We start from the raw sequence: 221316 nt of genomic DNA on the forward strand, positions 1-221316 counted from the left end.
ATTTGTAAGTTATTAGAACCTCGTTTCAACAAATTTTTCACTGTAATAGGACGTTTATCAACTATTATTTCACTTATATAAATAAACGGGACAAGCAGAGAAATCGTCTCTAAATCGAATGCTTCCACATTTTTAAGCTCATAAAGGGTTAACATTTTTCCATAACGGGAACGATATTCCAACAATTCCCTTATTTGTAGATCAGATAGGAAAGGGAGACGTTTCAATTGTCCCTCCGTCACCGTATTGAGTTCGAAAGGATGTTCGGTAAGATAGGAAAGATCAGTGTAAAGTGCTTCAATACGCTCTTCATCTTCTGTTTCCGAAGCCATTTCTTCTATATATTCCATCCACTTATCAACAGAATATAATGTCTGACTTTTAAGCTGATAACTACTTATTAACAGATATACCAACAGATTTATAAACATTCGTTTCATAGTCAAGCCTGATTAAAAAGAATAGCTCAAACCCAGTCCGGTACTGACTCCCAAAACCGGATGATAAATAGTCGCGACATCTACTGTAAATCCAGTCAGACGGTATCCGATCCCCAAAGTGGGCAGGAGGGGAGTAGTCTGTACCCCCGCCCGTATATGAAAGTTTTTGAACGGAGCATATTCAATGCCCGCATTTCCCATCCACATATGTTCTTTATTACTTTCGATAGTTCCTACTATCAACAACCTGTTAATTATCTCCCATTGAAAACCTATTTGTACTGAATAACTAGTAAAATATTTTGTTTCAGTAGTATATTTATGAATGGTAATAGAAGGAAAATTCATTATCAACATTCCAATCAACAATTTGTCAATGGGAACAAACAAGATTCCGACATCTGTGGAAAGCTGCTTCGGTACTTCTTCCCACAACTCGGTCTGCAACATTTTATATTGGAAACCAATGCCGATCCTCCACCGGCCATTCAGCTGTTTCCCTACCGATAACCGAAAAAGAGTTTCCCTATACTGATCATATCCGAAAGAAGAGATATCAACACCTGCCGACAACAACGGATTCGGATATACAAAACCTATTCCAACCGTTCCCAGTTCTTTTACTCCATAACGATTAAAGTATTCTAAATGAAGAACTTTATCCGTATACAAAGCCACCAATGCCGGATTAAACAAAACAGATTGTGTAACCCCGTTTCCTCCCATTCCCAAACTACGGATATCAGATATACGAAGGTTATCAACAGCATGAATGTTGATAGATGCCCAAAACAAAACGAATAAACTTATTGATTTCATAGCAAGGTTTTGTTTAAGTTGTCAACTTTCCGGATTATCTCTTTTCACAGCCTGAAGTTCTCTATTATCTCCATTTTGGACAATCAGATAGCATGGCTGCAACTTATTCAGAATTAATGAATATGGAAAGATGGCAAAATATTTCATAGTCTGTTGATTTTAGTTGTTTGTATTATCACAAAGATATGAATTTTCTGTAAAATCTGTAGTTGCTATTCGTAAATCAATTACTTTTGTGAACGATGTTGAGAAAAGACAAGTATAAAATATTGATAATATTCATGTTGTGCGCAATAGGAGTCCATGCACAGAAATTGAAGATCAATACCGTTCCCGAAGGATTACAAAAGGCATATCTGGATGGAAAGGATACGGTACCTATTGTTAACCTGCGGGAAATCTACATTTACCCACAGGTCAAATTTAAAAACAAACGTGAACAGGCACGTTACACCAAACTGGTCCGTGACGTAAAGCGCACACTACCTTATGCCAAAATGGTTTATGAAACACTGATCGAAACATACGAATATATAGAGACACTCCCCGACGAAAAATCCCGTCAAGCTCATTTGAAACGGATGGAAAAAGAACTTTTTCAGGAATATAAACCGCAGTTGAAAAAACTGACCTTTTCACAAGGAAAACTGCTTATTAAACTGATTGACAGAGAATGTAACCAATCGAGTTACAACTTGTTGAAAGCCTATTTAGGTAGTTTCCGGGCAGGTTTCTGGAACATATTTGCCGGCATGTTCGGCGCCAGCCTGAAAACCGAATACGATCCTAAAGGAAAAGATGCCATGACGGAGCGAGTTGTCGTACTTGTTGAAAACGGATTAATCTGACAATTGCTTAAAGAAATCCCAGATGATAATACCGGTAGTCACCGAAACATTCAAAGAATGCTTGGTCCCATACTGCGGTATTTCAATACACATATCACAGTTATCAACGACACATTGTTGAACACCTTTCACCTCGTTTCCCATGATAACTGCATACTTTTTATTCTTGTCCAACAACAAATTATCCAACATCGTACTCCCTTCGGCCTGCTCAACCGCACAGACAGTATATCCCTGTTGCTTCAGTTTATCAACAGCCTCCATCGTATCTTCAAAATACTCCCAATCGACAGTTTCTTCCGCTCCCAAAGCCGTCTTATGAATCTCGGCATGAGGCGGACAAGCCGTGATACCGCACAGGTAAATACTCTCCACCCTAAAAGCATCAGACGTACGAAACACGGATCCTACATTGTTTAAGCTTCTTACATGATCGAGCACAACAACCAACGGAATCTTTTTACTATCTTTGAATGCTTCCGGAGTCAAGCGATTCAACTCTGTTATCTTTAACTTGCGCATAGCTATCGTTTCTTTACTTGCAAAAGTAGTGAATTAATGTGGATATACCGTTGAAAAGCTATTGATAAGTGGTGGACACAAAATGAAAAATAGTTCTTGCATTATTCAATTTGTTCACTATACATCCTCTAGTTTCTATTATGCAATAAAAATAACGGATTATTTATTACGCCCTATCAACAGTGGTTATACACGTATCAACAGCGCTCAACTGCCATTAACTTTTACACACAGGTTGTTTTCAACTGAATACTAATAAAGTCTATAAAGTAAAGGATATCAGTATGTAAAACGATAAATAGGATGTTGGTATCTATTTAATAAGTCATTTATATCGTTTAATAACGAACTGGACAAGTATTATAGCACAATTGTATTAACTGTTTCAACAGGATATTATATTCATCATATTTAAATTTAAAATAAAGAATAAATAAGATAATAATAATATGATTGTGGATAACTTGGGAAAAGAACGCAGGTGTTTGAGGGGAATATCCGCCGGAAGTCTTTGAGACTTGTTTAGCAAATTTTTTACATTACCTCCTGCTTGTTTATTCGTTTTATATGTGTTTCCTATGGGAAAATCAATAAAGTTTTTACCTTTGCACATTATCAACTTATAGTTGATAATAGGAGTAAAATAAAGATTATCAGTTATAAAGAATGATGATAACTTTGTTGATAGACTGTAAATAGCGGTTTATACTCATTAGTGATTATCGAATTTTACAATCATTTAATACAGGTAACTATGTTGACAAACCAATCGATCGGATATATGGACGCACCCATCCCAAAGGGGTTGGACCTGAAAGAAGAGATAAACAGGATGCGTAGAGAAAAAAACGCCGTTATCCTTGCTCATTATTATCAGACAGGTGATATTCAAGATATAGCAGATTTTGTGGGAGACAGTTTGGCATTGGCTCAACAGGCAGCTAAGACGACGGCCGATATCATCGTTTTCTGCGGTGTTCATTTTATGGGTGAAACGGCGAAGGTGTTGTGCCCGGACAAGAAAGTGCTGGTCCCGGACTTGAATGCCGGTTGCTCATTGGCAGATAGCTGTCCGGCTGTCGATTTTGCGGAATTTGTCAAACAGCATCCCGGTCATGTGGTTATTTCGTATGTAAATACGACTGCTGCTGTAAAAGCCGTGACGGATGTTGTGGTAACGTCTACCAATGCACGTCAGATAGTCGAAAGTTTTCCGGAAGACACGAAGATCATCTTCGGTCCAGACCGGAACTTAGGCAATTACATAAATGGCATTACCGGGCGCAAGATGTTGCTTTGGGATGGTGCCTGCCATGTGCATGAACAGTTTTCACTGGAAAAGATATTGGAATTGAAAAAACAGTATCCCGATGCGGAAGTCATTACTCACCCGGAGTGCAAACAGCCCGTTGTGCAGGTCTCGGACTTCGTAGGATCGACTGCAGCTCTTTTGAAACATACTGTCAAGTCGGATAAGAAACAATTCATTGTAGCGACAGAAAGTGGCGTTATTCACGAAATGCGTAAGCAGAGTCCCGATAAAGAATTTATCCCGGCTCCTCCCAATGACAGTACATGTGCTTGCAACGAATGTAATTTTATGCGCTTGAACACGATGGAGAAACTTTACAACTGTTTGAAATACGAACTTCCTGAAATATTTGTCGATGAACAAGTACAGGAAAAAGCGATCCGCCCGATCAAGAAGATGCTGGAGATATCGGAGAGGTTGGGGTTGTAAGAATTGTTAGATAGACGAAACAAGATAAAATGATCCACTGTGAATAAGACAAATACCACAGTGGATTTTTATTTTTTATTTTATAACTGCGATTTTAGTAACTACACTTTCTTTTGAATCTTCGGTGGCAGAGAGCACCAGATATACGCCTGAAGCAACACGGACACCTTTTGTATTCCGGCAGTTCCAGATAACTTGACCACCTAAAGATTTAGTCTGATAGACCAGATTTCCATTCAGATCGGTGATTTTGACGATCGAGTTATCCATCAATCCCGTGATGGTTACTTTGTCCCTGTATTCAGGTCGTACGGGGTTCGGATATGCATACACGTCTGAATAGTCATCTTTACCTTTTGTCGCTTCTCCTTTGTAAGAAACCAAACCTTTGTCGGAACCGATGAACACTTCGCCAGTATTTTCATTAATTTCTATGGAATATATTTTATCTGATAGTAGCGGACTGTTGGATGTATTGAACTGATGGACGATTTCCTGATTGTCTTCGCTCAATACATAAATACCGCTACCGTCCGTTCCAATCCATTTTCGGTTTCCGTTATCTACCTTGATGGTCGTTATTATCGTATTGTCGAGAAAATAATAAGGGATTCCTTCTTCATTGATTAGTTTTACACGTGTGCAACGCATAGATTGATTGTTTTCTGTCGTTGCCAACTTTGGATTTGTTAAGTATATAGCTCCTTTATTGGTTCCTATCCATATATATCCGCTTTTATCCTCTGCCATACAAGTATAATTGTTAGGGGAAAAGTCGTTATTATCTGTGTCAATGAAGTTTTTAAATTCATATGATGTCGCTTCATCTAAAGAGTTGCTGTTGGTTACGACTGTTAGACAGGCTTGACTGGTAGGGCGAGATATATTGATCCATTTGTCATTGTTTGAGGTGACGAGTATGTCGTTTATCGTGTATTTTCCATTTAACGACTCGACAGACAGGCTATGCCATTTTCCTTCTTTATCCAATATCTTGATAGCTTTGCTCACTTCAGAGTTAGTCATCCATAGGTTTCCTTCCTTATCGAAAGCAAGTCCGTCTACACGACAATAAAAGCCCTCATTGCCATGTGCGTTTTCAAGCGGACTGTTTGTTTTGTTATAAACGGCGGAAGGTTCTCTGTCTATGAATTGAAAAAGGCCATAACCGAAGGAAGATACGTAAATAATCTCTTTTTCAGTATCATTTTTTGTGACGACAATGCTGGTATAGTCTTTAGGCCATGTATTTAGTTTATTCTGAACGACGGAAGGTTCTAGTACACTCCATTTTTCATAGTCATATATCATGACCGATCCAGCTTTATTAAAAGAATTATCCCCTGTCAGGCTTTTTCCACCAGGTATAATATATATTTTATCGTTTTTTGATACGATATCATAAGAACTGTTGGAGTAGGGGCCATCCAAAATTATGGCTTCGTTTATGGCTTCGAACTGGTTGGCTCCTTTTCTTTGGATAGAACGTAGACCTTTGCTTCCTTCGGCTATCCAATATTTGTCAGTCTGATAAGTGCTGATATCTTTGATGGATAGATTGTTGATTTGGTCAAAAGTTTTCGTATCTGTGAAAATATAAACTTGGGATGTGGCCATGCAAGCCAGTTTTTCTCCTACAATTTTCATATTGTTCATTTGTGTGTTGCTGACCAAAGGGACTGTAGTTTCATTCGATTCATAGTAGATACCTTTATTTTGAGACAAATAGAATAGCTTATTTTTAAATGAGGATATTTTGTCTATGGAATTTTCAGATGGGAATCCCGGAATCGAATAAGTTTTCCAGTTTGATCCGTCTAACAGATTATCATTCAAAGAAGCGTATATGACCGTAGACTTTTGACCTTCCTTTGTGGAAGCATATATATTATTGTTGAAAATAGCACAGGATGTTATATTCTTAGATAAGTTATAGGTATCGGTTATTTCTTTTTTGTCCATGTTAACAACTACTATGCCCGACTGTATGGATAAATAGGCATATTCGTTATAAATCATAACGGAATTAAGTGATTTATCTCTTAAAGATGTAGTCGTGTACAGATAAGGTATGTTTTTTACTGAACCTTCTTCTAAAATGTCTATATTGCAGTTTTTGTAAACAATCAATAGTGATTTTGTTTGTTTGTTGTAGGAAATAGATTGGATATCCGTGTCACTCAATCCATTTCCTTTATAATATTGTTTGATGCTGTTATCTTCTTTCCCATATGTGTATAAAGCACCTTCTGCTACGACAAATACTTGGTCTGCGGATTCTTCCACACAATCGGTATTATTGTAGGAGAGATATGTTTTCCATCCCAGCGTGTTGTCATTGTCATTAACTGATAAGGCAGGAAATGATAATAAGAAAAGCAAGATGACAGTTAATATATTTCTCATATTAATTACAATATTAAAATGTGTAATTCGATAAAAAAGCAGTCAATTTTTTGACAGCTTCGGCACGGTGGCTGATCTGGTTTTTTATATCATTGCCCATTTCGGCAAATGTTTGTGAGTAAGTGTCGGGGACAAATATGGGATCGTACCCGAAACCGCTTTCGCCTCTTTTTTCGTTTATGATCGTACCGTTGACAATACCTTCAAACAAATATTCTTTTCCATTCAAGATAAGAGCGATTACCGTACGGAAACGAGCTTTCCGGTTTTTCTTGTTTTCCATTTCATGGAGAAGTTTGTCCATATTGGCTTCCGAATCATGTCCGGGACCGGCATAACGTGCCGAATATACTCCGGGAGCGTTGTGTAGGGCTTCTACTTCAAGGCCAGTGTCGTCTGCAAAACAGTCATATCCGAAATGTTCTTTTATGTAACGGGCTTTTTGCAAGGCGTTGCCTTCTAATGTTTCTGCTGTTTCGGGTATATCCTCATGGCAGTTGATCTCTGAGAGGCTGACTATTTCGGTATATCCGGATGTGATTTTCCGGACTTCATCTAGCTTATGTCGGTTGTTTGTTGCGAATACAAGTTTCATGTTTGTTGAGTATGAATAAAAAAGCACTTCTATACGATGTGTATATAACGTATGGAAGTGCTTTAAATTGTTTGGATGATTGTTTTATGTTTTTATCTGGTCAAACCCTTCCCCGTATACCCCTCTGACGATACTTTGAGAGATGAAGGCCTGATGGTCGATTTGTTTTACCAGACGGAAAATGGAAACGGATTCTGATTTTTTTGCCAGCAATACAACGACCTTGACCGGTTTGCGGGAATATCCGCCTACACCGTCGAGAATGGTACAGCCGCGATCCAGGTCATGGATGATCCGCTCAGCTATTTCATCGTATTTCTGAGAAAAGATCAGGAATTGGACGGATTGACGGTTCCCATTCAGTACGGCATCTATGATATAGTTGCTTACGAACATTTCGACAAAACCGAACACGATCTTTTCAACATCATGGAAAAGAAAAAATGAGGAACCGATGATAATGAAGTCACAAAACAACAATGCACGCCCGATGGAGATATTTTTGTATTTGTTTACAATAGCTCCCACGATATCCGTTCCTCCGGTACTACCGTTTGCCGAAAAGACAAGTCCGAGACCTGCCCCGCAAAGGAATGCACCAATAATAATGGACATGAACGGTTGGTCATGTAGAAGTGGCTGTCCTTTCAGAAGCCATTCGAAGAATGACAAGGAGGCTGACAGGGAAAAAACTCCGAAAATTGTTTTTATCAGAAATTTAAGTCCTAGAATTTTTAAAGCAGCCAATAATAGAACAACGTTGATAACGAAGTAAGACACAGAAACGGGAATAATCTCGTTACTGGCAAAAAAGATTAAGGCACAAATACCACTGACTCCACCGGTGATGATTTCATTCGACAGAATGAAAGCGTTGAAGCCGAAGCCGTACAAGAGAGTACCCAACAGGATCATCAGGTAATCTTGTACAGCAAAATAGACTTTGTTGTTTATAAGCTTCATATAAATAAATTTAGATTACGATGTTTACAATCTTTCCTGGAACAACGATAATCTTTTTCGGAGTCTTGCCTTCCATCCACTTAGCCGAATTTTCATGGGCAAGAGCGGCTTTCTCAATCTCTTCGCGAGGCATATCGGCTGGAAGTTCCATGCTGAAACGAGCTTTGCCGTTGAAGGAGATAGCGTAAGTAAGCGAGTTTTCTTTCAAGTATTCTTCGTTGTAGACAGGCCATTCGGCATCGCATACGGTAGTATTGTGACCGCAGGTATGCCATAATTCTTCAGCGGTATGAGGAGCGAACGGAGCAAGCAGAACGATTAACTGTTCCAGGATCGCCCGTTTGTTGCATTTCAGGCTGCTCAATTCGTTTACACAGATCATAAAGGCACTGATGGAAGTGTTGTACGAGAAATGTTCGATGTCGTATGTCACTTTCTTGATCAGTTTATGCAGTGATTTCAGTTCGTCGGCTGTCGGTTCCACATCCGTGATCTGCAAGGTGTCCGTATTGCCGAAGAACAATCCCCAGAGCTTTTTCAGGAAGCGGTGTACGCCGTCGATACCGTTCGTATCCCACGGTTTGGATTGTTCCAACGGGCCTAAGAACATTTCATACAGACGAAGTGTGTCAGCACCATATTTCTCGACAATCATATCCGGATTGACCACGTTGAACATGGATTTCGACATCTTTTCAACAGCCCATCCGCAGATGTATTTTCCATCTTCCAATACGAATTCCGCGTCGTTATATTCCGGACGCCAGTTTTTGAAGGCTTCGATATCCAGTATATCGTTTGATACGATATTTACGTCTGCATGGATAGGAGTGACTTCGTACTGGTCTTTCAGGTTCAGGGATACGAATTTGTTCGTGCCGTTGATACGGTATACGAAGTTGGAACGTCCTTGAATCATACCTTGGTTGATCAGTTTCTTGAACGGTTCCTCTTCACAAACGATACCTAAGTCAAACAGGAATTTATTCCAAAAACGGCTGTAGATCAGGTGTCCGGTAGCATGTTCGGTACCACCGATATACAGGTCTACGTTGCGCCAGTATTCATCTACGTCTTTAGCTACTAAAGCTTGGTCGTTGCGCGGGTCCATGTAACGCAGGTAATAGGCGGATGAACCGGCGAATCCCGGCATCGTGCAAAGTTCCAGCGGGAAGATAGTCTTGTTGTCTATTTTGGAAACTTCCGTGACTTCCTGTTTTACGGTGTCCCATGCCCATTTTACGGCGTGTCCCAGAGGCGGTTCACCTGTTTCGGTCGGCAGGAATTTATCTACTTCCGGCAATTCCAACGGTAATTTGTCTACCGGTAACATCTGAGGCATACCGTCTGCATCGTAATAGACAGGGAACGGTTCGCCCCAGTAACGCTGGCGGCTGAAGATAGCGTCGCGCAGACGGTAGTTCACCTTTACACGTCCTAACTTATGTTCTGCCACGTATTTCTTGGTGGCGGCGATTGCTTCTTTTACGGTCAGACCGTTCAACGACAGGTCGCAATGAGGCGTTACGTCCGGTTTCGGTGAGTTGCAGACGATTCCTTCTTTCGCATCGAAACTTTCTTCGCTTACGTCGCAACCTTCGATCAGCGGGACAATCGGCAAGTTGAAATGTTTGGCGAATGCATAGTCGCGACTGTCGTGTGCCGGAACGGCCATGATGGCACCGGTTCCGTAACCGGCCAGTACATAGTCGCTGATCCAGACAGGCACGGCGTCACCCGTGAACGGATTGATTGCGTATGAACCGCTGAATACACCGGTAACGGAACGATCAGCGATACGTTCACGCTCCGTACGTTTTTTAGTACGGTCCAGATAAGCGTCGACTTCTTGTTTCTGCTCCGGAGTCGTCAATTGTGCGACCAGTTCGCTTTCGGGAGCCAAGACCATGAAAGTGACACCGAACATGGTGTCGGCACGGGTTGTAAAGATGGTAAATTCGAGATCGCTGTCTTTTACTTTGAATTGGATTTCGGCACCTTCGCTGCGGCCGATCCAGTTACGCTGTGTTTCTTTCAGCGAGTCTGTCCAGTCGATCGTCTCCAGTCCATCCAGAAGCCGTTGTGCATAGGCGGATACGCGCAGGCACCACTGACGCATGATCTTTTGTTCCACCGGATAGCCACCACGTTCGGAAACGCCGTTCACCACTTCGTCGTTGGCCAGTACCGTACCCAATGCGGCACACCAGTTTACCATCGTTTCGCCTCGATAAGCGATCCGGTAGTTCAACAGGATTTCCTGTTTTTCTTTATCGTTTTTGGCTTTCCATTCACCGGCAGTGAAATGCAATTCTTCGCTGCAAGCTACATTCAAACCTTCCGTTCCGGACTGTTCGAAAGCGGCAACCAGTTCGCTGATGGGACGTGCCTGCTTTTTATCGTTGCAGTAATAGCTGTTGAACATCTGGATGAATGCCCATTGCGTCCATTTATAATATTCGGGATCGCAAGTACGGATCTCGCGGTTCCAGTCGTAACTGAAACCTATTTTGTCCATCTGTTCCCGATAACGGGCGATGTTTTTCTTTGTCGTCACTTCAGGATGCTGTCCGGTTTGGATAGCATATTGTTCTGCCGGCAGTCCGTAGGCATCGTAGCCCATCGGATGCAAAACGTTGAAGCCTTGCAGGCGTTTGTAACGGGAATAAATATCAGAAGCGATATAACCGAGTGGGTGGCCTACATGTAGTCCTGCTCCTGATGGATAAGGGAACATGTCCAAAACGTAATACTTTGGTTTGTCGGCATTTTTTTCGACTTTATAAACCTTATTGGCAATCCAGTATTCGTGCCACTTTTTCTCAATTTCTCTGAAATTGTACTCCATGATCGTCTATCGTTTATTTTATCGTTTTCTATTTAAAGCCACAAAGTTAGTGAATTTTGTAATACATAAAGAGTTGAAGCGGCAAATTGCAAGGACGGGCAAAATAAAATTTCATTCTGGAGGTTGTGGATGTCAATCTGGAAATTACAATATCCTCCTTTAGACCTCAAAATATATAATAAATTCTTGGTTTATAGCAGAGTCAATCCCTTGACTGTGGATGAAATGCAAAATTTTGAAAAAGGGAAGAGTATTACAACCAATGCCGATAGAACCCTTAAAAGAAGTATGCGCCGTAATTTGCAACGATACAAATTACGGCGTGACGTGTTAATCGAGCTTTTGAAAAAAGTCGGGTTTATGTCGGAAAAACAATGAACTATATCAAAGAAAAAACAGAACCTTATCATATAAGTTTTTCCCATTTCCTCTGTCACTGTATCACTGATTCCTTTTTACCAATTGATATTCAACTTGTTTGATTAGTGATATATGCCCGTTTTCTCTATCACTACGGTATCACAACCCTATCACTGGCAACTTGGATGGGAAACAGGTATTCCGCTTATTCATGTCTGTATATTAGTATATTACAAATAAAACAAACAATAAACACTTGATTCCCATCCCTGCAAATCACTCGATTATTTTGTGTAAAAACGGCTATAAAATAGGTGAAACCGGGTAGTTTTTATTGTCCGGCACGGTACTTTAGTTGCCGGACACCCCCATGTTACCCCCTTTTACACCCGGATGTACCGGCTCCCTACACCCGGATGTAAAGGATGGCAACATGGGGGTGTTTACGGAATTATCTGCTTGTTTCTGCTAAAAAAAGAGAAGGCTTTTGTGGAATGAAGAACCGTATTTTGTCAATTTAATATCTATTATATTCGTTTTTACATTTATTTATTCGATTATTTTATATGCTTTTTCAAAAGTAACAGAAGGTAATATGTTGGTTTCCAATCATATGATAAAAATGTCCTGTTTCAGGAGTGATAGAGGCAGTGATACAGGAAAACATCCTGTATCACTGCTATAACGCTTGAATATCAATATCTGAAACTTTTGTAGTGATAGAGTGATAGAAGATTTGCAGAAAAACTGATTCTTCGTCACTTTCAGGGTAGTTCAAGCACATGATTGCTAGACTGACCGCAGACCGGACAGCGGACTCCGTGATGCGTATCGGACAATGTTACATAATGGAACCAAGTCTGACCCTGTTACTCCTCCTTCTGGTGGTGATGGAGACGAAAACGTTACGATCTCTTTGGATGCAACGACAAAAGCTCTTCCACGTCTCGAAGAATTCGTTTTGGAAGCAACTGTTTCTCCTTCCGGTAAAACAGTGACATGGAGCAGTAGCGATCCGACGATCGCCAGCGTGACAGCCGATGGCAACAAGGTAACCGTAAAGGGGCTTAAAGTCGGAACAGCTACGATCACAGCTAAGATCGGTGACGTGACCGCTACTTGTGAAGTGACGGTAGACTTTGCAACCGGCCTTGAAGAAGCCCTTGCCAATACGGAAGTGTTTGGAAGAAAGGGAAATATTTATGTGAATCCGATTCAGTCGCTACAAGTGACCGTTGTGAACATGATCGGTAAGATCGTCTACAATGCACGTATCAGTAGCTATGCGCGAATACCGGTAACAATTTACATTGTGAAATTAACCAATGTCGGAAATACGAAAGTTATTAAGGTAAATGTATACTAATCCATATTTAGTATTGAATGAGAAAGGGCGTCCACGAGGATGCCCTTTTTTGTTTCTTTTCGTTTCCTGACAGTCCGGTATCCCCTCCCTGCTTATGCCAAAAAAGAAACTCTCTTCTTTTCACTCTCTTTTTAATTTATATTTTGATCAATATGAGGTTATGCCTCATTCTATTATTTTGAGAAAACAGCCTATATAGGACGCAGTCCCATGCTATGTTAATTTATCTCATCCGGCCACGGGCAAGCCTTTCCTGTCGCCTTGAAAGATGGCCGTTGGGCATCTACTTTACGGAGGTGGTCGCCGAGTTCTTTGGAGAGGCGTTTGACGATTTCCGGGTGACGGGTGCTAAGGTCGTTCTTTTCGCCGATATCGTCGGAGATGTTGAACAGTTCTTTCTTGCCGGTACCGTAATAGTAAATCAGTTTCCAGTCGCCATTGCGGACCGCACAGTTGAAGTTGATGCCCGGACCGTCGTTGCCCCAGTTGTTCGGCATATTCCAGAAGAGGGAACGCCCTTTGGAAGGATCGCCCGTCCCGGTGAGCAGAGGAACGAAGCTGATGCCGTCGATAGGTTGCACCGTCTCGTAGTCCTTCACTCCGGCCATTTCCAGGATAGTCGGGTAGAAGTCTTCTATCAGCAGGTATTTGTCGCAACGGGTATTCGGTTGGGCTACTCCCGGCCAACTGACGATCATCGGTTCGCGGATACCCCCTTCGCAAAGGGAACCTTTGCCGCTCAGCAACGGATAGTTCTGCGTGTACAACGGGCCGTCACGCCATTCGGACGTAGAGGCAAGGCCGCCGTTATCGCTCATGAAGAGGATGATCGTATTGTCTGCCTCCCCGTTCTTTTCCAACCAGTCCATCAGATCGCCCAGGCTCTTGTCCATCCCTTCGATTAGGGTGGCGTAGGCTGCCTCATGGTCTGTCATTCCCTTCTTTTTGTATTTCTCGTAGAAGCGCATGTCCTTATTCAGTGGAATATGGATGGCATAGTGGGACATGTAGAGGTAGAACGGCTGGTTGTATTTCTTCGCCTTGTCGAGCGCCTTGATCGCCTCCAATGTCAAGGCTTCGGTAGCGAATGTTTCCGTGCCCCAATACTTTTCGAGGCCGGGGATGGACATCAGCGAAGTCGGTTTGCCATCCTTCGTATGGCCGTAATTCTCTTCGCCTAAATAGCTTGCCAGACCGCCGGCGGCATGACCGGCAATGTTGACTTCGAATCCCCAGTGGTGCGGGTCCTCTCCCGGAGTGTCGATCGCGCCGAAATGGGCTTTCCCGCAGTGGATCGTATGATAACCGCTATTTTTCAAGAGCTGGACGAAAGAAGTCCCGACGAAGGTATTGTTTGTTCCCGTAACCTGACTGACGCCGTTATAGTTCCAGTCAGGTATGTCGAGCAGACTGTCTTTGCGGTCGGTCGTCTTATCCTTTTGCAGCGTCCAGTTGGTGACACGGTGGCGGGCGGCATTCGTCCCGGTGATCAGGCTGCAACGAGACGGGGAACTGATACTGCTGGCATAGGCCTGGGTGAACATGACTCCCTGGCGGGCGAGGCGTTCCATGTTGGGCGTCTCGTAGACTTCGTTATAATGCGTCTTTTCTGTCCAGAAAGGCAGGGAAGTGTCTTCCCATCCCATATCGTCAACCATAAAGAGGATGATGTTCGGCCGCTTGGCAGGCTGGTCGGCTGCCTGCATATTTCCTGTCTGGAAAGCGGGCAGGATTACTAAAGGCAATAAGATTCGTTTGTCCATCTTTTTTGTGTTTTTCGGTTTATATTCCTGTGAAAGTTACTGATATGACAAAGATACGCTTTACAAAAGAAAAGGAAGAGGCTTTGAAATCCTTTAGTGAATATTCACGTTTAAGGGGAATTTATCAAATTATTGCTAAATATAGTAGTTTAACTATTAATCATAGTTCTATTATTGTACTTTATAGTTATCTTTGGTCATTCATCTGATAAATAAACATGGAATATGAAGAAACTGACTCCTAAAGAAGAAGATATCCTGAGTTATTTCTGGACGAACGGTCCGTTGTTTATCCGTGAGTTATTGGAATTGCAGGAAGAGCCCAAGCCGCACTACAACACGCTTTCCACGATCGTACGCGTGCTGGAGGAGAAAGGCTATATCGGGTATCGCCCGTATGGAAACACCTATCAGTATTATGCATTGGTCTCGGAGGACGAATACCGGAACAAGACGCTGAAAAACGTGGTAAGCCGCTATTTCGGAGATTCCTATACGCGTGTCGTTTCTTCGCTGATAGACCGTGACGAACTGTCGGTCGAAGAATTGGAAGAATTGCTACAGCAGATTAAGAACCGTAAAAATAAATGAGATGGTTACCTTCCTCCTTTATATCGTCAAGTCTACTTGTTGCCTGACTCTGTTTTACTTGGGTTATAAAGCCTTGTTGAGCAACGAGACGTTTTTTCGCTTCAACCGGATGGTGCTGCTGGCGGGGATGCTGGTGTGCATGCTGCTGCCGTTTGTCGAGCTACGGACGGAATCGCCCGGTGTGCTGCAAATGCCGTTGTTGCAGTTGGAAGAGATGATACAGGAAGGAGTGGGGGAGACGGTTTCGCAGCACTCCGTTGTCCAGGTTGGAACGGAGGTTGTACCGGCTGTACGGGAGGCTTCCGGCTCATGGGGAGAGTGGGCGGTTTACCTGTATCTTGTGGGGATGGCGGTTGTCCTCTGCCGGTTGGTTCGCTCGTTTGTGAGTTTGCTTTGGCTGATCCGGAGCGGCGAGAAGATACGGAAAGGGCGTTATACGCTGGTGCTGGTCGGCAGGCCGGTCGCTCCTTTTAACTGGGGATCGTATATTGTCCTGTCGTTGAAAGATTATTGTGACTATCCGAATGAGATATTGACGCATGAGCAAGTTCACTGGCGCAAGCATCATTCGTTGGACTTGATCTATACGGAGGCAGTCGTGCTCCTGCACTGGTTCAATCCCGCAGCCTGGCTGTTGAAACGGGAACTCCAGGAGGTTCATGAGTACCAGGCGGATACGGGCGTACTTAAAAATGGCATCGATGCAACAAAATATCAATTGTTATTAGTGAAAAAAGCTGTTAGCGCGAGCTCCTACACCTTTGCTAACAGCTTCAATCACAGTAAAATTAAAAAACGAATTACTATGATGTTAAAAGAGAAATCGAACAGTTGGGCCCGGTTGAAGCTCGTGCTTTTAGTTCCGGTGGCAGCATGTAGCATGCTTGCTTTCGCCCGCCCGGATGTAAACCGGGAGTTGACAAACTTAATGCAGAGCGAAGATACGACAATTTCTCCGGTCGGACAACCGTACACCCGTGAATTCTTCGACAAGGAGATCGACCGGTATATCGGACAGGCGGGAGGCGGACAGCTTTCAGGCTCGGAAAGACTTGTGTTTATGGAGAAACATACGCGAAGAGTGAATTTCTTCATCAATGCCAAAGATCAGATACTTTACAACAGCAGGTTTGCCGGAATATCCGAAATGCCGGTCAAACTGAAAGCGACCTTGTCTGCATCGGCAGGTGAAAAGCCTGTGATGATCTATTTCCTGTGCGATGTGAAGACAAGCGATGCAGCAGTTAAAGAAGCATTGGAAACGGTCGGCAAGGCTTTTGCCGAATATCAGGCGACTGCAGCCGGAAAGAACGCTCCGACCCTGCTCTTTTTCGGTAATCCACGAAAAGACTATCCGTTAAAAGGGAAATAATATAATTCATTACAGAAAAGGTTATGTATAAAATAGGATTCGGGAAAATGGCATTTCTGTCATTTCTGATAGTTGTGGCTCTTGTCGTCTGTCATAATCCCAAACAGTTACCGGAAGAGAAGTCGGAGGAACTTCCGGTTTTTAATCTGGAAGCGGTGGCGGAGGAAACCGTACCAAGTGCGTTTATGTGGAATGATATAACTGAGAAGGCAACGTTTATTCCGCTCTCGTCTGATGAGAAGACTTTACTTTCGGGTTCTTTGGGGATAACGTTTATGGACAATGAATATATTGTTATTGTCGATTATAAGACTGGCTCTTTCTATCGCTATGGAGTGGATGGAAAAGTACAACGCAGCTTCAAATATGAGGGAAACGGGCCGGGTGAATATGTTTATATCTCGTACCTTTATGTTGATCCCGGATATGCTTTTATGGATATCTACGATAGCGGGAACAGGAAACGGATTCGTTATGACTGGGAAGGAAATCTGCTGGAAGAAAGAGAACTGGTCGATATTGTCGTCCCCGTCTTTGCGACGGAGCATTATATGGTTTCCTGTGGAATGCCCGAGACGGAGTATCAATACTTTATAGCTGATTTGGCGATGAATGTCTACAGAAAAGACATCCGAATGGGAGAAGGGTATGATGAGATAAAAAGAAGTGCTGTGCAGATCTTGACGAGTACCTGCCAGAACAAAGATATGTTTATCTTTTCCCGTCCGATGTCGGACACAGTCTATCGCATTACGGACAAGGCATTGGAACCTCTTTTCATCCTGAAGAAAGGAAAGTATGATATTAAGTATGAAGAATTAGGACGTTTCATGACACGGGAAATGAAGACCATGAAGTGCCTGATGTGGACCCGGATCTCTTCCCTGCCGGAGTATTACCTGATAGATTATAAGCAGGGAGAGCACCAGCATAGCGAAATCTGGAGCAAGAAGGAACAGACGATTGTCGCACGTGTCCGGGAGAAAAACGGCCTGCCCTTTCGGTTGTCTTCGGGAAAGGAAATAACACTCCCCACAGAGAGACTGTGCATAAAAGGGAAAACGGTAATTGTCCCCGTTCCGGCAGAGGAATTGGAAAGAGATATAAACGGAGTAACGGCAGACGACAATCCGGTTCTGCTTGTTCTGGAGCTTCGGTGATACTACTATTATTCTTCTACCAATTCAAACTTCCGGAAACTAAGGATATCGTCATTGAACCGGGGATTCAGGTAATGGCTGTCGGAAATGTATAGCCCTTCGGGACGAACCAGCATGATGGTTGGATTATAGGTATTGTCGGGAAAGAGGGGTTCGCCGAGAATACGGAAATCTTTATCGAGAATAATAATGCTGAAGTTCTTACGCCCGAATTGTACGAGTTCCATAGGACGGACGCCTTTATCCAAAGTCGAGGGCGGATAAGCAATCCGGTAATAAACCTCCCGGTAGGGATCGTACAGCAAGTTATTATACCAGGCATTCACACAGAAGTCTTCGGGGCTTGCTGTCAACTCGTCCGGCAATTGTACTTTGTCGAAGTACTTACTTTTAACCGAGACTTTCCGTATCGAGTCGTGTTCAGGAGTAGCCACATAGATATTCTCGTCATAATGGAACGAGTAAATGAAGCGTTGGCCGTCATAGCAACGGCTGTAACTGGCTTCCATGCCGTATCGTTTCAGCTTGACTTCCGAACCGGGATAATCGGGATAATCGAAGGGCAGTTTCTTCTCCTCTTTCGTATTCATATTGATTGCGACGGAAACAGGGTCATGCTCAATCAGGCGATTTGGTTCTATGCAGGTATATAGAGTGTGTTCGATACGTACAGGTAATTGTGAGGCTGTAGCCATAAAACAAGAAGGTTTTAATTCAGGAAAAGGCTGCTTATCAAGAAGGTCGCAGTTCTTATTAATCAAGTATAGCCCACTTTCGTAAAAATTGAAGACGTAAATACTGTCGAGATTCTGAATATAATAACCGAATATCCTTCCAACACCGTTACTTCCTTCCTGTGAAGGGGTTATCCTGAACGCCGGTTTCTGCTGTTTCAGGTCATAGAAGTGGATCGTATTGTTTTCAATATTCTGGAAAGTGAAATACTCTTTTCCGTCTTTGTCTTTATAGACTGAATAAATGTTGAAGTTGTTTTTCGTGTCCGAATCGATCGGGAAAGACAGCGTTTCGTCTGTCTCTTTCAATTAGCATGCTCCGTACTTTTTGTGCGTTGAACAGGAGATAAACAGGAATAAAAAGAATAGTAATAGATGGTGCTTTTTCATGTTCATAATAAATTATAAGGAAAGGAAGAAAATTAAAAACTCCTTGTTCCCGTGCCTCGTGTGGGAGAGTGCGGGAACAAGGTGATTTTGACATGCTTTTTCCGGGCTTTTAATCTTTCTTTAACGGCGGATAGTCGATCGTATAGTGCAACCCGCGACTTTCCTTACGTTCCATTGCCTGACGGGTGATCAGGTAACCGACGTTGATCATGTTACGCAGTTCACACAGTTCTTTTGAGGCCTTACTGCGTTTGAAGAGGCTTTCTGTCTCTTCGTACAGAATATCCAGGCGGTTCCAGGCACGAGTCAGACGGGTGTTGCTGCGAACAATGCCGACATACGATTCCATGATCTGGTTCACTTCTTTCATGCTCTGGGTGATCAATACACGTTCTTCGGTAGAGATCGTACCTTCGTCGTTCCATTCGGGAATATCGGTGTTGAAATCGTAACGTTCGAGGACGCTTAGGATATGTTTAGCGGCTGCATCCGCATATACGACTGCTTCGATCAACGAGTTGGAAGCCAGGCGATTTCCACCGTGCAACCCTGTGCAGGAACATTCGCCGATGGCATAGAGACGACGGATGCTGGATTGCCCATTCAGATCGACACTAATACCGCCGCACAGATAATGGGCTGCTGGAGCTACCGGGATATAATCCTTCGTGATGTCGATGCCGATGCTGAGGCATTTTTTATAGATATTGGGGAAATGCTTCTTCGTCTCCTCCGGGTCTTTATGGGTCACATCCAAGTAAACGTGATCTTCACCTCGGAGTTTCATCTCGTTATCGATCGCACGTGCTACGATGTCACGCGGGGCGAGAGACAGACGTTTGTCGTATTTTTGCATGAACTCCTTTCCGTCCAGCGTACGTAAGACGCCGCCATATCCGCGCATGGCTTCGGTGATCAGAAAACAGGGACGGTCTCCCGGGTGGAAAAGAGCGGTCGGGTGGAACTGGATGAACTCCATGTTTTTGACAGCTCCTTTCGCGCGATACACCATTGCGATACCGTCGCCCGTAGCGATCAGCGGGTTGGTTGTGTTGCGGTAAACGGCTTCGCAACCGCCTGTTGCCATAACTGTTACCTTGGACAGGAATGTGTCTACCTTACCGGTGTCTTCGTTCAGCACATAAGCGCCGTAACATTTGATGCCCGGCGTATGACGGGTGACGATGATACCCAAGTGATGCTGCGTGATGATCTCTACTGCAAAGTGATGGTTGAATATCGTGATGTTGGGATGTCTCTTGATCGCTTCGATAAGGCTTAGTTGGATCTCGGCGCCGGTGTTGTCCTTGTGATGTAGGATGCGGAATTCGGAATGCCCTCCTTCGCGGTGAAGATCGAACTCGCCGTTCTCCTTCTTGTCGAAGTTCACACCCCAACTTATGAGTTCCTTGATCTGATCCGGTGCGCCTCGTACGACCATTTCCACGGCTTCCCGGTCGTTGATCCAGTCGCCGGCAATCATTGTGTCTTCAATATGCTTGTCGAAATTGTCTACCAGCAGGTTTGTTACCGAAGCAATGCCTCCCTGCGCGAAATAGGTGTTCGCTTCTTCCAGCTCTGTCTTGCAGATGATGGCTACTTTCCCTTTATCGGCTACCTTCAAGGCGAGGCTCATGCCAGCGATACCGGAACCGATCACTAAGAAATCGAATTGTTGTACCATAGTTTATATCCTTTGTGGCTGACAAAGTTAGGAATTAACTTATTTAGTTGTACCTTATACAGCCCGCTTTCGTGCAAAATAGTCCGCATTACTGATTCTTTGGATATTTTAAACTTCTCGTCGTAAACATCTCAGAATGGAACCCTGTTCTATTGGGGCATTGGATATCCTGCTAATTATTAACACTTAAACGTTTTAAAATATGAAATCTAAAGTTGTATTGAACGCTCTGGCCTTGTTGTTTGCGGCTGGTGCGATGGCTCAGGATTGTACGTTCTTTTTCCCGCAGACCAAAGGTACGCAGCTCGTAAAAAAAGGCTATGATGCAAAAGGAAACCTGCAGAGTGTGATGACCTACACGGTCGATGAAGTGAAGAACATCCCGTCCGGCCTGGAAGTGGAAGCCGATTATGTGTTCAAAAATAGCGCAGGTACGGTTTATGACAAGGGTGACCTGGAAGCATTCTGCCGAGATGGTGAGTTCTTTATCGAGATGAAGGAGACTTTGTCAAATCCGTCTTTCGTGTCGACTACCCAGTCTGATTTGGCTGCTACCGAAGCGGTCATTAACTATCCGAGTGTATCGAACGCTCCGTCCAATAATGGCGACGATATGTATTTCGATGATGCAACCATTCAGATCTACTCGAAGAAGAATCGGAAGGATCGCAAAAACGTGTCTATCTACGACCGCGAATATGTGACGACCGAACAGGTAGCGACTCCCGCCGGCACGTTCGACTGCACGAAAGTAAAATATAAAATCAAATCCCGCTCCCCGAAGGAAACGATCGAGGGCTATGGATATGAATGGTACGCTCCGAATGTGGGTGTCGTAAAGAACGAACAGTATAATAACAACAATCAGTTGCAATATTATACTGTCCTCGAAGTTGTAAAGTAATGTAAGATATATTCCTTTTTGGGAATTGTTTGACCGGTTTAAGTGGATGCGTTGTTACTGAGAAGTTGCAGCGCATTTTCTTTTCCCTGAATCGCCAAAAGAAATAAAATGATTATCTTTCGGCAAAATTCAGGATATGGACAGAGTCTTTAAATCGAAAGTAGGTTGGTGGTATCATCTGATACTGTTGGTGATGGCGGCAAGCACTGTTGCTGCATTTGTGGGCGGCAAGTCTCCCGTAACGATGATCGTGCTGCTGTTGTTTACATTGGAGTGTATTCACATGCTGTTGTCGACCTGGTATAAAATAACGGCGGATGGTTATCTGATTGCCCATTGCAGTTTTTTCCCGGAAAAGCGGATTCCTATTTCGGAGATTAGTGCCGTCGAGGTGACAGTGATGCCTGTCTCGAGCTACGCCCTGTCACTGGACCGTCTGATCATCTACAAAGGCGACACGCAGTGGCTATTGATTTCGCCGGTCAACAAGCAGGACTTCGTCAAGCTGTTGAAGAAGCATAATTCCGATATCCGGATAAAGGAACCGGTTATCTAAAACTTAAAAACAGATTACCATGAAAGCACGGATTCGGAAAAACCAGAAAGATTGGCATGTATACATCTTCTGGATTTTATTAGGAGTATTTGCATTGTTGGTTATTATGGATGCTTTCAGCGAGGACAAATTTGATCGACTACCCTTGATCCTTTGTTTCCTGCCGTTAACTATACTTCAGTTACGTCCGTATCAGATAACGGATAGGGACATGTTGCACGGAAACGGGCAAATCGACGTGAAACTGATCTCCCGGCTCGAATGCAGCGGTAACAAAGTCGTCGTCTATTACTCCCGTATGGAAGGAGGCATAGAGAGGCGCTCCTCTTTTTATCCGGCCGACAAGGAAGAATTTATTTCGATCTTACAACAAATTAATCCCAATATAAAATTTAATTAAATCTGAGAACATGAAATACGATGTTGCCATAATCGGAGGCGGTCCCGCCGGTTATACGGCTGCCGAGAAGGCGGCTGCGGGTGGCTTGTCCACCGTGCTTTTTGAGAAGAACGCGTTAGGCGGTGTGTGCCTGAATGAAGGATGCGTGCCGACAAAGACTTTGCTTTATTCTGCGAAAGTGTTTGATACGATCAAACACGCCCCCAAATATGCGGTAAGTGCGGAGAATCCTGCTTTCGATTTCCCGAAGATCATCGCTCGTAAAAATAAAGTCGTAAAGAAACTGACAGCCGGCATCCGCATGAAGATGAAGGAGAACGGCGTGGAAGTGGTGAGCGGCGAAGCCGAAATCAAAGGGCGGGCAGCCGACGGAACGATCACTATCGCCTCGGGCGAAGCTGTTTATGAAGCCGCCAACCTGCTTATCTGCACCGGTTCGGAAACTGTCATACCTCCCATTCCCGGATTGGCGGAAACGGAGTACTGGACAAGCCGTGAGGCGTTGCTGTCTAAAGAACTGCCGACTTCGCTGGTGATCATCGGTGGCGGTGTGATCGGCATGGAGTTCGCCTCCTTCTTCAACAGCATGGGAACGGAAGTGCATGTGGTCGAGATGCTGGATAAGATTCTCGGTCCGATGGATAGGGAGCTGTCCGAGATGTTGCAGGTCGAATATGCCAAACGGGGCGTCAAGTTCTATTTAGGACATAAGGTGACTGCCGTAAACGGCGGCGATGTGACGGTCGAGAAAGACGGCGAGACATCAGTCATCCAAGGCGAAAAAGTCCTGTTGAGCGTAGGCCGTCATCCCGTGACCAAAGGTTTCGGCTTGGAAACACTGGCCCCCGAACCTTTCCGCAACGGGATCAAAGTGAACGGATTTATGCAGACTTCCGTCCCGAATGTGTATGCCTGCGGCGATATCACCGCTTTCTCCCTGTTGGCCCATACGGCTGTCAGCGAAGCGGAAGTGGCTGTCGATCATATTTTAGGTAAGAACCGCAGCATGAGTTATAAAGCCATTCCGGGCGTTGTTTATACCAACCCCGAAATCGCGGGTGTCGGCAAGACCGAAGAGGAGTTGCAAGCTGAAGGAACTCCTTACACCGTCAAGAAGATACCGATGGCGTTCTCCGGCCGCTTTGTCGCTGAAAACGAGCAGGGCAACGGCGTCTGCAAGCTGATTTTGGCTGAAGACGAAACGATCATCGGCGCCCACCTTTTGGGAAATCCGGCCTCCGAGCTGATCGTCATAGCCGGGATCGCTGTCGAAAAAGGCATGAAGGCCTCCGAGCTGAAGTCCATCGTCTTCCCACATCCGACCGTAGGCGAGATCCTTAAGGAAGCGCTCTGATATTTTATTCCCCATACATGCCCGATCCCGATCCATCCCGGCGACTGTTCGATGGATCGGGATCTTTTTGTTGAAAGTCCTGCTTTAATCAACCTGAAGTGTGGAATGTTTTATCTGTTTCCATGAGGAGAAAATAACTTTTCTCGCCAGTGAAAATTTGTTTTCTATGGGAAGAAACAAAAGATTCATGCCAATGGAACAAAATTTCCCCCTCTATGAAACTGCTCCGAAACGGGTAGCCGTTCGTCCTTACCAGGATAGGAGTTGGTTTCATTTAGCTGATGTTTCTTCGAAAATATCCTTATAAGATGCTGAAAATGCTACAGGTTACCAAAAAAATCATTTACTTTGCAAACTTAATAATGTGCCAATGCACAAAAATGGCACATTGGCACATTAATTAATTGGCAAATTATTATTATGGCACAAGAAGATGTATTTAAGAAATTAGTTTCGCACTGTAAAGAATACGGGTTTGTATTCCCCTCTTCAGAGATTTATGACGGTTTAGGAGCAGTGTACGATTATGGGCAGTATGGCGTAGAGTTGAAAAATAACATAAAGAAATACTGGTGGGACAGCATGACGTTGTTGCACGAAAATGTAGTCGGCATCGATTCGGCTATCTTTATGCACCCTACTATCTGGAAGGCATCCGGCCATGTCGACGCGTTCAATGACCCTCTGATCGATAACAAGGATTCCAAGAAACGCTATCGTGCCGATGTACTGATCGAAGATCACCTGGCGAAGATCGAGGAGAAGATAAATAAGGAAGTGGCCAAGGCTGCGAAGAAGTTTGGTGATGCTTTCGATGAAGCCCAGTTCCGCGCGACGAACGGACGCGTGCTTGAATATCAGGCTAAGTGGAACGAGATCCACGAACGCTACTCGAAAGACATGAATGATTCCAATTTCGAAGACCTGCGCCAGCTGATCCTGGATTGCGAAATCGTTTGCCCGATCTCCGGAACCCGTAACTGGACCGATGTCCGCCAGTTCAATTTGATGTTCTCTACGGAGATGGGTTCTACTTCAGACGGTGCCATGAAAGTATATCTGCGGCCGGAAACAGCACAGGGTATTTTCGTCAACTTCCTGAACGTACAGAAGACCGGCCGCATGAAAATACCTTTCGGTATCGCTCAGATCGGTAAGGCTTTCCGTAACGAGATCGTTGCCCGTCAGTTCATCTTCCGTATGCGCGAGTTCGAACAGATGGAAATGCAGTTCTTCGTTCGTCCTGGCGAAGAGATGGAATGGTTCAAGCAGTGGAAGGCTACTCGTCTGAAATGGCACCAGGCAATGGGATTGGGTAATGAAAAATATCGTTATCACGATCACGAAAAGCTGGCCCACTATGCAAATGCGGCTACTGATATCGAATTCGAAATGCCGTTCGGTTTCAAGGAAGTGGAAGGTATCCATAGCCGTACGAATTTCGACTTGAGTCAGCACGAAAAGTTTTCCGGCAAGAAAATCCAGTATTTCGACCCTGAACTGAACCAGAGCTATACTCCGTATGTAATCGAGACCTCTATCGGTGTAGACCGCGTGTTCTTGAGTGTGATGGCCGGTTCTTATTGCGAAGAGACATTGGAAAACGGCGAAACACGTGTTGTATTGAAGTTGCCCGCAGCGTTGGCGCCTATCAAGCTCGCCGTATTGCCGTTGGTGAAGAAAGACGGTCTGCCTGAAAAAGCTGAGGAGATCATGAAGATGTTGCGTTTCGATTTCCGTTGCCAGTATGACGAAAAAGATTCTATCGGCAAGCGCTATCGTCGCCAGGATGCTATCGGAACCCCGTACTGTATTACAGTTGACCACGATACTTTGAAGGATAATTGTGTCACGATCCGTTTCCGCGATACGATGGAACAGGAACGTGTGAGCATCGACAAGTTGCATGACATTATCTCCGAGAAGGTAAGCATGAAGAATTTATTAAAAAAGATAATGGAATAAACGCATGAAGAAATACCTGCATATCGCGTTGATGTTGTTGTGTGTCTTTGTTGTCTCTTCTTGCAAGGATGATGACGATGATACTGAAGCTGTTGAAAGAGAGGCTTATAAGTTGGAACAGGACATTGCCTTCCAGGCAAAAGTAAATGAAACCGGTTTTGTAAGATGGTATTCGGAAGCCGGTGATGGTTATGTTTGTGCCAAACTGATTGAAAAGGGGAATGGCAAGCAAGCCTATTTCAATAGCCGTGTCTCGGTCTACTATAAAGGTTCTTTGACAGATGGAACGGAGTTTGATGCCCGGTTGTTTGAAGACGGTACGCCCTTCAAGTGTGCGGTCAGTTCATACTATGCGAATTATTCGAACTCCAATCCGAATGGATATGGTTCCGTCATATCTGGTTGGACAGTTGCTTTGCAACATATGGTTGAAGGAGATAAATATGAGGTTTGGATTCCGCAGCAGCTAGCCTATGGCGCAAGCGACAACGGTGATATCCCGGCTTATTCGACTTTGATATTCGAAATCGAGCTGGTATCGGTGGATGAGCAGGCAGCTTCGGCAAGTTAAAAGTTGATTTATAAAAGAATAAAAAGGGGGTGGCTATACAATGTGTAGGCAACCCCTTTCTACTTTTTATTTCTTCTGTTTCAATATCCTCTGTGCACAGTCCGAGAACACTACGATCGCCCCGGCAATGATTGCCGTATCTTTTATTACTAGTCTGCCTGCCCCGGTCAGCAGTGGGAATCCATGTTCTCCGCTTCCCAAGTCCGGTACCCATACTTCAGGCGTCGTCACCAGGAAAGAGAGCGTTCCGATCGTCATGATAATAGCAAGTCCTGCACCTACCAGGCCGATTTTAGGGGAGAAAATACCTAAGAACGTCAGGATACCGATCGCCATGATCAGAATGCCTAACCCGTGCGAGAAGCCGTACGTGTTGTTTTCCACATGCCACTGATGTTTGGCCTCGTTGAATTCCCCCTCTTTTAGTTTATATTCTTTATATTCGGGAGCGCTTTTCGTATAGAAGAAGCTCATAAAAGGACTGTTCGCCACAAACGGCACGATACCTTCTGCTTCATAGTTATAGAATTTCAATCCTCCGATCCATACGAAGATGATCAGGATTGCCACGCGGATCAAGTTAATGCCCAACTTTTGAGTCGAAGCTGCAATGTTCAGGAAAGTGTAAAATAGATTACTTAATTTAGTCGTCATGTCTTTGCTGTTTTATATGTTTGTTTTATAATGCAAATATCGACCCATTGTGGCTTGCGGTAAATGGCAATTCTGCCGGATAACTTATCAATTTTCCCCGATCTGGTTATTTATAGGCAAAAGAAACCCCTATAAACAATTAAAGGCTGTCTCACGACAACCCCTAACCAAACTTTGTTAACCTTAAATCTAATACTATTATGAAAAAACCACAATACAAAGATACGGGTTTGTCCGAACTTGTCAAGAGCCAAGATGCTAAATAGTGTTGTAAGAGGTATAAGAAAAATTAATTGCAGATGAATAAGCCTTTTATTGAAAATAAAATTATCTTTGTCTGGAAATATAAAGAAAAACGTAGAAGCGTTTCGTATTATTCTTTGTTAGGAATCTGGTAAATTCATTGTACAAAAAGAATAATAGGCAAAAACGCTCGCGCTCCCATAGGGCGTGGGCTATTGCTTATTTGTTGTACAAGCTTACCAGAGCTCCTAACCGGATGAGACAATAGCTCCACGCTTTTTTACCACAAATAGAAAGAATACGATATGATGGAAGCGAAAATTGACATTGAAAAAGTCAGGAAAGGAGATCATGCTGCTTTTAAAACTTTCTTTGAATGTTTCTATCCTAAATTGATGGCGCTCGCTTGTCGTTTTGTAGATGAGCAGGTTGCCAAAGATTTGGTGCAAGAAGTCTTCACTTCCTATTGGGAACAGAAAAAGGTTATACAACCCGACAATATCCAATCTTTCCTTTTTAAATGGTTGCAAAATAGTTGCTTGAACCACATTAAACACCAGATGATTGTTGACGAGTACGAATCATGTGTTCGTATCGCTGAGGCGCGTATCGCTTTTTGGGGCGAATCCACCGACTCCAACGATGTCCTTAAGTCTGTTATAAATCAGGATTTGCGGGAAATCATAGAACTCTCCGTTAATAAACTGCCTCCCAAATGCGCACAGGCTTTCCGTCTGGCCTATTTCCATGATATCAGCCATAAGGAGATAGCCGAGATTATGGGAATCTCTCCCCGTACAGTCGAAGGACATATCCGGCAAGCACTTGCCTTCTTACGGAAAGATTTGAAAGGCCTTTTCCTGCTTATATTCCTGCTCTGCAACATAAATTGAATTTTTCTTTGTTTTTGACCACGTAGTACCTCCCGCTTCGATTGTCTTCTTTCTATAAGTACAATCAAAGAAGATGGACGAACAATTACTCATACGATTCCTTACGCATACCTGTACCTCGGAAGACCTCCGTTTAGTCGACCAATGGATCGCATCCGGCAAACCCAATGCTGACTGGCTGTTCGAAATGGAACGCATATGGAGTTTGAAGGATGAACTGCGATTCTCGGATAGGAGAGAGATAGAGGAGGCGTACAACCGTTTTACTCTTTCCCTGGGAAAGAGTAAAAATGCGAAACCGCATTTTTACATATATCCGATATTGAAATATGTGGCAGCTGTTATCATCATCGGATTATTAGGATTGAATCTTTATAAAATGGTTCAACCGGCAACTGTAGGCGAGAATACGGTAGAAGTGCCGAAAGGACAAAGAGCATCTCTAATGCTTTCCGATGGAACAAAGATCTGGTTGAATTCCCAAAGTAAACTTATTTACCCGACTCAATTCTCTGATAAGGAAAGGAATGTCCGGCTTGAAGGGGAGGCTTTTTTCGATGTGGCCCATAAGGAACATCTTCCTTTTGTCGTGCATTCACCTTTGCTGGCAATAAAGGTATTGGGAACGAAATTTAATGTAAAAGCTTACTTCGACGAAAAATCCGTTGTCACATTGGCAGAGGGAAAGGTTGAAGTGGAAACAAACGACTGTAAAAACAGATTGACTCTTAAACCAAACGAACAGGTTTCATATTCGGGAAGTTCCGGTTTGGCATTGGAGAAAAATATCAATACGAATACGGTTAAATTATGGATGAAAGGAGAAGGCGCTTTTATCCAATGTCGGCTTGATCATATTGTCCGTGATTTGGAACGGAAATTTGATGTGAAAATAGTTATAACGGATCATTCTTTAAGTTCTGAAGTTTTTACTTGCCGCTTTAAGGATACAGCTACAATTGAACAGGTTTTACATTTACTGAAAGAAACCAGGAGATTGGATTATTTATTTGAAGGGGAACAAATACGGATTTTCAAACCATTAAAATAAAAAGCCTATGGGAAAGGATTGATAAAAACGAAGGCTGAAGATAGGCCAATATCTTCAGCCGGGATTAAGCGAGTAACGCTTTAGCGAACCTAAATTTATTACTAACTAATCATTTACAAATGTATGCATTATATTATGAAAAATACGCCATGCGGTGTATATAAATCGTCATGGCTGCGAAAAAGTCTAAATATTATGAGATGTGTTATATTATTCATACTATTGGGAACCTTACAGTCTTTTGCTAATTTAAGCTATTCACAGTCGGTGAAATTGTCATTGAATATGGAAAATACGACCGTACAGGAGGTTCTCACTACTATTGAACAAAAAAGCGGTTTCTATTTCACGTATAATTTGGAACAGGTAAAAGTAACTCGTAAGGTTACTGTCAACTTTAAGGATAAGACAGTTCCCGAAGTATTGGATGAACTATTTGCAAAAGAGAATATCCATTATGTGATAAACGACAAGCATATTGCCTTATATAAAGGAAACGAAAGGCAAGTTGCTTTACAAGCAAAGAAAGATATAAAAGGTGTGGTAACGGATAAAAACGGAGAACCGATCCCCGGCGCCAATATCATTGAGAAAGGAAATCCTACCAATGGAACTATTACCGACGTCGATGGAAATTACACTTTGTCCGTATTCGGAAATTCCGTGTTGGTAGCTTCTTACATAGGATATAATAGAATTGAAATTCAGGTTAAGAACCGTTCTGTGGTCGATATTACATTATCGGAGGATACGCAAGCATTGGAAGAGGTTGTTGTCGTTGGCTATAGTACCCAGAAGAAAGTAAACCTGACCGGCTCGGTCTCCACTGTTAATTTCGAATCAATGTCATCGAGACCCGTCACCGATGCCTCTCAAGCTCTTAGCGGTGCTTCACCCGGCCTTCAGATCATGCAAAGTTCCGGACAACCTAATGCAGAGAGTTTTTCCTATAACATTCGCGGTGTGGGAACATTGAATTCTTCCAGCCCTCTTATTCTTGTTGATGGAATGGAACAAAGCATCAGTATGGTCAATCCTTCTGATATAGCCAATGTCTCTATCCTTAAAGATGCAGCTTCTTGTGCCATATATGGAAACCGTGGTGCTAACGGTGTTATCCTTATCACGACCAAAAACGGCACGGAAGGTAAAATTAGTGTGACGTATGATGGTACAGTCTCCTATAATGAACCTTTCAAAATTGTTCATACAATTTCGGATTATGTTCAGTATATGAAATTGATGAATGAATCATCTAATAACTTGGGAAACTCTGATATCTTTTCTCAGAGCTCTATTGATCTTTGGGAAGCCGCTAAAGCTGATCCTAACGGAATTTCTGCTTCGGGTTATCCGAACTATGTTGCTTATCCCAATACAGACTGGTGGGATGAGATTTATACGAAGCAATGGATGCAGAAGCACACGATTTCACTCAATGGGAAGGAGAAGAAAACAGGTTATTCAATGAGCTTTTCCTATATAGATAATCCGGGTATCATGAAGAATACGGGATATAATCGTTATATGGGACGTGTGAACTTGTATTCTGATATTACCGACTGGTTGCGGGTTGGAACTCGTACATCGGGAAATGTTACCGATCAAGAAGTCAGTGTTACCAGTTATAATGGGAGTAGTCATATCAATTCTATGAACACGGAAAAGATGGTTCCTTGTATATATCCGTATTATGATGGAAAATATGGTGCACCGGAAGGACCTGAAGAAGATCCACAATCGCATAACGGACTTTGGGATAATGTATTGAATGGGTTTGACAAATATTCGCAACTTTATACGGAGTGGTATGCTCAAGTCAAGTTTCTGAAGTATTTTACATATAATTTTGATTTTTATTATCAGGATCTTCGCCGGGAGCGAAAAGTATCGGACGCTTCCATTGGAAAGTTCAGTTTTTCTAAGGGAGCTTATTCAACAGGGGCCGATGACCCATCAACTCTTTATACTCGTATGTATTATACAAGGACGAATCGTACGAAGTTGAACCATTTACTTAATTATAACCAGTCTTTTGGTATTCATGATGTGTCGGCAATGGTTGGCTATGAGGAAGAAACGTATAATTACAGGGAGACAAATGTGAGTAAGTTGGGACTTACGGATGCCGCTGTAAATGACCTTGATGCTGCAACAACCCCTTACTCGACGGCTGGTTATGGGACTGAATACGCTGCCCGCTCGGTGTTCGGACGTGCGAATTATGCTTATAAGAGCAGATATTTACTTGAGTTTAACTTGCGTTATGATGGCTCGTCGAGATTTGCTCCCGATTATCGTTGGGGCGCTTTCCCTTCTTTCTCGGCTGGTTGGCGTATGAATGAAGAGTCGTGGCTTAAACCGGTACAGTGGCTGACAAACTTAAAGCTTCGTGCTTCTTGGGGTAAACTGGGCAACAATGCAATCGGCAACTATGATTGGCAGTCTGTCTATTCGGCGGCAAATTATTCTACCGGTCAAGCTTTGACAAGTGGTATCGCCATCACTTCTATTGCCAATGCCGCTCTTACTTGGGAAGAGACAGCCGTTACCAATGCCGGTCTTGATTTTGGTTTCTTTGATAATAAATTGAACGGTAATATAGATGTTTATAATAAGTTGACGACCGGAATTCTGTACACGCCTGATATGTATATGGTAATGGGGAATGCGACTGCTCCGAAAGCCAATATTGCGGAAGTTACGAACAGGGGTGTTGAATTGGAGCTTGGATGGAGAGATAATATCGGCAAGGATTTCAGCTATAGCATTAAAGGCCAGTTCTCTTTTAATAAAAACTTTGTCAGCAAATATAAAGGTAAATTGGAAAGGGGATGGAATAAAGAACATACGGAATATTCCACCAATATAGGAGATGTTTCTACCGGTAGCACTACGAGAGTCATCGAAGGACGTCAGATTAATGAGTTTTATCTTCCTAATGTGTATAACGGAAACGGCTCGTATTTCAATGCCGACGGTACGGTCAATATAAATGGTGGCCCTAAAGATGGCATGATCCGTACGGAAAACGATATGCAATGGCTTCAAGCCATGCAAGCGGCAGGTTATACTTTCCAACCTTATAATAATATTGCTAAAAATGCACTTTGGTATGGCGAGTATATTTATGCGGATGCGAATGGGGATGGAGTTTATGGTAATTCATATGATTCTGAATTTCAGGGAACTTCAACAACCCCTAAATATAATTTTGGTATCCAGGCCAGTGCAAATTGGAAAGATTTCGATTTTTCTATGACTTGGGGCGGATCTGCCGGATTTAGCATTTACTACTATGGCAAGGCAAGGAATTCGAGTGAAACGACTTATGGCTACGCGATTCCGGATGCGGTAGCGGATGACCATTATTTCTATGATCCTGAAAATCCTTCGGATCCGAGAACCAATCTGTCTTCAAAACAACCTCGTTTGGTCAATGTGTCAGGGGCTCAGAGTTCAGCAAGTTCTTCGCTTCATCTGGAAAAAGGGAATTTCATTAAACTTAGAAATTTGACTTTAGGATATACAATGCCTAAAAGCATTTCTAAAAAGTTCTATGTTGAAAGGCTTCGCGTATATGCTTCGGGGGAGAATCTGTTTGCGATTACCGGCTTCTCCGGTATGGATCCGGAAATGCGTGTTAGTATGGGATATTCTACCATGCGTCAGTATGCCTTCGGTATTAATCTAACATTTTAATTATTTTGGAAACAGCTAATATATTGAGAATATGAAAAAATTATTTAGAAAAATAGCTATCATCGGAACTTTATCGGGCATGTTATTCGGTTTGGAAGGGTGTACCGGCGATCTTCTTGATACATCTCCAAGTTATAGTTTCTCGAGTTCGAATGTATGGACCAGCCCTATCTTGGCCCGTGCGGCTGTGATGGGGGTTTATAATGAACTGTATGAGAAATTCTCTAAGAATTACGATAGTCCTTCTATCGGTATTCCGTTTGATGCCTGGTCGTCCGTAATGGATATCGATATGAACTGGAAGAATAATTGTTTCGTGATTTCCGGTTCTTGTACGCCTTCGAATGGAAATGTAGGTAATCATTATAAATATTATTATACGGTTGTGTATAGGGCTAATGATGTTATCAACAACATTGATAATGTCCCGGAAATGGATGACAGCGAGAAAGCACGATTGAAAGCCGAATGTAAATTTCTGCGGGCTTGGGCATATTATCATTTGAATGTCTTGTGGAGAGGTGTTCCTATCTATATGGAAAATGTGGAGAGTTCGGAAGCAACCAAAGCGCGTTCATCGGAAGCTGAGGTATGGGAGCAAATTCTTTCAGATCTTACGGATTGTATTAATGAGCCTAATCTTCCTGGTAAATATGCTCAAGGTAATAGTAGTTATGGACGTATAACAAAAGGTGCTGCTTATGCTTTTAGAGGTTATACTTATCAGTTTATGGGAGATTATGCTAAGGCTCTTGCAGACTTTGAAGCGATTGAAGGGCTTGGATATGCACTTTACAGTCCGAGTAATGGCGTAAAAGGAAACAGAGATTTCTTTCAGCTCTTTAAACCGGCTAATGAGCAATGTGATGAGATGATTTTTTCAGTACAGTGTGTTGAGACAAGTGGGATGGGAAACCCGAGAGGAATCAATTATGGTAATCGTTGTACGGGTGGTTCTGCTTGGAACAATTATCTCCCGAATCCTGCTTTTGTGGAAATGTACGAGTGTGCGGATGGCTCCGAATTTGATTGGGAAAAATATTGTCCCGGATGGCATTCGATGACTCCCCAGGAAAGGGTTGCTTTCTTTCTGCGTGACGGACTTCAATCCGGTAAAGGAGAGTGGGGAACAACTGAAGCAACTTCTAATTATCAGGCTCTTTATAATAATATGGTTTCTTATGGTGCCGATATGAGCAAATATTTGGATCAAGGGAACGAGGCGAGAATACGCCAGGCATATGAAGATCGTGATCCGCGCCTGATGCAGTCGATTATAACTCCTTACTCGACTTACGACGGGAATCAGGCAGGTGTGGGAAATCATACCTGGACCCTCCGTTGGCCGTACATTCTGGATGCTGGAGAGCCTTATGACATCCGTACTGATACAAATTCTAAATTTTATTATCTTTGGAGGAAATATGTAACAGAGAATGATGAATGTACGACTCGTTGGGTCTATTCCGAAGATATTATACTCTGCCGTTATGCTGAAATTCTTCTTAGGCGGGCTGAATGCTTGAATGAGCTGGGCAGGACAAGTGAGGCTGTTGCTTTTGTAAATAGGGTAAGACAGCGTGTCGGGCATGTTCTTCTTAATGATCAGGCTTATCCTGCGACTATTGTGAGCGGGCAGGAGGATATGCGGCAACGCATTCGGAAAGAGTTTTATGTTGAACTTGGCGGTGAGGATTCTATGTTCTTTAACGAGCTTCGCTGGGGTACATGGTACGACAGGAAGTTTAAAGATCATTCTTCCGGACAGGTAGGAGAACTTAATACGAATGGTTTGATGCAGATTTGGGGAGAGACTACTTACAAGCATCTTAGCGTTGGTGAACAGATAAAGATTTGGCCGATCCCTGCAAAGGAAAGGGAGATGAACTCAAATCTTACGCAGAATCCAGGCTGGCAGGATTAGTCTGCAAAATGTGAATAACGAAAATAAGGGGTATAAAATGAAAGGTTTTATACCTCTTATCTTAAATCAAGATTATATTTTTACATCATATAAAAGAACCATATCATGAAACGAAGAGCATTTCTAACAATTAGTGCAACATCACTTGCCGGTTTGGCATTTGGAAACCGATTGTCCTCTTTCTCTGAATCGAACTTGGAGAAAAAATATTCGATCGTATTGTTAGGCGATACACACTTTGATACGGAACCGGCCAGTGTGTATCATGCAGACTATAATGAACCGGTAGAATGGTTGAACCGGGTGCAACGTGCTGAATTTGCCCGTAATGGGGAGATGTGGCGGGAGCGTTGCCCTTTGTTACTAAAACGGGCTGCCCAACTGATTGGTTCTGATACCAAAATGGTATTTCAATTGGGCGACTTGATTCAAGGAGATTGCGGTAATCCGGAGGTCCACAAGAAAATGTTAGAGGACGTGATGAACCGTTTTAAGTCAGAACTTCATGGTTTGCCTTTTGTGACTGTAACGGGTAATCATGATATCCGCGGAACGAACGCAAAAGAGGCTTATCATGCCTATATGCCGGAACGGATGTCTGAGGAATTGGGAAAGTCCATTACGCATACGAACTTTTTTTTCACGATCGGCGATGATGCATATATTGTACTGGATTTCAATGATCCGGATGATACACTCATTGATCAGATGCTAAAAGAGTGTGAAGGAGCCCGACATACATTCGTATTGACCCACGGTCCGGTTCTGCCCTATGACGGAGGAAGTTGCCGATGGTTCTTCCACGGGGGAAAGTCGGCTGAAGAGACTGCTGCGCGTAGACATTTTCGTAAAGTATTTGCCCAGCGGAACGCTTTGTGTATCTGTGGACACATTCATACGACAGAATTGGCTGATTGGTATGGGGATGGTGGTCGCATTACACAAATGACGGTTAATAGCGTCTGGTCTAAACCGGAATTAGGAACCTATTCTTGTACGTCGGATCAGCCGCGGGATTACGGTGATATTCACGAAATGGCTAAATCCAAGAAAAAAGAGGATGGATCCAAATATGAGGATGACAGTGGGCTGTTGAATGAATATAAGCTAGGTTTGAAAACCTATATCCGTTCGACTTCGGCTGGCTCTTATAAAATGAATGTTTCTGATCGGCATGTGACTATCGATTTCTACGCTGGTAATTCACAGAAGATTAGTAAACATTTCGTGTTGAGGTGATAAACGCGTACTCATCCGGATATGGCTTTATTGAATGTGACACGAAAGTAGGGTGAAATTTCACGAGCGAAAAGTAAATAATTATTCAAATGAGAAAGAGTGTATTTTTATTGTCATTGTTTGTTTTGCCATTGTATATGTTGTTACAAGCGCAGGAAAAAACGACACCTTTTTGGGGTAAGCAGGAAGTGTATCTGATTAATCAAACTGAAAAAACTTTTCATCTGGTAGATGCTCTCTTAAAAGAGAACCTTCCTTCTTCCGGTAATCCGGCATTGGCTCGTAAAGCAGCATTGCAATTATTGGATGGTATATTCCATGATACGTGTTTGGATGGTAGTGAAACGCTTTCGCGGTTTATGGAATCTCGTTTGAGCGGACTTTTGGAAGACATGCAGAAACCTTTGGAAGAGGGTATGAAAGTGTATAAACTCTATAATGACGGGTTTATCGTAAAGACAAAAAGTGTCACTGTCGCTTTTGACTTGTACCGTGGGGGAGCGATGAAGAAATCTCCTTCTTTGATTTCGGATAAAACGATGCAAGCTATTGTTGCCCGGTGCGACATTATGTTCCTTTCTCATAATCATCCGGACCATATAGATCCGGTTGTCGTAAAGATGTTTACAGATATGGGAAAACAGGTGATTGCTCCGAACAATAGTTTGGTAGGAAATGAATTGGTGACCCACATTCGTTCAGAGCAGATTATCGATAGGGAATTTAAAACAGAGGGGGGCAAGCTGGATGTAAAAATATTGCCGGGGCATCAAAGTGAACTGATTAACAATATCCATGTCGTGACGACTCCTGAAGGTTTTACTTTCGCACAGACGGGTGACCAATATAATGAAGAGGACTTGACGTGGTTATTGGATGTGAAAACAAAAATTCCTGCATTGGATGTTTTGCTGATCAATTGTTGGGCGAATCGTTTGTCCGATACGATTGAAGGGTTTGATCCAAAACTCGTGATTACGGGGTATGAAAATGAATTAGGACATACGATTGATCATCGTGAGTCCTATTGGACTTCATTTATTAAATTGGAAGACGTTAAAAAGCCCAGTTGCTTAATGACGTGGGGAGAGGTCTATTGGTATAAACGATAGCTTGATTTCCTATTCAATATCATCCGGATTCCTGCGTATTCAGGAATCCGGATAAGGTGCTATGTGGATTCCGTTTTTTAAATAGAAGTTGGTCTGTTTTCATTAGTCAGGAACAACTTGCTATATCACAAATTACAATAACCCCTTTTTGTCTCCTTTTTCTATTTTACTTGAAATTTCAGTTTGTTTTCATCTTACTTTTTGCTCTGATTCCGATACTCAGGGTTGACGACAAACGTTATGAAGTGGGCATATTGTCCGAATCTCGGCTCAGTATTGTTAGTCAAAACGGATAAAATCAACAATGTGATACACCTCAACTCCCGGAGAATCGGATATTTGCAGGCAAGATCGAGGTAGGGACCATTTGCGGAAAGAGTTTTTTCCCTCCTTCCCACTGTGAGGTGCGCAGAAATTTACCGCGACGACCGTCTTCGTGGCGATGAAGTCCCTTGTTATGGCGATGACGACCGTCTTTGTGGTGATAAACGGTAAATAGAGAGCGAAAACCTCGTCTTGTCCAAGAAAAAATTAGTAGAATGTTAAATAACCCTTTAATTACAATAAGGGGGTGGAAGAAAAGATGCCAATTGGTAGAGATTTGCTTTACTCAACATAAGGTAAACCTGCTTCTTTTAATTGTTAAAAAGCCCCCTTAAAATAAAAATAGAACCTTCCCGTAAGTAAATATCCCGGATAAATCGTCTATACTTGTAGAAACGTTTCTTTGTTAGCATGTGTTATGGATAGACCGAAGGAGGATGATCGAGAGTTGATTCAGTTCAAGGAGTTATATAAATCAATTGCTCCAATGCTGATTTTCTACGCTGGAAAGTATGTAAATGCTGTTACTGCAGAGGATTTGGTGCAGGATGTGTTTCTTAAAGTTTGGCAAAAGAGGACTTTTTTGTTCTTGAAAGAAGGGATTAAAACTTATTTGTATCGCTCCGTTCAGCATGCCTGTTTGGATTATCTGAAGCATCAGGAGGTAAAAGGTGATTATATTAATGCCGTCACTACCAAATTAAAAATAGAAGAGATATATTACAATGACGATCCGCAATCCTTGTTTGCGGAAGACGAGCGCCTGGAGCTTATCTATAAAGAGATAGATAAGTTGCCGGATAAGTGTCGTGAAATCTTTACAATGTCCTATCTGGAAGAACGAAAAACTTCGGAAATAGCTGTACTGCTTAATATTTCCACTCGTACGGTGGAGGTACAACTTTATAAGGCATTGAAGATTTTACGGGGTATTTTGCTTAGCTGTTTGATTTTTCTTTCAAATTTTTGAAAATTGCGTAAGTAGATCTGAAGAGATAATCGTGTATAATATAAACGAACATCGGAATGTCTGAAAAATATAACATAGAAGAATTAATAGTCCGCTTCCTGCAGCAGGATATAAATGAGGATGAGCTTCGTTACCTGAAGTCCTGGCTGGAAGAAGATGTGGAACATAAGTCTTATTTCTTCGAGCTGAAAGGTATTTCGGATTCCAGTCGTCGTTCTTTTTTCTCGAAGGAAGGCTTGAACGAAACAAGCTGGCAGAAAATGTATGCCCGCATAGAGAAATTGCAGGAGAAGGAACCTTCTCGGGATAAATTACGGACACGTAATTTATGGATTTCATGGGTAAAATATGCAGCGATCGTCATACTGGCTGTCGGATTAGGTTGGGGAATTCATGCATTTTATGGAAAGGTAGAATCTTCTTACCTGGCGGAAGAAAATGTAGTATATAACGAGATACATGTTCGGAAAGGAGGGCGTGCCAATACGGTAATCCTTTCTGATGGAACAAAAGTCGTATTGAATGCTGCAACGACGTTCAAGTATCCGACCAGTTTCAATGGGAAAAACCGGCAGGTTTACCTGGATGGCGAAGCTTATTTCGAGGTGACTAAAAATGAAGAAAAACCTTTCGTTGTAAAATTGAATAAACAGGATATAACGGTATTGGGTACGACCTTCAATGTGCAGGCTTATGAAAACGAGTCTTATAGCGTGGTTACGCTTTTGAGCGGCCGGATTATGCTGGAGGCTTTCAATGAGTTCAGCGAATCCACGGGGCGTATGTTTATGAAGCCTAACCAGTGCGCCTTGGCCGATAACGAGAGCGGATCGATTTCGTTGTCCGAAGTGAATGCTTCTCTGACGAATGCTTGGATAAACGGCGAGTATAAATTTAAGGACGAACCTTTATCGTCTATAGTCAAACGTCTGGAGAATTATTATGATGTACGGATCCATTTGGATGATCCTCGTCTGGAACAGATCCGGTATACCGGGACGTTTTCGTTGGATCAGGATATTCTGGACGTGTTCCGTATTATTGATTACGAGAAACAGTTTGTTTTCAAACGGATAAAGAAAGACATATTCATAATAAGCAAATAAATTGTAGAACCTCTAAATCTGATTGCCTATGTACAAAGTTCCGACCTTTTAAAAACAGAATCGGAAAATGGTTGCGACATTTCCCGATTCAAGACTTATTTTTAATTAGTTAACCGATCTCTTTCGCTCTCGTCTGGAAAACTCTGCGAATGAGACAATTTAATAACAAAAACATCCAAATGTATGAAAAAGAAACGAGATGACAGTGTTTCATTGTCACTAAAAGTAACACGTATCATGAAAATAACACTAATACTTATATTAGTAGGAGTTATTCAAGTATCTGCTACAACGTACGCACAGGAACATCGGATTTCTGTATCTGTGAAAAACGGAACTTTCTACGATGTCGTTTCACAGATCGAAAGACAATCTGAATTTATGTTTTTCTATAAGAGTGAGGAGATAGATGGTAATCAGCGAATCAACTTAAATGCAAAAAATAAATTGGTTTCAGAAATACTGGATGAAATTACCAAAAATAATAATTTGACTTATAAAGTAACAGGTAAACATATTATTATCACGAAAACAGCAATAACCTCTCAGATAACTAAAGAAATTGTGGGGGTAGTTACAGATGAAAGAGGTGAGCCAATTGTAGGAGCGAATGTGGTTGAAAAAGGAACAAGCAACGGTACGATAACGGATTTAGAGGGGAAATTCTCGTTAACAGTATCTGAAAAGTCTGTGCTGATAGTTTCTTATATTGGTTATAATACTCAAGATGTGACAGTAACGTCGAAGACCGTATATAATATTCAGCTAGAAGAAGATTCTCAAGCATTGGATGAGGTTGTCGTGGTTGGATATGGTACACAAAAGAAAGTTAACCTGACGGGTTCAGTGGCATCTGTTAGTTCTGATGAAATTAAAGATCGTGTACAGACAGATGTATTAAGTTCTATCCAAGGAACGGTTCCTGGCGTTACTATCGTATCTCGCCCAGGGAAAGATGTGTCTATTAATTTTCGTGGTCGTGGTAACTTGGGAACATCGGAACCTCTTTATGTGATAGACGGAGCAATTGCTGATGCAACTTTCTTTTCTAATTTGGATCCAAATAGTATAGAGAGTATTTCTTTTTTAAAAGATGCAGCCTCTTCAGCTATTTATGGTTCACGTGCTGCATACGGAGTCGTATTAGTTACGACAAAACAAGGAAAAGACGGGCGAATGGAAGTCTCTTATAGTGGTATGGTTGGAATGAAGGCTCCGACTTATACACAGGATTTGGTTAATTCATGGGAATATGCCGAACTATATAATGAGGCCTTATACAACACAAATCCTTCTGCCGGTAAAAATCAGGGATACTCAGATGAAGAAATAAATTTGTTTAGGAACGGGACAAAACCGGATTTATATCCAAATACGAATTGGGTGGATTTATTATTTGATGACTGGACTGTCACGACAAAACATTCTTTGAATTTTTCAGGAGGAACAAAAAAATTACGTTATTTCGCAGGATTAGGTTATGTTTATGATACGGAGAATATACGAAACAGAGATACGCGTCGATATAATTTAAATTTGAATGTAGCATCTGATGTAACCGATTGGTTAACGTTTAGAGGAAGTGTGAAATATATACAGCGTAATAAAGATGTCGATGGAGGAACACCTTCCTTTGACAATATATTAATTGTTCCCAGTACGTTTGTAGCCCGTCAGTCTACGGGTGAGTGGGGATCTGTCGAATCAGGACATGAGGCAAGTGGTACATTTGTTGGTGGAAACCCGTTGCGGGCTTATAGTACGAATGATTGGAGCAAAAATACAATTGAGAATTCAATGTATGAATTGGGATTCGATTTAAAACCTTTGAAAGATCTGGTTATTACGGGACAAGGCACTTATAAGTCGTATGAATATAAAAATAAGGCTTATGTGAGTTTAAAGGATGATGTTCCAAGTTTTCTTAATCCAGGTACAGTGATAGGTGGTACGGGTAATACAACTAACTCGATGGAAGTTAATTGGAAAAAACATAGTTTTTTAACTTACACTGGAATGGCTAATTATAGCTTGACGAAAAATATTCATTCACTTTCGGTTTTAGCTGGAGTATCTTATGAACATTATCAAGAAGAGACATTAATGGCTTCCCGACAAGATTTTCCTGCAGATTCTTTTAGTGATTTGTCGGCAGGTGCGACTTCTGGGGCATTGTATCAAAATGGTTCTAGTATGCAAGAATATAAAATGTTTTCTTATTTTGGACGTATCAATTATACGTTGATGGATCGGTATCTGTTTGAAGCGAATTTTAGAGCAGATGCTTCTTCTCGTTTCTACGCGGATAATCGTTGGGGGTATTTTCCTTCGTTTTCTATGGGATGGAGGATTAGTGAAGAGCCATTTATGAAAAGTATGCGTCATATTATCGATAATTTAAAATTTCGTGTTTCTTATGGTACTTTGGGAAATATTAATAATGTGGGTAATTATGATTATTTCCAAAATTATTCGGGGACCGGTTATTATTCTTTTGACGATACATCGGCCAAAGTAATTAAGGAGTCAAAGCCTGCTAATCCTTCGTTGAGTTGGGAAAAAGTAGCATTGACTGATATTGGTTTGGATTTCGATTTGTGGAATGGTAAACTGAGTGGTACAGCTGATTATTATATTAAAAATACGAGTGATATATTGCTTGCTTATAATGTTCCATTGGAAACAGGTATATCAAATGCACCTTCACAAAATGTAGCAAAAGTTCGTAATAGAGGTTTTGAATTCGCATTGACACATCGCAATACAATAGGTGAGGTTTCTTATATGGTTAGCGCAAATATTGCGACGAATAATAATGAAATAACGGATCTATCTTCTTCAAATGACATTATTAATAACTTGGAAAATGGTCATGGTGTAGCTAAATATATTTTACGAGAAGGAGAGTCTATCGGTTCTTTCTATGGTTTTGAAAGTGATGGTTTGTACACGCAGGAAGAGATTGATGCTGGACATTATTATACTTATGGAGGTGTAACACCGAATGCTGGTGATACGAAATTTGTTCCTCAGCGAGAATTGGATTGGGGTGAAGAAATTACAGATAGTGACCGTACAATTATCGGTTGTGAAGTTCCTGATTTTACTTATGGGATTAACCTTTCAGTTAATTATAAAAACTTTGAGTTTTCTATATTTGGACAAGGTATCTGTGGGGCAGATGTTGCTTTTGAGGTTTATCAGGTACACCCGTTTTTTCATGGACAAGATAATCCGAGGAGATACCATATGGGTAGATGGAGTGAGGAAAATCCTAATCCTCATGCAATTTATCCCAGAATTTATACGGCAAGTAGCCCCCATACTACTTATAATAGGGCATTTAATGATTATCATGTATTTGATGCGGATTATTTCCGTTTTAAAACAATGACTATCGGATATAATATACCCAGGAATATAGTCTCACGTTTGGGTATGTCTTCGTTAAAAGTCTATTTAACTGGGGAAAATCTATTTACGATTCGTGCAGATCATAAGATGAAAGATTTTGATCCAGAAGCAACAAGTAGTACGGTTCGTGCCTTAGGTAGCAAATCTTTGGCATTGGGAGTGAATGTTTCATTTTAATAGGAGGAAATTGGTTTATGAAATTATATATAAAAAATTTGATTCTGTTTTGTTCATTAGTGAGTGTGTTGACATCTTGTGATTTGGATGTTGTACCGCCGGCTGAAATTTCTGCAGAGAATTTCTGGAAAACGGAGAAGGATGCGTGGTATGCATTGAATGGTTGTTATCAATCTATGCCTGCTGTGGATATTTGGGATGAAATGTGTACGGATAATGCGCATAGTCATAAACCGTGGGAAGGGAATATGGAAATGGTTCAACAAAATGGCATTAATACGGCGGCTCCTTATGGAAATTATGATTTTAATGCTATTCGAACTGCAAATACATATATTGCTCGTGTCGACGAGTGCGATATGAGTGAAGAACTAAAAGTCAGGACAAAGGCTGAAGCACGTTTTTTTAGAGCTTTTGCATATTTGACCTTGACGCAATATTTTGGTAAGGTGGCTATAGTTACAGAAGAATTACCTTATGATGCTTCGACAATTGCTCGTAATTCTGTGGAAGAAGTTCGTAATTTTATATTAACAGAGTTAGCGGAGGTTGCTGAAATATTACCAGAAAGTTATAGCGGTGGATTTATGAATGAAATAGGGCGTGTAACGCGATATGCAGCTTTAGCATTGCGTTCTCGGGCCGCACTGTATTTTGGTAATTATGAAGAAGCAGAGAAATCAGCAAAAGCAGTGATAGACAGCGGTAAATATTCATTGTTTAAATTGACTTCACTGAATGCGGCTCAAGAGCAAGAGGCTGAGGAGATGGACTTGTATATAGACTTCGCTGAACTAGGAATTGATAAAGATAAATTTATAAAGGGCATGTTCAGCTACGAAGCTCTTTGGCAAGGTGCAAACGCGACACCTGCAAATCCTGAATATGTTTTGACTCATGAATATATGGGTGATCCGAATGCTTATGATCAATATCGTTATACTTATTTTATTCCGTTATCAATGTCTATTCAAAATGGTTATTCTTCTTTTGAACCAATGCAAGATTTGGTGGATGCTTATTGGAAAGTAGATGGAAAAACACTTCCGGAAAAGATTCAAGTAGATGCTCGTAAGGCCAATTATGAGAAAATTTGGAATTATGCAAAAAATTTGAGTGAAGAAGATTATAAAACGTTTGCTACCAGTCCAGAGTTGATGTCTTATGATTATATGAAAGAATTTAAGAATCGTGATAGTCGTTTGTATGTGACATTGATGTTTCCGTTTAAAGGATGGCATGAAACAGCTGTGGGAGAGTTTTATTATAAGTGGAATCCTGATGTAATCAATAAGGACGGAAATGAATCTTGGACCGGTTTCAGTTATCGAAAAATGGTTGCTTGGGAACCTTATATCGCGAGTGTATATGGGTCTGCAGATGATTATCCGACCATTCGTTATGCAGAAGTTTTGTTGACGTTTGCAGAAGCTCATTTAATGACAACAGGATATGATGATCAGGTTCGTTTTGCATTGAATCAACTACGTGACCGTTGTGGTATGCCAGATGTTCCAGAATCTTTAGGAACACAGGAAGCAATAGATTTTTTGCGAAATGAAAGACGCATTGAGCTAGCTGTGGAAGGTCATCGTTATGATGATGTCAGGCGTTATGGTAATGAATATTGCCAAAAGTATCTGCAAGGTCCGTCGACTGCTCCGAATGGTGCAGTTGTGGTTGATAAAAAGTGGAATGAACGTTTGATGCTGATGCCAATACCCACTACGGCTATAGATGTAAATCCGTTGTTGAAAGAAGACCAAAATCCAGGATATTAAATAGACGATGGATATGATGAGGAAATATATAGAATATATAGTGTTGTTTTTATTTTTATTGTCTTGTTCCTCAAAAGTGGAAATACTGACTGGGGATAGCCAATATCAGCCTTTTGCTCCTGATGGAATTCCTTTTGTTGTTGCGGATTCTATGTGGAATGTTGATATGCGAGGTAACCATAGAGCAGTTGTACGAGTTTCCGATATAAATAGCAATACAGCCGTTAAGGCTGTATTGCCTTGGCGACGTCCAGATTTACGTCCGGAGACTAAAAAAGTTGTAGTTGTGGATGGACAGACTGGCATAGAAATAAAGAATGTCGAGATTCTGGATTTTTCTTCAGAGTCTGGAACGATTATATTTGAACCAATTTCAGGAGAAGGGCTCTATTATATCTATTATTTGCCGTATAAATATAGAAAAGGAGCTGGTGATGCACGTTACGGTAAACCTTGGAATGATTATCTTCCCCCTATTTATGAGGTGGACGGCAAATGGAAGTCTGAATTACCAACTAATTTACCGATAGCCCAGGTTCTTCGTTTTGAAAGTCGAACGAAATTGGATGCTTTTACTCCAATGGGGATTATCGCGACGATAGATGAGACCGATAGCTTGTTGCAGCAGTACCCAGAAACGCCGATTTTGTTTCCGGAGGATAGAGCATTTCCTATTCGTTTGACAGATCGATTGCCAATTCGTTGGATAGAAAAGGGACCGGCTAAATCTTTTGCTGGTGTAGCTTTGCGAAATGAGTATTATGTTTGGCAAATTGGAGTGTGGGCTGCTCATGAAGGGCTGGATAACGTTAAACTTTCATTTAGCGATTTGAAAAATGGTTCTACGAAAATAGCAAAAGAATCTATTACTTGTTTTAATCAAGAAGGTATAAATTGGGATGGGAAACCAATAAGTTTTGATATCCAGATTCCAAAAGGAAAAGTGCAAGCTCTTTGGTGTGGAGTTCAAATTCCGGAAGATGCCAAAATCGGAACTTATGTGGGGGCAATTGATTTTCAGGTAAATGAAGTCGTTACAAAAACGATTCCATTAGAAATAACAGTCACGGGAGAAGTTTTGGCTGATAAAGGAGATGGAGATCTTTGGAGGCATGCAAGGTTGAGATGGCTGAATTCTCAAATAGGAGAAGATCGTGAACCGGTCACTCCTTTTCTTCCGATGAAAGTAAATGGCAATATAATTCAGGCAACAGAGAAAACATTTCGTATTGCTTCCAACGGGCTACCGGCTTCGATAGAAATTAACGGCAAACAGGTTTTGGCGAAACCATTTCGTTTTGTTGTTGTTACAAATGATGGTGATATTGCTTTTGATGCGGAAGATGCTGTTCTGAAAAAAGAGGCGGATGGAATGGTTTCTTGGATATCATCTTATGAAAAAGACGGGATCCATTTTATCAGTAATGCTTTTATGGAATATGATGGCTATGTGCATTATGATTTGAAAGTTTCGACAGAGCGGGATTTAATTGTGAAAGATATACGTCTGGAAACGGATTATACACCTTATGCCTCGGAGTATTTTATGGGAACTGGTTTTGACGGAGGTTTCCGTCCGGTAACTTATCAATGGAATTGGGATGGACCTTGGGATAGTTATTGGATGGGAAATGCTTTGGCAGGTTTGCATGTAGAATATAGAGGAGGCAGTTATCATGGTCCTTTATTGAATGATTATAAGCCTGCTCCTTCGAGAGTTTGGGCAAATAGTGGAAAAGGTATGATAAAGGTGTCTGGAGCAAAAGGGTTAGGTGCAAAAGTTATAGCTAGTACGGGAGTGGATACATTATCGATTCAGCCGAAAAATTATGAATTTGCATTGATGATAACTCCTTCTAAAAGATTGAATTCAGGTAAGCATTTTTCTGAACGCTATTATCATGCCATACATTCAGGGTTTGATAAGGCGGCAGAGGAAGGAGCAAATATTATTAATATTCATCATGCTAAGCCTTTGAATCCAGTTATTAATTATCCATTTATTGTGCGAGATTCTTTGGTTGCATTTATTGATCATGAGCATAAATTCGGACGGAAAGTTAAGCTGTATTATACCATTCGGGAATTGACTAATTATGCTCAAGAGATTTATGCTTTAAAAAGTTTGAATCATGAGATATTTGTTTCTGGGCCTGGATATGGATTGCCATGGCAATGTGAGCATTTGATAGATGACTATAAGCCTGCATGGTATACAGAATTACCTCAGGATTGTTCGGATGCAGCATTAGTATTGAATGGATTTTCACGTTGGATTAATTATTATTTGGAAGGTTTGCGTTGGATGTTTGAAAATTATGAAATAGATGGTATTTATATGGATGATGTTTCTTTCGATCGTACTGTTATGAAACGAATTAGGAAGATTATTGCGAAATATCGCCCCGATGCTTTAATTGATCTTCATTCAAATACTGGGTATTCCATAGGTCCGGCTAATCAATATACAGATTTCTTCCCGTATGTGGATCGATTGTGGTTTGGTGAGAGTTTTAAATATAATCAAATGCGTCCGGATGAATGGCTTGTTACTTTTTCTGGGATTCCATTTGGTGTTATGAGTGAAATGTTACAAGACGGAGGAAATCGTTTTCTGGGAATGGTATATGGAACGACAGCCCGTCATTCGTATGGACGATTTTCTCCTGCTCCTGTATGGAATCTGTGGAAATCCTTTGGTATAGAGGAGGCGAAAATGTTAGGATATTGGGATGAATTTTGTCCTATAAAAACTTCTGATCCAGAAGTTAAAGCTACTGCTTTTGTGAAAACAAATAGTATTTTGATTTCTGTAGGTAATTTTTCTGAATCGGATAGGAATGTTCATCTGATCATAGATTGGAATTCTTTAGGAATGGATAAGACGAAAGCACTATTGAAAGCTCCGTTTGTCAATGATTTTCAACAAGCTTCTACATTTAGTTTAGACGAGATGATTCCAATAAAACGAAAAGAGGGATTGTTATTGATCCTGTCTATTTCAAAATAGTTTGGAACAAACATAAAGAATGGAAAGGAGAATCTTTGGTTTCATGTTTAAAAGATTTTCCTTTTCTCTTTTTGGCCTATTTGATTTCAATTTTTTATTTGACATAATTTTTTAGCATAATAGATATGAAAAGTATTTTTATTTTCTTTTGTTTGATGATAATGGACTCTTTATATGCACAACATGAACGAGCGTCTGTTACAGAAATGGTACAGAATATGAAAACTTATCCTTTTTCAGATCCTGATCCAGTCGCTAACCCTTCCGACATTTTCTATCCTTATTTTCGTTTTGATGGTTTTTCTGAAAAAAGTATAGATAAGGAATGGAAGGTTGTTTTGCTTGAAAATGATTATATATGTTTGACCCTTTTTCCCGAAATAGGAGGAAAAATATGGGGAGCTTTTGATAAAGTTTCTAAGAAGGAGTTTATTTATAATAATCATGTGGTGAAATTCCGTGATATTGCAATGCGAGGGCCTTGGACGTCTGGTGGCATTGAATTTAATTTTGGTATTATCGGACATGCTCCGACAACAAGTACTCCAGTTGATTATCTGACGAAGAAAAAAAGTGATGGAAGTGTTAGTTGTTATATCTCTTCCTTTGATTTAATTACTCGTACATTTTGGACAGTTGAAGTTAATTTACCTAAAGATAAAGCTTATTTCACTACGAAAACAACATGGTATAATAGTTCGTCGATTGACCAACCTTATTATCAGTGGATGAATGCAGCTTATAAAGCAGAAAGGAATGCTCAGTTTTGTTATCCGGGAACAAATTATATTGGTCATGGAGGGGAACTTCATTCTTTTCCATTCGATGAACAAGGGCGTGATATATCTTGGTATGAAAAGAACAATTTCGGAAATTCGAAATCTTATCATGTCTTAGGACAATATAATGATTTTTATGGGATTTATTGGCATGATGATGATTTCGGTTCTATTCATCATGCTAACTATGACGAGAAATTAGGTATGAAAATATTCCTTTGGGGATTATCTCGTGAAGGAGAGATATGGAAAGATTTGTTAACCGATACGGATGGGCAATATATAGAACTTCAGTCTGGTCGGATGTTTAACCAACCAGCCTCGAATAGTTGTTTTACGCCTTATAAGCATACGGCTTTTAGTCCTCAAGCAACAGACACTTGGATAGAATATTGGTTTCCAGTAAGGAATATTAAGGGTGTATCCAAAGTTAGCAGTATAGGAGCTTTGAATGTATTAAAAGAAAAGAATTGTTTAAAATTATATTTTTCTCCCTTGCAACAGTTATCGACAACAGTAAAGTTGTATGAGGGTGAACAAGAGATTTATTCAACTTTTTTTAATTGTGATGTTTTAGAAACTTGGGAAGACTCGATTCCATTTAAAAGTAGGGGTACATGTGGAAGATTAAAGGTGGTAATAGGGGATAATCTATTAGTTTATTCGGAAGAAACTTCTGATAATGTAACAAATCGTCCCAAAGAACTGCCTGCTGACTTTGATTGGAATTCCGCGTATGGTCTTTACATACAAGGTGAGCAGTGGATGAACCAGAAAGTATATGACAAAGCAGAAAAGTATTTAACTGCTTCTTTAGAAAAAGAGGCTTATTTTCTTCCAGCTTTGACGAGTTTGGCTTCATTGTATTATCGTCAAGGACGTTATGAAGATGCATTGTTTAATTGCCATATAGCTTTAAGTGTCAATGCTTATGATGGTTATTCTAATTATTTGTACGGTTTGTGCAATATGGCTTTAGGTAATGAAACGGATGCTAAAGATGGTTTTTCTGTCGCTTCATATTCAATTTCTTTTCGCAGTGCTGCTTACGAAAAGTTAGCAGAAATGTTTTTGATTGCTTGTGATTGGAAAAAGGCTGAACATTATGCATTGAAAAGTAAGGATTTTAATCAACAGAATTTAAAGGCGGATCAGGTTTTGATGATTGCATATCGAAAGATGGGACAGATGAATAAGGCGAAAGCGGTTATTGATTCTTTGTTGGATGATCTGCCATTATATCATTTGGCTCGTTTTGAAGATCTTCTGTTAGGAACATTTAATGAGGCTAATAAAAATAGTTTTGCTTCGTTGATTCGTAGTGAATTGTCTTTTGAGACATTCATGGAAATGGCAGAGTGGTATGAAACCGTAGGATGTAAAGACGAAGCTTTGATATTATTTTCTTTTATAGATGATTATCCTATTGCTAATTATAAGAGAGCTTGGCTGTTATATGAAAAAGGGAATATATCGGAAAGTCTGGAGATGTTGGATAGAGCAAATGAATTGTCTCCTGAATATATTTTTCCATTCCGTTCTTCTACGATAAAGGTTCTGGAATGGGCTAAAACACTTCGGCCGAATTGGAAAATCGATTATTACGAAGGTTTAATATATTGGGCAAATCAGAATAAGGAAAAAGCATTGGAGCTGTTTGATAATTGTGGGGAAGTAGAGTATGCTCCGTTTTATTTAAGTCGTGCTTCTTTAAAAAAAGGAGAGGGGCGTTTAATGGATTTATTAAAAGCAGAACAAAAAAGGATATCTTGGCGCACAGGTTTCGCTTTGATTAATTATTATGTAGCAGATCATCTGTGGGAACAAGCTGTTGAAGTCGGGGAAAAATATATGAAACGGTATCCATCAAATTATTATATAGGATTGAAATATGCAAAATCTTTATGTGAAATGGGGCAATATAGCCAATGTATATCTTTATTGAATAAAATGTCGGTTCTTCCGAACGAAGGTGCATACGAAGGACGTGCTGTTTATCGAGCTGCTAATTTATATCGAGCTATAGAACAACTGAATCTTGGAAATTATGAATCGGCTATGAAAAGTGTGGAAGATTCTAAAAAATGGCCGGAAAATTTAGGAGTCGGAAAACCTTATGATAATATGATTGATAATCGTTTGGAAAACTATCTGGAAGCGAAAGTTGCAAAAAACAAGGAGATAGGCAGAAAGAACTGGAAATTTTATCATTGGTTGCAAATTATAAATTTTCAAGAGAGTATTTCGAATCAGGGAATTTATTGAGTGCATTGGCTTTACAGGAATTAGGAAAAGTTTCAGAAGCGGATGATATGGTTAAAATTTGGAGTATTAGGTTCCCGAATGATCAAAAAGTTCAATGGTGTACGGCTATTTATCATAAAGAATATGATAAAGCTATAGAGTGCCTTAAATCTCGAAAAGAACAGATTGATTCTACCCCTTGGGAAAACTCATTCTATGATTCAAATTTTGATTTGCTCGTCCGTTTATTTGGGTTATAAAGTCAAGTGAAAAGTATAATGCTTATATCCAGAATAGCCCTGAAGTTCTAAAGTTTTGTAGAATGACATTTATAACTTAACGGTATTGGTAGACTATTAGTAAAGGGAGTGAATTGGCAATTTAATTGTGATAATGATTGATTTCGTTTTTGTGGAAAAACGGATTTTGATGCAGTCGTCCAGTTTTTTTCTCCGGTTTATCATTAGTTCTTACTTTTTTCGTTACATTAGCACCTGTTTTTAATAACTCAGTTAATGATTAAGAATTAATACCTTATGAAACACATTCTTTTACTTCTCTTATCGTTCTTTGTACCCGTGGTATGGGGGCAGCAGGTAGAACAGTTCAAGCTCTGGCCGGATAAGCCGGAAGCGGGCGAGGCGGAAATCTTTGTTTATCATCCGGCGAAGGGCGGGAAAGCGGCGCCGGCGGTGCTGATATGTCCGGGTGGCGGATATAGAGGGCTGGCGATGAATCATGAAGGGCATGATATGGCGAAATGGTACGCTTCGAATGGGTTTGTTGCAGTCGTTTTGAAATACAGGATGCCGGAAGGTGTACATACGATTCCGCTGAGCGATGCGGAGAAAGCGATGTCTGTTATTCGGGGCAATGCAGCCAAATGGAACCTGGATGCGAATAAGGTCGGAGTGATCGGCTCGTCGGCAGGCGGACATTTGGCAGCTTCACTCAGTACGCTTGCAGCAGATGCCAACCGGCCGGACTTTGCAATCCTTTATTATCCGGTGATCAGCTTCGATAATATGACGACACATGGCGGTTCCAAGAAGAACCTTTTAGGCAAAGATATCGAGAATAAGGAGTTGGTAGACCGCTATTCCTTGCAGAAACAGGTGGATGATAAGACACCGAAGACTTTGCTTCTGCTGAGCGATGACGATCAGACCGTTCCGCCGTTGAACTCTATCCTTTATTATACGGCGCTGAATGAACACCATATCCCGGCTTCTCTCTATATGTTCCCCAGTGGAGGACACGGTTGGGGATTCCGGTATGACTTCACCTACTATCAGGAAGTGAAAGACCTGATACAGAAATGGCTTACCTACATAAAAATCACTGATTAATCTACCGATATCATGAAACCGATTACGCTATTGCTGGCAGCAGGTTCCCTGCTGCTGAGTGCACAAGGACTTTCCGCACAGACGGACGGTTCCGGGAAAAAGGAATATTGGAATGCAAATACCCTCTTGATCCCTTATCGGCTGCCACCTGCTCCCGCAGGGTATAAGCCTACCTATATAGACTTGGATGGTGACGGTGATCCGGATATCCTGCGTACGGTGACGGCCAACGGTATTCCGGTGCAATGGATCGATGACGACGACGATATGCAGTACGGCGATCTGGAGGGCGATACCGATAACGACTGCCTGATGATAGACCGTAATAAGGACGGTGTCTACGGTGGTTACGGTGACCTTATCATCGACTGGGTGGGCGAAGATGAAGACGGTAATCCGGCCATGCAGGTCGTAGTCGACAATATCCCCGAAGCAAATCGGATGAAGACCGGCAACGGGCATTATATGTGGGTGGTGGATACGGACAAGGACGACGTGTTCAACTATATCGACTGGAACACGTTCACCCTCCGCTGTTGGATACATAACGGCCTGTCGGATTTCTACGAAGATTATAACGGGAAGAGCACTTTCATGAAGATACACAGCACGACCGAACGTGTGAACGATGTCCGTATGAACTGGGAAAACCCTTTCCTGTTCTATGATCCCGACAATGACGGGCTGACAGAGATGGCGATCCGTTTCTGCGACTCTCCTAAGATCGTGAAAGAGAACGGACAGGCAAATTCCGTCCTCTCAGGTAATATCGACTGGGTTTCCGTTTCGATGGATACGGATAACGACAATGCGCCGGGCAATGAGTTCGATTTCGATATGACCATCCATTTTACAGGTCCCGGCTTCAACTACGAAAACCAGAAACATATCAACAAGAACCTGCGCGGACTTCCCGAAGCCGATACGTTCTTCCTCGATGCCCGTTGGCGTAAGCTTCCGGAACTGTTGTATCCGGATCATGATGCCGCCTGGGATCTGACATTCAAAGAAGGTAAATGGGATAAAGTTTGGTTTACTTACGATGAGGACGACGATTGCAATCGTTGGGAACGTGTGGAGTTGTATCAGCCGCGAGATCCGTTCAAGGTAGGAAAGAACCAAGGCGGAATAGACAATAACGGACAGGCCGATCCGGCGGGTGACCGGGGTGAATGGGATGAAGACAATTCCGGCCACGGGCAGTTGTATGTCAGCCCGATAGACGGCAAGATCCACCTGTACGGAGCCGAATGGGGTTGCTGGCGCATCGACCAGAATGCCCGTTACTATCAGGGAATGGGCGGAATCTATGACGGTTACGGTCCGAAACGCATCGAGACCGAGCCGACCGTGTTTCCGACTGTCAAATATACGGATACGGACAATAACGGTTTCTTCGATCTGATGGAATTCGACCTGGATGGCGACAAGGTGTTCGAACAACGCCTTTCCATGAAAGAACTGGGGCTGGACGACCGTTGTCAGGTGATCAATACCGCTTCCATGAAGTACGAAGATTTTGTCGATCTCGAATCGAAAGTTTCCGACACCATGTGGAAGAATGCCGAGAAAGCGGTCGAAGTGGCAAAAACCAAAAAACTGAATACCAAATGGTATGCTTTGATGTTGCAGCCGAAATCCATTCGCGAACGCTATCATTATGGTTTTTGGTTGCAGTTCTATCTGTACAATGACCTGAAAGATTTGGCCGAACGGACAAACGACAAGGCGTTGGCAAGCGTAATCGACAAGGCTTATTTGCAAGGCAAATGGGAGCTGATTAAATAATTTATTAACGTAAGAACAAGAATAGTATGAAAAACATTTCGAGAAGAACCGCCATTAAGACAGTATTGGCCGGAAGTGCAGCGATGGCTGTATCCGGTATGGAAGCAGCAGCTCCCGCAAAGAAGAAGAAAGTGGAGAAACCGGAGCCGCTGAAAGGCAATATCCGCCATTCTGTAAGTAAGTGGTGCTTCGGCAGTTATCCGTTGGATGAATTTTGTGAGATTTGTAAAAACATAGGAATCGAATCGATAGAACTGCTCGACCCGAAAGACTGGCCTATCGTGCAGAAACATGGTTTGACGGTTGCGATGGCGCAGGGTGCGGGCTTAGGTATCGACAGGGGGTTCAATGATCCCAAGTTGCATGACGAGCTGGTTGCCAGTTATGAACAAGTCATTCCGATGGTGGCTGAGGCCGGACTGACGAACCTGATCTGTTTTGCCGGGCGCCGGAACGGTGTGACCGACTTGCAAGGTTGGGAGAACTGCGAGAAAGGCCTGAAACGTCTGATGCCGATAGCCGAAAAGTATAATGTCGTCCTCACGATGGAGCTTCTGAACAGTGTCGGTCATAAGGATTACTTGTGCGACCATACCGTCTGGGGAGCGGAACTATGCCGCCGTATCGGTTCGCCGAACTTCAAGCTGTTGTATGATATCTATCATATGCAGATCATGGAAGGAAACGTGATCGAGCATATCCGGAAATATCACCAGTATTTCTCTCATATCCATACAGGAGGCGTTCCCGGCCGTGCGGAGATCGACGAAACGCAGGAACTCTACTATCCGGCTATCATGAAAGCGATTGTGGAAACCGGCTATAAAGGGTTTGTCGGACAGGAATTTGTCCCGAAGCAGGAAGACAAGATCGCTTCGCTTGAGAAATGTATCCGTATCTGCGATGTATAAACAGCCAGGTATGAAACGAATTGCTATTTATCCTCTGCTGTTGCTCTTCGCTTTGTGTGGATGTAAAGGGAAAACCGGGACTTCACAGGCCGGGAATGTTTTTAAACCCGGTGAAATCTGGCCGGACAATAACGGCGTGCACATCAATGCTCATGGCGGCGGTATGTTGCAGCAGGGCGATACCTATTATTGGTTCGGCGAGCATAAGACGGAAGGCGAAGGGGGAAATGTAGCCCAGGTCGGCGTTCATTGCTATTCTTCCAAAGACTTATATAACTGGAAAGACGAAGGAATCGCTTTGTCTGTTTCGGATGACGAGTCGAGTCCGATCGTGAAAGGTTGCATTCTGGAGCGGTCAAAGGTTATTTTCAATAAAAAGACGGGTAGGTACGTGATGTGGTTCCATCTTGAACCGAAAGGCGCCGGTTATACGGGAGCCAAAAGCGGTGTGGCTGTCAGCGAAAAGGTTACAGGACCGTACAAGTTGTTGTCTGCCGATCGTCCGAACGCCGGTTTCTGGCCGAAGAATGTGTTGGATATCCATAAAGGTCAGGTTCCCGAAGAATCGAAGAAAGGTTTCGGTGGAGGTGGTCTGCCTGCCCATCCTGACACGTTGAACCTGCTGGGACGCGATTTTGAGAGCGGGCAGATGGCACGTGACATGAACCTGTTTGTCGACGACGATGGAAAGGCTTATCATATCTACGCTTCGGAGGATAACAGCACGTTGCATATTTCCGAACTGACGGACGATTATACGGCTTGTTCCGGTAATTACGCCCGTTTCTTTGTCGGTCGTTTCATGGAAGCGCCTGCCATGTTCAAGAAAGACGGCAAGTATTATCTGATCATGTCCGGTTGTACCGGTTGGGCCCCGAATCCGGGGCGTTCCGCAGTTGCCTCTTCTATCTGGGGGCCGTGGAAAGAGTTGGCGAATCCGTTTGTGGGAGCCGATTCGGAAACCTCTTTCCACTCGCAGAGCACTTATGTGCTGCCTGTTCCTGGCAAGCCTGACCGGTTCATCTATATGGGAGACCGTTGGACACCGGAGAACGCCATAGACGGCCGTTATATCTGGCTGCCTATCCGTTTCGAAGGCGAACAGCCGGTTATCGAGTGGCTGGACGAATGGGGAATTGAGAATTGACAATGGATAACTGCCAATCGGGAAGGGAATGATATTTAATTGTCAATTCTCAATTCTCAATTGTCAATTGTTTTGTACTTTTGCAGCCGCATAAAACAAACGAAGAATGAAACCAACATTGTCAATGAACTCTAACCATGTAATGGTCAGAGAATTAAAGGACTACCTGATGATCGCCTTAGGTATGATCTTTTATGGAATCGGGTGGACTGTTTTCCTGTTGCCAAACGATTTGCCTTCTGGGGCGGTTCCGGGTATTGCCTCTATTGTCTATTGGGGAACGGGCTTGCCTGTACAATACACTTATTTTGCCATTAATGCTTTGCTATTACTGCTCTCGCTGAAGATTTTGGGTTGGAAGTTCAGTATGAAGACGGTGTATGCCGTTTTCGTCCTGACGTTTTTCCTTTCCGTGATACAGCGTTTGACATCCGGGCTTCAATTGTTGCACGACCAACCGTTTATGGCTTGTATCCTGGGGGCTATCTTTTGCGGTAGCGGTATCGGTTTCGCTTTCACTGCGAACGGGAGTACGGGAGGTACGGATATTATTGCAGCGATTGTCAACAAATACAGGGATGTCAGCTTGGGGCGTATGATTATGTTCTGCGATATGATCATCATCGCGTCCAGCTATTTTGTGCTACACGATTTGGAGAAGGTTGTTTACGGGTATGTGACGCTGTTTGTCACAGGGTATATGATTGACCAGGTGGTTAACAGCTCTCGCCAGTCGGTCCAGTTCTTCATTATTTCCAGTAAATATGAGGAGATCGGTAGGGAGATTAATGCTTTGCACAGAGGTGTGACTGTGATCGACGGGACCGGGCTTTATACGGGAAAGCAAGTGAAAATGATGTTTGTCTTGGCAAAAAAGAGCCAGTCCAATACGATTTTCCAAATTATCAATGATATCGATCCGAGGGCTTTCGTTTCGCAAAGTGCCGTTATCGGTGTATACGGGGAAGGATTCGATCATTTCAAAGTGAAGAAGAAAACTAATTGACGCTTTGTTCAGAGTGCTTCTATGTCCATGTCCATACTCTTTTTTCGAGATCCTCTGTCACTCTATCACTAACAGCTTTGCAAGCATTGGTAAACATGATACACAGGAGTGATACATGCCGGATTCATGTATCACTCCTGTGTACTTATGTATCACACCTTACCCATGCTTTGTAAAACATACAGTCTTTTTTTACTTAGCAAGTATCTTGATTACAACAGATTGGTATGTAATCTTCCCAAACATCCGGGTGTCGGAGCCATGAACATCCGGATGTCGAGGGCGGCAACATCCGGGTGTATGAAGCCTGAAGATGGGCGTGTTCCTGTACATTTCCGCTTGCTTTTCACTTTTTTCCTGCTTGTTTTCTGTAAAAATGTACCTTATGTAGGCGTAATAACTTCTGCAAGGCGGTTACGGCTCCATTACCACTTCGATCTGGTTGCCCTGTCCTAACAACTTTTTGGCAAAAGCTTGAATCTTGGCTGGCGTGATGCCTTTTATCGTTTCTTCGTATGCTGTCTCGCCGTTGAACCCGCGGAAGTAATAATTATCCAAAGTCGTCAGCCAGTAAACATTCTCCTGCAGGTTCTCTGTGTGGCGCTTCAGGATATTGTCCTGGCTCTTCTTGAAATCTTCGTCGCGCGGGCCGGATTTGACGATGTTATCCAGTTCTGTCCGGACGATAGCGTTCATCTTTTCCCGTTTGGCCGGATCCGTATCGAAATAGGCTTGCAGGAATGTCTGCCCTTCAGGGAAGGAAGAAATCTGTGCGGAAGTCTGTACTCCATATGTCCCGCCTTCGTCCTCGCGTACCTTTTCCATGTAGACCAGATCGAGAATCTGCTTTAACATAGTGGCGGTGAGGATGTTTTCAAGGTTATATTCCATCTTGCCGGACCAGAAGTTGACAACCGACGCTTTCGGTGTTTCCAGAGCGCGTTTGAAGATATTCGTGTATTCGCCCTTGCGGATAGCCGGTACTTCGGCGGGATTGGCTTTTTCGGCACGTCCTTTGACCGGGAGTGTCGCCAGATATTGTTCTACAAAAGGACGGATACTGTCTGTGTCGATATTTCCGACGAACGTAAAGATAAAGTCTGAAGTGTCGGCAAACCGTTCTTTGTACATCTCCATGATGCGTGGGTAGCTGATCTGCTTGAAGTCGCCGGCCGTGATGCGGGCGGCACGCGGGTTATTGTCGTAAATCGCCTTTGTCAGTGTGTCGCTGAACGCCACCATCGGGTTCAGTTCCAGGTTTTTCAATTGTGCGATCATACGGTTCTCGAAGGATGTATAAGCCTCTTCGTCCATGCGCGGAGCCGTGAAATAGAGATAAACCAGCTCAAACAATGTCTTCAGGTCGGCAGGAGCGGCATAACCGTTTACGTTTTCCGTATTCAGGCCGATGGAAGGAGAGCAGGAGACTTTCTTTCCTGCCAATACCTTGTTCAGATCGGTTGCCGAGAAATTGCCGGCTCCGCCAAGCGTAATGACATCGTTGAATACTTTCAGGTTGTCGATATCTTTCGCTCCGAACAAGGTGCTGCCACCGGGGCTGGTGGCCGTCATCAGGATCTCGTCTTTCTTGAAGTCCGTATGTTTCAGTACGACCTTGATACCGTTGTCGAGTGTCAGGACCGTCGCGCCGAACAGCGGGTCCGTCTTCATCTCCCTGATCTTTCCCGGAGCGGGCAGTTCGGGGATCAGCGGTTCGTTGGAAACAGTCTCTTCATAGGGTTTGACCGGTAATTGTTGCGCCTTGATAAAGTCTTCCAATAATTGGGCCTCGGTCGGATATTTTATGTCTGCCTTGTCAGGGCCGGTCAAGCCGATTACGATATTCTTGTCGCCGATCAAGCTCTGGGCGTATTGGTTCACCTGCTCGATTGGGATTTGCGGTGCGATCTGGCTGATTAGCTGATATTCCGTTTCTATGCCCGGAATGTAACCACCGTCTGTAAAGTGGCGGACATATTCGTTCGTATAAGAGCGGTTCTTTTGTTTGTCGCGGTCGTTGAACAGCGATTCGTATTGTTTCAGGACATTGATACGGGCGCGGTCATATTCGGAAGCCGTGAAGCCGTACCGTTTCACCCGTTCCGTCTCCGTCACAAGCGCGTCGAGTGCCTTGTCGATCTCACCTTCCTTTACCAGGGCGGCAACCGTGAAAGCGCCTTTTGTCTTGGCAATCATGAAATCTCCATCCGAAGCCTGGGCGGCGACAAAGGGAGGATCCGCTTTTTGCATTATCTCGGCAAAGCGTTCGTTTATCATCGTTTCGACGACATTCTCCATATAGTCCTTCATCAATCCGGCGGCGGTGGCATACAACTCTTTCGGCATCTTGTCGTGCTTATAGAATATGGAAAGGATCATATTGGAAGCCTCCTTGTCCGTAGCAATGGAAACAAGCGGTTTATCATTGTCCGCCACTTCCGTATATTCCCGTTTGGCCGGATTTACCGGAGCCGGGATATCAGCAAAAATACGTTTTACGGCCGCTTCCACCTTGTCTACATCTATATCCCCTACAATGATAATGCCCTGCAAGTCGGGGCGATACCATTTTTTATAATAGTCGCGAAGCTCGTCCGGCTTGAAGTTGTTGATCACGTCGATCGTGCCGATCGGCATCCGGTATGCATATTTGTTGTCCGGAAACATTTTCGGGAGTTGCTGTTCCCAGATACGTGCCTGGGCATCCTGTCGCGTGCGCCATTCCTCCCGGATCACGCCCCGTTCCTTTTCGATGGCCGTATCTGCGAGGGTGATGAAGCCCGACCAGTCGTGCAGGATCAGCAGGCAGGAGTCGACAATGCTTTCGCGGGTGACCGGAGCGTTCATGATCATGTAGACCGTTTCGTCGAAACTTGTATAAGCGTTGAAGTTCTCACCTCCGCGCATCCCGATGCTTTCAGTAAATTCATCCATGCCATGCCCTGGGAAGTTCTTTGTTCCGTCGAACGCCATGTGTTCAAGGAAATGGGCCAGTCCGCGCTGGTTCTCGTCTTCCAGGATCGATCCGACATTCTGGGCGATAAAGAAATCCGCACGGTCTTTCGGCTGTGCATTGTGTCGGATGTAATAAGTCAACCCGTTATTTAGCTGTCCGTATCTTACTTTCGGGTCTATGGGCAAGGGTTGTATTTCCGGTTGCTGCGCTGCCAAACGGAGGGAGGCTAGTATCCAAAGGAAACATCCGATGGATAGAATCTGTCTGATCTTCATATCACTTATATTCTTATTTAAAAGTCGACAAATGTATATAGTTTTTTGTTACAACACCCATAAACCGGAAAACGTTTGCTAAGATTTAGGAAAAAACTTCTGAGAAAGCTTTTATGTAAGAAAAAAATATCTATTTTTGTAAGGTTGTTGTTTTTATGTGCACGCAAACATTAATAATTTATCTAATATATTTACCATGAAATCTGAAGATATTTCACGTCGCTCGTTCCTGAAACGGGCAGCCGCCCTTTCAGCTGCGGCAGCAATTCCTTCTTTTTGGATTCCGTCTAAGGCCAATGCCATGCCGGGTGTTCCTTTTGTCAGTGCCAACGAAAAAGTGAGAATCGCTTTTATCGGTATCGGTAATCGTGGAGGCGAGATCGCACAGGAACTGTATAAAACCGGTTTGTGCGAAGTGGTTGCACTTTGTGATGTGGATATGGGTGCACCTCATACTCAGAAACTTATTTCCATGTTCCCGAAAGTTCCGCGTTTCCAGGATTTCCGCCAGATGTTCGACAAGATGGCCGACAAGATCGATGCTGTTACAGTCGGTACACCGGACCATTCCCATTTCCCGATCACGATTGAGGCGATGGCTCATGGAAAACATGTATATGTGGAAAAACCGATGGCCCGCACCTTCCAGGAAATCGAAGTGATGATGCGTGCCGAAAAGAAATTCGGTGTCGTTACCCAGATGGGTAACCAGGGACATTCCGAAGCCAACTACTTCCAGTTCAAGGCATGGAAAGAAGCCGGCTTGATCAAAGACGTCACTGCTATAACAGCTCACATGAACTCTCCGCGCCGTTGGCATAACTGGAACCCGAACATCACGCACATGCCAATGGGTGAACCAGTTCCCGAAACATTGGATTGGGACACTTGGTTGGGTGTTCGTCCGTTCCACGAATATAATCATGACTACCATTTGGGACAGTGGCGTTGCTGGTACGATTTCGGTATGGGCGCATTGGGCGACTGGGGGGCTCACATCATCGATACCGCACACGAATTCCTGGATCTCGGTCTGCCGACGGAAGTAAATCCGTTGTATCTGAAAGATCATAACCCGTTCTTCTTCCCGATGTCTTCCCGTATCCTGTTCAGATTCCCGGAAAGAAAAGAAATGCCGGCTGTCGATATTACCTGGTATGACGGTCTGGATAATATTCCTCCTGTTCCTGAGAACTACGGTTCTTCCGATGTCGATCCGAATATCCCGACGGTTGCCGGTGGCAAACTTCAGTTGGCAAAATTGAACCCGGGTAAGGAAATCTATACGAAGACTTTGACATTCAAGGGTGGTTCTCATGGTAGCACCTTGTCTGTGATTCCTGATCAGGTAGCCAAGGATATGAATCCGAAGTTGCCGGAATATCAAAAGAGCCCGTCCAACCACTACGCAAACTTCCTATTGGCTTGCCAGGGCAAGGAAAAGACCCGTTCTCCGTTCTCTATCGCAGGTCCGTTGAGCCAGGTATTCTGTCTTGGCGTGTTGGCACAGCGCATGAACCGCAAGATCGTGTTCGACCGCGACACGAAGCAGATCGTGAACGATCCGGTTATGAACCAGATGCTAGTTGGCGAAATGCCGCGTAAAGGTTGGGAACAGTACTACAATATTTAATGACGTCGGTAGGGGCGAGGTCTACTCGTCCTCTCATAAAGATAGTTTCTAAGATCGTTATTCATAACGGTTGATTGTTTGAGAAGGCAAGCTTGTCGGGTAAGCTTGCCTTTCTTTTTTGATTATCTTTGCACCTGTAATACGCAGGGAACATGAATATATTTGAAGGATATGTGGGCATTCGCTTATGGGACGGGCAGTTGGTGGATGATGTCATCTTCTCCCTGCTGTTATTCCTGTTTATTGTCTTTTCCTTTGTGTTCCGGACGAATTTCCAACTGTTTGTGAAGATGCTGAAAGATGCTTTTCTCGTGAAGGAAAGGCAGAATCTATTTGACGATGTAATAGGGAAGAGCATATTCTTTTTCCGCAATTTTATGACATTCCAAGTCTTGTTCCTTTCAAGTATCGCCCTGATTGCGGTCGGCAGGATATACGGATTTGTGAATTATGCGGAATGGCAGGCGGTTTTATCGGCGATCGGAACGGTTTTTTGTGTTTTATTCCTGTTTTATCAGTTTAAACAATGCTGTTATTACCTCCTGGGCAGCGTGTTTTCCGACCCAGATAAGTATAAGTTATGGAAGACGAGTTATAATGCTATTATGGGGATTTGGGGAGTATCTTTATACGTTCCGGTGTTGTGGTTGGTGTTTGTCGGGACATACGTAACTATACCGATAGTAATGTTTTGTATTCTCTATATTTTGTGTCGTTTTGTAATAATTTATAAGACAATACGGATATTTCACAAGAAAAGCACTGGTTTATTGTATATAAGTTTGTACCTTTGCGGCCAAGAAATTTTACCTCTGGTATTTTTGTACGAAGGTATGGTTTATTTGTATAACTTTATCGAGACAAGTACTCTATGGCATTGAACATCAAAAAGTTGCTGGTATCACAACCGAAGCCTGCATCCGAGAAGTCCCCGTATTTCGACATTGCAGAGAAGTATGGAGTTGAGATTGACTTCCGTCCATTCATTAAAGTAGAACCTCTTTCATCTAAGGAGTTCAGACAGCAGAAAATTTCTATTTTGGATCATACGGCTGTTGTTTTCACGGCTCGTACGGCGATCGATCATTTCTTTCACCTGTGTGAGGAGCTGCGTGTTGCCATTCCCGAAACGATGAAGTATTTCTGTATGACTGAGGCCATTGCCGTATATTTGCAAAAATATATTGTGTATAGGAAGCGTAAGATCTTTTTTGGACAGACCGGAAAGCTGGATGATCTGGTTACAGTTATCGGCAAACATGCAAAAGAAAAATATCTTGTGCCCGTTTCCGACGTGCATAAAGATGATTTGTTAACTATGTTGGAAGCGAAAAAGATTTCTTTTACGAAAGCTGTTATGTACCGCACCGTAAGCAATGATTTCTCTAAAGACGAGAAATTCGACTATGATATGCTGGTATTTTTCAGCCCTTCGGGAATTTCCTCTCTGTTGAAGAACTTCCCGAATTTCAAACAAGAAGATATAAAGATCGGATGTTTCGGCCCGACAACAGCCAAAGCGGTGAAAGAGGCCGGTTTGCGCCTGGATGTGGAAGCGCCGACTCCCGAAGCTCCGTCTATGACGGCTGCCCTGGAATTGTATCTGAAAAAAGAGATGGGTAGTAACAAAAAGAATGGTAAATAGAAGGTATACCCTTTCAAAAGAAGAACGTCTGTCGTGGAAACGTTACATTGACCTGTTGTTTGCAAAAGGGCAATCGTTTGTGGCGTTTCCACTGCGGGTCGTTTATTTAGCGGTGGAAGAAGAGACATTAGCTCCAGTGTCTATCTTGGTGAGTGTTCCCAAAAAAAAATTCAGGCGTGCCGTAAAACGGAATCTGATCAAACGTCAGGTTCGCGAAGCCTATCGGGTACGCAAATATGATCTGATCGATCCGCTGACGGGAAAAAACAAGCGTATGCTGGTTGCTTTCCTTTATTTGGACAAGGAAATCCATCCTTTTGCCGATATGGAAAAAGCCATGACAAAAGCATTGAACGTACTTCGCGACAAGGCATGATAAAGCGTTTTTTTACTTTTCTTCTGTTGTTGCCGGTCTATTTTTATAAATATTGCATTTCTCCCATGACGCCGGCATCGTGCAGGTACACGCCTACTTGTTCCGAATATGCCGTGCAGGCTCTCAAAAAACATGGTCCGGTAAAGGGATTGTATTTAGCAGTCAAACGCATTCTTCGCTGCCATCCCTGGGGAGGAAGCGGATATGATCCTGTACCGTAAAGTATGGTTTATTACGATATACATACTCACCATTTGCCCGTTCATCCGGAAGATGTCGCTATAGTTAACAGTCTGGTTCCTACGTTCGATGTGGAAACGGGGTTGTTCCGTTCTGTCGGCATTCATCCCTGGTATATATATAACGTGGAAGAACAGCTTGCCGAATTGAAGCGGCAGGTCTCATTTCCGGATGTAGTGGCTATTGGCGAAACGGGCTTGGATAAAGGTGCGGAAGCTCCGTTGGACTGTCAGCGGGAAATCTTTAGGGCGTCGGCCTCTCTTGCCGAAAATGCTGGCGTCTTTTTAATCATTCATTGCGTGAAAGCTTGGGACGAACTGATAGCCTCGAAAAAAGAACTAAAGCCTCGTGTACCGTGGATTATACACGGTTTTCGTGGTAATGCCACATTAGCCGGGCAACTTATCCGGCAGGGTTTTTACCTCTCCTTTGGCGAGTATTTCAACCCCGGAGCCGTACGTGAAGCATGGCCCGGCCGTTTGTTTGCCGAAACGGACGATCGCGAAATCGATATCCGAACTGTCTACCGGAACCTTTCGGTTTCCTTGAATCTCCGGCTTGAACAGTTTGCCGGACAGGTTGCCGAAAACGTCCGCGACATCCTTCATCTACCTTAAATCATTGTTATACCCTAATTTTCAATTCTCAATTCTCCATTTTCAATTATAAAGTCGTACCTTTGCCCGCATTCAATTAATACTATAATCTAAAACGATGAATTTTGTTGAAGAATTAACATGGAGGGGCATGATCGCTGATATGATGCCCGGAACAGAAGAACAGTTGCAAAAAGAGATGACTTCTGCTTATGTAGGTATTGACCCGACGGCTGACTCATTACATATCGGTCACCTGGTATCGGTTATGATGCTGAAACATCTCCAACGTGCAGGACACCGTCCTATTGCTCTGGTCGGCGGAGCTACCGGTATGATCGGAGACCCTTCAATGAAGTCGGCGGAACGTAACCTGCTCGATGAAGCGACGCTTCGTCATAACCAGGATAGCATTAAGAAGCAGTTGTCCAAGTTTTTGGATTTCGATTCGGACGCGCCTAATGCTGCCAAGTTGGTAAACAATTACGACTGGATGAAGGATTATTCTTTCTTGAATTTTATCCGCGATATCGGTAAGCATATCACTGTTAACTATATGATGGCTAAAGAATCTGTTAAAAAACGCCTGAGCCGCGAATCTTCTGTCGGTATGTCGTTTACGGAATTCTCTTACCAGTTGCTTCAGGGATACGATTATATGTATCTGTATGAACACGAAGGCTGCCGCTTGCAAATGGGAGGAACCGACCAGTGGGGTAACATCACGACCGGTACGGAGCTGATCCGCCGTAAGTTGGGTGGTGAGGCTTTTGCTTTGACCTGCCCGTTGATTACGAAAGCCGACGGAGGCAAGTTCGGCAAGACTGAGTCTGGCAACGTTTGGTTGGATCGCCGTTATACATCTCCTTATAAATTCTACCAGTTCTGGCTGAACGTGAGCGATGCCGATGCTGCCAAATATATCAAGATCTTTACCGATCTGCCCAAGGAAGAAATTGATGCCCTGATCAAAGAACAGGAAGAAGCACCGCATCTCCGTCCGTTGCAGAAACGTTTGGCAAAGGAAGTGACGGTCATGGTTCATTCCCAGGAAGATTACGATGCTGCTGTCGAGGCTTCCAATATACTGTTCGGAAACTCTACGTCGGAAGCATTGAAACATTTGGATGAACAGACATTGTTGGATGTGTTCAACGGTGTTCCCCAGTTTGAGGTTTCCCGTGAAGAGTTGAGTGCCGGTGTTAAAGCGATCGACCTGTTCACTGAAAAGGCGGCAATTTTCCCGTCGAAAGGCGAAATGCGCAAGTTGGTTCAGAGCGGCGGTATCAGTGTAAACAAAGAGAAACTGACGGATCAGGATATGGTTATCGACTGCTCTTCCCTGTTGGATGAGAAATATTTGCTGGTTCAGAGAGGTAAGAAGAATTACTATTTACTGATCGTAAAATAAGAAACTGTTTGGATTTTTTACAAAAAATGCTTGCAAGGTAAGATTTTATTCTTACCTTTGCATCGCTTTAGATAAAGCGCCGGATTGTCTCATGGTGTAATGGTAGCACTACAGTTTTTGGTTCTGTCTGTCGAGGTTCGAATCCTCGTGAGACAACTCACAGAGCAAAAGGGTCGGAATGAAAGTTTCGGCCCTTTTTGTTTTTGTGGCGGGAAATCTTTCTTCTTGTATCATTTCTGCATGATTAATTCTCAAATTTGTAAGTGGCGGACGACGGTATATCCATATATTTGTGCATTGGATATCATGGAAATTCAGTTGATCTTAATGTTATGAAGTATTATTGTCTGTTACTCTCTTTCCTTTGGGGATTTGTGTTTTTTGTTTCGGGACAGGAAAGAATATCTGTCTGCAATCTTCGGTGTGAATATCTGGAAGATCCGGTTGCAGTGGAGAATGAAAAGCCCTTGTTGAGTTGGCAGTTGCAATCCTCCGGGCAAGCGAAAAGTCAGACAGCCTACCGTATCCTCGTGGCAAGCTCTCCTTCTTTGCTAGCTGAAGGAAAAGCGGATTTTTGGGATTCCGGGAAAATAACATCTTCCCGTTCCAGCCAGGTAGGATATGAAGGGAAACCGCTTGATTCCAGGCAAACGCTTTACTGGAAAGCGATGGTTTGGGATGAAGCGGGAGAGGCTTCGCCTTGGAGTGAAACAGGGAGATGGACGATGGGATTGTTGGAACCGTCTGATTGGACAGCCCGGTGGATCGGCAACCGGGAAGACGCTTATCCCGACTCGACGTTGACTACTCCGGCTCCTTATTTCCGTAAAACATTCCGGATAAACAAGCCGGTCAAACAGGCGAAAGCCTATATATGCGGACTGGGCTTTTATGAAATGTACCTGAATGGCGAAAGGGTAGGCGACCAGGTATTGGCTCCCGCCGTTACCAATTTCGATCGTCGTCCGCTCAAAAAGATGTTGTATTTCTTTGATGATCAATCTAACCAAAGGGTTCTCTATAATACGTTCGATGTCACGTCTTTGGTGCAGAAAGCGGAGAATACGGTTGGAGTCCTGTTGGGAAACGGCTGGTATAACCAGCGTGACCGGACGGTGGAAGGTTGTATGTGGTACGATACGCCCCGGCTGTTATGCCAGTTGGAGATAGAATACACTGATGGATCGACGGAACTGGTTGTTACGGATGATAGCTGGAAAACAACGACCGGCCCTTTACTGCATGACGCCATATTCACAGGTGAAGAATATGATGCCCGGCTAGAGCTGGACGGCTGGAACCGGAACGGGTACAAGGATTCTTCCTGGAAGAAAGCCCTTTTGGTAAGGGCGCCGAAGGGTAGTCTGCATGCTCAACTTGCCCCTCATGAGAAAATTATCCGGATATTGCAGCCGGTAAGCTGCGAACAAAAGGACGATTCTACTTATTGGTATGCATTTCCGGAGATGATTTCCGGCTGGGCGCATATAAAAGTGCAAGGCAATGCCGGTGACCGGATCAAGCTTCGTTTTGTCGGAGAGGAAAAAAATGATTTCGGACAAGTGGACCTCTATACGTTGCGGGGCGGTGGAGTGGAACAATGGGAACCGCGTTTTACCTGGCACACGTTCCGCTATATCGAAGTCATATCCCGACAGGTCAGGATGAACAAGGAAAGTCTGGTTGCAAAAGTCGTGCATACCGATCCGCAGCCTACCGGAAGTTTCAGTTGTTCGAACGAATTGTTTAATAAGATCAACGAAGTCTACTTGCGGACGCAGAAGAATAACTTTCACGGCAGTATCAGCAGTGATTGCCCGCACCGGGAACGGTTGGCTTATACTGGAGACGCGCAGGTGGTCGTGGAAAGTTCTATCTTATCTTTCGATATGACGCAGTTTTACCGGAAATGGTTTGACGATATGGGGGATGCCCGGAATCGGAAGAGCGGTTATGTTCCGCATACCGCACCTTTCGGTGGTGGAGGAGGCGGTCCGGCATGGGGATCGGCTTATGTGATCATGCCCTGGGCCTATTATTGTTATTATGGCGATACGGTTTTGTTGAACCGTCATTATGAAGGTATGAAACAATGGGTTGCCTATCTGGGAACAAGGACCGACGCCCGTGGAATCATCGTCCGGGAAGAGCCGGATGGCTGGTGCCTGGGGGATTGGTGTGCACCGGGGAAGAAGATGGAACTGCCCGAACCGTTGGTCAATACGGCTTATTACTATCATTCGGCAGACTTGATGTCTAAGGTTGCGGCTGTCTTAGGGAAAGAGGAAGACAGACTGCACTTTGACCGGCTGTGCACACGGATCAGGCAGGATTTCAATACTGTCTTTTTCAACCCGTCGACCCATCATTATTGGGAAGGGCGACAAGGTGCGGATGTATTCCCGCTGGCTTTCGGAATGGTGCCGGAAGGTGAAAAGGAAGCCGTGTTCAACGCTTTGCTCGCTCATCTGGACAGTATAGGAAATCATTTTGACACAGGTATCATGGCAACGCCTTTGCTCTTGAAAGTATTGAGTGATAACGGACGTGCCGATATTGCTTTCCGGTTGATGAACCAGCGCGAGATACCGGGGTTCGGGTATGTGATGGATGACCGTTATTCTTGTTTATGGGAGCGATGGGAAGGAAAGGCATCCCGTTGCCATCCGATGTTCGGCAGTGTGGTGGCTTGGTTTTACTGGACACTTGCCGGAATCCGTTATGATGAAGCGGAGCCGGGTATGAAGCACATTGTCATTGCTCCTCAACCGGTGGGCGGCCTCATTTATTGCAGCGGATCGTATCAATCCCTGTACGGTCCCGTCCGCTCGGACTGGCGGATAGAAGCGGATTCGTTTGAGTTGACAGTCGAGGTACCCGTCAATACGACTGCCACGGTTATCTTGCCGGACGGCAAGATATACAGAAATGTCGGATCGGGCATCCATCGGTTCGCGTCGCCCCTTATGTCGGATCGTTGAACCAGATAGAAGGGAAAATTCCTCATCCGGCAGTGCTTATCGAGGTCAGTTTCTTTTATTTGTTGGGTGTTGGTTGTGAAGTGCAGTCTTTAAACTGACAAAGAACCTTTGCTATGATATTATGACATGCCGATAGGAAAATGAGAATGACCTTTCTGTTTTTGTAGGAGGATGCGACAAATATATCCTGCGAGAGCATCTTGAAAAAGATAAAAAACTTGTATGTTTGTAGGGATAAAAACAGAAATGCGAAATGAAGACATTAGTACATACCGACAAAGAACTGATTGAAGCGACCATTAAGAAGTGTGATATCTGTTATGTGGGACTGGCCGATACGGATGGGACTCCCTATGTATTGCCGATGAACTTTGGCTATCGTGATGGTGTTATATACCTGCATTCGGCACAGGAAGGACGGAGTATTTCCATTTTGGAACGGAATCCGCGTGTCTGCATTACATTTAGCACGGACCATGATCTCGTTTTCCAGCATCCGGAGGTCGCTTGTAGTTACCGGATGCGCTCCAAGAGCGTGATTTGCTGGGGTGAAGTCCACTTTGAAGAAGATTTCGATAAAAAAACGGAAGCTCTGGATATCATTATGAAACAGTATTCGGATAAGGAATTCCGCTATTCCGATCCGGCTGTGAAGAATGTCAAAATATGGATTGTGGAAATGGACGAAGTGACCTGCAAGGAATTCGGGGCACCGCATAATAAGCTGAAAATTGGAAGTTAAAAATTGAAAATTGACGTTGCCGGGTGGTTTGTCTTTTTGGATAAAGCGTTGTATGATGGGCAAATAATTGTCAATTGTCAATTGTTAATTGTCAATTTCTTCTTACTTTTGTTGCCAAATATGATATTGCTGAATAATGGGATTGCAAAAGCATAGCAAGGTCTTGAATGATACAGTTGAGATGCTCTCGGACGAGGGGTCTTACCATCAACTGTTTCATGCTTACCGCGATGAAGAGGCGCTTCCTTCGGGTGAGGTGCTGAAAGAGATCGTAGATTTATGCCGGGCAATCCTTTTCCCCGGTTATTACGGGAATGCACGGATCAGCAAGCAGACCATCCGTTTTCATACCGGCGTGAACGTCGGAACGTTGCATACGCTGCTTTCCAAGCAGATTTATGCAGGGCTTTGTTTTGCTGATACTGCCTGTGTTTCTTGTCCCGAAGAAAAGATCCTTACCGAGGCGGAAAAACTGTCGGAAGCCTTTATCCGTACGCTTCCCGAAATGCGCGCCTTGTTGGCGACGGATGCCGAGGCTGCTTTCAACGGTGATCCTGCTGCTCAGAACATCAACGAAGTTATTTTTTGCTATCCCGGTTTCCGGGCTGTCTGCAACTATCGCATTGCGCACCAGCTATACCGGTTGGGTGTTCCCTTTATTCCCCGCATGATTACTGAAATGGCCCATTCGGAGACAGGTATCGATATCCATCCGGGGGCGGAGATCGGACACTATTTCTCGATTGACCACGGGACGGGAACCGTTATCGGTGAGACCAGTGTTATCGGGAACCACGTCCGTATCTTCCAAGGAGTCAGTCTGGCAGGAGAGAAACTGCCGCCTGACGAAAACGGGAATGCGATACGCGGTGTGCCGCGTCATCCGGTGTTGGGCGATCATGTGACTGTCTATTCCAATGCCACATTGTTAGGGCGTATTCGTATTGGCGAAGGAGCTACGATCTGTGGCAACGTCTGGATCACGGAAGATGTTCCGGCGGGAGCAACCGTGAGCCAGCAGACAATTAATAAAGTCAGTTGACTGCCAGTGAAGTCATAGAACAAAGAATAATTAATAATTAAAATAGAATTACTAATAAACGATGAGGAATCATTGTTAACTTTCAACTTAAAATGAGCGAAACATTTGAAATGGTGGCTAAGACCCTTTACGGGTTGGAAGAAATCCTGGCCGGCGAGTTATTATCTTTAGGTGCCAACGATATACAGATTGGCCGCCGGATGGTTTCCTTTACCGGGGATAAGGAAGTGCTTTACAAAGCCAACTTCTATTGCCGTACGGCATTGCGTATCTTGAAGCCTATCTATCACTTTAAAGCTAAAGACGCCGATACTGTCTACAAAGAGGTTAAGAAGGTGAAATGGGAAAACTACATGTCTTTGGACAAGACGTTTGCCATCGACTCTGTAATCTACTCTGAAGATTTCAATCACTCCAAGTTTGTTGCTTATCGTACGAAGGATGCGATCGTGGATTATTTCATGGAGAAGGATCAGAAGCGCCCCTCTGTCCGTGTAAACAATCCGGATCTGTATATCAATATTCATATTTCACATAACGACTGTACGCTCTCTATCGACAGTTCGGGCGAGAGCTTGCATAAACGTGGTTACCGCGTGGACCAGACGGAAGCTCCGTTGAATGAGGTGTTGGCTGCCGGTATGATCTTGAAAACAGGCTGGAAAGGCGAGTCGAATTTCGTCGATCCGATGTGCGGCTCCGGTACGTTGCTGATCGAAGCGGCGATGATCGCCTTGAATATTGCGCCGGGCGTGCATCGTAAGGAGTTTGCTTTCGAGAAATGGATCGACTTTGACCAGGAATTGTTCGACCGTATCTATAACGACGAGAGTCAGGAACGTGAGTTTAATTTCAAATGTTATGGTGCCGATATCAATCCGGCGGCGATCGAGATTGCCGAGAAGAATATCCGTAGTGCCGGCCTGATGAAATATATCGAACTAAGGACCCAGCCGTTCCAGCAATGCACGGAGGCTCCCCAGCCGGGCATCATGGTGACCAATCCCCCTTATGGAGAACGTATTTCCAGTCGTGATTTGTTGGGGTTGTACAATATGATCGGTGAACGTGTCAAACATGTGTTTACTGGCTATAAAGTATGGATTCTGAGTTATAAGGATGAATGCTTCGACAAGATCGGCTTGAAACCGAGTGAAAAGATGAAGCTTATGAACGGATCGTTAGAATGCGAATACCGTTGTTACGATATATTCGAAGGAAAAATCAAAGACTATAAGAAAGCACTGAACGAAGAAGGTGAAGCACGTCCTTCCCGCCCGGAAAGACCTTCTTTCGAACGTAAGCCGGACCGCTCGTCACGTCCGAATTTCCGTACCGACCGCATGGATCGTCCCGCCCGCCGTTTTGCTGCCGCGCATGCTGAGGACGACAACGAACGGACACCTTTTATTCCCGGCAAACGCTATTTTGGCGATGACCGTGCAGATGGCCGTCCGGCTCGTAGGGATTTTGTCGGCAAACGTCCTGTCAAGAGACATTTTAAGGATGACGAGGAGTTTGGCGGTAAGAAAAAGTTCGGTGACCGTTCGTTTAAGAAACCATTCAAAAGAAGAGGAAAGGATGATTTTGAGGATTAATATTTTAGGTGTATTATGTGCTTTGGTACTTATAAATCCGTTGTCGATGATGGGACAAGACAAACAGTTTACTTTGCATGACTTGATTCCCGGTGGAAAGACGCAAAGTCGTTTTGTGCCTCGCAACTTGAAACAGTTGCAGTGGTGTGAAGACACATATCTGTATGTCAAGGGTGACAGCATGATGAGTGGAGAATCGACAAAGGCGGTGAAAGTTGCCTTTACTCGCCAGCAGTTGAACGAAGCGCTTGCGGTGGCCGGTGCGCAGTCGGTTGGCGGTATGCCCTTCTTCTCGGTTCCTTACAAAGATCAGCCGGTGCTTGCTTTTAATGCCAAGCACCATCGTTTCCATTACGATTTTGTGGAAAACAGGATTGTAAGCATGTATGATCTGAATGGTTCCTGGGAGAATTTAGACTTTTGTCCGGCCAACGGTTATTTGGCTTTTACGGAGGAGGACAACCTGAAAATCCTTTCGCCGGATAACGCTGTCAGTATCGTGACGGACGAAACGGCTGAAGGTGTTGTTTGCGGGAAGTCCGTTCATCAGAACGAGTTCGGTATCCATAAAGGGACTTTCTGGTCTCCGAATGGTTCGGCGCTGGCTTTCTACCGGATGGATGAAAGCATGGTGACGGATTATCCGTTTGTCGACATTACTGCCCGTTGCGCGAAAGCCGAACCGCACAAATATCCGATGGCTGGGATGAAAAGCCATGAGGTGACAGTCGGTGTCTACAACCTGGCGACCGGAAAAACCGTCTGGTTGAAAACCGGATTACCGAAGGAAAAGTATCTGACGAATATTACCTGGAGCCCGGATGAAAAGAGCATTTATATTGCCGAACTGAACCGGGATCAAAACGAGATGCACCTGGTACGCTATTCTGCCTTGACAGGTGATAAAGAGGCGGATTTGTTTACCGAAAAGAACGAACATTATGTAGAGCCGCAACATCCGGTGCTTTTCCTGCCGAACAATCCGGATCAGTTTATCTGGCAGAGCCGGCGTGATGGTTATAATCATTTGTATCTGTATAATACGAAGGGAGAACTGTTGAAGCAGTTGACGGAAGGCGAGTGGGAAGTCCTGGACATCCTCGGTTTCGATGTTAAGGGAAAGGCATTGTTTTTCTCTTCCACAAGGCCGTCAATGCTGAGCTCGTTCAGTTATGGTGATGCTCTGTATGTCGGAACGTCACGCCTGGATCTGAAAAAGGGAACTTCTTACGAATTGACTTCGGGAGGTTTGCAAGGAGTTCATGCTACGCAACTGAGTGCTTCCGGTAAATATTTGATCGACAGTTATTCAGCTCCCGATGTTCCACGTGAAATTTCGATTATCGACGGACAGAAACGTGAAACTTTACGGACGTTGCTGACGGCGAAAGATCCGTATGAAGGATATGCGATGCCGGAAATCGTTACCGGAAAGATCAAGGCAGCGGATGGTGTCACTAATTTGAATTTCCGTCTGGTAAAACCTGTCGGTCTGGATGAGACGAAGAAATATCCGACGATCGTCTATGTGTACGGCGGCCCGCATGCCCAGTTGGTAACAGGCGGATGGAAGAACGGTGTAGGCGGTTGGGATATCTATATGGCTCAACGCGGATATGTGGTTTTTACGCTCGATAGTCGGGGATCGGCAAACCGGGGACAGGCTTTCGAAAATGTCATACATCGTAATTTGGGTGTGAATGAGATGGCAGACCAGGTAAAAGGCGTTGAGTTTCTGAAATCACTTCCGTATGTCGATGCCGACCGTATCGGTGTGCACGGATGGAGCTACGGCGGCTTTATGACGACGAACCTGATGTGTTCGTATCCGGAACTGTTCAAAGTGGGGGTTGCCGGTGGTCCGGTGATCGACTGGAGCAACTACGAGATTATGTATGGCGAGCGCTATATGGACCGTCCGCAGGACAATCCGGAAGGTTATAGGAATGCCAACCTGAAATTGAAAGCAGGTAATCTGAAGGGACATCTGCTGTTGATCCACGGAGATATCGATCCGGTTGTTGTTTGGCAGCACAGCCTGGGATTCCTGAAAGCCTGTGTGGATGCGGATACATATCCCGATTATTTCGTTTATCCCCGCCATCTGCATAATGTGATTGGTAAAGACCGTCCGCATCTGTATGAGAAGATAACGCGCTACTTTGACGACTACCTTAAGAATTGACAATTGACAATGGGCAATTGACAATTGAGAGAAAGGACAAAGATGAAATAACAAAAAAACAATAACCATTAAAAAAAGATGATTGGGAAAGGATAATGACAAGTAATTGTCAATTGTCAATTGTCAATTGTCAATTATAAAAAAATGAATATTCTTTTATTAGGCTCAGGCGGCCGCGAACATGCAATAGCCTGGAAGATTGCTCAAAGTCCGAAAGTGGATCAGTTATTTATCGCTCCCGGTAATGCAGGTACTGCATTGGTAGGCACGAATGTAAATATCAAGGCTGACGATTTCTCTGCTATCAAGGAATTTGCCTTGGCAAATCATATCGGTATGGTGGTGGTAGGTCCGGAAGATCCGCTGGTGAAAGGGGTGTATGATTATTTCAAGAACGATGTCGCCCTGGCAGGTATTCCCGTGATAGGCCCTTCGAAAGAGGGAGCGCAACTGGAAGGCAGCAAGGACTTTGCGAAGGCCTTCATGATGCGCCACAACATTCCGACAGCTCGTTATAAGAGTATTTCTGCCGGAAATTTAGAAGAAGGATACGCTTTCCTGGAAGAATTGCAGGCTCCCTACGTATTGAAGGCCGACGGTCTGGCTGCCGGTAAAGGTGTGCTGATTCTCGACACGCTCGAAGAAGCAAAGAAGGAGCTGGACGATATGCTGGGGGGTATGTTCGGCGATGCCAGCAAGACGGTCGTGATCGAAGAGTTCCTGGACGGTATCGAATGTTCCGTGTTTGTGATGACGGATGGCGAGAGCTACAAGGTGCTTCCGGTGGCAAAAGACTATAAGCGTATCGGCGAAGGCAATACAGGTTTGAATACAGGCGGAATGGGAGCCGTTTCTCCGGTTCCTTTTGCCGATGAGACGTTTATGCAGAAGGTGGACGAGCGTATTATCCGTCCGACGATCGAAGGGCTGAAAGCGGAAAATATCGACTATAAGGGTTTCATCTTCCTTGGTCTGATCAATGTGAAGGGCGAACCTATGGTGATCGAATATAATTGCCGCATGGGTGATCCGGAAACGGAAGTTGTCATGTTACGTATCCAAAGCGACTTGGTTGAACTGTTGGAAGGTGTGGCCGAAGGTAATTTGGGCAGTCGTACATTGGTTCACGATCCGCGTGCGGCCGTAACAGTCATGCTGGTAAGCGGTGGTTATCCTGAAGCGTATGAAAAAGGAAAGGTTATCAGTGGTCTGGATAAGGTTCCCGCCGAAAACATCATTTTCCACGCAGGGACAAAAGCTGCCGATGGGCAGATCCTGACCAGTGGCGGTCGTGTCATCGCTGTCAGCTCTTACGGAGCCGACAAGGAAGAAGCCCTTGCCCGATCTTTCGCCGGTGCCAAGCTCATTGATTTCGAAAAGAAATATTTCCGTAGTGATATCGGATTCGATTTATAAATTGTTGTCATAAATGCTGATTTATAGGGTGAGCTAACAGACGATTCAAGCCTTGTGTGTTGCAGGCTCTCTTTTGCCTCGTCTGTTGGCTCGCATGTAAGTCAGCATTTATCTATTCCTGATCAGAAATGCGAGTAGCTTATAACAAATATTCCCGTCGATTCGACTTCTCCGCGCCACCGACATTCGCGCCGGTCTTATTGGCATGTATTGCCTGTTGGGTGGTCAGTTATTTGTACTCCGTGGGCTATCCTGTCTATGGCGAGGTCTCGGCTACTCCTCTCTGGAATACGATTTGTCAGACATTGCCAGGCAAGGAGTTTACCTATATTATCGGGATTACGTTGATGTTCGGAGGGGCTTTCCTATTGCATCGTGCGAACTATGTACTGGTGTTGATACGGGAGAAGACGATGCTGCCCTTCCTCTTCTATGTCCTGTTCATCAGTACGAATCCCGACTTCTTTCCTTTGAAATCGACTTCGGTCGGTGTTTTCTGCCTGATTCTGGCTATTTACCAACTGTTCACGACCTATCATGATCCCGGGGCGAGAGAGAAGGCCTACAGTGCCGCCTTGCTGATCGGTATAGGCAGTCTGCTTTGGGTTCATTTGCTGTGGTTTTTGCCGTTGTTCTGGCTGGGGATGTATAATTTCCGTTCGCTGACGTCCCGTACCTTTATCGCCTCTTTGTTAGGGGTGGCGACGGTATATTGGTTCCTGTTGGGGTGGTGTGTCTGGCAACGGGATTTCACGCTGTTCAACGTCCCTTTCTCGACGCTTTTCAAGGTGCGCCTCTTGGCGACGGACGGAATAGTGTTGCTGGATTGGATCAGTATCATGGCGATTGCCCTGTTGACAGTTGTCGCTTCCCTGAATATTGTCATGCACGATACGGAGGATTCGCTTCGCTCCCGTCAGTTTCTCTCGTTCCTGATTGCGATGTCCGTATGGGCGTTCAGCCTTTATTTCCTCTATGAACAGGCTTCGGAAGAATTTTTGGAAACAGCTTGCGTGCCAGCCTCTATCCTGATCGCTCATTTCTTTACGGTGACACGTGGTAAGATCGTGTTTTGGTCGTTTTTTACAACTGTGGCAGTCCTGGTTGCCACTCTATTCATTCGTATATGGAATTTCTTATAGAATACGGATATATCGGTGTGTTCATCGCCTCTTTTTTGGCTGCTACCGTTTTGCCGTTCAGCAGCGAGGTCGTTCTAACCGGAGTGTTGTTGGCGGGAGCGGTCTACTGGCCTTGTATGATTGCGGCTACGTTAGGTAATTTCTTAGGTGGCATGAGTTGTTATTGGCTGGGTATGCTGGGCAAGGTCGAATGGATAGAGAAATATCTGAAACTGGATGCCGTCAAATTGCAGAAAGTGCAGGATTGGATAAAAGGGAAAGGTTCCTGGATGGGCTTTTTCGTTTTCCTTCCCGGTATAGGCGATTTTATCGCCGTGGCGCTCGGTTTTCTCCGCGCCAATATCTGGATCGTGGCTGTCTCGATGTTTCTCGGAAAGGCGATCCGATATTGGGTTTGGATGGAATTTGTCTATAAAGTACAGGGAATGTTCTGATTATTCCACTTTGACATATATTTTCGTATACACCTCGTTATGGCGGGCGTAAATGGCATAATTTCCCCGGATGTCGCTCCACGAAGGCAGAAGTGTGACTTTCAGTATGCCGCCTTCGGTCGTAATCTGAAAGAGGTCTTCGAGGTCGCTATCGTAGCTGAACTCCGTGTCTTTGGGAAATTCCCGGACAATCTCGTCTTCATAACCGCTTACCACTGTCCCGATCGTGCTGTCGTAGGCGGGTAACCCGTCTGCTTCGGGATTGATCAGGGCAAACTGGATGACAGCGCCTACTCTTTTCTCCTCTTTCATGATCTCGGATCCGACATAGAATTGGTAGTAGTCTCCTGCCAGCGCCAATGCGAATTTTCCCGATGGAAATTGCTTCACGGCTTCTTCCTTGAAAGCTTGGTAGAGGTGTCCCGGCGTTACGGCTGCTTGATAAACCAATCCGTTGCCGACTTGGGGCGGAATGACTTTTCCAATCCCTTTCGACGGACCGATTTCGGCGATCAGGCATTCGTTTGTTTGAAAGTTGTTTGCCGCGTTGATATAGATGTCCGAATTGCCCAGACGGGTCGCTCCATTCTCCACATCGAGCATGTTCAAGGTAGTTGCATTGTTGATTTCAGGAGCCGAATCGTCGTCCGAACAAGAAAAAGCCGGTAACAGGAATGCTGCCAGCAAGAGCTGGAACAAGAAATTCTTTTTCATTTCTTCTTTATTTATAAGTTAGACAATAGGTAAAACATGCACAAAGGTATTTATATTTTCCTGAAAAGCTAATCATTCCCTTTATATTTCGCCCGCCAATGGGACGGAGGTATGCCGACACGCTCGATGAAGGCGCGACTGAAGGTTTTCACCGAACTGTAGCCCATTTGCGTCGCCACTTCTCCCAAAGGCCAGTCCGTATGGAGCAGGACGTCGCGGATGGCCACCCAACGGTAGGCTTCGAGCCATTCGTCTGTAGTCACCCCGGTCAGTACCCTCAGGCAGCCGGACAGATCGACTCGCGAGACGCCTAATTTTTTTGCATAGAAAACCGGATCATGATTCATATAATGATGAACCATCGAGGCGAAAAGGTCCAAAAATTCGTTGCCCGTTCGTTTATGGAAAATGATACCCGATTGTACGCCTTGCCAGCGTTCCGCTTCGGTTGCTTCCCGGCCGCAGAAGGAGATAAAGATATCTTTGGGAGTGTATAGGGGGTATTTTGTGTCCATTTTTGTATATATTCGTTTGTTTATAGCTTATACAAGACCGACGGATTCGTTCAAGGGGTAATTAGAGAACGAATCCGCAGGTTATAATTCGTTAACCGGATAATTGTAGAATGAATATGGGAGTTATGATTCATTCGCTAAATGCTCGTTAAACGAATCTGTTGATCGTAATTCGTTCTGCAATTAATTGAGAAACGAATCCGCTATTCTGCCAGCCATTTGTTAATCTGTGTCAGTATCTTTTCCTTCATGTCTTCGGGCATGTTGCCGATACGGGCGCGGTGGCTGCCTCCGGGTTGGATGTAGACTTGTTCGTTTACCTTGCCTTTGAAGATCGGGACGCGGGTGGCGCTCCACGGGTCTACTTCGCCATAGATAAAGATCATCTTCGGATCGTTGTCACGGAGGAAATCATAGACTTTGTGGTAAAGTTCGGGGCGGTATTCAACTTTGTCGACCAGCTCTTTCGGCAGCATGATGCGGTTCAGGTATCCCCAGCTGCTGTCGATTGTCAGGTATTTCCTGAACGGTTTCGTGTCATAGCCGTAATAACCCAATTCGCGGGCAGCTTGTACGAAGAAGGAGATATTCGGTTGGTTTTCGGCAAAATAGTCGGGCCCGCTGATGTCAACCAAATGATAAAACAGTGTCTTTGCATCGGATGTGAGCGGCGGGATCACGCTGGTCGGCGTACCCCATTGCCAGAGGGCGAACGGGTATTCCAGGACGCAATAATCCAATACTTCGGCTATCGGAATGCGGAATTCCAGTTTCTTGTCCTTGCAGAACTTTTCCAGCATCGGGACGATTTCGTCCTTGTGTTTCAATATTTCAATCTGGAAAGCTTCGATCTTCTGACGGTCTTTCTTCGTGCCTACTTTGCGGAGGAACGGTTCGTGGCGCCCGTCTTCCACACCGCGGTTCAAGGGGGCTACGTAGGGGACGGAGAAGTCTACGTCGTCCGGAAACCAGGCACGGTACAGGCAAGTGGTTTGTCCGCCTTTGCTGATGCCGGTGCTGACCCATTTACCGGTGTACAGCTCTCGGAATGTTTGGTTGACGTTATGCAGGTCGTAGGCCGAGTTCTCTGCCGTCAGGTATTCCCAGTTACAGGGGGTCGGGGTGGATTCGAGGAAATAACGGTATTCCACGAATACCATATTGGCATCGAGCAGCTTCGACAGCTCTTCCTGATAACGAGGGTTCAAGGCATACGCCGCACCATATCCTTCCGTGACCAATATGGTCGGGCGGTCGAAACCGACGTGGGCGACGATCACGCGTTGCGTGAATGTTCCGGCTGCCGGGTTCTTATGGTCGACAGGCTGTGTGATGCGTACGAGATATTTCTCGGCATAATGGTCCGATTCCAGCTTCTCGATGCCGCTGATTCCTTTCAGCCCTTCCAATTTCTTTTGTAATTCCTGTGCGTTACCTGCAAATGCGACTGTCAGCATCAACAGGAATGCGACGAGGCATGGCGATAAGGTTTTCAATGTCCTTCTCATGGTATTAATCTTTTAAGTTATGTATATTTCGTATCAATCCTTCGTATTTGGCTCTTTTGACCGCCGATTTGGCAAATATACGATTATAATCCTCACGGGAAAAGACCTTTAGATCCTCTTTTCGAAGAGAAAGCAAAGTCGGTTTCGGACGGAATGCCTCTATTTGGGTCGGGCGGGCGAAACGGTTCCAGGGGCAGACCTCCTGGCAGGTGTCGCAACCGTAGAGGCGGTTACCGAGTCGGGAAGCCTGTTCGGTGGGGATTTCTCCGCGGTTCTCGATGGTGAGATAGGAGAGGCATTTGCGGGCATTCAGGTGGCGGGGGCCTTCCAGTGCTCCTGTCGGGCAGGCATCCAGGCAACGGCTACAACTGCCGCAACGGTTCTTCTGCGGCGTGTCGTACTGGTCCGCTTCGAGGGTGGTGACGATTTCTCCCAAGAAGAAGAAAGAGCCTTTTCCGGGAATAATCAGGTTTGTGTTCTTCCCGATCCATCCCAGCCCGGCTTTCCAGGCCCAATAGCGTTCGAGGATGGGAGCTGAGTCGGTGAAAAAGCGGGCGGCTGTTACGTCTGCCTGTTCCGTTCCCGCGCTTGACGCGGGATCGCAAAAGAACAGCCCGTTGCGATCCATATCTTTCCTGTCCGTCTCTATGCGATCCCGCGTGGGGCGCGGGAACAGGGCGGTCCATAGCTCGCTCAACATCTCTTTGACGACGAGATGGTAATCCTTCCCGTAGGCGTAGTAGGCGATATGGGGCGCTTCGGGTGGAAGTTTCTGCTCCGGATAATAGTTCAACGCCACGGATATGACTGTCTTGGCTCCTTCCACCAATCCGGCGGGATTCAACCGGATCTCGCGGTGGTTCTCCATATAGGCCATCCCTGCATGGTTGCCCTCCTTCAGCCATCTGTCAAAAAATAAGGCCTCGCTGTCTGCGGCCGCTACTTGTGCGATCCCGCAGGCATCGAAGCCGATCTCTTTTGCTTTCTCTTTTATTTCGATAGCTGGAAGCATATTAAAACACTTTGAACTCATACCCTTGTTCCTGTAGCCATTCGATGGCCCTGGGCATCGCTTCGCGCATGTTGCGTTCGGCTTTCAGCGAGTCGTGAAAGACGATTACGGAACCGTTGCGGGTATAGTTCTTCACCACGTTGAAGACACCGTTCGGTGTCATGTGCGGACTGTAATCGCGCGTCACCACGTCCCACATGATGATCCGGTAATGCCTCCTGAGTCCTACCACTTGTGGGAAACGCATGTGTCCGTGGGGCGGACGGAACAGGTCGCTTTTTATATATTCGGCAGCCTTTTCCACATTCGCCAGATAGTTCTTGGTCCAGAAGCGGATACCTTGAATATGGTTGAAAGTGTGGTTGCCTACACGATGCCCCCTGTCCAGTACCATCTGGTAGATGTCCGGATGTTTGCGGACGTTGTCCCCGACACAGAAGAAGGTCGCCTTCACGTCATATTTGTCTAATATATCCAATACCCAAGGGGTAACCTCAGGGATCGGGCCATCGTCGAAGGTGAGATATACACACTTCTTCTTTGCCGGAATCCGCCAGATTACCCCTGGAAACAGAGCCCTGTAAAACCAGGGCGGTTGTTCTATAAACATATCTATTCTCTGCGCACCGATTCGTAAGCCATACGGTAGTTGTCAAACTCTTCCTGGTATTTCTTGTTGAATTCGGGGTTGTAATGTTTGTTGATTAACAATACTTGATTCAAAACCTGCATGTCCTGTAACAGTTCTGTTTCTACGGACGCCAACTGCACTGGGTTCAAGCGGAAGTACCAGTTTATGTTACGCATCATGTTATCGGCGATGCCTGTAAATATTTCTGCCGCTTTTTCTTTCTGGCCCAGCACATAATAGAGTTCACCGGTTGAAAGAGCCGTGTAGTCGAGCGGGACATTTTCCGGCGGCAACACCTGCATACATTTGTCCAATACTTCCAAAGCCTTGTCGTTCTTGCCTTCTTTCACCAATGCTTCTGCCAACTTGTTGAACAGCATCATGCGGTAGCTCTTGCACATGCGCATTACATTTTCGTCGATGTAAACGCCTGGCTTGTCTACGCCGCCCCATTTGAATTTGTTCATCACGTTGTCGTACATTTTGTCGGTGTTGACTGCTTTGTTGGCATTTTTCGGAACGACCTGGTAAGCGAGACCTGTCTGTTCGAAGTAGCCGTCCAGGTTGACGAACTGATCCGGGCTGACCGTGATCGCGTAGTACATAGGACGTTCGAAGTTGTTGGTCTGCAACATGTCGAGGATCGTCAGTTCCTGTTTACCCAGCGCATTCTTTCCGGCGAGGTTGATCATCATCTGGTCTACCATGCCGTCTGTCTTACCGCCTAAGATCTTGGCGCCGGCGACCGAGTCGACTTTGTAGTACAGTTTGTCGGCCGGGATATAATCGAGTTCCTGGTTGATACCCGGAATCTTCTTGAACTTAGGATCATCGCTGCGGACAAAGTTCAAGGCCGTGTTCAGGTCGATCGAATCTTTTGTCAGCGGGAATACATAAGCTGCATCGCGGGTCCCTTGTATATACTGGTCGCGTGTCCAGGTGATCGGCAGCGGAGCGGACTCGTAAGCCTGTTTCTTCATCTGGTCGATATACCAGTCTGTTTGCAGGTAGCTGGTGTTACATACGCGGACATCGGTACGGACGCCTTCTACCTCCTGGGCATACCACAACGGGAATGTGTCGTTGTCGCCATTGGTGAAGATGATGGCATTCGGCTCGCAGGATTCCAGATAGTTGGAACCGAAATCGCGGCAGACATAGCGGCCTGAACGGTCGTGGTCGTCCCAGTTTTGTCCGGCCATCTGGATAGGTATGAACAAGCAAAGCACGGTTGCCACCGATCCGGCGATGACCGGATTCAGTTTGCCGTATCGCTCCAGTCCCTTTGCCAGTGCCGCGACACCGAACCCGATCCAGATACAGAACGCATAGAACGATCCGGCATACGCATAGTCTCGTTCACGCGGCTGATATGGCGTCTGATTCAGATACAGAACGATAGCCAGACCAGTCATGAAAAACAGGAAGAAAGTCACCCAGAAACTCTGGATCCCCTTTTCGCCCGAATAAGCCTGGAACAGCAAACCTAAAATACCTAACAGCAACGGCAGCATATAATAGACATTGTGCCCTTTATTATTGATAATATCGAACGGCATATCTTCCTGCGGGCCAACCAGAACTTCGTCGATAAACGGAATGCCGGTAATCCAGTTGCCGTTCAGCACCTCTCCATTTCCCTGGATGTCGTTCTGACGGCCGGAGAAGTTCCACATGAAGTAGCGCCAGTACATAAAGTTCAGCTGGTAGGAGAAGAAGAACTTCAGGTTTTCCGCGAATGTCGGTTTCATTACGCTCTTCATCTCTCCGCAATAGTTATATTTCACCGGTTGGCCTTTTACCTGCGCCCATTCCTTATAGGCCTGTACATGGCGCGGATCGGAGCTGTACATACGCGGGAACAGCATGTTCAGTTCGTCGACATATTTGTATTCCTGATCGGTGCGGGACACGAAATAACGGTCTTTCTCGTTTTTGTCTTTCTTGATCACGCGGCTCCAGGTCGGTTCGCCTTCTGTCGTGACGGGTACGCAGCTTCCTCCCTGGTTTTCGCGCTGTACTTCCGAAACGTAGGTCTGCCCATAAAGAAGCGGGGTTTTACCGTATTGTTCACGTGCCAGATAGGTACGCAACGTAAAGATATCGCTCGGCGCGTTCTGGTTCATCGGCGTATCGGCCGTTGCACGGATCAGTGTCAGTGCATACGAAGAATAGCCTACAACGACTACCATCAGGCAGACCAGGATCGTATTCAGCGTCTTGATATCCACCTTCTTGCTCTTGAACAGGTACAGGCTTAATGCAGCCGTCAGAATGACCGCCAAAACATAACCGCTACCGATAAACGGAATACCGATCAATACGACCGACAGGATGAAAGCGATCTTCATGCGTGTCGGATGGATCTCGTCGCGCATAGTTTCCCAGATAGACCAGATCAACACGCCTGCCACAATGATCACATAAGCGAATACCCCGGAATTGTAAGGCATGCCTAAGACGTTGACAAATAATAGTTCGAAATAGCCGCAAACCTCGACCAGCCCTTGTACGACACCATACATCATCAGCGCAACGATGGCGAAGGAAGCGAGCAAAGCAACCAATGTACCCTTCATCGTCGGGTTCGGGAATTTCTTATAGTAATATACCAGCACGATAGCCGGGATACACAGCAAGTTCAGCAAGTGGACACCGATACTCAACCCCATCAGGTAAGCGATCAGTACGATCCAGCGGTCTGCATGTGGTTTGTCGGCAACAGCTTCCCACTTCAGGATTAGCCAGAAAACAACGGCTGTAAAGAGTGATGAATAGGCATACACTTCTCCTTCCACGGCACTGAACCAGAACGTATCACTGAATGTATAAGCCAGTGCTCCGACCAGACCGCTACCCATAACGGTAATCATCTGGCCTAAAGACGCTTCTTCTCCGTCTTTCACCATGATCTTGCGGGCAAGGTGAGTGATACTCCAGAAAAGGAACAAGATCGTCAGTCCGCTAAACAAGGCGGACATCGTATTTACCATCTTCGCCACTGTGGACGGATCGGATGCAAGTTGTGTGAACAGGTTGGCCGTCAACATAAAGAACGGTGCTCCGGGCGGATGCCCTACTTCCAGCTTGTAAGCTGAAGAAATGAACTCACCGCAATCCCAGAAGCTGGCAGTGGGTTCCATAGTCATCAAATAGACGGTTGAAGCGATCGCAAAAACGATCCAGCCCAACACGTTGTTGATCAATTTATACTTTCCCATACTTTGTATAAAGTGTAATAATTAATTGTCTTAATTCTGTATCCTCACACGGATAGTTGGCCGCAAAGGTAAGCATTTACGTTTAATACCAACGTCCTGATACGCTATAAATTGTGTGGAAGAGATTAGAAATATATTAAAAGAATCCGTTGAATGACAGTCTGAAATCTGTCAGTTTGCCGACATTCGGATGGTGGCAAACTGACATTTGCGGACAGGATTCCATTTAAACTACTCTGTTTACCGTCCCTTCGAGTAAGGCGTTATTATAGTTTGTGTCAACAGCCGCCTGTACTGCACCTTGTCGGCTGTAATGTTATATGCGAATCCGGCCAGACTGTTGCTTGCGGATTTTTCAGCCTCTCGTTTTGACGAAAATGAACCTTGAGCCATTTACTTATTCCAAGAAATGGATCGGTATTACATTTTTTAGGCTACCTTTGACCGTTGCAGATATTTACTTGCATTATAGCATCTTTTACCACTATCATTCTACCATCATACTAAATTGGCAAAATACGGTTCTTCATTCTACAAAAGCCCTCTCTTCTTTTAGCGAAAACAAGCAGATAATTCCGTAAACATCCCCATGTTGCCATCCTTTACATCCGGGTGTAGGGAGCTGGTACATCCGGGTGTAAAAGGGGGTAACATGGGGGTGTCCGGCAACTAAAGTACCGTGCCGGAGAATGAAAACCACCCGGTTTTACCTATTTTATAGCCGTTTTTACATAAAATAATCGAGTGATTTGCAGAGATGGGGATCTGGTGTTTATTGTTTGTTTTTATTTGTAATATGTCGATATACAGATATGTATAAGCGGAATGCCTGTTCTCCATCCAAGTTGCCAGTGATAGGGTTGTGATACTGTAGTGATAGAGAAAACGGGCATATATCACAAATAAAACAAGTTGAATATCAATTGGTAAAAAGGAATCAGTGATACAGTGACAGAGGATATGGGAAAAACTTTGGTTCTTCGTCACTTCTGCAAGGGCTTGAAATAGCGGGTCATCCGCTTACGCTCATGGTCAATGTGAGTAAGTTCCGCTGCAGAAATACCGCGTGTCAAAGAAAAGTCTTCAGCGCCCCCCTCTCTCCGCTGGCTTCTTCGCACGCGCGAAATACCCGGAAAGTGGAGGAACGCATCCGGAGCATATCCTTGAAGACCACTTCCCGTATCGCCAGTAATCTGCTGCATGAACAAAACATCGTCTGCAGCCAATCTTCTTGCCTGAGATGTGCCAATGTCCGTCATAAAGGGGGGCCGGCCCCGGCCTGTATCGGTCTTGATGACTATGCACAGAAAAAAGGGCACATTTACGGGACTGTGATAGTGGATCAGATCACCCATAAGCCCATCACACTCCTTTCGGGGCGGGGTGAAGAAAACCTGAAAAAATATCTGAAAGGTCTGAATGTGCATCCGTTTGTCATATGCAAGTTGATGCGTGGCCATACAGGCAGGGACCATATGTCACCACAGCAAAAAGCATCCTCAAGTATGTAGATGAACTGGCCTTTGGGATCAGAAATGTTCAACAGGGCAAGCATTACCTTGCTAGGCAATAAACTTACTAGCTTTAACACATGACCTGCCCCGAAAGTGACGAAGAACCAAAAACTTGTAGGATAAGATCCGTTGTTATTTGCTTTCATTTTCTATATCTTTGTGTTGAGGAATGAGAAAACTATTTTTCAGTTTATATAAATAAGATATGAAAAAACTGTTACTGTTGTTGTGTTTTGTATTCATACATCAAGTAGTCTATCCAGTTTATTTTAAACATCTTGGCATGAGTGACGGCTTATCGCAAGTCTCTGTGATGTCGATTTATCAAGATTGCTTGGGACGTATGTGGTTCGGTACACGCGAAGGTGTCAGTATCTATGACGGGGAACGGATGCGGGTGTATAAAGGCTGGGAGAATCTGGATCCGGAAAGCTCTATAAATGTTTTACTCGGACATGAATGTGATCATCTTACTGGAAACAGGCAAGGGGATATTTTCTTTAGGACTTGCGATTCGTTGGTGAGGTATGATATACGGGAAGAGAAATTTTGTGTTGTTGGTGGTTGTAAGGCGAAAACGGTTACCTCGGTCGATGGTGATATATGGACGGGGTACGATGATATGGTTTGCCGGTATGATGAAAAAGGAGATAGTCTGCAACTTTATGCGAAGACAAACACCCCTGGTATATCCAGCCTGCTGATCTCGGGGAAGAAGATTTGGATCGGGACTTATGAAGGCCTGTATGTAGTTGAAGAGGATAAAAAAGTCCGTTGTCTGATTGAAGGACCTGAATTTTACCGCTTATTTGAAAGTTCTACTGGTGAGATATGGGCCGGTTGCCGTACCGGTGGTTTATACAGGATCACGCAAGACGAAAGGATCACCTGGTATTCGGAAAGTAATTCTGCACCTTTTCATATAAAGAATAGTCAAATACGGAGCTTTGCTGAAGATCGGTTTGGGAATATCTGGTTCGGCACTTTTATGGGACTGCATAAATATAACCCTTACACGGATCAGTTTACAGTATATCAACAGGATCATTTGCCAGGTAGCCTGTCACATTCTTCTGTTTTCTCTGTTTATATAGATGCACAGGAAACCATATGGGTAGGAACCTATTATGGAGGTGTGAACTATTTTAATGCGGAAAGGGAAATATTCGCTCATTATACGGATAACCCTTTGCGGAAGGAATGCCTGAATTATTCGTTTGTCGGGAATCTGGCGGAAGATAAAGAAGGAAACATCTGGATTTGTACTGAAGGGGGAGGATTGAACTTCATGGATCGTAAAACACGAACCTTTAAATATTTCACTGCAGGTCACCGTAATTCCGTATTGCAGAATAACCTGAAATGCATTGCGTATGATGGAAAGCGGAACCGTCTGTATATCGGCACGCATCATGGAGGGCTTACCCGCTACGATATAAAGACCGGTATTTTTCATAACTACTTGAATGATTACAGGGAAGGAGACATAAAACCGGACGGTATTATCTTCCATACGATGATTCATAACGATAAGCTGTATGTAAGCGCGATGAACGGAACTTTTGTCATGGATCTTGATACGGATCGGTTCCAATGGATATGCAGAAATGCTCAAAGCTTTACGATCGATAGGGAAGAGAATCTATGGATTTTGATTGGGACTTCTTTATACAAGATGGAGCTGGCTCATCCGGATAATCAGAAACATTATGCTTTGCCCCGTTATGGAATCCAGTTCGAACCTAAACGGATCATGACTACCCGCGCGGGGGATATCTATTTCGTGGTTTTGGGAGGTGGCCTGTATCGGTATGACAAACAGACCGATTCTTTTATCCATTATTCGCAAGAAAGCGGACATTTATTGAGCAATTATTGTTACAATGTAACAGAGACCAATTCGGAAGAGTTGCTGGTAACCAGTGATAAAGGGGTTACTTTTCTGAATCCTTTCAGCGGGAATACCCGGTTTGCGACGCTAGGGGCGAACTTACCAATCACATCCATTGCGGATGGCTGCGGCATTCTGGTGTGTCGGAATAATGAACTCTTTGTTGGAGGGAATGACGGACTGACCTCTTTTTACCGGGAAGATCTCGATAAGATGGAAAAGAATTATTCCTTATATTTTTCAGAGCTGTATATTCATAATAAGAGAATCTATCCGGGAGCCGTTTCGGGAGGCATATTGGAGGAGGCTTTTCCTTTTAGCAAATCGATCCGGTTGAACTACAAGCAAAACAACCTGATTATAAATTTTGCCACAACTAATTATATCGATATCCAAAAAAATAATGAATATCAATACCGATTAGTCGGTTTTGACGATGATTGGGTTTCCACTTCTTCTTCCAGTATTTATTATACGAACCTGGACCCCGGTAAATATACATTGCTGGTCCGTGAAAAGAATCTGTCCCGGCACTTGATGAACCATCGTGAAATATCTCTGGATATCCAAATTGCCCAACCCTGGTATAAAACGGGTTGGGCGTGGACATTATATGTCCTGACTGCTTTTACGATCACTTATCTGACGGTACGGATTCTAAATGCCCGGCGTAAATTGACGCTGTCTCTTGAAAAGGAACGGGAAGAGAAAGAGCGTAACGAGGAGTTGAACCAGGCGAAACTGCGCTTCTTTACCAATATCAGCCATGAGTTTCGGACGCCGTTGACGCTTATTATCAGTCAGATAGATATGCTTTTTCAGAGTTCATCCCTTCCTCCGACCTTGTATAACCGGATTATTAAGATCAGCAAGAATGCCAACCGGATGCGGAATATGATTTCCGAACTGTTGGAATTTCGGAAGTTAGAGCAGAATTATGTCTCGTTGCATGTTTGCGAACAGAACCTGATTCCATTTCTGAAAGATATTTATCTTTCCTATTGCGAACTGGCGGCCCAGCAATCCATTACATTTGATTTTCATCATGCAGAGGAGAATCTGTTGTTATGGTTTGATTCCAATCAGTTGCAGAAGGTGTTTTACAATCTTTTGTCAAACGCTTTTAAATATACGAAGCAGGGAGGTGCGATAGAATTGCATGTGTCCTCGGATGGAAATGAGGTCCGTATAAAAGTGATCGATACAGGGATCGGACTTTCGCCGGATGACGTCTCGCATATCTTTGACCGTTTCTATCAGGCCGAAAACGGGAAGCAAGTAGCGGGAGCCAACCCTGGTACAGGGCTTGGACTGGCTTTAAGCAAGAATATCATTTATCTTCATCATGGAGATATCGCCGTACAGAGCCAGGTCGGTTATGGGACGATATTTACGGTCACGCTGTTGAAGGGAAAAGACCATTTTGAAAATGATAAGAATGCGATTCTTCTGGAAAGCCCGGATGAACCGATGATTAAAGGAAACTTTTTGCCGGATTCCATTTCTTCCGAAGAATATGAAGAAATGGATAAAGCTTTTCCCAGTTTAAAGGCTGGCTCCTATAAAGTTCTGATTGTTGAAGACAATGAAGAGCTGTTACAGATTTTAAATACGCTTTTTTCTCCTTTCTACCAGGTTATATTAGCCGGAAATGGGGAGGAAGGATTGAGGAAGGCGAATGAGGAAAAACCGGATTTGATTGTCAGCGATGTCATGATGCCCTTGATGAGTGGTATGGAGATGTGTATGAAAATCAAGAATAATATCGAATTGTGCCATATTCCAGTCGTTTTGTTGACGGCTCTCGATTCTATCGAATATAACATAGAAGGATTTCAACAGGGAGCGGATGATTATATCAGCAAGCCTTTCCATGCAAAAGTATTGTTGATGCGTTGCAATAATCTGATCCGGAACCGTTTGTTATTGAAGTCCCGGTTGACTAAGCAAGTTGACTTTGATGTACAGTTGCTGGCTACGACTTCACTGGACCAACAACTTTTGAACCGGATTGCGGAGATCGTCGATCTGCGGATGGGAGAACCGGACTTTGATGTCAATGCTCTTGCCCGCGAGTTGAATATGGGGCGTAGTTCGTTTTTTATAAAAGTCAAAAACTTGACCGGAATGACTCCCAGTGAATTTATACAAAACCGACGTATCAACCGTGCGGCAACCCTGTTGCAGGAACGGCCGGATTTATTGGTGAATGAAGTATCGGACCGGTTAGGATTTGCCTCGACCATATACTTCAGCAGATGCTTTAAGGCGAAGTTCGGAGTATCGCCTGCCCAATTCAGGAAGAAAGAGCAGTAGAAACTAGATGAAATTTCTAATCGTTTATATTCAAATAGTTAAATCTTCTATTTGGACTGTGTGTATATAAGAAACGGACGTTTTGTATAGATCTGTTTTTTTATGCCCGGCTACATTTGCCTCCAGAGTTTATCAAAATTTATTAATCTAAATCTACCTATTAATGATGAATGATTTAAACATTCCTTTTTTTAGGAAAACGATGTTTGCAGGAATGGCCACACTATTCTTGTCGACAGGAGTTACTCAGGCCAATCCGGTTAGTGCAGGGGAGGAAGTGACGGAAAAACACGCTGCGGCATTGCCTTTGCAAAAGAAAGTGACGATTACGGGAGTAGTGAAGGATGCGCTCGGCCCGGTGGTCGGCGCCAACGTAGTGGAAAAAGGAACTACCAACGGGACGGTTACGGACATGGAAGGCCGTTTCTCTTTGCAGGTATCTTCGAATGCTGTGCTGATCATTTCCTATATCGGTTATATAGACCAGGCGATTCCGGTGAACGGGAAGAGTTCTTTCACGGTTCTGCTAAAAGAAGATTCACAGGCTTTGGATGAAGTAGTAGTTGTAGGATATGGTACGCAAAAGAAGGTAAATATGACCGGTGCGGTCGCTTCTGTCGATATGAGCAAGATGGTCGATAGCCGCCCGATCACTTCTCTCTCCGCTGGACTTGCCGGTATGGCTCCCGGTGTTTCTGTAGCAGCCGGTAATGGTGGACGTCCCGGTAACGATGGGGCAACGATCCGTGTACGTGGGCAGGGTACGTTAAATGATTCCAATCCGTTAGTAATCATTGACGGAGTGGAAGCCAGCATGAATAATATCAATCCACAAGACGTAGAAAGCATTTCGGTGTTGAAGGATGCCGCTTCGTCTGCTATTTATGGTTCTCGTGCGGCAAACGGTGTCATTCTGATCACTACCCGTAGGGGGAAATCGGGTGAAGCGAAAATATCTTATAATGGTTATGTCACAATGCAGAAAGTGGCGAACCGTATCGATTTGGTCTCCAATTATGCCGATTATATGGAATTGTATAATGAAGGGCAACTTAACAGCGGCCTCCCCGCGATCTTCAGCCAAGAGAAAATCGACGAATGGCGGGCTGCCGGTGACAGTGATCCTGTCAAATATCCGAACTCTGACTGGCAGGACGCTCTATTTCAGACCGGATGGATGCAGAACCATACAATCAATATCAACGGAGGATCTGACAAGATTCACTATTATATATCCGGTAATTATATGAACAATCCCGGTATTATGGAAAATTCCGGGTATGAACGTTATAGTGCCCGTGTCAATTTGGACGCGGAAGTCAAAGATTGGTTTACTATTGGTGTCAATGCTTACGGTACGCGTGGAAAAGAGGAGTTAGGGTTGTTGAAGACAGAATCGAATGACAATTTCTATACCTATATGCAAGCTACCACACCGGGTATCTGCTATCAGGCGCCTGATGGTCGGTATGGAGGTGTAAACAACTCGGAAGATGACCCGCAGAGTAGCTCCAACAATGTCTTGAAGATGTTGAACGACGTCAAAGGAAATCGCACGACCAATAACATCGTTTCTCGTTTTTATGCCCAGCTGAGACCGTTTAAAGGTTTGACAATCGAAGGGTCTTATACGTATGCCTTTTCCGACCAGTTCCTGTACCAACAGCCTGTTTTTCATGATTTGTGGAACTTGTATGACAATACGTTGCAGATTGCCGGAACCGGAGTTTCGAAGGTTATCAACCGCAACAATAAGACTGTCCGTAACAATATGGACGGGTTGGTCAGATATGAAACAGATATCGATCGGTTGAACATTCAGGCAACGGTCGGTGCTAGTCAGGAAGCTTACCGTAACAACTGGTTTGAAGCTTCCAAAGAAAATTTGACCTCATCTGAATTGACGGAGTTGAATGCTGCCACTGCCAATGCTACGGCAACCGGAACCTATTCCAATTGGGCTATGCGTTCATTTTTTGGTCGGGTCAATTTGAACTGGGACGAAAAATATTTGTTGGAAGCCAATCTTCGTGCCGACGCCTCTTCCCGCTTTGCCAAGAAATATCGTTGGGGCTATTTTCCTTCTTTCTCGTTGGGCTGGCGTATGGAACAGGAAGCTTTCATGAAAGATATCTCATGGCTTAACCAGTTGAAGCTTCGTGCCTCATATGGTTCGTTGGGAAATAATGCCGTAGGCAACTATGACTATCAGTTATATTATCAGGCTTCTAATTATGTCTTAAACGACGCTTTGCAGATCGGTATGGCGCAACGCGCTCTTTCTAATGCGGCGTTGACTTGGGAAACTTCTTATGTCACTAACTTTGGTGTGGACTTTGCACTGTTCTCTAAATTGAGTGGAACCATCGATGCTTTTGTCAAAAACACCAAGGGAATTTTGATCGAATTGCCGGCTCCATTGGTACATGGTAATGCTACCGTTCCTAAATCCAACGCGGCTGAAGTTCGCAACCGGGGTGTCGAATTGAGTTTGAACTGGAATGATAAAGTCGGTTCTGTTAATTATTTTGTTGGAGGAAATTTTTCATTCGTCAAAAATAAAGTGACGAAGTTCAAAGGGGATGAAATGTCTCTGAATGGAACCAATATGATCCTGGAAGGCGAACCGATCAATGTCCAATATGTACTTTCGGTCGACCGGATTATCCAGACGGAAGAAGATATGGCAATAGTGGAAGCGATGGAAGCGAATAATCCGGATGCCTTCAAACAATATAAGAAACCGGAATATGGAGATTTCTTATATAAAGATATTGACGGAGACGGATGCATCACTGATAACGATAAGATCAAAGTCGGTAATGGAACCAACCCGACATTCACTTTCGGGTTTAATTTCGGTGCCAATTGGAAAGGCTGGGATTTCAGTTGTATTTTGCAAGGTGCTACCGGATTGAAAACATATTGGAGCGGATTAGATGGCGCCAGCTATTGGCCTCAAGTGCGCCGGGGTAATCAAATCAACAAGACTATTGCAGATGGACGTTGGTATCCGGGACGTACGGATGCCACTTATCCGCGCCTCTTGGACTATACCGACGGACGGAACCGGGTGGCAAGCGACTTTTGGGTACAGGACAAATCTTATTTGAGAGTAAAAAATGTCCAGTTGGGATATACGGTTCCGAAACATCTCTCGCAAAAACTCTTGATCGACAACTTCCGTTTATATGTCAGCATCGACAATGCTTTGACCTTTACGGGATATAAGGGACTGGATCCTGAGGTGTCTGGCACGAAATATCCGACTATGCGATTAACAACATTTGGTTTAAACCTTACATTTTAAATAGTTGAAGACATGAAAAAGATCATAATCTATTTGGCAACAATGCTTTTAGCTGCCATGACGTTCACCGGTTGCTATGATTTGGAAACCTATCCGGGAGACAAAGTCAACGAAGGAACATTTTACAAGACCGGCGATCACGCTCATCAAGGCTTGATGGGAATCTATGGTATGCTACGCCTAAACGAGGCATACGGTTACCAGTTCTGCTTCGACCATTTGGGAGATATCGCTTACGGATATAACTATTATATGATGTTTCTGGCTACCTATACCGATCGTGATGGAACGATACAAGCCCATTGGCAGACCTTCTACGATGGTATACATCGTGTCAACACTTTTATACGTTCAGTAAAAGGAATGAGAGGTATTATCACGGACGAACAGATTAATGAGTATGTGGCGGAAGCTAAATTCCTTCGTGCGATGTTCTACTTTTCCTTGACAGACCTTTTCGGTGGGGTCCCCTACTATGATGAGTCGACTAATGTCAACGAAGAGTTTATGAATTTGAAACAACCGAGAAGCAGCCTCGAAGAGGTACGTGCTCATATTTTAGAAGATTTGGACGAGGCGATCAAATACCTCCCTGTCGAACATGCTGCCAGCGAATATGGTCGTGCTACTAAAGGTGCTGCCTATGCCCTTCGTGGAAAAGTGCATCTTTACGACAAAGAGTGGCAGTCTGCCATCAACGATTTTGAAGAAATCGTCTATAACAAGTCCAATAATTATGGCTATGCTCTTGACGATGATTACGCTCGTGTTTTTAAACTCTATAACGGGGCTAAGAGCCCAGAAACGGTCTTCTCTATCCAGAACAAGAGTGGTGTCGGAACTGAGTATGGTATGCAGATACAGGCTTTGATGGGTTGTCGTGGCGCTTATGGGAGCTGCTGGAACAATACTGTTCCTTCCACACAATTGGTGGATATGTATGAGTTCAAAGATGGTCGCCCCTTCAATTGGGATGAGATTTTCCCCGGTTATAATGCTATGACCCCCGAACAGCGCAAGGAGCTCCTCAGTGTCGAGATGGATGGGTCTGGAACGATAGTAGGACTTCGTGAGGCGGATACAGCCAAGATACTAAGTGCCTATACCTGTCGTGATCCGCGCCTGATGGCCACTGTGATCGTTCCTTATTCACACTATATGGGGAATATTGGTCGAACAACCAACGTGGATTTGATCTTCGCTCTGGATCACAATCTGGCAGGAAATGCCAATGGCGGTACGATCCAGAACAATGCAGGTTGGGTATCTTATCTCTATCGGAAGTTCGTGACCGAAGGAGACCAGGGCGGTGCGATCAGTAACCGTTTGCATACACCGTTCGCTTTCCCCTTGATCCGCTTTGCCGACGTTCTCTTGATGCTTTCCGAGGCCTACAACGAAGCGGGGCAGTTAGATAAAGCCGTGACCGAATTCAACAAGGTGCGCGCACGTGTCGGCATGCCGGGATTGAACTCCGGTCCCGCATGGATGGTTGTTAGCAATAAAGAACAGATGGCTGAACGGATACGCAAAGAACGTGCTGTTGAGTTTGCCGGGGAAGGTCTTCGTTTCAGTGATTTGCGTCGTTGGGGATATGAGATTGCCCACAAAACGCTCAATAACGTGGATGCTGTCAATATCTATGGCGAGCCGATCTATACCCATTTGTTTACCGAACGTGATATGCTTTGGCCTATCCCTGGTGTGGAACGGGAACGAAATAAGGAGTTGACACAGAATCCGGGTTGGTAGCCTTGATTGATTAAGCAGTTGTGTTAAGTTTGATATAGTAATATGGAGACACAGAGTCGCGGAGCTCTGATTAGTATATAAGAAGGCTTTGTGAACACTGTGTCTCTTTTATTTGGATCATTGAAAATCCCTTTAACTTAATGTGTTTATGAGATTGATTAATTTAATAGGTTTATTTTTACTGTTGCTCTCGTTTGCGGTGGAGGGGCAGAATCTCGCAATCCGACAACCCGGAAAAGAGTTGTGCCAGCATCCTAGGTTGCTTTTCAGCAAGCAAGAGGAACAGCGGGTTCGTGATTTATTTGGAACTGAACCTCTATTAGATAGCTTGCGCGCCAGCCTGATGAGGGAGGCTGAACGTTTGTTGTTGGTTCCTCCCCAGGAAGATCCTCGAAGAAAAATAAAAAACACGAAAGACATATTGCCTGTCAGCCGTGAACAGGTTTACCGGATGGTCAACTTGGCTCTGGCCTACCGATTGAGTGGAGACAGACGTTTTGCGGAGAAGGCGGAGAGAGAGTTGATTCATGTTTGCAATTTCTCGGACTGGGACCCTGTTCATTACTTGGATGTGGCGGAAATGACGACGGCTGTAGCCATTGGTTACGACTGGCTGTATGATGTATTGGCCCCTTCGACCAGACAGCTGGTTGTTCATTCGATTAAAACAAAGGCATTGGATCTTGTCGTTGAGGAATATAAAACCGGAAATGCGGATTCTTGGGCGAAACGTGAAACGAATTGGAATGTAGTATGCAATACCGGAATGGTATTGGGCGCTTTGGCCATTGAAGAGCATTATCCGGAATTGGCTAAACATATCATTGGTGAAGCGGTCAGGTATATCCCGAATTGCCTAAAGCATTTTGCACCGGACGGTGTTTGCTATGAGGGACCCGCTTATTGGGGATATACGAACATGTACCTATCTCTTTTGCTGAAAGCGCTGAATGATAATCTTGGAGAGGACTTCGGGATTTCGGAAATGGTGGGAGTGGACAAAAGCGTCCTGTATTATATGCATAGTACAAGCCCTTCTGGCAAGATATTTAATTTTGCCAATTCCGGCAGTACGGCTCCTGCGGCAGAACCTATTTACTTTTATTTCAGTCGGGCTTTCAACCAGCCGGAAGTAGCGGCATTTTATCGGGATATCTTGTCAAAGACGGTACAGAGCGGGAATTATTTCAGATTCTATTTTCTGTCCATTCCTTGGTACGATACGGCCTCTTCTCCTGCTGATGCCTTACCGAAATTGAAGGTGTACGAAGGTATCAATGATATTATCGTGTTCAACGGAAATCGGAATATTCCTAATAGCCTCTATCTGATTGCTAAAACTGGAGATCCGGATATGGCGCACCAGCAGCTGGATATCGGAACCTTTATTATTGAGACGAACGGGATAAGGTGGACGGACGATTTGGGGAGCGATAACTATGGCCTGCCCGGGTTCTGGGATTACAAGCCGGACGGGCAACGCTGGACATATTTCAGGAACTCGAACTTCAGCCACAATACGCTATCGATTGACCATAGACTGCAAAACTCGGCCGGGACAGGCGAGATTGATCGACTGGATAACAAGGCTGCCCAACCTTTTGTCACAATGGATATGAGCACGACTTATGCCGGACAAAGTCGTTTTGTCTATCGGACATTCCGTATGCTCGACGATGTCCGTATACTGGTTACGGACAGCATAGGGTTACAGAACCCGTCTCAGTCGGTACAATGGTCCGTAATAACTTCGGCAAACGTCGAATGCAAAGGAAATACTGCCGTTCTCAAGAAAGACGGTAAATCTTTTTCCTTGAAGATTGTTTCGCCTGTCGATGCCTTTTTTACGGCAAGGGCGGCAAAAAGAGGAACGGAAGCAGAGAAGCCGATAGAGGGATATACGATTCTATCGGCATCGGTATCAGGTGAGCCTGTACAAGTGATTAAAGTTCTCCTATCGGGAGAATAGAAGAGTAGTTACATTAAAAATAAATAATAATAAATATGGTAAAAGTGAAGTATTTAATGGGCATGGCACTCAGTGTTGCGTTGATTTCCTGCGGGGGGACAGGAGACGGGTTTGTTGAAGAGAACGTAGAGTTTGCCCGTAAACAGATAGGAAAAGAGATTGAACTGATCGAGGCGAGCGGTAAGTTTATGAATCCGACTACGCTGAACCCGGACGGTTCTGTTTATTATTGTAACTTGGCGGATTGGCGCAGTGGTTTTTTCCCCGGTTCGGTTTGGTATTTGTATGAGTTGACAGGAGATAAGAGCCTGTTGCCTCTTGCACAAAAATATACGGAAGCGGTGAAAGATGCCAAAAACATCAAGTGGAACCATGATGTCGGTTTTATGATCTATTGCAGTTTTGGGAACGGTTTGCGTCTGACGGGCGATCCAGAATATAAGGAGGTGATTGTTGAGGCTGCCCGTTCCTTGTCCACCCGCTTCCGTCCGGTGGCAGGGATTATCCAGTCGTGGGATGTGGATAGAGGATGGATTTCGGAAAGGGGTTGGGAGTGCCCGGTGATTATCGATAATATGATGAACCTCGAGCTGTTGTTTGCCGCTACACGGTTGTCCGGCGACTCAACTTTCTATAAGGTTGCCGTTTCGCACGTCGACCGCACTATGAAAGAACAATATCGTCCGGATGGCAGTTGCTATCATGTGGTGGATTACAGTATGAAAGACGGTTCCGTACGCAATCGCCATACGGCACAGGGATATGCGCACGAATCGGCGTGGAGCCGTGGACAAGCTTGGGGTATTTACGGTCTGACGCTGTGTTATCGAGAAACCGGAGACCGGAAATATCTCGATCAGGCTTTAAAAGCGGTTCGTTTTATGTTCAATCATAAGAATACGCCTGAAGACCTTGTGTTCTATTGGGATATGGATGCCCCGAACATTCCTAACGATTACCGGGATGCTTCAGCTGCCGCTTGTATCGCCTCCGCTTTGTATGAGATCAGTACGGTGGATGTGCCTGAACCGCAAACGTATAAGGCGTATGCCGACCGGATCATGGAAAGTCTGGCTTCTCCGACTTACCGGGCTGAATTGGGAACGAATGGAAACTTCTTGCTGATGCATTGTGTCGGAAGCATTCCGCATAATGGAGAAATAGATGTCCCGTTGAACTATGCCGACTATTACTTCTTGGAGGCTTTGAAGCGGAAACGGGATATCGAGCAGAAGGGCTCCAAAGGTTGCTAATTGCATCTGCAAAACCGGTTCGCGCCACAGGTACAAGTCGGTCCGTATCCGCCGTTTTGTATTTCGTCGCAGTACAGGTCGTACATTTTCATTTTGATTTGGTTGCTGATCCGACGAAATTCATTAGCAATGGATTCAGGCGTGCCTTTCGCACGTGCCGGGTTGTAGAAATTGCTGTGTATCAGGTTGCGTACTTTTCCTGTGAAAGCAGGACAGTTTTCTTCCGCATCTCTGCTGACGGTGATTACATAGTCCCAAGGTTCATCTATATATTCTTCTACAGCTTCTGGTTTATGATGGCTGATATCGATGCCGGAGGATGCCAGTGTCTGGACGGCGAGCGGATGCACCTCTATGGCCGGACTGATTCCGGCGGAACAGACTGTGAGTGATTTGTCGAATGATTGCAACCAGCCTTGCGCCATTTGGCTAAGGCAGCTGTTGTCGGAGCAAAGAATCAATATTTTCATCGTTTTCTTTTTATCGTTACGGATGCAAAAATAATAAATGCCGGGCTTTGATGACTTTACAGTAAATTGATTTTGTTTATCGCATGAAAGATATTTTCTATATATGTTCGTTATTGTTTGCTCTGGCAGCTTGTCTCTTGTGAAAAACAGGTAGCCTCTTTTCCTGATCAATGAAGTTGTCGAATCTCTTTTACTGCCGCGTTTGCCCTATGCGTTTGTACTGGCTGGGATGCAGAAGAATTGGGTTAGGGATGTGTTGGAAGAGAAAATACGGTATTATGGAAGAAGGATGAAATATTATATGTGACCGGTTGTTGTTATGCCCAGTCGGGAAAACCTGTATATGTTGTCCGTTATGTACAAACATAAGCGAATCACTGTCGGTGTGGGAATGGGCAACCCGTTTGTCGATAACTACAAGCGGATTAATGAAACCTGGAATTTCCAGTTTGGACGGAACTATCAGAGTGGTGGGAAGAAAATCTGGAATCAAGATACGGATACTGGCGTGATGAATACTTCCAAATAATGAATTTTTGCAGGCCTTGTCTTGTTCTTTTTATTATTTCGGCAATATTTCGTATATTTACAGCCTATTATGGCTTATGAGCAATTACCGCAGAGCCCGGGATGATGCAAAAGATTTGGATAGAGATATATGAGACCAGAAGATATTACTGAACAGGACGAAAACGGAAAAATAAAAGATACGGAAGGACAACTGGCTGCTGATGAAAACAGGAATGAGACTGTCGAAACAGAAGTAAGCCAGGAGACACATTCGGAATATAAGATACCGGGCAAATCGGAAAGCCGGGTGTCTTATCATTTGTCGGGTATGTATCAGGATTGGTTTCTCGATTATGCCTCCTATGTGATTTTGGAGCGTGCCGTTCCGCATATCAACGACGGGCTGAAACCCGTACAACGTCGAATTTTGCACTCAATGAAGCGGTTGGACGACGGACGCTACAATAAGGTGGCGAATATTGTCGGACATACCATGCAATTCCATCCGCACGGCGATGCTTCTATCGGTGATGCACTGGTACAACTCGGACAGAAAGACCTGTTGATCGACTGCCAGGGAAACTGGGGTAATATCCTCACCGGTGACGGTGCTGCGGCTCCGCGTTATATAGAGGCGCGCCTCTCCAAGTTTGCGCTGGAAACGGTCTTCAATCCGAAAACGACTCTCTGGCAACTTTCCTACGACGGACGGAACAAGGAACCGGTGACGCTTCCCGTCAAGTTTCCTTTGCTGCTGGCGCAAGGTGTGGAAGGTATTGCCGTAGGGCTTTCTTCCAAAATATTGCCGCATAATTTCAACGAACTTTTGGATGCCTCCGTCGCTTATCTGCGGGGGGAAGAGTTTACCCTGTATCCCGATTTCCAGACTGGCGGGTATATTGATGTCTCAAAATATAATGACGGCGAACGTGGAGGTTCCGTAAAAGTACGTGCCAAGATTACGAAACTGGACAACAAGACGCTTGTCATCAGCGAGATCCCTTATGGAAAGACAACCTCTACTTTGATCGAATCGATCTTGAAAGCAAACGATAAGGGAAAGATCAAGATCAAGAAAGTGGATGATAATACGGCTCGTAACGTGGAGATCCTCGTGCATCTGGCTCCGGGTGTATCTTCCGACAAGACGATCGACGCGTTGTATGCTTTCACGGATTGCGAGATCAGCATTTCACCGAACTGTTGTGTCATTATGGACAACAAGCCGCACTTCCTGACGGTAAGCGATGTGCTGAAACATTCGACTGACGACACGCTGCATCTGCTCCGTACCGAACTGGAGATACAGAAAGGGGAACTGGAAGAATCGCTCTTCTTTGCCTCCCTGGAAAAGATATTCATCGAAGAACGTATTTATAAAGACAAGGAATTTGAGGAGGCGAAAGATATGGACGAGGCGATTGCTCATATCGACCGACGTCTCGATCTGTTCAAACCGCACTTTATCCGCGAAGTGACTCGCGAAGATATCCTGAAACTGATGGAGATTAAGATGGGACGTATCCTCAAGTTTAATACGGACAAGTGTAATGCGACTATTGCCCAATATAAGGAAGATATTGCCAAGATCGACGATCATCTGGCGCATATCGTCGATTATACGGCTGACTGGTTCATGATGCTGAAAGAAAAATACGGCAAGAACTATCCACGTATGACCGAGGTGCGCAACTTCGACACGATCGAGGCGACCAAAGTGGTTGAGGCGAATGAGAAACTGTATATCAACCGTGCCGAAGGATTTATCGGGACAGGTTTGAAGAAGGATGAATTTGTCTGCAACTGTTCCGACATCGACGATATTATTCTTTTCTATCGCAACGGTACATACAAGGTTGTGAAAGTGAGCGAGAAAATGTTCGTCGGAAGGGATATCCTTTACCTGAATGTGTTCAAGCGGAATGATAACCGCACGATCTATAATGTGATCTACCGAGATGGAAAGGTGGGTTATAATTATATCAAGCGTTTTGCCGTAACAGGTGTGACACGTGATAAAGAATATGACATTACCAAGGGAACGGAAGGTTCGCGTATCCTTTATTTCAGCGCCAATACCAATGGCGAAGCCGAGACGGTGAAAGTGATCCTGAAGCCGAAACCCCGCCAGAAGTTGTTGGTGTTCGAAAAGGATTTCAGTACGATCGCGATCAAAGGACGCGGTTCGATGGGGAATATCCTGACAAAGGCGGATGTGCATAAGATCAGCCTGAAGCAGAAAGGGAGTTCGACACTAGGAGGCCGTATGGTCTGGTTTGACCGTGATGTGTTACGCCTGAATTATGACGGGCGTGGAGAAGAGTTGGGCGAGTTCCAGAGTGACGATCTGATCCTGGTGATCCTTCAGAATGGCGATTTCTATACGACCAATTTCGATTTGAGTAATCATTACGAACCTGATATATTGAATATTGAGAAGTATGATGCGAATAAGGTTTGGACGGCAGCCCTTTACGATGCCGACCAGAAGTATTACTACCTGAAACGTTTCCAGCTGGAGGCTGGAAGCCGCAAGCAGAATTTTCTCGGCGAGAACCCGAAAAGTCGCCTGATGCTGCTTACCGACGAGGCCTATCCGCGAATCGAGGCAGTGTTTGGCGGGCATGACGCTTTCCGTGAACCGCTGGTGTTGGATGCGGAAGAATTCATTGCCGTGAAAGGATTCAAAGCGAAAGGAAAACGTATTTCGACTTTTGATATAGAGACGATCAACGAACTCGATCCCGTCCGTTTTGCTCCGGCGGAACAACCGCAGGAGCAGAATGACGACGATGGAGAGGATCCAGATCTCGATCCGGATGCCGATAAGAGTAACTCGGATATTATTGATGAGATTACCGGGCAAATGAAGCTTTTTTGAGAATGAATAATTAAAAACGAATGATTTAGTGGCAACTGTTAAACGTCAACTATTAATTGTTAATTCCCTCTGCCTTCTCTTCTTTTGCCTCCCTTTCCCGGCAACCGCTCAGGCAGAGGACGTACCCCGCTCGATCAATGAGAGCACTATGGTTGGGATCGGCGGTTATAATTTGAGGGACACCTATCTATCGCCCAGTACGGACATTAATTATACGGGCTGGGTGGCATGGGTCCTCAATGAACGGATGAAGATCGTTCGGTTGGCAGACTATAATGTGTCCCGCCAGCAACTGATCAACGTGGAGTTCGGTTCGACCCGCAACGGCGCGGAGACGGCAAACGAATATGCCGGATTTGTGGACTACAGCCTGGGTTATCATTACCGTTTTCCGCAAGTGCTGTCCGGATTAAAGGTCTTGACCGGGGCATCCGCACGTCTTTCAGGTGGTTTTATCTATAATACGCGTAACAGTAACAATCCGGTTTCCGGCAAGGCGGATTTCGACTTGAATCTGTCAGCCATGGCGATCTATAATTTCAGGATCAAGGATTTTCCGCTCACGCTCCGTTATCAGGCGGAGATACCGTTTGCCGGTGTGCTCTTCTCAGTGCATAAAGGCGAACCCTATTATTTCCTGACGCAAGGCAGTGCGGACGGGGTTGTGCGATTCAGTTCGTTCCATAATAAGTTTGCGATGAAGAATTATTTCACGCTCGACATTCCGGTATCGAGCTTTACGGTCCGTGTCGGTTACCTGAACAGTATGTACCGGACGGATGTGAACAGCATCAAGACGCATGTCCTTTCCAACTCGTTTATGATCGGGCTTGTGAAAGAGTTTGTTTCTTTCGGAGGCAAACGGTTGAAGAGCGAGCGATATCGGTACAAAAGCGCATACTATTAAAGATTTATGATTTATGAAGCCTTTCTTCTTTTTCCTCTGTTTTCTCTTTCTCTTCGGTTGCGAGAAAGCGACAAAATATAACTCGTCTCCTCGTGATAATTTCGAGGCGCTTTGGCGTATCATGGACGAGAATTACTGCTTCTTTGCCTTCAAGGATGTGGACTGGGACGATGTGTATGACCGCTATAATCTGCTTGTTAAAGACACGATGAACCAGTACGAATTGTTTGATATCCTCGGAAAAATGCTTGCCGAGGTGAAAGACGGACATACCAATCTGATCTCTTCTTTCGATATGTCCCGTTATTGGGCTTGGTATGAAGATTATCCGGCTAACTTCTATAAAGAAATACAGGACAATTATCTTGGTACGGACTACAAGATTGCCGGGGGAATGAAGTATAAGCGTCTGGCGGACGATCAGATTGGATATGTCTATTACGGTAGTTTTTCAAGTGGCGTGGGTGAAAACAACCTCGATTATATGTTTGCGCATTTCAAGGAATGCAAAGGATTGATATTCGATGTGCGCGACAATGGGGGCGGTTCCATGCTCTATTCCGACCGCATCGCCTCGCGTTTCCTTGAGGAAAGGATTCTGACGGGTTACACGCAATATAAGAAAGGAAACGGGCATAACGATTTTACCCAGCCCAATCCGGTCTATCTTTCCCCGTCTGACCGCACTCGTTGGTTGCGCCCGGTCATCGTCTTGACTAACCGGCATTCTTACAGCGCTACGAACGATTTTGTCAATGTGATGCGTCTCCTTCCGCAAGTCACGGTCATGGGTGACCGTACGGGAGGTGGCAGCGGCCTGCCTTTCAGTTCGGAATTGCCGAACGGATGGAGTGTCCGTTTCTCAGCTTGTCCGGTCTTGGATGTGAACAAACAGCACACGGAGTTCGGAATCGATCCCGACACCGCGGTAGCCATTACGGGCGAGGATATCATGAAAGGACGGGACACGATTATAGAGGCGGCGATAGGGTTGTTGCTGGCAAAGGGGGATTCGGCCATCTCATACTAAACTGGCGTGAAAACGAAAATTCATTTAAATCCTATGGCAACATTTGCATATTAACAGAATTTGTTTACCTTTGCAAACGCAATGCGGCTGTGGTGTAATTGGTAGCCACGTCAGACTTAGGATCTGATGCTTCACGGCGTGGGGGTTCGAGTCCCTTCAGCCGCACAAAAGAGTTTGTTCGATTGAGAGCAAGCTCTTTTTTTATTTGTCGGATGTTCCTATCTTTGTGTCCTTGTCAAAATAATGAATAAGATGAAATATACCGGAATATATATCCTGTTGACGGTGCTGTTGTTACTTGCCGCATGTACCGGAAAGCTGACGGAAGGAAAGGTGGTGACGGTGACGATAGAGACGCAACGTTTCTTTGCAGAAAGGATTGCAGGAGATAAGTTTGTTGTCCATTGTGTAGTTCCATCCGGGCAGAGTCCGGAAACGTATGATCCTACTCCGAAGCAAATGGTGCAGATCGGACAGAGTGAAGCGTATTTGCAAATCGGTTATATTGGCTTCGAGCAGGTATGGATGCAGAAGATTCGCGAGAATAATTCCGATTTGAAGATATTCGATGTCTCGAAGGGCATGCAGTTTGTAAAAGAAACGGAAGAAGGGGAGCACCGGCACGAGGGGCATGAAGCGGATGACGGACATCATCATCACCATGCGGGTGGTATCGATCCGCATATATGGAGTTCCATCGAAGGGGCAAGGGTCGTTGCCTGGAATACACTGAACGCTTTTATCGAGCTGGATAAGGAGAATACGGAGTATTATTGGAAAAATTATAACGATTTACTGGCGGAGATCGATAAGACAGAGGCCGAGATCAAACGTTTGCTCGATCCGCTGAACGACCGTACTTTTATCATCTATCATCCAGCATTGACTTATTTTGCAGCTGAATTCGAACTCGTCCAGCTTTGTATCGAAATGGATGGGAAAGAACCTTCACCTGCTCAATTGAAACAATTGGTGATGACGGCAAGGGAGAACCATGCGAAAGTCGTTTTTATCCAGCAGGAGTTCGATCAGAAAAATGCCGAACTGATTGCGAAGGAAACAGGTTGCCGGCTCGTGAAAATCAACCCGCTGGATTATCATTGGAATACGGAACTGATTCATATAGCGAAAGCATTGGCTGATGGAGAAACTGATTGACATAGATCATGTGACGGCTGCCTACGGCAATAAAACCGTATTGCGGGATATTTCCCTGACAATCTGGAAAGATGATTTCCTGGGGATTATCGGACCGAACGGGGGAGGGAAGACGACTTTGCTGAAGGTTATACTCGGCTTGTTGCCGCCTGTCTCCGGCGTGATCCGCTTTTATGAAGACGGACGGATAGTTCCTTCTCTACGGATCGGTTATCTTCCTCAGTTGAACAATATAGATAAGAAATTTCCGATCTCTGTGCGCGAAGTGGTGACTTCGGGGTTGGCCTCGGAAAAGCCGCTTTTCCGTTCCTACAGTGCAAGCCAGAAACAGCGCGTGGAGGAGGTGCTTGGAAAAATGGGACTGGAAGATTTGGCGAACCGGGCAATCGGCGAACTGTCCGGCGGACAGTTGCAACGTGTGTTGTTGGGGCGTTCTATCGTTTCCCGTCCGCAAGTGCTGATCTTAGACGAACCGAATTCGTATGTGGACAGACGGTTCGAGTCTCATTTCTATAAGCTCTTGGACGAGATTAATAAAGAAAGTGCGGTCATTCTGGTTTCACACGATATCGGGACTGTATTGGCGATGGTGAAAAACATCGCTTGTGTAAACGAAACATTACATTATCATCCCGGAGCGGATGTGTCCGAAGAGTGGCTGGGCGAGAAATATGCTTGCCCGATAGAGCTGATCGGACATGGCGATTTGCCGCACCGGGTTTTGAAAAAACACGAACATGAGTAATCTTTGTTTGATAGGCCTACCGGAAGTCGGATATATTGCTGGTATCGCTGTTCTTATTTTCGGCATTACTGCGGTGAGGCAAAATCCTTTCATCAGTCGCGGGCAGAAGATTCTTTGGATACTGACTATTGTCGTATTGAATTGGATCGGTCTGTTGCTGTATTACTATACCTATTACATTAAGAAGAATTGACAATTATGAAAAAGATATTGATTACGGGGGCCAGTGGCTTTATTGGTGGTTTCCTGGTGAAGGAGGCGCTTAACCGGGGATATGAAACCTGGGCAGGTGTCCGTTCGACAAGTAGCCGCGTTAATTTGCAGGATGAACGGATTCGTTTTATCGACTTGAAATATTCCGACCGTGAGTCGTTGACCGCCCAGTTGGCTGATTTTGTCCGTGAGCATGGTCCTTGGGATTATGTGATCCATAATGCCGGACTGACGAAGACGCTTGATAAAAGAAACTTTTATCGTATCAATGCCCAGAATACGGCCAACTTGATCGAGGCACTTGCCGCATCGGGTTGCAAGCCTGAGAAATTTCTTTTGATGAGCAGCTTGAGCAGCTACGGGCGTGGAGACGAGAAAACATTCCGCCCTATCTCTCTGGATGATCCTCAATTGCCCGATACAGATTATGGAAAGAGCAAGCTGGAAGCGGAGAATTATTTGCGTCACCAGTCTTATTTCCCGTATGTGATCCTGCGTCCGACAGGGGTGTATGGACCGGGCGAGAAAGATTACTTCATGGAGATTAAAAGTGTAAAGTCTGGTTTTGATTTTGCTGTCGGCTTTACGCCCCAGCGTATTACTTTTATATATGTAAAGGATTTGGCTACCGTTGCTTTCCTTGCTTTGGAGAATGAGGCTGTCCGGAACCGCCATTATTTTGTAGCGGACGGTGATGCCTATACGGATGAATCGTTCGCCCGGATGATACAGGAAATCCTGCGGAAGAAACATGTCCTGCATGCCCGTATTCCAATGGGACTGGTGCATATAGCCTGCCAGGGGTCCGAATGGATAGGCAAGCTGCTGAAGAAGAGTATGACATTGAATACGGATAAATATATAATCCTGAAACAGCGTAACTGGATTTGTGATGTTACACCGCTTCAGGATGAATTGGGCTTCGTTCCGGCTTACCCGTTACGCCGTGGCCTGGAAGAAAGCATAGAATGGTATAGGAAAGAAGGTTGGCTGTAGACCAACTTTTCTTTTGCCGATTCGTATTTTATTTTACTTCTTCAACAGTTCCTTTGCCGATGACTTTCTGTTGTACGGCTGTCGGGCCTTTATAGCGGATATTTCCTTTACCTACGATTGTTGCTTTCAGGTTGTCGGTCGGATGGATCTGGGCGGAACCTTTGCCTGTGATTTTACAGTTCACTTCGGGCACTGCCACCCCGAAAGCCATGATTTCACCGTCGGTCGTAATGCTGTAGTCTGCTTCTTCGGCGTTTCCAGCTTTTAGGTTGATCGTGCCGGAACCGTTAATGCTGCATTCCAACTTGTCGGTTTTGAGTTCATTCACGACCATATTGGCGCTACCAGACACGTTCAGGTCGAGCTTGCCGACTTCGACTTTCTGCTTTAGCTGGACGAGGCAGTTAGAGTTGGCGTTGATTTTCAATTCGTCACCCTTCAATGGGCTGTTGGCTATGAAGTTGGCGTTGCCAGAGGCTTTTACCTCTTTCAGCCATTTGGAGTTAGTCTTGACGATGAATTTGGTGAAATGGTCGACTTTCGCACCTTTGAATCCAACGGTCAGGACACGGTCTTGGATATCGATGTTTACGTACGGGTGCAGATTTTCATCTACAGTTATTTCGATATGCGGAGTAGATTCCGACTGCTCGTAGTTGAAGTCGATCACCCCGTCGAACTTGATGGCATTGAAGTCGTCGATCGTTATTTTCTTGGTCGAGAGCTTTCCGTTTCCTTTCACATGATCTGCTGCCTGGGTAGAGAAAAACATTCCCATTAGGAAAGCGATCATTAGTAAGCCTTTTGTTTTCATGTCTATCTTCTTTATGTTACACTTAGGAATGCGTTTGCCGCACTTTGGTTACAAATGTAGAATGAATTTTATAGAAATACTAATTCTTTTTGATCGAACCTCCGCCTATGACGCTTTTGCTTAGCTCTGGATCGCCTTCATATCGTATATGGCCACCGCCGGCTATACTGGCATCCAGTTGTTCGGACGCATGTACTTCGATGTCTCCGCCACCGGCTACGCTGCATTCCGCTTTCCGAAGGACACATCCGAAAGCACTGATATCTCCACCGCCAGCTACGCTCAGATCTCCTCTTTCGGCCTCTCCTTTGAGCAGGATGGAACCACTGCCTGCCACGCTACAATCCAGGTTGTCTACTTTCAGTTGGGTTGCGTTGATATCTCCTGATCCAGCCACGCTAAAGTTGATTTTGCGCGCTTCCAGCTGCTTATCGAAGTTTATTGTGCTGCTTCCGGCAATACTGATATCCAGTTTGTCGGCTTTAAGAGGGCTTTTGGCGATAAACTCTCCGCCTCCTACTGCACTTATCTCTTTCAGTTCACGGGAGCTGGTCTTTATCTCGCATACGGTCGGTTGGAGATTGAGTCCGTAAGAATTTCCGTTAAAATATTTTTTTTCATCTTTGGGCTGTATGATCAATGTCTTGCCCTTTATCTTTATGTCGAGGTGGGGTAGTATGTTCTCGTCTATTGTTATCTTAAAAAAGGGGGATGCGTTGGATTGTTCATATTCGATGTTTACTTTTCCTACATATGAGATCTCATCATAATCGGATATGGAAATTTCTTTCGTGATGATGTTCCCGTCCCCTTTTATTGTATTCTGGGCAAATCCGTTAGTTGTCAGCAACCAGATACAAACCATAAAGAAAAATGCTTTTGTTTTCATGTCTTGTTATATTTTCGTTTATTTTCTTTTATAGACGAGAGGGGGCATATTACGGTTGCATATTTTCTTTACTTTTTGATGAATTAGTTTTTATTATATGCTTTACAACACAAATTAGTACTTTAACTATTGACGAATTAGGAAAAGCCCGTATCTTTGCACCGTGGTTTTTTCATAATAGTATTAGATTTAAGGTTAACAAAGTTGGTTAGGGGTTGTCGTGAGACAGCCTTTAATTGTTTATAGGGGTTTCTGCGGTGCAGAAACCTTTTCTATTTCCTGGTTGGAAAGATAATCTCCGTCCTTTATCAAAATTTGATGGGTGAAAGTGATGGACTCCTCTTTTTTTAGCAGGATTTGAACCTTTTCCGCTTGTTTATCGAAACATCTTCCTCCCAAGTTATTAATCGCAAACAGGCCGTACCCGCGTGCATGCGACCAACCCGGATAATTGGGATTTTCAGGATGGTCTATGATAGCTATCGATATTTTCTCATCTTTTATCTTCCCGTTCAAAACAACCCAAGCCGAACGTTTTCCCCAAACATCGTTACCGGTATCTCCTTCTTTATTTTGATAGATTCCGGAAATGTCGGCTTCAAGGTTTCGATCTAAACGCATACCGAGTAAGCCTTCTTTATTTTCCGTAATGAAAATAGAATCGTTGAAAGCAGTCAGTGTAGTGGTTCGCTGAATGCCTCTTTCGTGTGGCTTACCGGTGAATGCGTAGGTGGTTTTTTCTTTTAGTAGGATATATCCATTGTGGTTTGTCCAATTTGCTTCGACTGTAAATTGGTTTTCTTTTTCGTTTATATTTTTGATGCCGGTAAACCGAATAATGCCGTAATGTTCTTTTTTATTATGGGGAATGCGATTCGAATTATTCCAGAAATCCAATCCGTTGATGCTTCCGAAGCTAAACCATAGTCCCATCTGATGAGGATGGTCTGTCCGTTCATCGGCTTTCGGGCGGGCAGGATAGCCGCGAGTAATTTCGGTACCGGATGCAGTATAGATAGGATAAAGGACTTGTTTATATAAAGTGTCAGAGTAAAGAAATTCTGTAAAAAGAGTCTGGTCTATGTATATGCTTATTTTTTGTGAGTCGGGCTTCTCTATAAAGTGTATGTGTGAATCCTGACCTATTACAGAATTGCAATAAGACAGAGAGAAGAGGATAAGTAGAATCAGTTTGTTCATGGAGTAAAATAATTAAAATGGGTTAAAAAGAAGGGCTAAACCTACCCTGTCCCCACACTTGACGCGGGGACAGGGTAGGTTGACATCCTCTTTGAATGTTTATAAGATACGTTTATACAACTTCTTTTCCTGTGGTTGGATCGAAGTTAAATCTGCAATTTTTACCGGTTGTCCGGATGCTATACTGTTGCGGGCCGCGATTCCGACCAGACAGGCCAAAGCTCCGTCGCGGGTATTTGCACACTGTTGGAACGGATCGTCGATATTGGGCAGGAATATCTGGTCTTTTAATAATGCATCCCCGCCGCCATGTCCGGATGTTCCGAACGGAATCTGGATATATTGCCGTTTATTGAAGTTCTTGAACAAAACGATTTCGTCATAATTGGCATCCGATGTCGGTTTGGATTCCTGAATCCAGGCTTCCAGACGTCCTTTTGTTCCGTTGAATGCAATCCGGTAACCTTCGTATGGAGAATAGGTTGTCAACGAATAGGCTACTTGTACACCATTTTTATATTTGATTGTTGCCGCCATTTTGTCGAAGATGTTTACATCCTTTTTGAACACACAACCGTCGCGCAGGTAACCGTCGTATTTTTCATTGACCACGTACAGTTCCATGTAGTTCTTGTTCTTGGTGATGTCAAAAAAGAACTTGCATTTGTCTGTATGCGGGCATGTACGGCAGTTTTCTGCCCGTATGGTTCCATTCTTTCCATAATGGTTGAGAGCCCCAAGCGCATAAACACTTTCGGGATCGCTGTCGATCCACCAGTTCAGGAGGTCGAAATGATGGCTGGCTTTGTGTACCCATAACGAACCGCTACATTCAACGAGCCTGTGCCAGCGGCGGAAATAATCGGCTCCGTGTGAGGTATCCAGATACCAGTGGAAATCGACGGAAGTGATATCACCGATTTCTCCGGCACGAAGCAGTTCCCATATTTTTGCCCGGTGAGGGGAATAACGGTAGTTGAACGTGACCCGGCATGTCTTGCCCGTCCGCTTTTCAGCATCCAGAATCGCTTGGATTTTCTTTTCATCGGTCGTCATCGGTTTTTCCGTGATAATGTCGGCTCCCAACTCCATTCCCCGGATAATGAATTGATGGTGTGTGCTGTCCATTGTCGTGACAATCAATACATCCGGTTTTGTCTCGTTCATCATTTTTTCAAAATCGGTATATGTCGGACAAGAAGTGCCGATGATACGTTTGCCGGTTTCAACACGTCCTTCGTTTTTATCGCAAAGGCCTACGAACTCAAGGTAATCAGGATAACTTTTCAGAATGTCCCTTCCCCACATGGATGTCCCGCGGCCCCCTGTCCCGACAAGTGCGATCCGGAGTTTTTTACCTGTCGGTGCTGAAATACCGGTAGTTTTTGCTTTTATATCAGATAAGGGATTGAGCAAGGCCGTTCCGGCAATCGCCCCTGTGGTTGCAAGAAAATGTCTTCTTGACATTTGGTTTGTTGTGTTATGCATGGTAATGATGTTTTGTATGTTTTTGTGGTCTGTTTTTAGATTTTCGATGATTTCATATTCAGCTATACTTGAATTTTTCTCGAATAGTTCCTCCGAACATTGCAAATATATGCAATTTTGGGGCATTGGCAAAGATCGAATGAATATCTTTGGGGAGGCTATCAATGCTTTTTTATCGGGATTATTCCGTTATTCGCCGGGATTTAGTCGTTACTGACCGTTTTTTTATTGTGTAAGCGGTTATGTGGCGGTAGTTTTGCAACAAATTAAAAATGTACGAGTATGAGAACGAATCAACAAGGGAATTTTATCAGAGGCGGTTATCCCAGCCACAGTAGACTGAACACGGTTACGACGGCTGCTGTGTTTATCATAGTAGGTCTGTTGTTTCTTGGGCGGAATTTCGGGATAATAGACTCTGATCTGTTCGGTATCCTGGTTTCCTGGCAGATGTTGCTGATTGTGGTCGGCGTTGTCAATTTGATTAAACGGCATTTCTTCGGGGGAGTGATTACGATTGCCATAGGAGCCTATTTCCTATTGCCGGAAATAAGCTGGGTAGAGGGCGAATGGCTCGATATGTTCTGGCCGGTATTGTTTATTTTTGTGGGAATCATGATACTCTTTAAACCGGAACGTCACCACTTCAATGCTCATTGGGATGGCAGAAGGCCGGAGTATACAAAAGAGGTATATGGTTCTGAAGACGGTTTTATCGTATCGGACAATACTTTTGGATCGGTTCAGCAGATTGTTTTGGACCCTGTGTTCAGAGGGGCGCGACTTAGGAATGCGTTTGGCGGGACTGTCCTGGATTTACGGAGGAGCAAGCTGGAAGCTCCCCAGACGTTTATAGATATCGACTGTACTTTTGGAGGGGTCGAGATTTATTTGCCGTCGGATTGGAATTTGCTGACGCAGATTGATGCATTTATCGGCGGATGTGACGATAAACGCTATAATTCGTCTGTGGAGATAGACAAGGAACACATTTTGATCGTGAGAGGAAAAGTCTCTTTTGGAGGTATTGAGTTTAAAAGTTGATTTATGCAGACGCATCCATTTATAGGGTCGGTCATCAATCGCGTGATGGGGATTACCCTGTCGGTTGTGGCCTGGATGATGTATTCATGGCTCCTGTTCTGCTATGGAGGAGAGGAGATATGGATAGCCTGCCTGGATGGATTGGTCTCTGTCGGATTATTGGCTGCCGCCGGTTTCCTGTACGGATATGTTGACGGGACTATTCATGCTCTGCAAATACAGGTCGCATTGGCGGTATTGGTTCAGGCGATCAGTCTGGCAGGGGCTTTCGAGCTACAGGTGCTTTTGGAACGAGGAAATGTCGGTGATTTTATGGATAGTGTTTCCCTCCGTCTGGTCTTTGGCATATTATGCTGGATCATCCTGTTGCAATGGTATCGGATGAACCGGACGGATGAATCGGATTTTGAGGAGATATCCGGAACTGAGGCGGATAAGGGACAAGAAGAAGCGGTTCCCGCTGGTGAAACTTTTCTGGATCGCGTATCGGTAAAAGACGGTTCCCGCATTCATATCATCCATCTCGAGGAACTGTTATATCTGCAAGCCGGAGGCGATTATGTGACGATTTTTACTCCGGGTGGCCAGTATGTGAAGGAACAGACGATGAAATATTTTGAGACACATCTTCCACCTGCTCTGTTTGTGCGGATTCACCGTTCTTGCATTGTCAATACCGAACAGATTTTACGAGTGGAGCTATTCGGAAAAGAAAATTATCAGGTCCGTTTGAAAAATGGAGTTTGTTTGCGGGCAAGCAATGCCGGTTATAAGCTCCTGAAAGAGCGTCTTTCTCTTTAAGAAAGAGGAATTGAAATGTTAATTTTAGCAGAATTTGATACCATTGTGTAAAGTTTTGCCCTTTGTAACACTTTTTATTGCAAAGCTCTTCCGGACTTAACATATATTGTCTGTAAAAGGCTTGACAAACGGTCTTGACGCATGTATCTTTGCATTGTGGTTTTTTCATAATAGTATTAGATTTAAGGTTAACAAAGTTGGTTAGGGGTTGTCGTGAGACAGCCTTTAATTGTTTATAGAGGGGAGCTTTTCCCCTTTTTTATTTTTCATATGACGGATCTTGTTATGTTTTGGCTTCACCTTGTCCTTTCACTCTTTGATTATCAAAGTGTACAAGGGTGAAGGTGAACATCGGGACTGCCTTCACCTTAAAAATTTGCTTTCACCCAGTGTCTCGTCCTGAAATAGGTTGACTATGCTCCCCCTTCTGTCTCTTATCCGAAGCAACCTATTTAAGTGAAAAATAAAGAGATTATGAATGTGTATAATGGTTTAATATATAATCATTTAATGTTTGTCTTATATCCTTCTATCTTATCGACCTAAGTCGAAAACCTTTTTGCCCATTGTCGAAAGCCTTTTTGCCCAAGGTCGAAAAGGTATTCGACTTAGGTCAAAAGCTCTATGGCATTATAGTTTGGCGATAGAAGCATGGCAGTTGTAGCTTTATAACACACTTCCCGTACTCGGTTTACTTTTTTCGGTGAAGGCGGTTGGCAGATTATGGCGAAAAAACAAACAGATAGTGTGCCGTCAATCTTCGTTTGTTTAAAAAGAACATGTATCTTTATCTTCAAATAACTGGAATGTGATGGAATTACGAACAGAGAATGTGACGCGTTATATCATGCCTCTTCGGGAAGGCGGATCGTTGCCGGCATTGGCGGAAGCTGATGACGAGTTTAAATATGTCGTGAAGTTCCGTGGGGCAGGCCATGGGACGAAAGCGTTGATAGCCGAGCTGATTGGCGGTGAGATAGCCCGTGCACTTGGTTTCCGGGTTCCCGAGCTGGTCTTTCTGAATCTGGACGAAGCTTTCGGGCGAACCGAAGGTGATGAGGAAATCCAGGATCTGCTGCAAGGCAGCCGGGGATTAAACCTCGGCCTGCATTTTCTGTCGGGAGCTCTTACTTACGACCCGGTAGTGACGAAGGTCGGGGCTGAGTTGGCGTCCCGTATCGTGTGGCTGGATGCGTTTCTGACCAATGTAGACCGTACATTCCGGAATACCAATATGCTGATGTGGCATAAGGAACTGTGGCTGATCGATCATGGCGCTTCGCTTTATTTCCATTATTCATGGGTGAACTGGCAAAAGCATGCCGTAAGTCCGTTCGTGCAGGTCAAAGATCACGTGCTGTTGCCCGAAGCTTCCGGGTTGGAAGAGGCAGATGCCGAGATGAAACGCCTGCTGACGGAAGAGAAGATCCGGGAGATCGTGGCTCTGATTCCCGACGACTGGTTGCATTGGAGCGAAAGTCCCGGTAGGCCGCAAGAAATAAGAGAGATTTATATCCGGTTCTTATGTGAGAGACTGGCACATTCCGAAACATTTATAAAAGAAGCACAAGATGCAAGGAAAGCACTTATATGAATATGCCGTTATCCGTTTGGTCCCCAAAGTAGAACGTGAGGAGTTCTTTAATGTGGGAATTATTCTGTTCTCGAAAAGAGCGAAATATATCAAGGCGCTTTATAAGGTAGACGAGAACAAGTTGAATCTGTTTTCTTCCGAGTTGGATCGTGAATCGTTGTTTGCCAATCTGCATGTTTTCGATAAAATCTGTTCCGGTACGAAGGAGGGCGGTCCTATCGCTGCTCTGGACGTCCCGGAACGGTTTCGTTGGCTGACAGCAGTGCGGAGTGCATCTATCCAGACTTCACGTCCGCATCCGGGCTTCTCCGACGACTTGGACCAGACGTTGGAGATACTGTTTAGGGAATTGGTTCTGTAACGATATTGTAATTGATAGTAAACAGCGATTTAATACTCCGATTGTTCCTTTGCAGCGGTTTTAATAGGTGAAAATATATTTGTTTTAACGCAAAAAGAACAAACATGGAGATTAAGAGTAGAGTGACCCGATTTGCGGGTTTACTATGTATCGCAGGTGCATTACAGGGAATCCCTGTAATCTATTCCGCCAATCCAGGCGGAATCATAAGCGTAGCCCGGCAGGGAACGTATCATCTGACAGGTACGATTGTGGATGGATATGGAGAACCCGTTATCGGAGCCAATGTAGTGGAAAAAGGAACGACTAACGGGACGGTGACCGATATCGACGGGAAGTTTTCGCTGGAAGTAGCCCCTGACGCTGTGTTAACCATCTCTTTTATCGGATATATACCGAAAGAAATCACACTGAAAGGAGAGAAAGAGCTGAAAGTGGTCTTGGTGGAAGATATGCAGAAGCTGGACGAAGTGGTCGTGGTCGGTTACGGCACGCAGAAGAAAGTGAATCTTACCGGAGCTGTCGAACAGGTGACCAGCGAAGTGTTTGACAATCGTTCCGTTCCCAACGTGACACAAGCCCTGCAAGGTTCGATCCCCAACTTGAACATTCAGTTGACCGACGGCAAGCCGACCCGCTCGGCGAGTTATAATGTCCGCGGTACGACTTCGATCGGGCAGGGTGGTAGCGCGTTGGTCCTGATCGACGGTGTGGAAGGTGATCCCTCGATGTTGAACCCGAACGATATCGCCAGCGTGTCTGTCCTGAAAGATGCCGCTTCGGCTGCCATCTATGGCGCGCGCGGTACTTTCGGTGTCGTACTGATCACCACGAAAGAGCCGACTAAGGACAAGACTTCCATTACCTATTCAGGAAATTTCGCCATGCAGAAGCCGGTGACGGTTCCCGACTTCGTGACCGACGGATATGAATATGCCAGTCATTTCTATGAAGCCTATCATGCGTGGAACAACTATTCGGCCGACCCTAAGAACATCAACAAGACGCAGGAATTCTCCCTCGGCTGGCTGGAAGACTTCAAAAGACGGAAGGAGCAGGGCATAACTGACGAGGTGACGGTCGATGCTACCGGCAAATATGTCTACTACGGCAACGAAGACTATTACGACGCCCTGTACAAGAAAACGACTTTCGCGCAGGACCATAATTTGTCGGTGACCGGTAACAATGGGAAACTGAACTACTATGTATCCGGGCGTTTCTATGGCTACGACGGTTTGTTCCGCTATAATACCGACAATTATAAGATGATGAACCTGCGTGCGAAAGGTTCCGTACAGGTGTTCGACTGGCTGAAGATCGAGAACAATATGGATTTTTCCAATATGGATTACCATAACCCGATCAATGTCGGCGAAGGCGGCTCCATCTGGCGTAACATTTCCGATGAAGGTCATCCGACCTCGCCTATCTTCAACCCCGACGGCAGCCTGACTTTCTCGGCCGCTTATTCGGTCGGTGACTTTATCTATGGCAAGAACGGTATCGATACCAATAACAAGGTGTTGAAGAATACGACCGGCTTTACTGCTTCTTTTCTGGAAAACAAATTGCACGTACGGGGCGACTTCACGTTCCGCAATACGGACGAGGGACAGACGCAACGCCGCGTACCGGTTCCTTATAGCACTCACGAAGGGCAGATTGTCGAACTGAGTACCAAATACAATGACTTGAAGGAGAGTAATATGCGGACCGAGTATATTGCGACCAACCTGTATGCCGATTATGAGGATACATTCGGTGATGCGCATTATTTCAAAGGTATGGTCGGTTACAATTATGAACAGTCAACTTATAAGAGCACCTATGTGCAGCGTAACGGGTTGCTGCTCGACGATTCGGAAAACATCAACTTGGCGCTGGGAGATGCGATCACTACGTCGGGAGGTTATAACAGATGGCGCGTGGCAGGTGGCTTTTTCCGTCTGAACTATGCGTTCAAGGATCGCTATCTGTTGGAAGTGAATGGACGCTATGACGGTTCTTCCAAATTCCCGACCGATCAGCAATGGGCGTTCTTCCCTTCTGTCTCCGGTGGATGGCGCGTGTCGGAAGAGGCGTTCTGGAAGGTGAACCCGGATTTGTTCTCCAATCTGAAAATACGTGCTTCATACGGTTCGTTAGGGAATGGTAATGTTTCTCCCTATAGCTTCCTCGAGTTGTTGAGCATCAGCACTTCCGGCCGTGTCCTGAACGGTTTGAAGAACAAGTATACGAGTGCTCCTGCCGTCATGCCTGACGGACTGACCTGGGAAACGGCAACGACGACCGATGTCGGACTGGACTTCGGCATGTTGAACAACCGCTTGCAATTTAACGGTGACTATTACATCCGTAAGACAACGGATATGTACACGGTCGGCGAAACGCTTCCCGATGTGTTCGGCGCCTCTTCTCCCAAAGGCAACTATGCCGACATGACGACCAAGGGATGGGAAATCACGCTAACTTGGCGCGACCAGTTCACATTGGCGGAGAAACCGTTCAACTACGAGATCCGTGGTACGCTGTCCGACTATATCTCGACCATCGACCGCTATAACAACCAGACAGGTAACCTGGATGACTACTATGCCGGCAAGCGTGTAGGTGAAATCTGGGGATATGTGACTGAGGGGCTGTTCAAGGATCAGGCCGATATCGACAGCCATGCTGACCAAACATTGATCCAGTCTTCTTCCAAGCGTATCACTTATCCGGGAGATGTGAAGATCAAGGACCTGAATGGCGACCATGTGATCGATTACGGCAATAACACTGTAGACGACCACGGCGACAAGACCGTAATCGGAAATGCGTTGCCTCGCTATGCGTATAGCATCAACCTTTCCGGTGACTGGAACAACTTCTTCCTTTCCGCCTTCTTCCAGGGGGTGGGTAAACAGGATTGGTATCCCAGTTCGGAATGTATTTTCTGGGGACAGTATAACCGCCCGTATAACAACATGCCTACCTGGCATCAGGGCAATTATTGGACAGAAGACAATACGGATGCTTATCTGCCCCGTTATGCCGGCTATAATGCTTCCCTGAAGTCTACACCGCAGACCCGCTACTTGCAGAATGTCGCTTATATCCGTCTGAAGAACCTGCAATTCGGCTACACTTTGCCACAGCCGATCGTTTCGAAAGCCAAATTGCAGAATGTACGGGTTTATATTTCGGCCGAGAATCTCTGGTGCTGGTCCCCGCTCTACAAGCATACGCGTGACCTCGACGTGACGAACATCTACGGTTCCGATCCCGACCTGACGGATGCCGATATGTCGTCCGGACTGAACGGGAACCGTGGTAGTGGTGACGGGAACAGCTATCCGCAGATGAAGAGTGTGAGTTTAGGTTTATCAGTAACATTTTAATTAAAGAACTATCAACGACATGAAACGGATTATATATTCTTTTGTATCAGTCTGTTTACTCCTTTCCTCCTGCTCAATGGACGAGACACCGCAGGCTTCGGTGGACAAAGACACAGTCTTCAGGACGGAGAAAGGGCTGGAAACATATTCCTATTCTTTCTATAATATGCTCCCTTCCGTCAGTGACGGTTTCAGGCAGGATGCCATGTGCGATTATGGAGCGGTGACCAGCTTCGACAACTTTATCCGCGAAGGGGCTTACTCGGCCGAGTTGAGCAGCGGGTGGTCGTGGAGCGATCTGCGCAACATCAACTACTTTATTGAGAACTGTACGAACGAGGCGGTCGATGAATCTGTCCGTAACAACTATATCGGCTTGGCCCGCTTTTTCCGCGCTTACTTCTATTACGAGATGGTAGTACGTTTCGGTGATGTGCCTTGGATAGACCGTACGTTAGGTGTGGACGACGAGTTGCTGTATGCTCCCCGCGATTCGCGGACTATCGTCATGGATCATGTGTTGGAAGACCTGGACTTCGCTTGTGAGAATATCTCGCGGACGAAGGACGAAACCGGTTCTCTGGTGACGAAATGGGTGGCTTATGCGTTGAAATCCCGTATCTGCCTCTTCGAAGCTTCTTTTCGCAAGTATCATACGGAGTTGGGATTGACCGACTCGGCCGACGAATGGTATCAGGAGGCTGTCCGTGCTGCCGAAACGGTTATGAAGGAAAGCGGCCATTCTATTTATACGGGTGAGGGTACGGATGCTTCTTTCCGCTCGCTGTTCATCAGTGATAAGCCGGTAACTAGTGAAGTGATGCTGGCGAGCTGCGCCGATGCCGGGCTGGCTGTGTTGGGCGAAGCTAACTGGTGGTGGACTTCAGGCACGTACGGAGCGCGTTTCAGTATGATCCGTACCTTTGTCAATACTTTCCTGAATACGGATGGGACACCGTTTACGGATCGTGCCGGTTACGAGACGATGGAGTTCTATGACGAATGCCAGAACCGTGACGCACGCCTTGCCCAGACGATCCGCACACCGGGGTATGAACGCGACGGGGTGCCTGCCGCTCCTAACTTCAACGGTTATTCCTATACGGGCTACCAACCGATCAAATATACGTTGGATGATACCAAATACGATGCCGGTGCTTTGAATACGAATGCGATTCCGTTGTTCCGTTATGCCGAAGTCCTGCTGAACTATGCCGAGGCAAAAGCTGAGTTGGGGACGCTGACGGATGCGGATTGGGCGAATACGGTCGGTGTGTTGCGTGCACGCGCCGGTATCACCGGCGGTCTTTCTGCCAAGCCAACCAAGGTGGATGCTTATTTCCAGCAAAACTATTTCCCGAATATTTCCGATCCGGTCATCCTCGAAGTGCGTCGTGAGCGCTCCATCGAATTGGCTCTGGAGGGGTTCCGCTTCACCGACCTGAAGCGTTGGAAACGCGGTGAGCTGATGACGATGCGTTGGACTGGTATATATGTTCCCGCCTTGAATGTCCAGATGGACCTCGACAAAGACGGTACGCCGGACGTGATCTTCTATAAGGGAGAGAAGCCGACCGGTCTGCCTGCTTCCTGTACGCCTGTTTCGGTAGGAGAGGGCACACAGCAGGGATTGACCGGGGCGGATTCGGGTAATCTGACTTGGTCGGACGATGATCCGCGTATCTGGTACGACGATGGTCGCCAGTATTACTACCCGATTCCTCAGTCGGCAATCATCAAAAATGGAAACCTGAAACAGAATCCTGGTTGGTAAATGTGTAATCGATAAATGATAAGGATATGAAAAAGACAATAAGTGTATTTGCTTTGGTCCTCCTGCTGGCAGCTTTGCTCCAGTCATGGGTCATGAAAGAATCCCATCCGGCCACAGGCGGGAGGAGCGAACTGAACGTGGCGACTTTCAACCTCCGTATGGATACGGAAAAAGATGGTGTGAATGCCTGGCCGAACCGCAAAGAGATGGTGAAAGGACTGATCCGCTTCCACGATTTCGATATCTTCGGGACACAGGAAGGGTTCAAGCACATGTTGGACGGGATTGCCGAGTTGGATGGGTATGCCTATATCGGTGCCGGGCGCGATGACGGCGAGGATGCGGGCGAACATTCCGCTATCTTCTATAAGACCAGTCGTTTCGATTTGTTGGACAAAGGGAATTTCTGGTTTTCCGAAACACCGGATGTTCCGGGCAAAGGCTGGGATGCTACTTGCTGCAACCGTATTTGCTCCTGGGGTAAGTTTCGCGATAAGGAGAGTGGCAAGGTGTTCTATTTTTTCAATTCCCATTACGACCATCAGGGGAAGGTGGCACGCCGGGAATCCTCCAAACTGCTGATCGCTCGTATCAAGCAGATTGCCGGAACGGATGCGACGGTCTTTGCGACGGGAGACTTCAATGCCGTTCCGACCGATGAACCGATGGTGACGCTGGCATCCGACGGTCTGTTGCTGGACTCGTATGACCTGAGCGAGCAGCCGCGTTATGGTACGGAAGGTACTTACAACAGCTTCAAGACGGATTCCGAGATGATGAACCGCATCGATTATATCTGGGTGACGAAGGGGACGAAGGTGAAAAAGTATGCTGTTCTCAACGATATGCAGTACGGTCGTTTCCCGTCGGATCATTTTCCCGTGATGATACAAGTCACGTTTTAAAGTTTATTTGAATGACAGGTACGGTGTGAGCCGTTTCTTGTCCGTATCTGTAAATTCTTCTATCAATTGCAGGTTCTCCCATCCGGAGAGCCTGCTTTTTTGTTTCCGGAGCTGTTCGATCGCTTTTGCCTGTCGGTAATCGAGGTAAGGGTGTTTGCGGAGAGCGGCGGCGGGTAAGGCGTTGACCTCTAACCGGCGTACATGGAGCGTGTCGGCAATGAACCAGGGGGCGAGGGCTTGGTAGCGTTCTTCATCGATCCCATACACTTCCGCCAACTGGCTGACATCGTAGAAGCCCCCTAAGAGTTCTCTGTATTTCATGATCCGCCGAGCGAAGGTACTGCCGATACCAGGAACTTTTTTTAGGATCGTAGTGTCGGCGGTGTTGAGCTCGACGAGGGTTCCCGGCGCGTACTTTTCCGTCCGGGGGTATGGGGTATATCCTTTCCTCTTCTTGCCTGTAGGGTAGGAGTTGTTACCTGTAAGGGTAGGACTTTTATCTTTAAGGGTATTCTTGGTTTTATTCGGATGAGGTCCGGATTCTTTCCGGATGAAATTTTTTCCCCCTTCGGATGTATTTTTTCCGGTGATGATCCGTCTTTCGCCCGGTGCTTGTCGGCTTTCTGTTCGATGGGCATCTGTCTGCGCTTCGATAGGCATCCGTTTCGTGTTTGTCCAAAGCAATAAGATCCAGGAAATAGTGATGAGGCAAAGGAGTAAAGCCAGTGCTCTCCGTTCGCCTTTGGAGAAGTAGAGAAGGTCGCGCCAGTTCATGGTAAGAAAGTATTTTTTCGAATGGTTTTGGTCTCCATAAGACAGTTATTATTAAATGAATACTATTTTACAAAGGTATAAGTTCCCTGCCGATATGCAAGGAACTTACGGGTTTATTTTAAAATAGTTTCTTCAGCTGGTCAAGCAGGCCGAGTTCGTTTAGGAATACGATGCCGATGGCGATCGGGGAAACGTATTTCATGAAGAAGACATAAATGAAGAAGAGACGGAACTTGATCGTCCCTTCGTTGGTCAGCTCGGCTTTCAGGATTTTCTTGTCGACACGTGTCCCGACGAAGATGCAGGTCAGCATTCCTCCTAACGGTAGCATGATCTTGGCCGTCAGGTAATCCAGTGCATCGAAAAAGATCAGTCCACCTATCGTGAACTCTTTTAATAATCCGAACGAGAGTGAACTGAGAATGCCTAAGATGAATACACCGATCGAAACGAGCCAAGCCGCTCTTTTCCTTGTCATACGGAACTCTTCATGGATATAGGCGGTCACCACTTCATGCAAGGAAATGGTAGAAGTCAGTGCCGCCATCGCCAGCAAGATATAGAAAATAAGCGACCACAAGCTGCTGAACGGTAACTGCTCGAATACATTGGGCAAAGTGATGAATACCAGTTGGGCGCCTGCCGATGGGGCAATCCCGAAGCTGAAGACTGCCGGGAAGATCATGATCCCTGCCAGGACTGCCACAAAAGTATTGATGATCGTCACCTGCCAAGCTGTTGCCAACATGTTGGTGTCTTTCCCGAAATAAGAAGAGTAGGTGATAAGGCAACCCATGCCGAGACTCAGCGAAAAGAACGCCTGCCCGACGGCACTCAGTACAACGGATGAAGTCAGCTTGCTGAAATCCGGTTTGAACAGGTACACCAGTCCCGCTTCTGCATTTGGCAGCGTGACGGAGCGTACACACATCACGACCAGGATAAAGAACAGGAGTGGCATCATGATCTTGGAGGCCCGTTCGATACCTTTCTCCACACCCGAGGCAATCACGAAATGCGTCAGTCCGATAAAGACTGCTGTCCAGAAGATCGGCCGGAGTGCATTGGAAGAGAAGTTGTCGAAGCCGGTGGTAAAGTCCACACCCGGCGTACTGTAGAGGCTGCTGTTTACTGTCTGCCAGACGTATTCGAGTGTCCAGCCGGAAACGACCGCATAGAAGCCCAGGATCAGGAAAGCGGCCAGGATGCCGTTGTATCCGATCCAGCACCATTTCGTCCCGGGGGCCATTTTCTTGAACGAACCGACCGTATTGCTGCGGGAGTAGCGGCCGATAAAGAATTCGGTTACCATTACCGGAATTCCTAAGAATATCATGAAGAGAATATAGATAAGCAAGAATGCGGCACCGCCGTTCGTTCCTAACATATAAGGAAAACGCCAGATACTTCCCAGTCCTACGGCGCATCCTACGGTAGCTAGGATAACTCCGAGTTTACTACCGAATGTGACTCTGTTGTCCACCATGTTTGAATGAATAATTAAGAATTAAAAATTAAGAAATAATTGCCCTCTTTTCACTTTTAACTTTCCCCTTTCAACTGTTGAACCGTTCCGTCTTTGATATGGATCACGCGGTCTGTATCGGTTGCCAGTTGCTCGTCGTGTGTGACGATGACGAATGTCTGGTGCATCTGGCTGCGCAAGTCGAAGAAGAGCTTGTGCAGCTCTTCCTTGTTCTTGGTATCCAGGCTTCCTGATGGTTCGTCTGCGAGGATTACGGATGGGTTGTTGATGAGGGCGCGGGCAACGGCTACGCGCTGTTTCTCTCCGCCTGACAGTTCGTTCGGTTTGTGGGACATCCGATCGGTCAGGTTCATGAAGTCAAGAATCTCCTTCGCCCTTTTCTCGGCTACAGTCGGTTTTTCACGGGCGATCAGTGCCGGGATCATCACGTTCTCCAAAGCCGTGAACTCCGGGAGAAGCTGATGGAACTGGAAAACGAAGCCGATGTTCCGGTTGCGGAATGCCGCCAGTTTTTCTTCCGAAAGGCGGACGGTTTCGGTCCCGTTTATATATAGTTTGCCGCTGTCCGGAGCATCGAGTGTCCCGATGATCTGAAGCAGGGTTGTTTTTCCCGCCCCGCTCGGACCGACAATCGCTACGATCTCACCTTCGCCTATCGTCAAGTCGATTCCTTTCAATACTTGCAGGGAGCCGAAGCTTTTGGTTATTCCTTCTGTTTGTATCATATCAGTTGAAAGTTGAAAGTTGAAAGTTGAAAGTTGTATAAGGAAAAGAATAACTTCTCATTTTCAACTTTCAACTTTCAACTGGTTAATAACATATGAGGCTAAGTAGCATCCGAATATTGCCGGCATATAGGAAACGGTTCCGGTCGTTGTCCGTTTGCATTGTTCGCCTTCCACTTCTACGACGGCATCAGGATTGGCTATCTCGGTAGAGAAGACAACCGGAATCCCTTTGTTGACGCCCAGACCGCGCAGTCGTTTGCGTACGGCTTTTGCCAATGCGCAGTTGCAGGTCTTCGAGATATCCGCGATCCTGACTTGTGACGGGTCCATCTTGGCTCCGGCACCCATTGAGGAAACGACAGGGATATTTCTCTGATAAGCGTGATACAAGAGGAATACTTTCGGACTGAGGGAATCGATCGCGTCGACGACAAAATCGTACCGGGTCGCCGAAAGTACCTCTTCCGTCCGTTCGTCGCGCAAAAATTCGTTCAGGACGTTTAGTTTCAGACGGGGATTGATATCTAACAGGCGACGGGCTACGACTTCAGCTTTCGGCATCCCCAACGTCGAATGTAACGCCGGCAGTTGGCGGTTGATATTGCTTTCGTTCACCGTATCGGCGTCGACGATCGTCATGTGGCCGATTCCGGCGCGGCATATCTGTTCGGCAGCATAAGCTCCCACACCTCCTAGTCCCACTACCAGCACATGGCTATGTGCCAGCCGCTCCATCCGGTCGGCGCCTAACAAAAGTTCCGTCCGTGTGTTCCAATTGTAACTCATTAAAATGATTTTGGATGCAAAAGTAATAAATCAATCAGAAATGCCCTGCTATTTAGCCATCTTTTAACGAAAAAGGGGCGATACACTCCGATTGTGAGAGATAAGGAATAATTCATATCTTTGTCCGCAATAAATTCAAATACTTATGAAGATACAACTCTATTGGCTGCTTTTGGCAGCTTTATTGTTATTGCCTGGAAAAGCAGACGCCGCAAATAACAAGAAACCGTTTGTCATCCCTGAATTGCAGGAATGGAGAGGAGCTCAGGGGATGTTCACTCCTACGGCTACATCCCGGATCGTGTATACCGGAAAAGATCCGTCTGTAGCCCGTGTTGCCAATCAGTTTGCCGAAGACTACGAGCTGATGTTCGGCCGTCGGATGCAGGTCGTGCAAGGTCGTGCGGCTGCCGGCGATTTTGTGTTCTCCCTCTCGTCCGACAGCCGGTTGGGAGAGGAAGGCTACACGATGAAGATCACTGACCGCGTCACCGTTACTGCTCCTAAGAGCAAGGGGCTGTATTGGGCTACCCGCACGTTGCTACAACTGACCGAACAGCAGGGTAATCAGGCTTTGCCGAAAGGGGCAGCCCGTGATTATCCCGACTATGCGATCCGTGGTTTTATGATGGATTGCGGGCGTAAATTTATTCCAATGAGCATGTTACGTGATTATGTGAAGATGATGGCCTACTATAAGATGAACACATTCCAGATCCACTTGAACGATAATGCTTTCAAGCAATATTACAATCACGACTGGAACAAGACCTATTCGGCTTTCCGCCTCGAATGCGAAACTTTTCCCGGACTGACCGCCCGCGATGGCTATTATACAAAAAAGGAGTTTATCGCCCTGCAACAACTCGCCGATAGCCTGGGTGTGGAGATCATTCCGGAGATAGATGTCCCGGCACATTCGCTTGCGCTTACACAGTATAAGCCGGAGATCGGCAGCGAAGAGTATGGCATGGATCATCTTGACTTGTTCAAACCTGAAACTTATGAGTTCGTGGATGCTCTTTTCCGCGAGTACCTGGAAGGACGTAATCCCGTCTTTACCGGCAAACGTGTCCATATTGGAACGGACGAATATTCCAATAAAAAGCAGGATGTGGTGGAGAAATTCCGTGCTTTCACCGATCACTATATCCGTTTTGTGGAAGGTTTCGGCAAGCAGGCTTGTGTCTGGGGAGCTTTGACGCACGCAAAGGGTGAAACACCTGTAAAATCTGAAAACGTGCTGATGAGCGCTTGGTATAACGGGTATGCCGATCCGAAAGAGATGATCAAACAAGGCTATGACCTGATTAGTATCCCTGACGGGTATCTGTATATCGTTCCCGCAGCAGGCTATTATTATGATTACCTGAATACGGAAATGCTTTATAAAGAATGGACGCCCGCCCATGTAGGGAAAGAAGTGTTTCCCGAAAAGCATAAGCAGATCAAAGGCGGTATGTTTGCTGTCTGGAACGACCATGCGGGTAACGGCATCAGCACGAAGGATATTCACTATCGCGTGTTTCCTGCTATGCAGACGTTGGCTGTTAAGATGTGGACGGGAAAGGATTGTACGGTTCCGTATGCGGACTTTAACAGCGCCCGTATGGCGATCAGCGAAGCACCTGGCGTGAACGTGGCCGGACGTATCGGGACGGAGCCGCGTGCCGTCTACAACCTCGAAACTTTGAAGCCGGGAATGGAAACGGGGTTGAAAGAGATTGGCTATCATTATACCGTCTCTTTCGATATCAAAGCGGAGGCGGAGGAAAAGGGAACCGAATTGTTCCGTTCGCCTGATGCCGTCTTTTATCTGTCTGATCCGGCTTCCGGAAAGTTGGGATTTATCCGGGATGGATATCTGAATACCTTCAACTACCAGTTTTATCCAGAAGAGACCGCATCGGTAACCATTACTGGGGACGAGAAATCTACGCGGCTTTACATCGACGGTAAGTTGAAAGAGGATCTGGCTATCCGGAAACAGTATTTCAATGGAGGAAAAGATTCGATGAATTATGTCCGCACATTAGTATTCCCATTGGAAAAAGCGGGAAATTTCAAGAGCTCGATCCGTAATGTGGAAGTGCTGAACTATTGCAAGCCGGAGATGTAGGCTTAACTGGTGACAATTGTGGAATTATAGACGGGGCGTGTGGATTTTTTCTACACGCCCCGTTTGTTTTATGGGGTGACTTCCCGCTTTGCAAGCGCTTTTATCGGTTTGGCATGGCGTTTGTATTTATGTCAATGTAATGGAGTTTAGGTTATAAGAAGATTGTTTAGATTTAGGTTTTAAGATTATGAAAAAGATTGTTTTAGCATTAGTCGTTGCAGTTGTTGCATGTGTGGTGGTATTTGCATCTCAGGATGTGAAGTGTAGACAGGCTGCTGTATATTCATCTTTCGAACAGGTTACTCCCGATGGGTTTCGGAGAATAGATATGCAAAACCTCCCACATGCCGTATTACGGACAATGGGAACCTCTTCTTCTTATGAGGGTTGTACTTTTGAAGGAGCTTATATGATGGGGAATCCCGGACATGAAACTTATAAGATCGAGATTGGTAATCCGGACCGGAGCGAGGAGTTTGTGTTGATGAACGGCCGTGGAGAAGTGATTAAGTAAGAAATTATATTGGAAGGAAGTGTGTCGAAATCTATCTGTTTTTCTATCAAGAAAAAGATGATTTTGACACACTTCCTTTTAGGTTATTTTATTTTCCGATAAATCATTTCCAAAGCCACTAATCTTGTCGTTTTACCGGCTTCTATGCCCGGCAGGTCCTTTCCGCTCAGTTTTTTCCAGGCGGTTAGAGTCGCCATATCCACCGGCTCCTGCAAACGTGCAGTCCATTCGGGAAGATAGCCGCGAAGTCCCAGATATTGCACCATGCGGAAGTGAGGACTCGTGTAATCCACATCCTTGAAATACATAAGTGTCGCCTTCTGGTCGACCAGCTTGTCCTGTAGACGGGAGAGGTCGATGTTCTGCACCTTCACCTTTCCGTCAATCGAAAGGGCGGAGGCGATACCAGCGGCCTGTCCCATTGCCATCCAGCAAGGCTCCATGCGCAGGGTGGAAAATCCGATGTGCGAACCCGACACCGGGACGGGCAACAGGAGGTTGCCCACTTCTTTCGGGACCATCACGCCATAGGGGACTGTGTATACTGCCGACGGATAGCTCAGGAAGCCGTCCAGATGCACTCTTCCTTCTTCTCTTTTCCGTACCGCATGCGAATCCAACGCATAATGGCTCGCCGTTATGCTGCTTTGGTGGATGGGCGGGCGGCTACCGATCGTTACCGGAATGGCATCGTTGGCGGTAAAGAAATATGCACCTTCGAAACGACGGCCTTCACGGACGTAGACCTGGCGCGGGAAATGCCCGTTGTCCGCATATTCGTCTTTCGAAAGTCCCCATTCTTTTGCTGCTTTGCGGAAGTGGGCGGGCAGTTCGGGGTCGTTTTGGGCGAACCAGAAAAGGCCTTCGGTGTATTCACGCAGACGTTGGGCGAACTTGTCGCGCCATTCCCACGAAGAGGTGGGCCAGGGCCAGTTCTCCTCAGGCAGGTCGGTCGATACGAACACACCGTGCTGGTTATTGGCGTCCGTCTTCATGTTCGGGACATGGACGATGTTGGTGATCTTGGCGATCCCCCATTTGTCTCCCGGAAGTTTGGAAGGGTTGCCGGTCTTGATATGTTTCCGGTTCTCTTCCATCATTTCGGGTGTCACGCATTGCATGGCGGCATCCGTGTTGCGTCCGGTCCAGACGTCCTCCACAATGGAGGCATAGTCTTCGCGGTTATAATGGGCCGGCTTGGTGAAAGCCACACGGTTCGCCGGATTATTGGTCAGACAGAGGCGGTAATTGTAAGACTGCACGGCTTTGTCTTTCTTGAACGTGCTGCCGTCCCCTTCCGGACCGCCCCAATATTTGTAGACACGTCCGGCTCCGGGCTCGCCGAACTCGTCTTTCCCTTCGCGCCCTACGCGGAAAGGAACACCGGCGGCAGCGCCGAGGTCACCTTCGTAGGTGGCATCCAGGAATACAGAACCGGTGTATTCCTCCATTTCCCCGGTTTCGCGGTTCAGGATACGGATCTTTTCGATGCGGTTGTCGCGCATGACTATGTTTTCATCTTCGGCATCGAACTGACGCATGGTCAGGACCGTGATCTTATCCTTCTGCCCGTCGAGCATTTTCTGGAAGATGCGTGCTCCGACGGAGGGTTCGAAGTGGTAGCCGTCGCTGCATACTTTCACCTGCTCGGAGCCAGGACCGTAGGTGTCGATATAGTGTTGTTTCACTCCGTCCACAAACTCACGGAACAAGCCGGTCGTTGCGGCACGGGTGGCGATGTCGGTTGCTCCGAGTCCGTTGGCGGGAAGTCCGCCTACATAGCGGGTACGTTCGAGTATTACCGATTTTTTCCCCATCCGGGCAGCCGAGATGGCTGCCATGATCCCTCCGGGGTTGCCGCCGACGATCACCAGGTCGTAGGACGACTGGCCGAAAGCGGTCGCACAGGCCAAAAGGAGGGAGAGTACATGTGTTTTCTTTCTCATAAAGTGCTATTTACTGTTTAATATTTCTTGGGCATAACGGGCATAGTGGCCTTGCAGACCGTCGGCATACCGTCGGAGCACCTCTTCTCCGATACCGTCCTGGTCGCCGCATAGGTAAAGGGCTCTTGCCAAATGCAACTCCTTCAATGCGAGGTTACGGGTAGACGTGTCGTTGAGGTCGGGGACCGCATTGCTACGTGCTTCGGCAAACGAAAGGATCGAATGGCCCCGTACACCCGGTGTCGTCAGCATGGCCAGTAGTACGGAGACAGCTTCGCGGCTGCCGATTGCTTCGGTGGCCATAGTGATGGCACGGAAGTGGGAAAGATAGTCTTCCGGCTCCAGCTTCTTTGCTTTTTCCAATATGGTGGGAAGGACGGATGTATCGCGGGCGTTTCCCAATGCGGTGATAAGGGCATCCAAGCGGCTGAGGCACATCCCGAATTGTCCCATGCCGGTGTAGTGCCAGCCCTCGTCCCAGTCTTTATATTGCCGGATGGCTTCAGCCAGTACCGGGGCATGTTTCCCTTGTCCTAAGATACACAGGATGCTGGCAAGGATCACTTTTTCTTCCGGCATAGTGGCTCCGGCGATTTGTTTGCTGGCGAGCTGTATGCAACGTTCGGGATCGGTCAGTAATATTTCGAGCCCTTTATAATTATCCGTCACGCTGGCGATAGCCTTCTTCATCTCGGAATTACTGAATCCCTTGAACTCTTTATCTGTCAGCACCCGTTCCGGTAGGTTACCGATCTTGACCAGGTGACGTTGTACCTTCTTGATGTCTATCTTTCGGGGTGATTTGTTTTCCTTGACACACAAGGCGGAAAGATAACCGACTGCATATCCCTGGTTTTGCAGGCAGGGTTGCATGCGGATCACCGGCATGGCATCCCGGTGCGCACTTGCTCCCAGGCCGGTGGTCAGGATACCTTCCAATCCTTTCGGTAACAGGCAGCGCAAGGGGACATCTGCATCATAAATCTTGTGGCGCTTTTCCGGTGGGTTTAGGATGAAGAGCGGGTCTATGATCATACCGTGTGTATCGAACGAACTTTTGTGATAAGAAATCGTGTCGGGATAGCGGCGATGGTTGATCACGTCGTATACCGAGATGATGTAGTCTCCGATTACCCGCCGGCGTTCGCGTGTCTGGGGGATTTTGACCAGATCGTATTGTCCTTGCAGTTTTGTTTTGGCTTGGACAAAAGCGCGTGATACATCCAGAATATCCGTGTCGTCTACGAACAGCCAGTCGTTGTTGTTGTAATAGTCGCCCGGCGCCCATTTTCCAGTTCCCGCACCTTGTACGGCGATTGTTTTTTTACCTGTATAATCGAATGCCGCTCCGGCAGCAATGGCTATATCTGCGCTTCCAGTGCTGTCTATCAATATTTTGGATAGGATGACGCCTCGTCCGAAGGGAGTGGCGACTACGACTCCCTTTACTTGGCTTCCTTCTATCAAAGCACCGCATCCCATCACGCCGAACCAGAGTTTGCCTCCTGCCTGTAACAGCTCTTTACGATGCCATTCCATTTTCCAGTCGGCAGGGAAACGTCCTTCTCCTTTGGGTTGTCTTGGATGGTCTTTAGGTGCCATTGCCAGGACACTCTTGTCTATATGAGCGGTATATCCGCCTCGGAACCCATCCCAATAGACACCGATCATTCCTAGTGTACTCAATCCTCCAAGCCCGTGCAGGTATTCCAATACCAATGTATTGGCTCCCTGTTTGGCTGCAGATATTCCGGCGGACGCACCTGCTGTGCCGCCTCCCATCACAACTACATCGTAGCTGCCTAAAACCGGAAGCGCACCTGCTGGAGAGTCGACGAACCCCTTTTGCAGGGACGGACGGAGTGGGGAGAGCAGTTCGCCTGTTTGTCCGTAGTTTGAAGCGTTTACTTTAAGCTGGCGGACAGTGGCCTGAGCTGGTACGGGTATATCCTTTATCTGCCTGGCTACTGTTTCGCCCATCATTTCTCCTATGAACAGGGCCGGAACGGGGCGCATCACTTTGGCTGCCAACTCTCTTGGTATCTCAGCACAGGGACCGAGTACCCATAGGTTTGCAATATTCTTAGATTTGAATGCTTGCATCGGTAACTTGCGCCAGGACACCGGATTCCCGTTATATGCTTTCTCGCTGTTAATCGTTTGTTTCGGAATATACCAGAGCAGATCCGAGCTGTCGACCTGGTCTATATCCCATGTCCGGTTACGGATGATCTGTTCGACCTCGGCCAGTGATGCATACGAGTCGTCTTTGAGTGGTAAATGGAATGTATAGCGGGTGACCGGATAGCTTTTCTCACCAACCTTGATGGGCTGGGATAATTCTTCGGCCTGGATAATTTCCGGTGCTTCTTTCGGGGTATTTCCTACTACGGTATAGCAGAATTCTTGCGAACCAGCGATAAAAGGTTTACGTTCTGCTCCTAATAGTCCGGCAACGGATGCATTGTGCGTCGCATCGATAATCGCTTTGCAACGGATAGCCTGTCTGCCCGAACGGTTTGCAATCACGACTCCCGCAGGTTTACCGGACGGGTCCGTCAGCACATTCGTTACATAGCTGCTGTAGAGGAACTGTACGTTGTTGTCGATCAGCTCGTCTTCCAGCGTTTTCTTTATATGAAGCGGAGTCGGGAAATTTTTCCCCGGAAAGAGCTTGCGTGCAAGTGCTGTCTGCAGTTTTTCCCCTGCTTCTCGCTCGTAGAGATGTGAGCCGCATATGTCTTCACCCAGATAGGGCATATAGCCAACCAGGTAAACTCGACTACCTGTTTTCGCTGCGGCAACAGCAGCGGCAATAGCACGTGAACTTCCACCCGCGACCACAAGATCTACTTCTGCAATCACCGGAATCTTACGCGCCCCTTCATGGCAGAACCCTTCATCTGGAACGGCTGACTTCATGGCCGCTTTTGCTTCCGTCACGCTACCTAAAGAGGCTAATGCGCCTCCGGCTGCCGTTACTTTTAAAAAATCACGTCGTGTAATCATGGTATTCTCTTTTTATACTTGGTTTTTATGGGAACTATAAAGATAAGAATTTTATTTTTTAGGAACTAATATAATAGCATCGGCAAATAAGGTACCCTTCGAACGGCAGCCGTCAATCTTGATAGAAGATGTCCAGTTGCCTTTCTCAAACGCGTATGTGCCTAAACTTACCCATGCACCTTTGTGAGATCTGGGAGATATTTCTACTTGCTTGGTCCCCTCTTTACCCGTAATGTCAAAAGCCATAACTTCGGGCATTTCCTGGTCGGGAAGAGCTGTGCAGTAAAAGAACACTTCGTATGTATCCGCCTTTTTAATAACAGGCATAAAGGTGAAAGAGCAATTGTTCTTTTGGTTCGCCGACTTTAAGAAGCTGTTCTTATAATGCGCTCCAAAGCTTTTTTGCCAATGTCCGGATCTTTCTATTTTGTCGATATCGCTGTCATCGACTAATATTTCGGGAGTAGAACCGTCCAGATAAGGATTCTCTTTCAGGATTTTCCTTAGCTTGGTTACGTCTATTGTCTGGACGTCGGTATTATCGTCGATCGCTAATGCCGATGCTACGGCTGCCGACTGTCCCAGCACCATAAAGACCGGTTCCATCCGGATCGATCCGAAAGCGATATGGGTGGAAGAAATACATACGGGGACCAGTAGATTAGTACATTCTTCGCGTTTAGGCGTAATGCTCTTGTACGAGATCGGATAGGGTGGGAAGCCATGATATTGGACATCCCCTTCATTTTTTACCATACCGTTTGTAACGATACGTTGGCAATTATGAGAGTCCATTCCGTAGGCGGCCATTCCGATTGCATCTCCCACAGTCTCTTCCCCTTGGCAATTTTTTTGTGTCATGATATATTCCCCGTTCAGGCGTCGGGCTTCGCGCACATATAGTTGGGTCGGAAAGTTATCATTGTCAACAAATTCATCTTTCGCCCATCCGAATCTGGAAACCTGGTCGCGAAGTTTGGAAGGGACTCTTTCATCGTGTGTGAGGAAATAGAGCAGTCCTTTTGTATAGTCTACATGTTCTTGCCAGATCCGTTCGCGGGTTGCATAGTTGCCATCCGGATATTCGTAATTCATACCGATCATATCAGTTGATAGTGGTCCGCGATTATTCACGTCATACTTATTATCTGGCATCATACCCCAGTTAAATAAGAGATAATTATCTATGTGTAAATCCATTTTACGGATAGCACGTGCCAATAGTTCATATTTGGCCGGATCATAGTTTTCAGGTTTTTCGAACGGACGTTGATTTTCTTTATTGTCGGTAAGGCATAAACGGAAATTGTATGCTTGTACGAGTTTATCTCCACTTCCTCTTTCTTTCAGTGTATTAGGTTGGATTCCCCAACATAAGCCACTATTCGGATCGCCTTCTTTTAGATATGGGTCTACTCCGTCCGGAAATTGATGCCAGAAAGACATTTGGACTCCGTTAAGAGTCTCGTCGTGTTCTTCGTTTCCTTCACGTCCTACAAAATAAGAGACACCGGCTTTTGCCATTAAATCGCCTTCATACGAACAATCAATGAATTGTTTGGCTTTAACCCGTATCAAGGTCTTTTTATCCGGTTGTTGGGAGTCTTCCAAAGTGATACTTTTTATTCTTTTATTCTGAACTTGAGCATCTGTTATGCGACGATAATACAGGACATCCAAATCTGCATCTTTCACAAAGCGGTTCATGGTTGCAGTCGCGACACTTGGGGGAAAAGTCCATTGCTCGAATTTATTATAATGCTCTCCAATACGACGATAGAAAAGGCGTGCCAATCCGGTAACTGCATATTTGTTTCCGATATCTGTCATTCCGAGACCGCCGGTAGTCATACCTCCTAAATATTTGCCAGGCTCTACCAAAAGAACGGATTTACCCATTTTTTTTGCAGAGTAAGCAGCTACAACACCTGCGGATGTTCCTCCGTATATGCAAATATCGACTTCTTTGACAGCGGATGTATTTTCCTTTTTTTGAAAATGGCAGGAAAATAATGTTATACAAAGAATACAAGGAAATAATTTATACTTCATAATGGCGATATTTATTAATCGAAGTTTTAAAAATATTATTTCAATGGATAATCGAAGCCTCAATTATGGATTTTCAACATTGAAAATCCATAATTGAGGCTTCGATTGCTAGAGATTAATACCCGTCGTTTTGCGTTAGGTTACCGTTGACCAAAATATCGTTAGCTGGAATAGGCCACAAATAGTTTTTCTTTGGGTCAAAAGACATTTTGTAGAATGTAGTGATATATCCAGCGGTTTCCATAGGTGCAAGATTGGGCAGTCCGTTTTCATCGATTGTCGGTATGCCACCGATAGGATAGTTACCTTCGTCCCAGTTCTTTAACAAAGTTATGAAGTCTTGAGACAATTCGATGTTTGATTCACTGCCGGTCAAACCATTCCAATTGGCGGAGTTAGACCAGGCACGATTCAAGTAATACATGGACTTGTTGTGTGATTTTTCAGCAATGCGCCAACGCAACAGGTCGCGATAACGAATCCCCTCGAATGCGAATTCCGAACGACGGTCCATGCGGATGATTTTGCGTAAAGCCTCTTGTGATTGTACTTCTACGCGGGGGTAAGCGATACCTGTTTCGCGATAGGCACGTTCACGGATCAGATTGATCGTTTTGTCCAAGTCGTCTTGTGTACATTGTCCCATTTCGTTCTTCGCTTCCACGTAAGTCATCAGTACCTCAGCATAACGTAGGTATGGATAACAGTTGTCTGCTTTTAGATTATAATTGTTGAAATCTTTCCAGTCATCCTTCACAAATTTACGGAGAATCAATCCGTTATAAGCTGAATGTTGATTCGATGCTTTGGAGTCAGTGTTGACTACCATTTTACCGGTAGACACTTCGTATACCGTATTTGCATAAGGACTGGGATTGAATTCATAGCCTAATGTGATATAATCTGGATATTTTTCAGGAAATGTCCCATCTTTTTTGGACTGTTCATATTCTGCATAGTCAGCAGAGTATTTAGTTTTGAAAGGTTGGATTGTCATTGCCAGACGCGGGTCTCGGTTGGCAAATGGATCTTTCGGGTTATAGAGCGGTGATTTGTCAATAGGCAAACCGTCCGTGCAGGTGTAGGAACAGAACAGCTCCAATGATGGACTTTGGTTGCAATGGCCACCGATTTTGCGTATGACAAAGTCACGTACATTTTCCATGAAACCATATCCTTTTTTTAATGTCAAGTCTCCTTTGAAATAAAACATAAATTCGGGAGAACTGGTAGCTTGGAATATTTCCCGATAATTGTCGTGTAATTTGTAGACTCCGAGATCCATACATTTTTGTGCAGCATCAACGGCGGTTTGCCAGTCTTCGTGGAAGAGGGCAAAACGGGCTTTGAAACCGAGGGCGGCTCCTTTGGTCGGCCGTTGTTGACCTTTGTAGGAATTGGGCAGATATTCGGCCGCTTTGTCTAAACATTCAAAAGCATATGCAAGCACTTCGTTTTTGGGTGAGCGGGTTGCCACGTATGCTTCATCCAAAGTCATACCTTTATTCAACACGCAATCTCCATAATAGGCAGTCAGTTCACAGTAGGCAAACCCTAACATGAAATAGGCTTCCCCCTTGTATTGGTTTACTTTGCTTTCACTGATTCCGGTCGCAGAACCATTGTCCAATGCTTGAATTACTTTTGTTGCACGGGCGATGGACTTGTATAAGGAACTCCAGCGTGTGGAGGAGGTCCCCCATTGAGAAGTGACTGTTCCGAGCGTAACTTCGTTGGAACCATTTCGGTTTAACAAATCATCATCCCAATAGATGGCGTCAATCGGGAAGAAGTCTGGTCTCCACAAATCATTAAGTGCCATTTCTATTTCGGTTTCATCGTGATACCAATTTTCACTCGATCCTTCAGAAAGTGGATTTAGGTCGAGGTTTGCACAGGCTGTCATGCTTAGTGAGACTATTCCGGTTAATAGATATTTGTTTATTTTGTTCATAACAGGATTTTTTTAATTAAAATGAAACATTCAAGCCAAAAATATAAGAAGACATGATCAAGTCTTTTGCGCGATCCCCCCATTCGGGATCGAATCCTTCGGGATATTTCGAGAAGGCAGGCAGGTCATTCGCACTGAAATAGACTCTCAACTTGTTAACAAAAAACTTCTTCGTGAATTCAGATGGGAGCGTATAACCTAATGTGATGTTTTTGATACGCATATAAGCTCCGTTGAAAATATAGAAGTCACTTTTTGCATAAATATTGGCACTATTGGTCGTCAATTTCGGATATTTTGCCTTGGCATTTTCTGCATCCGTTGCTGTCGGACTCCAATGGCTTTCGATCAGATTTACCGGACAAGCATATGCTTGATAATTGAATGGTGTACCGGGCCAGTTCCAGTAGGCTAATTGATGTCCAACACCTTGAAATGATAAATTGAAATCCAAGCCTTTCCATTCTGCCCATAGAGAGCCACCGTATTGCATTTCTGGTAGGGAATTGCCCAAGCGTACACGATCGGCGGAAGCAGTGATTTTGCCGTCTCCATCTATATCTTGGTAACGTATGTTACCTGCTTTATCGTTGTTAGTCAGAACTGGAATGGTATTTCCGTTTTCGTCCAACATGGCAGCATCATTCAAGATAATGCCCATACTTTTGTATCCGTACCATTCGTTAAAATAAGACCCTTCTTCAGTGATCTTGTTATCATCGATTTTCTGTCGGTTTGCCATGTATCCCATTTTAGAACGATAATCGGACAAATTGAAACTTACACCGTATCGGAAATCGTTGATTTGATCGCTCCAGGAAAGTTCAAGATCCCAACCTTTCGTATTCATATCGGCTGCGTTGTTTTGCGGTGCGTTATAACCAAAATAAGAAGGGAATCCAACTTCCATCAGCATATCAGTTGTCTTTTTGTAATAATAATCGGCTGATGCACGAAGTCTGTTATTTAGCAAAGTGATGTCAGCTCCGAAACCATAGGTGGTGGTCGTTTCCCATGTTAGGTTGTTGAAAGCATAGTCTGTCTGATAAGCCGTTTGTACGACATCTGCTACACCTGTAGTTGCATTTGGAATAAAACCTGTGCCAAAACTGAGTATTGCTTGATAAGGAAACTCCTTCCCTAGACGTTCGTTTCCCAATTGTCCAATTGAACCGCGTAACTTTAAATAATCTACAATGCTTTTGTTGAACCAAGGTTCTTCGGAAATAACCCAACCTGCACTAACGGAAGGAAATGTACCCCAACGGTGGCCATCAGCAAAACGTGAAGAACCATCTGAGCGAATATTAGCTTGCAGCATATAGCGATCTGCCCATGAATACATGATACGACCGAAGAATGAACGATAGGCATTATGTCCAGCTTTTCCGCTATTGTATTGGTAGTCTTCAGGCCCTAAATTCAAGTAAGGATAATTGACCAAATTAAAATTGGTTCGTGAAGCACCTTCTTCTTCCCATTTGTAAGAATAATCTTCATAACCAGCCATCAATCCGATAGAGTGGCGTTTCAGTTGCATTTTATAGTTGGCATAGAACTGCTTAGTCAAGCTATGGTTGTCGTTACGACTTTCACTGAGACTAGTTGAAGCATAGCCAACTCCGGGAATCGGGTCACCGGTGATCCGGTAGACTTCGTATCTTTTGCGATGGTCTTTTCCTTTGTAAAAAGAATATTTTGGTGCTACGATGGCAGTTAATGTTAATCCTTCTATGGGTGTGATATCTAATTGTAATTTACCACCCACACTGTAGTTCTGTTTTTTCATGGAACCGCCTAATTGGTGCTCGGCAATAGGGTTGTCACCATCTTTGCCATCGGCAAAACGTCCGTCAGACCAATAAGCATTGTAGATCGGTGCACGCTCCATTAAGGTAAAGATCGATCCGTGAGGTTCATTTGCGTTAGAATAGAGTAAATTCAAGTCAACATTGGCATGTATCCAATTATTGATTTGGTAGTCATTGTTCGTGCGGATATTGAAACGCTCGTAGTCTTTTGTTTGGATAAGTGCTTCCGAATTGTAATAGTTGAGACTGAAGTTTGTTTTCAGTTTTTCCGTACCTCCACTGAGCGAGAGAGAGTGTCTTTGGTGATGTGTGCTACTTTTCAATCCTAAATCCATAAAGTCGGTATCTGCATAGCGGTCCGGATCTTCAGCTCGTAGTTGTGCGTAATTGTTGATTACATCTTCGGAGTAAAGTGAATGGAGGGATGATGCACCATCGTTGAAAGCTAATTCGTTAAGACCACTCATCCATTGTACGGCATTAGCGAATTTAGGTTTTGCGGTCGGTGTGTTGATGCCGTATTCTCCATTATATGAAAGATGGAATTCCTTGTTTTTGGCACGTTTGGTTGTGACCAATATGACACCTGCCGCTGCGCGTGAACCGTAAATAGCAGCCGAAGCTGCGTCTTTCAAAACCTGAATGTCTTTTACGTCTTCAGGGGCAATATCTGTAAGAGTGCCAGGCACTCCATCCACGATCACTAATGGGTCATTAGTTGACATGGTCGTGACACCACGTACGCGGATAGTAGCTCCGGCTGACGGGTCGCCGCTGGAACGTGTGATCTGTACGCCGGCCATCTGTCCTTGTAATTGACTGGAAAGCTGCGGTGTACTCTTCATCCGAAGTTTGTCGCCTCCCAAAGAAGAGGTCGATCCTGTCAGGTCGATTTTGCGTGCCGTACCGTAGCCGATCACGACGACTTCATCCAATGTCTCCGAATCTTCTTCGAGGGTGATGTTGTAGGAGTTTTGTGAACCGACTTTTATTTCGGTCGGCTTGTATCCGATGTAGGAGATCGAAAGTATAGCACCAGGTGCTATACTGATGTTGAAGAGGCCTTCAACATCAGTAATGGACCCGTTAGTCGTTCCTTTCTCTACAACATTGGCTCCGATGATCGGGTCACCGTTATTGTCTAGGACTTTCCCCGTGATTTGCTTGGCCTGTTGTTGCCGTGCGTATGCTTTTCGCATAATGTTGATATTCCGATCGTTGATCGTATAAGTCAGTCCTGTTCCTGTCAATGCTTGTGTCAGGATTTCATCGATTTGATTACTGTTGGCCTTTATGTTGACTTTAATGTCTGCAACATCTTTATCTACATAGAAAAATAGGAATTCGCTTTGTTTTTCTATCTGTGAAAACAAGTCGGTGAGAAGCATCCGTTCAGTTTTGATGGATATCACTACCGATTGTGAATAGGTAGGTTCCGCTTGCATAGTGGAAGGTAAAACTGTTAATAGCGAAACCGCCGTAATTTTTGTAATTGCTACTAATTTTTTCAGGCTTTCAGGATGAAGATGCCTGTAATACGAAACATTTTTCATGCTTATGTATTGATTTAAGAGATTAATAATTTACTTGTTTCATGGTGTGACCCTGTTCGCTTAGTGTAGGTCTCAGTGCTACTTTTAACATTAGCGTTTTCTCATAGGCATTATTTTTTAGTGTGCATGTTGGATATGATAATTTCCTGTTTTATTCGTCCACCGTATAGGCAAACTGTGTGAGATTACTTTTAGGATCTGTTCTATGCTTTGTTTTTGATTGAATGTACCGGAAACGGTGATGGATGGATCTGCCAGTCTTTCATCATCAATCCGGATTTCTACTTGGTAGATGTCTTTCAAGTTCTCGATCAATTCGGTGAATGGAATCGATTTGTATTTCAACAGACCGTCTTTCCAAGCTGTGAAAGTGTCGGTGTCTATTTCTTTGACATCCACCTTGTTTGTCGACCGGTTGAAAGTCAGTTGTTGGTTTGGGGTCATCACGATATTTTGCTTTGCGCCTTCGAAACGGATGGAACCTTCCACAAGGGTTGCCGTGATATCGTCTGACTCTGCATCTGCCTTCACGTTGAAGTGCGTACCCAATACGGTGATAGAAGCACCGTTCATCTCTACTTGGAAGGGCTTGCTTGGATCTTTTGCCACTTCAAAATAGGCTTCACCTTCTAATTTGACGTTGCGGCTGTCTTTCCCGTATTTGTCGGAATAGCTTAAGCGGCTGTTTTTGTTCAATGTGATGATGGTTCCATCTTCCATCGTGAAGTTGGAGGTATGTTCGTCTGTCAGCAAGGTGTAGTGTTCGGATATACGGTCATTTGTATTATAAAGGAAAAGGGCTGTTGAGAAAATGAAAAGCAAACAGGCTGCGGCAATTAGTGGAATGGCGTTTCTCCATAATTGCCGCCGGGCAGTCTGCCTTCTTTGTACATTGATCTTTTGTTGCAGTTTGTCGGCCGAGAAAGCAGGGGCAACGGAATGTTTGAAAGCGACATCTGCATCCCAATAATTCTTGAGACGTCGGAATTCATCTCGATTTTTTTCGTTTTCGTTCAGCCATTCACTTAACGAAAGGATATCGTCCGAAGAACTTTCTCCACTCAGGACACGTGCGATTATATGGTTTATTCTGTTTTCCATTCTGTGTGTTTCTATATGTATAGTCGCTGGGAAGCGAGAATACCCTTAGTCGAAATGAGAAAAAGATAGAAAATTTTCATCTGTTCCCATTCGGAGAAAATAAATTTCCCACTGTGGGAAAATTTATTTTCAATAGGAGGAAACAAAATTTTCAATAGGTGGAAACAAATGTTTCCTGGGCATGAAACAGAAGTATCCTATGCATGAAATTTTTGCTTCATGCCAGAGTGTTGCTTTTCAGATGCAATCGTCGGCAAGTGTTTCCCGCAGTTTGCGGACGGCATTCGTCAAGTGTGCCTCCAATGTTTTGACGGAGATGTCGAGGATGGCAGCCACTTCTTTATATTTGAGCTTGTCCTCGCGGACGAGTTTGAAAGCCATCTTGCATTTGGCGGGTAGCGAGTCGATTGCCAAGTTCAGGCGGTGAATTCCTTCTTGGCTGATAAGCTCTTCTTCGGGAGTCGTTTCGGTCGATGTGAAAAGGTCGATGGAGATTTCGTCCAGCGATACCTGCTCCATGTGCTGTTTGCGATAATAGCTGATCGCCTTGTGGCGGGCTACCGTATATATGTAAGAATCGAAATTAGAGATGCCGGGTAGCTGTTTGCGGTTGTTCCAGATAGCTAAGAAGGTATCGGATACGATCTCTTCGGCTTCTGCCGGCGATGAGACATACATACCCGTAAATCGCATTAGTGGCCCGAAATAGGTCATGTAAAGCGATTTAAGAGCGGTTTGTGAATCCGATAAGGCCATTTCACAAGCCCACTGTATGATATCGTCTCGATTCTCTCCCAAGTGTGAGTAAGATTAACAATGTTCTTATAATAAAAGTCGCGAATATAGCGAAAATCCCCTAGTCCGGTAACATTATTTTTTTATTCAACTGTTTCTGTGGATGTATGGTTTGACTTGTAACATGTTTGTAATATCTATGTCATTTTTGCGTAATATTTGTTTCAGACCTTTGCAACCAAATATATAACAAGCAATTATGGAGACATTCTATCTCTTTCTGATCATTTTCCTCTTTGTGCTGGCGGTGTTTGACCTGTCAGTCGGAGTTAGTAACGATGCAGTCAATTTTATGAATTCGGCAATAGGATCGAAAGCTGCATCTTTTAAAGTAATAATGGTGATTGCCGCGATCGGCATCTTTGTCGGTGCTTCGCTATCCAACGGAATGATGGATATTGCCAGGCACGGAATTTACCAGCCGCAACATTTCTATTTTTCAGAAATTATGTGTATTTTGCTGGCTGTCATGCTCACCGATGTGGTGTTGCTGGACATTTTTAACTCTCTGGGGATGCCTACTTCGACTACCGTTTCGCTGGTATTCGAATTGTTGGGCGGTACGGTTGCAATTTCATTAATCAAGATTGCCAATTCTAATGGTGCACTTCAGTTGGGTGACCTGCTGAACACGGATAAGGCTTTTACGGTGATACTCGCCATTTTTCTTTCAGTGGCGATCGCTTTCTTTTTCGGGGCCATTGTTCAATACATTTCTCGCTTGATTTTTACTTTCAACTACAAGAAACACATGAACTATTTTATCGGCTTGTTCGGTGGTTTGGCTGCCACTTCCATCTTGTATTTCATGTTGATAAAAGGTTTGAAAGAAAGTTCCTTTATGGAAGGTGATCTTAAAACGATGATTTATAGCAATACGGACACGATCGTGTGGGGAGCACTTATCTTTTTCACTTTATTGATGCAGGTTCTTCACTGGTTGAAGGTGAACGTTTTTAAAGTGGTGATCTTGCTGGGAACGTTTGCCTTGGCTTTGGCGTTTGCCGGTAATGACTTAGTGAACTTTATCGGTGTTCCGTTGGCTGGCTATTCTTCTTATATGGATTTGATGGCGCAGGGAGGCACGACTACAACCGACACTTTCCTGATGGAGTCGTTGCTTGAACCGGCCAAAACCCCGTGGTACTTCCTTGTTGGTTCCGGCTTGGTCATGGTGATTGCCTTGGCTACTTCGAAAAAGGCGCAGGCGGTGATCAAAACGTCTGTAGACCTGGCCCGGCAGTCGGATGGAAATGAAAATTTCGGAACATCGCCCGTTGCACGTGTTCTGGTGCGTACGTGCAACAATGCCTCCAATACGATATTGAGCGTGGTGCCTTTGCGAGTGAAGGACTGGATTGACAGCCGTTTCAATAATAACGAGATAATACTTGAAGATAAGGCCAGTTTCGACTTGGTGCGTGCTTCGGTGAATGTGGTGCTTTCCGGTCTGTTGATTGCGTTGGGTACTTCGTTGAAGTTGCCGTTGTCTACGACTTATGTCGCTTTTATGGTGGCGATGGGTAGTTCTCTGGCCGACCGTGCTTGGGGGCGTGAAAGCGCAGTTTACCGTATCACCGGTGTGCTCTCCGTGATCGGTGGTTGGTTTATTACGGCAGGTGCAGCCTTTACGATTTGTTTCCTGGTTGCTCTGTTGATCCATGTCGGTGGTATTGCGGCAATGGCGGCGATGGTGGGGCTGGCGATCTATATGCTGATCCGTAACCAGATTCTGTATAAAAAGAAGATGAAGAAAGAAGCCATGCAGGAAGAAGTTGATTCCACGATTTCCAAACTACGTGAGACAAAGGACAAACGTGAAGCTCTTTCGCTGTTCCGTGAACATAGTCGCGACGAGCTTTGTGACGTGCTGAACTTCGCTTCCGACACTTTCAACCGCTCCGTTCATGGCTTTATGGATGAAAACCTGCGCGAACTTCGCAAGGTTATGAGCGCGATTGAGGAAAAGAAGAGTTACTTGAAACAGGTCAAACGTGTCGGCACGTTGGGCGTTACCCAGTTGGAGCATGATATTGCGATCGATAAAGGTTTGTACTATTATCAGGGGAATGATTTTGCCAGCGAGATCGTGTTCAGTATCCGTCGTCTGACGGAGCCAGGCAAAGAGCATGTCGACAATCATTTTAGCCCGCTTTGTGAAGTACAGAAGGAGGATTTCGGAAAGATGACCGATGAGATCGTTTCTTTCCTGAACCGCAGTTCGGTTATGATCGAAAGCAATGATTATCATCGTATGGATGACCTGATTGCCGAATCGGTCGATCTGACGGCTAAACTGACGCTTCTGAAGAAGGAGGAACTGAAACGTATCCAAGGACAGAGCGGTAGTACGAAGGTCAGCATGGTCTACCTAAATATGGTACAGGAAGCGCAGAATGTAGTATCTTTTACAGCTAATTTGCTGAAAGTGAGCCGGAAGTTCCAAAAAGAATAATCGGTGTGTTACTTTTCTCTTGAAAGAAAAGTAACCAAAAGTTCAAGGCTTAACCGTCTGGGCTACTCCGGGCAAAGACTACGCTGTCGCCTGCCCGGAGTAGCGAAGCAGGTTCGGCCTTGACTTTTTGGTTACTTTTGGGTCAAGCCAAAAGTAACTATAACGATAGCATTGTCTTTTCTTTGACAAGATCACTCTCATCCATCTGAAGCGAAGGAACCGTGCACATCTTGATGTAGTCGCCGGTCTGACAGGTATAATCGTAATAAGCCTGTTGTTCGGAGGTGAAATCCTCCTTTTGGATCAAGCCGCTTTCCATGGATAAAAATTCTTCCGTATCCGTGCAGTCAGACTTCTTGATAAGTAGGATGCGGCGTGCAACCGGGTTCCGGTTGTAGTCAAGTCCGATATATAAACCGCGCAGTTGCCGGGGATTCCGGAAGAATGGGATTTGCAGATAGATTGTTACCAGCGTGAATTGAGGCGAGGGGTTTTCGCTGAACATGCAATAAAAGTTCTGTGGATCACCTGTGACTCCCATGCCCCATTGTGCTTCCCCGTAAGCATTTAACCGTCCGATGCGGATGTACTCCTTGTTTTCGGATAGACTGATGATAAAAGGTTCCATCTTCAGGCAGTCCGAGGAAGAAGAAAGGCTGTAACTCGTGTAAAGTCCGCATATGTTGTCCACCCGTGTGGTGGAAAGCAGTATTTCTTCTTGCAAATGTTCGAGGAAAGGGTTGGCTTTCCGGTCGGATTGCATGTTCGGTTCCATTTTGCCCAAACGTTCCAACAATTCCGGCAGGACGGACAGCAGGCGTCGTTTGGATATGTTGTTGACCAATACGATCGCATGGTCCAATGCCTCCTCGTGCGAGCAGTTTTTCAGTTCCTCGAAATAAGTCGGGAGCACTGTTGTGTACAGAGAAGACAGGATGCTGGGAGCCATTCCGGCACAGTCGGCAATCTCCTTCATCTTGATCCCGTTATTGCGCAGATATTCTATCTGCCGGTAGAGTTCACGGAAGTCATCCATGTTGTTCTTATTTACTGTTTTATATTGCAAAATAAATACAAGCGTGTTGCATTTCCGTTACATGAATGTTACATAAATATTGCTTTATAATCGGTTGATTTATAATATATATAAATAATGAACATTCATGTTTTCAGTAATATTCCTGTAACATGCCACGTCTACTTTTGCAGCCGTAAACAAAATGACAGCATGTTATGAACAACGAACAACAAACTAAAAATCCATCTCGGAAACGGTTATCCGATTTTCTTTTTATCCTCTGGGCCGGCGGTGCGGCTCTTTTATCTTATTCATTGGTATATGCACTGCGCAAGCCTTATACGGCGGCGGCTTTCGAGGATGTCGAGTTCTTCGATATGGATTATAAGGTGGTTGTTACGATCTCCCAGATAGTAGGATATGTGATTTCTAAGTTTATGGGGATCAAGTTGATCTCCGAACTGAGACGGGAAGAGCGTTTGAGGTTTATCCTGATGTCTGTTGTGATGGCAGAGCTTTCGTTGGTTTTCTTCGGTCTGCTTTCCGCTCCTTACAATATTGCAGCTATGTTCCTGAACGGCCTGTCGTTGGGTTGCATGTGGGGGGTGATCTTCAGTTTTATCGAAGGACGTCGGATGACGGATATCCTTGCCAGCTTGTTAGGTGTCAGTATGGTGATCAGTTCCGGGACGGCCAAGTCGGCTGGGTTGTATGTTATGAATAACCTGCATGTGAATGAGTTTTGGATGCCTGCATTGATTGGTGCTGTCGCACTGCCTCAGTTAGCATTGCTCGGATATGCCCTGAACCGTCTACCTCAACCGACCGAAGAAGATATTGCGATGAAATCGGAGCGTGCGACATTGAATGGGAAACAGCGTTGGGAGTTGTTCAAGAATTTTATGCCTTTCCTCATGATGTTGTTCGTTGCCAATATAGCCATCGTGGTGTTACGCGATATAAAAGAAGACTTTTTAGTGAATATCATCGATGTTTCCGAATATTCGCCTTGGCTTTTTGCGAAGATCGACAGTGTGGTGACACTTATTATCCTTGTGGTTTTCGGATTGATGGTTTTTGTGAAGGATAATCTGAAAGCTCTTTCTATTCTTTTCGGGTTGATTATTATGGGGATGATTGTGATGTCTGTTGTCTCTTTCGGGCAGGAACGGTTCCAGCTTTCTCCTGTTGTCTGGCTGTTCGTCCAAAGTCTTTGCTTATACATCGCGTATCTTACTTTCCAGACGATTTTCTTCGACCGCTTCATTGCTTGCTTTAAGATTCACGGGAATGTAGGGTTCTTTATCGTAACGACGGATTTTTTGGGATATACCGGGACGGTGCTTGTGCTTGTGCTGAAGGAATTTTGCAACCCGCATATCGATTGGGCGGTATTTTATAACCAGTTTGCCGGGTATGTCGGTATCTCCTGCTGTATCACCTTCATTTGTTCTTTTGTATATTTGCATCAGCGTTTCCGTAAGGAAAACGGGTTGGTTGTCAAGAGCAACGAAGTGCTCGAATTGGATACGGCTTCGCGGAATGCGATCACGATGGCTTGATAAACGAATCAGTATAATAAAAGAAATAAATCAGTTATGAAAAAGATTTCATGTGTGATTATGGACTGGGCCGGAACGGCTGTTGATTTCGGGTGTTTTGCCCCTTTGAATGCTTTCCTGAAAGTTTTCTCTGAAGAAAAAGGAATTGATATAACCTACCGGCAGGCGCGTGAGCCGATGGGATTGTTGAAGATAGATCATATCAAGGCGATCCTGAATATGCCGGAAGTAAAAGCCAAATTTCAGGTTCGCTATAACCGCGACTGGAACATGGACGATGTAAACGAAATGTATCGGAGCTTCGAAAAGCATTTGTTCTCGTCTCTCCGCAACTTTACGGATCCGATCCCCGGTGTGCTGGATACGATGAAGCTGTTGCGCGAAGAAGGAATTAGAATCGGTTCTACAACAGGCTATACACAGGCGATGATGGAAGTGGTTCGTCCCGATGCGGCAGCTAAAGGCTATGTGGTGGATAACCTGGTTACTCCGGATGATGTTCCCGCCGGGCGTCCTGCCCCGTATATGATCTATAAGAATATGATCGACCTGGCTATTCCTTCCGTTGATAATGTGGTGAAGGTAGGAGACACGATCGCCGACATCAAGGAAGGAGTGAATGCCAAAGTATGGAGCGTCGGTATCGTGACCGGTAGCAACGAGATGGGATTGACAGAAGAGGAATACAACCACCGTTCGTCCGACGAACTGATCGAACTCAAGCGCGAAGTGCGTGAACGGATGCTGAATGCCGGTGCCCATTTTGTCTTGGACAACATTATGGAGCTCCCCTCCTGCATTGAGAAGATTAATGGTAAATATTGATTTATAATAAGGATATCATGAATACAAAAAGAAATTACCTGTTGCTTACCCCAGGTCCCCTGAGCACATCTGAAACAGTTCGCGAAGCGATGCTTCAGGACTGGTGTACTTGGGATAAAGATTATAACGAAGGAATTGTAACCCCCATCCGTAAGGGCTTGTTGGCTATTGCCGGACTGGATGAAGACGAATATACGGATGTCTTGTTGCAAGGCAGCGGAACATACTGTGTGGAGGCCACCATCGGTGCAGCCGTGAAGCCGACCGACAAACTTCTGATCCTGGCGAACGGTGCTTACGGCAAACGTATGGCACAGATTGCGGAATACTATCATATTGACCATGTACTGGTCTCTTTGCACGAGACGGAATTGGTGACTGGTGAAGTGGCTCGTAAAGCCCTCGAAGCCAATCCGGATATTACGCACCTGTCGATGGTACATAGTGAAACGACAACCGGTCTGCTGAACCCGATCGAAGAAGTGGCCGAAGTCTTGAAAGGTCGTAACATCACCTTTATCGTTGATGCTATGAGTAGCTTTGGCGGTGTGCCAATTGATATGAAGAAGCTGGATATCGACTTTTTAGTCAGCAGTGCCAACAAATGTATCCAAGGTGTTCCCGGTTTCGGTTTTATCATTGCGAAGAAAGATAAGCTGATCGCAACGAAAGGAAATGCCCGTTCTCTCTCGCTCGACATCTATGCGCAGTGGGAAACGATGGAAAAAGGCGGTGGCAAATGGCGTTTCACATCGCCTACACATGTGGTGCATGCTTTTTATCAGGCCATGAAAGAACTGAATGAAGAAGGCGGTATCGTTGCCCGTTCGGAACGCTATAAGCAAAACCACCGTACGCTGGTCGACGGTATGCGTGCGTTAGGTTTCAAAACTCTGCTGCCGGATGCTTCGCAAGGCCCGATCATCACCTCTTTCCTGTATCCTACTGCCGATTTCGATTTCCATTCTTTCTACGATCAGTTGAAGGCAAAAGGTTTCGTCATCTATCCCGGTAAAATCTCCGACGCTGATACATTCCGTATCGGAAACATCGGCGATATCTTCCCTGATGATATGGAAGCACTTTTGCAGGCAATACGATCAATAAGCTACTAAAAAATTTCAATAACCTTGTAAATAGTTCCCACATACGGGAACTATTTTGCCGTTAAGAAATAGCAAATCGATAGTTGTAATGTAAGAAGATTTTTGTTCCTTTGGGGGCGAAAATCAATAAGGTACTTAGTGAAATCTTTTATTTGTATTCTGCTGGCATTATTCCAGTTTACAATATTTACAGCGATAGGGGCGGTTGGTGAACCGCCCTTACATGAATTGCCCCTAAACCTTTCCGTGTCCGATGCAGGGGTACGGGATAGCACATCCCGGATGTCTGTCATCGAATATAAATTCAAACCGAAAAGCCTGATCCTTCCCGCTTCCCTGATAACAGTCGGAGCGATTGGCACTGCCATAGACGGGATGAACGATTTCCATCTCTTTTCCCGCAAGGATTCCGTCAAGAAGATACGGATCGACGATTACATGGAATGGGGCATGTTGGGTTGGGTTTTTGTCTGCGACCTGATGGGGAAGGAGAAGCATAATTGGGTGGATCAGCTTTGCCTGGTTGCCATTGCCGAAGGCTTCAACGCTGCCATGACACGTACGGTCAAATATACTGTAGGCGAAATACGTCCTGACGGTGGTCCTCACTCGTTTCCTTCCGGGCATACCGCCAATGCTTTCTTAGGGGCACATGTTGCTTGGAAGGAGTTTAAGGACAGCTGCCCGGTATTAGCCTACTCTGGCTATGCGTTGGCGACCTTCGTCGCTTGTTCGCGCCTGTACAACAACCGTCATTGGGTGGCTGATGTGATTGCAGGAGCCGGTTTCGGTATTCTCTCTGTCGAGCTTGCCTATTTGACCTATTTCCCTATCCGTAATGCGATCGCTCGTAAAATCAATATGAAAGGAAATGATCGCTTGGTCGTTGCTCCAACGTTTAGTCCTGATGGGGGCGGCCTTTATCTGTCATGGAAATTTTGAAGATTTATGATTTATGAATTATTATCGACATATAAATCATGAATCACAAATTTTCCCTAACTCCTCGATAAATGTCCGGTCGTTGCTGAGGCGAGGTATTTTGTGTTGACCGCCTAATTTTCCTTTCCTGCGGAGCCATTCGTAGAAGGTCCCTTCACGGGCAACTCGGATTTCCAGCGGTTGGAGGGAAATTTCTTTATAACGTTTTGCCTCGTAGTCGGAATTAAGCTGTTGCAAGGTCTTGTCCAGCAAGGAGGCGAAATCATCGAGTGAAGGCGGCATTTTCTCGAATTCGATCATCCATTGATGGCGGCCCTTTGCCTTGTCCAGCATGAAAAGGGGAGCGGCGGTATACTCTTTCACTTTGGCTCCTGTCTGGCGGCAAACCCTGCTGATCGCTTTGTCGGCATTGTCTACCATCAGTTCTTCTCCGAAGGCATTGATAAAGTTCTTGGTGCGTCCCGATATTACGAACTTGTGCGGATAAAGGGAGGTGAAACGGACTGTGTCGCCGATCTGGTAACGCCATAATCCGCCGGAGGTCGTGATCACCATCGCGTAGTTTTTCCCTACCTCTACAGCTTCTAACGGAAGGACGGTCGGATGTTCTTCCCCCACTTCGTTAATCGGGATAAATTCATAAAAGACACTATAGTCGATCATCAGCAAAAGGCTGTGTTCCTCCGGATTGTCTTGGAGGCCGAAAAAACCTTCCGATGCATTGTAGGTCTCCATGTAATGCATCCGGTCCGAAGGAATCAACGCTTTGTATTGGTCCCGGTACGGCTCGAAACTGATCCCGCCGTGGAAGAATACCTCCATGTTGGGCCAGACATCCGTCAGGTATTCGCTTCCTGTCTTTTGTAATACGGCCTTGATTAGTACCAGCATCCATGAGGGAACACCGGATAGGCTGTTCACGTCGGTTTTCCAAGTGCTTTCGACAATCGCCTTGATCTTGCTTTCCCATTCATCCATAAGGATGATCTTTTTGTCGGGGACGCGAATCAGGTTGACAAGAGGATTCAGGTTCTGCAACAGGACGGCAGAAAGGTCCCCGCAATGTGCATTCCGGTTCAAAGGGGAAGGACTGTGGCTTCCGCCCAGTATCAACCCTTTGCTGGCGAAAAAATGGCTGTCGGGATTATTCTGTAGATAGATGGAAACGGTGTCGAAACCGCCTTTGTAATGACACCCTTTCAGAATTTCGGGTGTGACGGGAAGGAACTTGCTTTTGTCGTTTGTGGTGCCGCTGCTTTTTGCGTACCATCGCACGACCGAAGGCCAAAGGATATTTCTTTCTCCGTTTATCATACGGGTGACGTATGGTTTTATGTCATCATAGGTCTGTAAAGGAATCCGCTCACAAAAGTCTGCATATCCCTGAATACTTTTGTAGTCGTGTTTTAAACCCCATTCGGTATTTCGGGCGGTAGATAAAAGGGACTTCAGCTGTTTGTGCTGGATGGCATCTGCATCCTGGGCAAACCTTGCGATCTCTTTTTGCCTGGGGCGGAAGAGTAGTGATATTGTATTTGTCAGAATATCCATGCTCCTGTTGTTTGAATTGCATGCAAAGATACGATAAATTTTATTATCTTTGTACAACAAGTACTTAATCCCAAAAAACGATGAAAATAGGTATTCTTTCCTCTGGTGGCGACTGTCCCGGAATAAACGCCACGATACGTGGTGTCGGTAAAACGGCCATTATGCACTATGGCATGGAAGTCATCGGCATACACAGCGGCTTTGTCGGCCTGCTGAATAAAGATGTCCAGACTTTTGACGAACGCAGCCTTTCAGGTATCCTGAATTTGGGCGGTACGATCCTGGGGACTTCCCGCGAGAAACCTTTCCGTAAACTCCTGGCTTCAGGCGAAAGCGAGAAACCGCAGCTCATTAGGCAGAATTATGAAGAACTCGGCTTGGATTGCCTCGTCTGTATCGGCGGCAACGGGACACAGAAAACCGCAGGTATGCTCTCGGCGATGGGTTTGAACGTGATCGGTGTGCCGAAGACTATCGATAACGACATCTGGGGGACAGATATAACGTTCGGTTTCGATACGGCTGTCAATATCGCGACTGAAGCGATTGATCGCCTGCATTCGACCGCCAGTTCGCACAAACGGGTAATGGTGGTGGAGGTGATGGGACACCACGCCGGCTGGATTGCGCTATATGCCGGGATGGCCGGAGGTGCTGATGTGATCCTGCTACCTGAACTGGGCTTTGACATGGACCAGATAAACGAAGTGATCTTGGACCGTGCCCGCCGTGGTAAGCCTTATTCCATCGTGGTTGTGGCCGAAGGGATCGAAACACCTGACAAAGAGCGTCCTTCCGTCTATGTGACGCGTGTCATAGAGGAGGCGACAGGTATCGAAAGCCGCGATACCGTCTTGGGGTATATTCAGCGTGGAGGCAATCCTTCTCCCTTCGACCGTAACTTGGCTACCCGTTTGGGCGGACATGCTACGGAACTGATCGCAAACAGGCAATTCGGACGTATGGTTTGCATGAAAGGCAGTGAAGTCGAATCAATTCCTCTGTCTGAAGTGGCCGGTAAGTTAAAACTGGTAACTCCCGAACATGATCTGATCATTCAGGGGAAACGGATGGGAATATCGTTCGGAAATTAATTTTCAGCGGGAACAGCTTCTATGCTTGTTTCCGCTTTTCTTTTCTCTGTATCTGCTATCTCCTGTCCGCTATTTTCTACGGCTTCTTCAGGTAGATTTTCGAATTCGTTTTCGGCTGTGCTCTCACCGGTTTTTTTCTTCTTGAGTTCCGAGATGAATTGTTGGAATGTTTTGTCAGTCCGTAATTTCTTGATCGCCATCTTGGCTGCGCTCTGCTGGGATTCCTTTTTCGAATAGCCGATGCCTACGCCTATCTGTGTGTCAGAAAGCGTCACACCTGTCTGGAACACCGGATTTCCATCGTTGTCGGTAAACGATTCGATTAGGTCGAACGATATTTCAAGCTTGTTCTTTTGGCTCCATTCGATCAGACTCGATTTGAAATTGACTTCTTTACGGGCGATGGTTTCCAGATTGACATATTTTTTGATGAGCACGTTCTGGATGAAATTATAGCAGACTTCGTAGCCCTGGTCCAGATAGATCGCACCGATCAGTGCTTCAAGGGCATTTCCATACATGTGGTTGTTATGGGAACTTAGTTTGGCGGAGTACACGACCATCTTGTCGAGTCCCAGTTCGACAGCAACACGGTTCATCGTCTCGCGCTGTACGATTTTGGAACGAGTGTTGGTCAGGAATCCTTCCCGCTTGTTCTGAAAGTGTTTGTAAACGATATCGGCTACGACCGCATCCAATACGGCATCACCCAAAAACTCCAACCGTTCATTGTTCAGCCATCTGCCGTCACCGCTTTCTACGGAAGAAGATTTATGGAGGAAGGCTTGTTCATAAAGGTGGATGTTATCGGGATAAAAACCGAGTATCTTGTATAAAGAAGAATAAGGCTCCTTGTTCATGTTCTTGAGGAGCCTTATTCTTTTGTATAGCTTTGTAAACACGTTACTTCACAAATTTTTTAACAATAGCACAAGCGTTGTGACCTCCAAACCCGAAAGTATTGGAGAGTGCTGCCCGCACTTCTCTTTTTTGAGCTTTATTGAATGTGAAATTCAGTTTATAATCTATTTCAGGATCATCATCACCATCCGCATGGTTGATTGTCGGAGGAATGATACCATCGTTTATCGCCTTAATGCAGAACATTGCCTCGATCGCTCCGGCCGCTCCCAAGAGGTGTCCGGTCATTGATTTCGTCGAACTGATATTCAGGTTGTAAGCGTGATCTCCGAAAACTTCCTTGATCGCTTTTACTTCTGAGATATCTCCTACCGGCGTAGAGGTTCCGTGAACATTGATGTAATCGATGTCTTCCGGAGTCATCTCTGCGTCTTCCAGTGCGTTACGCATAACCAACTTGGCTCCTAATCCGTCCGGATGGGAAGCTGTCAGGTGGTAAGCATCGGCAGACATGCCGGTTCCGGCAATCTCGCAATATATTTTAGCACCACGAGCCAACGCGTGTTCCATCTCTTCCAGGACCAGACAGGCAGCACCTTCTCCCATAACAAACCCGTCACGGCTTGCGCTGAACGGACGGGAAGCGGTTTCGGGCGAATCGTTGCGGGTAGACAGCGCGTTCATCGAGTTGAACCCACCGACACCAGATTCCGAAACGGCAGCTTCGGCACCACCGGTTATAATTACGTTAGCTTTTCCTAAACGGATATAGTTAAACGCGTCACTGATCGCGTTGGTTGAAGATGCACAAGCTGATACTGTCGCAAAGTTGGGACCATGGAATCCGTAAAGCATGGAGATATGTCCGGCTGCAATATCGGAAATCATCTTCGGTATGAAGAACGGATTGAACTTAGGACCGATCGTGTCTTTGATCTTTGCATATCCTAATACTTCTTCGTCGAATGTCTTGATACCACCGATACCAGAGGCAAAGATAACGCCGATACGGTTCTTGTCTTCCTTGTCCAAGTCCATAGCAGCGTCGTCAATCGCTTGTTTTGCGGCATTTATTGCGAATAAACTATAACGGTCACATTTGCGGGCTTCCTTACGATCCATTACTGTCAACGGATCGAAGCCTTTTACTTCGCATGCAAATTGTGTCTTGAATTTGGATGCATCAAACTGAGTAATAGGCCCGGCTCCACTCTTCCCATTGATAATACCTTCCCATGTTTCCGGGAGAGTATTACCAAGAGGAGTAATAGCTCCAAGACCTGTTACCACAACTCTTTTTAATTCCATACCTTTAATTAAAAGGATTGATTACTTCGCGTTAGCTTCGATGTAAGCAATGGCGTCGCCTACAGTTGTAATCTTTTCTGCTTGATCATCAGGAATAGAAATACCGAATTCCTTTTCGAATTCCATAATCAGTTCTACAGTGTCAAGAGAGTCTGCTCCTAAATCGTTAGTAAAGCTTGCTTCGTTTGTAACTTCTGTTTCTTCAACACTTAATTTATCAACGATGATAGCTTTTACTCTTTCAGCAACTTCAGACATAACTTTTTCAATTTAGATTAATAAATACGAATATACTTTTTAAATTTGCAGTGCAAAGAAAAGAATTTTTTATGTTACAAAACAAATTTAATGAGCTAAAAATGCGGAAAACTGCACATTTTTTCTTTTCTTGTGCACAAAAAAAGGAGAAAACATGAAAAACGTAGCAATTTTTGCTTCCGGATCGGGTACGAACGCGGAGAATATCGTCCGATATTTCTCTAAAAGTGAAACTATTAAGGTGGCAGTTGTTTTGTCTAACAACCGGAACGTTGGTGTGCATGCCCGGGTGAATAAGTTGGGTGTTCCTTCTTTTGTCTTTTCGAGGGAGGAATTTGCAGATGGGGCGCCTGTCTTGGCAAAGCTTGCGGAATATGATACGGATCTGATTGTCCTTGCCGGCTTCATGAATAAGATCTCCGATCCCTTGTTGAATGCCTATCCGGGTAAGATTATCAATATTCATCCTGCACTTCTGCCTAAATACGGAGGCAAAGGCATGTACGGGATACACGTGCACAAGGCGGTCGTTGCCGCCGGCGAGCGGGAGACCGGTATTACGATCCATTACATAGACGAACATTACGACGAAGGAACGGTTATCTTTCAGGCAAAATGCCCCGTCCTGCCGTCCGATACGCCGGAAGAGGTTGCCGCGAAGGTGCACGCACTCGAATACGCTCATTATCCCAAGGTTATAGAAGATTTGCTTGCAGCCCGTATTTGAGGGATTGTATCAGAAGTTCGCGCTCAGTTGCATGACATAGGTACGGGGTGCGGAAACGAGCATCGGACGTGTACTGTATTCTTTGTTGAACAAGTTATTCACCATGAACTGGAAAGACAGTCCTTTTATGATCTTCACGCCTGCACGCAGGTCGACCACACAGTAGGGCGTGTTGTTTTTCGCCCAATAGGAATGAAGTGTTTGTCCGTTTACGTTGCCGAAGAGGATGTCGCGCACGTAGTCCATGATCTCTGGTTGTTCTTTTGTTCGCTCGTCCACCATCAGGTAGTCTACGGCCAACGTCTTACTTTTCCACACGATATTGGTTCCTAGTGTCAGCCGTTTCCATTGGAAGTCAAGGATGGCTTTCACTGTGTGTTTTTGGCGGTACTTCAGGTATTTGGATGTATTGGACTTCTCTTTCATCTGCATCGGATCATCGTAGGTCGCCTCTTCTTCGTTCTTTTTCTTATAATCGGCGTCTTCAGGTTCGATGAATACATATCCTAAGTTGTAGCTTAGTGTGGTATTGGGATTGAACGTGTAGACACCGTTCGTACTGACTTCCGCCCCGTAGATACGTGCTTTCGACACGTTATAGAACTGGGCGCCGAATCCCGGCATCTGGCCTTGGGTAATCATGCTCAAGAGGTCGCGCACACCGTTGATATACTGAAAAGTCGTATTGTTGAAGATTCCGAAGCGGAATTCGATCATGTCGGTATATTGGGTATAAAATCCCGCCAAGTCGAAGAATCCCGTCAGGTTTCCGAACTTATATCCCTGTTTGAAGCCCAGTTCGGCATTTACACCTTTTTCGGCATTCACCTCTTTGTTCGGGTACACGCCGACACCGCCGATGTCCTTACGGGCATATTTCTCGGTCAGAGAGGGATAGCGGTAGCCTTGCCCGAAGCTGGCGCGGATAAAGCTGTAGTCGGCAAGTTGGTAGTTCAGTCCGGCGCGGAAGATCGGTTTGACCGGAATCTTGGTTCCGAACAGTTTGGTATCCGCTTCCCGCAGGTAACCATCCACCCGGTAGTATTCGGCACGCATGCCGGCCGATACGCTCAGGCGGTCGAAGAAACGCTGGTCGTACTGGGCGAACAGGGCGGCATTGTCGCTGTCGTGCGTCCCGGTGGTTTTCGAAACGCTTTTCATGTGTTCGTAGGTTGCCCCGGCGGTGATCTGACTTCCGTTGTCCCATTTCTTATTGAACTGGTAGTCTACATAGTAGGTGTAGTTCTTGTCCGTCCCTTTGGGAACATTCTCCTTGTTGTTGTTCATCACCCAGGAGATCAGGTCGCAGTAATCGGCTGTCGTGGCAGTCGGGAATACCCCGTTCAGGATGTTGACGGCCCCGTCCACGATCCCGTTCAGGTCGCCTTGCAGTATCGGCTGGATCAGCGGGAAGAACGGGCTGTAGTCTCCGTTCTTGATGTTGTCGATATAGGCGGTGACCGTGGCGGCATCGCTTCCCATATTGCCTAAGATGTCGTCGAGCGACTTATGGCTGGAGCTTCCGTCGATGATGTTGTCTCCCCGGTAATAGAAACGGGTCTTGATCTTATGCGAGGTATTGTTGGTCGGATTGGTAAAATTGAAGAACGGGTCGATATAGAAGGTGTTCCCCTTGCGACCCATGTTGGCGATGGATGACGGCTGGTAGACTTCTACCGGAGAACGCCAGATGAAGAAGTCGGCATATTTGTCGGCCAGATAATTGAAATTGAACCCGTAGTTCAGCAGTTTGCCCTCTTTCATCGGATGGTGGTATGTCATATTGCCTCCGAGTCGCAGACGCCGGTTGTATCCTTGATCGCGGTATCCGTCATCGGAAAACAGGTTGAGTCCGCCCGATACATCGAAGTTTCCGATCCGTCGTGCGTGCGAGACGTCTGCCCCTTCATATTCGTCATGAACCGGATGGTCGTATACCCCGACATAGGCGCGGGCACTTGTGGTCGGCGTGAGTCCCGGCCGTTTCGTGCGGATGTTGATCACCCCGTTCAAGGCCGATGAGCCGTAGAGCACAGAGGAAGCACCCTTCATCACCTCTACCTGTTCGATATTTTCGAGCGGGACGATGTTCCAGTTGATCACTCCGTTGCCCGAACTTAGAGCGCTCATACCGTCTACCAACACAAGGCTGCGCGAACCGACCCCGTATGTCCATCCGTTCCCGCCCCGTATGGAGGGTTGCTTGTCGTTGATATCCACACCCGGCATTGTGTTCAGTGTCGAACTCAGGTCGGTAGGGGCCTGCTTGGCGATATCGCCTGCTTTCAGCAGGTCCATCGAAACGGTGACATCGCTTAGTTTCTGTTCGAAGCGTCCGGCACTGACCACTACGTCTCCCAACAGGTTCGTTTTGATGTTCATATAGACATCTTTTGTTTTGGTATCCCCCTTGCGGAGTATCAGCGGGAGTTGTTCGTTCTCGTACCCGATGTAACTGAACAGGAGGTCGATCCCACCGTCCGGCAACGCGATTTCATAGGCTCCGTCGGCATCCGATATGGTTCCGTTCGTATCCCCGTTTATTTTCTTGTAGGTGATGTTGACGCCCGGTAGCGGTTCATGGGTTTTCGCATCATAAACGTGCCCTTTCACCATTTGTCCGAATGCGGTCCCGGTGAAAAGTGACAGGGCGAAAATCAAGATATATAGCTTTCTCATATAAAATGCTTTTAATTGATGTTTTTGTCTTTGTACAAATAGATACCGATCTCAATGGGAATTGTGTTCAGCTCTTGGCTCAACTGGTTCAAGATCGCACCGAACGTCTTTCCTTTCAGGAGTATGGCTGCGATACTTACGAACTGGGGCGGGATCAGGTTGCCGATCAGATCCATGACAGGTGCGTTAAGCGTCTCTTCCGGAATAAAAACTTTCACGATCTCCAGCAAGGCGAACAATTCCTGTATTTCCGATTTGTCGAGGAGCAGGATGAGATCACCTTTTGCCGGGTCTTCGCTTTCGCGAATTGTCATTTTAATACCGGTTGTAGACCAAGTATTGATCTTCTGGTAGGCTGCCAGCAGCGCATTTTCCATAGAGCTATCCCCAGAGTTGGCTTTCGTCTGTCTGTTTATCATCACTTGGCGGATGATCATGTCGATCTGCGGGATTACATATAAGGATGTATTGTCGTTCACATAATAAGTCGCCAGGTTGGGAGGTGAAGCGTTCCAGTCGTTTGCCGGATGTTTGATGTAGTTGCCTATCAGACTTCCTATCCGGACCGAGTCGGGCAGGGGAGCATAGCGGGCGATGATGTTTCCGTCCGCCTGGAAGGCCAGACCGTCGAGCACAGAACTGATCAGGTTGCAGACCAGTTTGCCGCCCACCAGGTTATACAGCATTCCGATCATCGTCTGCATGCTGCCATTGTCTACATTGTAATAAGAGGCATTTTCGTGGGCGACATACCAGGTACCGTTCATTGTCAGCTGGTTCTCTGGAATCGTGATGTCCGACAGTTCCAGTATCAATTTTCCGGTCTGTATACTACCCAGATAATGAAATGCCGTACCGGTTGAGGTTGTCGCGCCTCCACTGAAAGAATAGCTGCCGGAACCTGCTGTCAGAGAGACGCCGGAGATAGCCGTTTCTTTATCGTGCGGTAGTACATATTTAAGAATGATGTGTGCGGTTTTCCCGTCATCCGTCTTAAATTCCACATCTTTTCCGATAAATGTATTCCCGTTATAGCTCAAAATAAGGGAATCTCCGTTTGCAGGGGCACTTAGTTTGTTAGAATAGGTCCCGCTTAGTTCCGCCGGGGAAAGGCCATCATAATCATCCTTGTCATTGCAGGATATCAAGAGAATAGCCAGCATCATGGCGCAAAGTAAACTGCATATTGATTTTCTGTCCATATGTTTCGCTTTTAGTCATATTATAGGATGATACAAAGAACAGGCTTAAGTTTGAAACAAACAATCTCCATGTTTGGGAATAAATATTCTATTTTTAAGATTGTTAGGTGAGCTAAGCATATTTTGCTACTTTTGAAACAACAAAACGATGTTTTTATGAAGATTGACGTTGACTTGCCTAAATTCGATATTCCGAAAGATTTTATCGTAGGCGATGGTATTACGGGTGACATCCTGAACATGTACGGGCTTTTTCCCTGCAAGATAAAAGCGGGCGTGTTTGCTTTTTGCACGCGGGGGACGATCCGTGTGACGATAAATCTGGATGAACATACGGCGCGGGCGAACGATTTCATCACTTTGCTGCCCAATACCTTTATCCAGATTCATGAAGTGTCGGAAGATGCGGAAGTCTGTTTCGTCGCTTTTTCTTCCCGTTTTCTGGAAAGCATCAATTTTATCCGGACGATCTCCAACTTGATTGTTACGATCATCGAGAATCCGGTAGTCCCTTTGTCCGGTAATGCCGCCGCTATCTATAAAGATTTTTTCTCCTTGCTGGTACGGGCTGACAACGCTCCGGACTCTATCCTCTTTACCGACAGTTTGAAACCGGTCCTTGACCTGCTGATCCAAGGGGTGGTCAATATGTACAGGAGGTTCAATACCTGGAAAGAACCGGTCCTGAGCCGTGATAAGGAGATCGCTCGCGAGTTCGTGCAGCTTGTCTGGCAATATTATACGAAAGAGCGGAGTGCCTCTTTCTATGCAGGAAAGTTGCGGATCACCTTGCCTCATTTCTGCTACGTGATCAAAAAGACGACCGGGATGACAGCCCTCGATATTATTGCCAACGTCGTGATAATGGATGCCAAAGCCCAACTGAAATCAACGAATCTCCCGATAAAGGAAATCTCTATCGGACTGGGCTACAGCAACGTCGCTTTCTTCGACAAGTATTTCCGTCGCTACGTGGGGATGTCACCGCTGGAGTATCGCAACAGCTAAGCCAACCATCTTATCTCAATTTGTTCCGGTTGAAATGAGGACCTGCTTTCAATAAAAAGAACAGTGTCGAAAAAATTGTCAGGCACGCCCCGAACAGGTAAGCGTAGTTGAATCCCCCGAAAGCCTGTGCGATGCTTCCGCCTATCATCAGCCCGATCCCGATCCCCACATCCCAACTGGTGAGATAGGTGGAAGTCGCTGTCCCCCTCTGGCTGTTGGGAGCGAGGTTCACGAACAGAGTGTTGAAAGCCGGGAACATCGTACCGAATGCGACTCCTTGTGAAAGGGCGATCCCGATATACAGATAAGAAGTGAAAGCCGGATTCCACTGCATCAGCCTTTCCAGAGCTGCCAGCCCGAAGAAGCTGGCGGCGGCAAGATACATTCCCAACGAGATGACCAACGTAATCCTTCCTTTGTCGACCTGCCGTCCGGAGAACATGCGCGAGACGGCCAGACCGATCGCCATAAAGGTGAAATATAATCCCGAATTGACGGAAATCCCGATTTCATCGGCATACATGGCCACGTATGTGGTCGTCATGCCGTAGGGGATGGAGAGCAGCAGCAAAGAGATGCCTGCCCAGGTCCCTTTCACCAAAAAGAAACGGTCCAGCGAGATCGGTTCCTTCTTTATCGGCTGCTTCTGCGGCGTCTTTACTAAATAGGCCATGATGAATCCGAGAAAACAGGAGAGGAGCGAGCAGGCGAAAATCGTTTCGTAGGAGAAGCTGGTGTGCATGAACAGCCCTGTCATCGGTCCGAAACTCATGGCCGTATTGTTTGCCAGCCCGTAATAACCGATCCCCTCGCCACGGCGGGAGGAGGGCAGGATGTCGATCACGATCGTATTGCCCGACACCGTCACCATGCCGAAGGCGAAGCCGTGCAGGATACGGAGCACGATGAAGATGCTCAGCAGGCTGGCGATCATATATCCGGCGAAGATGACCATGAAGACGGAGTAGGCTAAAAGGTACAACGGCCGTCTGGCGAATGTGTCCAGCAGGTATCCGGAGAACGGACGAATACAGAGGGCAGCAATAGTATAGCACGAAAGGATAAAACCGATCATCGATTTATCCGCATCGAACTGGTCCTGCAAGTAAAACGGCAGGATCGGCAATATCAGATAAAATGCGAAGAACAGCAAAAAGTTGGCTGCTAAGATATAGCAGAAGCTGGGTGATATAAGTTTGTCTTTTGCCATTGTTTCATTTTGTTTGTGTTATTGTTGGATTCCGAACCCCAATCTTCGGAGCTGTCCGGTTTCTTCCGGGGTCGCATGGACGATTGTGTATGCACCGTATTCTCTTGGGTGATGATAGTTTGTCCGGAACCACTCGAATCTGTCGGGATTTTCCCGTAGCGCCCGGTCTATGGCAAGCGGGTTAAAACTGGTGAGGATCGCTTGTTCGATCCGGTTTTTGTCAAACCGATTCAAGTCGATAACCGGAGTTTCGGGAGCTGTCGGAATCACTTCGCTGATCTTCTCGATCTTCACTTGGAAGAATTTTTCGATGTTTTTCAGACACATACGCGTACCATTGGCTTTCCCGTCTGCCGAGAAACCGGCAATATGCGGGGTGGCTATCGTGGCCAGTTCCAATAATTCCCGGTTTATATCCGGTTCGTTTTCCCAACAGTCCAAGATCAGTTCACTGATCTTACCCTCTTTCCGGGCATGCAATAGGGCATCCGTATCATGGACGGTTCCTCTGGATGCGTTGACGAACCAAGGTTTCCGTTGGAGCTTGCGGAAGAAGTCTACTCCTGCCAGGTGGCGGGTGGCAAAACGACCTTCTTTTGTCAGCGGCGTGTGGAAGGTGACGATGTCGGCTTGCTCTGCGATCGTCTCCAGTGAGACGAAACCGTCTTTCCCCTCCTTCTCCGCACGTGGCGGGTCGTTGCGGAGCACGTTCATCCCGTAGGCCGAGCATAACTTCTCCACCTCTTTTCCGACATGACCGACACCGACGATCCCGATCGTCTTCCCTTGTAGGGGTTCACCCTTGCGAAGCGCGATCGTGACCAATCCGGAAAGCACATATTGGGCGACCGAGACGGCATTGCATCCCGGTGAGTTCTTCCAGGTGATACCTGCCTTATCACAATACCGGGTGTCGATATGGTCGAAACCTATTGTAGCGCTGGTAATCAGTTTCACCCGGCTTCCTTCGAGCAGTTCGCGGGTACATTTATCGATACTCCGTACGATCAGTATGTCTGCATCTTGTACGTTTTCTGGTGTAAACTCTTTAGAAGTGAGATACTTTACCTCTGCGATCGGTTCTGCGATTCCTTTCAGAAAAGGAACGGTATTGTCGGCGACTATTTTCATCTTGCTGTCCTTTTTCGAGAAGACAAAGGTAGGGATTATTTTCCAATCTTGACATAATTCAACCGCGTGTACTGTATGCCATAACTTTCAACCGTCGCGGCGATACGTGCCGAAGAGATGTGTAGCACTTCACCCGGCCGGTAGGCATGTTCCAGGGAGGGCAACTGTCCGGATGCATGGCTGGGATTGCCGGATGCAAAGGTCAGGTTGACCAGGTTGCCGCTCGCATCGATGGCCGTCAGGCGCTGGCGTACGAAGAAGACCGGAGTCGTCCCGATGACGCGGGTCCTGTATGGGTCGTCTTCCACCCGTACTTTAGTTATTTTCAGGGTGAGATTGGACAGCTTGTCCCCTTTCTTGCCTAAGAAACGGCTGGTGGGACGTGGCTGGTATTTCTTTTTTAGCATCTTGTCCAGGTAGACGCAGTTGTAGGCTTGTGCCATTTTGACGAAACGTTCTTGCTTGGGGATGATAGGGGTATATTTAAAGGCGATCCAGTTCACGTAGCCCGGATCTATCCGCAAGATCTCATACAGGAAGTGTCCGTGGTATTTGCCGAAAGCGATCAGGTCATCTCCGTGTGTCGACATCCTCTTTTCATTGTAGTCCGTGACCAGGATCTGTCGGTTGGCATACCACAATTCGGAAGTGACGATGCGCAGCGACTGGATAATGTCCGGTTTCAAATCTTCGATAAACAAGATGCACTGCCTGTCGAGTAGAGGCGTGTAGAACCACAGGCTGTAGTTCGGATGTCCTTCCCTCGGTAAAACCACAAGGTAACATCCCGCCTCCTTATAAGAGGCTTTCCCTTGGTTGTAAACATTCAACTTCTCATAAAGGAGTTCCTGTTCCGCCTCTGTGATATTGGGTAATCTGGGGTTTGCCATATTGTTACCTCCTTTTTATGTTTTGACACATTGCCCGTTTTGCGTTTACCGTGCACTATGGACAGATTCAACTGTTTTAGCACTGTCTTTGTTCCAAAATCATGTGCTGAAGTCAATCTTTATTCATGCCGTTCATGCTGACAATATGAGTTGTGAACGAAGATCGAGAAAAATATTGATAATATCCATGTATTTCTAACTTTAATTGTTCATTTTCTTAGATTCAAACCACCTATTTGGTTTCACCGCCTTTTGAAACATTTTGATTATCAAATTGTATGGGTGGGTGAAGGTGAACATCGGGACTACCTTCAACTTAAAAATTTGCTTTCACCTTGTTTTGTCCCGATCTCGGTTGACTATGTTCCCCTCCCGTCTTTTATCCAAAGCGATTTATTTAAGTGCAAAATAAAGCGATTATGGGAGTGCATAATATGCATATATTATAGATATTAAAACTCATCTTATATTCTTTTTTATTATCGACCAGGGTCGAAAGCTCTATGGTTTTATAGCTTGGCGATAGAAGCATGGCAGTTGTCGGTTTATAACACTCTTTCCGTACTCAGCTTATTTTTTTGATGAAGGCAACTGTGACCGGTGAAGGCACTTTTACTCTTTGCATTTACCCTTTAATGGTCTTGTAATTAAATTATTATGCACGTAGGTGAAGATGAATCCTTCTATCGTCCGGTAAACATCTCGGATAACGATTGGCGGGATATCGTCTATTTCCAGCAGGCGGATGGCGTTATGCTGGTAGAGGGAACCGCTTTGGCAGTTATAAAATATTCAGAACTTGTACCGCACCGAGGCCATAAATTCCCGCGGACGGATATTGATCCAGGAAGTATAGCTTTCGGTGACGGAATACTGCGTGTAGCTATACTGTTTCTTGTTGAACAGGTTGGTCGCTTCGGCTGTGAACTGCCAGCTTCCCATTTTCCAACGTAGGAAGAGGCCGGCGAAGAAAGCGTTGACAGACTTGTCCCGGCTGACATCGTTGTGGTAGTGGTCTGCCGAAAGATTGATCTCTACAGGGAAAAGCTCGTAGGAGAGCTGGAACTTCTGGACGACGTTCAGGAGCGGATCAAGGCGTGTGCCGGTCCCGATCTTCGACCGTCCGAGGTAGATGGTCGCTTGATAGCTGGCAGAGAAGCTGCGCAGGGGCGACCAGATCAGCTTCGGTTCATATTGCATGAAATCGTACCGGTAAGGCAACCGTTCGCCGGCGCTCAGTTGTTCCGCGTTGTTGCGTCCTAAGAGGTAAGAGAGCGACGTCTTCAGTCCCCAGTCGTAGAAGCCTTTGGAAAGGGTTCCTTTCACCGTCCAGCCGGAAGAATAGTTGGACAGGCGGTGGGAGACAAGCGAGACTTGCCCGTCGCGGACCTGCTGTTCGAAGATACGGTCGGACCATCCCCGGTTATGGTTGAGCGACAGGGTGGAAAAGAACTCGCGCACCGTGCTCTTGTACTCTCCGTACAACGAATAGCTCTGGTTGCGGTAGACGGGCAGGATACCGTTGTTCATCCGATAGTTGCGGTAGTCTGTGCGGTATGCAGCCGGGTAGAGGTCGGTGATGCTTCCGTAACTTTCCTTGTAGTTGGCATGGAAAGAAAAACGCCAGGCATAGTTGAACTTATAGTTGATGTACAGGAACGGATTGGCAGCCAACCGGGAAAAGCCGGCTGCTGGAAAGGTGGTCCATACGAATGGAAGATGGAAGGTCAGATTCCATTTGTGCAGGTTCCATTGGTAGTTCGGTTTGAAATACAGACTCGTTCCGTTCCGGATCGAATTGATATCGCCTGTTATACCGGCTGTATATTGCCGGGTCAGGTTCCTTTTCTTGCGCAGGAAAGCGAATGAATGGTCCAGATAGAACTGTTGCAAGTGTAACGTCTGTTCGTTCCCGTCTATCAGGATGTGGGCAGGCTGGTTGTGATAGCGGAGCAGTGAACGGAGTTCGAGCGTGTATTTGTCCCGTGGCCAGATGTTTTGCAGGTAATTGCGTATGCCCATGTCCGGTGTCCGGATGTGCTGGTTGACCGATGAGGCACCGGAGATACGGGACGTGCTTCTTTCCCTGTTGCCGGAAAGGTTGAAGTCGTTTGTCAGGTAATGGTTGTCGGCGTTGTTTTCCAGGCTTGCCGCCACTTCCGCCCGGTCGGTACGGATGTGCGTGTCGTTTTGTTCCTTTAGGGTAACCGTATCTCCTGCCTGGTAATAATGGGTGATACTTCCCCTTTCTTGTTGTATGAGATCGTGCAAGTAGTTGATGTTGAAGCGTAACTGTGTCGCTTCGTTTAGCTTGTATATCCGGTTGCCGGAAAAGGAATGTACGTTGTTAAAGAGCAGCCGTTCCTTTTTCAGTGGAGCGGAGAAGGAGGGCTGGGAAAGGAATGACGGGATCGAAGGGCCTATTCTTCTTTTGGCTCCTGTTTGTGTAAGTACGTTCTGTTCGTCTGTTACATTGTTTCCCCGGTTGTTCCCTTTATAAATATAGGCGGACTGGCTTTTACGGCTGATCTGGATGGCATTGCCCATGCCTTCCCACAAAAGGGGGGGAATGCCCATGCTTCCTTCCAACGTCCCCATCCAGCGGTCTCGGAAATTGTCTTTCAGTTTGAGGTTGATCGCGATATCTTCGGTTGTCAGCTTCTTTTGCAGGGCACGGATGGGTTGATGGTTTTCCAGTATTTGCACGCTCTTGACAGCACCCGCCTGCAAGTTATTGGTTAGTTGGTTGTACCGCCCGTCTGTCAGGTCCATGCCTTCCACATAGAACTTGCTGATCTTTTTCCCGTTGTACGAGATTTTCCCGTCGTCGTCTACATCCACTCCCGGCAGTTTTTTCAGTACGTCTTTGATCGCTTCATCTTTCGGACTGATGAATTGCGACACGTCGTAATTGATCGTGTCGTGTTGCCCGTAGACGCGCCCCGGACGTATCTCGACCTCTTTCAGAGTGAAGATTTCCGGTTCGAGGCGGATGAGAAGTCTTGTCCCGGCTGTGATCTTTTGCCGGATCGCTTTATATCCCAACAGTGAGACGTGGACAAACAGTGAGTCGTCTGCTTGGTGGAGCGGGAGGATGAAGGTGCCGTCGGCCTTTGTCAAGGTGTAGGTCAGCGGGAGCTGCCGTCCGGTTTTACGTATCTGCACGGTTGCGGCATCTACCGGCTGGCCGTTTCCGGCATCGGTCACGGTCCCTTTGATGACTTGCTGGGCAGACAGGTTGCAGGCGGTGATCAGGAGAATGGATATATACAGGAGGCTCTTCATTGTTTGTTCTTGTTTTTGTTACTCTTTTTCTATCGGATTGTAAGGCGTGTTCTTCGGGTGCATCGGTTGTCCGTCTTCTCCTTTGACGATGATCTGCATACCGGGGGAGGTTTCTTTCAGATAGCCGATCGGGTCGGCGGCGAAACGTTCGTGTATCCGGAGGAGATCTTTGCGGGAGATCGGTTCGTATTCGCTTCCGATAAACAGGATGGCTTCTTCTTTGCCGGCTTTCTCGATACCGGTGCAGACGAAGGTGTAGTGCTGCCGGCTGTCGGAGGCTTTCAGGATCAGGCCGGGCAGTCCTTGCAGTTTCCAAGGACCTTCGCTGCGCGGAATTTCCGGAGTGTACCAAGCTTCGTAGTTTCGCCCCCGGAATCGGCAGGTCGCTCTGTAGCAGGTGTAGGCGAGGAAAGTTGCTGTGTCGGGATGCAGTTCCCAGACAGGAATCTCTGTTTTTTCTTCCGAACGGAAGTTACTGGCGGCGATAGGTTCGAGTTGTGTCAGTTTGCCTTCGGGATAGTTTTTGAATATCTGGTAGTTCACTTGGCTGGTGCCTTGTTTCATATGTTCCTGGATGATTTCCTGCGAAGCTCCGGTCGCTTTGTCCATTTCGATAAGCGAGTCCATACGGAAACGGGCATAGCTGTAGAACAGGGAACTTTTGGAACCTACCTTCAGCATCATAGTCTCATCGATATGTTTGTCTTCATGGGCTGTGTCGCCGACAAAGGAGAGGTCGTACTGGGCGGTGAACAATACCTTGTCGATGGGTTTCGCCTTGAGCACTTCGCTCATGTTGTACACGCGGATATTGAATTGGGCCTGTACAGCCCCGCATGCCAGTAAAAGAACTGCGGATAATAGGATTCGTTTCATAACTTTAATCGTCTTAGAGTGTTTGTCTGCTGCAAATGTAGCGGACGGCAAACCTCCGGGGCGAGTAAAGTTATTACTGAAATATTACGGTGGGGTTATTCCTGGCTATCCAAATCCTTTTCTATATCTTTTATAATAAGTAAGACGGTGCTTTTTAGAGGTGGGAGATGTTTCTTAATTGTAATGAATATCTTTTCCTCATCAACAGCAGAGTATTCGTGCGAAATGATATTACGCTGTCCTATCACCTTAACCCAAGGTACTTGGGGATATTTAGGTAGTAACTGTTTATTTGTTTTATCGTCTATTTTCTTGACGTATTCACCGATTGTCTGTAAGCGCATGACACAGGAATCAAATATGGTCATTCTCCAAGGTGTGGAAAGGAAGTCGTCCGGTGTTTGTATTTTATACATCGGTCGATAATTACATCAATAGCCTCGGCTATAAGATACAATCTGTCTGTAATTTCATCTTTATGCATAAATACCCTCCTTTAGTATCTTATCCAGTAACAGAGGCCTTAAACTTTTATGCAAGCGAATCAGGTCGATCGAGCAGCCACACCGTTTTTCCAAATCACTTTTCTCTGTTTGTTCTCCACGAGCAACTGATCCGAAGATGCCGATTTTGGGAATACCGTATTTATCGGCAAATTTGGATTTGAATTGTTTTAGCAAAGTAATATAATATCTGTATATCTTTCATGAAGAATCCTGTATATGGGATCAAAGATACATAAAAAACGGTGATTCCTATGTAAATAGTAGTTTTTTCCGTAAGTTTGTGCAAACTTCTTTCAAGTAAGGGGTTAAGTAGTCAAAAAGCACAAAATAATAAAGCAAACTTTCATAAATGAAGACTTTGGATAAACAGAAAAAGAACGTCCTTACCCTTTGCGGGGCGGCGATGGCATCGTTGCTTCTTTGGGGATGCGGCGGAACAAACCCTACGGCCGAATCTTTCGAACGGTCTGATTATTATACGCGTGGTATCGGACAGTATCCGGGCGACCCGAAGGAGGATTTCTCGCCTTCTCTGGCTCCGGATCCTTCCACTTACCGTAACATTGCCCGGTTGCGATCGGCTTTTGCCTCTTCCAGTCATGACTATAACCTGGTGGCGCAGTTGGCGACAGACGGCATCGTGACGGACGAGCAACCGCAGTATCTGAACTTGTCTACGCCCGATGGAGACGTTCCGAGACGCGAACGCGAATGGATGATCGACGAAGGGCCGTATTCACGGAATACTTTTCCCGGCGGAGATACCTATTTCCGGTTTACGCTGGCAAACTATAGCAAAGCGGCCGGCAAACTGTCGCTGGTAGGAACGGTCGTGTATGACGATAAAGTGTCGAAAGGCGGCTACGAGATCATCTGCCAGGGTTCCAATGACGGAAAGAACTGGACGGAAATCGGCAAACTGAGCGGTAGCGGTCTGCCCGGTCAGGCAGTCTCCGGACGGGTGGTGGTGACCGACCCGAACAAACAGACCGGTGAAACAACCATGCCGGTCCGCAAACTGAATGAAACGATTACTTTCAATTCCGAAAACGCTTACTCCGATTACCGCGTGCTGCTGAAGATGGCAGGCGCACACGATTGGGTGTTTACGGAAGCTAATTTCATGGATAAGGACGGTGGTTTAGTGGAAATGAAACCGTCCCAGTTCTTCAACAGTGTCTGGATGAGTGCTACTGGGGGTGAAGAATGGTTGTATGTGGATCTCGGCAGCATGTCGGAGTTCGATAAGGTCGTGTTGCACTGGATCAACAAAGCCGTCAAAGGAAAAGTGCAGGTGTCGGATGATGCCGTGCAGTGGAAAGATGCGGCCGAACTGCCGGGCGGTGACGGCCTGATAGATGAAATCGCATTGAACGGCAAGCAGAATGCCCGCTATGTGCGTGTCCTGATGCAAGAGCCGGCGAACGGTAGCCGTTATATCCTGAGCGAAGTGGAAGTAATGGGTAAAGGCGGATTAGTGGCTCAGCCTGTGGCTTCTCCTGCCGCTTCGAAGGGAAAGATCATCTTGTCCGGCGGCAACTGGGAGCTGCAACGTGCTTCTGAAGTGACGGCTTCGGGTGAAGAAATATCTACTCTGGGCTACAAGCCGGAGAACTGGATCGTGGCGACAGTGCCGGGAACGGTATTGAGCAGTTACAAGAATATCGGGGCAATCGCCGATCCGAACTATGCGGACAACCAGTTGCAGGTGTCCGAATCGTTCTTCTGGTCCAACTTCTGGTATCGTGACGAGTTCGAAGTGCCGGAAGGATTCAAGCAGGACCGCCTGTTCCTGAACTTCGACGGGATCAACTGGAAAGCGGATGTCTATCTGAACGGAAAGAAATTAGGCCGTATCGACGGCGCCTTTATGCGAGGCAAGTTCGATGTGACGGATCTGGTTGTTCCGGGTAAGAACGTGGTGGCTGTAGAGATCATCCGGAATAACCATATCGGGGCGATCAAGGAAAAGAACAAGCAGAGCACGGACTTCAACGGCGGAATCTTAGGGGCTGATAACCCGACCTTCCACGCGACGATCGGTTGGGACTGGATTCCGACGGTTCGCGGCCGCAATATCGGTATCTGGAACGATGTCTTCCTGACCTCAACCGGAAAGGTGACGGTTGCCGATCCGCTTGTTACGTCTGTCCTGCCGTTGCCCGATACGACTTCCGCTACGTTGACAGCCGAGGTGATCGTGAAGAACCACGATGCCAATACGGTAAACGGTACGTTGGAAGGCAAGGTAGGAGATATCACATTCCAGCAACTTGTTTCCCTGGCGGCGGGAGAAGAGAAGACAGTCGTTTTCGATGTCAAGGACTTCCCGCAACTGAAGATGGAAAACCCGCACTTGTGGTGGCCTAAAGGTTACGGCGCGCCGAACCTCTACGATGCCAACTTCACCTTCAAAGTGGATGATAAGGTTTCGGATGCGAAAGACTTCAAAGTCGGTATCCGCCAGATGACATTCAATGAGGACAATCATATTCTGAGCCTCTTTATCAATGGCCGTCGCTTTATCGGCCGGGGCGGTAACTGGGGCTTCGGTGAATCGAATTTGAACTATCGCGGTCGCGAATATGATATTGCTGTGGCTTACCATGCCGATATGAACTTTACGATGATGCGTAACTGGGTCGGCATGATCGGCGACGAGGAGCTTTATGAGGCTTGCGACCGCCACGGTATCATGATCTGGCAGGACTTCTGGCTGGCTAACCCGGCCGACGGACCCGATCCGTATTATCCGGAAATGTTTATCGCCAATGCGGAAGATTATGTGAAACGGATTCGCAGCCATGCGTCTATCGGCCTCTACTGCGGACGTAACGAAGGTTTTCCGCCCGAACAGATCGACAAGGCGTTGCGCCGTATCATCAAGGAAGACCATCCGGATATCCATTATATTTCCAGCTCGGCCGATGATGTGGTGAGCGGCCACGGCCCGTACCGTATGCTTCCGGCAAAAGAATATTTCACGCTGAAGACCGGCAACGATAAGTTCCATAGCGAACGAGGCATGCCGAACGTCATGACCTACGAAAGCATGCTCCGCACCTTCTCGCCGGAAGGAATCTGGCCGCAGGATAACGAATGGGGGATGCATGACTATACCCGCGAAGGGGCACAGGGCTGCACCTCTTTCAACGAGATCATCGCGAAAGGATATGGCGAACCGCAGAGTGCGAAAGAGTTTGCCGAACTGGCCCAGTGGGTGAACTACGACGGCCACCGCAGCCTGTTCGAGTCCAGAAGCCAGAACCGCAAAGGTCTGCTGATGTGGATGAGCCATTCCTGTTGGCCTTCAATGGTATGGCAGACGTATGATTATTATTTCGAGCCGACTGCCGCCTATTTTGCTATCAAGAAGGCTTCCGAGCCGCTGCATATCCAGTGGAATCCGGCAACGGACGAGGTAGAAGTGGTCAACTACAGCGCTGGCACGCATAAAGGTCTGACGGCAAAAGTACAGGTTCTGAATATGGATGCATCCGTAGCCTGGGAAAAAGAAGCGACTGTCGATAGCAATGAAGATACGACCGATAAGTGCATCAAGTTGGAATTCCCGGAGAACTTGTCGAAGGTCCATTTCATCAAGATGACGCTGACCGAAGATGGCAAAGTCGTTTCCGACAACTTCTATCACAGAAGTTTGGAAGAAAACAACTACCAGGATTTGTGCCAGTTGGCAAAGGTTGCTTTGCAGTCCGCAACAACCGTGGATAAAAATGCAGACGGAACCTGGAGTGCCGTGTCTGTTATCGAGAACAAGACGTCTACACCGGCTTTGATGATCCGCCTCAATGTTGTAGGTGGTAAAGACGACCAGCAGATTCTACCGGTATTTTATTCCGACAACTATTTCTCTTTGCTTCCGGGTGAAAAGAAGGAAGTACGTATGAGCTGGAGAGATGAAGATACCAGAGGTAATGAAGGCAAGGTCTTAATTACCGGATATAACGTGGAATAATATTATAGGTCGGCGACGGAAGGCGTGCAAAGTACCTTTATTACGATCCTTTAGGCACAGATTTACACGGATAAATTTATTTTCTTTCCGTGTATCTGTGCCTAAATTATGCCTATTAGTAAGCAGAATTTTGTTTCGACACACCTCCTGTCATATTTTTTTCTTGATTATTACTAAAATATTACGCAGCCTGAAAAAGATCTATTTTTGTATAGGACTTATCGGGAAGCTCTTTACCTTTGCCGGAAAGAGTATCGGAAGTAGATGGGAAAGCGGATCAAACTGATTTATATATTATCGTTATTCTCAGCTTTAATGGCGATAAGCGTGCAGGCCTATTGGCTCTATAATCAGTATCGTTATGAAGTGGAGCGATATGCTGATGAAATTGCCGCCGATGTATTGCGTGTCGGAGATGAAGAGTTTGCCGAGCGCCGGAAAATGGCGATAGGTGATGATACTTCTTATATAATAGATCGTAGTTCGCGTACTCAATCCGGAACTTCCACTATCAGGAATGTGCAGACACAACTTTGTTTTGATTTTAAAACGGATGTCTTGGTCGATTCGATAATTGGCGGTCAACTGAATATGACAAAACTAAACCTCTCGTTTGATGCGACCTTACCGGAAGACAGCATTATTCATGGTGTGGAACGAAATGTCGTTAATTACTATATTCCTTTCCAGGTTGAACGTTTAGATAGTCTGCTTCGGGCGCGCTTGTCGCAATACGATTTCCAGATCGCTTTTTTGCCGGAAGGAGATACATTGAGCCGTTTCAATTCTTGGAAAATTTTACCGGAACATCTGTTCCCGCCTTGCTTGGGAGTTAAATACCGGTATGCTCCGTTGGAGCGGAAAGGGGTGATGATAGAAGTCGGTTTCCCGATAAACCCTCTTCTGAAGCGGATGGTGGGACAACTGATTTTGAGTCTGTTTCTGATCCTGTTGCTGCTTTCCTGCTTGGGTTTGCAAATTAATACGATACTTAAACAGTATAAGCTTGGCGAAATGCGTGAAAGTTTTGTTCATACGATGATTCATGAATTGAGACGTCCGGTACAGACTTTGAAAATGTGTGTCTCTTTCTTGAATGATAAAGAGATGCGCACGGATGAGGCTGCCTGCGACGGTATTGTCCAGGACGCCTTGTTTGAGCTGGACAATCTTTCCGCTTATCTGGAGAAACTGAAAAATATGGTGAGTGCCGACGGTAGTGCGACACTGCTGCATCCCATTCTGTTCAATTTGCAAGAGTTGGTTGAAAAGGTGATCCGTTTAGTTCATATTCCATCTGGAAAACAGGTTGCTTTTTCTACTGCTTTTCCACCTGATCTCCCATTGGTTACAGCTGATCCTGTGCATATTGCCAATATTCTGAGTAACCTGATAGAGAATGCGATTAAATATTCCGGCTCTGGAGTCAATATCCGCGTAGTCGTTATCCGGAATGACAAGCTGATAGAACTGACCGTAACTGATGATGGCGTTGGTATTTCTGCCGACGAACAGACGAAAGTCTTCGAGAAATTCTATCGCTCCGTCCATTTACCGGATAAGCAAATTCCTGGATTGGGACTGGGATTGAGTTATGTACGTCAGATAGCCGAAGCCCATCATGGGCAGGTCTCGCTTCGTAGTGAAGTGGGAAAGGGCACGGAAGTAACAGTAGGATTACCGATATAAAACGATATGGCGACACCATTAAAAATACTTTTTGCAGATGATGATCTGAAATATTCACTTCTTCTCAAACGTTTTCTTGAAAAAGAAGGGTATGATGTGGCTTATACCGGAAACGGGATGATGGTTCTCGAACAATTTCCGGTTGTTAAGCCTGATCTTGTCCTTTTGGATATCAATATGCCGGATTTGAATGGTTTTGAGGTCGCAGAAAAGATACGGGAAAACGATCGCCATGTCCTGATCTTTTTCCTTTCCGACCGTTCGGACAAAAACGACCGCCTGAAAGGCTTCAGCCTCAAAGGAAATGACTATCTTGCCAAGCCTTTCTATCCGGAAGAGCTGCTGGCGCGGATCAAAGAGCGGTTTGAAGTGAATCCCGATGTGAAAGTCGAAGAAGAAATCTATCATTTCGCTAATACCGTGTTTGACTATTCCACAAATGAAATCCGTACAGGCAACAGCAAGACGTTGGTCACTTCCCGTCAGGCAGAAATTCTTCGTATCCTCGCCCGTAATCCAAATGTTGCGATCGACCGTGAAATCATCCTATCTGCTGTATGGGGAAATGTCTCTTATGCCAACTCCCTGGCTTTGAATGTGCAGGTCACTTATCTTCGCAAAGCCTTGCGTAACGACCCTTTGACCAGTATCGTTTCCCTTACAAAAAAAGGCTATATGCTGAAAGGATAAAAAAACTTGCTATCTTTGCGCAATTGAGAAGTATAGACAAATAAAAAAGCGTATGAGTTTCAGCGAAAAGTCTTGCCTGGTATTTGAACAGGCTACGAAGGCATATCATATCACCGATCATATAGATGCCACGGTACATAATCCTTATGAGGTGAAGAGTATAGAGTTCTATCTGTATTTGAAGAATTGGATTGATGCTGTGCAATGGCATATGGAAGATATTATCCGCAATCCGGCTATTGAGCCGACTGAAGGATTGGTGATCAAACGACGGATTGACAAATCCAATCAAGATCGTACGGATCTGGTTGAGTTAATTGACAGTTTCTTTTTGGATCAGTATAAAAATGTGAAAGTCTTACCGAATGCAACGATCAATACAGAGAGCCCAGCATGGGCGATTGATCGATTGTCCATCTTGATCCTGAAGATTTATCATATGCAACAGGAGGTAGATCGTTCGGATGCGACTCCTGAGCATAAGGGAAAATGTGAAGAAAAATTGCGCATACTTTTGGAACAAAAAAAGGATTTATGCGTGGCATTGGATCAGTTATTGGCAGATATCGGTGCTGGACGTAAATATATGAAAGTCTATAAACAAATGAAGATGTATAATGATCCGGCCTTGAACCCAGTATTGTACGGTAAAAAATAATGGCAAAGGTATTAGTAATACGACTCTCGGCTATAGGCGATGTCGCTATGACAGTGCCTGTCATTTATTCTGCCGCCAAAGCTAATCCGGAAGATTCCTTTACTGTTTTGACTCAAGCTTTTTTGATGCCCCTGTTTATGAATCGTCCACCTAATGTGGAGGTTATCGGTATTAATACAAAGGGGGCTGAAAAAGGGCTTATCGGGTTGTTGAAATTTATCTCGGCATTGTTGAAATTCGATTTTGATGTTATCTTGGATTTGCATAATGTGATCCGTACGATAATAATCTGTACTTTTTTCAGATTGAATGGTAAGCGTGTGTTTGTGTTGGATAAAGCGCGGAAAGAACGTAAAAGATTGACTGCAATTAAAGGCAAACGACTTTATCCTCTTCGTCCGGTTATAGTCCGTTATGCCGATGTGTTTCGGGCTGCTGGGTTGAACTATACAGAAACGTTTACATCTCTTTATGAAGAATTTCCTGCCGAATTGTCTGGAATGGCCTCCGTTGCTGGAATTAAAAAAGGCAAATGGATCGGTGTTGCTCCATTTGCCAAACACCGAGGTAAAATTTATCCAGTGGACGAAATGGAACAAGTCGTTGCCTGTTTGTCGAAATGTGAAGATTATACTGTTTTTTTGTTCGGAGGGCGAGGATATGAGGAGGCAATCCTTGAACAATGGGAGTTTCAATATCCACGTGTTAAAAGTGTTGTAGGTAAATATGCCTTGGATAATGAGTTGGCGTTAATCAGCCAATTGGATGTGCTATTGTGTATGGATTCTGCAAATATGCATTTTGCCTCTTTGGTAGGTACACGAGTGATTTCGATTTGGGGAGCGACGCATCCTTATGCCGGTTTTTATGGTTATCATCAAGATTCCGGTGATGTTATTCAGGAAAATTTACCTTGTCGGCCTTGTTCTGTATTTGGGCAGAAACCATGTTTGCGCGGTGATTGGGCGTGTATGACACTGATAACACCGGAGAGGATTGTTGAAAAGGTAAAGGCATCAATAAAATAGTAAAGAGAAAACTACGATATCATGAGGGTCTGTTATTTTTCAAAATGTTATAAAGAACTATATAGTGCGGGAAGTAAAGCAAAGACCGATATGGAACAGATTATGTGCGATTTAGGATATCGGAATATCGGGTTTCCTTGTCTCGTTTGTTCGAATAAGATACTTGGCTTTGTCATAACTTTGCTCAGTATGATTAAAGTTTGTTTTAAGTTAAGGTCAGGTGATATTTTGATTATACAATATCCTTTGAAAAAATATTATACGTTATTATGTAATATAGTGCATTATCGAGGAGCTAAAGTTATAACCTTGATTCACGATTTAGGCTCTTTCCGACGGAAAAGATTGACAGTCCTTCAAGAAATTGATCGTCTGCAGAATTCTGATTATTTAATAACATTGAATGATTCGATGTCTGCTTGGTTACAAACTAAGGGGTGTGAAGTCCCGAAAGGAGAACTGAAGATTTGGGATTATTTATCTCCAGCCATTGTCTTAAACAAAATAGAACCAGCTACTGACTATACGGTTGTTTATGCAGGCGCGTTGGGATATAATAAAAATCGTTTTTTATATGAGTTGGATCGTTTACCTCGTCAATGGCATCTGAGTGTGTATGGTAAAGGATTAGAAGCTGATAAGATTCTCAATAAAGAATATTTCTCATATAACGGCTTTTTGCCGGCAGATCAATTGATATCTTCGGTACAGGGTGATTTTGGCCTGGTTTGGGATGGAGATTCTTATGAAGCATGTACTGGCAACTATGGTGAATATTTACGATATAATAATCCTCATAAAGTCTCTTTGTATGTCCGTTGTCATCTTCCGCTTATCATTTGGGAGAAGGCTGCATTGGCTCCTTTCATAAAAGAGAAGGAAATAGGTATTTGCATAAATTCTTTGGAAGAACTGGATGGTAAATTGGAGAAATTGACGGTGGATGATTATTTTAAGATGAAATCTCGGGTGATTGAGATAAGTAACTTGTTGTCTGTAGGATATTTTTTTACTAAAGCCTTGGATGAGGCTGTTAAGTTTCTGACAAAATCGGATGTGGCAGATGAAGGTCGTAATTAATCCTAAATACAATTTTCTCACTGATTTTATTTATCATCTTCCTGGATGTTTTTTCAAGGACGGTGAGACTATATACCAAGGACGTAATATCCTTAAAAAGTACGATATACAAGGATATCGTTTGATAGTCAAGAGGTTTAAACGTCCTAATATAATAAACCAGATTGTATATTCTTTTTTTCGTAGATCGAAAGCACGACGCTCTTTTGACTATTCGCTTGAAGTTCAGAAGCGTGGATTTGGAGTTGCAGATCCTATTGCATATATTGAGATAAAGCACGGAGGTTTACTTACCGATAGTTATTATATATCCTTATATATGGAAAGGATGGAAGAACTTCGCGAGTATATGGCTGTGTATAGAGCAGAAGATCGAGAGCTCAGACTGGCTTTTGCACGTTTTACGGCACAATTGCATAAGGCGGAAATATTGCATGTCGATTATTCCCCTGGCAATATCCTGGTAAAGAAACAGGCTGGTTCGTATGTGTTTGCGTTAGTGGATGTCAATCGGATGAAATTTAAAAGTATTTCAGTTGTTGATGCTTGTAAGAATTTAGCTCGTTTGGCAACATCCCGTAAAGTTTTGGATGAAGTGGCGTGTGAATATGCCTCTCAGCGGGGATGGGATAGTTTGGAAATAATGCGCTTGATGGGAGAATATAGTGATCGTTTTTTCAAGAATTACGCATTTCGTCTTGGCAATAAAGCGTGGCGAAGAAATGGGGGAAGTTGTTTTGCCCTTCCTTCTTTTTTCTATAAAGCATATGATCTGTTAAGTTGTTGTAAGTTACTTCCAGAAACGACACGCAATGTTTACCATCATAAACGGATTTGGGTTTATGATGATTATTTGCGTCCGTTTGATTTTCGGAAAGTGTTTCCTGAAAGTCTTCAAGACTGAGTTTTAGTATATAATTTTGATTTGGAACTCCATTCCGTGATATGTGTACAATGGCTAATGTAGTATTGTTCTTCTTCGGACAGATTCGAAGAGTCGTTATACCAAGGCAAATGTTCTGCTTGGTAGGGATATGCTGTTCGGTAAGCTTCGACTGAACGGCTTCTGCTCAATCCGACACGAGGGCGATAAAGGGCGAAGGTTGTATCTATTGGTGCTCTGTACAGACCTCCTTCGGCAGGTTTGAGATAATATTGTTTTTCTAAATTGATAACTTCTTCTTTGTGTATATAGGAATCGGGGATATTATCTATTCGTAGGGAAAAACCGATCTTGCGGGCGAATGGATGTTTTTTTAATTCTTTAAAAAAATAGTCGATGAAGTCTTTAGGGCAATAATCGGAAGGGATTACATCCGAATCTGTATAGATATAATAGTCATTGCAGAATCTTTTTTTTAAAGGCGATTTCCAAAGTGCTTTAAAGCCTAAGTTTTGATTGAGATGGAATACTGTAAATGGGCAGGTTTTGTAATATTCCAGCAAAGGTGGATAAGTCGATGCATTATCCAGAATGTAAATATTGGTATATCCACAGGCAGTCAATGTTTCTGTTAACAGCCGTAAGGTTGTGAGACGATTAAAATTATTGATGATAATAGGAATCTCTTTGGCATCTCTAATTAGAGATGGACTTATTATTTCTCGAAGGAAATAATAGTAAGAGCCGATATTGCATGTTAATGTTTTGAATATACTCATATAATTTTGATGAACAGGTTGTTAATATTATTGTAAAGGAATAAAATCCATCCAGAATTTTTTCATCTTACGTTTATACCAAGAATGGCAACCGAAAGGTAATTGCCGGTTGTTTAATTTGTAGCAATAACCTGGATATTTGTCAAATGAAAAGCGAATCGCTTCTTTTACTTTGGGATATGTGAATCCGTTTGCTTCCGTTGCCCAAAAAACATCTTCATTGTAAAGATGATATCGCTTTTGCGCCAGATAGTGATCGATTCGTTCGTTTTGTTCGCAAGTTATCCGATAATGACTGGCTACTTTTCTCAGAGATAGGCCACCGTTGCCGATTTTGCCATATAGATCTTGCTTGGAGGGTTTCCCTCTGAATTTATGGTAAGAATGTATCAAATGCATGATTCCGGAAATGACGGGTAGTTTATAGACTGGACGTTGCAACCAAGGTGCGCCAATATAGTCGTATCCCTTATTACACCATTCTCTCAATTCGTCGCGAAAAACATAAGCGTCCAACTGATAGATCAAAATATAGGTACAATCTAAAAAACTTTCATAAAATTCTTTAGCCAGCATGAGCCGGTTATAACCACTGATCCCTTTGAAATAAGAATCTGCGAATGAAATAAATGACAACTTAGGAAATTCGGTCACTAGTTCTGACAAGTCTAAATGGTTGGGTTTGATTACGACTAATGGATACATTCGTAATATTTTGTATGCTTGTGATAAAGATTTTCTTTCTTGTTGGGACAGAGAGGCTTGGTAAATAGGTATAACAACTTTCACTAGATTCATATGAGCCTTTTTGTTTATGTTTAATATATATATATAGTATATACACAAAGATATGAATAATTTACAAAATTGAATGGGGGAAATGTTTTTATTATAATTTATTATATATCTGCTATATGATAGTCGTGAAAAATATTGTAATTTTGTAATATACATTCAATGCATTGATGTATAGTTTCTTATGGATGATTTGGATTCTTTATGTACGATGTGTTGATGATTTTGTATTGATTATTTTTGAAAAAGAGTTTATGATTCCAAAGATTATTCATTTATGTTGGTTCAGTGAAGAATCTTTTCCTGTTGAAATAAAAATTTGTTTGGCAAGTTGGAAACGTATATTGCCGGATTATACGATAAGGTTATGGACATATGCAGATGCATTGGCAATAGGTTGTGATTATGTCTCGGAGGCTCTGTCTGTTAAAAAATGGGCTTTTGCAGCAGATGTTATCCGTTTTTATGCAATCTATAAAGAAGGCGGAATTTACATGGACAGTGATATGCTTCTTAAAAAACGTTTTGATGAATTTATCCCGGAGCATGGTTTTGCAACTTTCAACGAATGTTGGGGAACAGTCCTTTTACAAGCTGCTTTTTTGATAGGTGAGCAGGGTAATTCTTTTTGCGAAGAAGTCTTTAGTTATTATAAGCAGCGTCATTTTTTATTGCCCGATGGTTCTTTCGACATGTTGATCTCTCCCAAAATAATGGTGATGGTTGCTGAAAAAAGAGGATATAAAAGGGAAGATATTGAACAACATTTAGGAGAAGATGTCGTTATTTATCCAGGATGTTATGTTTCTCCCTGTAAGAAAATTCAGTATCCCGAGGCTTTTGCTTGTCATCAAGTGTATGGGAGCTGGCGGAAACATCGTTTTGGCAGAAAAGTGGAACGTTTTCTGAAACATGCGTACCTCGTGATTCGTTTTGCGTTATTTAAACGATAAGTATAGAAGATTGAATAATTAATGGAAAATATAAAACTTGCCGTTATCGGCCTCGGATATGTCGGTTTGCCGTTGGCACGGTTGTTTGCGACGCGTTATCCTGTGGTCGGGTATGATGTGAAGCGGGAGCGGGTAGCAGCCTTGATGGAAGGGCGGGACGCGACGCAGGAAGTATCGGATGAATTGTTGAGGTCCGTGCTACTGCCCCGGTTGCCGGAGGAAGGTGAGGCGGGATTGTTTTGTACGTCCGATGCGGAACAGCTCCACGGATGTAATTATTACATTGTGGCGGTCCCTACGCCGGTCGACTTGCATCATAGCCCTGACCTGACACCTCTTTATTCGGCCAGTGAAACGGTAGGGAAGGTCTTGGGCAGAGGCGATATCGTGATCTATGAATCGACAGTCTGTCCTGGTATAACGGAAGACGAATGTGTTCCCATTCTGGAGAGAACGTCCGGATTGGTTTTTAACCGCGATTTCTTTGCCGGATATTCGCCGGAGCGTATTAATCCGGGAGACAAGGAACATACGGTGGAGAAGATTATGAAAGTGACATCCGGTTCCACTCCCGAAGCCGCAGAGAAGGTCGATGCCCTATACCGATCGGTTATCCAGGCTGGAACCTTTCCGGTATCCAGTATCAAAGTGGCGGAGGCAGCCAAAGTGATCGAAAACTCCCAGCGTGATATCAATATCGCTTTTATGAACGAACTGTCGAAGATTTTCCATCTGATCGGTATCGATACGAACGAAGTGCTGGCGGCAGCTGGGACGAAATGGAACTTCCTGCCTTTCAAGCCCGGTCTGGTCGGAGGGCATTGCATAGGGGTTGATCCTTACTACTTGATCCGTAAAGCTGAGGATTACGGTTTCCATCCGGGACTGATCCTGTACGGACGTCGTATCAACGATACGATGGGCGAATATATTGCCGGTCGCGTCGTGAAGTGCATGATCAAAAAAGATGTTCCGGTGCGGAATGCGGAAGCACTGGTTTTAGGCTTTACCTTCAAGGAAAACTGTCCCGATGTGCGTAACTCCAAAGTCGGTGATGTCGTTCGTTATCTCGGTGACTACGGTATCAACGTGACGATCTGTGATCCTTGGGCACGTCCGGATGACGTCCGGCGCGAGTATGGCTTGAATGTCCTGTCCACTTTGCCGGACAAGAAGTTCGACGTTGTCATCTTGGCGGTCGCACATACCGATTTCCTGTCACTGGACATTCCGGAGCTGGTAAAGGAGCACAGCGTGGTATATGATGTGAAAGGCTGTCTGAATCCGGCTTGGGTAGATGATCGTCTGTGAGTTATTTCCGTCCGAAGTCTGCCGGGATCTCTCCCCATTCCGAAGTTTCCCATTTTAGGATAGGAGTGGTATAGGTATTGGTTTTGAGCCACTTTTCAGCTCGTTCGATCATATCGAAGATCGGTTCGTTCTCTGGTACGCGCTCTAAGAGTGTCTTGCATTTCTTCTTTTTTACCCAACCGATGGCGTTCCGACTGTCCGAATAGATCGGAAGGCTGCTTCCTTTCTGTTTCAGTAGGGCAAGTCCGTGTACCAAAGCCAAGAATTCACCGATGTTGTTCGTCCCTTTTTTTAACGGCCCGATCCGGAAGATCTCTTGCATGGTCGGCGGATAGACGCCTCGGTATTCCATGTTTCCCGGATTCCCGCTACAAGCAGCATCCACACAAAGGCTTTCCCAGATCGGTTTCCCGACCGGAGTTTTTGGAGTCAGGCCTGCAGCCGCTTTGGAGGAAGACGCTGTTTTCAGATAATGCTCGTATCCTTTTTCAAAGGCTTTCGTTGCCTCCTCTTTGGTTTCGAACGATTTATATTTTGCTCCGTCCTGTCCGTCCACCTGCGCTTTGCATTCGCCCCAGTTGTCATATACGCCCGGAGTGATACCTTTCCATACTACATAATATTTGTTTTTTGCCATTGTTCTCTGTTTAATAAGTCCTTGTCCGACTTCTCCTTCTTCCGGTAGGAAATCGATTCTATCCTTTGGGAAAATGCCTTCGGCTTGCCGGATAAGTTTGTTTTTTCGGCATCTAATCGCTTACCGACAATTATCAGCAAACCTGTCGACAATTACCGACAGGCAAATCGTTGGGCATGGAATCGAAGAAGTATGCGGTCAAAGATAAAAATTTATCCGGCACAAAACAGAACTTCTTAACGGAAAAAGTTTACATTTGCAGGAAACAATCATATAGATATGAAGCGTATATTTCTGATTGGATATATGGGAGCCGGAAAAACCACTGTGGGAAAAGTGCTGTCCCGGCAGTTGGAACTCTCGTTTATCGATCTGGACCACTATATAGAAGGTCGCTACCATAAGACCGTCGGGCAGCTTTTTGCCGAGAAAGGGGAAGATGCGTTCCGGGATATCGAGCGAAGGATGCTCCGCGAAGTCGCCGCTTTTGAAGATGTCCTGGTATCGACCGGAGGCGGTGCTCCTTGTTTTTTCGATAATATGGAGTTTATGAATGGGGCCGGACAGACCGTTTACCTGAAAGTCTCGGTAGAGGAACTGGCGAAGCGTTTGGAGCTCTGCAAATCGACCCGCCCGATACTGGAGGGTCGTTCGGGTGACGAATTGAGAGCCTTTATTGCCGAAAGTCTGGAGAAAAGGGAACCTTTCTATTCGAAAGCGTCGATTGTGTTCGATGCGGAAGAGATGATGACCGATCAGGATGTATATAAGATATCACAAGAACTGGCAACACGATTATAGAGTTGAGAGTTGAAAGTGAAAACTGGCACAACCTTAACTTTCAACTCTCAACTCTCAACTATTAAATTATGGATAGACAAGGGCAGGGGGCTTATATCCCGCAGGAGCTATTAAAAGAACTCAGTAAGGCGAGTAATCGCTTACTGATAGGTATACCCTGTGAACGGGTAGAAGGAGAGTGCCGTCTGGCTCTGACTCCCGAAGCGGTCGACATGCTGACCGACCGTGGGCATCGCGTTCTGGTGGAAGCCGGGGCGGGCCTGGGGATCAATTACTCCGATAACCATTATTCGGAAGCGGGAGCCGAGATTGTGGCGACTCCGGCCGAGGTGTATCAGGCGGACATCATCCTGAAAATCTTGCCGCCGCTGACTGCCGAGGTGATGATGATGAAGCCGCGTACTACGCTGTTTTCAACCGTCCAGTTCAATACCTTTTCGCATGAAGCCTTCGAACTGATGATGGCTAAACGGATTACAGCTGTCGCCTATGAACTGTTGGCTGATGACAAACAGCGCTGTCCGGTCCTGAATGTGATCTCTGAGATAGAAGGAACAGCCTCTATCACGATCGCTTCCGAGTTGTTGAGCAATACGCAGGGCGGAAAAGGGATCTTGTTAGGAGGCATACCGGGCGTTTCACCGACCGAGGTCGTGATTATTGGAGCCGGTAATGCCGGGACTGTCGCCACCCGTGCCGCTATGGCACTGGGTGCTTCCGTGAAGGTGTTCGACGACGATATAAACAAGCTTCGGACTATCCAGCAGGTATTGGGGCAAGGCTTGTTCACTTCCACCTTCCATCCGAATGTGCTGCAAAACGCTTTCCGTAGTGCCGACGTGGTGATCGGGGCGATGCGTTACATCAATACGCGTCACCGGTATATCATCGCCGAAGATATGATCCGTATCATGAAACGCGGTGCATTAGTTATTGACCTCAGGATCAATCAGGGAGGTTGTTTTGAGACGACCTGTTGCCTCTGTCCTTCCGATCCGGCTGTTTTCGAACAGTACGGCGTACTGCACTATTGCCGGCAGAACATCAGTAACCGTGTGGCGCGTACCACTTCGATGGCACTGAGCAATATCTTCGTCCCGATGCTTTTCCTGCTGGGCGATGCCGGTGCCGTGCAGGGGATGATCAAGAGCGACCCGGGATTCAAGAACGGAGTCTACATGTATTGCGGTAAGCCTGTTAACAGCTACGTTTCCAATCGATTCGGTTTATCATCGAATAATATCGATCTATACCTCTCTGCGTTTTAACCCATAAAAGTTTTGAACTCGCAAAGTTTATTCTTTACTTTGCGATGATCTTAAATATCAACAAGCGATTAAGCTAATATTAAGTATATTATGGCAGAACAGACAAAAGTAACAACTCTGGAAAAGGTTGTCATCCGTTTTTCGGGCGATTCCGGTGACGGTATGCAGCTGACTGGAACAATCTTTTCCAATCTGTCGGCTATTTTTGGGAATGAAATCTCTACATTCCCTGATTATCCGGCAGAAGTGCGTGCTCCTCAAGGAACACTTAGTGGTGTATCAGGTTTCCAGGTTCATCTGGGATCCCGTAAAATTTTTACTCCCGGCGATAAGGCGGACGTGCTGGTCGCAATGAACCCCGCTGCGCTGAAAGTGAATGTGAAAAACCTGAAACCCAATGCGATCATTTTGATCGATACGGATTCGTTCCAGAAGAGTGACTTGGACAAGGCGCAATTCACGACAGACGATCCGTTCCGGGAACTCGGGCTTGGCGGAGTGCAGGTCGTGGCGGCTCCTATCTCGACAATGGTGAAAGACAGCCTGGCTGAATTCGGCCTGGATAACAAGTCTGCGCTCCGTTGTAAGAATATGTTCGCACTGGGGTTGGTTTGTTGGCTGTTCGAACGTCCGCTGGATGAAGCGATGCATATGTTGCAGAACAAGTTCGCCAAAAAGCCAGCTATCGCACAGGCCAATATCAAGGCGCTGACAGACGGCTACAACTACGGACACAATATCCATGCTTCAGTCTCCACTTACCGCATCGAAAGTAAGAAGGCTGCACCAGGTTTTTATACTGACGTGAACGGTAATAAGGCCACATCCTACGGGTTGATCGCTGCTGCGGAGAAGGCCGGCTTACGGTTGTTCCTCGGAAGCTACCCGATCACTCCGGCCACCGATATCCTGCATGAGTTGTCAAAGCATAAGGAGCTTGGTGTCATCACTGTTCAGGCGGAAGATGAAATTGCCGGTATCTGTACTTCCATCGGAGCCAGCTTTGCCGGTTGCTTGGCTGCGACTTCCACATCCGGTCCCGGTCTGGCGTTGAAGAGCGAAGCGATCGGTTTGGCCGTGATCGCCGAACTGCCGCTGGTTGTTATTGATGTGCAGCGTGGTGGTCCTTCTACGGGTATGCCGACCAAGAGCGAACAAACCGACTTGATGCAGGCGCTTTACGGACGTAACGGTGAAAGTCCGGCTGTCGTGATTGCTGCTTCGACTCCGACAGACTGTTTCGATGCCGCTTACTGGGCAGGAAAGTTGGCCCTCGAACATATGACTCCTGTCATCCTGTTGACGGATGCCTTCATCGCCAACGGTTCTTCCGCATGGAAGCTGCCGAACTTGGCTGAATATCCGGAAATCAAACCGAATTATGTCTCCAACTACGATGCGAGTGAAAAAGTATGGAAAGCGTATCGCCGCGACAAGGAAAGCCTGGTTCGCTATTGGGCTATTCCGGGAACCGAGGGCTTTGCCCATCGTCTGGGCGGTCTTGAAAAAGACTATGAAACAAGCGCTATCTCGACAGACCCCGTCAACCACCAGAAGATGGTTATCACCCGCCAGGCCAAGATCGACAAGATTGCCGATTATATCCCCGAACTGGAAGTGATCGGAGACCCCGATGCAGACCTGCTGATCGTCGGATGGGGCGGAACATACGGACACCTCTACGAAGCAATGGAAACTATGCAGGAGCAGGGAAAGAAGGTTGCTCTGGCTCACTTCAAGTTCATCAGTCCGCTGCCTAAGAACACGGCTGAAGTGCTGAGCAAATACAAGAAGGTGGTCGTTGCCGAACAGAACAACGGGCAGTTTGCCAACTATCTGCGTGGTAAAGTGACGGGATTCAATCCGTACCGTTTCAACCGCGTAAAGGGACAACCTTTTGTCGTAGCGAGATTAGTTGAGGAATTCACGAAAATATTGGAGGCTTAAGAGATGGCAACTGAAGAAGTAAAATTTCAACCGAAAGATTATAAGAGCGATCAGTATGTACGCTGGTGTCCGGGTTGTGGAGACCATGCCGTGTTGAACTGCTTGCACAAAGCAATGGCCGAAGTAGGAGTGGCTCCTCATAATATGGCTGTTATCTCTGGTATCGGATGTTCTTCCCGTTTACCTTATTATATGAACACATACGGTTTCCATACGATTCATGGTCGTGGTGCTGCTATCGCTACCGGCGTGAAGACGGCTCGTCCGGACTTGAGCGTCTGGTTGATTACAGGTGACGGCGACTGTCTGGCCATCGGTGGTAACCATTTTATCCATGCTGTCCGCCGCAATGTGGACCTGAATATCGTATTGTTCAACAACAAGATATACGGCCTGACGAAGGGACAGTATTCTCCGACTTCCGACCGTGGTTTCGTTTCCAAGAGCTCTCCTTACGGGACGGTCGAAGATCCGTTTATCCCGGCTGAACTGGCTTTGGGTGCCCGTGGTAATTTCTTTGCCCGTGTGATCGATGTGGATCTGAAGAATACGACCGAAGTGTTGGCTGCTTCTGCCCGCCATAAAGGTGCTTCCGTGACTGAAGTGCTGGTGAACTGTGTGATCTTTAACGACGGTATCCATAAAAAGATTGTCGATAAGGAATTTCGTGCCGACCGTACGATTTTCTTGCGCCATGGCGAAAAGATGTTGTTCGGCAAAGACAATGAAAAGGGTATCGTGTTGGAAGGCCTGAAACTTAAAGCCGTAACGATCGGTCAGGATGGTTATACGCTGGATGATGTTTTGGTACATGATGCACATGAAAAGGATAACACCCTGCACATGATGCTTGCCATGATGAGCGGGGATATGCCAGTTGCTCTCGGTGTGATCCGCGATGTGGATGCTCCGACCTACGACGAAGCCGTACACCAACAGATCGAAGAAGTCCAGGCCAAGAATCCGATCCGTAACCTGCAGGATTATCTGATGAGCGGAGAAATCTGGAAAGTAAAGTAAGGCGGTAAGCCGATCTGTGATAAGAAAAGCTGTAAACCTTGAAAAAAGATGCAAGGGTTTACAGCTTTTCTTATTTATATTTCTATCTTTGTGAAACAAAAGGGTATAGCAATGAAGACAACAGCCGAAATCATAGAAATCCTGAGAGATTACAAAGCCCGTTCCGCCGAAAAATACGGAATCGAAACATTGGGCCTTTTCGGTAGCGTGGCTCGTGGTGAACAGAATGAGAAGAGTGACATCGATGTTTTTATTAAGTTGAGAAAAACAAGTTATTACACATTGATGGATATAAAAGATGATTTAGAACAAGTTTTCAGGCAAAAAGTCGATTTAATAACCTTGCATGAAACAATGCGTGCTTTGTTTCGGCGTAAAATAGAACAGGATGCAATTTATCTTTAAGGATCAAATAACAGATAAGCTTCTTTTTGTTATACAAAGATTTGAATTGGCATTGAAACGAACTTCCGATGTTGCAGACTGCGATGATTTGCTTCGTACTCCGGAGGGTGTCGATTTATTTGATGCAACTTGCATGAGAATACAGACTATCGGTGAGGCATTGAAACAAATAGATACTGAAACAAAGGAGAAGTTGCTAGTCTATTATCCGGGAATTCCCTGACGCAAGATTTTTGCCATGCGAAATATTATTTCTCATGAATATTTGTCTGTTGACCCGGAGATTATAACCGATATCGTTAAACATAATTTATCCCCTCTGCTTGTCGTTCTTTACCGCATCCAGGATGACTTAAATGCCGGGAAACACGATGCTATTTTTGGATAAAAGTGTCTGATTTGTAAATTCTATGTTACAAAATGGTAGGGTTTGATGTTAACGGCATGGAAAAGAATAATTATTACTGAAAAATTTCCTTAATTCGATATGTACTATGAAAATTTGTATTACTTTTGTACCGCGATTAACAAGGCGAGGGAACAGCAAGTAAAAACAAAGATGATTTGCCTTGTGTTTTAACATTGAGTAGAGAGAAAAGTTATATAAAGTCAATCAATTAAATTAATTTCAAGATGGCTACATTAGATTTAAGCAAGTACGGAATTAAAGATGTGAAGGAAGTTCTTCATAATCCGTCTTACGATGTTCTGTTCGCAGAAGAAACAAAACCGGGTTTGGAAGGCTTTGAAAAAGGTCAGGTAACTGAACTGGGTGCTGTAAACGTGATGACTGGTGTTTACACAGGTCGTTCTCCTAAAGATAAATTTTTCGTAAAGAACGAAGCCAGCGAAGATTCAGTATGGTGGACTTCTGAAGAATATAAAAACGATAACAAGCCTTGTTCTGAAGAAGCTTGGGCTGATCTGAAAGCTAAAGCTGTAAAAGAATTGTCTGGCAAACGTCTGTTCGTTGTCGATACTTTCTGCGGTGCTAACGAAGCAACTCGTATGAAAGTTCGTTTCATCATGGAAGTAGCATGGCAGGCACACTTCGTAACTAACATGTTTATCCGCCCGACAGCAGAAGAGCTGGCTAACTACGGAGAACCTGATTTCGTATGTTTCAACGCTTCTAAAGCAAAAGTTGACAACTACAAAGAATTAGGCTTGAACTCTGAAACTGCTACAGTTTTCAACCTGAAGACGAAAGAACAGGTGATCTTGAACACTTGGTACGGTGGTGAAATGAAGAAGGGTATGTTCTCTATCATGAACTACATGAACCCGTTGCGTGGTATCGCTTCTATGCACTGCTCCGCTAATACGGATAAAGAAGGCAAGAGCTCTGCTATCTTCTTCGGTCTGTCTGGTACAGGTAAGACAACTTTGTCTACTGACCCGAAACGTCTGTTGATCGGTGATGACGAACACGGATGGGATAACGAAGGTGTATTCAACTATGAAGGTGGTTGCTACGCTAAGGTTATCAACCTGGATAAAGAAAGCGAACCGGATATCTACAACGCTATCAAACGTGACGCTCTTCTTGAAAACGTTACAGTTGCAGCTGACGGTACAATCGACTTCGCTGATAAGAGCGTAACAGAAAACACACGTGTTTCTTACCCGATCTATCACATCGAAAACATCGTTAAGCCGGTTTCTAAAGGCCCGCACGCAAAGCAGGTTATCTTCCTGTCTGCCGATGCATTCGGCGTATTGCCTCCGGTATCTATCCTGAACCCGGAACAGACTCAGTATTACTTCCTGTCTGGTTTTACAGCTAAATTGGCTGGTACAGAACGTGGTATCACTGAGCCGACTCCGACATTCTCTGCTTGTTTCGGTGCTGCTTTCTTGTCACTGCACCCGACAAAATACGGCGAAGAATTGGTTAAGAAAATGGAAATGACCGGTGCTAAGGCTTATTTGGTCAACACAGGTTGGAACGGTACTGGCAAACGTATCTCTATCAAGGATACAAGAGGTATCATCGATGCTATCCTGGACGGTTCTATCGACAAAGCTCCGACAAAGGTTATCCCGTACTTCGATTTCGTTGTACCGACAGAATTGCCGGGTGTTGATCCGAATATCCTGGATCCGCGCGATACTTATGCTGACGCTGCACAGTGGGACGAAAAAGCAAAAGATCTGGCTGGCCGTTTCATTAAGAACTTCGCTAAGTTCACTGGCAACGAAGCTGGTAAGAAGCTGGTTGCTGCTGGTCCGAAATTGTAATAACATACATAATGACTCTATAAAAGCGCAGGACTTCGGTTCTGCGCTTTTTTTATATATATACATTAATTTTATCATAAATGTTAGGATATTTTAAAATCTATTCCTACCTTTACCCCAAATTATCTGTTAATGTGGGATGTGAGGTATAACATGATTAGACGTTTATTACTGGTCGTTGGGATTATCGTTTCTTTGTCATCGTGTGGCGGAGATATTGCTTACCGGATAGAAGGAAAACTAACCAATCTGGAGGATCAGACCTTATATGCCGTTTTCGAAAATGAAGATATAAAGGTTGTAGATACCGTAACTTGCGGGAAGCCGGGGGAATTTTTGATCGAAAAGAAACAGGGAGATTTCCGGGAAGTGACGATTTTCTTTGCTGATAAAATGCATTGGGTTACGGCTTATCTGGAAAAGGGAGAGAAGGTGACGATCACCGGAGACGCTGATTATCCCGCTATGTTACGTGTCAAAGGAGGGCGGATCAATGACCGTCTTTCCACGATAAGAAAAGAAATGGCTCCTTTATTGAAAGAGCAGGCCGACTTGATTCGTCAACTGAATAAGAAGAACAGGGAAAACCTCAACAGCTCGATCGAGGAAGCGGATATGGCTTCGCGCCTGGCGAATGTAAACCATCTGTTGAGCGAGGAAGCTGCTGCCGCCATCAAGAAATATCCGGATGAAGAAGCTTCCGTCGTATTGATACAGCATTATTTTAACCATCCTGACGATACCCGGCAAATGGACGAATTGCTGGCTGTGCTGAATCCGAAACTGAACGACTTTTATCTGGTGCGGAAGTTGCAGGAATACAGCACGAGGGCAAAAAGGACTGCTTTAGGCGCCGAAGCACCCGGTTTCAATGTGAAGAATATTTACGGGACTCCTGTCAGTCTGGATTCTTTTCCGAAGAAATATTTACTGCTTGCGTTTACGGCTCCCTGGTGTGATATGTGCCAGACGGAAGACCTCTATCTGGATGAAGTGGCAATGAAATATCCGAAAGAAAAGGTGGATATGTTGCTGGTCAGTCTGGATGACGATCAAGCCGAAGTGCGGAAAGTCCTTGCAAAGGATAGCATCGGCTGGAACTTGGTTACCGATTCCGCCGGACAGGCAGCCATGTTGGTTGATCTGTATAACGTAAGCGCCTTGCCCCGCTGTTTCCTGATCGATGAAGAAGGGAAGATCATCTTGAAAACGGACAATGGGGTCGAGATAAAGCAGACGTTGGAAAAGCTGATGGAGTAGGAATTTATGATTTATGCAATGTTGCTATCCATAAATCATAAATCCGGCCTCATAAATCCAGACCCATAAATTTAAATCATAAATCTTTAACTATGTTAGTCAAATCTTACGCTGCCGCCGTGCAAGGCATATCGGCAACGGTCATTACGATCGAAGTAAATTGCACGAAAGGTATCCAATTCTTTTTGGTAGGATTGCCCGATGTGGCTGTCCGTGAAAGCCATGAACGCATTATCTCTGCTCTTCAGGTGAGTGGCTACAAGTTTCCCCGTAACCGCATTGTGATCAATATGGCGCCTGCCGATATCCGGAAGGAAGGTTCGTCGTATGATTTGCCGCTTGCGATCGGCATCCTGGCAGCAGCCGAAGAGCTGGATGCTTCCCGGCTAGGCCACTACATGATGATGGGAGAGCTTTCATTGGACGGCAGCTTGAAGCCGGTAAAGGGAATTCTGCCGATTGCGATCAAGGCGCGTGAAGAGGGATTCAAAGGTTTTATCGTTCCCAAGCAGAATGCCCGTGAGGCCGCTGTCGTCAATGACCTGGATGTGTATGGCGTTTCGACCATCAAAGAAGTGATCGAGTTCATTGCAGGAAGACGGGATTTGGAGCCGACGGTTGTCAATACCCGTGAGGAATTTTATGCCCGGCAACTTCAGTTTGAAGCGGATTTCTCGGATGTACGCGGACAGGAGAATGTGAAGCGTGCGTTGGAAGTAGCCGCCGCCGGAAGCCACAACCTGATCCTGATCGGTCCGCCGGGGAGTGGCAAATCGATGCTCGCCAAACGTCTCCCTTCCATCTTGCCACCTTTTACCTTGCAGGAGTCGCTCGAGACCACCAAGATACATTCGGTCGCCGGCAAGATCGGACTGGACACTTCCCTGATGACGCAACGTCCGTTCCGTTCGCCCCATCACACGATTTCGAATGTGGCGATGGTCGGTGGAGGCGCTTTCCCGCAGCCGGGAGAGATCAGCCTGGCACATAACGGAATCCTGTTCTTGGATGAGTTGCCCGAATTCAACCGGAGCGTGCTCGAGGTCATGCGCCAACCATTGGAAGACCGGACGATAACGGTCTCTCGTGCCCGCTTATCTGTTGATTATCCGGCCAACTTCATGTTGGTCGCTTCCATGAATCCTTGTCCTTGCGGATATTATAATCACCCCGATCGCCCTTGTCTCTGTTCTCCGGGTGCTGTCCAGAAATACATGAATCGTGTTTCCGGCCCTTTGCTCGACCGGATCGATATACAGGTAGAAGTCGTGCCGGTCCCTTTCGAGAAGATATCCGACGGACGCTCTTCCGAATGTAGCGAAGCGATACGCGAGCGCGTGATGAAAGCCCGCGCTATCCAGGAAAAACGCTTTGCCGCGCATGAGGGTATTTACAGCAATGCCCAGATGACCTCCAAACTGCTTCATGAATACGCCGTGCCTGATGCTGCCGGCCTGTCTTTACTGAAGGTCGCCATGCAGCGCCTCAATCTTTCCGCTCGCGCCTACGACCGCATCCTGAAAGTCTCCCGTACGATCGCCTACCTGGAAGCCTCTCCGAATATCGAGGCATGCCATCTGGCGGAAGCCATACAATACCGGAGCCTGGACCGGGAAACATGGGGGACGTAAGCCGGTTTCATTTATTTTGAAATTGAAGATCGGAAAAAGCATTAGGAGAAAATAAAATGAATGCCTCTGGTGTGAACCAATATCTTTCGCCTGCCCGGAGCGCGGCGACCGCCTGTGCGTATAGCTGTCCGTATTCGACAGAACGGTCTGGACGGATGTTCCCGTTTATCTTGATGCAGACGAAACGGCGGCTACCGGTCGAATCAGCCAGCAAGTCCCAGTTGTTGCGTTTTTTATTTAGGATAAAAGTACCGCCTCATTCGTGTTTATCCTATTATTATTTGTATCTTTACTGCCACGTTATTGACTATTCGACCTAGGGCGAAAAGCCTTTCGACTTAGGTCGAATACCTTTTCCACCTTGGGCAAAAACCTTTTCGACCTTCGTCAAAAACATACAAAGAAGGCAGGAAAGCGATAAAGTCTTATTATTCACCATTTAATCTATTACTGATATGACAGCACGTTACAGAATGGAGCGTAACCCGGATTCCGGGAAGAACGGCAATAAAATGCCTCTTCACCCAAGATTGATCCCTTATGAGACCGTCAGCATTAAAAAGTTGATGAAATATGCCAAATCCCGCTCCACCTATTCGGAGGCCGACATTGCCGGCGCCTTGCAGCTGATCACCGATTTGGTGACGGAACGCTTGCGCGAAGGTGATAACGTGGAGATCGAGGGTCTCGGTTTCTTCAGCGTCTCGCTCCAATCTCGCGCGGTGATGTCTAAAACGGAACTGAGGAGCGAATCTGTCCGTTTCAAGAATGTCAATTTCCGATGCTGCCAGCAGTTGAAGAAGGCCTTGAAGACGATGCCGCTCACGCGTATGAAAAGTTCAGGTCACTGTGCACCCGGCATGGCGGACCGGGAGGAACTTCTTTACCGCTATCTGGACGAGAACTCTTATATCACCGTCCGTTCCTACCGTTATCTTATCGGGCTGTCTGACTACAGTGCGCGCAAGGATTTGGCCGCATTGGTCGCTTCCGGCCGTCTGGTGAAGGGAGGCAGCCGTCTGTTTGCCATCTATACCCTTCCGAAAGAGGAAGACACGGGCATCCCGCAACCTTTGGTGGTCGATTCGAACTTACCTGGATGAAGGCCGGATACCGGGGGTGAAGGCAATCCGGGCGGGAGCCTTCACCTGTTGGGGCTTGTTGCAAGGTGGGTTGTACAGGGTGGGTGAAGCTGAAATGATCCAGCGGCCCAGAACTTTTGTTTTTAGCTGTTCCGGTATTCCAACGGCCCCATCCCCACATGCCGCTTGAAATATTTGCCGAAGAAAGACATATTCGTGAAATTCAGCGAATAGGCGATGTCGTGGATGGAAAGGTCGGTCGATTTCAACTGTGCCTTTGCATCCATGATCACCATAGAGGTGATGATCTCGACACAAGTCTTGTCGGTCGTCTGCTTGACAATCGTACTGAGATGCGCCGGAGTTATGCCGAGTTTCTTGGCATACCACGCAACGGAACGTTGCGTGGTATAGTTCTGCATAACCAGATGATTGAAGTTTTTGCTTATTTGTTCTGCTTTGGAGAGATTCGTTTTGCTTTTCACTTTATCTTTATACATGGCACTGACTCCCATGAATACACCCGACAATAGATGATTCAAAATATGTTTGTTTAAAGCAGGCTTGCAGGTATTATATGTTTTAAGCAGAAGCGAGAAGTAATCTTCCAGCAGTTCGACAGGTTTTTCTTTCAATTCTATGATTGGGGTATCTTTGGCCGCGTAGTGCATGTCTACTGCCATTTTGTTAAGGTTCGATTGACTGATAAAATTTGAGGAAAATCCCATGAAGTAGATTTCCAAATCTCCTTCTACCCGATATATTTGCAAAATTGTCCCCGGTTGTATGGTGATAAAGCTTCCTGGCCTGACTTTGTAGCGCGTCAAGTCGATGGATGCCTCCAGATCTCCTTGCAAGCAAAGCACGAATATTTCGGCTTTCAGCCGGCATGGATAATTGGCATAGAGGTTCAGCAAGCCGATTTCGCTTTTCGTCAACTTTCCGATTATCCAGTCTTCGGGCAGGTCTATTTTGGGGATGTCATTATCTATATGCATATTAGAATAAAAGATACGACAAAGATACGAAATCTTGTTTATATGTAAAGCTTATTATGAAAAATCGGACAGTTATGTGTTTGTGGATATATCATTTGTGAATCATAAATAGGAAATTAAAGAGGTGGCCTTAAATGCAAATCAAAAAAAACGGACAGCGAATAATATAAATTGACCTTGTAAGGCTTGAAGAATCGGGGTTACTTTGCGACCTTGAAAATGGAATGTTAAACGGAATAGAATCTGGATGGAGAAGAAACGTTTCTTGGAAGGAGATAACAAGCGCTTTTGTGTAGTAAGCCGCTTGTTGTGCTTTTTTTGTTTGTTTATTGGGATTTATGCTTGCCAAGTCGATGAAGATGGGGTAGTCAATAAAGGTACTCTTGCTTTTCGGATGAATGTGGACACGGCGTTGGTGGGTGTATCGACAAAAGCTTCTGACTTGGCGGACTTTAAGGATGTGAATAGCTATGCTGTGACGATCGCGCAGGATTCGGGTGTTGTGGCCGAATATTCCCGCTTCGACAAGATGCCAGCCGAACTTGAGTTGGGAGCCGGAGCATATACGATTCAGGTGTCAAAAGGAACAGAAACGGCAGCCGCTTTCGATGCACCTTACTTTTCCGGGAAAAAGGAATTTACGATTGTCAAGGATATGACTACACCGGTGGAGGTAACTGCCGCAATGGCGAACAGCCGGGTGACGATCGACTATTCGGATGATTTTCTGCAAACATATAAAGATTATACCTTGTCGTTGAAGACGAACAAGATGGAATTGCCTTTGGTGTATGAAAAAGGCGAATCCCGTCCGATGTATTTTCTGTCGGATGCTTCCGGCACGAAGCTGGAAATTGCGATGGAACTGGTCAATGTCTATGGAAAGACTGTCAATTATACGGCGACAACAACTATCAAGCCCAAGCAATGGGCGAAGCTGACCGTCCGTACGGATGAAAAAGGGTTGAACGGGATTGCTATCGATGTGACATTAAACGATGAAACAAAGGAAACGATCTATGTGAATATCGGAATTCCGGATTTCATGGAGAAGTTGAAGGGGGCGCCGTATATTGCGTGCGATTTGTTTAAGTGGGAAGATACGAATGTAAGTATGGAGGAACCTACAGAATATGCTAAAGATACAAAGGCGGCTAAAGTAGTGATTACTTCCGGAGGAAAGATTAATCAGGTATTGTTGACGATTAAAGATGGAAGTTCGACTTTGATTAATCAGTATGATTTGGCAAATCTGACAGAAGATCAGATTAAGGATTTGGCGGATAATTACGGCTTTAGTGCACCAGAGAAAATGAAAGGTGAAATGCAGGCAGAATTTGATTTGAAATCGGTTATTGCTTCTTTATTAGGTAAATCGGAAGACTCGTATTATGAGTTATCATTGACGGTTGTAGATGCTTTGCCAACTCCGAATAGGACTTCTAAATCGGTTAGAATAACTGTACCGGCTGCTGCTAAGCCTAAGGTTAGTTGGGGAATGTTCCCGAATAATAAAACTTTTGAACAAGGTACTTTGGAAATAAAATTGATTACTCCTCTTTCTGACGTACCTGTAGATATTGAGGCTCTTGCCGGAATAAAGGATGTAGCAATATCTATAGTTGGAATAGGGGTAGAAGAGCAGGATGTCTTCACATTAGATATTCCAGGAATTGCGATAGCAGAAAGTTCTGCAAGTAGAGTTAAGATGAAATATAGCGTAGATGATTGGTTTAATAAATTGTCGTGTGGCGATAATGGAACAGCTAAAACATATATGGTAAAATATAAAATTACTGATAAATTGGATAGAGTTGTTGAAGACTCTCGTTCGTTTACGGTTACACCTCCGGTATTTGAATGGGCGATGGCTGAAAACGCTGGTGATATTTTTGCAAAATATGCTTATTTACGAGTGAAAGCGAAGGATGCAGACAAGGTGACGTTCTATCATAATGGATCTCAATTGACTGATTTAATACCGTTAGGACAAGAGGAGAATGGTGTTGTTTCATTTGTTTGGAATAATTTGACAGCCGGACAGTCTTATTCTAATATTACTGCTAAATATGATGGAGGAAGAGAGCTTTCTGGAATTTCTTTTACAACGGAAAATGATGCACAATTACCTGATAATATAGGACAACTGGAAGAATGGAATGCAAAAGGTGTTAAGTATGAAGGTATAGGTATAGATGTGTCTGCTACTGCGGGAGTTGGAAAGTATGCTTCTTCGCCTTATCGTTCGTGGGAACGATGGGAAATTAAAGGTTGGGGAACTTTAAATAGTAAAACAACACAATATGGGGCAGAAAGAACATCCCGCTTTACAGCTTTCAGTACACCTTACACTTGGACTCGTTATGTTGCAAATTCTGGAACAATAAAAACAGAAGGAATAAACGGAGGAAATGCAGCTCAAATTCGGACGGTAGGATGGGGAGAAGGAAATAAGGCTCCAGCGATATCAAGTGGTTTTGGAGATTGTGAAAATAGCGATGCTGGGGAATTGTTTTTAGGTGATAATTTCGAGAAAGGAATATTATTCACATCAAGACCTCGTAAAATAACTTTCTATTATCGGTATATACCTAAAAATATTCAAGATTATGGAGAGGCTGTTTTTGTTGTAAAAGATTCTCAACAAAACATAATTGCAACCAAGTCGTTTAAATTTGAATCTCAAAGTAGTTGGACGCAGGAATCTATTTTATTGGAATACGGTGTAACTAAAGCAAGCAGTTTATGTATAATATTCAAATCTACAGTAAATGAAAGTTGTTTGGAAAGAAATAGTGAAAACTTTTCTCATCCAGATAGCCAAGATATGGGAAAAGGTGAATTTGTCGGTAGCCAACTATACATAGATGATGTCGAACTAATATACGATTATCAAGAATAATATGAAACACTTATTATATACATTAGCCATCCTGCTTATCGCAGCCTCCTGTTCTAACGAAGAAACGGAACAGGTGATGGGACAGGGCAAAGCCCGTCTCCGATTTCATGTTTCAACCGAATCTCCGATTGTGATAACCCGTTCTACACCAGTGCCGACGGTAAATCAATTATACGTTAAGATACAGGATGGTATCGGTGCGGTTGTGAAGCAAGACTCTTTGAAGACCTTACAACAAAATAGTCCGGTCTTTTTGGAAGCGGCGGAAGGCGGTACGGAATATAAGGTAGAAGTCTTTTCCAATGAACTGAAAGATGCCATACTGGATAAACCCTGTTTTTTTGCTTCTGAAACATACTCTTTATTACCGGAAGAGACCGTTTTGGTGGAGCTGGAATGCTGTTTGCAACAATTTCAAGTTTCTTTTAATGCAAGCGATGCATTTAAGAAGGCGTTTCGGACAGATGACAAGTTGCAAACCGGAGATACAAAATTCAAATTGACTGTTTCGGATGCAAACAAACGTCAAGTGTCTTATGCTTTGGCCGATTTGAATAAATCTGCCTATTTTGATGGAGCGAAAAACTCTTCCTTTATTAAAATCCATATCGTAGGAACTACTTTGGAAGGGTTTCCTGTCGACTATTCGGAGACGATTTCACCCAAAGACGGTCTGTTGGAAAAGAAAGACCATCTGATTATCGATCTGCAAGTATCGGAAACAAAATCAATGATGTTAAAAGCAACACCTGTTGAATGATGAAATATAGATATACATATTACGTATTGTTATGCCTGACTCTTGTCGGTTTGGCTTCCTGCGAGATGAAAGACGAACTTTTAGGAAAAGGGGAACAGGGTGGTTCCGGTGAAGTCGGCGTGCTGGATTTGAAGTTGAAAGTTGTGCCTCCTTCTTATGGGAATGGCGGCGTATCTTCCAAGTCATCAAGTACGGAACTGATTGTTCCGAAAGCGGAAGATATGATCGTGAAAGTGTTTAACGCATCAATGGAATTGCAGGATTATTTCGAGTCGTATGCCGATTATCTGAAAGAATCCCAATATGTATTGGAACAGGGCACTTATTACATCGAAGCCTATTCGGGTGATAATTATGAAGTGACATCGGAATATCCTTATTATGAGTTGTTGGATACATGTGTCATAAAAGCCAAAGAAGTGACATTGGTAGATAAGGCTTGCGAATTGCAAAGTGCTATCTTGTATTTGACTCTGTCCGAAGAGTTTTTGAATGCATGCAAGGATGATTATGCAATCACTATTACCAATGGTTCAGGAGTACTGTCTGTGGGTAAAGGAGATGCCCGGATCGTATATATCCGTCCCGGAATGAAAACGACGGTGACAATCCGTGCTACGGAAAAGATCACTGGCAAGCCGGTGATCCGGACATTCGGACTGGCCGATTCGGAGGGAAAGATTAATTCGCAGGATTTGTTTAGGATAGAGATCAAAGATTTGGAAGAAGAAATTGTACCGGATGAGCCGGAAAAACCGAATCCTGACCCTGACGATCCTGATAATCCGGAAAAACCGACAAACGGCAATTTTACCATAAAGGTAGATGTGACATTGAATGAAACTCCGATCGACATTACTGTACCGAGCGGTGGGGGAAATGGCGGCAGTACGGGAGGTGATGATAATACAGGCGGTGAGACGGATGGCGTGATCTCGATAAAAGGGGACGCGATTAATACTGACTTGGTGGTGAGTGTGCCGAACGGTATTTCCTCGTTTAGAGTAATCATTGATTCGCCATTATTACCTGAATCAGAATTGCAGGGTATCGGATTAACGTCTGATTTTGATTTGGTCAGTCCGGGTGGATATGCTGATAAGTTGAGTGGTTTAGGTTTTCCGGTTCATATTGGAGGTGAAACATCTGTATCGTTTAATATATCCCAATTTGTGCCAATGCTCCAAATATTGGGAAGCGGTACAAGTAATTTTCATTTGACCGTTACCGATTCGAAAGGAAATACAAAAACTCATACAATAACAATTACGACTTAATAGGATGAAAAAGTTGTCATATATAATAGGTTGTTTGTTTTTAATGTTGTTTGTTTGGGTATCATGTGATAATGAAGATAACCGTATGCAAACAACAGGCTATTTGGAATTAGGTGTATCGAAAAATGTGGAAGTGGTCACACGTGGTTTCGATGTCAAGGACCAATCTTTGGCAGTGGATATTTGTACCGGAGCGAATGATTCGGTCGTAAAACATTTTTCCGATTATAATGATATGGCCGGCGAACGTGTGTTGTTGGATGTCGGGACTTATAAGGTGAAGGTCACATCTAATCCTTCGGACAAACTGGAGTTTGAAAAACCTACTTTTTACGGGGATAAAGATAAGATTGTCATAAAAGCGGGTGAGACAACTCAAACAGCAATCGAATGTTTTTTAACTTGTGTGAAAGTAACCAGTAAGTTTACAAAGCCTGTTCAGGATAAATTCGCATCCTGTGTGGCGAAAGTCAGTGATGCGACGGGGAGCTATTTGGAATATGATATGCAAGAGACACGCGCTGGTTATTTCCAACCCGGTTATCTGTTGGTCGATTTGACATTGACGAACAAAGAAGGGTTGACATTTCACATGTCCAAACTGATCGAGAAGACGGAGGCGAAAGACCATTATCATCTGGTATTCGATTTGGTGGATAGCGGTGAAGATAACTCAGGAATGGACTTCGATATAACGATTGATTCTGATCCGACCAATGACGAGAACCATACGGTGACGATCCCGTTGCCGGAATCGGGATATGGGCAGGAACCACCGGTGGTGAAAGTGTTGGAAGATGGCAAGGATAGCAATGGAATGATCTCTTTGGACAAAGGAGATTTCAGAAAAGTAATGTTGAATATTTCTTCTACGAATATAGGTTTAGAATCTGTTACCATGATTGCGACTTCGTCTTTGTTTGACGAACATAAAATTTTATCATCTTTGGATTTACTGAAATTGTCGGAAGAAAGTAAGAAGAAGTTAGCTGAAATAGGATTGGAAGTCCCTGCTTTGGATGATAAAAAGGCAATGTTTACATTAGTTTTCGATAATTTGATTACGCAATTGCCAGGAGGTACGCATACATTTGTTCTCTCTGCCCGTGATGAGATGGGGCATGAAACGGTGCAAACGATTTCTATTACTGTCAATTTGCAAATCATGACTCATCCGGTAGTCGAATCGGAGGTGTGGGCACATTTTGCTACATTGAGGGGATATGTAAAGAACGCGAGTGAGGAAGATAAAGCCTCTTATAAGTTCCAATATAGGAAATCGGGAACAACAACTTGGAAAGATGTTGCCGGTGAAGTAACTGTTGCTACGAATGGATCTTCCAATGTAGCACAAGTTGCAACAAATTTGGATGCGAGTACAAAATATGAATATCGTTTGTTGCAAAATGATACAAACAGTGAACCGGAAGAGTTTACAACAGAGGATGATATTCAATTGCCAAATTCAGGATTTGAAGACTGGTATACAGATAGTGATGGATTACCTAAACCAGCAAAGGATGCAAGCTCCTCGTTTTGGGATTGTGGAAATGTCAACTATTTTGGTAAGCATATTATGACTACTCAAAATGACGAAACAGCGTTAGGACAAGGATCTTCTGTAAAAATGGAAACACAGGAAACAATGAAGATTATTGCTGCTGGAAATATTTTTACAGGAACTTTTGAGAGAGATGGTATGGGGGGAATTTTGACTTTAGGTAGAAATTTTGAGTGTCGCCCTAATAAATTAAAAGGATATTACAAATATACATCTGCAAAAGTCTCTGTGAGTAAAGGACATTTGAATGAAGGCGAAGATGATTTGTGTTCTCTTTATATCGCTCTTACAGACGAACAAATTACAGTTAATACAAATAAAGGAATTTATTTTGATCCCAATAGTAGTGCCGTAATTGCTTATGGGTCTATAAGTGATGAGGAATCTAAAGGGGCAGATTCATTTAAGGAGTTTACTGTTGATTTGGAATATAAAGATTTAAAGCGTATACCTAAATATATTATTGTAGTTGCCTCTTCAAGTAAATATGGTGACTATATGGAAGGTGGAAAAGGTAGTACTATGTGGTTAGATGATTTGGAATTAGTTTATCCGAAATCAATGGAAGAAGTAAGAAAATGAAGCGTATAATAATTATTTTAGTTATCGCATTTTTATGTACAGGCTTAATGCAAGCCCAAACCAAAATCCTTGGTCGTAAAGTCTTCGACCGGGGTATCCAGAGTCATACTTTTATTCCGAAAGGGCAATGGATGGTCGGATCGACTTTTTCCTATTCGGAACATGAGGATGACAATTATAAATTCTTGGTGCTGGAGAAGATTGAAAGTACCGGTTATACGTTTAAAGTAAGTCCTTTCTTCGGTTACTTTATCCGGGATAATGTTGCATTGGGCGGACGTTTTTCCTATAATCGTACTTATACGGATTTAGGAAATATCAGTTTGGATTTGGATGATGATATCAATTTTGATATCAGTGATGTAAATTATTTGGAGCATACTTTTTCTGCTACTGGATTCGTGCGTACCTATATGCCGATAGGAAGTAGTAAGATTTTTGGTTTGTTTAATGAAGCTCGCGTGACCTATGGCTATGGGCAGGGTAAAAACTCTTCGGGTACAGATACCGATTATACCGGTACTTACCAGACCATCCAGAATTTGCAGATCGGAATGGCGCCGGGTCTGACGGCTTTTATCACTAATTTTGCAGCTGTTGAGGTATCGGTTGGCGTACTGGGGTTTAATATGAAGTGGACCGATCAGACAACTGACCAGATTGATAAAGGCTCACGGCGTAGCAGTTCCGCTAATTTTAAGATAGACCTATTTTCGATTAATTTAGGTATGAACTTCTATTTTTGACGAGGTATGGATATAAATCATATAAAACGAAAAGTGACAGGTTTTCTCTGTTGTTTGTTCTTTCTTGTTTCATGTATCGAGAATGATATTCCTTATCCATATCGGGAAGGAAGCATTACCGATTTCCTGGTGGAAGGGCAATTGGATAATACATTGGAAATAGATAAGACTAAAGGGATGGTTACGGTAGAAGTGAGCGATGCGGTTGATCTTGCAGCTCTCCGGATCAAGAAGTTGACGGTGACTAATGAGGCTGAGGTACGGATAGATTCTGCGGCGTGTCTCGACTATAACGCTTTTCCACGAATCGGATTTTCGTCTTTAGACAGTTTACCTAAGAGTGCAGATACGCGGGTGGATTTTTCTTCATCTGTCTCATTGATTTTGCAGACATATCAAGAGTATCCTTGGAAGATAACGGTTAATCAGACGATAGACCGGGCTGTGCAAGTCAGTAACCAGGTGGGTGAACCGGTAATCGATTTGGCAAATCGGGAGATGATCGTGTATGTGGCAAAAGAACAACATTTGGATCGGATAACAGTGACTAAAATGCAACTGGGCGGTTCGGTGGGAATTGTCGTTCCTGATCCGACGACGGTAACGAATTTTTCGCGTCCTTGCTCATTTGAAGTGACTCGTTTTGGAGTAACGGAAACTTGGAAAGTGACAATTCTGCATACGGAAGGTGGTGCTGTTTCCGGTGGTGAAACGGTTGCGATGGCCAATCGAATCATTGTAACCGGAATGATTCAAGAAGGTAAGATTCCGGTAATAGAATATAGAGAAAAGAATCCGTCCCAAACGCGGGTGGATGATGGTTGGCAGACGCTTCCGGCAAGTTCCGTAACTGTCAACGGTACTTCCTTCACAGCCACAATAACTGGTTTGAATCCGGGTACGACGTATGTATATCGTGTTGTGATTGATGATATAGCTGGAGAAGAGGTGGAGTGTAAGACCGCTGCGTTAGTGCCATTGACCAATGGGGGTTTTGACGATTGGCATCAAGATGGTAAATTGTGGAATCCGTGGTTGGCAACAGGTGTTTCTTTTTGGGATACGGGAAATAAAGGAGCTACTACTTTGGGAGACAGCAATACGATTCCGACAGGTGATACGAGTAACGGAACCGGAAAGGCAGCCAAGTTAGAATCGCGGTTTGTCGGAGTTGCCGGTATCGGTAAGTTTGCGGCTGGTAATATATTTGCCGGTTCGTATGTCCGTACAGATGGTACTAATGGCGTCTTGAGCTTTGGGCGTCCATTTGAAACTTATCCGACAGGTTTGAAGTTTAAATACAAATATACTTCGGCTGAGATAAATAAAAGTAACGATTCCGATTACAATTATTTGCTGGGCAGACCGGATTCTTGTCATATTTATGTGGCTCTGTCTGATAAGGCAGAACCTTATGAGATCAAAACAAAGAAGTCGGAACGGCAGCTGTTTAGCAAGAATGATAAAAATGTTATTGCTTATGGTGAGTTCATTTCCGCTAAGACCATATCCGGTTATGAGGAATATACAATCCGGTTAGATTACCGTGATTATCGTAAACCCAAATATCTTGTCATTGTGGCTACAGCCAGCAAATATGGTGATTATTTCACAGGAGGGGAAGGTAGTACACTTTATTTGGACGAAATGGAATTGACTTATGATTAGCGATAACCTGTTTAGTGTATCCTTAGTCGGATTATAACAACTAATGATATTCCTTTCTTTTTAGGTTAAGCAATAAATGTGTACCTTTGCCTCTCAAAAAGAGAACACAAGGTATGGAAAAACAGTTTAAGAGAACGCTGATAACTACGGCGTTGCCGTATGCGAACGGGCCGGTGCATATCGGACATTTGGCCGGGGTGTATGTGCCTGCTGATATTTATGCACGCTATCTTCGCCTGAAGGGGGAAGAAGTTTTGATGATCGGTGGATCGGATGAGCATGGAGTGCCTATCACGCTGAGAGCGAAGAAAGAAGGGATTACGCCGCAGGATGTGGTGGACCGTTATCATGGTATTATCAAGAAGTCTTTTGAGGAGTTTGGTATCTCGTTCGATATCTATTCCCGTACGACTTCGGCTACACATCGCCAGGTGGCGTCGGATTTCTTCCGTACCTTATACGATAAAGGAGAGTTTATCGAGAAAACGAGCGAACAGTATTACGACGAGGAAGCAAAACAGTTCCTTGCCGACCGTTATATAACCGGGACTTGCCCGCATTGCGGCAATGAAAAAGCCTATGGCGACCAGTGCGAAGCCTGCGGTACCTCTTTGAGCCCGACGGACCTGATCAACCCGAAATCCGCTATCAGTGGTAGCCAGCCGGTGATGAAGGAAACCAAACATTGGTATCTTCCTTTGGATAAATGGGAACCGTTCCTGCGCCAGTGGATACTGGAAGGGCATAAGGAATGGAAACCGAACGTATACGGACAGTGCAAGAGTTGGCTGGATATGGGATTGCAGCCTCGTGCCGTAAGCCGCGACCTTGATTGGGGGATTCCCGTGCCGGTGGAAGGTGCGGAAGGGAAGGTGCTGTATGTCTGGTTCGATGCGCCTATCGGATATATCTCCAATACGAAAGAACTGCTCCCCGAAAGTTGGGAAACCTGGTGGAAAGATCCTGAAACCAAGATGGTACATTTCATCGGTAAGGATAATATCGTGTTCCACTGTATCGTGTTCCCGGCCATGCTGAAAGCCGAAGGTTCTTATAACCTGCCGGAGAATGTGCCGGCCAATGAGTTTCTTAACCTGGAAGGCGACAAAATCTCCACTTCCCGCAACTGGGCTGTCTGGTTGAACGAATATCTGGTGGATATGCCGGGCAAGCAGGATGTGTTGCGCTATGTTTTGACGGCCAATGCTCCGGAAACAAAAGACAACGATTTCACCTGGAAAGATTTTCAGGCACGCAATAACAATGAGTTGGTTGCCATCTTAGGTAACTTTGTCAACCGTGCTTTGGTGCTTACCGAAAAGTATTTCGAAGGTAAGGTGCCGGCTGCCGGCGAGCTGACCGATTATGACCGTCAGACATTGACCGACTTTGCGAATGTAAAGGCTGACGTGGAACGTCTGCTGGATACCTACCATTTCCGTGACGCCCAGAAAGAAGCGATGAACTTGGCTCGTATCGGAAACAAATACCTGGCTGACACTGAACCTTGGAAATTAGCAAAGACCGATATGGCGCGTGTCGCCACGATCATGAACATCGCTTTGCAGATCACGGCAAATTTGGCAATCGCTTTCGAACCATTCCTGCCGTTCAGCATGGAGAAATTGAACAAGATGCTGAATGTGGAACCGTTAGGCTGGAACCGTCTGGGATCGACCGATCTGTTGGAAGCCGGCCATCAGTTGGGTAAATCGGAACTGCTGTTCGAGAAGATCGAAGACAGCGTGATCGAAGCACAGGTGCAAAAGCTGTTGGACACGAAGAAAGCAAACGAGGAAGCAAACTACAGGGCGAAACCCATCCGCGAGAATATCGAGTTTGATGATTTCATGAAGCTGGATATCCGTGTCGGGACCGTGTTGGAATGTACGAAAGTGCCTAAGGCGGACAAGCTGTTGCAGTTCCGTATTGATGACGGTCTGGAAAAACGTACGATCGTTTCCGGTATCGCTCAACATTACAAGCCGGAAGACCTTGTGGGCAAGCAGGTTTGCTTCATCGCTAATCTGGCTCCGCGCAAGCTGAAAGGTATCGTTTCCGAAGGGATGATCCTTTCCGCAGAAAACTTCGACGGCAAGCTGGCTGTCATCACTCCTGAAAAAGAGGTGAAACCGGGCAGCGAGGTGAAATAATCTGGTTAATCCTTCGTTGTAGTGACGAAGGATTAATTAATCGGAAAACAGATAATATAATGTTGGAAGAACAGATACAGATGGTCGACTTGCATGGACAATATCTCCGGTTCAAAGAGGAGATTGATGAGGCCATGCAGGCGGTGATCGACAGTTGTGCTTTTATCAATGGTCCGCAGGTGAAATCCTTTGCCGGGCATTTGGCTGATTATCTTCAGGTTCCATACGTGATTCCTTGTGCTAACGGGACGGACGCTTTGCAGATTGCTCTGATGGCATTGGAGCTTCAGCCTGGCGATGAGGTGATTCTGCCGGCATTTACTTATATAGCGGCAGCCGAGGTTGTCGCTTTGTTAGGGTTGACGCCCGTGTTGGTGGATGTCGATCCCTGTACCTTTAATATCGATCCCCGGAAAATAGAAGCGGCTGTTTCGGAACGGACAAAGGCGGTCGTGGCCGTCCACCTGTTCGGACAAGCCTGCGATATGGAGCCGATCATGACTTTGGCAGATGTCTATCATCTGTATGTAGTGGAAGATAACGCTCAATCTGTTGGTGCCGATTATATCTTTTCCGACGGGCGGGTACGAAAGGCCGGGACGATCGGACATATCGGGACGACATCTTTTTTTCCATCCAAGCCGTTGGCCTGCTATGGCGATGGGGGGGCGTTGATGACTTCCGACGAGGCGTTGGCTGCCCGTATCCGCATGATTGCCAATCATGGCCAGGAATGCAAATACCACCATAGGCGGATCGGATGCAACTCCCGTCTGGACACGTTGCAAGCTGCTGTGCTGGATGTGAAGTTGAAGCATCTGGAGGAGTTCACGGAAACCCGTCGGCAAGTTGCCTCTCGGTATGATGAAGCTTTGTCCTCCTGCGATTCGTTGGTTCTCCCTGCGAGATCGATATTTTCGACTCATGTCTATCACCAATATACGGTCCAGGTAAAAGACGGCAGGCGGAATGTCCTTCAATGCCTGTTGAAAGAACAGGGAATCCCTTCCATGATCTATTATCCTGTACCAGTGCATCATCAGGAAGCTTACCGGCATATCTCCCGTGTATCCGGCAATTTGGACGTCTCCACCCGTTTGTGCGAATCCGTCCTTTCCCTGCCTATTCATACGGAAATGTCCCTCGGACAACAGCAATATATAACAGAAACTCTAAAAAAGGGGGTGTGTCGAAACTATCCTGTTCCCGCGCTTGACGTGGGATCGCATTAGAACCGACCCTATAAAAATCTGATTGATAAGGTCTGTCCTTTTGCGGCCCCGCGTCAAGCACGGGGACAAGGAGATTTTGACACCCCCCCCATCGAATGCTTATGGATAAAAAGATAAAATTTGCAGTTATCGGTTGTGGCCATATCGGCAAACGTCATGCCGAGATGGTGACACGCGATCCGGGAGCCGAATTGGTGGCCCTTTGTGATATTCGTCCCTGTGAGGAATTGGGTATTGAGGCATACGATGTCCCGTTTTTTTCATCCCTGACGGAGCTATTGCAGAGCGGAATTTCCATAGATGTCGTAAATGTTTGTACCCCGAACGGCTTGCATGCAGCAATGGCCATTCAGGCTGTCGAAACCGGTTGCAACGTCGTGATCGAGAAGCCGATGGCACTGACGCTTGCCGATGCCGAGAAGGTGGTCTATGCTTCGCTGAAATACCGTAAACAGGTGTTCTGCGTCATGCAAAACCGTTATTCTCCTCCTTCCGTCTGGATCAAGGAGATGGTGGATTCGGGTAGGTTAGGCAAGATCTATATGGTCCAGTTGAATTGTTATTGGAACCGTGACGAGCGCTATTATAAACCCGGTGGCTGGCATGGCGATGCCGCTTTGGACGGAGGGACGCTTTTTACCCAGTTCTCCCATTTTATCGACATTATGTACTGGCTTTTCGGGGATATCTGCAATATCCAGGCTCGCTTTGCCGATTTCAACCATGCCGGACTTACGGCTTTTGAAGATTCGGGCTTTGTGAATTTCAACTTCGTGAACGGCGGGATGGGGAGCCTGAGCTATTCCACTTCTGTCTGGAACAGGAACATGGAAAGCAGTATGCTGATTGTTGCGGAGAACGGAAGCGTGAAAATCGGCGGACAGTATATGAACGAAGTCGAATACTGCCATATCAAAGATTATGAAATGCCGGAACTGGCGCCGACGAATCCGGGAAATGACTACGGCCCTTATAAAGGTTCCGCCCAGAACCATAATTTCGTGATCCGCAATGTGGTCCGTGTCCTTTCCGGTGCAAGTTCGGAATGTATTACGACCAACGTATTGGAAGGCATGAAGGTTGTGGACATCATCCAGCGGATTTATGCATTGAAGTAATAAATGTAAGATAGGGACGGGGCGGCGTTTAAATATGGATTCCGTATTCATGCTTTACCTCGTCCATCACAAAGGTGCTTTCGAGCGATCCGAGGCTGTCGATCGTGCCTAACACGTTCAAGATAAACTCCTGGTAATACTTCATATTCGGTGCATGGATCTTCAGCAGGTAGTCGTAACTTCCCGATATATTGTAGCATTCTGTGACTTGCGGAATTTCCTGTATGATTCTTGTGAACTCCGCCGCAATCTCTTTGTTCAGTCTCCTCAACTTGACACTGCAAAAGACCACGAAGCCCTGGTTTAGCTTTTCGGCGTCCAGCACGGCAATGTACTTCTTTATATATCCTCCGTTTTCGAGGCGTTTCAGGCGTTCGAATACGGGTGTCGACGAGAGGCTGACACTCGCGGCGAGCTCTTTTGTGGTGAGCCGGGCATTCGATTGCAGGGTACGGAGGATCTGCAAGTCTACTTTGTCTAATTTCTCAAGTGTGTTCATAAGAATAAAATTCTATCAGAATCCTTTTTTCGATCCTGATACAGTTTATGCGTTCTGTTGACGACCGTAAAAATAGCGTTATTTTCTGTATTTTCCATATATCTTGTCTGATATCTCTGTCTGCTATAGTTTTGCTGGAAAATGAGCAAGAAGAACAATTTAAAATAATACGACTATGGTAACAAAGAAATTACATTTCGAGACATTACAGGTTCATGTAGGGCAAGAACAGGCCGATCCCGCAACAGATGCTCGTGCCGTCCCTATTTATCAGACAACATCTTATGTATTTCATGATTCACAACATGCGGCAGACCGTTTCGGCCTTCGTGATGCCGGGAATATTTATGGCCGCCTGACCAATTCGACCCAGGGAGTTTTCGAAGCGCGTGTTGCCGCTCTCGAAGGGGGAGTGGCTGGTCTGGCGGTGGCTTCCGGTGCGGCGGCCGTGACGTATGCCTTGCAGAATATACTTGGAGTGAGTGATCATATTGTGGCTGCCGACAATCTCTATGGCGGTTCCTTCAATCTGATTACGCATACGTTAGCGACTCAGGGCATTACCCACACGATTGTAAATGTCAATGACTTGCAGGCGTTGGAGGCTGCTATCCGGGAGAATACGAAAGCGGTGTATGTCGAAACGTTCGGTAATCCTAATTCTGATGTTACCAATATCGATGCTGTGGCGGAGGTGGCCCATCGTCATAATATTCCGTTGATAGTGGATAATACGTTCGGTACACCGTACCTGATCCGTCCGATCGAGCACGGGGCCGATATTGTTGTTCATTCCGCCACCAAATTTATCGGCGGACATGGATCGAGCTTGGGAGGAGTGATTGTGGACAGTGGCAATTTCGATTGGAAAGCAAATGCCGATAAGTTCCCGACCTTGGGCAAACCGGACCCAAGTTATCATGGGGCGGTCTTTGCCGATGTGGCGGGTCCGACAGCTTTCGTCACTCGTATCCGGGCTGTCATTCTGCGTGATACAGGAGCTACGATCTCGCCTTTCAATGCTTTTATCCTGCTGCAAGGTCTGGAAACATTGTCTCTCCGCGTGGAACGTCATGTTGCCAATGCTCTGAAAGTCGTCGAGTATTTATCCAAACACCCGAAAGTAACCAAAGTGAACCATCCGGCTCTTCCAGACCATCCAGACCATGAACTTTATAAAAAGTATTTCCCGAAAGGTGCCGGAAGTATTTTCACTTTCGAGATCGAAGGCGGGCAGGAAGCGGCCTGGAAGTTTATCGATTCGCTGGAAATATTCTCCCTTCTTGCCAATGTGGCTGATGTGAAGAGCCTGGTGATCCATCCGTATACGACTACCCATTCTCAAATGACTCCGGAAGAGTTGGCCGGACAGCATATCACTCCTTCCACTGTGCGCCTGAGTATAGGTACTGAATATATCGATGATATCATTGATGACCTAGACCAAGCTCTGGCAAAGGTTTGATGTAAGATGGCAATGTGTTTTTGTTTTGATGCAAGTGTAAGTTGTTTTCGACGTTGTCGAGAATATATTTGACGTTGTCGGGAATATATACGGCAATGTAGAAAACAACTTACGCTTGCATCTGAATGAAGAAGTATGGGTTCGAATTTTTATTTTATCCTGAATAGTTTGTTTTTGTAATCGATAATCACGGTGTTTTCAAAGAAATAAGCATTTCCGGTTATTCCCCAGACATCGAGGGTACTATAAATACTATCCCAAAGGCCGTCTTTGGCGTAGTAGACTTTCGAATTGTTCAAGGCTTTTCCGCCGAACTCGATCGGTTTGGTTACATTAAAGCCATAAAATGTTATTTCTTGTCCCCACCATAAAGGACCGCTTAGAGAGTCGACAATAGTAAGGTCTGATACGCTCCAAGCTCTTTCTTGTGTCGTTATTAACTGGAAAGGGCTTGAACCTGTATCGAACAATACTTTACATGTTTTTCCATTAATCCGTAAAGGCAATTTTATTTCCCCATATTCTGATTCAAATTCTTCAGCCAGCAGATTTTCGTATTCAGCCGGTAAAAAGTCTGTGATTGCAAGCCTGTTTGATTTGTAATCAATGATTAAGACTTTATCTTGCACCATGTCGGATGCGATCGTTCCAATATGCTTGGGGGTATTTGAATGAAGTGAATCTTTAGGGATTTTATTTCCGAAATTCTGCATGAATCCGATATTGGCATTGCTAAACTCCACTGTCCCTATTTGCAGGTTGACATTCTTATACATCCCGGTTGAATCTTTTTTGTTCATTAAAGATGGGGCTTCTTTGAGATAAGGAGCAAAAGTATTCCCGTAAAAGACAGAATTATATGCTCCTAAATCAAACTGCATTGTGAATTCGTAGGGTAAATTCTCTATTTTTACCGGAACATTTAGAAAAGCTTTTTCAATGTATATCCCCGAAATTGTATCACCTTCCCAACTGAAGGGAATCCATTGCAGCGATGGTTTTCGTGAACAATTTGTAAAGATTAATAGAAGGAGTACAAAAGTAATCCCTTGTTTGTGTATTTCCATAAATGGTGATTTTTTGTTGTTAGAAAATAGTTTATTTCGGTGTCTCGTTGTTCTTAGCCAATGAAACCAAGCCTCCCATAGCCCCTAAGTTCATGGTGTCGAGTGCCGAACTCGGTACGATAACCATCGATCCTTTTTCTTTTAAGCCTTCGAACAGCATATTCATCCCTCTAAGATGCAATGCCACAGGATTGTCGGTATATTTCTTACTGGCTTGTTCGAACTTTTCTGCGATTTCCGTTTCTGCTGTTCCCAAGATGACGCGAGCTCTTCTTTCACGTTCGGCCTGGGCCTCTTTGCTCATTGCTTCGGCCAGGTCTTGCGGAATGGCGATATCTTTGATACCGACAGTCTGGCATGTGATGCCCCACGGATTCGTATTTCTGTCTAAGACCTGTTGCAAATCCTCAGCTATCTTATCGCGTTCCTGCAAGAGATCCGACAGTTCGTGCTTACCGATGGTATCTCTTAGACCAGTCTGTGTGATATGTTCGATCGCTTTTTGGTACTCCTGTACTTCCAATGCAGCTTTTTCCACGTCCCAGACGGTCCAATATACGACTGCATCCACATTTACCGGAACCGTATCTTTGGTTAGAGTTTGTTCGGCCTTAAATGCACTTACCCGTACACGCTGGTCAATATAAGTCGATACACTGTCTATAACCGGGATAATCATAAAGGGGCCGGGACCTTTCAAACCGTTGTATTTCCCCATACGAAGGACTACCGCTCGTTCCCATTGGTCGGCTATGCGGATTGCAGAAGTCACCAACCCGGAAAGAAGAAGCAAGAGGATGAATATCGGTATGTTTATAATCTTCGAAACATACAAAACGGCTGATACGATAACCAGTATCAGCAATACGGAAAGGGATATGGGATTGAACCAACCCTTGTTAATTACATTTGTTGTCATATTCATTGTTTTTTAGAAGTTTCGATATCTTTTAATTCTCGAATAACCTCATTTAGGCTGAAACCGTAACTCAGTACAACGGAAGAAAATTGTGTACAAATTTCTTTTAACTTGTCTTCCCGTTCTTTTTCCAGTACTACATGATCTGTTTTGCTAATAAACGTTCCGGTTCCTTGCTGAGTTTCCAAAATATTCTTGATCTCCAATTCTTTATAAGCTTTGGATACCGTGTTTAGGTTTACCTTTAACTCTACGGCAAGTGCTCTGACCGTAGGAAGCTGTTCTCCCAACTTAAGTTGCCCGGATGCTATGCCAAACCTGATTTGATCAATGATCTGGCGGTATATCGGCATACCGCTAGAGTAATCTAATAAAAACTTGATCATATGATTTTATATTATTCTATATTAATATTGTACTACTATTATAGTACAAAAATACAAGAATAAATTATTCCACAAAAACTTTTTGTGGAAATTTTTGAGGTGTATGGATGAAACTTTTGTGTTTAAATAGACTTTAAGAATACTTCTTTTTATTTTTTCCCAAAAGCTAAGAACATATAGTTTCCATATATTCTCCTGGTGTCATGTTAAATTCTTTCTTGAAACAAACACTGAAATAATGTGCATCTTTAAAACCTACCAAATAGGCAATGTCTGAAACATTACCCCTTCTTTGTTTAATGAGTTCTTTTGCTGTATTCAAACGTATACTACGGATAAATTCATTAGGAGACATATTTGCCAAAGACTTCAACTTGCGGTATAACATAGAATTGGACACTTGCATAATTTCACAAAAATGTTTGACATCAAACTCGGGATTTTCCATATTCTTTTTTACAATATCCATGGCCTCTTTCAAAAACTTTTCATCGTATGATGAGATCGTAATATCTATATTCTGTGTCAAAGGGTTGGATTTAAAGCTATCTATAACCCTTTTTCTATTAGAGATGACCATGTCTATATTTGCTTGTAACACGTTAAAATTAAATGGTTTGGTTATATATGCATCTGCGCCGCAGTTCAATCCTTCCAAATAGTCTTTATCATTTATTTTTGCCGTAAGAAGTATAATCGGAATACAGCTTGTCTCTTTCTTTCTCTTGAGTTGTTTACATAGTTCGAATCCATCCATGATAGGCATCATGACATCACTAAGAATCAGATCAGGCTTAATGTCTTGTACAAGTTTCAGTCCTTCCTCCCCATTAGTGGCCATTGATATCGTATACTTTTCTTGTAACAAACGCTGAAGTGAATCTCGCAAGTCTTGATCATCTTCAATAACCAAAACGGAATTCTGTTTTGAAGATTTTTGAATTTCAGAATTGGACTGTGATTGTTGGATGGCTGCTCCTTCAGGCGAGTCGTTTACAATGAAACGATGTTCTATCGTTTCATTTATTTGTTCGTTGCTATAGCTTGTTTTGTTGATAGGTATTCTGATTGTAAATTCTGTCCATTCTTCCAGTTCACTAGTTACACTAATCGTTCCTTTGTGCAATTCGACAAGACTTTTAGTTAATGCTAGTCCTATGCCATTCCCTTTAAGGCCCAATTGTTTAAAACTGTTTTCATAAAAACGATTAAATATATAAGGTAATTCATCGGTTGCAATACCTTTTCCTATATTTCTGATTTTAATAAGTAATGTTTTATACTGAAATTCACTTTCCTGATCCTCAGCTTTAAGGAGAATCTCTATTTTTCCCCTACCATCCTGATAGCTGAACTTTATTGCGTTAGAAAGTAAATTATATAAAATTTTATCGATTTTATTCGTGTCAAACCAAGCAGCGATATGTTCAGGTTCCGACTGCATACATAAGCTGACATTTTTATTCTTTGCTAATAAAGCAAAGTTCTCTTGACAAAGATTACAGACAAAAGAACTTATATCTCCATAAGATATGTTGAGTTTTAATTTATTGTTTTCCAGTTTTTGAAAATCAAGAATCTCTTCAATCAACCTATTAAGTCTGATCGTATTCGACTGGGCCGCTTTTAATATTTTATTATCAATATTATACATACGCTTAAGCTCCTCAATGGAGCAACTGATAATAGATAACGGCGTCAAGAATTCATGAGAGATATTGGCAAAAAATTTGAACTTGGATTGATGTAATTCTTCCGCTTTTATTCTCTCTATTTGTTCGACCTTCACAGCTTCTTTCAATTTATACCTATAATTTTGAAAACGATAAAAAACATAACCTGAAATAGTTATCAAAAACAGATAACATACCAAAGCCAAATTCGTTTTGTAAAAAGGAGGAAGCACTTTTATGCCGAATTCTTCATAATTTTCATTTTCCACTCTACCTTCATTCAATGTCTTGACCAAAAAACGATATTCACCTGAAGGTAAGTTGGTGTAGAATGCTGTTCGTGATGTCGCATCCGTGTAGATCCAATCTTTGTCAAATCCCTCCAATTTGTAAGCATATTTTTTCTTTTCAGGATGTACATAAGAAAGTGCGGCAAATTTGATCCCGATATTATTATCAGAAGAAGTCAGAGTAATGTTTTTAGAGTAGAGTGGATGAGTTTTTCCAGATAACTGTTTTTTCTTCTTATTCGGCAGTTCATCAAAAGATTTGTGGAAAATCTTAAAATCACTAATGATAGTTGGAGTATGGGTTGAGTCATAGTTCACCAAGTTTGGATGAAATATGCAGAAACCACTAGGGGTTCCGTAATAGATCTGTCCTTTCTTGTCATTGAACATTGAATTTTTTAAACAGCTTTTATCCAACATTCCATCTCTATCATCAAAAATAAGTGATTTATGAGTCTGACTGTTATACAACACCACTCCCTTATTAGTTCCTAAGACAAGAGTCCCGTTCACTTCCGTTATATTAAAAACGATATCGCTAGGTATTTCCTGTATATTAGGAGCCGGTTCAAACCAGTCTTTTTCTTGGTTATACTTCTGTAAGCCATAACCATTTGTTCCAATCCAAAGGTTCCCCATTTTATCCTCATAGATACACATGATCTCATCAGCAACAAGCAGTTTGTTTTTACTGTTATAAGTTTTAAAAGACAGTTTATGCACATTGGATCCTGATGCCAGACTGTATAGCCCATCAAAGAAGTTCCGAGCCATACTGTACCTGTGTGATCCTGATAAATACACTGTATGCGGTTATAAGTATCATAAGAAAGTGTATCATTATTAGTCGTAATAATATTTAGTCCCTCATCAGAGCCGATCCAAATATTGCCATCCTTGTCACTTATGATAGAATTAATACAACTTCCGATTTTTGTTTTTCCTAAATGATGAAGATAATACTGGCAGGACGAGATTTCTCTATCTTTTAACTGACAAATTATCAATCCGCCAAATTGTGTACCAAACCATAATTCCTTTTTAGACGGATGTTTGAATATAAATTGCACATTTCCAGGCCATTGTTTAAATAGTTCATTATATTTTGATATTTCTTTATAACCGGTATTTTTTCCCACTTTTTTGTCATAAAAGGAAAACCCGATTTTATCGACTCCAAGTAATAAAACATTTTTATTCCATTCATACAACGCATTCACTTTTAAGTTTTGATATGGCTCCAATGAAGATTTCATCGGGTAATTGGTAAAGATCTTTTTTTCTTTATACGCGATATAAACACCTGAATTTGCTGTTGCTATCCAAATATTCTTTTGATTGTCAATGAATAGATCATTAATATCCTCGTTGGAAATAAAACCAGACGAATAAACATCGGTATTAATTGGTATCAGTTTATTGTTATTATCTATCCTATATAGCCCTTGATTAGTCCCTACTAAAATGTTTTTGTCCGGAAGTTGCTGTAAACATTTGAAAATGCACTCATAATCAGTTTCATACCCGAACTGAGTATATCGGGCGTGTTTAGAAGTTTCCCGATTGTTCATTTTGGATACACCATTACCCCAGTTGCATATCCAAATGTTTTCAGCTGTGTCTTGCAATAAAAAATTGGTTCTATTCAAAACGGTTACTTCAGGATATTGGTAAAAACGTTGTTTTTTCACATCAAAACGGCATATTCCATTATCAAATGTTCCCACCCAAATATCTCCTGATTTGTCTTCCAGTAATGCGTGAATTGAATTTCCTGCTATGGATGTTTCATCATTGGGACGATTTTTATATTGGAAAAAAGAACCGGTTTGTCTATTATATTTTAAAAGTCCAACTTGTGTTCCTACCCATAACGTACTGTCACGAGAGATCAGCAAAGAATGTATAAAAGAGTTAGGAAGACTGTCATTGCTGATACAAACAATCTTGTCGGTCGATTTATCCAAAAAGTGTAACCCTTGTTCAGTCCCGATCCACAAGTTATGATCAATGTCTTCAACAATTGCATTTACAATATTACTTTGCAACAATTCCGGAAATTGGCTTGATGACTTGTATGTCTTAAACTCATATCCGTCATAGCGACAGAGACCATTGTTTGTGGCAAACCACATAAATCCGTCACTGTCTTGAAGAATTTGATTAACATGTTTATCAGGGAGACCTTCTATATTGTTGATCGCCCGTACATTATAATCATTCCATGCCGGATAGGCACAAAAAGTTATAAAAAATAAGTATAATAATAGTATTAAAATTTTACTCATAAAACAAAGATTTCTAATACATTATTAAATACATAGCAACCTGTATCTTTTGATTTTCTTTATTTACGCAAGCCCCAAGCATTTTTTGATACTAAAGTAATTTAAAGTTTCCACATAATCCAATTTTGAATTTATATATTTTTTATTTTGACTATTTATTTACTAAAAAACGAGTTTATAGCATCACTGTCGACAATCTGTAACTCTCCGGTAGGAGTATTGACTGAATGAAGAAATGGCTTGAGCGATTCAACCCCTGACAGATCATTTTTTATCATATTGCTATATGTTTTATTTTCATATGTTGCCCCTTCGTCTTCAGGTATATTTTTGATATTTCCAAGGTAACAATTATCTTTAAAAAAAATTATTTGTTGAATTTCCAAGCAAGAAACAGCTGTTTTCTGCCACATAAAACAGGTTCTCACATACTGTTGTACTGTCTGCATCTCCATAAGATTGTGTTGCGCTTAACAAACATCGCTGTACGTCGGAATTGACTTTCTTGGTCACATGAATGATATTATGCCGAAGTGTACTGCCTTTAGCCGGTCCTGAAATATGAATACTCGGAGAAAAAAATCCTGTTCCTATTTTCTTCGTTCTATTTCCGTCGTTTATGCTGATATTACCCTGTATCAGCGTGTTATTTGTTCCAATGTTTTCTGGCATTCCTGTTTCTCCGGTATTACAAATCAGCAGAAAGCCTCCTTCATTGTCATGGCTGTAATTATATTGAATAATAGTATTGTTACAATTATTATCTGAATCAAACCCTTGAGCATCGCCAGGAGCCTTATGATCGGAAACTTCATTGAACTGTATGAGTGTGTTGTCACAACTCCACGGCCAAATTCCAGCAGCAAATTCTCCATCAGGTAACAGGTCCGGACAATTTTTGATTCGATTATACTCAATTACAGCACTATCGCATCCTATTGGAACGATACCATCTCCTGGAACTCCTTCGATAAGATTGTTTCGTACAACAACATGACGATTCGGATGCCAAAAGTCACGTGTTACATATCCCCACCAAATTATTCCGTTCCGCTCACAACGACGAATAATACAATTCTCTATTGTCAGTCCGTCAAAGATACTCGGTTTCTCTCCTTCATTCACAATATATATCCCCGATCCTCCACCTTGCTTTTTTACGAGACTACCGTTCACATCATGAATATACAGATTTCTTAACGTGATCGAACGAGCTGTACCATAGTTTTCCAAATGAACTTTTACACCGGTCCTACCAGGTAATCTATCCTTTCCGGTATTAACTATCTCCAAATTTTGTATGGTAATTTGAGAAGAGTTATAGACATACACGGCATAAGGAGACTGGTCATATCCTATGATACAAGGATCATGTCCCTTATCTCCATATCCATCAATGATTATGGGAGCTTCCGCTGTTCCTGTCCCATTCAAATAAAGTTCTCCGATAAATGTCTCCCCTTTTTTGAGAAGAATCTTGTCTCCTGGGGAGAGTTTCAGACCTCGAGTCTTTGCTAAATTTTTCCAAGCTTTATCTGGAGATGTTCCATTGTTATCATCACTTCCGTTTGTTGCATCAAAATAATATGAAGTAGAATTATCGGATGATAAATATCCTGATGGTGAAATACAGGCATTAAGAAAAAAAATCAGAAAAACAGATATATATTTGTTCATATTTTTGATTGCCTTCCAGAAAAATAACATTTGTTTTTTGTCTCCGGTAAATATTTTTTGCTTAAAAATGTCTACTTGTTTCATTTGTTTATAATTTAAACGAAGGTGTGTCAAAATTCTCACCTTCTTTTTTATGCCCAAAGCCCCGACTTTCACAAGCTGGGGCTTTGTTATAACCTGAA

163 protein-coding genes, 1 tRNA gene and 2 pseudogenes (1 of these 166 running past the window's edge) are annotated in these 221316 nt (G+C 44.9%); 106 read left to right on the forward strand and 60 right to left on the reverse strand.

The window, feature by feature from the left end:
• Both KTG12_RS00385 and KTG12_RS00390 read right to left on the reverse strand, forming a co-directional pair.
• A protein-coding gene (locus KTG12_RS00385) for a helix-hairpin-helix domain-containing protein (RefSeq protein WP_005639602.1) crosses the window boundary here: on the reverse strand, positions 1 to 440 show its start. The gene continues 1588 nt to the left of window position 1, outside the view; only the first 440 of its 2028 coding nucleotides appear in the window; it begins with the start codon at positions 438 to 440; its stop codon lies off the left edge, out of view.
• Between the two features lie 12 nt (positions 441 to 452).
• On the reverse strand, positions 453 to 1259 hold the full coding sequence (locus KTG12_RS00390; RefSeq protein WP_149936058.1) for a hypothetical protein: 807 nt from the start codon (positions 1257 to 1259) through the stop codon (positions 453 to 455).
• A gap of 242 nt (positions 1260 to 1501) precedes the next feature.
• Between KTG12_RS00390 and KTG12_RS00395 the strand changes: the two genes are divergently transcribed.
• Positions 1502 to 2107 (forward strand): DUF4294 domain-containing protein, encoded by a 606-nt coding sequence (locus KTG12_RS00395; protein WP_036658054.1) that lies wholly within the window; start codon positions 1502 to 1504, stop codon positions 2105 to 2107.
• Here KTG12_RS00395 and KTG12_RS00400 read toward each other — a convergent pair.
• Positions 2099 to 2629, reverse strand: coding sequence for an RNA methyltransferase (locus KTG12_RS00400; protein ID WP_005639610.1), 531 nt, complete (start codon positions 2627 to 2629; stop codon positions 2099 to 2101). The two genes, KTG12_RS00395 and KTG12_RS00400, sit on opposite strands and share 9 nt — an antisense overlap.
• Positions 2630 to 3383: 754 nt before the next feature.
• On the opposite strand from KTG12_RS00400, the gene nadA reads away from it, so the two are divergent.
• On the forward strand, positions 3384 to 4370 hold the full coding sequence (gene nadA, locus KTG12_RS00405) for a quinolinate synthase NadA (protein WP_022321645.1): 987 nt from the start codon (positions 3384 to 3386) through the stop codon (positions 4368 to 4370).
• 75 nt (positions 4371 to 4445) lie between these two features.
• On the opposite strand, the gene KTG12_RS00410 is transcribed toward nadA, so the two are convergent.
• From KTG12_RS00410 to leuS, 4 genes are all read right to left on the reverse strand, one after another.
• Entirely contained in the window at positions 4446 to 6776 is a 2331-nt protein-coding gene (locus KTG12_RS00410; protein WP_046452481.1) for a two-component regulator propeller domain-containing protein, read from the reverse strand.
• A 13-nt stretch (positions 6777 to 6789) separates the two neighbouring features.
• The gene (locus KTG12_RS00415) at positions 6790 to 7371 is read right to left on the reverse strand and encodes a non-canonical purine NTP diphosphatase (protein WP_005639618.1); all 582 of its coding nucleotides are present in this window, start codon (positions 7369 to 7371) and stop codon (positions 6790 to 6792) included.
• A gap of 84 nt (positions 7372 to 7455) precedes the next feature.
• Positions 7456 to 8334: a YitT family protein gene (locus KTG12_RS00420; protein ID WP_005639620.1), complete on the reverse strand. Its 879-nt coding sequence runs from the start codon at positions 8332 to 8334 to the stop codon at positions 7456 to 7458.
• Between the two features lie 10 nt (positions 8335 to 8344).
• Positions 8345 to 11182: a leucine--tRNA ligase gene (gene leuS / locus KTG12_RS00425; protein WP_138272593.1), complete on the reverse strand. Its 2838-nt coding sequence runs from the start codon at positions 11180 to 11182 to the stop codon at positions 8345 to 8347.
• 1198 nt (positions 11183 to 12380) lie between these two features.
• Here leuS and KTG12_RS00430 point away from each other — a divergent pair.
• Positions 12381 to 12908, forward strand: a complete 528-nt coding sequence (locus tag KTG12_RS00430) for an Ig-like domain-containing protein (RefSeq protein WP_138272594.1) — start codon at positions 12381 to 12383, stop codon at positions 12906 to 12908.
• Positions 12909 to 13126: 218 nt separating this feature from the next.
• On the opposite strand, the gene KTG12_RS00435 is transcribed toward KTG12_RS00430, so the two are convergent.
• Positions 13127 to 14671, reverse strand: a complete 1545-nt coding sequence (locus KTG12_RS00435) for a sulfatase (RefSeq protein ID WP_005639635.1) — start codon at positions 14669 to 14671, stop codon at positions 13127 to 13129.
• 225 nt (positions 14672 to 14896) lie between these two features.
• Here KTG12_RS00435 and KTG12_RS00440 point away from each other — a divergent pair, with 225 nt between their 5' ends.
• From KTG12_RS00440 to KTG12_RS00450, 3 genes are read left to right on the forward strand one after another with little or no spacing between them, the layout of a single operon-like run.
• A complete protein-coding gene (locus KTG12_RS00440; protein WP_119216668.1) occupies positions 14897 to 15262 on the forward strand; it encodes a BlaI/MecI/CopY family transcriptional regulator in 366 nt (121 codons plus the stop codon).
• Position 15263: 1 nt separating this feature from the next.
• On the forward strand, positions 15264 to 16634 hold the full coding sequence (locus KTG12_RS00445) for a M56 family metallopeptidase (RefSeq protein ID WP_119216667.1): 1371 nt from the start codon (positions 15264 to 15266) through the stop codon (positions 16632 to 16634).
• 47 nt (positions 16635 to 16681) lie between these two features.
• Complete coding sequence (locus KTG12_RS00450; RefSeq protein ID WP_173022547.1) at positions 16682 to 17794, forward strand: 6-bladed beta-propeller; 1113 nt, start codon at positions 16682 to 16684, stop codon at positions 17792 to 17794.
• Between the two features lie 8 nt (positions 17795 to 17802).
• On the opposite strand, the gene KTG12_RS00455 is transcribed toward KTG12_RS00450, so the two are convergent.
• Together KTG12_RS00455 and nadB are read right to left on the reverse strand one after the other, a co-directional pair.
• A complete protein-coding gene (locus tag KTG12_RS00455; RefSeq protein WP_022321453.1) occupies positions 17803 to 18837 on the reverse strand; it encodes a DUF4221 family protein in 1035 nt (344 codons plus the stop codon).
• 190 nt (positions 18838 to 19027) lie between these two features.
• Complete coding sequence (nadB, locus tag KTG12_RS00460) at positions 19028 to 20602, reverse strand: L-aspartate oxidase (protein WP_022321452.1); 1575 nt, start codon at positions 20600 to 20602, stop codon at positions 19028 to 19030.
• 202 nt (positions 20603 to 20804) lie between these two features.
• On the opposite strand from nadB, the gene KTG12_RS00465 reads away from it, so the two are divergent.
• From KTG12_RS00465 to KTG12_RS00490, 6 genes are all read left to right on the forward strand, one after another.
• The gene (locus tag KTG12_RS00465; protein ID WP_022321451.1) at positions 20805 to 21506 is read left to right on the forward strand and encodes a hypothetical protein; all 702 of its coding nucleotides are present in this window, start codon (positions 20805 to 20807) and stop codon (positions 21504 to 21506) included.
• 136 nt (positions 21507 to 21642) lie between these two features.
• Positions 21643 to 22062: a PH domain-containing protein gene (locus KTG12_RS00470; protein WP_022321450.1), complete on the forward strand. Its 420-nt coding sequence runs from the start codon at positions 21643 to 21645 to the stop codon at positions 22060 to 22062.
• 19 nt (positions 22063 to 22081) lie between these two features.
• Positions 22082 to 22462, forward strand: a complete 381-nt coding sequence (locus tag KTG12_RS00475; RefSeq protein ID WP_022321449.1) for a hypothetical protein — start codon at positions 22082 to 22084, stop codon at positions 22460 to 22462.
• 10 nt (positions 22463 to 22472) lie between these two features.
• Positions 22473 to 23816, forward strand: coding sequence for a dihydrolipoyl dehydrogenase (gene lpdA / locus KTG12_RS00480; RefSeq protein ID WP_022321448.1), 1344 nt, complete (start codon positions 22473 to 22475; stop codon positions 23814 to 23816).
• Between the two features lie 420 nt (positions 23817 to 24236).
• Positions 24237 to 25781 carry a glycine--tRNA ligase gene (locus KTG12_RS00485; protein WP_005639655.1) on the forward strand — a complete coding sequence of 515 codons (1545 nt, stop codon included), beginning with the start codon at positions 24237 to 24239 and terminating at the stop codon, positions 25779 to 25781.
• Between the two features lie 4 nt (positions 25782 to 25785).
• Entirely contained in the window at positions 25786 to 26352 is a 567-nt protein-coding gene (locus tag KTG12_RS00490) for an FKBP-type peptidyl-prolyl cis-trans isomerase (protein ID WP_005639657.1), read from the forward strand.
• 66 nt (positions 26353 to 26418) lie between these two features.
• Here the strand turns inward: KTG12_RS00490 and KTG12_RS00495 are convergent, their stop codons facing one another.
• Positions 26419 to 27006 (reverse strand): DUF417 family protein, encoded by a 588-nt coding sequence (locus KTG12_RS00495; protein WP_005639659.1) that lies wholly within the window; start codon positions 27004 to 27006, stop codon positions 26419 to 26421.
• 548 nt (positions 27007 to 27554) lie between these two features.
• Here KTG12_RS00495 and KTG12_RS00500 point away from each other — a divergent pair.
• From KTG12_RS00500 to KTG12_RS00580, 17 genes are all read left to right on the forward strand, one after another.
• Positions 27555 to 28142, forward strand: coding sequence for an RNA polymerase sigma-70 factor (locus tag KTG12_RS00500; protein WP_005639663.1), 588 nt, complete (start codon positions 27555 to 27557; stop codon positions 28140 to 28142).
• A 73-nt stretch (positions 28143 to 28215) separates the two neighbouring features.
• Positions 28216 to 29193 carry a FecR family protein gene (locus KTG12_RS00505; protein WP_022321446.1) on the forward strand — a complete coding sequence of 326 codons (978 nt, stop codon included), beginning with the start codon at positions 28216 to 28218 and terminating at the stop codon, positions 29191 to 29193.
• Positions 29194 to 29478: 285 nt separating this feature from the next.
• Complete coding sequence (locus tag KTG12_RS00510) at positions 29479 to 32895, forward strand: TonB-dependent receptor (protein WP_138272596.1); 3417 nt, start codon at positions 29479 to 29481, stop codon at positions 32893 to 32895.
• A gap of 31 nt (positions 32896 to 32926) precedes the next feature.
• Positions 32927 to 34819, forward strand: a complete 1893-nt coding sequence (locus KTG12_RS00515) for a RagB/SusD family nutrient uptake outer membrane protein (protein WP_022321444.1) — start codon at positions 32927 to 32929, stop codon at positions 34817 to 34819.
• 105 nt (positions 34820 to 34924) lie between these two features.
• Positions 34925 to 36058, forward strand: coding sequence for a metallophosphoesterase (locus KTG12_RS00520; RefSeq protein ID WP_022321443.1), 1134 nt, complete (start codon positions 34925 to 34927; stop codon positions 36056 to 36058).
• An 89-nt stretch (positions 36059 to 36147) separates the two neighbouring features.
• Positions 36148 to 37170 (forward strand): MBL fold metallo-hydrolase, encoded by a 1023-nt coding sequence (locus KTG12_RS00525; RefSeq protein ID WP_240142651.1) that lies wholly within the window; start codon positions 36148 to 36150, stop codon positions 37168 to 37170.
• Between the two features lie 742 nt (positions 37171 to 37912).
• A complete protein-coding gene (locus KTG12_RS00530; RefSeq protein ID WP_138272597.1) occupies positions 37913 to 38464 on the forward strand; it encodes an RNA polymerase sigma-70 factor in 552 nt (183 codons plus the stop codon).
• A 56-nt stretch (positions 38465 to 38520) separates the two neighbouring features.
• The gene (locus tag KTG12_RS00535) at positions 38521 to 39570 is read left to right on the forward strand and encodes a FecR family protein (protein WP_138272598.1); all 1050 of its coding nucleotides are present in this window, start codon (positions 38521 to 38523) and stop codon (positions 39568 to 39570) included.
• A 183-nt stretch (positions 39571 to 39753) separates the two neighbouring features.
• Positions 39754 to 43161: a TonB-dependent receptor gene (locus KTG12_RS00540; RefSeq protein WP_155162475.1), complete on the forward strand. Its 3408-nt coding sequence runs from the start codon at positions 39754 to 39756 to the stop codon at positions 43159 to 43161.
• A gap of 17 nt (positions 43162 to 43178) precedes the next feature.
• Positions 43179 to 44942 carry a RagB/SusD family nutrient uptake outer membrane protein gene (locus tag KTG12_RS00545; protein ID WP_155144323.1) on the forward strand — a complete coding sequence of 588 codons (1764 nt, stop codon included), beginning with the start codon at positions 43179 to 43181 and terminating at the stop codon, positions 44940 to 44942.
• Positions 44943 to 44955: 13 nt separating this feature from the next.
• A complete protein-coding gene (locus KTG12_RS00550; protein WP_240142649.1) occupies positions 44956 to 47952 on the forward strand; it encodes a glycoside hydrolase domain-containing protein in 2997 nt (998 codons plus the stop codon).
• A gap of 218 nt (positions 47953 to 48170) precedes the next feature.
• Positions 48171 to 50996 carry a DUF5107 domain-containing protein gene (locus tag KTG12_RS00555; RefSeq protein ID WP_237976626.1) on the forward strand — a complete coding sequence of 942 codons (2826 nt, stop codon included), beginning with the start codon at positions 48171 to 48173 and terminating at the stop codon, positions 50994 to 50996.
• A gap of 515 nt (positions 50997 to 51511) precedes the next feature.
• The gene (locus tag KTG12_RS00560) at positions 51512 to 52324 is read left to right on the forward strand and encodes an alpha/beta hydrolase (protein ID WP_005645223.1); all 813 of its coding nucleotides are present in this window, start codon (positions 51512 to 51514) and stop codon (positions 52322 to 52324) included.
• 12 nt (positions 52325 to 52336) lie between these two features.
• Positions 52337 to 54112 (forward strand): hypothetical protein, encoded by a 1776-nt coding sequence (locus KTG12_RS00565; RefSeq protein WP_022321605.1) that lies wholly within the window; start codon positions 52337 to 52339, stop codon positions 54110 to 54112.
• Positions 54113 to 54138: 26 nt separating this feature from the next.
• Positions 54139 to 55023 (forward strand): hydroxypyruvate isomerase family protein, encoded by an 885-nt coding sequence (locus tag KTG12_RS00570; protein WP_005639694.1) that lies wholly within the window; start codon positions 54139 to 54141, stop codon positions 55021 to 55023.
• A 10-nt stretch (positions 55024 to 55033) separates the two neighbouring features.
• Entirely contained in the window at positions 55034 to 56170 is a 1137-nt protein-coding gene (locus KTG12_RS00575; protein ID WP_155144327.1) for a glycoside hydrolase family 43 protein, read from the forward strand.
• A 106-nt stretch (positions 56171 to 56276) separates the two neighbouring features.
• Complete coding sequence (locus KTG12_RS00580; protein WP_005645231.1) at positions 56277 to 57176, forward strand: YitT family protein; 900 nt, start codon at positions 56277 to 56279, stop codon at positions 57174 to 57176.
• 414 nt (positions 57177 to 57590) lie between these two features.
• Here the strand turns inward: KTG12_RS00580 and KTG12_RS00585 are convergent, their stop codons facing one another.
• Complete coding sequence (locus tag KTG12_RS00585) at positions 57591 to 60407, reverse strand: pitrilysin family protein (protein ID WP_122343348.1); 2817 nt, start codon at positions 60405 to 60407, stop codon at positions 57591 to 57593.
• Positions 60408 to 60603: 196 nt separating this feature from the next.
• Here KTG12_RS00585 and KTG12_RS00590 point away from each other — a divergent pair, with 196 nt between their 5' ends.
• From KTG12_RS00590 to KTG12_RS00660, 15 genes are all read left to right on the forward strand, one after another.
• Positions 60604 to 62040, forward strand: coding sequence for a Gfo/Idh/MocA family oxidoreductase (locus KTG12_RS00590; RefSeq protein WP_119216232.1), 1437 nt, complete (start codon positions 60604 to 60606; stop codon positions 62038 to 62040).
• Between the two features lie 152 nt (positions 62041 to 62192).
• The gene (locus tag KTG12_RS00595; RefSeq protein ID WP_005639714.1) at positions 62193 to 62921 is read left to right on the forward strand and encodes a DUF4271 domain-containing protein; all 729 of its coding nucleotides are present in this window, start codon (positions 62193 to 62195) and stop codon (positions 62919 to 62921) included.
• A complete protein-coding gene (locus tag KTG12_RS00600) occupies positions 62918 to 63685 on the forward strand; it encodes a uroporphyrinogen-III synthase (RefSeq protein WP_036608063.1) in 768 nt (255 codons plus the stop codon). Before KTG12_RS00595 ends, KTG12_RS00600 begins: the two co-directional genes overlap by 4 nt.
• Complete coding sequence (rnpA, locus tag KTG12_RS00605) at positions 63675 to 64061, forward strand: ribonuclease P protein component (protein WP_005639719.1); 387 nt, start codon at positions 63675 to 63677, stop codon at positions 64059 to 64061. The genes KTG12_RS00600 and rnpA overlap by 11 nt, the downstream gene beginning before the upstream one ends.
• Positions 64061 to 64282: a membrane protein insertion efficiency factor YidD gene (gene yidD / locus KTG12_RS00610; RefSeq protein ID WP_036723952.1), complete on the forward strand. Its 222-nt coding sequence runs from the start codon at positions 64061 to 64063 to the stop codon at positions 64280 to 64282. Before rnpA ends, yidD begins: the two co-directional genes overlap by 1 nt.
• Before the next feature lie 3 nt (positions 64283 to 64285).
• Complete coding sequence (locus tag KTG12_RS00615; RefSeq protein WP_155144051.1) at positions 64286 to 64918, forward strand: TatD family hydrolase; 633 nt, start codon at positions 64286 to 64288, stop codon at positions 64916 to 64918.
• 97 nt (positions 64919 to 65015) lie between these two features.
• A complete protein-coding gene (gene tyrS / locus KTG12_RS00620) occupies positions 65016 to 66308 on the forward strand; it encodes a tyrosine--tRNA ligase (protein WP_005639725.1) in 1293 nt (430 codons plus the stop codon).
• Between the two features lie 332 nt (positions 66309 to 66640).
• On the forward strand, positions 66641 to 69289 hold the full coding sequence (locus KTG12_RS00625; RefSeq protein WP_227225781.1) for a family 78 glycoside hydrolase catalytic domain: 2649 nt from the start codon (positions 66641 to 66643) through the stop codon (positions 69287 to 69289).
• 253 nt (positions 69290 to 69542) lie between these two features.
• Positions 69543 to 70031: a pyridoxamine 5'-phosphate oxidase family protein gene (locus KTG12_RS00630; RefSeq protein WP_005639730.1), complete on the forward strand. Its 489-nt coding sequence runs from the start codon at positions 69543 to 69545 to the stop codon at positions 70029 to 70031.
• Between the two features lie 136 nt (positions 70032 to 70167).
• A complete protein-coding gene (locus tag KTG12_RS00635) occupies positions 70168 to 71073 on the forward strand; it encodes a serine O-acetyltransferase (protein ID WP_046451526.1) in 906 nt (301 codons plus the stop codon).
• Positions 71074 to 71165: 92 nt separating this feature from the next.
• Complete coding sequence (locus tag KTG12_RS00640; protein ID WP_005645251.1) at positions 71166 to 72671, forward strand: class I SAM-dependent RNA methyltransferase; 1506 nt, start codon at positions 71166 to 71168, stop codon at positions 72669 to 72671.
• On the forward strand, positions 72655 to 74856 hold the full coding sequence (locus KTG12_RS00645) for a DPP IV N-terminal domain-containing protein (RefSeq protein ID WP_155144053.1): 2202 nt from the start codon (positions 72655 to 72657) through the stop codon (positions 74854 to 74856). The genes KTG12_RS00640 and KTG12_RS00645 overlap by 17 nt, the downstream gene beginning before the upstream one ends.
• Positions 74857 to 75000: 144 nt before the next feature.
• Positions 75001 to 76272, forward strand: a complete 1272-nt coding sequence (gene purD, locus KTG12_RS00650; RefSeq protein WP_122343354.1) for a phosphoribosylamine--glycine ligase — start codon at positions 75001 to 75003, stop codon at positions 76270 to 76272.
• 128 nt (positions 76273 to 76400) lie between these two features.
• Positions 76401 to 77414 (forward strand): hypothetical protein, encoded by a 1014-nt coding sequence (locus tag KTG12_RS00655; RefSeq protein WP_138272604.1) that lies wholly within the window; start codon positions 76401 to 76403, stop codon positions 77412 to 77414.
• Positions 77399 to 77848, forward strand: coding sequence for a YqaA family protein (locus KTG12_RS00660; protein ID WP_138272605.1), 450 nt, complete (start codon positions 77399 to 77401; stop codon positions 77846 to 77848). The genes KTG12_RS00655 and KTG12_RS00660 overlap by 16 nt, the downstream gene beginning before the upstream one ends.
• On the opposite strand, the gene KTG12_RS00665 is transcribed toward KTG12_RS00660, so the two are convergent.
• The 6 genes from KTG12_RS00665 to KTG12_RS00690 form a co-directional block, all read right to left on the reverse strand.
• Positions 77849 to 78562 carry a DUF5036 family protein gene (locus KTG12_RS00665; RefSeq protein ID WP_005639739.1) on the reverse strand — a complete coding sequence of 238 codons (714 nt, stop codon included), beginning with the start codon at positions 78560 to 78562 and terminating at the stop codon, positions 77849 to 77851.
• A gap of 68 nt (positions 78563 to 78630) precedes the next feature.
• Positions 78631 to 79077 (reverse strand): helix-turn-helix domain-containing protein, encoded by a 447-nt coding sequence (locus KTG12_RS00670; protein WP_138272606.1) that lies wholly within the window; start codon positions 79075 to 79077, stop codon positions 78631 to 78633.
• Between the two features lie 203 nt (positions 79078 to 79280).
• On the reverse strand, positions 79281 to 80585 hold the full coding sequence (locus KTG12_RS00675; RefSeq protein ID WP_022321243.1) for a S28 family serine protease: 1305 nt from the start codon (positions 80583 to 80585) through the stop codon (positions 79281 to 79283).
• 4 nt (positions 80586 to 80589) lie between these two features.
• The gene (gene queG, locus KTG12_RS00680) at positions 80590 to 81597 is read right to left on the reverse strand and encodes a tRNA epoxyqueuosine(34) reductase QueG (protein ID WP_138272630.1); all 1008 of its coding nucleotides are present in this window, start codon (positions 81595 to 81597) and stop codon (positions 80590 to 80592) included.
• A 1-nt stretch (position 81598) separates the two neighbouring features.
• Entirely contained in the window at positions 81599 to 82207 is a 609-nt protein-coding gene (locus KTG12_RS00685) for a polysaccharide deacetylase family protein (RefSeq protein WP_119216226.1), read from the reverse strand.
• 2 nt (positions 82208 to 82209) lie between these two features.
• Positions 82210 to 85449 (reverse strand): DUF2723 domain-containing protein, encoded by a 3240-nt coding sequence (locus KTG12_RS00690; RefSeq protein WP_022321240.1) that lies wholly within the window; start codon positions 85447 to 85449, stop codon positions 82210 to 82212.
• 1136 nt (positions 85450 to 86585) lie between these two features.
• Here KTG12_RS00690 and KTG12_RS00695 point away from each other — a divergent pair.
• The 6 genes from KTG12_RS00695 to KTG12_RS00720 all read left to right on the forward strand — a co-directional run bounded on the left by KTG12_RS00695 (position 86586) and on the right by KTG12_RS00720 (position 99454).
• Entirely contained in the window at positions 86586 to 86960 is a 375-nt protein-coding gene (locus KTG12_RS00695; RefSeq protein ID WP_173023003.1) for a hypothetical protein, read from the forward strand.
• 286 nt (positions 86961 to 87246) lie between these two features.
• A complete protein-coding gene (locus KTG12_RS00700) occupies positions 87247 to 91170 on the forward strand; it encodes a hybrid sensor histidine kinase/response regulator transcription factor (RefSeq protein WP_240142631.1) in 3924 nt (1307 codons plus the stop codon).
• Between the two features lie 163 nt (positions 91171 to 91333).
• A complete protein-coding gene (locus KTG12_RS00705; protein ID WP_122115238.1) occupies positions 91334 to 94480 on the forward strand; it encodes a TonB-dependent receptor in 3147 nt (1048 codons plus the stop codon).
• A 12-nt stretch (positions 94481 to 94492) separates the two neighbouring features.
• Positions 94493 to 96232 (forward strand): RagB/SusD family nutrient uptake outer membrane protein, encoded by a 1740-nt coding sequence (locus KTG12_RS00710; RefSeq protein ID WP_022322144.1) that lies wholly within the window; start codon positions 94493 to 94495, stop codon positions 96230 to 96232.
• 148 nt (positions 96233 to 96380) lie between these two features.
• Positions 96381 to 98201, forward strand: a complete 1821-nt coding sequence (locus KTG12_RS00715; RefSeq protein ID WP_022322145.1) for a heparinase II/III family protein — start codon at positions 96381 to 96383, stop codon at positions 98199 to 98201.
• A 35-nt stretch (positions 98202 to 98236) separates the two neighbouring features.
• Positions 98237 to 99454 carry a glycoside hydrolase family 88 protein gene (locus KTG12_RS00720; RefSeq protein WP_022322146.1) on the forward strand — a complete coding sequence of 406 codons (1218 nt, stop codon included), beginning with the start codon at positions 98237 to 98239 and terminating at the stop codon, positions 99452 to 99454.
• On the opposite strand, the gene KTG12_RS00725 is transcribed toward KTG12_RS00720, so the two are convergent.
• Complete coding sequence (locus tag KTG12_RS00725) at positions 99451 to 99924, reverse strand: arsenate reductase ArsC (protein WP_046451532.1); 474 nt, start codon at positions 99922 to 99924, stop codon at positions 99451 to 99453. The two genes, KTG12_RS00720 and KTG12_RS00725, sit on opposite strands and share 4 nt — an antisense overlap.
• Before the next feature lie 355 nt (positions 99925 to 100279).
• Here KTG12_RS00725 and KTG12_RS00730 point away from each other — a divergent pair, with 355 nt between their 5' ends.
• From KTG12_RS00730 to KTG12_RS00770, 9 genes are all read left to right on the forward strand, one after another.
• Positions 100280 to 100453: a hypothetical protein gene (locus tag KTG12_RS00730; RefSeq protein WP_227226070.1), complete on the forward strand. Its 174-nt coding sequence runs from the start codon at positions 100280 to 100282 to the stop codon at positions 100451 to 100453.
• A gap of 129 nt (positions 100454 to 100582) precedes the next feature.
• Positions 100583 to 103315, forward strand: a complete 2733-nt coding sequence (locus KTG12_RS00735) for a DNA gyrase/topoisomerase IV subunit A (protein ID WP_005639773.1) — start codon at positions 100583 to 100585, stop codon at positions 103313 to 103315.
• 28 nt (positions 103316 to 103343) lie between these two features.
• Positions 103344 to 104222: a DUF3316 domain-containing protein gene (locus KTG12_RS00740; RefSeq protein WP_046451533.1), complete on the forward strand. Its 879-nt coding sequence runs from the start codon at positions 103344 to 103346 to the stop codon at positions 104220 to 104222.
• 13 nt (positions 104223 to 104235) lie between these two features.
• Positions 104236 to 105252, forward strand: a complete 1017-nt coding sequence (locus KTG12_RS00745; RefSeq protein ID WP_005639777.1) for a S41 family peptidase — start codon at positions 104236 to 104238, stop codon at positions 105250 to 105252.
• Positions 105253 to 105335: 83 nt separating this feature from the next.
• Positions 105336 to 105417 (forward strand) — tRNA-Leu (locus KTG12_RS00750).
• Positions 105418 to 105504: 87 nt separating this feature from the next.
• On the forward strand, positions 105505 to 106410 hold the full coding sequence (locus tag KTG12_RS00755) for a metal ABC transporter solute-binding protein, Zn/Mn family (RefSeq protein ID WP_122115235.1): 906 nt from the start codon (positions 105505 to 105507) through the stop codon (positions 106408 to 106410).
• Complete coding sequence (locus KTG12_RS00760) at positions 106394 to 107155, forward strand: metal ABC transporter ATP-binding protein (RefSeq protein ID WP_155144057.1); 762 nt, start codon at positions 106394 to 106396, stop codon at positions 107153 to 107155. Before KTG12_RS00755 ends, KTG12_RS00760 begins: the two co-directional genes overlap by 17 nt.
• Positions 107148 to 107348: a PLDc N-terminal domain-containing protein gene (locus KTG12_RS00765; protein WP_005645287.1), complete on the forward strand. Its 201-nt coding sequence runs from the start codon at positions 107148 to 107150 to the stop codon at positions 107346 to 107348. Before KTG12_RS00760 ends, KTG12_RS00765 begins: the two co-directional genes overlap by 8 nt.
• Before the next feature lie 5 nt (positions 107349 to 107353).
• Positions 107354 to 108364 (forward strand): NAD(P)-dependent oxidoreductase, encoded by a 1011-nt coding sequence (locus KTG12_RS00770; protein WP_138272610.1) that lies wholly within the window; start codon positions 107354 to 107356, stop codon positions 108362 to 108364.
• 28 nt (positions 108365 to 108392) lie between these two features.
• Here KTG12_RS00770 and KTG12_RS00775 read toward each other — a convergent pair whose 3' ends face one another.
• The 4 genes from KTG12_RS00775 to KTG12_RS00790 form a co-directional block, all read right to left on the reverse strand.
• On the reverse strand, positions 108393 to 109178 hold the full coding sequence (locus tag KTG12_RS00775; protein WP_005639785.1) for a head GIN domain-containing protein: 786 nt from the start codon (positions 109176 to 109178) through the stop codon (positions 108393 to 108395).
• 79 nt (positions 109179 to 109257) lie between these two features.
• Positions 109258 to 110067: a head GIN domain-containing protein gene (locus KTG12_RS00780; protein WP_046451535.1), complete on the reverse strand. Its 810-nt coding sequence runs from the start codon at positions 110065 to 110067 to the stop codon at positions 109258 to 109260.
• 240 nt (positions 110068 to 110307) lie between these two features.
• Positions 110308 to 111267, reverse strand: a complete 960-nt coding sequence (locus KTG12_RS00785; protein ID WP_173022549.1) for a PmoA family protein — start codon at positions 111265 to 111267, stop codon at positions 110308 to 110310.
• A 99-nt stretch (positions 111268 to 111366) separates the two neighbouring features.
• Positions 111367 to 112755, reverse strand: coding sequence for a Gfo/Idh/MocA family protein (locus tag KTG12_RS00790; RefSeq protein ID WP_046451537.1), 1389 nt, complete (start codon positions 112753 to 112755; stop codon positions 111367 to 111369).
• A gap of 282 nt (positions 112756 to 113037) precedes the next feature.
• On the opposite strand from KTG12_RS00790, the gene KTG12_RS00795 reads away from it, so the two are divergent.
• The 7 genes from KTG12_RS00795 (at position 113038) to KTG12_RS00825 (ending at position 122617) form a co-directional block, all read left to right on the forward strand.
• Entirely contained in the window at positions 113038 to 113799 is a 762-nt protein-coding gene (locus KTG12_RS00795; protein ID WP_005639793.1) for a LiaI-LiaF-like domain-containing protein, read from the forward strand.
• Between the two features lie 3 nt (positions 113800 to 113802).
• Positions 113803 to 114600 (forward strand): LytTR family DNA-binding domain-containing protein, encoded by a 798-nt coding sequence (locus KTG12_RS00800; RefSeq protein ID WP_022322154.1) that lies wholly within the window; start codon positions 113803 to 113805, stop codon positions 114598 to 114600.
• An 811-nt stretch (positions 114601 to 115411) separates the two neighbouring features.
• Complete coding sequence (locus tag KTG12_RS00805; protein ID WP_005639797.1) at positions 115412 to 116194, forward strand: HipA family kinase; 783 nt, start codon at positions 115412 to 115414, stop codon at positions 116192 to 116194.
• Positions 116172 to 116555 carry a DUF3037 domain-containing protein gene (locus tag KTG12_RS00810; RefSeq protein WP_005639798.1) on the forward strand — a complete coding sequence of 128 codons (384 nt, stop codon included), beginning with the start codon at positions 116172 to 116174 and terminating at the stop codon, positions 116553 to 116555. Before KTG12_RS00805 ends, KTG12_RS00810 begins: the two co-directional genes overlap by 23 nt.
• A 104-nt stretch (positions 116556 to 116659) precedes the next feature.
• Entirely contained in the window at positions 116660 to 119938 is a 3279-nt protein-coding gene (locus KTG12_RS00815; protein WP_122131916.1) for a TonB-dependent receptor, read from the forward strand.
• Between the two features lie 19 nt (positions 119939 to 119957).
• Positions 119958 to 121712, forward strand: coding sequence for a RagB/SusD family nutrient uptake outer membrane protein (locus KTG12_RS00820; RefSeq protein ID WP_005649837.1), 1755 nt, complete (start codon positions 119958 to 119960; stop codon positions 121710 to 121712).
• 26 nt (positions 121713 to 121738) lie between these two features.
• Positions 121739 to 122617, forward strand: a complete 879-nt coding sequence (locus tag KTG12_RS00825; RefSeq protein ID WP_122298124.1) for an endonuclease/exonuclease/phosphatase family protein — start codon at positions 121739 to 121741, stop codon at positions 122615 to 122617.
• A gap of 3 nt (positions 122618 to 122620) precedes the next feature.
• Here KTG12_RS00825 and KTG12_RS00830 read toward each other — a convergent pair whose 3' ends face one another.
• The 4 genes from KTG12_RS00830 to KTG12_RS00845 all read right to left on the reverse strand — a co-directional run bounded on the left by KTG12_RS00830 (position 122621) and on the right by KTG12_RS00845 (position 126391).
• Positions 122621 to 123391, reverse strand: a complete 771-nt coding sequence (locus KTG12_RS00830) for a helix-hairpin-helix domain-containing protein (protein ID WP_138272611.1) — start codon at positions 123389 to 123391, stop codon at positions 122621 to 122623.
• Between the two features lie 118 nt (positions 123392 to 123509).
• Positions 123510 to 124877, reverse strand: coding sequence for a sodium-dependent transporter (locus KTG12_RS00835; protein WP_138272612.1), 1368 nt, complete (start codon positions 124875 to 124877; stop codon positions 123510 to 123512).
• Positions 124878 to 124933: 56 nt separating this feature from the next.
• On the reverse strand, positions 124934 to 125602 hold the full coding sequence (locus KTG12_RS00840; RefSeq protein WP_022321397.1) for an ABC transporter ATP-binding protein: 669 nt from the start codon (positions 125600 to 125602) through the stop codon (positions 124934 to 124936).
• 63 nt (positions 125603 to 125665) lie between these two features.
• Positions 125666 to 126391, reverse strand: coding sequence for a ThiF family adenylyltransferase (locus tag KTG12_RS00845; protein ID WP_119215380.1), 726 nt, complete (start codon positions 126389 to 126391; stop codon positions 125666 to 125668).
• 145 nt (positions 126392 to 126536) lie between these two features.
• Between KTG12_RS00845 and KTG12_RS00850 the strand changes: the two genes are divergently transcribed.
• Together KTG12_RS00850 and KTG12_RS00855 are read left to right on the forward strand one after the other, a co-directional pair.
• Positions 126537 to 128510 (forward strand): family 20 glycosylhydrolase, encoded by a 1974-nt coding sequence (locus tag KTG12_RS00850; protein ID WP_138272613.1) that lies wholly within the window; start codon positions 126537 to 126539, stop codon positions 128508 to 128510.
• Positions 128511 to 128697: 187 nt separating this feature from the next.
• Positions 128698 to 129024: a hypothetical protein gene (locus KTG12_RS00855; RefSeq protein ID WP_022322080.1), complete on the forward strand. Its 327-nt coding sequence runs from the start codon at positions 128698 to 128700 to the stop codon at positions 129022 to 129024.
• A gap of 83 nt (positions 129025 to 129107) precedes the next feature.
• Here KTG12_RS00855 and KTG12_RS00860 read toward each other — a convergent pair whose 3' ends face one another.
• From KTG12_RS00860 to KTG12_RS00890, 7 genes are all read right to left on the reverse strand, one after another.
• Positions 129108 to 130970, reverse strand: a complete 1863-nt coding sequence (locus KTG12_RS00860) for an FAD-dependent oxidoreductase (RefSeq protein WP_155144059.1) — start codon at positions 130968 to 130970, stop codon at positions 129108 to 129110.
• A gap of 6 nt (positions 130971 to 130976) precedes the next feature.
• Entirely contained in the window at positions 130977 to 133979 is a 3003-nt protein-coding gene (locus tag KTG12_RS00865; RefSeq protein WP_005645333.1) for an FAD-dependent oxidoreductase, read from the reverse strand.
• Positions 133980 to 134030: 51 nt separating this feature from the next.
• Positions 134031 to 136031, reverse strand: coding sequence for an FAD-dependent oxidoreductase (locus KTG12_RS00870; RefSeq protein ID WP_155144061.1), 2001 nt, complete (start codon positions 136029 to 136031; stop codon positions 134031 to 134033).
• 115 nt (positions 136032 to 136146) lie between these two features.
• The gene (locus KTG12_RS00875) at positions 136147 to 137985 is read right to left on the reverse strand and encodes a RagB/SusD family nutrient uptake outer membrane protein (protein ID WP_155144062.1); all 1839 of its coding nucleotides are present in this window, start codon (positions 137983 to 137985) and stop codon (positions 136147 to 136149) included.
• Between the two features lie 16 nt (positions 137986 to 138001).
• Positions 138002 to 141349, reverse strand: a complete 3348-nt coding sequence (locus KTG12_RS00880; RefSeq protein ID WP_173022421.1) for a SusC/RagA family TonB-linked outer membrane protein — start codon at positions 141347 to 141349, stop codon at positions 138002 to 138004.
• Positions 141350 to 141466: 117 nt separating this feature from the next.
• Positions 141467 to 142450, reverse strand: coding sequence for a FecR family protein (locus KTG12_RS00885; RefSeq protein WP_005639865.1), 984 nt, complete (start codon positions 142448 to 142450; stop codon positions 141467 to 141469).
• A gap of 237 nt (positions 142451 to 142687) precedes the next feature.
• Positions 142688 to 143248 (reverse strand): RNA polymerase sigma-70 factor, encoded by a 561-nt coding sequence (locus KTG12_RS00890; RefSeq protein WP_005639867.1) that lies wholly within the window; start codon positions 143246 to 143248, stop codon positions 142688 to 142690.
• Positions 143249 to 143444: 196 nt separating this feature from the next.
• Between KTG12_RS00890 and KTG12_RS00895 the strand changes: the two genes are divergently transcribed.
• Entirely contained in the window at positions 143445 to 145700 is a 2256-nt protein-coding gene (locus KTG12_RS00895; RefSeq protein WP_005639868.1) for an inorganic phosphate transporter, read from the forward strand.
• 157 nt (positions 145701 to 145857) lie between these two features.
• Here the strand turns inward: KTG12_RS00895 and KTG12_RS00900 are convergent, their stop codons facing one another.
• Entirely contained in the window at positions 145858 to 146736 is an 879-nt protein-coding gene (locus tag KTG12_RS00900; RefSeq protein ID WP_046451548.1) for a hypothetical protein, read from the reverse strand.
• A 197-nt stretch (positions 146737 to 146933) separates the two neighbouring features.
• Between KTG12_RS00900 and KTG12_RS00905 the strand changes: the two genes are divergently transcribed.
• The 4 genes from KTG12_RS00905 to KTG12_RS00920 all read left to right on the forward strand — a co-directional run bounded on the left by KTG12_RS00905 (position 146934) and on the right by KTG12_RS00920 (position 151153).
• Positions 146934 to 148280: a DUF5690 family protein gene (locus tag KTG12_RS00905; RefSeq protein ID WP_119215383.1), complete on the forward strand. Its 1347-nt coding sequence runs from the start codon at positions 146934 to 146936 to the stop codon at positions 148278 to 148280.
• A gap of 36 nt (positions 148281 to 148316) precedes the next feature.
• Positions 148317 to 149105, forward strand: coding sequence for a phosphonoacetaldehyde hydrolase (gene phnX / locus KTG12_RS00910; protein WP_005639872.1), 789 nt, complete (start codon positions 148317 to 148319; stop codon positions 149103 to 149105).
• 17 nt (positions 149106 to 149122) lie between these two features.
• Entirely contained in the window at positions 149123 to 150220 is a 1098-nt protein-coding gene (gene phnW, locus KTG12_RS00915; protein WP_005649844.1) for a 2-aminoethylphosphonate--pyruvate transaminase, read from the forward strand.
• A gap of 129 nt (positions 150221 to 150349) precedes the next feature.
• Positions 150350 to 151153, forward strand: coding sequence for a phosphatase PAP2 family protein (locus tag KTG12_RS00920; RefSeq protein ID WP_119215384.1), 804 nt, complete (start codon positions 150350 to 150352; stop codon positions 151151 to 151153).
• Between the two features lie 36 nt (positions 151154 to 151189).
• Here KTG12_RS00920 and KTG12_RS00925 read toward each other — a convergent pair whose 3' ends face one another.
• Positions 151190 to 152704 carry a GH3 auxin-responsive promoter family protein gene (locus tag KTG12_RS00925; RefSeq protein WP_022322072.1) on the reverse strand — a complete coding sequence of 505 codons (1515 nt, stop codon included), beginning with the start codon at positions 152702 to 152704 and terminating at the stop codon, positions 151190 to 151192.
• Positions 152705 to 152784: 80 nt separating this feature from the next.
• Between KTG12_RS00925 and KTG12_RS00930 the strand changes: the two genes are divergently transcribed.
• Entirely contained in the window at positions 152785 to 153798 is a 1014-nt protein-coding gene (locus tag KTG12_RS00930) for an ATP-dependent 6-phosphofructokinase (protein WP_005639876.1), read from the forward strand.
• On the opposite strand, the gene rnc is transcribed toward KTG12_RS00930, so the two are convergent.
• Genes rnc through KTG12_RS00945 form a run of 3 tightly spaced genes read right to left on the reverse strand, consistent with a single transcriptional unit; the run spans position 153795 to position 156225 of the window.
• Positions 153795 to 154700, reverse strand: a complete 906-nt coding sequence (gene rnc / locus KTG12_RS00935) for a ribonuclease III (RefSeq protein WP_122115228.1) — start codon at positions 154698 to 154700, stop codon at positions 153795 to 153797. The genes KTG12_RS00930 and rnc overlap by 4 nt on opposite strands.
• 1 nt (position 154701) lies before the next feature.
• The gene (fabF, locus tag KTG12_RS00940; protein WP_005639878.1) at positions 154702 to 155967 is read right to left on the reverse strand and encodes a beta-ketoacyl-ACP synthase II; all 1266 of its coding nucleotides are present in this window, start codon (positions 155965 to 155967) and stop codon (positions 154702 to 154704) included.
• A gap of 21 nt (positions 155968 to 155988) precedes the next feature.
• Entirely contained in the window at positions 155989 to 156225 is a 237-nt protein-coding gene (locus tag KTG12_RS00945) for an acyl carrier protein (RefSeq protein WP_005639879.1), read from the reverse strand.
• Positions 156226 to 156379: 154 nt separating this feature from the next.
• Here KTG12_RS00945 and purN point away from each other — a divergent pair, with 154 nt between their 5' ends.
• The gene (gene purN, locus KTG12_RS00950; protein ID WP_022321695.1) at positions 156380 to 156952 is read left to right on the forward strand and encodes a phosphoribosylglycinamide formyltransferase; all 573 of its coding nucleotides are present in this window, start codon (positions 156380 to 156382) and stop codon (positions 156950 to 156952) included.
• 9 nt (positions 156953 to 156961) lie between these two features.
• On the opposite strand, the gene KTG12_RS00955 is transcribed toward purN, so the two are convergent.
• Together KTG12_RS00955 and KTG12_RS00960 are read right to left on the reverse strand one after the other, a co-directional pair.
• Complete coding sequence (locus KTG12_RS00955; RefSeq protein WP_122115227.1) at positions 156962 to 159631, reverse strand: TonB-dependent receptor; 2670 nt, start codon at positions 159629 to 159631, stop codon at positions 156962 to 156964.
• Between the two features lie 11 nt (positions 159632 to 159642).
• Entirely contained in the window at positions 159643 to 160833 is a 1191-nt protein-coding gene (locus KTG12_RS00960) for a DUF4925 domain-containing protein (protein WP_022321698.1), read from the reverse strand.
• 156 nt (positions 160834 to 160989) lie between these two features.
• Here KTG12_RS00960 and KTG12_RS00965 point away from each other — a divergent pair, with 156 nt between their 5' ends.
• Positions 160990 to 161841, forward strand: a complete 852-nt coding sequence (locus tag KTG12_RS00965) for an AraC family transcriptional regulator (protein ID WP_005645365.1) — start codon at positions 160990 to 160992, stop codon at positions 161839 to 161841.
• A gap of 10 nt (positions 161842 to 161851) precedes the next feature.
• On the opposite strand, the gene KTG12_RS00970 is transcribed toward KTG12_RS00965, so the two are convergent.
• From KTG12_RS00970 to KTG12_RS01000, 7 genes are all read right to left on the reverse strand, one after another.
• Positions 161852 to 163051: an MFS transporter gene (locus KTG12_RS00970; RefSeq protein ID WP_138272621.1), complete on the reverse strand. Its 1200-nt coding sequence runs from the start codon at positions 163049 to 163051 to the stop codon at positions 161852 to 161854.
• An 18-nt stretch (positions 163052 to 163069) separates the two neighbouring features.
• A complete protein-coding gene (gene pdxB, locus KTG12_RS00975) occupies positions 163070 to 164182 on the reverse strand; it encodes a 4-phosphoerythronate dehydrogenase PdxB (RefSeq protein WP_022321700.1) in 1113 nt (370 codons plus the stop codon).
• A gap of 35 nt (positions 164183 to 164217) precedes the next feature.
• Entirely contained in the window at positions 164218 to 165072 is an 855-nt protein-coding gene (locus KTG12_RS00980) for a hypothetical protein (RefSeq protein WP_155144208.1), read from the reverse strand.
• A 792-nt stretch (positions 165073 to 165864) separates the two neighbouring features.
• Positions 165865 to 168357 carry a carboxypeptidase regulatory-like domain-containing protein gene (locus tag KTG12_RS00985; protein ID WP_138272622.1) on the reverse strand — a complete coding sequence of 831 codons (2493 nt, stop codon included), beginning with the start codon at positions 168355 to 168357 and terminating at the stop codon, positions 165865 to 165867.
• 18 nt (positions 168358 to 168375) lie between these two features.
• A complete protein-coding gene (locus tag KTG12_RS00990; RefSeq protein ID WP_005639896.1) occupies positions 168376 to 169233 on the reverse strand; it encodes a GLPGLI family protein in 858 nt (285 codons plus the stop codon).
• A gap of 95 nt (positions 169234 to 169328) precedes the next feature.
• Positions 169329 to 169649, reverse strand: a complete 321-nt coding sequence (locus KTG12_RS00995; protein WP_005639898.1) for a DUF86 domain-containing protein — start codon at positions 169647 to 169649, stop codon at positions 169329 to 169331.
• A gap of 60 nt (positions 169650 to 169709) precedes the next feature.
• Complete coding sequence (locus tag KTG12_RS01000) at positions 169710 to 169934, reverse strand: nucleotidyltransferase family protein (RefSeq protein WP_138272632.1); 225 nt, start codon at positions 169932 to 169934, stop codon at positions 169710 to 169712.
• A gap of 154 nt (positions 169935 to 170088) precedes the next feature.
• Here KTG12_RS01000 and KTG12_RS01005 point away from each other — a divergent pair, with 154 nt between their 5' ends.
• The 7 genes from KTG12_RS01005 (at position 170089) to KTG12_RS01035 (ending at position 179764) form a co-directional block, all read left to right on the forward strand.
• On the forward strand, positions 170089 to 173715 hold the full coding sequence (locus KTG12_RS01005; RefSeq protein WP_022321703.1) for a discoidin domain-containing protein: 3627 nt from the start codon (positions 170089 to 170091) through the stop codon (positions 173713 to 173715).
• Positions 173716 to 174030: 315 nt separating this feature from the next.
• Positions 174031 to 175404: a sensor histidine kinase KdpD gene (locus KTG12_RS01010; protein WP_227225976.1), complete on the forward strand. Its 1374-nt coding sequence runs from the start codon at positions 174031 to 174033 to the stop codon at positions 175402 to 175404.
• A gap of 6 nt (positions 175405 to 175410) precedes the next feature.
• Positions 175411 to 176094, forward strand: coding sequence for a response regulator transcription factor (locus KTG12_RS01015; protein ID WP_138272623.1), 684 nt, complete (start codon positions 175411 to 175413; stop codon positions 176092 to 176094).
• Positions 176095 to 176146: 52 nt separating this feature from the next.
• Complete coding sequence (locus KTG12_RS01020; protein ID WP_005639910.1) at positions 176147 to 176752, forward strand: DUF4254 domain-containing protein; 606 nt, start codon at positions 176147 to 176149, stop codon at positions 176750 to 176752.
• A complete protein-coding gene (locus tag KTG12_RS01025; protein WP_022321705.1) occupies positions 176752 to 177780 on the forward strand; it encodes a glycosyltransferase family 9 protein in 1029 nt (342 codons plus the stop codon). Before KTG12_RS01020 ends, KTG12_RS01025 begins: the two co-directional genes overlap by 1 nt.
• A gap of 90 nt (positions 177781 to 177870) precedes the next feature.
• Positions 177871 to 178860, forward strand: coding sequence for a hypothetical protein (locus KTG12_RS01030; RefSeq protein WP_022321706.1), 990 nt, complete (start codon positions 177871 to 177873; stop codon positions 178858 to 178860).
• Entirely contained in the window at positions 178844 to 179764 is a 921-nt protein-coding gene (locus KTG12_RS01035; RefSeq protein WP_224204158.1) for a lipopolysaccharide kinase InaA family protein, read from the forward strand. The genes KTG12_RS01030 and KTG12_RS01035 overlap by 17 nt, the downstream gene beginning before the upstream one ends.
• Here KTG12_RS01035 and KTG12_RS01040 read toward each other — a convergent pair.
• Both KTG12_RS01040 and KTG12_RS01045 read right to left on the reverse strand, forming a co-directional pair.
• Positions 179755 to 180522: a hypothetical protein gene (locus tag KTG12_RS01040; RefSeq protein ID WP_022321708.1), complete on the reverse strand. Its 768-nt coding sequence runs from the start codon at positions 180520 to 180522 to the stop codon at positions 179755 to 179757. The two genes, KTG12_RS01035 and KTG12_RS01040, sit on opposite strands and share 10 nt — an antisense overlap.
• A 27-nt stretch (positions 180523 to 180549) precedes the next feature.
• Positions 180550 to 181320, reverse strand: coding sequence for a DUF5672 family protein (locus tag KTG12_RS01045; RefSeq protein ID WP_022321709.1), 771 nt, complete (start codon positions 181318 to 181320; stop codon positions 180550 to 180552).
• Between the two features lie 251 nt (positions 181321 to 181571).
• Here KTG12_RS01045 and KTG12_RS01050 point away from each other — a divergent pair, with 251 nt between their 5' ends.
• Both KTG12_RS01050 and KTG12_RS01055 read left to right on the forward strand, forming a co-directional pair.
• Positions 181572 to 182270, forward strand: coding sequence for a glycosyltransferase family 32 protein (locus KTG12_RS01050; RefSeq protein WP_022321710.1), 699 nt, complete (start codon positions 181572 to 181574; stop codon positions 182268 to 182270).
• A 21-nt stretch (positions 182271 to 182291) separates the two neighbouring features.
• Positions 182292 to 183581 (forward strand): nucleotide sugar dehydrogenase, encoded by a 1290-nt coding sequence (locus KTG12_RS01055; RefSeq protein WP_046451560.1) that lies wholly within the window; start codon positions 182292 to 182294, stop codon positions 183579 to 183581.
• A 1-nt stretch (position 183582) separates the two neighbouring features.
• Here the strand turns inward: KTG12_RS01055 and KTG12_RS01060 are convergent, their stop codons facing one another.
• Positions 183583 to 184218, reverse strand: a complete 636-nt coding sequence (locus tag KTG12_RS01060; protein ID WP_022321712.1) for a viroplasmin family protein — start codon at positions 184216 to 184218, stop codon at positions 183583 to 183585.
• Positions 184219 to 184497: 279 nt separating this feature from the next.
• On the opposite strand from KTG12_RS01060, the gene KTG12_RS01065 reads away from it, so the two are divergent.
• The 10 genes from KTG12_RS01065 (at position 184498) to KTG12_RS01105 (ending at position 194791) form a co-directional block, all read left to right on the forward strand.
• Positions 184498 to 185019 carry a shikimate kinase gene (locus KTG12_RS01065; RefSeq protein WP_022321713.1) on the forward strand — a complete coding sequence of 174 codons (522 nt, stop codon included), beginning with the start codon at positions 184498 to 184500 and terminating at the stop codon, positions 185017 to 185019.
• A gap of 68 nt (positions 185020 to 185087) precedes the next feature.
• The gene (locus KTG12_RS01070) at positions 185088 to 186287 is read left to right on the forward strand and encodes an alanine dehydrogenase (protein ID WP_022321714.1); all 1200 of its coding nucleotides are present in this window, start codon (positions 185088 to 185090) and stop codon (positions 186285 to 186287) included.
• A 90-nt stretch (positions 186288 to 186377) separates the two neighbouring features.
• Positions 186378 to 188234 carry a 2-oxoacid:acceptor oxidoreductase subunit alpha gene (locus KTG12_RS01075; RefSeq protein ID WP_155144219.1) on the forward strand — a complete coding sequence of 619 codons (1857 nt, stop codon included), beginning with the start codon at positions 186378 to 186380 and terminating at the stop codon, positions 188232 to 188234.
• A gap of 3 nt (positions 188235 to 188237) precedes the next feature.
• Positions 188238 to 189254, forward strand: a complete 1017-nt coding sequence (locus KTG12_RS01080) for a 2-oxoacid:ferredoxin oxidoreductase subunit beta (RefSeq protein WP_122115222.1) — start codon at positions 188238 to 188240, stop codon at positions 189252 to 189254.
• A gap of 111 nt (positions 189255 to 189365) precedes the next feature.
• Entirely contained in the window at positions 189366 to 189659 is a 294-nt protein-coding gene (locus tag KTG12_RS01085; RefSeq protein WP_005645412.1) for a nucleotidyltransferase family protein, read from the forward strand.
• A 46-nt stretch (positions 189660 to 189705) separates the two neighbouring features.
• Positions 189706 to 189882 carry a hypothetical protein gene (locus KTG12_RS21585; protein WP_227225979.1) on the forward strand — a complete coding sequence of 59 codons (177 nt, stop codon included), beginning with the start codon at positions 189706 to 189708 and terminating at the stop codon, positions 189880 to 189882.
• A gap of 6 nt (positions 189883 to 189888) precedes the next feature.
• Positions 189889 to 190047, forward strand: coding sequence for a HepT-like ribonuclease domain-containing protein (locus tag KTG12_RS21590; RefSeq protein WP_287553267.1), 159 nt, complete (start codon positions 189889 to 189891; stop codon positions 190045 to 190047).
• A gap of 245 nt (positions 190048 to 190292) precedes the next feature.
• Complete coding sequence (gene pckA, locus KTG12_RS01095; protein WP_005645418.1) at positions 190293 to 191900, forward strand: phosphoenolpyruvate carboxykinase (ATP); 1608 nt, start codon at positions 190293 to 190295, stop codon at positions 191898 to 191900.
• A gap of 153 nt (positions 191901 to 192053) precedes the next feature.
• Positions 192054 to 193160 carry a TlpA disulfide reductase family protein gene (locus KTG12_RS01100; RefSeq protein ID WP_173022550.1) on the forward strand — a complete coding sequence of 369 codons (1107 nt, stop codon included), beginning with the start codon at positions 192054 to 192056 and terminating at the stop codon, positions 193158 to 193160.
• A 92-nt stretch (positions 193161 to 193252) separates the two neighbouring features.
• Positions 193253 to 194791 (forward strand): YifB family Mg chelatase-like AAA ATPase, encoded by a 1539-nt coding sequence (locus KTG12_RS01105; RefSeq protein WP_216945402.1) that lies wholly within the window; start codon positions 193253 to 193255, stop codon positions 194789 to 194791.
• Positions 194792 to 194798: 7 nt separating this feature from the next.
• Here the strand turns inward: KTG12_RS01105 and KTG12_RS01110 are convergent, their stop codons facing one another.
• On the reverse strand, positions 194799 to 195035 hold the full coding sequence (locus tag KTG12_RS01110) for a VapE domain-containing protein (RefSeq protein WP_256304602.1): 237 nt from the start codon (positions 195033 to 195035) through the stop codon (positions 194799 to 194801).
• Positions 195036 to 195246: 211 nt separating this feature from the next.
• Here KTG12_RS01110 and KTG12_RS01115 point away from each other — a divergent pair, with 211 nt between their 5' ends.
• Positions 195247 to 195894 carry an HU family DNA-binding protein gene (locus tag KTG12_RS01115; RefSeq protein WP_005649862.1) on the forward strand — a complete coding sequence of 216 codons (648 nt, stop codon included), beginning with the start codon at positions 195247 to 195249 and terminating at the stop codon, positions 195892 to 195894.
• A 122-nt stretch (positions 195895 to 196016) separates the two neighbouring features.
• Here KTG12_RS01115 and KTG12_RS01120 read toward each other — a convergent pair whose 3' ends face one another.
• Entirely contained in the window at positions 196017 to 196865 is an 849-nt protein-coding gene (locus tag KTG12_RS01120) for an AraC family transcriptional regulator (protein ID WP_138272633.1), read from the reverse strand.
• A gap of 253 nt (positions 196866 to 197118) precedes the next feature.
• On the opposite strand from KTG12_RS01120, the gene KTG12_RS01125 reads away from it, so the two are divergent.
• From KTG12_RS01125 to KTG12_RS01165, 9 genes are all read left to right on the forward strand, one after another.
• On the forward strand, positions 197119 to 199773 hold the full coding sequence (locus KTG12_RS01125; RefSeq protein ID WP_138272625.1) for a DUF4493 domain-containing protein: 2655 nt from the start codon (positions 197119 to 197121) through the stop codon (positions 199771 to 199773).
• A 1-nt stretch (position 199774) separates the two neighbouring features.
• The gene (locus tag KTG12_RS01130; RefSeq protein ID WP_122115217.1) at positions 199775 to 200533 is read left to right on the forward strand and encodes a DUF4493 domain-containing protein; all 759 of its coding nucleotides are present in this window, start codon (positions 199775 to 199777) and stop codon (positions 200531 to 200533) included.
• Positions 200530 to 201810: a DUF4493 domain-containing protein gene (locus KTG12_RS01135; protein ID WP_122203907.1), complete on the forward strand. Its 1281-nt coding sequence runs from the start codon at positions 200530 to 200532 to the stop codon at positions 201808 to 201810. Before KTG12_RS01130 ends, KTG12_RS01135 begins: the two co-directional genes overlap by 4 nt.
• Positions 201811 to 201814: 4 nt before the next feature.
• Positions 201815 to 203953, forward strand: coding sequence for a PCMD domain-containing protein (locus KTG12_RS01140; protein WP_122115215.1), 2139 nt, complete (start codon positions 201815 to 201817; stop codon positions 203951 to 203953).
• A complete protein-coding gene (locus KTG12_RS01145) occupies positions 203950 to 204699 on the forward strand; it encodes a hypothetical protein (protein WP_122115214.1) in 750 nt (249 codons plus the stop codon). Before KTG12_RS01140 ends, KTG12_RS01145 begins: the two co-directional genes overlap by 4 nt.
• A gap of 6 nt (positions 204700 to 204705) precedes the next feature.
• Complete coding sequence (locus tag KTG12_RS01150; protein ID WP_122115213.1) at positions 204706 to 206367, forward strand: PCMD domain-containing protein; 1662 nt, start codon at positions 204706 to 204708, stop codon at positions 206365 to 206367.
• Positions 206368 to 206480: 113 nt separating this feature from the next.
• Positions 206481 to 208520: a methionine--tRNA ligase gene (metG, locus tag KTG12_RS01155; protein ID WP_122115212.1), complete on the forward strand. Its 2040-nt coding sequence runs from the start codon at positions 206481 to 206483 to the stop codon at positions 208518 to 208520.
• Between the two features lie 59 nt (positions 208521 to 208579).
• Positions 208580 to 209752, forward strand: a complete 1173-nt coding sequence (locus tag KTG12_RS01160; RefSeq protein WP_122115211.1) for a DegT/DnrJ/EryC1/StrS aminotransferase family protein — start codon at positions 208580 to 208582, stop codon at positions 209750 to 209752.
• Between the two features lie 101 nt (positions 209753 to 209853).
• Positions 209854 to 210870, forward strand: a complete 1017-nt coding sequence (locus KTG12_RS01165) for a Gfo/Idh/MocA family protein (protein ID WP_022321279.1) — start codon at positions 209854 to 209856, stop codon at positions 210868 to 210870.
• 28 nt (positions 210871 to 210898) lie between these two features.
• On the opposite strand, the gene KTG12_RS01170 is transcribed toward KTG12_RS01165, so the two are convergent.
• Positions 210899 to 211369, reverse strand: a complete 471-nt coding sequence (locus KTG12_RS01170) for an Lrp/AsnC family transcriptional regulator (protein ID WP_005639984.1) — start codon at positions 211367 to 211369, stop codon at positions 210899 to 210901.
• Between the two features lie 175 nt (positions 211370 to 211544).
• Here KTG12_RS01170 and KTG12_RS01175 point away from each other — a divergent pair, with 175 nt between their 5' ends.
• Positions 211545 to 212834: an O-acetylhomoserine aminocarboxypropyltransferase/cysteine synthase family protein gene (locus tag KTG12_RS01175; RefSeq protein WP_022321278.1), complete on the forward strand. Its 1290-nt coding sequence runs from the start codon at positions 211545 to 211547 to the stop codon at positions 212832 to 212834.
• 149 nt (positions 212835 to 212983) lie between these two features.
• Here the strand turns inward: KTG12_RS01175 and KTG12_RS01180 are convergent, their stop codons facing one another.
• From KTG12_RS01180 to KTG12_RS01200, 6 genes and pseudogenes are all read right to left on the reverse strand, one after another.
• Positions 212984 to 213901, reverse strand: coding sequence for a hypothetical protein (locus KTG12_RS01180; RefSeq protein ID WP_022321277.1), 918 nt, complete (start codon positions 213899 to 213901; stop codon positions 212984 to 212986).
• A gap of 31 nt (positions 213902 to 213932) precedes the next feature.
• A complete protein-coding gene (locus KTG12_RS01185; protein ID WP_022321276.1) occupies positions 213933 to 214820 on the reverse strand; it encodes a slipin family protein in 888 nt (295 codons plus the stop codon).
• 2 nt (positions 214821 to 214822) lie between these two features.
• On the reverse strand, positions 214823 to 215206 hold the full coding sequence (locus KTG12_RS01190; RefSeq protein ID WP_022321275.1) for a GntR family transcriptional regulator: 384 nt from the start codon (positions 215204 to 215206) through the stop codon (positions 214823 to 214825).
• Positions 215207 to 215372: 166 nt separating this feature from the next.
• Positions 215373 to 217943: a response regulator gene (locus KTG12_RS21595; RefSeq protein ID WP_022321274.1), complete on the reverse strand. Its 2571-nt coding sequence runs from the start codon at positions 217941 to 217943 to the stop codon at positions 215373 to 215375.
• Between the two features lie 8 nt (positions 217944 to 217951).
• Positions 217952 to 219457: pseudogene (locus KTG12_RS21600) on the reverse strand (two-component regulator propeller domain-containing protein); the annotation flags it as partial.
• Positions 219458 to 219612: 155 nt separating this feature from the next.
• Positions 219613 to 221164, reverse strand: a pseudogene (locus KTG12_RS01200) (right-handed parallel beta-helix repeat-containing protein).
• Between the last annotated feature and the right edge of the window lie 152 nt (positions 221165 to 221316).

Source organism: Parabacteroides sp. MSK.9.14 (genome assembly GCF_019041495.1).
Taxonomy (GTDB): Bacteria; Bacteroidota; Bacteroidia; order Bacteroidales; family Tannerellaceae; genus Parabacteroides; species Parabacteroides merdae.

Bases quoted from the DNA above. Each gene is read 5' to 3' on its own strand.
- KTG12_RS00790 (WP_046451537.1), bottom strand. From the start codon at position 112,755: ATGCATAACACAACAAACCAAATGTCAAGAAGACATTTTCTTGCAACC.
- pdxB (WP_022321700.1), bottom strand. From the start codon at position 164,182: ATGAAAATAGTCGCCGACAATACCGTTCCTTTTCTGAAAGGAATCGCA.
- KTG12_RS00710 (WP_022322144.1), top strand. From the start codon at position 94,493: ATGAAAAAGATCATAATCTATTTGGCAACAATGCTTTTAGCTGCCATG.
- KTG12_RS00905 (WP_119215383.1), top strand. From the start codon at position 146,934: ATGAACAACGAACAACAAACTAAAAATCCATCTCGGAAACGGTTATCC.
- KTG12_RS00925 (WP_022322072.1), bottom strand. From the start codon at position 152,704: ATGGATATTCTGACAAATACAATATCACTACTCTTCCGCCCCAGGCAA.
- KTG12_RS00410 (WP_046452481.1), bottom strand. From the start codon at position 6,776: ATGAGAAATATATTAACTGTCATCTTGCTTTTCTTATTATCATTTCCT.
- KTG12_RS01115 (WP_005649862.1), top strand. From the start codon at position 195,247: ATGACAGCACGTTACAGAATGGAGCGTAACCCGGATTCCGGGAAGAAC.
- KTG12_RS00830 (WP_138272611.1), bottom strand. From the start codon at position 123,391: ATGAACTGGCGCGACCTTCTCTACTTCTCCAAAGGCGAACGGAGAGCA.
- KTG12_RS01015 (WP_138272623.1), top strand. From the start codon at position 175,411: ATGGCGACACCATTAAAAATACTTTTTGCAGATGATGATCTGAAATAT.
- KTG12_RS01080 (WP_122115222.1), top strand. From the start codon at position 188,238: ATGGCAACTGAAGAAGTAAAATTTCAACCGAAAGATTATAAGAGCGAT.
- KTG12_RS21595 (WP_022321274.1), bottom strand. From the start codon at position 217,943: ATGGCTCGGAACTTCTTTGATGGGCTATACAGTCTGGCATCAGGATCC.
- KTG12_RS01005 (WP_022321703.1), top strand. From the start codon at position 170,089: ATGAAGACTTTGGATAAACAGAAAAAGAACGTCCTTACCCTTTGCGGG.
- KTG12_RS00390 (WP_149936058.1), bottom strand. From the start codon at position 1,259: ATGAAATCAATAAGTTTATTCGTTTTGTTTTGGGCATCTATCAACATT.
- KTG12_RS00420 (WP_005639620.1), bottom strand. From the start codon at position 8,334: ATGAAGCTTATAAACAACAAAGTCTATTTTGCTGTACAAGATTACCTG.
- KTG12_RS00745 (WP_005639777.1), top strand. From the start codon at position 104,236: ATGAAGCCTTTCTTCTTTTTCCTCTGTTTTCTCTTTCTCTTCGGTTGC.
- KTG12_RS01145 (WP_122115214.1), top strand. From the start codon at position 203,950: ATGAAGCGTATAATAATTATTTTAGTTATCGCATTTTTATGTACAGGC.
- KTG12_RS00640 (WP_005645251.1), top strand. From the start codon at position 71,166: ATGAGCGAAACATTTGAAATGGTGGCTAAGACCCTTTACGGGTTGGAA.
- KTG12_RS00445 (WP_119216667.1), top strand. From the start codon at position 15,264: ATGGTTACCTTCCTCCTTTATATCGTCAAGTCTACTTGTTGCCTGACT.
- KTG12_RS00980 (WP_155144208.1), bottom strand. From the start codon at position 165,072: ATGGCAAACCCCAGATTACCCAATATCACAGAGGCGGAACAGGAACTC.
- KTG12_RS00995 (WP_005639898.1), bottom strand. From the start codon at position 169,649: ATGTATAAAATACAAACACCGGACGACTTCCTTTCCACACCTTGGAGA.
- KTG12_RS00515 (WP_022321444.1), top strand. From the start codon at position 32,927: ATGAAAAAATTATTTAGAAAAATAGCTATCATCGGAACTTTATCGGGC.
- KTG12_RS00575 (WP_155144327.1), top strand. From the start codon at position 55,034: ATGAAACGAATTGCTATTTATCCTCTGCTGTTGCTCTTCGCTTTGTGT.
- KTG12_RS00570 (WP_005639694.1), top strand. From the start codon at position 54,139: ATGAAAAACATTTCGAGAAGAACCGCCATTAAGACAGTATTGGCCGGA.
- phnX (WP_005639872.1), top strand. From the start codon at position 148,317: ATGAAAAAGATTTCATGTGTGATTATGGACTGGGCCGGAACGGCTGTT.
- KTG12_RS00815 (WP_122131916.1), top strand. From the start codon at position 116,660: ATGGAGATTAAGAGTAGAGTGACCCGATTTGCGGGTTTACTATGTATC.
- KTG12_RS00870 (WP_155144061.1), bottom strand. From the start codon at position 136,031: ATGAAGTATAAATTATTTCCTTGTATTCTTTGTATAACATTATTTTCC.
- KTG12_RS00770 (WP_138272610.1), top strand. From the start codon at position 107,354: ATGAAAAAGATATTGATTACGGGGGCCAGTGGCTTTATTGGTGGTTTC.
- KTG12_RS00875 (WP_155144062.1), bottom strand. From the start codon at position 137,985: ATGAACAAAATAAACAAATATCTATTAACCGGAATAGTCTCACTAAGC.
- KTG12_RS00475 (WP_022321449.1), top strand. From the start codon at position 22,082: ATGAAAGCACGGATTCGGAAAAACCAGAAAGATTGGCATGTATACATC.
- KTG12_RS00730 (WP_227226070.1), top strand. From the start codon at position 100,280: ATGTACAAACATAAGCGAATCACTGTCGGTGTGGGAATGGGCAACCCG.
- KTG12_RS00635 (WP_046451526.1), top strand. From the start codon at position 70,168: ATGGGATTGCAAAAGCATAGCAAGGTCTTGAATGATACAGTTGAGATG.
- KTG12_RS00835 (WP_138272612.1), bottom strand. From the start codon at position 124,877: ATGGTGGACAACAGAGTCACATTCGGTAGTAAACTCGGAGTTATCCTA.
- KTG12_RS00785 (WP_173022549.1), bottom strand. From the start codon at position 111,267: ATGAACAAACTGATTCTACTTATCCTCTTCTCTCTGTCTTATTGCAAT.
- KTG12_RS00440 (WP_119216668.1), top strand. From the start codon at position 14,897: ATGAAGAAACTGACTCCTAAAGAAGAAGATATCCTGAGTTATTTCTGG.
- KTG12_RS01175 (WP_022321278.1), top strand. From the start codon at position 211,545: ATGGTAACAAAGAAATTACATTTCGAGACATTACAGGTTCATGTAGGG.
- phnW (WP_005649844.1), top strand. From the start codon at position 149,123: ATGAATACAAAAAGAAATTACCTGTTGCTTACCCCAGGTCCCCTGAGC.
- KTG12_RS00395 (WP_036658054.1), top strand. From the start codon at position 1,502: ATGTTGAGAAAAGACAAGTATAAAATATTGATAATATTCATGTTGTGC.
- KTG12_RS01180 (WP_022321277.1), bottom strand. From the start codon at position 213,901: ATGGAAATACACAAACAAGGGATTACTTTTGTACTCCTTCTATTAATC.
- KTG12_RS00500 (WP_005639663.1), top strand. From the start codon at position 27,555: ATGATGGAAGCGAAAATTGACATTGAAAAAGTCAGGAAAGGAGATCAT.
- KTG12_RS00415 (WP_005639618.1), bottom strand. From the start codon at position 7,371: ATGAAACTTGTATTCGCAACAAACAACCGACATAAGCTAGATGAAGTC.
- KTG12_RS01045 (WP_022321709.1), bottom strand. From the start codon at position 181,320: ATGAATCTAGTGAAAGTTGTTATACCTATTTACCAAGCCTCTCTGTCC.
- metG (WP_122115212.1), top strand. From the start codon at position 206,481: ATGGAAAAACAGTTTAAGAGAACGCTGATAACTACGGCGTTGCCGTAT.
- KTG12_RS00880 (WP_173022421.1), bottom strand. From the start codon at position 141,349: ATGAAAAATGTTTCGTATTACAGGCATCTTCATCCTGAAAGCCTGAAA.
- KTG12_RS01020 (WP_005639910.1), top strand. From the start codon at position 176,147: ATGAGTTTCAGCGAAAAGTCTTGCCTGGTATTTGAACAGGCTACGAAG.
- KTG12_RS00495 (WP_005639659.1), bottom strand. From the start codon at position 27,006: ATGACGACTAAATTAAGTAATCTATTTTACACTTTCCTGAACATTGCA.
- KTG12_RS00765 (WP_005645287.1), top strand. From the start codon at position 107,148: ATGAGTAATCTTTGTTTGATAGGCCTACCGGAAGTCGGATATATTGCT.
- KTG12_RS01100 (WP_173022550.1), top strand. From the start codon at position 192,054: ATGATTAGACGTTTATTACTGGTCGTTGGGATTATCGTTTCTTTGTCA.
- KTG12_RS01075 (WP_155144219.1), top strand. From the start codon at position 186,378: ATGGCAGAACAGACAAAAGTAACAACTCTGGAAAAGGTTGTCATCCGT.
- KTG12_RS00565 (WP_022321605.1), top strand. From the start codon at position 52,337: ATGAAACCGATTACGCTATTGCTGGCAGCAGGTTCCCTGCTGCTGAGT.
- rnpA (WP_005639719.1), top strand. From the start codon at position 63,675: ATGGTAAATAGAAGGTATACCCTTTCAAAAGAAGAACGTCTGTCGTGG.
- KTG12_RS00520 (WP_022321443.1), top strand. From the start codon at position 34,925: ATGAAACGAAGAGCATTTCTAACAATTAGTGCAACATCACTTGCCGGT.
- KTG12_RS00580 (WP_005645231.1), top strand. From the start codon at position 56,277: ATGAAACCAACATTGTCAATGAACTCTAACCATGTAATGGTCAGAGAA.
- KTG12_RS00545 (WP_155144323.1), top strand. From the start codon at position 43,179: ATGAAATTATATATAAAAAATTTGATTCTGTTTTGTTCATTAGTGAGT.
- KTG12_RS00820 (WP_005649837.1), top strand. From the start codon at position 119,958: ATGAAACGGATTATATATTCTTTTGTATCAGTCTGTTTACTCCTTTCC.
- KTG12_RS01025 (WP_022321705.1), top strand. From the start codon at position 176,752: ATGGCAAAGGTATTAGTAATACGACTCTCGGCTATAGGCGATGTCGCT.
- KTG12_RS00555 (WP_237976626.1), top strand. From the start codon at position 48,171: ATGAAAACTTATCCTTTTTCAGATCCTGATCCAGTCGCTAACCCTTCC.
- KTG12_RS01190 (WP_022321275.1), bottom strand. From the start codon at position 215,206: ATGATCAAGTTTTTATTAGATTACTCTAGCGGTATGCCGATATACCGC.
- KTG12_RS00990 (WP_005639896.1), bottom strand. From the start codon at position 169,233: ATGAAACGAATCCTATTATCCGCAGTTCTTTTACTGGCATGCGGGGCT.
- KTG12_RS00430 (WP_138272594.1), top strand. From the start codon at position 12,381: ATGTTACATAATGGAACCAAGTCTGACCCTGTTACTCCTCCTTCTGGT.
- KTG12_RS01165 (WP_022321279.1), top strand. From the start codon at position 209,854: ATGGATAAAAAGATAAAATTTGCAGTTATCGGTTGTGGCCATATCGGC.
- KTG12_RS01130 (WP_122115217.1), top strand. From the start codon at position 199,775: ATGAAACACTTATTATATACATTAGCCATCCTGCTTATCGCAGCCTCC.
- KTG12_RS00670 (WP_138272606.1), bottom strand. From the start codon at position 79,077: ATGGACACAAAATACCCCCTATACACTCCCAAAGATATCTTTATCTCC.
- nadB (WP_022321452.1), bottom strand. From the start codon at position 20,602: ATGGTACAACAATTCGATTTCTTAGTGATCGGTTCCGGTATCGCTGGC.
- KTG12_RS01170 (WP_005639984.1), bottom strand. From the start codon at position 211,369: ATGAACACACTTGAGAAATTAGACAAAGTAGACTTGCAGATCCTCCGT.
- KTG12_RS00465 (WP_022321451.1), top strand. From the start codon at position 20,805: ATGAAATCTAAAGTTGTATTGAACGCTCTGGCCTTGTTGTTTGCGGCT.
- KTG12_RS00850 (WP_138272613.1), top strand. From the start codon at position 126,537: ATGAAGATACAACTCTATTGGCTGCTTTTGGCAGCTTTATTGTTATTG.
- KTG12_RS00810 (WP_005639798.1), top strand. From the start codon at position 116,172: ATGCAAGGAAAGCACTTATATGAATATGCCGTTATCCGTTTGGTCCCC.
- KTG12_RS00805 (WP_005639797.1), top strand. From the start codon at position 115,412: ATGGAATTACGAACAGAGAATGTGACGCGTTATATCATGCCTCTTCGG.
- KTG12_RS00885 (WP_005639865.1), bottom strand. From the start codon at position 142,450: ATGGAAAACAGAATAAACCATATAATCGCACGTGTCCTGAGTGGAGAA.
- KTG12_RS00530 (WP_138272597.1), top strand. From the start codon at position 37,913: ATGGATAGACCGAAGGAGGATGATCGAGAGTTGATTCAGTTCAAGGAG.
- KTG12_RS01185 (WP_022321276.1), bottom strand. From the start codon at position 214,820: ATGACAACAAATGTAATTAACAAGGGTTGGTTCAATCCCATATCCCTT.
- tyrS (WP_005639725.1), top strand. From the start codon at position 65,016: ATGAATTTTGTTGAAGAATTAACATGGAGGGGCATGATCGCTGATATG.
- KTG12_RS00825 (WP_122298124.1), top strand. From the start codon at position 121,739: ATGAAAAAGACAATAAGTGTATTTGCTTTGGTCCTCCTGCTGGCAGCT.
- purN (WP_022321695.1), top strand. From the start codon at position 156,380: ATGAAAAACGTAGCAATTTTTGCTTCCGGATCGGGTACGAACGCGGAG.
- KTG12_RS00780 (WP_046451535.1), bottom strand. From the start codon at position 110,067: ATGAAAACAAAAGCATTTTTCTTTATGGTTTGTATCTGGTTGCTGACA.
- leuS (WP_138272593.1), bottom strand. From the start codon at position 11,182: ATGGAGTACAATTTCAGAGAAATTGAGAAAAAGTGGCACGAATACTGG.
- KTG12_RS00715 (WP_022322145.1), top strand. From the start codon at position 96,381: ATGAGATTGATTAATTTAATAGGTTTATTTTTACTGTTGCTCTCGTTT.
- KTG12_RS00955 (WP_122115227.1), bottom strand. From the start codon at position 159,631: ATGAGAAAGCTATATATCTTGATTTTCGCCCTGTCACTTTTCACCGGG.
- KTG12_RS00505 (WP_022321446.1), top strand. From the start codon at position 28,216: ATGGACGAACAATTACTCATACGATTCCTTACGCATACCTGTACCTCG.
- KTG12_RS01105 (WP_216945402.1), top strand. From the start codon at position 193,253: ATGTTAGTCAAATCTTACGCTGCCGCCGTGCAAGGCATATCGGCAACG.
- KTG12_RS00760 (WP_155144057.1), top strand. From the start codon at position 106,394: ATGGAGAAACTGATTGACATAGATCATGTGACGGCTGCCTACGGCAAT.
- fabF (WP_005639878.1), bottom strand. From the start codon at position 155,967: ATGGAATTAAAAAGAGTTGTGGTAACAGGTCTTGGAGCTATTACTCCT.
- KTG12_RS00725 (WP_046451532.1), bottom strand. From the start codon at position 99,924: ATGAAAATATTGATTCTTTGCTCCGACAACAGCTGCCTTAGCCAAATG.
- KTG12_RS00595 (WP_005639714.1), top strand. From the start codon at position 62,193: ATGAATATATTTGAAGGATATGTGGGCATTCGCTTATGGGACGGGCAG.
- KTG12_RS00705 (WP_122115238.1), top strand. From the start codon at position 91,334: ATGATGAATGATTTAAACATTCCTTTTTTTAGGAAAACGATGTTTGCA.
- KTG12_RS00625 (WP_227225781.1), top strand. From the start codon at position 66,641: ATGAAGTATTATTGTCTGTTACTCTCTTTCCTTTGGGGATTTGTGTTT.
- KTG12_RS01010 (WP_227225976.1), top strand. From the start codon at position 174,031: ATGGCGATAAGCGTGCAGGCCTATTGGCTCTATAATCAGTATCGTTAT.
- KTG12_RS00585 (WP_122343348.1), bottom strand. From the start codon at position 60,407: ATGAAGATCAGACAGATTCTATCCATCGGATGTTTCCTTTGGATACTA.
- KTG12_RS00960 (WP_022321698.1), bottom strand. From the start codon at position 160,833: ATGGACAGAAAATCAATATGCAGTTTACTTTGCGCCATGATGCTGGCT.
- KTG12_RS01065 (WP_022321713.1), top strand. From the start codon at position 184,498: ATGAAGCGTATATTTCTGATTGGATATATGGGAGCCGGAAAAACCACT.
- KTG12_RS01050 (WP_022321710.1), top strand. From the start codon at position 181,572: ATGATTCCAAAGATTATTCATTTATGTTGGTTCAGTGAAGAATCTTTT.
- KTG12_RS00970 (WP_138272621.1), bottom strand. From the start codon at position 163,051: ATGGCAAAAGACAAACTTATATCACCCAGCTTCTGCTATATCTTAGCA.
- KTG12_RS00675 (WP_022321243.1), bottom strand. From the start codon at position 80,585: ATGAGAAGGACATTGAAAACCTTATCGCCATGCCTCGTCGCATTCCTG.
- KTG12_RS00560 (WP_005645223.1), top strand. From the start codon at position 51,512: ATGAAACACATTCTTTTACTTCTCTTATCGTTCTTTGTACCCGTGGTA.
- KTG12_RS00685 (WP_119216226.1), bottom strand. From the start codon at position 82,207: ATGTTTATAGAACAACCGCCCTGGTTTTACAGGGCTCTGTTTCCAGGG.
- KTG12_RS00490 (WP_005639657.1), top strand. From the start codon at position 25,786: ATGAAGAAATACCTGCATATCGCGTTGATGTTGTTGTGTGTCTTTGTT.
- KTG12_RS00655 (WP_138272604.1), top strand. From the start codon at position 76,401: ATGCGAGTAGCTTATAACAAATATTCCCGTCGATTCGACTTCTCCGCG.
- KTG12_RS00845 (WP_119215380.1), bottom strand. From the start codon at position 126,391: ATGAGTTACAATTGGAACACACGGACGGAACTTTTGTTAGGCGCCGAC.
- KTG12_RS00535 (WP_138272598.1), top strand. From the start codon at position 38,521: ATGTCTGAAAAATATAACATAGAAGAATTAATAGTCCGCTTCCTGCAG.
- KTG12_RS00485 (WP_005639655.1), top strand. From the start codon at position 24,237: ATGGCACAAGAAGATGTATTTAAGAAATTAGTTTCGCACTGTAAAGAA.
- KTG12_RS00865 (WP_005645333.1), bottom strand. From the start codon at position 133,979: ATGATTACACGACGTGATTTTTTAAAAGTAACGGCAGCCGGAGGCGCA.
- KTG12_RS01160 (WP_122115211.1), top strand. From the start codon at position 208,580: ATGTTGGAAGAACAGATACAGATGGTCGACTTGCATGGACAATATCTC.
- KTG12_RS00900 (WP_046451548.1), bottom strand. From the start codon at position 146,736: ATGGATGACTTCCGTGAACTCTACCGGCAGATAGAATATCTGCGCAAT.
- KTG12_RS00665 (WP_005639739.1), bottom strand. From the start codon at position 78,562: ATGAAAAAGAATTTCTTGTTCCAGCTCTTGCTGGCAGCATTCCTGTTA.
- KTG12_RS00645 (WP_155144053.1), top strand. From the start codon at position 72,655: ATGATTTTGAGGATTAATATTTTAGGTGTATTATGTGCTTTGGTACTT.
- KTG12_RS00735 (WP_005639773.1), top strand. From the start codon at position 100,583: ATGAGACCAGAAGATATTACTGAACAGGACGAAAACGGAAAAATAAAA.
- KTG12_RS00630 (WP_005639730.1), top strand. From the start codon at position 69,543: ATGAAGACATTAGTACATACCGACAAAGAACTGATTGAAGCGACCATT.
- KTG12_RS00700 (WP_240142631.1), top strand. From the start codon at position 87,247: ATGAGTGACGGCTTATCGCAAGTCTCTGTGATGTCGATTTATCAAGAT.
- pckA (WP_005645418.1), top strand. From the start codon at position 190,293: ATGGCTACATTAGATTTAAGCAAGTACGGAATTAAAGATGTGAAGGAA.
- KTG12_RS01040 (WP_022321708.1), bottom strand. From the start codon at position 180,522: ATGAGTATATTCAAAACATTAACATGCAATATCGGCTCTTACTATTAT.
- KTG12_RS00775 (WP_005639785.1), bottom strand. From the start codon at position 109,178: ATGAAAACAAAAGGCTTACTAATGATCGCTTTCCTAATGGGAATGTTT.
- KTG12_RS00895 (WP_005639868.1), top strand. From the start codon at position 143,445: ATGGAGACATTCTATCTCTTTCTGATCATTTTCCTCTTTGTGCTGGCG.
- KTG12_RS01060 (WP_022321712.1), bottom strand. From the start codon at position 184,218: ATGGCAAAAAACAAATATTATGTAGTATGGAAAGGTATCACTCCGGGC.
- KTG12_RS00400 (WP_005639610.1), bottom strand. From the start codon at position 2,629: ATGCGCAAGTTAAAGATAACAGAGTTGAATCGCTTGACTCCGGAAGCA.
- purD (WP_122343354.1), top strand. From the start codon at position 75,001: ATGAATATTCTTTTATTAGGCTCAGGCGGCCGCGAACATGCAATAGCC.
- KTG12_RS00435 (WP_005639635.1), bottom strand. From the start codon at position 14,671: ATGGACAAACGAATCTTATTGCCTTTAGTAATCCTGCCCGCTTTCCAG.
- KTG12_RS00985 (WP_138272622.1), bottom strand. From the start codon at position 168,357: ATGAAGAGCCTCCTGTATATATCCATTCTCCTGATCACCGCCTGCAAC.
- lpdA (WP_022321448.1), top strand. From the start codon at position 22,473: ATGAAATACGATGTTGCCATAATCGGAGGCGGTCCCGCCGGTTATACG.
- KTG12_RS00590 (WP_119216232.1), top strand. From the start codon at position 60,604: ATGAAATCTGAAGATATTTCACGTCGCTCGTTCCTGAAACGGGCAGCC.
- KTG12_RS00510 (WP_138272596.1), top strand. From the start codon at position 29,479: ATGGAAAATACGACCGTACAGGAGGTTCTCACTACTATTGAACAAAAA.
- KTG12_RS00540 (WP_155162475.1), top strand. From the start codon at position 39,754: ATGAAAAAGAAACGAGATGACAGTGTTTCATTGTCACTAAAAGTAACA.
- KTG12_RS01030 (WP_022321706.1), top strand. From the start codon at position 177,871: ATGGAACAGATTATGTGCGATTTAGGATATCGGAATATCGGGTTTCCT.
- KTG12_RS01125 (WP_138272625.1), top strand. From the start codon at position 197,119: ATGGAGAAGAAACGTTTCTTGGAAGGAGATAACAAGCGCTTTTGTGTA.
- KTG12_RS00855 (WP_022322080.1), top strand. From the start codon at position 128,698: ATGAAAAAGATTGTTTTAGCATTAGTCGTTGCAGTTGTTGCATGTGTG.
- KTG12_RS00945 (WP_005639879.1), bottom strand. From the start codon at position 156,225: ATGTCTGAAGTTGCTGAAAGAGTAAAAGCTATCATCGTTGATAAATTA.
- queG (WP_138272630.1), bottom strand. From the start codon at position 81,597: ATGCTTCCAGCTATCGAAATAAAAGAGAAAGCAAAAGAGATCGGCTTC.
- KTG12_RS00795 (WP_005639793.1), top strand. From the start codon at position 113,038: ATGAGAACGAATCAACAAGGGAATTTTATCAGAGGCGGTTATCCCAGC.
- KTG12_RS01055 (WP_046451560.1), top strand. From the start codon at position 182,292: ATGGAAAATATAAAACTTGCCGTTATCGGCCTCGGATATGTCGGTTTG.
- KTG12_RS01150 (WP_122115213.1), top strand. From the start codon at position 204,706: ATGGATATAAATCATATAAAACGAAAAGTGACAGGTTTTCTCTGTTGT.
- KTG12_RS01135 (WP_122203907.1), top strand. From the start codon at position 200,530: ATGATGAAATATAGATATACATATTACGTATTGTTATGCCTGACTCTT.
- KTG12_RS01070 (WP_022321714.1), top strand. From the start codon at position 185,088: ATGGATAGACAAGGGCAGGGGGCTTATATCCCGCAGGAGCTATTAAAA.
- KTG12_RS00930 (WP_005639876.1), top strand. From the start codon at position 152,785: ATGAAAATAGGTATTCTTTCCTCTGGTGGCGACTGTCCCGGAATAAAC.
- KTG12_RS00800 (WP_022322154.1), top strand. From the start codon at position 113,803: ATGCAGACGCATCCATTTATAGGGTCGGTCATCAATCGCGTGATGGGG.
- KTG12_RS00860 (WP_155144059.1), bottom strand. From the start codon at position 130,970: ATGAGAAAGAAAACACATGTACTCTCCCTCCTTTTGGCCTGTGCGACC.
- KTG12_RS00755 (WP_122115235.1), top strand. From the start codon at position 105,505: ATGAAATATACCGGAATATATATCCTGTTGACGGTGCTGTTGTTACTT.
- KTG12_RS00525 (WP_240142651.1), top strand. From the start codon at position 36,148: ATGAGAAAGAGTGTATTTTTATTGTCATTGTTTGTTTTGCCATTGTAT.
- KTG12_RS00550 (WP_240142649.1), top strand. From the start codon at position 44,956: ATGATGAGGAAATATATAGAATATATAGTGTTGTTTTTATTTTTATTG.
- KTG12_RS00660 (WP_138272605.1), top strand. From the start codon at position 77,399: ATGGAATTTCTTATAGAATACGGATATATCGGTGTGTTCATCGCCTCT.
- KTG12_RS01085 (WP_005645412.1), top strand. From the start codon at position 189,366: ATGAAGACAACAGCCGAAATCATAGAAATCCTGAGAGATTACAAAGCC.
- KTG12_RS00450 (WP_173022547.1), top strand. From the start codon at position 16,682: ATGGCATTTCTGTCATTTCTGATAGTTGTGGCTCTTGTCGTCTGTCAT.
- KTG12_RS00720 (WP_022322146.1), top strand. From the start codon at position 98,237: ATGGTAAAAGTGAAGTATTTAATGGGCATGGCACTCAGTGTTGCGTTG.
- KTG12_RS00615 (WP_155144051.1), top strand. From the start codon at position 64,286: ATGGTTTATTACGATATACATACTCACCATTTGCCCGTTCATCCGGAA.
- KTG12_RS01035 (WP_224204158.1), top strand. From the start codon at position 178,844: ATGAAGGTCGTAATTAATCCTAAATACAATTTTCTCACTGATTTTATT.
- KTG12_RS00840 (WP_022321397.1), bottom strand. From the start codon at position 125,602: ATGATACAAACAGAAGGAATAACCAAAAGCTTCGGCTCCCTGCAAGTA.
- KTG12_RS00470 (WP_022321450.1), top strand. From the start codon at position 21,643: ATGGACAGAGTCTTTAAATCGAAAGTAGGTTGGTGGTATCATCTGATA.
- KTG12_RS01140 (WP_122115215.1), top strand. From the start codon at position 201,815: ATGAAAAAGTTGTCATATATAATAGGTTGTTTGTTTTTAATGTTGTTT.
- nadA (WP_022321645.1), top strand. From the start codon at position 3,384: ATGTTGACAAACCAATCGATCGGATATATGGACGCACCCATCCCAAAG.
- KTG12_RS00965 (WP_005645365.1), top strand. From the start codon at position 160,990: ATGAAGATTGACGTTGACTTGCCTAAATTCGATATTCCGAAAGATTTT.
- KTG12_RS00690 (WP_022321240.1), bottom strand. From the start codon at position 85,449: ATGGGAAAGTATAAATTGATCAACAACGTGTTGGGCTGGATCGTTTTT.